Origin of the sequence: Actinomadura parmotrematis, assembly GCF_019458805.1 — a bacterium.
GTDB lineage: Bacteria > Actinomycetota > Actinomycetes > Streptosporangiales > Streptosporangiaceae > Spirillospora > Spirillospora parmotrematis.
On record NZ_JAIBOA010000010.1, the window covers coordinates 1 to 223980 of the forward strand.

Consider the following 223980-nt stretch of genomic DNA (forward strand, 5'->3'; position numbering starts at 1 on the left):
ACCCCGGAAACCGGGGCCGACTTGCCTCAAAGAAATCCCCCCACCGACCCCGAAGGAATCAGTGGAACGGGGCGACCAGGCTATGCCTGATCGATAAAGGCACTGGCTTTTAACACGCTGTTGAGTTCTCAAGAAACGGACACCCACCGCGCTCCACCCGCTTCCGCAGGTCTCGCTCCGGGGCAACCCTTCAAGCTTACCAGGTTCTTCACTCTTGTCAATCGACTCTGTGGAGTCGATCTCGTGGAGTGCAGCCCGCATCCCGTGCACCATCGCGGGCAGATAGCTCTGCTCGTGAAGGTTCGTCCGGGTCTGCGCCGGGCCGGCCGCCGCGTGGCGTCCTGCATCCCGTCTGGCTCGTCCCGTCCAGAGTACATCCGGCCGGAGCGTGCTCCGAACCGTTTTTCCTCCGGGGACTTGTTCGCCGGGCCGTCCGCCTCTCGGCGTCCCGCATCCCTTGCGACGTGGAGAACATTAGGTACTCCCGCAACGCTCGTCAAATCGCGTCGCCTCCTTCTCCCGGCACTTCGATAAATCTGCTGGTCATCTGGGGTTCACCTGTGACCTGGCGGGTTGGGAAGGGTGATGCCGCAGGGGCAGGCGGTTATCCGTGTCGACTCGGATTGGGGTGACGTGGCGCACCTTCGCCATCGAGAGTGTGATGTAGACCGCTTTGAAAGCGTTGTGCGCTTTCGGTTGCGCGGTGCCGCCTTCTCGTAGGTCGGGTCGATGGGAGGTGCTGTCAGCGTCGCGGCAGGGCGTGTCAGTGGCATATCAGTGGTCTGTCAGCACGGTGCTCCACCGTTGAATGCATGAGCGAAGTGATCCAGGCCGAGGGCCTGCGGAAGAGATTCGGGGAGACCCGGGCGCTGAACGGCGTCGACCTGTCGGTGCGCCAGGGCACCGTCCTCGGCGTGCTCGGTCCGAACGGGGCGGGCAAGACGACCGCGGTGCGGGTGCTCGCGACGCTGTTGAAGGCCGACGAGGGCCGTGCGGAGATCTGCGGTTACGACGTGCGGCGGGACGCGGCGCGGGTGCGCGCGAAGATCGGGCTGACAGGGCAGTACGCGTCGGTGGACGAGGAGCTCACCGGGCTGGAGAACCTGGTCCTGATCGGCCGGCTGCTGGACTACTCGCGCGGTGAGGCCAAGGCCCGCGCCCGCGAGCTGCTGGAGCGGTTCCGGCTGTCGGACGCCGCCGGGCGGGCCGCGAAGACCTACTCCGGCGGGATGCGGCGCCGGCTCGACCTGGCGGCGAGCCTGATCAACCGGCCGGCGGTGCTGTTCCTGGACGAGCCGACGACGGGCCTGGACCCGCGCGCCCGCAACGAGGTGTGGGACACCGTCCGCACGGTCGTCGCCGACGGCGCGACGGTGCTGCTGACCACGCAGTACCTGGACGAGGCCGACGCGCTCGCCGACGACATCGTGGTGGTCGACCACGGCCGGGTGATCGCCGGTGGGACGCCGGCGGAGATGAAGGCCCGCGCGGGCCGGCAGACGCTGGCGGTGCGGGCCGCCGAGCCGTTCCGGGTGGCGCAGCTGGCGGCGATCGTCGCCGAGCTGGCCGGGGAGCGGCCCGAGGCGCACGAGTCGTCCGGCCTGGTCACCGTCCCGGTGACGGACTCGTCGGTGCTGTCGAAGGTGGTGGCGCGGCTGGACGCCGCCGATCTGCCGGTGACCGAGCTCGCGCTGCGGATGCCGAGCCTCGACGAGGTGTTCCTGTCCCTGACCGGCCACCACGCGGCGGCGGAGGCCGCCCCGACCCCTGAGGAGAGCCTGGCATGACGGCGCTGACCTTCGATCCGCCGCGGCGGATCAGCCCGCGGCGGACGCTGCGGCACGCGCTGACGCTGGCGTGGCGCAACGTCGCGCAGCTGAAGCACTCCCCCGAGAAGCTGCTCGACACGACGCTGATGCCGATCGTGTTCCTGCTGCTGTTCCTGTACGTGTTCGGCGGGGTGGTGGCCGGTTCCACGCACTCCTACCTGCAGTCGCTGCTGCCCGGTCTGGTCGCGCAGATGGCGATGTTCGCGTCGATGGGGCTCGGCACGGCACTGAACGAGGACATCCACAAGGGCGTGTTCGACCGGTTCCGCAGCCTGCCGATCGCGCGGTCGGCGCCGCTGATCGGGTCGGTGCTCGGCGACACGGCGCGGTTCCTGACGGTCATGGTGGTGCTGACCGGGTTCGGGTCGCTGCTGGGGTTCCGGTTCCACACCGATCCGCTGTCGGTGCTGGCGGCGTTCGGGCTGGCCTACCTGTTCTACCTGGCGGTGTGCTGGATCTCGGTGCTGGTCGGGCTGGTCGCGCCGTCGCCGGAGACGGTGCAGGGGCTGGCGTTCATCTGGGTGATGCCGCTGACGTTCGGCAGCAGCATCCTGGTGCCGAACACCTCGACGATGCCGGGCTGGTTGCAGGCGTGGACGAAGGTGAACCCGGTGACGCACCTGGCGGACTCGGTGCGGGCGCTGATGGTGGGCGGTGACGTCGGCGACCATGTGTGGTGGACGCTGGCGTGGATCGTCGGGATCACCGTGGTGACGTTCCCGCTGGCGCTGTGGATGTACTCCCGGCGCGCCTAGCGGCGGCCGCTGTGAGTCAGGGACGGAGGGCGAGGGCGTCCTCGCGGGTGATCGTGCGGCCTCGGTCGTGCGCGGCCGCGAAGGCGTCCTCGCCCAGCGCGTTGCGGGCGGTGTCCTCGGCGCGGGCCAGGTCCCAGTTGAGGCGGTCGCGGTAGCCGTTCAGGCCGTCGACGGCGCCGACGAGCTCGGCGGCGCGCTCGTGGTCGCCGGAGGCGGCGGCGTAGGCGGCGAGGCCGGTGACCAGGCCGGCCAGCGCGGGGTTGTCGACCATGCCCTCGTGCCCGAAGCTCTCCAGGGCCTCGGTGTGCCAGCGGGTGGCGGCGTCGAGGTCGCCCTCCTGCTCGGCGAGCAGGCCGAGGCGGCCGAAGGTGCGGGCGGCGGCGCCGATGACGTCGGCGCGGTGGCGGCGCGGGAGCACCCGTTCGTGGGCCAGTTCCAGGAGCGGTCGGGCGGCGGCGAGGTCGCCGGCGCGGCGGTCGATGTCACTGAGCGCGACGAGGGCGTTGGCGAGGTCGCCGAACTCGCCGATGCGCTCGGCCTGCGCGACGGCCTTGCGCAGGTCCTCGCGGGCGCGGGCGGTGTCGCCCTCGTGGGCGCGGATCTCGGCGAGCTGGACGAGCAGCATGGAGCTCTGCTCGGGGCTGATGTTGTCGACGGCGTAGCGGTGCGCCTCCTCGCCGAGCCGGATGGCGGCGTCCAGGTCGCCGTGGATGACGGCGAGGCGCATCCGCGCGTTCAACCCGACGATCATTCCCCAGCGGTCGCCGATCTCGGTGAAGCCGCCGGCGCCGAGCTCGACCAGGCGGGCGGCGGAGGCGATGTCGCCCTCGTTGATGGCCAGGTAGGCGTCGAAGATGTGCGTGGCGGCCCGCACCCACGGGTCGGGGTGGCCGTCCAGGGCGGCCAGCTCGCGGCGGGCGGCGGGCAGGTCGGTGACGAACAGCTCCGCGATGGGCCGGGCGAGGACCAGGGCCGGGTGGCGGGGGTTCGCGGGGACGGTGCGCAGCACGTCGGTGATCGCGGCGCGCATGGCCTCGGGGCTCGGGCCGGGGTCGCTGGTCATCTCGCTGACGATGCGGCCGGTGAACCGGGAGAGGGCGTACTGCTCCTCCAGGCCGGCCGGCGCGGTGTCGCCGGCGATCTCGTTGACGGCGACGGCCCAGCCGCCGGCCTCGCGCTCCTGGTCGCGCATGAACCAGAACCAGGCGAGCGCGCCGACGAGGCGGAGCCCGGCGGCGGCGTCGCGGGTGTCGAGGATGTGGCGGAACGCGGCGGTGCAGTTGTCGCGCTCGGCGAACAGCCGGTCGGCCCAGCGGAGCTGGTCGCGGTCGCGCAGCTCGGGTTCGGCGCGCTCGGCGAGGTCGATGAGGAACGCGGCGTGCGCGGCGCGGACCCGCGGCGTCTCGTTGGCCTCGTCGAGGCGCTCGCCGGTGTAGGCGCGGACGGTCTCCAGCAGGCGGTAGCGGACGTCGGTGTCGCCGTCGGCCATGACGAGGGACTTGTCGACCAGGGCGGCGAGGACGTCCTCGACGTCGCCGGGGTCGACGGGCGGCAGGCCGCAGACGGCGGCCGCGGCGTCGGCGGCGGCGCCGCCGGAGAAGACCGACAGGCGGCGGAGGACGGTCCGCTCGGTGTCGTCCAGCAGGTCCCAGGACCAGTCGACGACGGCGCGGAGCGTGCGGTGCCGGGGCAGCGCGGTGCGGCTGCCCGCGGTGAGGAGCCGGAACCGGTCGCCGAGGCGGCCGGCGACCTGGGTGACGGTGAGGGAGCGCAGGCGGGCCGCGGCGAGCTCGATGGCGAGGGGGATGCCGTCGAGCTCGCGGACGATCCGCACGGCGTGCGGGGCGGTGGCGGCGTCCACCGCGAAGCCGGGGCGGACCGCGGCGGCGCGGTCGGCGAACAGCCGCACCGAGGCGTACCGCAGGGCGTCTTCTGGGGCGGCGCCCGCGGGCGGCAGCGGCAGGGACGGCACCGGGCAGAGGGACTCGCCGGTGATGCCGAGCGGCTCGCGGCTGGTGGCGAGGACGCGGACGCCGGGCGCGGCCTGGAGGAGGCGGCCGGCCAGCACCGCGGCGGCCTCGACGAGGTGCTCGCAGTTGTCGAGGACGATGACCGGGGCTTGGCCGGCCAGGGCGTCCAGGAGGCGGTCGGCGGCGGCCGTGGCGTGCCGGCCGTCGAGGCGGCGGACGGGCTCGACGAGGCCGAGGGCGGCGAGCACGGCGGCCGCGACGTCGTCGTCGCGGCCGAGGGGGGCGAGCGGGACGAACCAGACGCCGTCGGGGGTCTCCGGGACGAGCGGCGCCGCGGCCTCGGCGGCGAGGCGGGTCTTGCCGGCGCCGCCGGGGCCGGTCAGGGTGACGAGGCGGTGCTCGCGGACGAGCTTGCGGACCTGCTCGCCCTCCTCCTCGCGGCCGACGAAGCTGGTGAACTGGGCGGGCAGGTTGGTGCGCGGGCCGGCGGGCGGCGGGGGCTCCGGGGCGGGCGGTTCGGGGGCGGTGAGGGCGGGGTCGCGGCGGAGGACGGCCAGGTGCACGGCGGCGAGCTCGGGCGAGGGGTCCACGCCGAGGCGGTCGGCGAGCTCGCGGCGGGTGTCGTCGTAGAGGCGGAGGGCGTCGGCGGGGCGGCCGGCGGCGTACAGGGCGCGCATGAGCAGGCCGCGGGGGCGCTCGCGCAGCGGGTGCGCGGCGGTGAGGGCCTCCAGTTCGGGGACGAGGGCGGGGCCGCCGCCCGCGGCGAGCGCGGCGTCCATCTGGTCCTCGGCGGCGCTGAGGCGCAGCTCGCCGAGGCGGGCGGCGGGCGCGGCGGCGAACCCGGCGCCCTCGACGTCGGCGAGGGCGGGGCCGCGCCAGAGGCCGAGGGCGCGGCGGAGCGCGGCGGAGCGGGCGGCCGGGTCGGGTTCGGCGCGGGCCGCGGTGACGGCGCGCTCGAACGCGACGGCGTCGACGGCGGCGGGGTCGAGGGCGAGGCGATAGCCGGCGGGGCCGAACTCGACGAGCGCGGCGCCGGTCGCGGACCGCAGCCGCGAGACGAGGGCCTGGAGGGCGTTGCCGCCGCCGGCGGGCGGGGCGCCCTCCCACAGGTCGTCCAGGAGGCGGTCGGCGGAGACGGCGCGGCCGGGGTCCAGGGCGAGCCGGACGAGGAGGGCGCGCAGGCGGGGGCCGCTCACGGGGACGGGGCGGCCCTGGTCGTCCCGGACCTCCAGCGGCCCGAGGATGCCGATGCGCACGGTGCCATTCTCCCCGAAGCGGGTCATCCTGGAATCATAGTGGAATGCGTTATATCGCGAATGTCGAAGTGGTCGCGCTCTGCGACGCCGTCGGGCCGATGGGCGAGGCGATCCGGCGCCCGCTGGACGAGCTGTTCCCCGGGGCCGCGCCGGAGCTGTGGGACCGGGTGCGGGCGGCCGAGCCGGACGCGTTCGGCCCGGCGGGCGAGTGGGTGCTGCGCTTCCACTGCTTCCTGCTGCGGCCGCCGGGCGGCGGGACCGTGCTGGTGGACACCGGGATCGGGCCGGAGCACTCCCCCGCCGCGTCCTGGGCGCCGGTGCCGGGACGCCTCGTCGCGGCGCTCGCCGAGATCGGCGTCGCGCCCGAGGACGTCGGCACCGTCGTGCTCACCCACCTGCACAGCGACCATGCGGGCGGGGCCGTCGCGGACGGCGTCCCGGTGTTCCCGAACGCCCGCCACCTGGTGCAGGAGCGGGAGCTGTCCTGGCTGGACGCCGCGGGCGGGCCGGTGCTGGACGGCGTCGTCCGGCCGCTGCGGGAGGCGGGGGCGCTGGACGCGGTCGCGGGCGGGACGGTCCTCGCGCCGGGCGTCCGGGTGCTGCCGACGCCGGGGCACACGCCGGGCCACCAGTCGGTGCTGGTCGGCGACGACGAGCTGCTGGTGGCGGGCGACCTGGTGCTGCACCCCGTCCAGCTCGCGGATCCGGCGGTCACCTACCTGTACGACGAGGACCCGGCGGAGGCCGCGGCGACCCGGGCCGGCCTCCTCGCCCGGCTCGGCGGCGGCGTCCTGGCGGCCCCGCACCTGCCGCGTCCCTTCGTGGACGTGTAGCGCGGCATGGGTGGGTAGGGGCCGGGGTGAGAGGAGACCACGATGCCCACACCGCAGATCAAGAACGAGAAGGCGTACCGGGAGCTCCGCAAGAAGGGGCAGAGCGAGGAGAAGGCCGCGCGCATCTCCAACGCGATGGCCAAGGAGGGGACCTCCAAGGTGTCGCGCAAGGGCGGCAAGAGCGGCTCGTACGACGACTGGTCCAAGGACGACCTGGTGAAGCGGGCCCGCGAGATCGGGATCAAGGGCCGGTCCTCGATGACCAAGGCCCAGCTCGTCAAGGCGCTGCGGGACCACTGAGCGGAGGATCGGCCATGGACGGCGTCGTGGACATCGCCCGCGCGCAGAAGCGGGCGTACGCCGGCGACAGCGACCGGCCGCTCGGCGGCTACCTCGCCACCCTCGCCGTCTACGGGCTGAGCACGGCGGCGGTCGCGCTGCTCGCCCGGCGGCGCGGCGTGCGGGCGGCCCCGGTACGGCCGGGCGACCTCGCCCTGATGACGGTGACCACCCACAAGGTGAGCCGGATCATCACCAAGGACCCGGTGACGAGCCCGCTGCGGGCCCCGTTCACCCGCTACACCGGCACCGGCGGCCCGGCCGAGCTGGCGGAGGAGGTGCGCGGCCACGGCCTGCGCCACTCCGTCGGCGAGCTGCTCACCTGCCCGTTCTGCACCGCCCAGTGGGTCGCGACGGCCTACACCGCCGGCCTGGCGTTCGCCCCGGACGCGACCCGCATGATCGGCGCGACGATGACGGCGGTCGCGGGCTCGGACTGGCTCCAGCTCGCCTACGCCCGCCTCCAGAAATCCGCCGAGGGCTGATCGGCCGGGCGGGAGCGGCCGTCCGCTCCCGCCCGGCCGATCAGCCGACGCCGCCGCGGGCCCGCTGCACGATCTCCTCCTCGGTGAGGGGGCCGGCCGGGTGGTGGCTGAAGCAGAGCGGGGTCTGCACGAGCGCCTCGGACAGCCCTTCGGTGGTGACGTAGAACTGTCCCTGCTTCAGCTGGCCGATGCGCGCGGCGTCGCCGCCCCTGGCACGGGCCATGGTCTGCGCCGCCTCGATGGTGGCGGGGCTCTGGAGCCGGCCGATGAACTGCGTGGTGGCGTTCCCCGCGATCTGGTTGTGCAGCGCCTTCGGCGCCTGGGTCGCGAACACCAGGCCGAGCCCGTACTTGCGGGCCTGCGACGCCAGGGTCAGCGTGCTCTCCGTCGACTCGGCCTTGGCGACCGCCGGCGCCAGCGTCTGCGCCTCGTCCATGACGTACAGGCCGCTGAGCGCCTTCCCGGTGGCCGGGTTGCGGCGGACCCAGGAGAACAGCGCCATCTGGAGCCGGCTGACGAAGCCGGGCCGGCGGTCGTCGGCCAGCCCGACGAAGCTGATCACCGACACCCGGGCGCGCTTTCCCGGGGAGGGGGTGAGCAGGGTCTCCGGGGCGACGGGCTCGCCCGCGCCCGCGAACAGCGGGTCGTTGATGGTCGCGGCGGTGAGCGCCTGCCCGAGGTCGGCGGCGATCTGGTCGGACTTGTCGATCCGGCTCGCCTCGAAGGGCAGCTCGGCCAGCAGGGCGAGGAAGGCGGCGAAGTCACCGCCGCCGCCGCGGGCGAACAAGCCGAGCGCCTCGCGCAGCACCGCCTTGCCCAGGTTGGCCTTGCGCGTCGCGGCCCCGACGCCCGCCGGGACGGCGAGGGTGGCGACGGCGATGTCGAGCGCGGCGTTCAGCCCGTCGGCGTCGCCGCGGACGGCCGCGAAGTCGGGCAGCGGCTGGAAGGTCAGCGGGCGGCCGGCGGCCAGGCCCGGCGTCCAGACCACGACCTCGGTGCCCGCCAGGTACCGCTCGGCCCGCGCGGCGTCGCCGTCGCCCCAGCCCCGCGGCGGGGACGGCCAGGCGTCGCCGAGCCGGGACAGGTCGTTGTTGGGGTCCAGCACGATGGACGAGACGCCGCGCAGGGCGCACTCCTCCACCAGGCGCCTGATGAGGACGGTCTTGCCCGAACCCGATCCGGCGAAGATCGCCGTGTGCCGGGTCAGGACGGCCGGATCCAGCTCCACGTCCCGGTCGGTGCCGATGCGCGTCCCCACCCGGATGCCGTCCTCGTGCTCGGCCGGGGGCGGGGCGTTCTCAGGTGCGGGCGGAGGCGGGGGCGGCGGAGCGAGCTCGCCGAGCACGGCGCCGAGCAGTTCGGTGCGGCCGGCCGGCCGCCGTGCCTTCAGCCACTCGTTCATGTCGGCGTGCTGCTCGTCGAACATGACCCGCAAGGCCGCGAACACGCGCACGTCCTCACCGGTCAGCGGCAGCGACACGCCGTTCCCTTCGGCCAGCTGTTGCAGGTGCTGCCGGGTGACGTCGCCGGACGACCACGGCGCGTTGCGCAGCATCACCAGCGTCCGGTCCTCGACGTCCGCCCCGATGCCGGCGGCGGCGCGGGCGTTGGCCAGCCTGGTGAGCGCCGCTCGCGGGTGGGTGGCGCCGACCGCGCGGAAGGCCCAGTGCCGCTGCTGCTCGGTGCGCGCGTCCACGGTCTGGCGGAGCCGGGCGTGCAGCTCGGGCAGGCGGCCGGGCGGCGGATCGACGGTGAAGGCGGGCAGCCCGGTCTCGACGATCCAGGCGTTGAGTCCCGCCGCCAGGAGCGGCGGAACGGTCTCGTCCTCGGTCTTGGCGTCGAACGCGGCCGCCGATTCGGACCGCTCGCGCAGTTCCGCGAAGCGTGCGTCCAAGGCGGCCAGGCTGTCCGGCGGCGCCACGGCCGGTGTCGGCGGAGACGCTGAGGAGATCGGATCGGCGGGTTCGGGTTCTTCGTCGAATCGTTCGAGCAGCCGCACGGCGTCATTGCGCCTGCAGTCCTCGACATGCGTGTAGATCTGCTGCAGCAGGACGCGCGGGGTGTGTCCGGGCGCCGTGGCGAAGGCGCCGGGAGCGACCGGCCAGACCTGGTCCGGCAGGGGCAGGCCGCTGCCGCCCAGGGCCGCGGCGAAGCGCCGCTCGACCAGGGCGCGGGCGGTCACCGCATCCGGCACGGTGTTCAGCACGAGCGAGGTGCGGAACCGGTCCGGCACGGTCCCGACCGCCCGCTGCCGCACCCGCTGCCAGGAGGAGGGCAGGCAGGCGACGACGCAGAGCGTGCGGCGCGTCGTGTGACGCAGCGCCATCAGGCCGTTCGCGACCTCCTGCAGAGGGTCGATGCGCCCGTCCGGGCCGGGTTCCTCGGGGCCGTGGTCGAGCAGCGCGTCGACCTGGTCCACGGCGATCACGCTGGGGCCCGTGCAGGCCAGCACCATCGACAGTTCCATGACGATGTCCTGGGCGGTCTTGGCGCGGCGGCTCAGCCCCCACTCCTGCCGCTCGCCGGGCCGCATCTCCTCGGCCAGCTTCAAGTAGTCGTCGCCGATGCGCATCAGTTCGGGATCCAGCGACGCGTACAGCGCCAGCGCGCGCACGGTGTCGGCGCAGGCGGCCGCAGTGCGGCGGTCGTGGGCGAGCAGGCCGGCCACCAGCGCGTCCAGGTCGCCGCGCGTGCGCGCGGTGCCCGCGGAGACGGCGGCGGACGTCCGCTCGTCCAGGCCCGCGACGGCCGCGAGGCGGCGCATGAGGGCCGAGATCTGGGAATCCGCGGAGCCGCCGTCGCGCGGACCGGTGGACCTGCCGAGATCCTCGATCATCGACCGGCCGACCAGCGTCCAGAAGCCGCCGCCCACGCTGAAATCGGCGAGGAAGAAGTAGCCGCCCTCCCGCTCGACCCGCTGCCGCGCCCAGCCCAGCAGGTGGGTCTTGCCGACGCCGCCCTCGCCCTGCAGCACCAGGCCGAGCGGGCTCGCCCCGCTGCTGGCCTTGGTGTCGGCGATGCCGTCGAGGATCAGCTGCTCCGCGCGGTCGTGCAGGCCGTCCACGTGGAACGGCGACGAGCGCCAGGCGTGCTCGGAGGTGGCGGCCCAGTCCAGGCCGGCGCTGATGAGGCGCAGCGCGCGCCGCTCGTTCTCGTTCATCGCGCGACCGCTCACCGCCCGTCGATGGCCAGCAGGTGCTTGCTCTTGCCGCCGATGCGCAGCGCGGCCTCCCGGTCGGCCTCGGTGAGGATCTTCTGGTCGGCCTCGGGGGCGATGTGCACGTCCTCCTCGCGTTCCAGCTCGCGCAGCGCGGCGTCGACGTCCGCGCGGGGCGCGCCGCCGAGCAGGGGGCGCAGCGCGGTCAGCGGCACCCAGTCCTGCGGTGCGTCGGCCAGCTTCCAGTACGCCTCGCGGATGCGGGCGGTGAGGGCGGCCCCGCCCGTCCGGCGCAGGGCGGCGACCTGCTCGGCGAGGCTGGTGTCGGCGGCTTCGAGGGCGGTCCTCAGCACCGGCAGCAGGCGGTACAGCACGCGTCCTTGCAGGAAGGACCGGGCCGGGGCCTCGGTGGACAGCTCGGCCACGCACCAGGCCCAGCCCTTCTCGGTCAGCTCGAAGTGGTAGGACCTGCGCTTCTCGCCCTCGACCAGCCCCAGTTCCTCCAGCCTCCTGCGGTGCGCGCCGTCGATGGGGCTGCCGATCCAGTCCCGCAGCTCGGGATTGGACGCCGCTCCGCCGGCGGACATCAGCCCGAGCAGCAGGGCGCGGTCCTTCGCGCCGAGTTCGATGTCTGCCATTGCCTGCCTCCAGGTCTCCGCACCGATGGGCGGTGCCGGTCAAGGGAGCTGCCGGAAGTCACCGGGTCCGGTGACCAGTTCGAGGCGGCCGTTGACGGTCGCCAGGGTGCCGCGGGCCTCGACGCGCCGCCCGTCGCGGTGGGCGGCGAGCGCGAGGCGGTAGTCGTCGCCGGTCAGCCGCGCCCACAGGGCGTGGCGAGGACGGGACGCGTGCTCGGTGCGCATCTCGCCGCGCACCTGGACGCGGAAGCGGTCGTTGCGCCCGTTGTCGAAGAGGGCGCCGATGACGCCGGTCACCGACGCCTCGCCCGAGAAGCGCAGGCGGCGGATCCGGTTGCCCACGGTGCGCAGGGCCGCGACCTCGGCGGGGGCCAGGACGATCGTGCGCGGCGGCACCGGTGCCGGCAGCGCCCGCGCCCAGCGCACCCCCATCTCCAGGGGCCGGGCGTCGCCCGCGGCCCCCACCTTCGCCAGCGCCTCGCACAGGTTGGCCGAGACGCCCGCCGCCACCGCCGTCTCGAAACCGGTGAGGCCGCCGTCGGCGGCGACGGTGCCGGGCAGTGCCGCGACGGCGTCCTGCAAGAGCAGCAGCAGGCGGCGTCCGAGGGGCGCGGGCTCGGCCGTGCCGAGCGGGACGCGGAGCGTCAGCAGCTCGCCGGGAGGACCGATGCGCACGCTCTCGATGAGGTCGCGCACCTCGCGCGGGGGTGCGCCGTCGAAGACGGCGCGCGGTCCGGCGACGGCCGCTCTGGCCGCCGCGCCGAGGACGTCCTTGGCGCCCTCCAGCGTCGCCAGGACCGACGTCAGGCCGCGGTCCGCCGTGCGGTACCACTGGACGTCGTCCGCCGGGGCGGCGATGTCCTCGGCTATCGCCTCCGGCGGGCGGCCCTCCACGGCCGACAGGACGCGCAGGATGTCGCGGACCCGGCGCTCCCCGTCGCCCATCCCGTCGCGGGCGGGGACCAGCACCTCGTGGTCGCCGGCGTGCACCCAGATGGCCGCACCCCGCCAGCGCTCGGGCCGGCGCTCCCAGCCGGAGGCGTCGAGGTAGCTGCTGATGTCGCCGACCGGCAGCACTGCGGTCATGCGGTCGGGGCGGGCGCGCCGGTCGCGGCCCGCACCAGCGACAGCAGGGTGCGGGCCGTCAGCACGTTGCCGAGCGGCACCCGCACGGCGCGGCGGCGCCGGTTGCTCGGGTCGCCGATCCCCTGCTCCCCCTCGAAGCCCCGGTAGTAGCCGAGCTGCCGCAGCATCATGCCGTCGGTCTCGAAGCGGGCGTAGGCGTCGCGCTCGCGCGGGACGAGCACCAGGAACAGGAAGCGGGGGACGGTGAAGGGCCCGGCGGCGAGATGGTTGTACTGGACCTCGTTCAGGCCGCCGTAGCGCAGCTCCCCGTCCACGACGCGGGGGGCCGACCAGGACTTGACCTGGACCTCGATCGCGGGGAAGGACAGCCCGCCGACCCGCCCCGGATAGCGCAGCCCGAGGTCGATGCCGTCGACGTCGATGTCCTCTTTCTGGACGACCAGGCCGGCCGCCGAGGCGAGCACGCGGACGTAGTCCTCCGCGAACTTGCCCTGGTGGTTCCGGTGTTCCAGCACTCGCTACCCCCCGGTCGGCACGCCGCTGACTGGGAGGGTAGCGACGCGCCCGCGGGCCGGTAAACGTCCGGGACCGGCACCGGCCTTGTGACCGAACGCGTTGACCGGACCACCCGGTAACCGGTATCGCGAGCCATAGAGGGGCCCGAAGAAACGAAGAAGGGCCGGTGCTGATGCACCGGCCCTTCCCTGCGGGTGGAGCTATGGGGATTCGAACCCCAGACCTCCTCCATGCCATGGAGGCGCGCTACCAGCTGCGCCATAGCCCCGCGTCGTGCACCTGGAACCTCGGCCCCGTTGTGCTGACATGACGAGCTTAGTGCACTCGGGGAGCAGGTCGGTACGCATTAACGAGCGAGTTGCGGACCAGGGGCCGACAGACCCCGTCCCGCCCACGCAGCAAGAACCCCGGCCCGCACAGATGCAGGAACCCCGGCCCGCGCACGGCGCAGTGCGAGCCAGCGCGCGAGCACCCGGGGGTCCGGGGGTCGCCCCCCGGAAAAACACCGCGGGCCACCGGGGAAGGTGCGCCAGCACCGACCACGATGGCCCGACTCGTGGAGCTATGGGGATTCGAACCCCAGACCTCCTCCATGCCATGGAGGCGCGCTACCAACTGCGCCATAGCCCCGCCGCTGCGTGGACGTGCATCCCGCAGCGCTCAGCCAGTGTATCGGAGTCGGGGCGCTGGTTCGAATCGGTGCGGGGTCAGCCCTGGGAGTCGGCGACGCGGTCGTCGCTGAGGACGGGTTCGGGGAGGGTGCCGGCGTTGTGCTCGACGAGGCGCCAGCCGCCGTCGCGCATCTCGCCGAGGACCGACCAGTTGCAGTTGGCGAGGCCGCCGAGGCGTTCCCAGACGTCGCCGGGGAGGCCGAGGAGGTGGCACATGCCGAGGCGGAGGGCGGCGCCGTGGGAGGCGACGACGAGGAGGCCGGTCGGCGGGAGGTCGTCGAGGGCGCGGTCGAGGGCCTCGCCGACGCGTTTGGCGACCTGGTCGCTGGTCTCGCCGCCGGGCGGCGTCCAGGCGGCGTGCTCGGCGGGGTAGCGCTCGCGGATCTCGCGGTTGGTGAGGCCCTCCCACTGGCCGCCGTCGCGTTCGATGAGGGCGGGGTCGTGGGTGACGCGCAGGCCGGTGAGGGCGGCGAGGGCCTGGGCGGTGTCGGCGGCGCGCTGCAGCGGTGAGGCGAGCAGGGCGGTGGGCCGGAGGGAGGCGAGGAGCGCGGCGGCGCGGGCGGCCTGCCGGACGCCGGTCTCGTCGAGGGGGATGTCGGTCTTGCCCTGGAAGCGGTGCTCGACGTTCCAGGTGGTCTGGCCGTGCCGCCAGAGGACGAGGCGGCGCTTGCCGGGGACGCGGTCAGCCACGCGGGCTCCCGAGGCGCGGGCCGCCGGAGTTGTGCGCGTTGACGCTCTCCGGGAGGGCGATGACGGGGCAGTCCTTCCAGAGGCGTTCGAGGGCGTAGAAGGCGCGCTCCTCCTCGTGCTGGACGTGCACGATGACGTCGACGTAGTCGAGCAGGATCCAGCGGCCCTCGCGCTCGCCCTCGCGGCGGACGGGCTTGGCGTCCGCCTCCTCGCGCAGGCGCTTCTCGATCTCGTCGACGATGGCGCGGACCTGGCGGTCGTTGGCGGCGGAGCAGAGGACGAACGCGTCGGTGATGACGAGCTGGTCGCTCACGTCGTAGGCAAGGATTTCGTCGGCCAGCTTGTCGCCCGCCGCTTCGGCGGCGAGGCGGACCAGGCGGGTGGCCCTGTCGGATGCGGTCACGGTGCGCTCGCGGTCCTCCCTGTAGGGGGCGTGCCGCGCCGGTCGCGCGGCCCCGCTTTCAGGGTATGGCCACCGGGGCCGGGGCGGGGACGGTCAACCGCGGTACAGGGCGCGCTTGTTGATGTACTGGACGATGCCGTCGGGCACCAGGTACCAGATGGGTTCGCCGTCGCGGACGCGGTCGCGGCACTCGGTGGAGGAGATCGCGAGGGCGGGCACCTCCATGAGGCTGACGCGGCCGCCGGGCAGGCCGGGGTCGGTGAGGCGGTGGCCGGGGCGGGTGACGCCGACGAAGTGGGCCTGCTCGAACAGCTCGGCGGTGTCGTGCCAGTCGAGCATCTTCTCCAGGGCGTCGGCGCCGGTGATGAAGAACAGCTCGCAGTCGGGGCCGTGGAGCTTGCGCATGTCGCGCAGGGTGTCGACGGTGTAGGTGGGGCCGGGGCGCTCGATGTCGATGCGGCTGACGGAGAAGCGCGGGTTGGACGCGGTGGCGATGACGGCCATGAGGTAGCGGTCCTCGGCGGGGGTGATGTCCTGCCCTTCCTTGTGGGAGGACAGGCCGGTCGGGACGAAGACGACCTCGTCGAGGTCGAAGGCGTGCGCGACCTCGCTGGCGGCGACCAGGTGGCCGTGGTGGATCGGGTCGAAGGTGCCGCCCATGATCCCCAGGCGCCGCTTTTGCGTCATGGCGACGAGAATAGCCGCGGCGCCGGGCGGGGCCGCCGGGCGGGGGTCCGCCTCCGGCCGCCCCTCGGGGGAACCCCATTGCGGCGCGGATCGTCGGACATAGCATGCCGGATATGACGACCAACACACCCGATCGGTCACGCACGCGCTTCCCCGGGATCAGTTCCCGGGCCTACGAACACCCGGCGGACCGCTCGGCGCTGGTCGCGCTGCGCTCGCTGTCGGGGTTCGACGTCGTCCTCCGCAAGCTGTCGGGCCTGCTGAACGAGCGGGGCTTCCGGCTGAACTACCTGTCGGGCAGCGTCCGGGCGGGCGAGGACCAGTTCCGCCACGTCCACGACATGGTGCGGGACGCCTGCTACATCCTGGACCTGGAGCAGGTCCCCGAGGTGTACGTCACGCAGGATCCGCAGCCGAACGCGATGGCGCTCGGCTCCGACAAGCCCTTCATCGTGATCAACACGGGCCTGATCGACCTGCTGGACGAGGAGGAGCTGCGGGCCGTCGTCGGCCACGAGGTCGGGCACATCCTGTCGGGGCACGCGCTGTACCGGTCGATGATGCTGATCCTGGTGCAGCTCGGCGCGCGGGTCGCGTGGCTGCCGCTCGGCAACATCGCGATCAGCGGCATCGTCATCGGGCTGCAGGAGTGGTTCCGCAAGGCGGAGCTGTCGTGCGACCGGGCGGGGCTGCTCGTCGGGCAGGACCCGGACGCGAGCAAGCGGGTGCTGATGAAGCTGGCGGGCGGCGTGAAGCTGGCCGAGATGAGCACCGAGGCGTTCCTGGAGCAGGCCCGCGAGTACGACGCGGCGGGCGACGTGCGGGACGGGATCCTGAAGTTCCTCAGCCTGATCAACCGCTCGCACCCCGAGGCGGTGGTGCGGTTCGCCGAGATCGACCGGTGGGCGCGCGAGGGCGAGTACCAGGCGATCCTGGCGGGGAACTACCCGCGCCGCGACGACGACGCGGGCGCCAACGTCGGCGACGAGGTCCGCAACGCGGCCCGCTCGTACAAGGAGTCGTGGGAGCGGACGGCCGACCCGTTCATCGGCGCGGTGCGCGGCGCCGCCGACACGGCGGCGTCCGCGGCCGGGGGCCTGTTCGACCGTTTCGGCAACCGGCGGGGCGACGGCAACAACGGCAGCGGCGGCGGCAACTAGCGAAAAGCGGAAGGCCGCCGTGTGTACGCACGGCGGCCTTCGCTGCGCCCTCTTCTAGAAGGGGGCCGGGACGAGCAGCTCGACGTTGCGGTCCTCGACCGCGCCGCGGCGGTCCTCGCCGCGCTCCTGCCAGTCGTTGGCGGCGAGCTCGCGCGACAGGGACGCGAGGCGCACCGGGTCGGTGAGGCGGCCGCCGAACGCGGCGGGGCCGGCCGAGTCGAGGACGGTGGCGAACACCGACAGGGTGCCGTCGCCGTTGTCGGCGAGCTCGACGATGCGGCTCTGCTGCGGGAAGTCGACGTGGGCGGCCGTGTTGACCTCCCAGAACCCGCCGCCGCCCGTGCGGGCGTGCGGGATGACCTGGTTGCGGTGGGTGTGGCCGTTCACCCAGAGGACGACGTTGGGGTAGCGCAGCAGCAGCGCCTCGACCTCGTCGCCGAGGACGCGGTCGCCGCCGAGGGGGTTCTCCAGGGAGCCGATCGGGTGGTGGCTGAACAGCACGAACAGCCGGTCGGTGACGTTGTGCGAGACGGCCGCGCCGGTGGCGTCGGTGTAGCGGCGGCTGCCGGCCTTCAGCTCCTTCTCCAGCCAGGCGAGCTGGGCCCTGTCGAGGGAGCCCTCGGAGTAGCCGTTGGGGTTGACGGTGTCGAGGACGAGGCCGCGGACGACGCCGCGGTCGAAGGCGTAGTAGGCGGTGCCGTCGCGCAGGTTGGCCTGGGTGAAGCCGTGGCCGCGCAGGGCGGTGGCGGTGGTGAAGTGCTCGCGGACGACCTCGGCGCGGCTCAGCATGCGGCGCCGCAGGTCGGGGGTGACGGGCCGGAACAGGCCGCCGCTGTTCTTGGTGAGGGAGACGAGCGCGGAGCTGTCGGCGGTGCGCAGCATCGTCGCGAGCTTGGCGGCCTGCTCGTCGCTCCCCGGCGCGCCGATCTTGATGGCGCCGGTGGCGAGGGCGGCGACCAGGGGGTTCGGCGGCAGGTTGCCCTGCATGAGGCCGTCGTGGTTGCCGAACACCGCGAGCCACGGCGATTTCAGGCCGGTCGCCTGGAAGGGGCGGCGGGCGGCGTCCAGCAGGCCCGTGACGCGCGGGAAGCCGTACTTGCCGTAGGCGACGTCGGGGGCCGCGCCGGCGGGGGTGCCCTCGGGGTGCCAGAAGGCGGTGTCGTAGGCCGCCCAGTCCATGACGCCCTCGTACTTGCGGGGGTCGCCGGAGTCGGGGGTGATCCGGCGGCCGTCCAGCAGGTCGATGACCCAGCGCAGCTCGTTGTACTGGACGTTGTCGGCGGCGTCGCCGGTGTTGATGGTGAACGCCAGCGGCAGGTCCGTGGCCGGGCCGCGCCCCACCTTGTTGATCGCCTGGACCATGGCCTCGGCGACCTGGGTGGTGAGGATCTCCTGCGGCCGCCAGGCGCCCTCGACGGGCAGCACGGCGAGGCCGTCCTTGAACCGGTCGAGGAACTCCACGCGGGCGGGCGACTGGGCGTCGATGACGTGCACGTCGGTGAGGTGGCCGAACGCCAGGACGCCGCGGCGGGTCGCGGCGCGGCCGGGGGCGGCGGCGCCGCCGAGGTCGCGGCGCAGCAGGTGCGGCTCGTCCGGCGCGGCGACGATCTTCCGGTAGCCGCCGGCGCCGGGCGCGCCGGTCGCGTAGGTGCGGTCGAGGGTGGTCCCGGCGGCGGGGCCGCGCAGGACGGGGGCGGTAGCGGCGGCGGCGGGACGGGCCGGGAAGGCGACGAGCCCGGAGGTGGCGATCCCCGCGCCGAGGGCGGCGCCCTTCAGGACGCGGCGGCGGCTGATCTCAGGTGTCACGGTAGTGAATCAGAACACACCGACCAACGTGACATCAAGGGTCACAGTGTCACAATCCGGTGGCGCCGTCCGCGCCCGCCCCGTCCCCGCCGGTCAGCCCCGCCGGTCAGCCCCGGACGTGGCCCTCCCCGGTCACCACGTACTTGGTCGAGGTGAGCTCCGGCAGCCCCATCGGGCCGCGCGCGTGCAGCTTCTGGGTGGAGATGCCGATCTCGGCGCCGAACCCGAACTCCTCGCCGTCGGTGAACCGGGTGGAGGCGTTCACCATGACCGCCGCCGAGTCGACCAGCGCGACGAACCGCTTGGCGGCCGGCTGCGAGGAGGTGACGATCGCCTCGGTGTGCCCGGAGCCGTAGGTGCGGATGTGCGCGACCGCCTCGTCCAGCGAGTCGACGACGCGCGCCGCGATGTCCAGCGACAGGTACTCGGCGTGGTAGTCGTCGTCGGTGGCGGCCACCACGTCGTCACCGTACGCGCGGACGCGCTCGTCGCCGTGCACGGTGACGCCCTTGTCGCGCAGCGCCGCGAGCGCGCGCGGCAGGAACGCCTCGGCGATGTCGGCGTGCACCAGGAACGTCTCGGCGGCGTTGCAGACCGACGGGCGCTGCGTCTTGGCGTTGACGAGGATGTCCACGGCCATGTCGACGTCGGCGGCGGCGTCCACGTACACCGCGCAGTTGCCGACGCCGGTCTCGATCACCGGGACGGTGGAGTTCCGCACCACCGACTGGATGAGCGACGCGCCGCCGCGCGGGATGAGGACGTCCACCAGGCCGCGCGCGGTCATCAGGTGCTTCACCGACTCGCGCGAGGTCCCGGGGACGAGCTGGACGGCGTCCCGCGGCACCGCCGTGCCGCGCAGCGCGTCCTGCATGGCGCCGACGAGCGCGGTGTTGGAGTCGAACGCCGACGACGAGCCGCGCAGCATCGCCACGTTGCCGCTCTTCAGGCAGAGCGCGGCGGCGTCGACGGTGACGTTCGGGCGGCCCTCGTAGATGATGCCGACGACGCCGAGCGGGACGCGGACCTGCCGCAGCTCCAGGCCGTTCGGCAGGACGTTCCCGCGCACCGACTCCCCCACGGGGTCGGGCAGCGTGGCGACCTGCCGGACGGCCGCGGCGATCGCCGCGATCCGCTCCTCGCTCAGGCTCAGCCGGTCGATCATGTACTCGGAGGTGCCGCTGTCGCGGGCCCGCGCGACGTCCTTGTCGTTGGCGGCGACGATCTCGGCGGAGCGGGCGAGCAGCGCGTCCGCGACCGCGTGCAGCGCCGCGTCCTTGGCGGCGCGCGGCAGCGGCGCCAGCTCGGCCGCGGCCGCCTTGCCGCGTTCGGCGACCGCGCGGAACTCCGCGCGCTCGCGGTCCTGCTCACTCATCTCCGGCTCCTGTCTCACTCGCTGGTAAGGATCACCAGGTGGTCGCGATGGATGATCTCGCGCTCGTAGCCGGGGCCGAGCTCGCGGGCCAGCCACCGGGTGGAGCGGCCCATCAGCTCGGGGATCTCGGCGGCGTCGTAGTTGACCAGGCCGCGCGCCGCGACGGCGCCGTCCGGCCCGCACACGTCCACCGGGTCGCCGGCGGCGAAGTCGCCCTCGACGCCGGTGACGCCGGCCGGGAGCAGCGACGTGCCGCGGTGCAGGATCGCCTCGACCGCGCCGTCGTCGACCAGCACCCGGCCCTGCCCGGTGGTGGCGTGCGCGAGCCAGAGGTTCCGCGTCGACATGCGGCGGCCGTTCTGCGGGTGGAACAGCGTGCCGACCGGCTCGCCGGCGAGGGCGGCGGCGGCCTGCGCGGCGTTGGTCAGCACCACCGGGATGCCGGCGATGCGGGCCGCCTCGACCTTGGTGACCATGCCGCCGGTGCCGACCCGCCCGGACGCGCCGAGCGCCACCTCGGCGAGGTCGGCGGGGCCGCGCACCTCGTCGACGCGGCGCGCCCCCGGCAGGCGCGGGTCGCCGGTGTAGAGGGCGTCGACGTCCGACAGCAGGACCAGCGCGTCGGCGCGGATGAGGTGCGCGACGAGCGCGGCGAGGCGGTCGTTGTCGCCGAACCGGATCTCGTCGGTGGCGACGGTGTCGTTCTCGTTGACGATCGGCAGGACGCCGAGGTGCAGCAGCTCGCCGAGGGTGCGCTGGGCGTTGCGGTGGTGCGAGCGGCGCATCATGTCGTCGGCGGTCAGCAGCACCTGCCCGACCGTCACGCCGTGGCGGGCGAACGCCGAGGTGTAGCGGGCGAACAGCAGCCCCTGCCCGACGCTCGCGGCCGCCTGCTGGAGCGCCAGCTCCGGCGGCCGGCCGGGCAGCCCGAGCGGGCCGAGGCCCGCCGCGATCGCGCCCGAGGACACGAACACCACCTCGGCGCCGTCCGCGCGGCGCGCGGCGAGCACGTCCACCAGCGCGTCGATGCGGTCGGCGTCGATGGTGCCCTGCGGGGTGGTGAGCGAGGACGAGCCCGCCTTCACCACGATCCGCCGCGCCTTCTCGATCTCGGTGCGGATGCTGCTCATCGCGTTCGTTCCCCCGGGGGGTCGGCGTGGGGCGGAGCTAGGGGCCGGCGGTCAGGGGCTAGGCGTAGCCGTCCAGGCGGCGGTCGGTGCCGCGCGGGCCCGTCCCGCCCTCGCCGGCGGCGTCGATGTCGGGGTGCCAGTCGAAGACGACGGCGTCGCCGATCGTGCCGATCATGACGGTGGCGCCGTCCGCGGCGCCGGCCTTGGCGAGCGCGGCCTCGACGCCGAGCTTGTTCAGGCGGTCGGCGAGGTAGCCGACGGCCTCCTCGTTGGCGAAGTCGGTCTGGCGGAGCCAGCGCACCGGCTTGGACCCGGTGATCAGGTACTCGTTGTCGCCGGTCCGCTTGACCTCGAACTCGGCGGCGCCGCCGACCGGCTCGGGGCGGAGGACGATGCGGGTCGGCTCGGCGGGCGGCAGCGACGCGCGGAACTCCGCCACCATCGCCGCCATCGCGAACGACAGCTCGCGGAGGCCCTCGTGGCTCGCCGCCGACACCTCGAACACCCGCAGGCCGCGCTTCTCGAACTCGGGGCGGACCAGCTCGGCGAGGTCGCGGGCGTCCGGCACGTCCACCTTGTTCAGCACGACGAGGCGGGGCCGGTCCGACAGGGGGCGGTCGCCGAGGACGCGGTCGTAGGCGCGCAGCTCGTTCTCGATGACCTCGAAATCGCTGACCGGGTCGCGGCCCGGCTCCATCGTCGCGCAGTCCAGCACGTGGGCGAGGGTGGAGGAGCGCTCGATGTGGCGCAGGAACTCCAGGCCGAGGCCGCGGCCCTCGCTGGCGCCCTCGATCAGGCCGGGCACGTCGGCGACGGTGAAGGTGGTCTCCCCCGCGCTCACCACGCCGAGGTTGGGGACCAGGGTGGTGAACGGATAGTCGGCGATCTTGGGCTTGGCCGCGGACAGCGCGGCGATCAGCGACGACTTGCCGGCGCTCGGGAACCCCACCAGCGCCACGTCGGCGACGCTCTTCAGCTCCAGCACCACGTCCCGCTCGTCGCCGGGCTCGCCGAGCAGCGCGAAGCCGGGCGCCTTGCGCTTGGCGGTGGCGAGCGCGGCGTTGCCGAGGCCGCCGTGGCCGCCCTCGGCGATGACGTAGCGGGTGCCCTCGCCGACCAGGTCGGCGAGGACGGTGCCGGCGGCGTCCTTGACGACGGTGCCGTCGGGCACCGGCAGCACGACGTCCTCGCCGTTGGCGCCGGTGCGGTGGCCGCCCTGGCCGGGGCGGCCGTTGGTGGCCTTGCGGTGCGGGCGGCGGTGGTAGTCGAGCAGGCTCGCCTCGCCCGAGTCGACCTGGAGGATCACGTCGCCGCCGCGGCCGCCGTTGGCGCCGTCGGGGCCGCCGAGCGGCTTGAACTTCTCCCGGTGCACCGAGGCGCAGCCGTTGCCGCCATGACCCGCCTGGGCGTGCAGGACCACCCGGTCCACGAACTGCGCGCCGGATCCCGCTGCCACGATCTGTCTCCTCGGTCTGGATGATCGCCCTGCCCCCGGCAGAGCGAAGGGGCGGACCGGTACGGTCCGCCCCTCGTCACAACGCTGTGCCCCGGCGGATTACTCCGCCGGCGGGACGATGCTGACGGCGTTGCGGCCGCGGTGGCGGCCGAACTGCACGGCGCCGGCGACGAGCGCGAACAGCGTGTCGTCACCGCCGCGGCCCACGCCGGGGCCGGGGTGGAAGTGGGTGCCGCGCTGGCGGACGATGATCTCGCCGGCGTTCACCTGCTGACCGCCGAAGCGCTTGACGCCGAGCCGCTGGGCGTTGGAGTCGCGCCCGTTCCGGCTGGAGGATGCGCCCTTCTTGTGTGCCATGGTTCAGCTCCCTACTTCCCGGACGCGATGCCGGTGATCTTGACCTCGGTGTAGGGCTGACGGTGGCCCATCCGCCGCTTGTACCCGGTCTTGTTCCGGTAGTGCATGATGTTGATCTTCGGACCCTTGACGGCCCCGACGATCTCGGCGGTGATCTCGAACTTGGCGAGCTCGGCCGCCTTGGAGATCACGTTGTCGCCGTCGACCACCAGCAGCGGCTGCAGCTTGATGGAGTCGCCGGCCTCACCGGCGAGCTTGTCGACGGTGAGCACGTCGTCGACGGCCACCTTCTCCTGCCGGCCGCCTGCGCGGACAATCGCGTACACCGCGGAAACCTCTCGTCTGCGCGCGCTTCCGGAGCGAACCGGTCCCGCGCGTGGTCACAACCAGCCCCCGGATGAGGGCCTACCACCGGCCGGGGCCGATGGCGGCACGCCAGAGGGGGTCCCCTGACGCTCTCTGCTGACCCCGCCGGATCGGCGGGGGGACGCGCCCGATCGCCTTCGCAGGCGGTGGCGCATGTCGAGTCGGCACGCCGGGGCGCGCCGAACTCCCAGGGTACCGGACGACCCGGCGTGAGCGCGAACCCGCGCCCGCCGGGCCGTCCGGGCCCCGCGAACCTCGTCGCGGGCCGTTCCGGACGGCCCGGCCGGTCACTCCGCCGCGGTGGCCGCGGGCTCGGCGGGCACGTCGCCGGCGGGGGCGTCGCCCTCGGCCGCGGGCGCCTTGGCGGGCGCCCGGCGGGTGCGACGGCGGCGCCCGTTCGCGGGGGCCTCGCCGTCGTCGGCGGGCCCCGGTGCGGCGGCGGGCTGCTCTGCGGCGGGCTCCTCGGCGGCGGCCTGCGGCTCGGGCTGCGGCTCGGGCTGCGGCTCGGGCTTGGCCTTGGCGCGGCTGCGCGAGCGGGTGCGGGCCTTCGGCGCGGCCGGCGCCTCCTCGGCGGGCGCGGCGGGCGCGGCGGGCTCGGCCGCGGGCGCGGCGTCGGCGGCGACCGGCTCGGCGGCGTCGAGCGAGCCGGGGCCCGCGTCGGCGACCTCGACGGCGGCGTCGGCGGCCTCGACGGCGGCCTGCACCGCGGGCTCCTCGTCCGCCGGGGCCGCGTCGTCCCCGGCGTCCTTGTCCCGGGCGGACTCGTGCGCGGCGAGCTTGTCCTCGACGGCCTTCTCCACGTCGCCCTTGCGCTTGCGGCGCCGGTTCGCCGGGCCGCCGTCCTTGCCGTTGCCGTTGCCGGCGGACCGGTCGGCCTTCGGCTCGACCGGCGACAGGTGGACGTGGATGCCGCGCCCGTTGCAGGACTCGCAGGTCTCCGAGAACGCCTCCACCAGGCCCTGCCCGACCCGCTTGCGGGTCATCTGGACGAGGCCGAGCGAGGTGACCTCGGCGACCTGGTGCTTGGTACGGTCCCGCGACAGGCACTCCACCAGGCGGCGGAGCACCAGGTCGCGGTTGGACTCCAGCACCATGTCGATGAAGTCGACCACGATGATGCCGCCGATGTCGCGCAGCCGGAGCTGGCGGACGATCTCCTCGGCCGCCTCCAGGTTGTTGCGCGTGACGGTCTCCTCCAGATTCCCGCCCTGGCCGGTGAACTTGCCGGTGTTGACGTCGATCACCGTCATCGCCTCGGTGCGGTCGATGACCAGCGACCCGCCGCTCGGCAGCCACACCTTGCGGTCCAGCGCCTTGGCGATCTGCTCGTCCACCCGGAAGGCGCCGAACACGTCGCCGTCGCCCGTCCAGCGCTCGACCCGGTCCTCCAGGTGCGGCGCGACGTGGTGCACGTACTCGCCGATCGTGTCCCAGGCGGCGTCGCCCTGCACGACCAGCTTGGCGAAGTCCTCGTTGAAGATGTCGCGGACGACGCGGACGGTGAGGTCGGGCTCGCCGTGCAGCAGCGCCGGCGCCGACGCGGTCTTCACCGCCTTCTGGATGGACTCCCACTGGGCGGCGAGCCGCGCCACGTCGCGGGCCAGCTCCTCCTCGGTGGCGCCCTCGGCGGCGGTCCGCACGATCACCCCGGCGTTCTCCGGCATGATCTTCTTCAGCGCGGCCTTCAGCCGGCTGCGCTCCTTGTCGGGCAGCTTGCGGCTGATGCCGGTCATCGAGCCGTCCGGCACGTACACCAGGTAGCGGCCGGGCAGCGAGATCTGGCTGGTCAGCCGGGCGCCCTTGTGGCCGAGCGGGTCCTTGGTGACCTGCACCAGCACCGACTGGCCCGACTTCAGCGCGACCTCGATGCGGCGCGGCTGGCCCTCCAGGCCGGAGGCGTCCCAGTTGACCTCGCCCGCGTACAGCACGGCGTTGCGGCCCTTGCCGATGTCGACGAACGCCGCCTCCATCGACGGCAGCACGTTCTGCACCTTGCCGAGGTAGACGTTGCCGACGTAGGACTGGTGGGTCGCCCGGTTGACGTAGTGCTCGACCAGGACGTCGTCCTCCAGGACGGCGATCTGGGTGCGCTCGCCCTCCTGGCGGACCACCATCTGGCGCTCCACCGCCTCGCGCCGGGCCAGGAACTCGGCCTCGGTGATCACCGGCGGGCGGCGGCGGCCCTGCTCGCGGCCCTCGCGGCGGCGCTGCTTCTTGGCCTCCAGGCGGGTGGAGCCGCGGACCGACTGGACCTCGTCCTCGACGGCGCGCGCGTCGCGGACGTGGGTGACGGTGTTCGGCGGGTCGTCCTGGACCTGGGCGTCGTCGCCGCCCGAGCGGCGGCGGCGCCGGCGCCGGCGGCGGCTGCCGCCGGCCTCGTCGTCGTCGCCCTCGTCGGCGGCCTCGGCCTGGTCGTCCTTCCTGGCGTCCTTGCCGGTGTCCTTGCCCGCGTCCTTGGCGTCCTTGGCGTCCTTCGCGGCGCCCTTGCGGGAGTCGCGGGACGCGGGCTCGTCCTTGGCGTCCTTGGCGGCGTCCTTGCCGGCCGGGATCTCGGGCTCGTCGTCGTCGCCGTCCTCGCCGTCCTGGCCGGCGGCGCGGCCGCGACCGCGGCCCCCGCGGCGACGGCGGCGGCGCGAGGACGGCCGGTCGCCGGACTCCTCGTCGTCCTCGTCGTCGGCGGCCTCCTCGGCGTCCTCGGCCTGCTCGGGCTTCGGCTCGTCCTTCGCGCGGACCGGCTTGGCGGGCGGCGCGGCGGCGGGCTGCGGCGGCTGGAAGACCACCATCGGCGGCTGGAAGGTCACCGACGGGACGCCGGTGTCCTCCTCGTCCTCGTCCTCGGCGGCGGCCGGGACCGGCGGCACGGACGGCACCTGCGGCACGGCGGGCGCCGCGGCGGGCGCGGCGGGCGCGCTCTCGTCGACGTCGGGCGGCGGGCCGGCGGGCGCGACGGCCCGCTTGCGGCTGCGCGTGCGGGTGGTCTTCACCTGGGGCGCCGCGGGCTCGGCCGCGGCGGCGGGCTCCTCGACGGGCGCCTCCACCGCGGCGGCGGGCTCCTCGGCGGCGGCCACCGGCTTGCGGGCGCGGGTGGCGCGCGTCCGGGTCTTCTTCGCGGGCTCCTCGGCGGGCGCCGCGTCCCGGTCCTGGCCGGCGGGCGCCGGCGGCGCCGGCGCGGTCTCGGCGACCGTGATCACCGCGGGGGCGTCGTCCACCTCGGGCGGCGGCCCGGCCGGGCGGCTCGCCGCCCGGCGCCGCGTGCGCACGGTGGTCTTGACGGTCTCCGCGCCGTCTTCGGCGGTGGCCGGATCGGCCTCGTTCTCAAGCATGCGGGCAATCTCCCGTCAGGCTCCCGGGCGCAGGCCGCGCCGCCCGATGGGCGGTGCGGTGCGCCGCGCGGGAGCGCTCCGTCAGTCGTCGGTGCCGCCCCGCCCGGACGGGTGTCCGGACCGGACGACGAAGTCGTCGGGGGTGCGCCCGCCGTCCCCTGCGGACCGGTGCCGTGCGGCCACGGCTCCGGCCCTATGGGCGAGCGCCGACGGCATCCGCGCTCGCGGCGTCCCCGGGCTGCGGCTGCGCAGCACCGCCCGCCGCGCCGGCAACGCTGCCGTGCGTCGTCGCGGTCTCCCGGTCGGGATCCAGCGGATCCGCGAGGCCACCGGTGGCCGCGTCCAGGGGCCCCTGCGCCAGCCTGGTCACCAGTGGCGGTGACGGCGGCGCGAGGTCGGCGACCTGACGCAGTCCGGTGAGGATGTCGTCGGGTCGTACGGCAGGAGTGGTGTGCCGCACAACCATGCGAAGTATCGCACAAGGGGCATCCGCCGGCTCCGCGGCTCGCCGCTCCACCTCCATGGCGGACACGGCGGACCGGGCGTCGAAGCGGCGCCGCCCCTTCTTGGTGAGGCGTTCGACCTCGACGGCGCCGGCGTCCAGGAAGGCGGACACGGCCGCGGCGGCGGCGCCCTCGGGCACCCCGTCCAGCCGGATCCGCCACTCGGACGCCTCCAGCCGATCGGCCAGGGCGCTCGGCTTGCCCGCGCCCGCCGGCACGGCGACGACATCGACGATGTCGAGCCCGTCCGGCAGGGCGGCGTCGAGCTCCTCGCGCACCCGCGCAGGGTCGCGGTGCTCGGTGAGCCCGAGTTCGAGGTATTCGGCCTCGCTGGCCGTCCCGGTGGCCGCCGCACCCGCGTACGAGATCTTCGGGTGCGGGGAGAATCCGGCACTGAACGCGACGGGGATCCCGGCGCGCCGTACGGCGCGTTCCACGGCCCGGGAAATGTCGCGGTGGCTGGTGAACCGCAGCCTGCCGCGCTTCGCGTAGCGAACGCGCAGGCGCTGAGTCACGGGGGCCGGTGCAGGACCCTCCGGCATGGGAGCCAGGGCGCTAGTCCTTCCTACTCGTGCCGAGTCGAAAACGTCTCCCTATAGAGTACGGCCCCGCGGAGCGCCCCTGACCGGCACGCCGCGCCCCCCGTACTCGCCAGGTCAATCCCGGTGACGCCCGGGGGTGCCCGCCGGTTCGCACCGGCTCCGGGTGTCAGGGGTAACAACCATCTACCCCTCCGGTCCCTTCCGAACCCGTGAAGATCCCCCCGCGGACCCGGCCGGGCGGCTTGTTGGCAAGCGCCCGGTAAGCCAGGATCGTCCCTGTGAGCCGACCGTCGCGCGTCGCCGCCTGCGCCGTCCTCTGCGCCGGCCTCGCCGCCGCCTGCGGCACGGAGCGCGCCCCCTCGCTGCTGGACCAGGACACGCTCGTCGCGGGCATCCGCCCCGACCTGCCCGGCCTCGGGCTGCGCCGCGCCGACGGCTCGTTCGAGGGCCTCGACGTGGACGTCGCCCGCTACGTGGCCGCCGCCCTCGGCAAGCGGGTCGCCTTCATCGGCGTGAAGGCCGCCGACCGCATCCCCGCGCTGCTCGACGGCCGCGCCGACCTCATCCTCGCGACGCTGTCGGTCACCCCCGAGCGCAAGACCCGGATCGCCTTCGCGGGCCCGTACTACAACTCCTTCCAGGACGTCCTCGTGCGCACGGACGAGCGGGGCGTGGACGGCGTCCGCGACCTGAAGGGCCGCCGGTTCTGCTCGGTGACCGGCTCGGACACCGCCCAGCGGATGCTCGCCCTGCCGGGCATGACCGCCCGGATCGTGCCCGCCCCCGACTACGGCCGCTGCACCGCCCTGATCACGTCGCGGAAGGTGGACGCCATCACCACCAACGACGTGATCCTCGCCGGCCTCGTCCGGCGGACCCCCGGCCTCCGCCTGCTCGGCGCCCGCATCAGCGAGCAGAACACCGGCATCGGCCTGCGCCGCGGCGACCCCGACGGCTGCGAGGCGCTGAACCGCGCCATCACCCGCATGTACCAGGACGGCACGGCCGCCCGCCTCACCCGCAAGTGGTTCGGCGGCACCGGCCTGGACCGCGACACCGTCGAGGTCCCCCAGTTCGAGGGCTGCCTGTAGGCCCGCGCCCCGGCGAACGCGTGCGGGCCATCGCGCGCACTTCCCCGCGGCCTACCGGAAGCCATTCGCCACGGCTTACGCCGACGCTTTCCAGCCCTGGCCCGGCGACTCGCCACCCGCGAAATCCCGCAAGATCCTGGACGCCCGGACCCGCGTCCGGCTGCTCCAAGTCCCGCCCCCTGGCCACCGCTACCGCTCCCCCGCCCCGAGAGCGAACCTCCGAGCCCTCCAAGCCGGCGAACGTTTCACCCGCACCGCGAAGGGGAAATTCGGCGGCGCGATCATCTCCCTCCACGAACGAATCCGAACGGAATGAGAAATGGCGCCCCCTGCGCAGGAGGCGCCATTCTCGGAAACGACTCAGAGGACGTTGAGAGGGAGCAGCTTCTTGCCGGTCGGGCCGATCTGGATCTCGGTGCCCATGGTGGGGCAGACGCCGCAGTCGTAGCAGGGCGTCCAGCGGCAGTCCTCGACCTCGGACCCGTCGGTGGCCTCCTGCCAGTCTTGCCAGAGCCACTCGCGGTCCAGGCCGGCGTCCAGGTGGTCCCAGGGCAGGACCTCGACCTCCTCGCGCTCGCGGACGGTGTACCAGTCGAGGTCGACGGGCTCGCCCGCGAACGCCTTGTCGGCGCAGGCGGTCCAGCGGGCGTAGGAGAAGTGCTCGGTCCAGCCGTCGAAGCGGCCGCCGTCCTCCCAGACCGCGCGGATGACCTTGCCGACGCGGCGGTCGCCGCGCGACAGCAGGCCCTCGATCACCGACGGCTGGCCGTCGTGGTAGCGCAGGCCGATGGCGCGGCCGTACTCCTTGTCGCCCCGCAGCTCGTCCTTCAGCATCTTCAGGCGCCGGTCGACGGTCGCGTGGTCGCACTGCGCGGCCCACTGGAACGGGGTGTGCGGCTTCGGCACGAACCCGCCGATGGAGACCGTGCAGCGGATGTCGCGGCGGCCGGTGGCGTCGCGGCCCGCCTGGATGACGCGGCGCGCCATCCCCGCGATCGCCATGACGTCCTCGTCCTCCTCGGTCGGCAGCCCGCACATGAAGTACAGCTTCACCTGCCGCCAGCCGTTCTCGTAGGCGGTGGTGACGGTGCGGATGAGGTCGTCCTCGGACACCATCTTGTTGATGACCTTGCGCATCCGCTCCGAGCCGCCCTCGGGCGCGAAGGTGAGGCCCGAGCGGCGGCCGCCGCGGGAGAACTCGTTGGCGAGGGTGATGTTGAAGGCGTCCACGCGGGTGGACGGCAGCGACAGCGAGGTGTTGGTGCCCTCGTAGCGGTCGGCGAGGCCCTTGGCGACCTCGCCGATCTCGCTGTGGTCGGCGCTGGACAGGCTGAGCAGCCCGACCTCGGTGAACCCCGACTCCTTCAGGCCGGTGTCGACCATCGCGCCGATCGTGGTGATCGACCGCTCCCGCACCGGACGGGTGATCATGCCGGCCTGGCAGAACCGGCAGCCCCGCGTGCAGCCGCGGAAGATCTCCACGCTGAACCGCTCGTGCACCGTCTCGGCGAGCGGGACGAGCGGCTTCTTCGGGTACGGCCAGGCGTCCAGGTCCATGACGGTGTGCTTCTCGACCCGCCACGGCACGCCCGGACGGTTCGGCGCGACCCGCTGGATGCGCCCGTCCGGCAGGTAGGACACGTCGAAGAACTTCGGCACGTACACGCCGCCGGACGCGGCGAGGCGCAGCAGCAGGCCGTCGCGGCCGTCCGGCTCGCCCTCGGCCTTCCACTCCCGGATCACCTCGGTGATCGCCAGGGCGATCTCCTCGCCGTCGCCGAGGACGGCGGCGTCCAGGAAGTCGGCGATCGGCTCGGGGTTGAACGCGGCGTGCCCGCCGGCGAGGACGATCGGGTGCCCGTCGGTGCGGTCCCTCGCCTCCAGCGGGATGCCCGCGAGGTCCAGGGCCGTCAGCAGGTTGGTGTAGCCGAGCTCGGTGGAGAACGAGACGCCGAGCACGTCGAACGCGGCGACCGGGCGGTGCCCGTCGACGGTGAACTGCGGGATGCCGTGCTCGCGCATCACCGCCTCCATGTCGGGCCACACCGAGTAGGTGCGCTCGGCGAGGGTGCGGTCGCGCTCGTTGAGGATCTCGTAGAGGATCTGGACGCCCTGGTTCGGCAGCCCGACCTCGTAGGCGTCGGGGTACATCAGCGCCCACCGGACGTCGGCCCCGTCCCAGTCCTCGACCTGGGAGTTCAGCTCGCCGCCGACGTACTGAATCGGCTTCTGCACGCCGGGCAGCAGCGGCTCCAGGCGCGGGAAGATCGACTCGACCGACATGACGGAGTCCTCCGTGATCAGGTGCGGGGAAGGAGTCCCCACACTACCGCCGCCGCTCAGTCGAACGGGCGTCGTCGCACATGGACGGCCTGCAGCAGCCCGACGGCGATCATCCCGGCGAACGTCGCCGACCCGCCGTAGGACACGAACGGCAGCGGCAGCCCGGTCACCGGCATGATGCCGAGGGTCATGCCGACGTTCTCGAACGTCTGGAACGCCAGCCAGCAGACGACGCCGGTCGCCACCAGGGTGCCGAACAGGTCGGCGGCCTGGGTGGCGATGCGCAGCCCCCGCCACATGATCAGGCCGAGCAGCAGGATGATCGCGGCCGAGCCGAGGAAGCCGAGCTCCTCGCCCGAGACGGTGAAGATGAAGTCGGTCTGCTGCTCGGGGACGAAGTGCCCGGCGGTCTGCTCGCCGTGGAACAGGCCCTTGCCGAAGCCGCCGCCCGATCCGATCGCGATGCGCGCCTGCTGGGTGTTGTAGCCGGCGCCGCGCGGGTCGGCCGAGGGGTCCAGGAACGCGGTGAAGCGGGCCAGCTGGTAGGGCTTCAGCAGGCCGAGGGAGAACACCAGGACCGCCGCCAGCACGCCGCCGCCGGCGAGGCCGGCGAGCCAGCGCTTGCGCGCCCCCGACACCGCGAGCATGCCGAGGACGACCGCGACGAACACCAGCGTGGTGCCGAGGTCGGGCTGCAGCATGATCAGCGCGGCCGGGACGCCCGCCAGGGCGAGCGCGAGCAGCACGTCCCGGCGGCCCGGCCCGACCTCGCCGTCCCGCGGCTCGCCGAGGATCATCGCCAGCAGCACCACCAGGCCGACCTTGGCGAACTCCGACGGCTGCACCTGGAAGCCGCCGCCGATGACGATCCACGAGTGCGACCCGTTGACGGTGGAGCCGAGCGGCGTCAGCACCGCGATCAGCCCGACGCAGGCCGCGCCGTACAGGATCGGGACGTAGGCGCGCAGCAGCCGGTAGTCGAGGACGGTGACCAGGCCGCCGAGGCAGAACCCGATCACCAGGTTCAGCACGTTCTTCTTGACGAAGCCCTCGGGGTCGCGGCCCTGGTCGGTGAGGAGCTGGAAGGTCGCCGACCGCACCAGCAGCGTCCCGATCACCGACAGGGCGACGACGGCGAGGACCAGCGTCCAGTCCAGCCGCCGCAGCCCCGCCGCGCGGCGCCGCCACCGGGCGTGCTCCCCGTAGCCGTCGACCGCGCCGATGCCGTTCACTTGCCCGCCTTGCCGTCGTAGCTGACCCTCGGCAGGCCGGTCGGCAGCGCGCCGTTCTTCAGCAGCGCCTTCTTGCCGCCCAGCCCGTACATGGCCTCGTAGATCTGCCGGACGGCCGGGGCGGCGGACGTCGCGCCGGTGCCGCCCTGCGACACCATCACCACGACCGCGTACTTCGGCTTCTTCGCCGGGGCGAACGAGGCGAACCAGGAGGTGTCGTCCTTGCCGTAGACCTCCGCGGTGCCGGTCTTGCCGGCCACGTCGACCTTCTTGAAGTCGAAGCCGTTGAACGCCCCGGCCGCGGTGCCGGACTTGGTGACGCCGGTGAGGCCGCCGCGGATGTAGGCGAGCACCTTCGGGTCGACCGGCAGCTTCGGCCCGGCCGGCGCGGTGATGCGGCGCACCAGCGACCCGTCGGGGCGGACGACCGCCTGGCCGAGCCGCGGCACGACGAGCCGGCCGCCGTTGGCGAGGGCCGCGTAGGCGCGGGTGAGCTGGAGGGGGGTGACGAGCACGTCGCCCTGCCCGACCGACAGGTTGGCCGCGTCGCCGGCGCGCCACATGTAGCCCTCGGCGCAGTTCTCGGCGGCGACGGCCTTCAGGTACGCCGCCCGCGTCGGATCGGTCTTGGCGATCTCGGGGTAGCCGTCCTTGGCGCCCTTGCAGTCGGACTTCTTGGTGGCGTTCCAGTAGTCGCGCTTCCAGGTGCGGTCGGGGATGCGGCCGGCCGTCTCGCTCGGCAGGTCCACGCCGGTGCGCGTCCCGAAGCCCCACTTGCGGGCCATCTCGACCATCGGGTCGCGCGGGTTCTTCTTCGGCTTGGTGCCGCCGTCGCGCAGCCACTCCTCGTAGGCGAACTTGTAGAAGATCGTGTCGCAGGACACCACCAGCGCCGTGTGCAGGCTCATGTCGCCGTGGCTCTCGCCCTCGAAGTTGGTGAAGGCGCGGCTGCCGACGTTGTAGGAGCCGGGGCAGGGGTAGGTGCCCTTGAGGTCGTAGCCGTCGCCGACCGCCGCCGACACCGAGGAGACCTTGAAGGTCGAGCCGGGCGCGAACTGGCCCTGGGTGGCGCGCGAGATGAGCGGCTGGCCCTTCTTCTTGCCGAGCAGCGCCTCGTACTCGTCCTGGGAGATGCCGCCTGTCCAGATGGAGGGGTCGTAGGTGGGGTAGCTGGCGAGCGCGACGACGCGGCCGGTCTGCACGTCCATGACGACGGCGGCGCCCGCGTCGGCCTTGTGGCCCTGCTTGCGGGCGCTGCCGATGGTGTCGTGCAGCGCCTTCTCGGCGGCGCCCTGCACGCCGGCGTCCAGGCTGGTGACCAGCGACCCGCCGGGGGCGGGCGCCTGCTCCTGCGCGGTGCCGGTGACGCGGCCCTGGCTGTCGACCAGCACCTTGCGGAAGCCCGGCTCGCCGCGCAGGTCGGTGTCGTAGATCGCCTCCAGGCCGTCGCGGCCGATGAGGTCGGCGCCGCTGTAGCCGGTGACCTTCAGGCCCTTGCGCCGGTCCAGCTCCTCCTGCGTGATCGGCTGGAGGTAGCCGAGCGCCTGGCCGGCGCTCGCGCCCGCCGGCTCGGGGTACTCGCGGACCGCCTGCACCTGCGCGGTGACGCCCGGGAAGTCCTCCTGCCGCTCCATGATCTGCAGGGCGCGCTTCGGGTCGACCCGGTCGTCGACGGGGATCGGCTGGTAGGGCGAGCCGGGCCAGCAGGGCCGCTGGACGCCGGGGCCGCACAGGCGGATCTTCTTCTCCAGCGCGTCGCGGGTCGTGCCGAGCGTCGCGGCGAGCCGGGTGAGGACGGCGGCGCCGCGGTCCTTCTGCCGCGCCATGCTGGTGCGGTCGACCGAGACGACGAGGGCGGTGCGGTTGCGCACGAGCGGGCGGCCCTGGTCGTCCAGGATCAGGCCGCGCACCGCCGGGACGACGATGTCGCGGGTGCGGTTGTCGGCGGCGACCCGCCGGTAGTGGTCGCCGTCCAGCACCTGCATCGTCCAGAGCCGCCCGAGCAGCACCAGCAGCAGCGCGCCGACCAGCACGTACAGGACGACGAGCCGGAAGTGGGTGCGGGAGTTCACCGGCTCGTCCCCCGCCCCGACATGGCGCGGTAGCGGGCGGCGGGCAGCGAGAACCGGTCGCGGCGGCCGCGGTCGCCCCGGTCGTAGCGGCGGGTGACGCGCAGCACCGCCCACACCACGAACGGGCTGGCGATCACGTCGTAGAGCACCTGCAGCGGCACCATCCGCGCGACGACCGTGAACGACGCGCGCGGGTCGCCGAGCATCATGCCGGTCAGCGCGTACAGCACCGTCCCGGCGAGCGCGCCGAGCGCGACGGCGAGGAACGGCACGATCGACTGGCGGTCCATCTCGGTGGCGGCGAGCCCGCACACGTACCCGATCAGGCAGTACACCAGCGCGTACCGGCCGATGGTGTGGTCGGCGGGCGGGATGATGTCGGCGGCGAGGCCCGCGCAGAACCCGGTGACGACGCCGGTCAGCGAGCCGTTGACGAGCGCCAGCGCGACGACGGCGAGCAGCACCAGGTCGGGGGTGACGCCGCCGGGCAGCGGCAGCCGGTTGGCGACCGACACCTGCAGGACCAGCGCGACGACGATGACGAGCGCCGCCGTCAGGTTGCGGCCGGTCGCCGACGGCTCGGGAGCGTTCAGCACGTCAGTCTCCCTTGGCGGGCTTGCCCGAAGGCTTCGGCGACGCCTTGCCCGCCGGCTCGGCGGAGGCGGTGGCGGTGGCCGACGGGGACGGGGCGGGCTTGGGCGGCAGCACCCCGTCGTGCGGGTCGGACTTCGGCGGCGCCACCACGACCGCGACGACGTCGAGGCTGGTGAACGCCACGAACGGGCGGACGTAGGCGGTGCGGGTGAGGCCGCCCTCGGGCCGGTCGATCCGGACGATCTCGCCGATCGGCACGCCCGGCACGTACGGGCGCTCGCCCTGCGAGCCGAGGGTGACCAGGCGCTGCCCGGCGCGCATCGGCGCGTTGGCGTCCAGGAGCTGGTAGCGCAGCGGGGTCTGCCCGCCGTCGCCGACGCCGCGGCGGCCGCGGCCCTGCACGATGCCGATCTCCTTGGAGTCCTCCAGCCGGGCGCCGACGGTGGAGGTGAGGTCGGTGGCGAGCAGCACCGTCGCGGTGGTCGGGCCGACGCGGGTGACGCGGCCGACGAGGCCGTCCGCGCTCATCACCGTCATGTCGGGCTTCACGCCGCTCCGGCCGCCCGCGTTGATGGTGACGGTGTCCTCGAAGCCCTGCCCGGCCGAGATGACCTGGGCGGCGACGATGCGGTAGCCGCCCATGCCGGCGGTGCCGAGCAGCCGGTCGAGCTGCTGCGCCGAGCCGGCGTCCAGGCGGCTCGCCCGCAGCTGCTCGCGGAGCTGCTGGTTCTCGCGCTCCAGCCGGTCGGCGCGGCGCCGCTCGCCGGGCGCGTCGGTGATCGCGTCGAAGGTGTTGCCGACCGGCCGCACCACCGACGCCGACGCGCTCTCCACCGGGCCGAACACCGCGGCGCCGGCGCCGCGCAGCCCGCGGAGCGGCGAGTCGGCGCCGCCCCGGTAGTCGATCGTGATCATCGCGAGCGCCACAACGAGCAGCACACCGAGGACCGTGCGGGTCCGCCGGGTGTCGTCCACCCACCGACCTCCCGTTTCCTGTGAGCGTGGGTGATGGTCAGTGCCGCGACTCCGGGACGAGCACCTGGCGCAGCGAGTCGAAGTCCTCGACGCACTTGCCGGTGCCGAGCACCACCGAGTCGAGCGGGTTGTCGACCAGGTGGATCGGCATCCCGGTCTCCTCGCGGAGCCGCTCGTCCAGGTTCTTCAGCAGCGCGCCGCCGCCGGTGAGCGCGATCCCGCGGTCCATGATGTCGCCCGACAGCTCGGGCGGGCACTTGTCGAGGGTGGTCTTCACCGCGTCCACGATCGCGTTGACCGGCTCCTCGATGGCGCGGCGCACCTCCTCGGAGGAGATCACGACGGTCTTCGGCAGCCCCGACACCAGGTCGCGGCCGCGGATCTCGGCGTGCGGCTCGTCCTCGCCGCCGGGGTAGGCCGACCCGATCGCCATCTTGATCTCCTCGGCGGTGCGCTCCCCGAGCATCAGGGAGTACTCCTTCTTGGAGAACGAGATGACGGCCTGGTCGAGCTCGTCGCCGCCGACGCGGACCGACTGGCTGGTCACGATGCCGCCGAGCGAGATGATGGCGACCTCGGTGGTGCCGCCGCCGATGTCGACGACCATGTTGCCGGTCGGCTCGTACACCGGCAGGCCGGCGCCGATGGCCGCGGCCATCGGCTCCTCGATGATGTAGACGCGGCGGGCGCCGGCCTGGTAGCCGGCCTCCTTGACCGCGCGCTGCTCGACGCCGGTGATGCCGCTCGGGACGGCCACCACGATGCGCGGCTTGGCGAAGTGGCGGCGCTTGTGGACCTTCTGGATGAAGTAGCGCAGCATGCGCTCGGTCACGTCGAAGTCGGCGATGACGCCGTCCTTCAGCGGGCGGACGGCGACGATGTTCCCGGGGGTGCGGCCGATCATCCGCTTCGCCTCGATGCCGACCGCGACGATCTTGCCGGTGTTGGTGTTGATCGCCACGACCGAGGGTTCGTTGAGGACGATGCCGCGCCCGCGCACGTAGACCAGAGTGTTCGCGGTCCCCAGGTCGACCGCCATGTCACGGCCGAGAAAGGAAAGCTTGTTACCCATGAAGAAAGGGAGCCCTTCATGATTGTCGGGCGTGCAGAGCGGCGTTGCCATCGTAACGTGCCGTGACGCCACGGGGCAGACACCCCTCCGCGGGAGGGTGTCCAAAAAACCTGTACTGACCAGGGCTCTTTTCGACAAAAGACACGCGGGCCGGAAGGTTCCGGCCCGCGTGTCCCGTTCAGACCGCGCAGGTGCGGGTTGTCCGGTCGCCCGGCGCCCCGTCGGGCCGCCGGCCGCGCTCCGGTCAGGCCACCTCGGGGAAGAACAGCTTGATCTCGCGCTCGGCGGACTCGGGCGAGTCCGAGCCGTGCACGATGTTCTCGCCGATCTCCAGGGCGAAGTCGCCGCGGATGGTGCCGGGGGCGGCCTTCACCGGGTCGGTGGCGCCGGCGAGCGCGCGGAACGCCTCGATGGCGCGCGGGCCCTCGACGACGAGCGCGACGAGGGGGCCACCGGTGATGAAGTCGACCAGCTCGCCGAAGAACGGCTTGCCGGAGTGCTCGGCGTAGTGCGACTCGGCGGTCTCGCGCGGCAGGTTCTTCAGCTCCAGCGCCACGAGCTTCAGGCCCTTGCGCTCGATCCGGGAGATGACCTCGCCGACGATGGCGCGGCGGACGCCGTCGGGCTTGACCAGGACAAGAGTGCGCTCGGACACGGGATCGTTCTCCTCAAAGCAGGTGGAATGGGGTGGCACGCGCCTGCGCCGGGCACCGGCGGGCGGTGGCCGCAGCGGCGGCCGGCACACCTTCGCGGGCGCAGTTTACCCGGCTCGCGGGCCCGCGGCCGCCTTCCCGGCCGGACCGTTCCGGCGTGCGGTGACGCGCGCGCAGGCCCCGGCGAGCAGCACCGCGATGACGCCGGCGCTGATCAGCCAGAGCCGGTACCCGGCCGACAGCCCGTAGACCTGCTCGGCGACGGTGCCGGGGCGCAGCTCCTGGAGCCGCCCGACCTGCAGCGACAGCACCAGGAGCTGGCCGGTCAGCACCGCCGGGAAGCAGAGCGCGAGGCCGAACAGCGCGGCGCCGATGCCGGCGTCGCGCAGCGCGGCGGCGAGGGCCGCGCCGAGCCCGGCGCCGAGCAGCCCGAGCACCAGGGCGGCGAGCGGGGCGGCGGTGAGGTCGGCGCTCAGCGCGACGACGACGGCGGCGACGACCAGCGCGTGCCCGCCGAGCACCGCGCGGCGGGCCGCGTCGCGCGGCAGCAGCCCGGCGGTGAGGGCGCCGGCGAGCGCGGCCGCTCCCCCGGCGAGGAACGGCGCGAGCGGGACGGCGCCGCCGCCCTCGGCGCGCGCGCCCGCGGCGAGCAGCCCGGCGAGCGGCCCGGCGACCGGGTAGCCGAGCAGGCCGGCGGTGAGCATGACGATGGCGCAGCCGTTCGGGCTGCCGGCCGTCGCGTCCCGGCTGCCGGCGAGCGCGAGGCCGAGCAGCGCGACGAGCGCGACGGCGGCGACGGCGAGCTGCCCGCCGGGCGACCACTGGAAGGTGGTGAGCACGGCGAGGAAGGCGAACCCGGCGGCCGGGACGAGCGGCAGCGCGAGCTGGCCGCGCTCGGTGCGGCGGAGCGCCGGCAGCGGCGGGGTGCCCTTGGCGCGCAGCACGAGGCAGAGCAGCGTCGCGGCGGCCGCGGCGCCGGCGGCGGCCGGGACGGGCGCGAGGGCGCGGCGCCAGTCGGCGTCCGGGCCGCCCAGCGGGACGGCGCGCAGCGCCACCGGCATCGCGGCGATCAGCCCGGCCGCGAGCGTCCCCGCCCACACGGCCGTGAGCGGCCCGCTGCGCCGCTCCCAGACGATCACGAGGGTGGCGGGCAGCGCGATGCCCGCGCCCGCCCCCTGGACCGCGCGGACGGCGCCGACGACCGCGACCGAGCCCGCCAGCGAGGCGGCGAGCACGCCCGCGAGCAGCAGCAGGACGCCCGTCAGCAGGACGGCGCGGGCGGCGAAGCGGCGGGCGGCGACGGCGGCGGCCGGGACGGCGAGCAGCAGGGCGGGCAGCGACAGGCCGGTGGCGCGCAGCAGGGCGCGCTGGCCGCCGGTGTCCAGGCCGAGGCCGGCGGCGGCGGCCGCGACGACGTTGAGGGTGGTGTCGGGCAGCACCAGCACGATCGCCGGGAGCGCCGTGAGGGAGAGCAGCGCCGCCGCGGCGGCGGCGAGCCGTCCGGCCGCCGGATGGACCGGCGGCGCCGGGCGCGCGCCGGGCGGCTCCAGGAACGCCGCGGGGAGGGCGTCGAGGCCCGGCCTGGAGGCGGGCGCGGGCGGGGGCGCCTCGGGGGGCACGTCGGGGGGCACGGCCATCTCCTTCGAGCGGTCCGCCACCGACAGATCGCCCGAATCGGGCCATTAACTCGGAATGCGAATAATCGGCGGGAGAATGTAGGGCGTCCCCGCGAATTTAGCGCGCCTGCGCTTTCTCCGCCTTGCGTCCGAGCCAAATCGCGGTGGCCCACAGCAATCCGAAAACGACGCCGAGCCCGAACATGGTCGGCACCATGAAGCCGGTCGCGATGATCGCGACCTGGAGCACCGAGCCGACCGCCACGCCCCAGGGGCGGCCGAGCAGCCCGGCCGCGAGGACGCACACGACGGCGAGGCCGCCGCAGACGCCGCCCGCGAGGCCCCCGTCCACCTTCAGCACCGCCACCGCGACCGGGATGGCGAGCGCGATCACGATCGCCTCGCACACCAGCACCGTCGCCAGCATGCTGCGCGCCGGACCCGCGCCCTTCCGCGCCGGCCCCGTGCGCGCGCTCTCCGTCCCGGTGCTCATCGACCCTCCACCTTCAGCAGCGTGCGGGCGTCGCCCACGGTGACCACCGACCCGGTGATCAGCACGCCGGCGCCCTGGTACTCGCCGGTCTCCTCGGCCAGCCCGATGGCCCGGTCGATCGCGTCGTCGAGCCGCTCGGCGGGGTGCACCCGCTCCGGCCCGAAGATCCCCTCGGCGAGCTCGGCGAGCTCGTCCACCGGCATCGAGCGCGGCGAGGAGTTGCGCGTCACCACCAGCTCGGCGAGGACGGGTTCGAGCTGGTCCAGCACCCCCGCGACGTCCTTGTCGGCGGCGGCCGCGAACACCCCGACCAGGCGGGTGAACCCGAACGACTCGGTGACGGTGGCGACGCTCGCGGCCATCCCGGCGGGATTGTGCGCGGCGTCCAGCAGCACCGTCGGGCCCGTCCGCACGACCTCCAGCCGGCCCGGCGAGGCCGACCCGGCGAGCCCGCTGCGCACGAGCGCCGGGTCCAGCGACCCCTCGGCGCCCTCGGTGTAGGGCGCGCCGGGCGCGACGCGCGTCGCGGCGTCCAGGTCGACGTCGCCCTGCGTCGGCGCCCCGCTCGCGAACGCCTCGACGGCGGCGAGCGCCGTCGCGGCGTTGGACGCCTGGTGCTCGCCGAACAGCGGCAGGAACAGGTCGTCGTAGGTGCCGTGCAGGCCGCGGATCGCGATCTGCTGCCCGCCGAAGGCGACCTCGCGGGCCACCACGCCGTACTCGATGCCCTCGCGGGCGACCGCGGCGCCCACTTCGGTGACCTTGCGGAGCAGCACCTCGGCGGCGGCGACGGGCTGCTGCGCGAGCACCGCGACCGCGCCCGGCTTGATGATCCCGGCCTTCTCCCCCGCGATCTCCTCGACGGTCTCGCCGAGGTAGGCGGTGTGGTCCAGCCCGATCGGGGTGACCACCGCGACGGTGCCGTCGGCGACGTTGGTGGCGTCCCACGTCCCGCCCATCCCGACCTCGACCACGGCGACGTCCACCGGCGCGTCGGCGAAGGCGGCGAACGCCATCGCGGTGAGCACCTCGAAGAACGACAGCCGCGACCCGCCCTTGGCGTCCACGAGCTCGACATAGGGCGCCACGTCCGCGTAGGCGGCGACGAACGCCTCCTCGGAGATCGACTCCCCGTCGATCGCGATCCGCTCCCGCAGCGTCGTCAGCTCGGGGCTCGTGTACAGGCCGGTGCGCAGGCCGCGCTCGCGCAGCAGCGCCTCGATGAGGCGGGCGGTGCTGGTCTTGCCGTTGGTGCCCGCCACGTGGATCACCGGGTAGGCGCGCTGCGGCTCGCCGAGGACGTCGACCAGGTCGCGGATCCGGTCGAGGGTGGGGTCGATCTCCCACTCCACCCCCCGGGCCATGATCGCGCCGACGGCGCCGCGGTAGTCCAGCGGTTCGGTTACCTGACTCACGATGCTCCATGCCTGCGGAAACGGACGCCCCCAGCCTACTCGGCGGGGCCCGGCCGCCGGGCCGTCCCGGCGCCCGTCCTCGGCACGCGGCCCGGCCGCCGGGTCTACGTAGAGTGGGGGCGGACCCGCCGCGGGTGGCGGCGCGGCTGAACGAGCCGACCGTGCCGGCCACCGTGCTGATGATCGCGCTCGGCGCGGGCATCGAGCCGCGGGTGCGGCGCAATCCGAGGGGGCGGGTCAGGTGAGCGCGGACGAGGTGTTCTTCCGGGAGTGGACGGCGCGCGCGACCGGCTCGCGCCGCGACCTCGGCCGGGCGCGGGAGATGGCGGCCGCGCTCGGCGCCGCCGAGGCCGGACGGCCCGTCCTCACCGTCGTCGGGTCGAAGGGCAAGGGCACCGCGGCCGTCTACGCCTCCGCGACGCTCGCGGCGGCGGGCCTGCGGGTGTGCACCGTGACCAGCCCGGGGCTGCGCGGCAACCGCGACCGCATCCGGGTGGACGGGCGCGCCGTCGCCGAGGACGCGTTCGCTGCGCTGGCCGGACGGCTGGAGGCGGCGCTGCCGGCGGCGCCCGGCCGGGGCCACCTGTCGCCGTCCGGGCTGTTCACGCTGGCGGGCGTGCTGCACGCCGCCGACGCCGGCGCGGACGCGCTCGTGCTGGAGGCCGGCATGGGCGGCCAATCCGACGAGGTGAGCCTGTACCCGCCGCTGGTGGCGGCCATCACCCCGATCTTCGCCGAGCACCTGGGGGTGCTCGGCGACAGCGTCACCGAGATCGCCGCGGAGAAGGCCGGGATCGTCGGCCCCGGCACCCGCGCCGTGGTCGCCGCCCCGCAGTCCGCGGAGGTGGCGCGCGTCCTCGCGGGGCTGGACGGGGCGGGCGCGGAGCCGCCGCCCGCGCTGCCCGCCGCCCTGCTGCCGGCCGGGCTCGGCCGGGACGCGGCCCGCACCGGGTACGGCGCGGCGCTGCGGCTCCTCGCCGAGCTCGGGCGGCCCGGTCCGGCGCCCGCGCGGCTGCGCGCCGTCCTCGGCTCGGTCCGCCTGCCGGGCCGCCTGTCCTGGCATCGCGCCGGGGGCACCGAGGTGCTCGCCGACTCCGCCATCGACCGCCGGGGCGTCGCCGTGGCGCTCGCCGCCGCCCGCGCCCGCTGGGGCTCGGTGGACCGCGTCCTCGTCTGCCTGCCCGACCACAAGGACCTGGACGGCGCGGTCGCCGAGCTCGACGACCTGCCGGTGACCTTCGTCCGGCTGCCGCAGGAGCACCTGCGCTTCGAGCGGGCGCTGCCGGCGTCCTGGCAGGTGGTCGAGGCCGCCGACCTGGCGCTGGACGGCCTCGGGCGGCACGTCGTGGCGCTCGGCACCGTCTACTTCGTCGGCCGGGTTCTGGAGCTGGTGGGGGCCGATACCGAGAGGCTGTTCGACGTGTGAGGCGGTCAGCCGCGGTGCTCCAGGGCGGGGCGGAGGGTGCGGAGGACGGGGCTGAGGTCGCCGGTCGCGGTGGGGGCGACGGGGACGTCGGAGGCGAGGACGCCGAAGGTGTCGGCGGTCGCCCAGGCGCAGTACTGGTGGATCTCGGCGAGGACGGCGAAGCGGCCGCAGGCGGCCTTGCCGCCGCCCGCGCCCGGCTGGACGGCGTGCGCGGAGATGAAGGTCGCCGGGCGGAGCCGGGCCAGCAGCGCGGCCGGGTCGTCGATCTCGCCGGTGCCGCCGAGGAACAGCACCGAGCGGGCGCCGGCGCCGGTGTAGACGGCGGACCGGACCGGCAGGCCGAGGTCGGCAGCCCGACCCGCCACGAACGGGTAGGCGGCGCTCGCGGACGGGGCGGCGGCGGAGCGGCTCAGGCCGCCCGCGGACGCGGGGATCGCGATGCGCAGCGGCTCGGGCGACCGGTCCGCGACGAGGACGGCGGCGCCGGCGGCCGCCGCGACGGCGAGCGCCGCGGCGGCGCCGAGGACGAACGGGCGGCGAGAGCGCGGCGCGGCAGGCGGCGCGGGCGGCGCGTCGGCGGGGGCGGGCGGCGCGTCGGCGGGTGCCGCCTGGACAGGGACGTCGTGGACGAACGGCGGCGCGGCCGGCCGGTCGGGGGCGGCGGCCACCGGCAGCGGGCCGGTGCCCGCGCCGACGAGTTCCGCCGCGGGCTCGGCCGCCCACCAGGGCGGGGAGTCCGCGAACGGCGAGGCGGGCCGCTCCCCCGCGGGATCGGTCACCGCGTCCGGTGCGTCGCCCATTGCGCTCCAGGCATCCGAGATCATCCCAACAGCAACGGATCGTAACGCGCGGCGCGGCCGCCCGCAGGCGGACGGCCGGGCCGCGCGGATCAGCCGGCCGGCAGCGCCGCGAGCTGGGACTCCAGCCGCGCGATGTCGGCCTCGGCCTGCGCGAGGCGGCCGCGGTTCTTGGCGACGACGGCCTCGGGGGCCTTGGCCATGAACGCCTCGTTGCCGAGCTTCCCGCGGGTCTGCGCGGCGTCCTTGCGCGCGGCGGCCAGGTCCTTCTCCAGCCGCTTGCGCTCGGCCGCCACGTCGATGGCCCCGGCGGTGTCGAGCCGGACGACGGCCCCCTCCACCGGCAGCGAGGCGGTGGCGGTGAAGCCCTCGGCCGGCACGGTGAGGCGCAGCAGGGACCGGACGGCCTCCTCGTGCGCGACGAGCGGCGAGTCGCCCCACTCCAGCGCCGCGGCGACGCGCTGCCCGGCCTTCAGGCCCTGGTCGGCGCGGAACCGGCGGACCTCGGTGACCAGCCGCTGCAGCGACTCGACGGTCGCCTCGGCGGCCTTGTCGGCGCGCGCCCCGTCGACGGCGGGCCAGGCGGCGGTGACGACGGTCTCCGCGCCGGTCAGCGTCGTCCACAGCTCCTCGGTGACGAACGGGATCACCGGGTGCAGCATCCGCAGCAGCGTGTCCAGCACCTCGCCGAGGACGCGGCGCGTCGCGTCCGCCCGGTGGTCGTTCAGCTGCACCTTGGACAGCTCGACGTACCAGTCGCAGACCTCGTCCCACGCGAAGTGGTAGAGGGTCTCGCACGCCTTGGCGAACTCGTAGGACTCCAGGTAGCCGTCCACATCGGCGACGACGGTCTGCAGCCGCGACAGGATCCAGGCGTCGACGGTGGTCAGCTCGGCGGGCAGGTCCCCGCGCACGTGCGCGCCGTTCATCAGCGCGAACCGCGTCGCGTTGAACAGCTTGTTGCAGAAGTTGCGCGAGCCCTGCGCCCAGTCCTCGGCGACCGGGACGTCGCCGCCGGGGTTCGCGCCGCGCAGCAGCGTGAAGCGGGTGGCGTCGGCGCCGTAGCGGTCGATCCAGTCCAGCGGGTCGACGACGTTGCCGAACGACTTGGACATCTTCTTGCCGTTCTGGTCGCGGACCATGCCGTGCAGGGCGATGGCCTCGAACGGCACGACGCCGTCCATCGCGTACAGCCCGAACATCATCATCCGGGCGACCCAGAAGAACAGGATGTCGTAGCCGGTGACCAGCACCGACGTCGGGTAGAAGCGCGCCAGGTCGGCGCCCTCCTCGGGCCAGCCGAGGGTGGAGAACGGCCAGAGCGCCGAGGAGAACCAGGTGTCGAGGACGTCGGGGTCCCGCGTCCAGCCCGCCGGGGCCTCCTCGTCCGGCCCCGGGCAGACGACCTCGCCGTCCGGCCCGTACCAGACGGGGATGCGGTGGCCCCACCAGAGCTGCCGGCTGATGCACCAGTCGTGCATGTTGTCGACCCACTCGAAGTAGCGGGGCGCCATCTCCGGCGGGTGGATCGCGGTGCGGCCGTCGCGGACGGCGTCGCCCGCCGCCCTGGCGAGCGGCGCGACCTTGACGAACCACTGCAGCGAGACGCGCGGCTCGACGACGGTCTGGCAGCGCTGGCAGTGCCCGACCGCGTGCAGGTAGGGCCGGACCTCCTTGACGATCCGCCCGTCCTCGCGGAGCGCGGCGACGACGGCGGGCCGCGCCTCGAAGCGGTCCAGGCCCTGGAACGGGCCGGGCGCGGTGATGACGCCGCGCTCGTCCATGACCGACAGCGACGGCAGGTCGTGGCGGCGGCCGATCTCGAAGTCGTTCGGGTCGTGCGCCGGGGTGACCTTGACGGCGCCGGTGCCGAACGCCGGGTCGACGTGCTCGTCGGCGACGATCGGGATGCGGCGGCCGGTCAGCGGCAGCTCGACCTCGGTGCCGACCAGGTGCTTGTACCGGTCGTCGTCGGGGTGGACGGCGACGGCGGTGTCGCCGAGCATCGTCTCGGCGCGCGTGGTGGCGACGACGAGGTCGTCGGAGTAGCGGATGGAGACGAGCTCGCCCTCGCGCTCGGCGTGCTCGACCTCGATGTCCGACAGGGCCGTCAGGCAGCGCGGGCACCAGTTGATGATGCGCTCGGCGCGGTAGATCAGGCCGTCGTCGAACAGCCGCTTGAAGATGGTGCGGACGGCGCGGGCGCGCCGGTCGTCCATGGTGAACGCCTCGCGCGACCAGTCGACGCTGTCGCCGAGGCGGCGCATCTGGCCGAGGATGCGGCCGCCGGACTCGGCCTTCCACTTCCACACCCGGTCGACGAACGCCTCGCGGCCGAGGTCGTGGCGGGACAGGCCCTCCTTGGCCAGCTCGCGCTCGACGACGTTCTGCGTGGCGATGCCGGCGTGGTCCATGCCGGGCACCCAGAGGGTCTCGTAGCCCTGCATGCGGCGGCGGCGGACCAGGGCGTCCTGGATGGAGTGGTCCAGGGCGTGGCCCATGTGCAGCGAGCCGGTGACGTTCGGCGGCGGGATCACGATCGAGTACGACGGCGCGTCCGGCCGCCGCGCCGCGTCGGCGCCGAAGTAGCCCGCGGATACCCAGCGCTCGTAAAGCCTGCCCTCGACGTTAGCCGGTTGGTACTTCGTGGGCAGGTCGACGTCGGCGGCCTCCGGGCCGCGCTCCATGCTGGGCTGAGTCACGGGACCGGATTCTACGGGGAACGGGGCGGTGGCACGTGCCGTGCGAACCTTCCCGCCCGCTCGCGCGTCCTACTGCGTGAACGGGCCGCACCGGCCGCCCCACCCGAAATGATCATTCCGGTTCCCGCCGCGGTCGGGACACCGGTCACCTGACATCGGGTCACCGCCTGCTTCAGGCTGGCAGTCCACACGTCGAGGGGACGCCGGCCGGGAGGTGGTGCGGGATGCGAGCGCTGCTGGCGCGCGCCACGGGCCTGGCGGGCGCGTTCGCCGCGGGCGCCGCCGTCGCGCACCTGACGAGCATCCCCCACCTGCTGCGGCTCACCTCCGACCTGCAGCGCTCGCGCGAGCGCATCCTCGCCACCCGCGAGGAGGAGCGCCGCCGGCTCCGCAACGACCTGCACGACGACCTCGGCCCGACGCTCGCCAGCCTGGCGATGTCGCTGGACGCCGCGCGGCTCACCCTCGGCGGGGAGCCCGAGCGGATCGAGCCGGTGCTGACCGAGCTGCGCGACCGCCTCGCCACCGCCGTCGGGGAGATCCGCGAGCTGGCGCACGGGCTGCGGCCGCCCGCCCTGGACGACCTCGGCCTCGTCGCGGCCGTCGAGTCCCTCGCCGAGGGCGCCGCCGACCGCGTCGACGTCCGCTTCGACGGCGACCCCGAGGGGCTGCCCGCGGCCGTCGAGGTCGCCGCGTACTGGATCGTCTCCGAGGCCGTCGCCAACGTCCGCAAGCACGCCCGCGCGGCGACCGCGCTCGTCCTGGTGAGCCGCGACGCCGACCTGCACCTGATGATCGCCGACTCGGGCGTCGGGCTGCCCGAGCAGGCCCGCGGCGCGGGCCCCGGCGGGCTCGCCGCCATGCGCGAGCTCGCCGCCGAGGTCGGCGGGACCTGCACCATCACCTCGCGGACGGGCGGCGGCACCATCGTCGCGGCCCGGCTCCCGCTGGCGGTGCCCGCGTATCATCGGCCACCGAACGGGAAGGGCGGGCGGGGACATGAGCGCTGACGCGATCCGGGTCCTGATCACCGACGATCATCCGGTGTTCCGGCAGGGCCTGAAGGGCCTGCTCCAGGCGCTCGGCGGCATCGACGTCGCCGCCGAGGCCGAGAGCGGCCCCGAGGCGGTCCGCCTCGCCGCCGAGCTGCAGCCCGACGTCGTCGTCATGGACCTGCACATGCCCGGCGGCAACGGCATCGAGGCGACCCGCACCATCACCCGCACGAGCCCGCGCATCGGCGTCCTCGTCCTCACCATGTTCCGCGACGACGACTCGGTGTTCGCGGCGATGCGCGCGGGCGCCCGCGGCTACCTGCTGAAGGAGTCGGGCGCCGAGGAGATCGCCCGCGCCGTCCGCGCGGTCGCCGCCGGCGAGGCCATCTACGGGCCCGAGATCGCCCGCCGCGTCCTCACCTACTTCACCGACATGCCCGACCCGCGGCAGGCCGCGTTCCCGCAGCTCACCGAGCGCGAGCGGGAGGTCCTGGAGCTGATCGCGCAGGGCCGCAGCAACTCCGAGATCGCCGCGACGCTGTTCCTCAGCCAGAAGACGGTCCGCAACCACGTGTCGAACATCTTCATGAAGCTGCACGTCGCCGACCGCGCCCAGGCGATCGTCCTGGCCCGCGAGGCCGGCCTCGGCGAGTCCGCCAAGAACGCCCCCGCCTGACCCCGGACGCGCGAACGGCCCCGGACGCGGCGTCCGGGGCCGTTCGCGCGTGCCGTGCTAGGCGCTAGGCGCTCTTCTCGCGCGGCTCGCGCTTGCTGCGCTCGCGCGGCACCAGGGTCGGGTTCACGTGCTCCAGGACGGCCTCGCGCGTGATGACGACACGGGCCACGTCGACCCGGGACGGCACCTCGTACATGACCGACAGGAGGACCTCCTCCATGATGGCGCGCAGCCCGCGGGCGCCGGTCCCGCGCAGGATCGCCTGGTCCGCGATCGCCTCCAGGGCGTCGTCGGTGAACTCCAGGTCCACCCCGTCGAGCTCGAACAGCCGGTGGTACTGGCGCACCAGGGCGTTCTTCGGCTCGGTCAGGATGTTGATCAGCGCTTCCCGGTCCAGGTTGTGCACGCTGGTGATGACCGGCAGCCGCCCGATGAACTCCGGGATCATCCCGAACTTCAGCAGGTCCTCGGGCATCACGTCGGCGAGGTGGGCCGAGGAGGCGCTGAACTCGGTCTTGGAGCGGATCACCGCGCCGAAGCCCATGCCCTGCTTGCCGACCCGCGACTCGACGATCTTCTCCAGGCCGGCGAACGCGCCGCCGCAGATGAACAGCACGTTGGTGGTGTCGATCTGGATGAACTCCTGGTGGGGGTGCTTGCGGCCGCCCTGCGGCGGCACGCTCGCGGTGGTCCCCTCCAGGATCTTCAGCAGCGCCTGCTGGACGCCCTCCCCTGAGACGTCCCGGGTGATCGACGGGTTCTCGCTCTTGCGGGCGATCTTGTCGACCTCGTCGATGTAGATGATCCCGGTCTCGGCCTTCTTGACGTCGTAGTCGGCCGCCTGGATCAGTTTCAGGAGGATGTTCTCGACATCCTCGCCGACATATCCGGCCTCCGTCAGCGCCGTGGCGTCCGCGATCGCGAACGGGACGTTGAGGAGTTTGGCGAGCGTCTGCGCGAGCAGCGTCTTCCCGGATCCGGTGGGACCGAGCAGCAGGATGTTCGACTTGGCCAGCTCGACCGCGTCGTCCCGGCCGGTGTCACCGGACTGGATCCGCTTGTAGTGGTTGTAGACGGCGACCGAAAGCGCCTTTTTGGCCGTCTCCTGCCCGATGACGTAGCCGTCGAGGAACTCGTAGATCTCGCGCGGCTTGGGCAGGCTGTCCCACTTGAGGTCGGAGGTCTCGGAGAGCTCCTCCTCGATGATCTCGTTACAGAGATCGATGCACTCGTCGCAGATGTACACGCCCGGGCCCGCGATGAGCTTCTTGACCTGCTTCTGGCTCTTTCCGCAGAACGAGCACTTCAGCAGGTCACCACCGTCGCCGATGCGTGCCACCCAACTGTCTCCTTTTCGTGGGGCCGCCCGCCTGAGAGGTTGCGGCGCAGCTGCGTTGCGTCCCGAAGGCTCTCGACGTTGGAATCGACGTTACCGTCTCCAACGGGGTTGGTAAGCCCCCGGCCCGGAAGAAGGACGACCGGGCAGGGGATCACCCACATCCATGCGTCGTCTCAGGACGACACTACCTCTGCTTTACGCTTCCTGCTGACGAAGACATCGTCGATCAGCCCGTAGGTCTTGGCCTCGTCGGCCGTGAGGATCTTGTCGCGCTCGATGTCCTTGCGGACTTCCTCCAGGCTCTTGCCGCTGTGCTGGGACAGGATCGTCTCCAGCAGGTCGCGGATCCGCATGATCTCGCGGGCCTGGATCTCGATGTCGCTGGACTGCCCGTAGGTGCCCTCGGTCGCGGGCTGGTGGATCAGGATCCGCGAGTTCGGCAGCGCGGCGCGCTTGCCGGGCGTGCCGGCGGCGAGCAGCACGGCCGCGGCCGAGGCGGCCTGGCCGATGCAGACCGTCTGCACGTCGGGCTTGACGAACTGCATCGTGTCGTAGATCGCCGTCATGGCGGTGAAGGAGCCGCCGGGCGAGTTGATGTAGATGCTGATGTCGCGGTCGGGGTCGATCGACTCCAGCGTGATCAGCTGGGCCATCACGTCGTTGGCCGACGCGTCGTCGATCTGCACGCCGAGGAAGATGATGCGCTCCTCGAACAGCTTGTTGTACGGGTTCATCTCCTTGACGCCGTACGTGGTGCGCTCGACGAACGACGGGATGATGTAGCGGTTGTCCACCTGGGGTGCCAGGCCGCCCGCGTGGATCTGGGGACGGATCAGGTCGCTCACTTCAGTGCCTCCGTAGGTCTTCGGTCGTCAGGAGACGGGGCCCGCGGAGGGCACCTGGGTGGCGCTCAGCACCACGTGGTCGACGAGGCCGTAGTCCTTGGCCTCGTCGGCGGTGAACCAGCGGTCGCGGTCGGAGTCGGCCTCGATCTGCTCGAGGGACTGGCCGGTGTGCTCGGCGATCTTCTCGGCGAGCGTCTTCTTGACGTACAGCATCTGCTCGGCCTGGATCTTGATGTCGGAGGCCGTGCCGCCGATGCCGCCGGACGGCTGGTGCATCATGATCCGCGCGTGCGGGAGCGCGTAGCGCTTGCCCGGCGTGCCGGCGCAGAGCAGGAACTGCCCCATGGACGCCGCGAGGCCCATGCCGACCGTCACGATGTCGTTCGGCACGTACTGCATGATGTCGTAGATCGCCATGCCGGCCGTGACCGAGCCGCCGGGCGAGTTGATGTAGAGCGTGATGTCGCGCCGGCCGTCGTCGGCGGCCAGCAGCAGGAGCTCGGCGCAGATGCGGTTGGCGATGTCGTCGTCGACCTGCTGGCCGAGGAAGACGATGCGCTCGCGCAGGAGCCGCTGGAAGAGCTGGTCCCCCAGGGGCAGCAGGGGCGCCTCGGCGACCCGCGCCTGGACCTGGGACGACTCGAAAGTCGGAGGCATGTGCACCGGGTGTTCCTCCGGTCCTTTAATCGGTACGGATGATTGGACATTAACGCGCCCGCCACCCCGCTTAAGCCCGGAGGGCCGCCTTTTCGCCAGGGGCGTATCCGGGCTTGAAGATCCCGCAAAGGGGGACGCCCCGCATCCGCCGGTGCGGATGCGGGGCGTGCCCGGTGACGTGCTATGAGGCCCCTGCGGGCCCCGGGCGGACGCTCAGGCGTCCTTCTTGGCGGCGGCGTCGATCTCGGCGTCGACGGCGGCGGACGCGTCGGCGTTCGCCTCCTTCGCCGCCAGCGCGTCGGCCTCGTCGGCCTGCTGCGCGTCGGCGGCGGCGTCGGCGATCTCCTGCGCCTCCTCGGCGGCCTCCTCGCCGGCGGCCTCGACGGTCTCGCCCGCCGCGGCGTTCAGCTCGTTCTGGACCGTCTCGGGGTCGATGACGTTGCCGGACTCGTCCTTGATGGTGACGTTCTCCACCACCAGGTTGAGCGCCTTGCTGCGCAGCACCTCGGCGACGATCGCGGGGAGCTGGTTGTTCTGCGTCAGGTACTCGGCGAGCTGCTGCGGCGCGACGCCCATCTGCATGGCCTGGGTGACGACGTACTCCGACAGCTCCTCGTTCTCGACGCCGAGCTCCTCCTGGACGGCGAGCTGGTCGAGGACGAAGCCGCCCTTGACGGCGAGGGTCGCGGCGGAGCGGACGTCGGCGTCGAACTCCTCCTCGGTCTTGCCCTCGTCGGCCAGGTAGGCCTCCTTGGTCATGCCGGACATGGCGAGCTGCTGCTCCAGCTGCTGGAAGCGGCGGTTCACCTCGTCGTCGACGACCGCGTCGGGCAGCGGGATCTCGACCTTCTCCAGCAGGGCCTCCAGCGCCTTGTCGCGGGCGTCGGAGAGCTGCTGCAGCTTGACCTGGCGGCCGAGGCGGGTGCGCACGTCCGCGCGCAGCTCCTCGACGGTGTCGAACTCCGAGGCCATCTGCGCGAACTCGTCGTCGGCCGCGGGCAGGTCCTTGGTCTTCACCGACTGGACGGTGACGGTGACCTCGGCCTCCTCGCCCGCGCGCTCGCCGCCGGCGAGGGGCGCGGTGAAGGTCTTGCTGTCGCCGGCCGACAGGCCCGTGACGGCGTCGTCGAGGCCCTCGATGGCCGAGCCGCTGCCGACCTCGTAGGAGTAGCCGCTGGTGGCGGCGTCCTCGACGGTCTCGCCGTCGATGACGGCGGTGAGGTCGATCGTGGCGAAGTCGCCGGACTCGGCGGGCCGCTCGACGGTGGTGAGGGAGGCGAAGCGCTCGCGCAGGTTGCCGAGGGTCTCCTCGACCTGCTCCTCGGTGACCTCGGCGTCGTCGACGACGACCTCGATGCCGTCGTAGTCGGGCACGTCGAACTTCGGCCGGATGTCGACCTCGGCGGTGAACGCGAACTGCTCGCCGTCGTTCAGCTCGGTGACCTCGACGTCGGGCTGGCCGAGCACGAAGATCTCGGTCTCCTCGACGGCGCGCCCGTACAGCTCGGGCAGCGCGTCGTTCACGGCCTCCTGCAGGACGGCACCCCGGCCGACGTACTTGTCGATCAGCGGGGCGGGGACCTTGCCGGGCCGGAAGCCCTTGATCCGCACCTGCTGCGAGATCTCCTTGTACGCCTTGTCGAGGTTCGGCTTGAGCTCGTCGAACGGAACCTCGACGGTGAGCTTGACCCGGGTGGGGGTCAGCTCCTCGACATCGGTCTTCACTGGGGTGTGTCTCCTTGATCGGGCGCTGTCTCGGCCGCGGCGTTCGACGCGTGCTCAGCCATCGGTCCCGCCATCGGCACCTTCAGGCTCTCGGGCGGGCGCGGGCACGCCGAAGAACCGGCACCGCGCCTCCGCGCGCCAAGTCTATGGGGTCGCGGCGCTTCCTGCGGACACGGCGGGGACATCGCGGGAACGATCACACGGGTGATCGACCGGCCGCGGACCGCGCGGGGGTGCGCGGCGGGGTGCGGCCGGCGCTCGCGACGCCTATCCGCCCATTGTTGCACGCACGTTTCGCGCTCCGACCTGCACGTGTGACATAACGCACGGTGTCCTCCATACTCGTCCGGGATGAACGGGATAGTTGCGGCTTTCGCGGCCACCGCGCTGTACTACCTCGGCTTCGCCCTTTTCAAGATCGCGGCGGACCGGATGGCACCGCTGCGGGGCAACCGGATCCTGCACATGATCTGGACGATCCTGTCGAGCTGGGTCTTCCTCATCGCGCTGGCCCTGGTGCTCGGCGGGCTCAGCCTGCAGATCCTCGCGCTGGCCAAGCTGTCGCTCGGCGTCGCGGTGCCGATCTTCATGTCCGGGGTGCTGCCGCTGATCGTCATCGCGATGGTCTGGTTCGGCGACCGGCTGACCGCCCGCGAGTGGCTCAGCCTGGCGCTCATCGGCGTCGCGATCCTGCTGCTGGCCGCCTCCATCGGGCACCCGCCGCCGATCCACGCGGTGGACGTGCCGGCCTGGAAGCTCGCCGTCTCGCTCGCCCCGGCGGTGGTGGTGCCGCTCGCGGTGCTGGTGTTCGAGGACCACCGGCCCGACGGCCGGCACGCCCGCCCGGTCACCGGCATCGCCTACGGCCTGTCGTCGGGGTTCCCGGTCGGCACCGCCGAGCTGGCGATCAAGGGGTGGGCCGACCACGGGCACCTCGGCCTCGGCATCCTCGCCACCGCCTACCCCTACATCACGGTCCTGTCGGCGGCGATCGGCTTCGGCATCATGGTCGCGGCGTTCCAGCGCTGCCGGGTGACGATCGTGGCGGCCGTCATGACGGTCAGCGCCAAGACCTACCTGCTGCTGATGGGCACCTTCCTGTACGGGGAGCAGTGGCCGTCGGGCGGCCTGCACGGGCTGCTGCGCCTGGTCGCGCTCGCCGTCGCCGTCGCCGCCGTCCTGCAGTTCCCCCGGCACCGGCCGCTCGCCCAGCACGAGGCGTACGAGCCCGAGGCGGTCGCGCCCGCCCAGGATCCGTTCGGCGGCCCCGCCCACCGGCGCCCGACGTCGGGCCTGTCGCCCCTGGACGGCGGGATCCTGGCGGCGCCGTCGCAGGAGCCCTACCCGCAGCCGCCGCAGCCTCCCCAGCAGCCGCCGCAGCGCAGCCCCTACGCGCAGGACCCGCTCGGCCAGTACAGGCCACCGCCGCATTCCCGGCAGCAGCTGCCGCGCCAGCCGATCCGCGGGCCGCAGGACCCGGACGAGCGAGGCTGAGCGGACGCGGAGGCCCCGTCACCCGGAATCCGGGGGACGGGGCCTCGTCGCGTCAGCGGCCCTTGCGGTCCTGGCGGGGCAGGCCCTTGTCGAGGCCGGCGCGGCGCAGCGCGTCGGCCATCGCGCCGCTGCCGCCGCCGCCCTGCGGCTCGCGGCGGGCTCCCCCGCCGCCGCCCTGGCCCCGGCCGCCCTGGCCGCGCCCGCCGCCGCCTTGGCCGCGCCCGCCGCCCTGGTTCCGGCCGCCGCCGCCTTCCGGACGGGCGCCCTCGGGACGGCCCGGACGGCCGCCGCGGCGGGCGCCCTCGGGGGCGTCCTCCAGGCGCAGCGTCAGCGAGATCCGCTTGCGCGGCAGGTCGACGTCCAGGACCCGCACCCGGACGATGTCGCCGGGCTTGACGACGTCGCGCGGATCGGCCACGAACTTGTCCGACATGGCGGAGATGTGCACCAGGCCGTCCTGGTGGACGCCGACGTCCACGAACGCGCCGAACGCGGCGACGTTGGTGACGACGCCCTCCAGCAGCATCCCCTTCTCCAGGTCCGACAGCTTGTCGACGCCCTCCTTGAAGGTGGCCGTCTTGAACGCCGGGCGCGGGTCGCGGCCGGGCTTGTCGAGCTCGGCGAGGATGTCGGTGACGGTCGGCAGCCCGAAGGTGCCGTCGACGAAGTCGGCGGGCCGCAGCCCGCGCAGCACGGCGGTGTTGCCGACGAGGCCCTTGAGGTCGCCGCCGGCGGCGTCCAGGATGCGCCGGACGACCGGGTAGGACTCGGGGTGGACGGCCGAGGCGTCCAGCGGGTCGTCGCCGCCGGGGATGCGCAGGAATCCGGCGCACTGCTCGAACGCCTTGGCGCCGAGCCGCGGCACCTCCTTCAGCCCGCTCCGGCTGCGGAAGGGGCCGTTGGCGTCGCGGTGGGCGACGATGTTCTCGGCGAGGCCGGTGCCGATGCCCGACACGCGGGTGAGCAGCGGCGCCGACGCGGTGTTGACGTCCACGCCGACGGCGTTCACGCAGTCCTCGACGACGGCGTCCAGCGACCGCGACAGCTTCACCTCCGACAGGTCGTGCTGGTACTGGCCGACCCCGATGGACTTGGGGTCGATCTTCACCAGCTCGGCCAGCGGGTCCTGGAGGCGGCGGGCGATGGAGACCGCGCCGCGCAGCGAGACGTCCATGCCGGGCAGCTCGCGGCCGGCGTACTCCGACGCCGAGTACACCGACGCGCCCGCCTCCGACACCATGATCTTGGTGAGGTTCAGGTCGGGGTGGCGGGCGATGAGGTCGGCGGCGAGCTTGTCGGTCTCGCGCGAGGCCGTGCCGTTGCCGATGGACACCAGGTCCACCTCGTGCTCGCGGGCGAGGCGGGCGAGCGTCTCGATCGACTCGTCCCAGCGGCGGCGCGGCTCGTGCGGGAAGATCGTGTCGGTGGCGACGACCTTGCCGGTGCCGTCCACGACCGCGACCTTGACGCCGGTGCGCAGGCCCGGGTCGAGGCCCATGGTGGCGCGGGTGCCGGCGGGCGCGGCGAGCAGCAGGTCGCGCAGGTTCGCGGCGAACACCTTGACGGCCTCGTCCTCGGCCTCCTGGCGCAGCCGGGTGCGCAGGTCGATGCCGAGGTGGACCAGGATGCGGGTGCGCCAGGCCCAGCGGACGGCGTCCAGCAGCCACCTGTCGGCGGCGCGGCCCTGGTCGCGGACGCCGAACCGGCGGGCGATCTCGATCTCGTAGGACGAGCGGGCGGGCGCGTCGTCGCCGGTCTCCTCCGGCTCCAGGTCGAGGTCGAGGACCTCCTCCTTCTCGCCGCGCAGCAGCGCGAGGACGCGGTGCGAGGGCAGCTTGGCGAAGGGCTCGGCGAAGTCGAAGTAGTCGGAGAACTTGGCCCCGGCCTCCTCCTTGCCCGCGCGGACCCTGGACACCATGCGGCCGGTCGTCCACATCTTCTCGCGGAGCGCGCCGATGAGGTCGGCGTCCTCGGCGAACCGCTCGACGAGGATGGCGCGGGCGCCCTCCAGCGCGGCGGCCGCGTCGGCGACGCCCTTGCCGGCGTCGACGTAGCCGGCGGCGGTGGCCTGGGGGTCCTGCGACGGGTCGCCGAACAGCGCGTCGGCGAGCGGCTCCAGGCCGGCCTCGCGGGCGATCTGCGCCTTGGTGCGCCGCTTCGGCTTGTAGGGCAGGTAGATGTCCTCCAGGCGGGCCTTGGCGTCGGCGGCCATGATCTGGGCGCGCAGCTCGCCGGTCAGCTTGCCCTGGGACTCGATGGACTCCAGGATCGCCGCCCGCCGCTCGTCCAGCTCGCGCAGGTAGCGCAGGCGCTCCTCCAGCGCCCGCAGCTGGGCGTCGTCGAGGGCGCCGGTCGCCTCCTTGCGGTAGCGGGCGATGAACGGGACGGTGGAGCCGCCGTCGAGCAGGTCCACCGCGACGCGCACCTGGTTCTCGCGGACGCCGAGCTCGGCGGCGATCCGCTGCGTGACCGGGGGCGGGCCGCCCGCGGCGGCCTGGTCGTCGGCGGGCTGGTTGATGGTCGCTGTCACGTGTTCGATTCGCTTTCTCCCCTGGATGTCGCCTCGCATTCTCGCGGTTCGGGGGCCGCTTGTCGCCCCGCGCGCGGAACAGGACCCCTCCCGGACGCGGCGATGGTGGGCCTGGCACCACTGCCGCGGGCGCCCGGGCCGCCGCAGAATGGGGGCGTGACGGAGTTCCTGGCGAAGACGGTCCGGCGGGCCTGGACGGTGGGCGTGCGCGGTCTCGTGCAGGCCGTCCTCTCCCAGGCGGCGTGCATCCCGCTGTTCGTGGTGACGGTGGTGTCGATCGCGCTGCTCCCGGTCGGCGCCGGCCTGTTCCTGCTGCCCGCCGCCGTCCTCGCGACGCGCGCGCTGGCGGACCGGCAGCGGGCGTGGGCGGCCGAGTGGTCGGGAGTGGACGTCCCCTCCCCCTACCGGCCGCTGCCCCCGGCCGGGTCGCCGTTCCGGCGGGTCGCGGCGATGCTGCGCGACCCGGCGACCTGGCGGGACCTGCTGTGGACGCTCCTCAACGTCCCCGTCGGGCTGCTGCTCGGGCTGCTGCCCGCCGCGCTCGTGGTGTACGGCGTCGAGGGCGTCGCCGTCGCCCCCTGGATCGGGCACGTCGCCACGTTCGGCTGGGGCCCGTTCTGGATGCTGGACGACTGGGGGATCGTCGGGTCGGTCGGGTCGATCGCCCTCGGCGCCCTGCTGGTCGTGCTGGGCGCGGCGCTCGGCGAGGGGATCCTGAAGGGGCACGCGCTGTTCAACCGGTCGCTGCTCGCGCCGACGCGGGGCGCGCTCGCCGCGCGCGTCCGGGAGCTCACCGCGACCCGCGCCGACGCCGTGGACGCCTCGGCCGCCGAGCTGCGCCGCATCGAGCGCGACCTGCACGACGGCGCGCAGGCGCGGCTCGTCGCGCTCAGCATGCACATCGGGCTCGCCGAGGAGCTGATGAAGCGCGACCCCGACGCCGCCCGCGGGCTGCTGGCCGAGGCCCGCGCCGCGAGCGGCCAGGCCCTCACCGAGCTGCGCGACCTGGTGCGCGGCATCCACCCGCCGGTGCTCGCCGAGCGCGGCCTGGACGGCGGGGTGCGGGCGCTCGCGCTCACCCTGCCGATCCCGGTGGACGTGCGGATCGGCCTGCGGGGCCGCACCGACGCGCCGGTGGAGTCGGCCGCCTACTTCGCGGTGGCCGAGATGCTCGCCAACGTCGTCAAGCACAGCGGCGCGCGGCGCGCGTGGGTGCAGATCGAGCAGGATCCGGACCGGCTGGTGCTGCTGGTCGGCGACGACGGCGCGGGCGGCGCCGACCCCGCGCAGGGCGGCGGCATGCGCGGCATCGAACGGCGGCTGGCGGCGTTCGATGGGACGATGGCGGTGACCAGTCCCCCCGGCGGGCCGACCGTCGTGACCATGGAGCTGCCGTGCGCGTCGTCATCGCCGAGGACCTCGCCCTCCTCCGGGACGGGCTGATCCGCCTGCTGGAGGCGTTCGGGTTCGAGGTGGTGGAGGCCGTCGACAACGGCCCGTCGCTGCTCCGCGCGCTCACCGCGCACCGGCCCGACGTCGCGGTGGTGGACGTGCGGCTGCCGCCGACCTTCACCGACGAGGGGCTGGCGGCGGCGCTCGCCGCCCGCCGGGAGGTCCCGGGCCTGCCGGTGCTGGTGCTGTCCCAGCACGTCGAGCGGCTCTACGCCCGCGAGCTGCTCACCGACGGCTCGGGCGGCATCGGCTACCTGCTGAAGGACCGGGTGTCGGACGTCGGCCAGTTCGTCGACGCGGTCCGCCGCGTCGCCGCCGGCGGCACCGCCCTGGACCCCGACGTCGTCGCGCAGCTCCTCACCCGCCGCGCCCGCGAGGAGCCGCTGCAGATGCTGACGCCGCGCGAGCGCGAGGTGCTCGGGCTGATGGCCGAGGGCCGCTCCAACGCCGCGATCGCGAGCGCGCTGTTCGTCACCGACAAGGCGATCGGCAAGCACACCAACAACATCTTCGCCAAGCTCGGGCTGCCGGTGTCGGAGGACGACAACCGCCGCGTCCTCGCGGTGCTGGCCTACCTCGGCGTGTAGCGCCGCCTGGTCTAGGGTCGTGCGCATGCCGACCGAGGATCCGCCGGGGTTCGAGCTGCCGCTCCGCCTGTTCCTGGCCTTCCGCACGATCATCGACGAGGCGCACGCCGAGCTCGCCGCGCACGGCCACCCGCACCTGAAGCCGCTGCACGGGTTCGTCTTCCAGGCGATCGGGCCGCGCGGCAGCACCGCGGTCGAGCTCGGGCAGCGGCTCGGTGTCACCAAGCAGGCGGCGGGCAAGACGATCGACGCGCTGGAGCGCCTCGGGTACGTCGAGCGGAGCCGCGACCCGCTGGACGCGCGCCGCAAGGTCGTCCGCCTCACCCCGCACGGCTCCGACGCGCTCGCCCGCTCCGAGCGCGCCTTCGACGCCGCCCGCGCCCGCTGGGCCGCCGCCCTCGGCGACGGCCGGCTGCGCGACGTCGAGGACGCCCTCCGCACGATGACGCCCGACGACCTGTGGCGCCTGGACGTGCCCGGCTGGTTCGGCATGTCCTGAGCGCGCGCCCGTCAATGGATCTGGATCTGGCGCAGGTGCGGGCGTTCGTCGCGGTGGCCGGGACGCGGCACTTCGGGCGCGCGGCGGCGGAGCTGGCGGTGACGCAGCAGGCGCTGTCCAAGCGCGTCGCGCGCCTGGAGGAGCGGCTCGGCGCCCGGCTGCTGGAGCGCGGGCAGGGCGTGGAGCTCACCGCGACCGGACGGCGGTTCCTGGAGCCCGCGCGCCGCGCCCTGGCCGCCGCCGACGCCGCCGTGGCGGCCGTCCGCGCGGACGGCCGCCCGCTGCGGGTGGACGTGTGGGGCCACCTGTACGACCCCGCCCGCACGATCAGCGAGGCCATCGCGGCCGGCGCCGCGCCGGCCGTCGAGCTCGGCCGGGCCCGCGACCTGCCCTCCGTCGTGGAGGCGCTGCTGCGCGGCGAGACCGACGCCGGGTTCGGGCGGGTGCACGCGACCGGGCACCCGCGCGGGGACGCCCTCGCGCACCGGCCCGTCCGCCTCGAACCGGTGGACGCCCTGCTCGGCGCGGACCATCCCCTCGCGGGCCGGGACGTGCTGCGCCCCGCCGACCTCGGCGGCTCGCGGCTGCTGTTCCCCGCCGCCGCCGAGCGGCTGGACTTCCTGCGCGCCTTCGCCGACCGGTTCGGCGTCGACGACCGCGCCGAGGGCGTCAACCTCGGTGCCGGGCACCTGCTGGCGACGGTGCGCGACGTCCCCGGCGCGTTCACGCTGCTGCCCGCCGACGCGCGCCTGCCGGACGTGCCGGGCGTCCGCGCGGTCCCGCTGGCGGACCCGACGCCGCTGTACGCGTGGTCGCTGGTCTGGGACGCCGCCGCCCGGCACCCGGAGCTGCCCGCGCTGCTGCGCTCCCTCGCCGAGACCGGCCGCGCCCGCCGCTGGCTGGAGTACGACCCCGCCCGCGACTGGCTGCCGCCCGGCGACGCGGCCGCGCTCTAAGATCATCCGATATGGCACAGATCAAGGTGTACGGGCGGCGGTCGGCGTGGGCGGACCGCCGGGGCGAGCTGTCGGACCTGCTGCACGCCTCGCTGCGCGCCGCCTGGCGGCTGCCGGACGGCAAGCGCTTCCACCGCTTCCTGCTGCTGGACGACGGCGACCTCGTCGCCCCGATGCGCGGCGACCGCTACCTGATCGTGGAGATCCTCTGCTTCACCGGCCGGAGCGACGAAGCCAAGCGCGGCCTCGTCCGCGACCTGTACGCCCGGCTCGTCCCGGCCCTGGCGCTGGACCCCGCCGACCTGGAGATCACCATCGTGGACGTGCCGCCGGTGAACTGGGGCATCCGCGGCGTCCCCGCCGACGAGCTGTCCCTCGACTACCCGGTCGAGCTGTAGGCCCCCGGATGAGCGTGCGGGGCGTGCTGTTCGACCTCGACGGGACGCTGCTCGACCACGCGGCCGCGATGGACGAGGCGGTCACCGCGGGCTTCCCCGACCGCGACCCCGGGCCCCTCGCGGCGCGCTGGACCGAGCTGGCCTGGGAGGCCGACCGCCGCTACCTGGCCGGCGACCTCGACTGGACGGGGCAGCGCCGCTTCCGCGTCACCGCGCTCGCCCGCGAGCTCGGCCTCGGCGACTGGGACGAGGCCCGCGCCGACGCCTGGCTCGCCGGCTACCTCGCCCGCTACGAGGCCGCCTGGCGGGCCTTCCCCGACGTCGGCCCGGCGCTCGCCGCGCTGCGCGGGCGCCGGCTCGGCGTCGTCACCAACGGCGACGGCGTCGGCCAGCGCGCCAAGGTCGAGCGGCTCGGCCTCGGCGCCGTCCTGCCCTACGTGCTGGCCTCGGGCGCGGCCGGGGCCGCAAAGCCGGACCCGCGGATCTTCCGCGCGGCCTGCGCCGGGCTCGGCCTGGCGCCCGGCGAGGTCGCCTACGTCGGCGACCGGCTGGAGGTGGACGCCCGCGGCGCCGCGGCGGCCGGGCTGCACGGCGTCTGGCTCGACCGCGCGGGGGCGGGCGGCGCCGAGGACGTTTCCCGCATCGCGTCCCTGGCGGAGCTGCCCGCGCTGCTCGACGCCGTCGGCTAGTCCTGGAGGGCGGCCTGGATCTCCAGGATGACCTGCACCTTCTGGCCGAGGCCGACGCCGCCGCCGGGCAGCGCCCCGGCGTCGCCCACCCCGTACTCCAGGCGGTCGATCTCGCCGGTCGCGGTGAAGCCGATGCGGGCGCCGCCGCCGTCGGTGCGGGTGAGGTCGGGCCCGAAGCCGCCGAGCTCCAGGTCCAGCGCGACGGGTCGGGTGATCTCGCGGAGCGTCAGCTCGCCGTCCAGCACGAAGTCGTCGCCGTTCCGGCGCAGGCCGGTCGAGCGGTAGGTCATGGCGGGGAACTTCGCCACGTCCAGGAAGTCGGCCGACCGGACGTGCTCGTCGCGCTGGGCGTTGCCGGTGTCGATGGAGGCGAGGTCGACGGTGGCGGTGACGCCGGAGTCCAGCACCTCGGGGGCCGTCACGATGGTGCCCTCGACGGTGCCGAACCGGCCCCGCACCTTGCTGATCATCAGGTGCCGGACGGTGAAGCCGACGGTGGAGTGGACCGGGTCGATGACCCACGTGCCGGCGATGTAGCCGGGGATCTCGACAACACCGGTGGTCATGGTGTCTCCTAGGTGGTTATAGGGAGTAAGCAGGTTCCTTTCGGGAACCGTCTTCATCCTCGGTTTCCACCCGCCGGGGCACAAGAAGGCACTTGGAACTGCGCAGCGCACCCCGGGCTGCGCTGGTCACACGGAGGGAACCATGGGCGAACCGGACGGCGCGCGGACCGGCGACGCGGGCGCCTGCCACGAGCCCGCGGCCGTCCGTGGCCGCGAGATCCTGGCCCGGATCGGCGACAAGTGGTCGCTGGAGGTCATCGCCCTGCTGGGCGACCGCCCGCACCGCTTCTCCGAGCTGCGCCGCGGGATCGACGGCATCAGCCAGCGGATGCTCACCGTCACGCTGCGCGGGCTGGAGCGCGACGGCATCGTCGACCGCACCGTCACGCCCGTGACGCCGCCGCGCGTCGACTACGCCCTCACCGATCTCGGGCGCACCCTGCTCTGCAACGTCGTCTCGCTGTTCGGCTGGGTCGAGGACCACCTCGGCGAGATCGACAAGGCCCGGCTGGAGTTCGACCTGCGCGACGCCGAGGCCCGCGCGCTCCGCGAGGCGTGACGCGCGGGCGGCCGGGCGCGCCGGCCGCCCCTCCGCGCGCGGGTCAGCCGTTCGGCAGGATGACCGCGCGGCCGTTGACCTTGCCGTCGTGCAGCCGCTCGTACGCCTTCGGCGCCTCGTCGATCGAGTAGGTCTCCACGTGCACGTCGATCGCGCCGGCGCGGGCCAGGTCCAGCACCTCCACCAGCTCGGACCGGCTGCCCCAGTAGGGCGCGCGGACCGCGGCGTCGTAGGCGGTGACGCCGAAGCCGACCTTGGCGGCGCCGCCGCCGATGCCGACGATCAGCACGTCGGACTCCACCCCGGCGACCGCGGTCGCCAGGTCCACCGTCGGCTGGACGCCGACGAAGTCGAACACGCCCTGCGCGCCGCGCCCCCCGGTCAGCTCGCGGATCCTCCCGGCGGCCGCGCCGTCGGACAGCAGCGCCTCGTGCGCGCCGACCCGGCGGGCGAGCTCCAGCTTCTCCTCGTTGACGTCCAGCGCGACGACGCGGGCCGGGCTGAGCGCGCGGAGCAGCTGGATGCCGACGTGGCCGAGACCGCCGGTGCCGATGACCACCGCGGTGCTGCCCGGGACGAGCCGGGGCAGCGCCTGCTTGATCGCGTGGTACGGGGTGAGGCCGGCGTCGGTCAGCGGCACCGTCGTCACCGGGTCCAGGCCGTCCAGCGGCACGAGGTGGCGGGCGTTGTCGACGAGCAGGTACTCGGCGATCGCGCCGGGCGCGCCGAGGCCGGGCGGGAAGATCCCCTCCTGCTGCGCGACCAGGCAGTAGTTCTCCTCACCCTGCGCGCACATCACGCAGCGGCCGCAGCCCCACGGCCCGTAGACCGCGACGGACTCGCCGACCTCCACGCCCGTCACGCCGTCGCCGAGCGCCGCGACGGTGCCCGCGCCCTCGTGGCCGAGGGTGAGCGGCAGCGGCATGTACATCTCGTCCTCGCCCCAGCTCATCACCGCGATGTCGGAGTGGCAGACGCCCGCCGCCGTCACCTTCAGCAGGACCTGGCCGGGACCCGGCTCGGGCTCGGGAACGTCCACCACGACGGGCTTCCCGCCGACCTCCTGGTACTGCACTGCCTTCATGTGGTCCCTCCTCAGGGCCTGTTCGTCGCGGTCAGAGGGCGGCGTAGCCGCCGTCGACCAGGTGGTAGGAGCCCTCGATGAACGAGGCGCGGTCCGACAGCAGGAAGGCGATCAGCTCGGCGACCTCCTCGGCGCGGCCGAGGCGCCCCTGCGGGTGCAGGGCGACGAGCGCGGCGCGCGCCTCGTCGTCCATCTGCGCGAGCAGCGGGGTCTCGATGTAGCCGGGGCCGACGGCGTTGACGCGGACGCCCCGCGTCGCGTACTCCAGCGCCGCGGTCTTGGTCAGGCCGACCACGCCGTGCTTGGCGGCCACGTACGGCGCGGCGCCCGGGGCGCCGTTGGTGCCGAGGATCGAGGACACGTTGACGATCGCGCCCCCGCCGGCCTTCACCATCTCGGGCAGCTCGGCGCGCATCGAGTAGAAGACGCCCGACAGGTTCACGCCGATGACCCGCGTCCAGTCCGCGACCCCGGTCTCCCCGACCGGCGCCGCCGGCGACGCGATGCCGGCGTTGTTGACCGCCAGGTGCAGCGCCCCGTAGGCGTCCACGGCGGACCGGACGGCGGCCTCGGCCGACGCGGGGTCGGCGACGTCCATCGCGACCGCCGCGGCGGTGCCGCCCGCGGCCTCCAGCTCCTTGACGGCGAGCTCCGCGCCGTCCAGCGCCAGGTCGGCGACGACGACCTTCGCGCCGCCCGCCGCCAGCCGCTTCGCGACGGCCAGCCCGATCCCGGACGCACCGCCGGTGACCAGCGCGACCCTGCCGTCGAACTCCCCGCTCATACCGCGCCTTCCTCTCGCTCCGGTCTCTCGTCGTCTCAATACCCCACACTACCTCGCATTTGTCCCAACGGGACATTTGTCCCGCCGGGCCAAAAGGACCGCCAAGGACATACAAAGGAGGCCGCCGGGTACCCGCCGGGGATGGCGATCCCCTTCCGTCCCCTCACCCTGCGCCTCGCCCTCGCGAGCACGGCGGTCGCGCTCGCCGCCGTCCCGTTCACCTTCCTGCTGTGGGCGGCCGTCGCGCACTGGGGCCCGATGCACCGCCTGGACGACGACGCCACCCGCGCCCTCAACGGGTACGCGCTGGACCACCGGGCGCTCGTCCGCCCCCTCCAGGCCACCTCGTACGTGTTCCACGCCTGGGTCTTCCGGCTGGCCATCGTCGCGCTCGCCGGCCGGCTGCTGCACCGCGGCGCCAAGCGCCTCGCCCTGTGGGCCGTCACCACGATCACCGTCGCGGGCCTGCTCGGCCTGCTGCTGAAGGTCGTCGTCGACCGCCCGCGCCCGTCCCTGCCGCAGCCCATCGCGCACGCGCCGGGCGGCTCGTTCCCCTCCGGCCACGCGATGACCGCCGCCGTCGGCACCGCGGTGATCGTCCTCATCCTGCTGCCGGTCCTGCGCGGCGCCTGGAAGGCCGCAGCCTGGACGCTGGCGGCGCTCGTCACGGTCGCGTCCGGCCTCTGCCGCGTCGCGCTCGGCGTCCACTACCTGAGCGACGTGCTGGCGGGCTGGATCCTCGGCGCGGCCGTCGTCATCGCGACCGTCGCGGCCTTCGAGACCTGGCGCCGCGCCGAGCACCGCCCGCCGGCCCACCCCGCCGAGGACGGCGTCGAACCCGAGGCGGCCGACCGGATCGCGCCCTCGCACCGCACGACCGGCGCCCCTGGGAACGGCTAGACTGCTGCGGGCCGCGGGCTGTAGCGCAGTTTGGCTAGCGCACCGCCTTTGGGTGGCGGGGGTCGCCGGTTCGAATCCGGCCAGCCCGACGCGGACGCCGAGGGGTCCGGAGCCGGTGGCTCCGGGCCCCTCGCACACCCTCCGACCAGCGCGCACGAACACCCGCGAAACCCTGTACGCTACGGGATGGCGACCGAAAGATCGCGCGCGGGTGTAGCTCAATGGTAGAGCCCCAGTCTTCCAAACTGGCTACGCGGGTTCGATTCCCGTCACCCGCTCTCACTGAGAAGGCCCAGGCAGAGAGCACGTCCTCCGCGCTGGGCCTTTGCTTTCGTCATGAACGTTCCGGCGTCCGTGCCCGCTGCGTGCCCGTTGGCCGTCCGGCGTTCTCATCACTTTCATCACTGGCCCTCGCGGCTTTAAGCGCTTCGCCGAGTGCGGCAGCGATGACCTTGTCCCGGTCATGGCTGGCGTGCTGATAGATCAATGCCGCCCGTGTCGAGCCGTGGCCCATGCGCGTCATCAGTTCCTTGAGGCTGGCACCGGTGGCGGCCGCGATGGTGTTGCCGACATGCCGCAGATCGTGGAAGTGAAGGCCGGGCAGACCGACCTCATCACGCGCCTTGTTCCAGATGCGCCGGAAGCCCGAACGCCGGAGAGGAGCACCACGCGGCCCGACGAACACGCGCCCGTCCGGGCCGGGTTCCGCGAACCCCTCCATGTGCGCTCGCAACTCGGGAATGACCTCGGCAGGAAGCGCGACAACACGGCGGCCCGCTCGCGACTTGGGCGTCCCTTCTACCAACTGTCCCCCGTCGAGTTCAGCCAACGCCCCGACGACCCGCACGACTCCGGCGTCGAGATCCAGCGCGTTCCGCCGGAGAGCGGCCAGCTCACCCCACCGGAGGCTAGCGAAGGTGGCCAGCAGCACGAGAGCCCGATAGCGTTCGGGTAGCGCGGCCTGCAACTCCATCACCTTGCTCAGCGAGATCACCTCGCGCTCTGGAGTATCAGGGGTGCCGGCGCCTTTGATTCGGCACGGGTTTCGCCGGATGATCTGGTCGTCCACGGCCGTGTTCAGGATCGACTTGAGCAGCTGGTACGCCTTCGCCACGGTGGACTGTCCCGTCTGCGAAAGCCGTTCCTTGCGCCAGCGCCGTACGTCGCCTTCTCTGATGTCGCCCAGGTCGTAACCACCGAAGGTCGGCAGCAAGTGGTTGCGAAGGAGACTGCGATACAGCCCTTCCGTTCTGGGCTTGAGAACCCGATCGTTGATCCACTGGTCGGCGAAGACCGCGAACGGCACCTTCCCGGCGTCGGGGTCGAGCCACTCGCCTCTCTTGATCTCAGCTTCCTTGAGCACGAGCCATTGCTCAGCATCTCGCTTGGTCGCGAACGTGTGCGGCGCCGGACGGTCGATGTTGTCCGGCCCGAGGTAGCGCGCTTGGAAGCGGCCCGAGGGCAACTCACGGATACGGCCGAACCGCCGACGTGTACCCATCAGGCCGCTCCATGCCTGACGCGACCACGTACGGTTAGCGGCTCGACAACGCCGCTCGCGATGAACTCGCGCACGGCCGATTCAGGGATGCGGACCTTGCGGCCGATGCGAACGAAGGTGATCCGGCGTTCTTCAATCAGGCGCCGGGGGAACCGTTCGGTGGTGTTGAGCAGTTCGGCGACCTCGGCCACGGTGAGCAGCCGATCCCGCCGGGGATCGATGGTCATTCGTCTTCCTCCGTGCTGATGCGATCACGTGCTTTCCGATCACTAGGGACGAGCCGCGTCCGTGCTCGTCCGGTCTGCCGTGGTAGTCCGCGTATTCGCGGCGGCTGTGACGCAGATGGGGTTTCGCCGTTGCGGCGAAGCTGGTCATGCGACCTGTAGGTCTGTGGCCGTCATGGCTTCCGTGCCGAGTTCTTCGCGTCCGGCTTGGTGTCGTCGGCGAGCTTGGTCGGCGGCTGTGTTGGCCAGGAGGGCATCTGCGGTGGTGCGCCATCCGGTTCCGGCATAGGTCAACCGGCCGATGACGAGCGTGGTTTCATCGTCAGACCGTCTTTACACCGGATCGCTTCGACTTCCGGCGACGGTGTCTGTGTCCGGCGATGGATGATTCGGGCGTCTCGCAGGACTTGGAAGGTGACCGAGTAGCGGCGGGCCTTGGTGAGGAAATGACCGCCGAAACCGAGCATGTGAGCCCAGCGACGGAGCCCTTCCCAGCCGGGTACCTCGCCGAGCTGCCAGGCAGCCGCGATGAGCCGCTCAGTGTGGGTACCGGTCGGGTCGGCGTACAGGCCGATGGTGGCCGCGTCCAAGCGGCGTGAGGTGTGTCCGGTGATCTCAGTGCTCTTGGTGGCGTACTTGGCCAAGTATCCAGCCACCATGGCGTCAGTGAGGGGATCGGCACCCGTCATGGTGATGACACGAACATCGGTCTGTTCGCCCCAGTAGATCGGCCAGCCGGAGGGTCGATCCGGGTGGTGGTCGGTGAGGAAGCCGATGTTCTCTGCCGCTTGGTGGACCGCCTGATCGATGTCGGCCGCAGTGATGCCCGTTGGCGGAACGATGAGCGCGGCCGGGTCGCCGGGGTCAATGCCGTCCACGCGGAGCAGGATGTGGAAGTGGACCGCGCCGCGTGCCTGAAACTCGGCGACCTTCCCGTGAGAGACACGTACCGGGGCGAGATCACGCGAGCGGGCGGACCGGTTCAGGTGACGCTCAATGGCCTGTTTGGTACGGCGCCACAGCTCCCCAGCTTGGTTGTTCCACACCACGTGCGCGGCGTGGTCATAGCAGTCCGAACAGAGCGGTTGGCCGAGTTGTTCAGCCTCACGTTCGTGCCGGGCGAAGCAGGTCAGCGTGTTGCCATGCGGGCAGGTACCTGCACTTGCGGACCGACGAGCGCGGCACGGCTCAGGGCGGCATGAGCAGCGGCGGCGGTCGGTGCAGGTGTGGGTTCGGATGTGGCGGGTGTGGACCGGCCCGAAGGAGGGCGCGGTGAAGGTGGCGAAGACCGCAGGATGGCGGGCCACGTGGGCGGGAACGGTCTTGCCGCCGATGAGGCCAGAACGGATGAGCTGGAAGGCATCACGGCGGTAGGTCTCGGCGCACGAGGGGCAGACGGCCGAACGCCGGTTCCCGCACGCCTTGTAGATCACCCCGTCCGGCAAGGCCGTCGTGGGAGTCGAACCCAGTACTTCGCCGGTGCGGGCGTTGATGCGGGTGATCTCGCCGAACAGCCGGATGGGGTGGGTGCATCCGGCGGCGGACCACACGTGATCCAGCCAGCCGAAGTAGTCGGCCCCTGCGCGTGCCAATGCTGCGACGATCAACGGGGACGACCCACGGACAGAGGTGGCTGTAGGCATGGGCCGGGCGGCCCCGGACCGCTGTGGGGCCGGGACCGCCGGGCGCTGGATGAAGGTCACCGCGACGCGCGGGCCTTGGTGTCCGGCCGGGCGCCGAACAGGATGTGGTGAGGAATACCGAAGGCCCTGCTGTACAGCTCGGCGTACAGGTCGCGGGGCCGGTGGTCAGCGGCTTCGTAGCTACGGACGTAGCGCTGCAGCGTCTCCAGCTCGGGGAGGCGCCGGCGCAGGTGTGGAGCGGCGGCTTCACGGAGCTTGGCCGCCATCTCCTTCTGACTCCACATGCGTTGACGGCGTTCGTGCCGCAGGCGGTGCGCCATGGTGGGCGTGTCGGCGGGAGTGAAGGGCGCGTCAGGCGTGCCCTCATCGACGGATGCGGGGACGTCCCTGAAGGTGGGGAACTTGCCGCACAGGAGCGCGAACCGCATTTGGGTGTCGCGCGAGCAGGAGGCCAGCGCGGCGTCAAGGACGCGTTGGCACTGCAAGGACAGCGGGGTGTCGGGGTGGGTCTCCCACTGGGAGACCAGTTCGGGGGTGATAAGGCGGAAGCCCAGGTCGGTGGACCCGAAGGCGTGGCGGTAGATGGGCTTGTATCGCTCGGGGAAGCGTCGCCTGCCGTTCTCGAAGTAGGAGACGTAGGCGAGCAGGGTCTTGGAGTCGTAGGGCAAGACGGTGTCGTGGCCGAGTTCGGTGGCCGCGCGGCGAAGGTGGTTGACGAGCTGGCTCTGTGACCAGCCTTTGGACAGGCGGGCCTGCCTCAGCAGGGTCGCTTGGACGTCCGTGTCAGTGGAATCGGTGGCGGGCACGATGTCAATGTGGTCCGCGAAGCCCTCGATGGAGAGCCGCAGCGCGGTGCGCAGAGCAGCGGCGTTGGACCCGGTCCAGACGTCCACGATCGCGATGTGTGCTCGCAGGGTGGCGTCGGCCAGTTCCTTGATGATCTGCTCACGCATGTACGGATGCGTCAACGCGTCCGGTGAGTCGTGCCCGATGCCCGGGCGCACGCCGTGACCGGAGTCAGGCAGTGCCGTAGTCTGGACAAGCATCTCCAGTGACCTTTCGCGAGGTGGATGATGCGTCCGGCCTCAGCGGGTGCCAGCCCGCTGGGGCCTTTCTTAGGACGAGAGTACAAACTCAGTTTGTACTCAGCAATGGCTCCCTTCGTGATCTGGTTACGCTGCATGTGGCAGGCGCCACGGTTACAAGGTCGGGCCGCCGACCCCTGTCGAACAGAGTGTCGAGGGGTGATGATGGATGACGATGAGGCGTCATCCCCTCACGTCACCTCTGTCGATAGCCCCAGACTGAAGCTCAACAGCTACGGAAAGGAGTGCTCATGGACGACGACCGCCCTGTGTGGGCAAAACGGATCACCGCCGAGCGCGAGGCGCGCAAGTGGAACAAGCCGCAGTTCATCGAGGCACTCCGTGCGCACTCCGACACTCCGCTTCCCGGCAAGGCGTCTCTCCTCCGACGCGTCCACTCGTGGGAGAGCGGAGAGTCCCGCCCAGACGACTTCTACCGGCCGCTCATCGCTAAGACATTCGGGACGGTCACGGCCGCGATCTGGCCTGTTGCTGGCAGCAGGGAAAGCGATGCCGAGCTAGTAGCCGGCGCCGGGATGGACACGTTGGAAATCCTCACCCGACTCCGGTCCTCCTCGGTCGATGCAGCGGTGATCGAGGGTCTCCGCATCACGGTGAACCGTCTGTGCAGCGAGTACCCGCACATGCCCGCCGAGCAGCTCCTTCTTGAAGGACGCGCCTGGCTACGACGAATCACCACGATGCTCGATCGACACCTATCGCTCGCCCACCATCGCGAGCTGCTTTCCCTCGCCGGATGGCTGGCGGCCCTCGTGGGATGCGTCGAGTACGACGCGACCAACCGTCCAGCAGCAGAAGCCACCCGGCAGGCGGCCCTCAGCCTCGGCGAGGACTCAGGCGACACCGAGATCATCGGTTGGGCACAGGAGATGCGCGCCTGGTTCTCCATCACGCGGGGCGACTATCGGGGAGTTCTCGCCGCAGCCGAAGCCGGGCACGCAGCTGCGCCCCACTCACGCGCAGCCGTCCAGCTCTACGCCCAGATGGCCAAAGCATGGGCACGCATCGGAGACCGCCGCCAAGTCGAAGTAGCCCTTGATCAGGGTCGAGCGCTGCTGGAGCAACTCCCCTATCCCGACAACCTTGACCACCACTTCGCCGTTGACCCGGCCAAGTGGGACTTCTACTCCATGGACTGCTACCGGATCCTCGGTCACGGCCAGGACGCGGCTTCCACCGAGAACAAGCTCGCTGAGAGCTACGCCCAGAACGTCATCCAAACGGGAACGGATGCGGCCGGAGTGGAGCGCTCGCCGATGCGGAACGCCGAAGCCCGCGTCACACTCGGCGTGATCGCTGTGCGAGAGGGAGAGCTAGAGAAGGCCGTCGAGTTCGGAGAACGCGCGCTACAGGGCCAACGCCAATCCCTTCCGAGCCTCGCCATGGTGTCCCGCGAGCTGGGAACAGCCATCACCGAGCACTACGGGAGCGACTCCTCTGCAAGCGAATACCTCCACCACCTGCGCCAGTTGCAGAGCAGCGCTCGCTAGCTACTCGCCCACGTCATCCCGTTGCGGCCTACCGCCAACGCCGGGGCGTGGTCGTGCCTCATGCCATTGAACGATGGTGTCCGGCTTCCACATGTGGGTCCGGCCCACCGTCAGGTCTGGCGGAGGCATCTGCCCTCGCCCTCGATAAGCGCTAACCGTGGAGACAGCAAGACCGAGGTACGCCGCGACTTCTGACGTCGTCCACCACTCGGCGGATGCGTCAGGTCTCGGCTTCTCGGCATCGCTCACGCCGCCATCCTCTCGCACGCAGACCGCCGCAGGCACCCCTGACAGACCACCCTGCATTGCGATCGCTGTGAGAACTTTCTGTACGTCTTCAAGGCGGCCCGAGAGCCGGGCCGCACGCGCCGCCGACTCGGCGCCTGGCCCTCCGCCTCTGCTGGAGCGCCGGCTACGGGACCAGGCCGACGCCGGTCGGCTGGCGCGAAGAGCCGAACCGGAAGCCGCGGGGCCGCCGGTGACGGCAGCGCACTCACGGGGCCGGGCCGGTCACCCGGGTGCCGCTGTCCGGTTCCCGCCATGCGCGGGGACCCCGCGCGGGGCCTCACGACGGGCCAGTGCGGGCAGGCAGGTGCCGCCCGTCCGCCGCCAAGGCTACGAGGCCCCGCCCCCACGCAAGTCCGGAACCAGCCAGCTTAGCCAGTACACAAAGATATTGTTTACCAATATTCGATTTCCCTAGAGGGTAATATGGTGGGTCGATACGTATGATAAACCTCATGAACCTGACAGAGAACGAGGTGCGCCTTTTGATCGCAGCCATCCCGGCACTTGGTTCAGTATTTGTGAGCTACATTGCCATTCGATCAAATCGAACAACATCCCGAGACGCTCTTTCTCATCAAGAACGAGTAACCCAAGAAGAACGACTATGGAATAAACGTGCCGACATCTATATTGAATTGCTGGAGTTTGTCGAAAAAATAAATACTTCCGATTACATTCGTAAAGAAGGTGAATATACGACATTTAGGGCTAATGAAGATTTTAAAAAGCGCCTACAAAAAATCGAATCAAAGATAAATGCATTCGCTTCGCAAAGAATTTTGGACATATGGTTTAACGTACACGAGAATCGCAGAGTTTCCGCTTTCCTTGATTCCTCGCCCGAGTTTACCACGCCCGATGACAGGAAAGTCTTCGACAATCAACTAGCGTCGTTCAAAAAATCACTTAACGATCGGATAAGAGAGGAATTGGGAAGCACTAACAGAGACGTCGCTTAAGATTTACACCATTCTTTCTATTTATGAGGCTGTCCTTTATTGACAACCGTGCCCGCCACGTGCCCGTATGTGTGGCCAATGGGAGGGAGTAACAGATAGTCGCGGAGACCGACCCAGTACGACAGTCTGCAATGCAGGCAGTCAGCGGATTCCAACCCGTTGACTTCCAAACTGGCTACGCGGGTTCGATTCCCGTCACCCGCTCTCTCGTTTCCTAGGCCAGGCCCCGATCGGCCTTCACCGACACCTCGCGCTCCGCTGATCGATGCCGAGCGGCCTCCGAAGATCAGCGGTGATGGCGCGGTAGCTCGTTCCCGCCGTTGCCCGCCGCGAGCGCGGGCTCGCCGCCGCTCGCGAGGCGTTCGCGTCCGAGGGCGTCGCGGTCCCGCTGGACGAGATCGCGCGCCGGGCCGGCGTCTACGCGGGCGCCGGCTGGCTGGGCGGCGACCCCGCCGACCGCCGGCGCCTGCTGACGGTGGTCGGCGACGGACTGCGCCCACGACCGGAAGAGGGCCGGCACACCCGGCATGTCGCCGCCTGCCCGTCCAGGCGGACGGCCGAGGCGAGCGGAGCCGGAAGGCCGGACATGATCGTTTCGGGTACGGTCGAGGTGGGCGTTGACGTGTGCGACGCTCGGGATCCGCCACGGTCTCCTTTGCCGATCGCGCCGAACCCGGGCCGACGAGAGAGGCCGTTCCGTGCCCGAGCCGATCTGCATCGACGTTCCGGAGGCGTTCGCCGCGTCCTATGGCGCGCACGGTGCCGAGGAACGGGCCTGGATCGCCGGGTTGCCCAGGCTGGGCGGCGAGTTCTTGGCCCGCTGGGACCTGCGGCCCGACGGCCCGGCCGCCTACGGCATGGCCTCGCTGGTCCTGCCGGTGCTGCGGGCTGATGGGACCCCGGCCGCGCTGAAGCTCCAGCAGCTCCGGGAGGAGACCGCCGGCGCCGCCATCGCCCTGCGGGCGTGGAACGGCAACGGGATCGTGCGTCTGCTCGATCATGACGCGGACAGCGCCACGCAGTTGCTGGAGCGGCTGGACGCGGGCCGGCCACTGTCCTCGGTCGCCGGGGACACGGCCTTGCAGGTTCTGGCGGAGCTGATGGCGCGGCTGACCTCGGTGCCCGCGCCGGAGGGGTTGCGGCGGCTGTCCGATATCGCTTCGGCCATGCTCGACCAGGTCGAGCGGGCTGTGCCGGCCCTTCGCGATCCTGCCGAGCAGCGGCTCGTGCGCATCTGCGCGGCCGCCGTGGCCGAACTGGTCGGCGAATCCCGCGCCTGCCTGCTGCACTGGGACCTGCACTACGACAACGTCCTCGCCGGAGAACGGGAACCCTGGCTGGCGATCGATCCCGAACCGCTGTCCGGCGACCCCGGCTTCGAGCTGCTGCCCGCCCTGGACAACCGGTGGGACGAGGTGGAGGCCACCGGTGACCCGGCCCGCGCGGTGCTGCGTCGCTTCGACCTGCTGGCAGAGGTCCTCGACTTGGACCGCAAGCGGGCGACGGGCTGGACGTTCGGCCGCGTCCTGCAGAACGCCCTGTGGGACATCGAGGACGGCAGGATGGAGCTGGATCCCGTCCAGGTCGCCATCGCCACCGCCCTGCTGCGCCACCGCTGGTGACACTCTTCCGGCGGGCAACAGAGATCCAGTTCGAGGAGATCCTCCGCGCCTACCCCGACGCCTGAACGGGCCGGCCGGCCATTCGTCGAGGAGCTCCGTCGCGGTCAGGTCGAGCTGCTGGTGCCCGTGGCCCGGCGCCGGGTTCGTCCGGGTCCGGGAATCTGGGGGTTCGCTGCAAGATGGCTGAAGATCTTGTGATCCGTTCGGGCGGGAGGTGCGTCCAAGATCGCGTGAAGCTGAATGTGATGGGGGGCGCGGCCCTCGGGGTCGTGCTGGTGGCGGCGCTCACGGGGTGCCGCGCGGATGCGGGGACGTCTTCGGGCGGCGCGGGTGCGCCGGTGGAGGCGCGGGAGTCGCCGGGGAGCACCCAGCAGCGGGCGGCCGGTGCGGAGCGGTGCACGGCGGACGTGCTGCGGGCGCGGCTGGGCGGGCTCGATCAGGCGGCCGGGGCGGCCTCGTCGGCCGTGGTGGTCGTCAACGTGGGGGCGGCGAGCTGCTACGTGAGGGGCTATCCCGGGGTCGCGTTCGCCGATGCGGACGGCGGGCTGATGCTGGGCAGCAGCGAGCGCGTCGGCGGTCCCGCGACGAGGGTGACGCTGCGGCCCGGCGCGAGCGCGTGGGCCGGGATCGACTGGACGGCGCCGCGCACCCCGGCGGAGGCGGCGTACGTGCACGCGCCGCGGCTGCTGACGGTGATCCCGCCCGACGACACGGTGAAGCTCAAGGTGCCTTGGACGTTCGGCACCCCCGGCGACAGGGGCCATATCCGTATCCAGCCGTTCCGCGCCGGCACCGGCCCGTCCTGATCGGTGGGGCGGCGTCCGTTCGGGCGCCGCCCCCTTACGCGTGGGCTACTTCACGGGGCCGGGGACGCGGGTGTAGACGTCGGTCAGCCGCACCTCGCGGGTGGTGCCCTTGAGGACGGTGACGGTGGCGGGCCGGATGCGGACGCGGTCGAGGTGGACCTTGCGGTTCTCGCCCCGGTCCGGCTCGGTGACGGTGCAGGCGGTCCCGGCGGGCAGGCCGGTGATCTCGGCGACCGGGTGGGTGCCGCGCGGGCTCCCGGCGGCGAGGTGGAAGCGGCGGTTGACGCCGGCGCAGCGGAGTTCGACGGTGATGCGGCCCTGGTGGCCCGCGCCGGTGCCGCGGATCGTCTTGGTGATGCGGACGCCGCCGGTCGCGCGGTCGTAGGTGTCGGTGACCGCGACCTTGACGGTGTCGTCGGTCGGGATGGTGACCTGGGCGGGCTCGATGACGGCGGCGCGCGGCGCGACGCGGCCGTTCTCGCCGTCGGCGGGTTCGGTGACGGCGCAGGTGCTGCCGGCGACGATTCCGGTGACGCTCAGGGTGCGGTGGCCGGAACGCGCGCCGGCGCGGAGCGTGCGGGTGTAGCGAGTGACGTGGCGGTCCGGGTCGGTGCAGGCGATCTGGAGGGTGATGGCGCCCTGCAGCCCCGCGCCGCTGCCCTGGACGTTCTTGTCGATGTTCAGGGTGCCCGCGTCGTAGCGGGTGATGAGGGCGCCGGCGCGTTCGGTGAGCCTCTCCTTTTCGGCCAGGATCAGCTTCTGCGCCTTCTCCAGGCCGGGGTTGCCGCCGTCGTAGAGGTAGACGGCGCTCGCGGCGACGTCGACGGTCCGTTCGAGGACGAAGCCCTGGGTGGCGCCGGGCCCGTCGCTGCTCACCCACAGCTTGGCGCCGGGCTGGACGACGTCGCCGGGGGCGAGGCGGCGGCGGCCGGCGGCGTCCGCGTAGACGGTGACGTTCTGGGGCGTGAGGGTGGCCGGGCCGTTGCCGGTGACGGTGAAGGGGCCGACGACGCCGCCGGTCGACGGCGCCCGCATGGTGGCCGGCGTGACCGAGAGCTGGGGCGTGACCGGCTCCTTGGCGGGGCCGTTCTTCAGGGCGTCCGCCACGATCGCCGAGACGGCGGCGTAGCGGGGGTCGTCGGGCGCCAGGACGAGCTTGTCGGTGAGGAACCAGATGGCGAGCTGGACGGCCGCCGCGCGGGAGGCGTCGTCGGGGGCCGACGACGGCTCGCCGGTGCCCGGGAAGTAGTGCTGGAGGATGTAGCCGACGTAGCCGTTGTTCGGGACGTTGGCCTGGTTCCAGGTGCCGAGTTCGTAGTTCACGCCGAACGTCGTCGTGGTGTGCAGGTCGATGCAGTAGACGAGGGCGGTCCCGCCCGTCCCCTGGTCGGTGATCTGGATGGTCCCGGCGTAGACGCCGCCGTGGCCGGTGGAGCCGGCGGGCAGGGCGGCCGGGTAGCCGGCGCGGGGGTCCAGGGAGGCGGGGGCGTCGTAGGCGGTGGTGACGGTCTGCCCGGAGCCGAGCCCGGTGAGCTGGGCGTCGGTGAAGAACCCGGCGCGCCGCGCCGAGGCCGCTCCGGGTTCGACGTCCGCCCGTGCGGCGGGCTGGACGCAGGTGAGCGCCAGCATCACCGCCGACAGCACCGCGAACGGACGCAGCGCGCTTCTGCTCTTCATGCCCGGTCTCCCCCGATGGCCTCGTGTCGTGAAGGGGAAGGACGGCCGGGAAGTGGCCGCTCCGTCACCCGCGGGCTTATTTCCCGCTAGGTTCATCTGTCCAACAGGGAAGGGGTTTCCTTTAGCCTCCGGAGCGAAATTCATGATCATCGAGTGGAGGCGTGGTGGACGAGCGGGACGGCGCACCGCTGCCGGGCGGCCTGCTCCTTCCGGACGGGGCCTGGGTGCGGGGGCGGGGGCTGAACCGGCCCTGGCCGGAGGGTCCCGAGCCCGAGTTCGGGCTCTACCTGGGGGCCGGGCGGTTCGTGCGGCGGCATGAGGGCGCGCTGCGGTGGCCGCATGTGTGGCTGGAGTGGCCGGACTTCCGGGTGCCCCGGGACCGGGACGAGGCCGTCCGGCAGATCCGCGGCCTGCACGAGCGGGCTTTGGACGGCGCGGCCGTGGAGGTCGCCTGCGGGGGCGGGATCGGGCGGACGGGGACGGTGATCGCCTGCCTGGCCGTCCTCGGCGGGGTCGCTCCCAAGGACGCTGTCGGCTGGGCGCGGGAGCACTACCGGCCGCGGGCCGTGGAGACGCCGTGGCAGCGGCGGTGGGTCCGGGAGTTCCCGGCGGGGTGAGCGGGAGCGGGCCCCGCCCGGACGGGCGGGGCCCGCGGCGGTCAGGCGGCGACCAGGTCGCCGGTGTCGTCGACCTCGGCCGTGGCCTCGTCGCGGCCGAACAGGCCGACGAGGGTGAGGGCGCCCGCGGCGGCGGCGCAGATTCCGGCGACGAGGAAGGCGGTGTTGTAGGCGCTGCCGAGCGCGTCGAAGGCCAGCGCGTGGAGCTGCTGCGGCATCGGGACGGGCTGGGGGGACGGGCCCGCGCCCGGCACGACGGGCATCGAGTTGAGGGCCATGGCGCCGCCCTCGTGGGCGATGCCGCCGGCGACGTCGGAGTAGGGGTGCGCGAGGCCGGACGCGCCGAGGGCCGCGCCGAGGCCGGCGTGCACGGTGTCGTTGGCCCGGCCGATCGCCAGGGCGGCGATGAGGACGGGGCCGAGGGCGAAGCCGAAGTCGCGGAGCAGGTTCGTGGTGGCGCTCGCCATGCCGGCGAGGCGGACCGGGACGGTGTTGATCGCGACGGCGGTGATGGAGCCGACGGTCAGCGCGAAGCCGGCGCCGAGGGCGAGCATCGGCGGGATGAAGCGGGTCCAGCTCATGTCGGCGACGTCGAAGGTCGAGCACCAGAGGCCGGCGACGGCCATGAGGGCGAACCCGGCGGACAGCACCCAGCGGGGCGACACGGTGCGGATGAGGCGGGACACGACCGGCACGAGCAGGAAGGCCGGGCCCTGGATGAACAGGAACAGGACGCCGATGCGCAGCGCGCTCTGGTGCTGGACGGCGCCGAGCCAGATGCTCATCGAGTAGCAGATCGCCAGGAAGGCGAACATGCCGACGACGGTGGCGGCCGCGACGACGGCGTAGGCGCGGTTGGCGAACAGGTGCAGGTTCAGCAGGGGCACGCCGGTGCGCAGCTCGATCGCGACGAAGGCGGCGAGCAGGACGATCCCGGCGGCGAACGCGCCGATGATCTCGGGGCGGGCGAAGCCGCTCTCCGAGCCCTGGGTGGCGGCGAACAGCAGCGCGACGAGGCCGAGGGCGAGGGTGAGCTGGCCGGGGACGTCGAGCCGGCGGCCCTCGGGGGCCTTGGAGTCGGTCGCCCGGAAGGTGAGCACGAAGGAGAGCACGGCGGCGGCGATGACGACGGCGTAGGCGCCGCGCCAGCTGCCGTTCTCGGCGAAGGCGCCGCCGAGCAGCGGGGAGATCGCGGCGCCGATGGACAGGAAGCCCGCCCAGAGCGCGATGGACCGCGCCCGGCCCTCCTCGTCGGTGGCGACGGCGGCGATCAGCGCCAGCGAGATCGGGTAGAGGATCGCGGCGCCGAGGCCGGCGACGACCTGGCCGGCCCACATCACCTCGACGCTGCGAGCGAGGCAGCAGACCAGCGCGCCGGCGACGGTGAGGGCCGCGCCGGCCTGGAGCAGCCGCTTGCGGCCGAACAGGTCGCCGATCACGCCGGTGGTCAGTTCCAGCACCACCATCGGGATGGCGAACGCCGCGGTGATCCAGGTGAGCTGCGACCCGGTGGTCGAGAACTCCTGCTGGAAGGTTCCGTTCAGGGCGCCGGGCAGCGAGTACGCCACCTGGGCCAGCAGCACCGCGGAACAGCCGGCGATCACCGTTGGGGTGTAGCCCGGCGCACGCGCGCCGGACAACGGCCTCTGGGCCATGTTGGGACTCCTTGTTCTTCCGGGGCGCGGTCCCGTGCTCACAGGCGCGCGGCCGGAGCAAGGTCCTGTGAGCGGGATCACCCCCTGTTGCCGAGCACGGTGTCACATTGATTTACATGACGTCAAGAGTCCGGCTCATACGTATGCCGATCGGGTGTCGTGCCAGGTGGGAGGCCGGTTCAGCCCGCGAGGTCGCGCTCCAGCGCCTCGGCGGTCGCCCGCAGCGTGGCGACGAGCGACGGCAGCCGCTCCTTCTCGTAGCGGGCGCTCGGCATCGACACCGACAGGCCGGCCGCGACCTCCCCGTCCGGGGTGTGGACGCGGACGCCGATCGCGACGACGCCCCGCTCCGAGCGGCCCTGGTTGACCGCGAAGCCGTTGCGGCGCACCCGCGCGAGGTCCGCCCGCAGCGCGTCCAGGTCGGGGCCGTCGTCGGGACGGTCGGCGCCGGCGGCGTAGAGCGCGTCCAGCCGGTCGGGCGGCAGTTCGGCGAGCAGCAGCAGCCCGGCGGTGGTGCGGTGCGCGGGGAAGACCATCCCCTCGCGCGACCCGACGCGCAGGACCTGCCGCGACTCGACGCTGGCGATGAAGCGGACGGTCGCGCCGGTGCGGACGGTGAGGTTGGCCGACTCCCCGACCAGCTCGACCAGCCGGTGCAGGTGCGGCAGCGCGGCGGCGCGCAGCCGCGCTGCGGCGGACTGGGAGTGGGCGGCGAGCTCCAGGACGGGGCCGACGCGGTAGGCGCGGCCCTCGTCGCGGACGGCGAAGTCGCGGTAGACGAGCATCGCGAGCAGCCGGTGCGCGGTGGAGTTGGCGACGCCGAGCCGCCGCGCGACCTCGGTGACGGTGAGCGGACCCTCCAGTTGCAGCATCGTCGCGATGCGCAGGGCGTTGTCGACGCTGGCGATCGCGTACGGCGGCGGCACTTTGAACGGCTTGTCCACCGGGGTCACCGATTCTGCAGAGAAGAATTTCCTGTTCCGCACAGCGTACAAGCAGCACGATGGCGGCCATGACCAGTACACCCGTCGAGGCGCGCGCGGGGTCGCCGGTGGACTCCCCCGTGACGCTGCGCGCCACCGCCGCGCCCGGCCAGCCGGACGTCACCCCCGAGCTGGAGGAGCTCTACCGCGGCTTCGAGGCGGAGCTGCTCGTCCCGCTGTGGACCGAGATCGGCGACCTCATGCCGGCGCACCCGCGCTCGCGCGCCCTGCCCCACCGCTGGACGTGGGAGCGGCTGGTCCGCCTCGCCGAGGGCGCCGGGCGGCTCGTCCCGGTCGGCCGCGGCGGCGAGCGCCGCGCGATCGCGCTCGCCAACCCGGGCCTCGGCGGCCGCCCGTTCGCGACGCCGACGCTGTGGGCGGCGATCCAGTACCTGATGCCCGGCGAGGACGCCCCCGAGCACCGCCACACCCAGCACGCCTTCCGCTTCGTCGTGGAGGGCTCGGGCGTGTGGACGGTCGTCGGCGGCGACCCGGTGCCGATGAACCGGGGCGACTTCCTGCCGCAGGCGGGCTGGAACTGGCACGCCCACCACAACGCCACCGACCGGCCGATGGCGTGGATCGACGGGCTCGACATCCCGTTCCAGTACCTGGCCGAGGCGCAGTTCTTCGAGTTCGGCCGCGACGGGATCTCGGGCGCCGAGCGCATCACGCCCGAGCGGTCGCGGTCCGAGCGGCTCTGGGGCCACCCGGGCCTCAGCCCCGTCGGCGCCCGGCACACCGCCCCGGGCTCGCCGCTGCTCTCCTACAAGTGGGAGTACACCGACCGCGCCCTCGCCGACCAGCTCGCGCTGGAGCGGGAGGGCCACGCCGCGACGGTGGAGCCGGGCCACGCCGCCGTCCGGTTCAGCAACCCCGTGGACGGCGCCGACGTGCTGCCGACGCTGCGCGCGGAGTTCCACCGCGTCGCGCGGGGCGCCGAGACGGCCCCGGTCCGCGAGACCGGTTCGAGCGTCTTCCAGGTCTTCGACGGCTCCGGCACGGTGACGGTCGGCGACCGCACCTGGACGGTGGCGCGCGGGGACCTGTTCGTCGTCCCGTCCTGGGAGCCGTTCTCCGCCCGGTCCGAGGCCGGCGCGTCCGACTCCGACTCCGGCGCCCTCGACCTGTTCCGCTTCTCCGACGCGCCCGTCTTCGAGGCGCTGAGGCTCCACCGAACCACCAAGGACTCCCGATGAAGCTCGCCACGATCCGCACCGGCGAGGGCACGCGCGCCGTCCGCCTCGACGGCGGCCGCCTCGTCGACCTCGGCTACCCCGACCTCGGCGCCCTGCTCGCCGAGCCGGACTGGCGCGAGAAGGCCGCCGCCGAGGGCACGACGACCTACGACGCCGAGGGCGCCGACTTCGCGCCGGTCGTGCCGGACCCGTCCAAGGTGATCTGCGTCGGGCACAACTACTCCAACCACATCAAGGAGATGGGGCGGGAGCTGCCGTCCTACCCGACGCTGTTCCCCAAGTACGCCGACACCCTCGCGGGCGCGCGCGACGCCATCGTCAAGCCCGCCGAGACGGGCGCGCTGGACTGGGAGGTGGAGCTCGTCGTCGTGATCGGCAAGGAGGTCCGCCGCGCGGACGGCGCCGGGGCCGAGGCCGCGATCGCGGGCTTCACCGTCATGAACGACGTGTCGGTCCGCGACTGGCAGTTCCGCACGGTCGAGTGGACGCAGGGCAAGATCTGGGACTCCTCGACGCCGGTCGGCCCCTACCTGGTCACCCCCGACGAGGTCGGCGGCGCCCGCCCCGCCCTCAAGGTCACGACCACCGTCGACGGGCAGGTCATGCAGTCCGACGACACCGGCACGCTGCTGTTCGACCCGGTCTTCCTGGTCGAGTACATCTCCACGATCATCACGCTGCGGCCCGGCGACCTCATCGCCACCGGCACCCCGGCCGGCGTCGGCCACGCCCGCGACCCGAAGGTCTACCTGACCGGCGGCGAGACCGTCGTGACCGAGGTCGAGGGCGTCGGCGCCTGCACCAACCTGATCGTCGGGGACGCCTGATGGCCCGCACGCTCGCGGACGCCCTCGGCTGGGCCGAGGAGGGCACCCGGGGCTTCCTGGACGCGGCCGCCGGCCTCACCGAGCAGGACTACGACGCCCCGTCGCTGCTCCCCGGCTGGACCCGCCGGCACCTCGTCGGGCACGTCGCGGCGAACGCCGACGCGCTCGGCAACCTGGTGCGCTGGGCCGCGACCGGCGAGCCGACGCCGATGTACGCCTCGCCGGAGGAGCGGGCGGCCGGGATCGAGCGCGGCGCGCGCCTGAGCGCCGCCGAGCTCGCCGCCTGGCTGGAGCGCTCCGCCGCGACGCTGCGGGCCGGCATGGACGGGCTGTCCGAAGAGCGGTGGCGGGCGGAGGTGCTCACCGCGCAGGGCCGGGCGGTGCCCGCCGCCGAGATCCCCTGGATGCGGTCGCGGGAGATCTTCATCCACGCCGTCGACCTGGACCGCGGGGTGACGTTCGCCGACCTGCCGCCCGCCTTCCTGGACGCCCTGGTCGCCGACATCGCCGCCAAGCGGGGCCTGGACGCCGCCAAGCTGCCGCCCGGCCCGCGCGCCGAGGTGGCCGCCTGGCTCGCCGGGCGTCCGCACACCCTGACGGACGCGCCCGCCCTCGGCCCCTGGCTCTGAACGCGTGCGGAGAGAAGAGAGCATGAGCGACCCTGATGTGATCGTCGTCGGCGGCGGGATCGGCGGGCTCGGCGCGGCGTACGCGCTGGCCCGCCGGGGCCTCGCGGTCCGCCTGCTGGAGAAGGCGTCCGCCTTCGGCGAGGTCGGCGCCGGCATCCAGCTCGCCCCCAACTGCACCCGCATCCTCGACGACTACGGCCTGCTGGACGAGGCGCGGGCCCGCGGCGTCGTCCCCGACGCGATGATCATGCGGGACGCCGTCGACGGCGCCGAGCTGACCCGCTTGGACCTGCGCGACCTGGAGCGCCGCTACGGCTTCCCCTACCTGGTCATCCACCGCAGCGACCTGCACGCCATGCTGCTGCGGGCCTGCGAGCGCGCCGGCGTCGAGCTGCTGACCTCGCGGCGGGTCGTGGGCTACGCCGGTACCGAGGACGGCGCCCGCGTGACGCTCGCGGACGGCCGCACCGAGCAGGCGCGCGTCGTCATCGCCGCCGACGGCCTGCACTCGGTGGCGCGCGGGCTGGTGGTGGACGACGCGCCGGTCTCCTCCGCCTACGTCGCCTACCGCGGCACGACGCCGACCGCGTCCGGGCGGGCCGCGACGGTCGACCTCAGCGAGGTCGTCGTCTACGTCGGGCCCGGCTGCCACCTCGTCCACTACGGGCTGCGCGGCGGCGAGCTGCTGAACCAGGTCGCGGTGTTCGAGTCGCCGAAGGCGCTCGCCGGCGACGCCGATTGGGGCACGCCCGACGAGCTGGACGCGGCGTTCGAGGGGACCTGCGACTTCGTGCGCGGCGGCCTGCCCGACATGTGGCGCGACAAGTGGTGGCGGATGTACGACCGCGACCCGGTCATGACGTGGGTGAGCGGGAGCGTCGCGCTGCTCGGCGACGCCGCCCATCCCCCGCTGCAGTACATCGCGCAGGGCGCGATCATGGCGATCGAGGACGGCTGGGTGCTCGGCGAGCACGTCGCCCGGCGCACCGCCGCCGACGGGTCGGTGGACTGGCCCGCCGTCCTCGCCGCCTACCAGGCCGTGCGGCCCGAGCACTGCCGCCGCGTGCTCGCCACCTCGCGCGCCTGGGGCGAGCTGTGGCACCTGGACGGGCTGCCCCGGCGGCAGCGCAACGTCCTGCTGCGCGAGCGCGACACCTACGACTACGCGTTCGTGGACTGGCTCTACGGGCCGACCGCGCTGGACCCCGCCGACGAGCCGCCGATGTTCGCGCCCGTGCCGCTGGCGTCCGCGCGCACGGACGCGCTCGCCGAGTCCCGCAGCTGACTCCCGGAAGCGGGCGAGGACCCGGAGCCACGGTCGGCTCCGGGTCCTCGTCGTATATCAGGCGGCCTCGACGGGGACGGGCAGCCGCTCGCGGAGCTCGTCCAGCGTGACGCCGAAGGTCTCCCGCACGGCCGCGCCGTCCGGGCCGACGTCGATGACGGCGACGTCGGTGTAGACGCGGCTGACGCACCCGACGCCGGTCAGCGGGTAGGTACATGCGGGGACCAGCTTGGAGCGGCCCCGCTTGTCGAACAGCGTCATCATCACGAAGACCTGCTTGGCGCCGATCGCCAGGTCCATCGCGCCGCCGACGGCGGGGATCGCGTCGGGCTCGCCGGTGTGCCAGTTCGCGAGGTCGCCCGCCGCCGAGACCTGGAACGCGCCGAGCACGCAGACGTCCAGGTGGCCGCCGCGCATCATCGCGAACGAGTCGGCGTGGTGGAAGTAGGACGCGCCGGGCAGCTCGGTCACCGGGACCTTGCCGGCGTTGGTGAGGTCGGGGTCGACGGCGCCGCCGGTCGCGGCGGGGCCCATGTTGAGCATGCCGTTCTCGGTGTGCAGCACGATGCCCGACCCGTCCGGCAGGTGGTCGGCGACCTTGGTGGGGCGGCCGATGCCGAGGTTGACGTAGGAGCCGGCCGGGATGTCGCGGGCGACGACCGCCGCGAGCTCGTCGGTACTGAGGGACATGGTCAGCGCGCTCCCTGGACGGTGTAGTGCCGCTCCTCGGCGCGCACGACGCGGTCGACGTAGATGCCGGGCGTGACGACCGCCTCGGGGTCCAGGCCGCCGGCCGGGACGACCGCGCCGACCTGGACGATCGTGGTGGTCGCGGCCGCCGCCATGACGGGGCCGAAGTTGCGGGCGGTCTTGCGGTAGACGAGGTTGCCGAGCGCGTCGGCGCGGTGCGCGGCGATCAGCGCGACGTCGCCCTTGATCGGGTACTCCAGCACGTGGACGCGCCCGTCGATCGTGCGGGTCTCCTTGCCCTCGGCGAGGGGGGTGCCGACGCCGGTCGGGCAGTAGAACGCGCCGATGCCGGCGCCCGCGGCGCGCATCCGCTCGGCCAGGTTGCCCTGCGGCACGACCTCCAGGTCGATCTTCCCGGCGCGGTAGAGGCCGTCGAAGACGTGGGAGTCGCTCTGCCGGGGGAAGGAGCAGACGACCTTGCGCACCCGTCCCGCCTTGAGCAGCGCGGCGAGCCCGACGTCGCCGTTGCCGGCGTTGTTGGACACGATGGTGAGACCGGTCGCGCCCTGCCGGATCAGCCCGTCGATGAGGTCGAACGGCATCCCGGCGAAGCCGAAGCCGCCGACGAGGACGGTGCTGCCGTCCTCGATGCCGGCGACCGCCTCGTCGACCGTGTCGAGGACCCGCGCGCGGCTCATGCCGCCGCCTCGACGTTCTCCAGGACGACGGCGAGGCCCTGGCCGACGCCGATGCAGATCGCGGCGACGCCCCAGCGCTCGCCGCGCTCGCGCAGCACCTTGGCGAGCGTGCCGAGGACGCGGGCGCCGCTCGCGCCGAGCGGGTGGCCGAGCGCGATGGCGCCGCCCCGGGTGTTGACGATCTCGGGGTCGACGCCCCAGGCGTCCACGCAGGCGAGCGACTGGACGGCGAACGCCTCGTTCAGCTCGACGGCGCCGACGGCGTCCCAGCCGATCCCGGCTCGTGCGAGGGCGCGGTTCGCGGCCTCGACGGGCGCGTAGCCGAAGTCCTGCGGGTCGAGCGCGAACGCGCCGCGCCCGGCGATGCGGGCGAGCGGCTGCAGGCCGGTGCGGTCGGCGGCGGCCGCCGAGCCGATCAGCAGCGCGGACGCGCCGTCGCTGAGCGGGGAGGCGTTCCCGGCGGTGATCGTGCCGTCGGGGCGGAAGCTCGGCTTGAGGGCCGCGAGCTTGTCCAGGGACGAGTCGGCGCGGATGCCCTCGTCGCGGGCCAGGCCCTCGGTCGGGACGACCAGGTCGTCGTAGAAGCCGGCGTCCCAGGCGGCGGCGGCCAGCTTGTGGGAGCGCAGCGCGAACGCGTCCTGGCGCTCGCGGGAGATGCCGTGCTTCTCCTGGAGCCGCTCGTTGGCCTCGCCGAGCGAGACCGTCCACTCCTCCGGCATGCGCGGGTTGACCAGGCGCCAGCCGAGCGTGGTGGAGACGGCGGTGAGGTCGCCGGCGGGGAAGCCCTTGGCGGGCTTCGGCAGCACCCAGGGGGCGCGGGTCATCGACTCGACGCCGCCCGCGAGGACGACGTCGGCGTCGCCGGTCTCGACCGCGCGGGAGGCGATCATCGCGGCGTCCAGGCTGGAGCCGCAGAGCCGGTTGACGGTCGTGCCCGGCACGCTCGTCGGCAGCCCGGCGAGCAGCGCGGCCATCCGGCCGACGTTGCGGTTCTCCTCGCCCGCGCCGTTGGCGTTGCCCCAGACGACCTCGTCGACCGCGGCGCGGTCCAGGCCGGGCGCCCGCTCCAGCAGCGCGGCGATCACGCCGGCCGCCAGGTCGTCGGGCCGCACGCCCGCGAGGGCGCCGTTGAAGCGCCCGAACGGCGTCCGGACGGCGGAGTACAGGTAGGAGGTCATGGCTCCGAGGCTAGGCGACCCTGCTTGATATAGTGAAGTATCAATATCCGTGCCGATTGAGATGACACCCATATGGATCTTCGTCATCTGCGGTACTTCGTGGCCGTCGCCGAGGAGCTCCACTTCGGGCGCGCCGCCGAGCGCCTCACCATGGCGCAGCCGCCGCTCTCGCAGGCGATCCGGCAGCTGGAGGGCGACCTCGGCGTCGAGCTGCTGCACCGCACCACGCGCCGCGTCGAGCTCACCGACGCGGGCCGCGGCTACCTCGCACGGGCCCGCCGCATCCTCGGCGAGGTCGACGAGGCCGCGCACGAGGCGCGCCGCGTCGCGGCGGGCGCCGTCGGGCACCTGGCGATCGGCTGCGTGGGGTCGGCGACCTACAGCCTGCTGCCCGCCCTCTCGCGCGGCCTGTCCCGGGAGCTGCCCGGCGTCGACTTCTCCTTCCGCGGCGAGATGCTGGCGCCCGACCAGGCCGCGGCGCTGCGGACCGGCGAGATCGACCTCGCACTGCTGCGGCCGCCCGTCGCCGACCTCGCCCTCACCGTCCGGCCGCTCCGCCGCGACCGGCTCGTCGTCGCCGTCCCCGCCGACCATCGGCTCGCCGCGCGCGCGCAGGTGCGGGTCGCCGACCTCGCGGGCACCGGCCTCATCGTGCACTCCGCCGACCGCCGCTCGGTGATGTACGACGTCGTCCTCGGCCTGTTCCGGGACGCCGGGGTCGAGCCCCGCATCCGCCACGAGGTCGGCGAGACCTCCACGCTGGTCACCCTCGTCGCGGGCGGGCTCGGCGCGGCCGTCGTCCCCGAGCCGGTGACGGCCCTCGCCCTGGACGGCGTCGCCTTCCGGCCGCTGGTGCGCCCGGCGGCGGGCGTCGACCTCGCCCTGGCCCACCGCACCGACCGCACCGAGCCGCACCTCGCCCGCGCCGTCGCGGTCGTCCAGCGGATCGTGCGGGCGGGCGGGTGAGCGCGCGGCGTCAGGGCAGCAGCGCGAGGGCCTTGAGGTCGAGGGCGTGGCGGGCGTGCCGGGCGGTCATGGTGCAGAACATCGTGTCGCCGCGCTCGGTGCGGCCGACGAGCATCGCGGCGCCGATCGCCATGACGATGCCGTGGAAGGCGTGGCGCCGGTAGGCGTCCCAGCAGTCGGTCCAGGACAGCCGGACGCCGCGCGCGGCGAGCGCCGCGTGGTAGCGGCGGACGAGGGCCTCCTCGTGGTCGCGCCGGACCCGGACGGGCAGGCTGGAGCCGAGGAAGTAGGCGAGGTCGGACGGTCCCGGCCCGTAGATACAGGTCTGCCAGTCCAGGACGACCGGGCGCGGCCCGCCGAACAGCAGGTTGTCGGCGCGGAAGTCACCGTGCGCGAGCGTCGGGGGCGCGTCGCCGACCGCCAGGTAGCCGCCGATGGACGGCAGGAAGTCCTCGATCAGGCCCATGACCTCGGGTTCCAGCCGGGCGGCGTAGCGCTCCTTGAACCCCTCGTACAGGCCGGTCACCATCGCGGCGGTGAACGCGGCCGCCTCGGCGTCGTGCCGGTTCAGCCAGGGCAGCGCGGCGAGTTCGGGGGCGTCCCAGCCGGCGGCGTGCAGCACCGCCATCTCGTCGATCGCGGCGGCGGCCTGGTCCGCGGTGACGCCCGCGATCTGGTCGCCGGACGTGGCGGGCGCGAGGTCCTGGAGGAGGACGGCGTAGTCGTCGGCCTCGGGCTCGTAGGCGGAGAAGTGGCAGGCGGGGACGCTGGCGTCGAGGCCGGCGGCGAGGTGGGCGTAGAAGCCGGCCTCGATCTCATAGGTGCGGATCGCGCGGGCCGCGGCGCGGCTGGACGGGTCCGCTGCGGGCACCTTGGCGACCATCGTCGCGGGCAGCCCGGCGGGGCGGTCGTAGTCCAGCCGCAGCCGCAGGCTGTCCGAGACCTGGCCGGTGCCGACCGGCTCGGCCGTGACGGCGGTGACGGCGGCGCCGTCCAGGGCGGGCGCGAGGGCCCCGGTCAGCCATTCCGCGGTGAGGCCGGCCGCGCCGGCGACGGGCCCGGTCACCGCCCGCCGCCTGCGGTGCTCCGGGACCGGCCGTGCTGGAGGGACGTCGCCATGGGGTGGATCCTCCGGGGTGGGGGGTGGGAAGATCCTCCGGCCGTCCGGGCGCGAAAACAAGGGGTCCGGCGCTCGTCATCGCCCCTCGTCCGCGGCCGGGAAGTCGGTGGAGGCGCTCAGCCAGGCCCACTTCTCGGTCTCGGCGGCGCGCGCCTCGGCGGCCTCGCGGGCCAGGGCCAGGGCGTCGGTGCCGAGCAGGAGGCGGCGCGGCGGCTCGGCGGAGGCGACGGCGTCGATGACGGCGCGCGCGGCGCGGGCCGGGTCGCCGGGCTGCGCGCCGTCGTTGTCCCGGCGGTAGCGGTTGAGGGCGCCGACCGTCCCGGCGTAGTCGGGGCCGACCTCGTGCAGCTCCATGGACGAGCCCTGCCAGTCGGTGCGGAACGCGCCCGGCTCGACGATGACGACCTTCACCCCGAACGGCGCGACCTCGGCCGCGAGCACCTCCGAGAACCCCTCGACCGCGAACTTGGCGGTCTGGTAGGCGCCCAGGCCGGGAGTTCCGCCGACGCGGCCGCCGATGGAGGAGACCTGCACGAAGACGCCCGACCGCTGCGCGCGCAGCACCGGCAGCGCCGCCCGCGTCACGTTGACGACGCCGAACAGGTTCGTCTCGATCTGGGCGCGCAGGTCGTCCTCGGCCATCTCCTCGATCGGCGCGCTGTTGGCGTACCCGGCGTTGTTGACGACGACGTCGAGGCCGCCGAAGGCCCGGGTCGCCTCCTCGACGGCGCGGGCGGCCGCGGCGGCGTCGGTGACGTCCAGCGCGACCGGCCGGATCCGCTCGCCGTACCGGGCGGCCAGGTCGTCCAGCCCCTCGGGGCGGCGCGCGGCGGCGACGACGCGGTCCCCGTTCGCCAGGACCGCCTCGGTGAGGGCGCGCCCGAGCCCGCGCGACGCCCCGGTGATCAACCATGTGCGGGCCATGTCCGCTCCCTTGCTCCTCGGATTAACTGTCACACAAATGTAGCACTTAGGGGTGCGCGGGTATTCCCGGTACGCCTCAGCTCGGCGGCGCCCGGCCCGGCGGAGGTCGCGCCGACGACGGTGCGGCGGTCCGGGTCGACGAGGACGCGGGCGCGGCGGTCGGCGGCCGGGCAGCCGCTCGGTGATCTCCTGGAGGAACCAGCCGCTGCCGTCGGGGTCGACGACCTAAGCCATTCGACGGCGGGCGGCCATCGGCAACTGCCCCCGAAGTGTGGCGAATGGACGGCCAAGGTCGCCGGTACCGTGGCGGTATGAGAGCCGACGCGCAACGCAACCTGGAGCTCGTCCTCCGCACCGGGGCCCGCCTGCTGGCCGACGACCCGTCGGCCAGCATCGCCGCGATCGCCGCCGCCGCAGGGGTGGACCGGCGCACCGTCTACCGGCGCTTCGCCTCCCGTGACGAGCTGCTGCTCGCGGTGTACGGGGCGCGCTACGACGCGGTCGAGGAGGCGATCGAGGCGGCCCGGCTGCGCGAGGCGCCCGTCGGGGTCGCGCTGCACCGCTACGTGGAGGGGATCGTCGCGGTGAACCGCGCCTGGCCGGTGGAGGCGGGCCACCTGCTCACCGAGCCGGCGATCCAGGAGCGGCGGCGGCGCCTCGCCGGGGAGGTCGAGGCGTTCCTCGGGCGGGCCGAGGACGAGGGCCTGGTGCGGCCCGGCCTGCCGGCCGGCTGGGCGGCGTCGCTGCTGCCGCCGCTGATGCTGCACGCGGCGGAGGATCTGCCCGACCTCAGCCCGGCGCGGGCCGCCGACGTGGTGGTCGACACCCTGCTGCGCGGCGTCGGACGGCGGTGACCGCGCTCACCTGCGCAAAGAATCCGCTCTTCTGGCGTTTTCACCCTTGATGGGTGTTTACTATACCAATCCAATCGGATTGCTTCAGTAGACAGCTTGAGGGAGACGCCATGGTTCGGACCGACGGACCGGCACTGTACGGCCGGCGCAGCGTGCTGAGGACGGGCCTCGCCACCATAAGGCGACACCCTCGCTTGAATACTTGACGCAACAGACTGACCACGGAAAGCGAGGACGAGTGGATATAGTCGCATTGTGCAGTTGCGCTACAACTTCCGCGTCTACCCCACACCCGGCCAGCAGCTTGAGTTGGCGAAGGCGTTCGGATGCGCACGGGTGGTGTTCAACGACGGCTTGATACTGCGCCGACAGGCCAGTGAGCAGGGACTGCCGTACGTGTCGGACACCGAACTGTCCAAGCGGGTCATCACCCAGGCCAAGCGAACCAAGGACCGGGCGTGGCTGGGTGACGTGTCGGCCGTGGTGCTGCAACAGGCTCTGGCCGATCTGAACACCGCCTACCGTAATTTCTTCGCTTCACTTACCGGCAACCGCAAGGGATGCAAGGTCGCGCTGCCTCGCTTCCGCTCGCGCAAGGACGGCCGACAGACCGTGCGCTTCACCCGCAACGCCAAATTCAAGGTTCTCGATAATGGCCGGTTGCGGTTGCCGAAGATCGGCGATGTGCAGGTCCGCTGGTCGAGGAGACTGCCTTCGGAGCCTTCGTCGGTGACGGTCGTCAAGGACGCGGCCGGTCGGTACTTTGCCTCCTTCGTCGTGCAGACCGTCGAGAATGAGGCGCTGCCGCCGGTGGAGTCAGAGGTGGGCATCGACCTGGGGCTGACGCATTTCGCGGTGCTGTCGGACGGTACCAAGATCACCGCTCCCAAGTTCCTGCGCCGTGCCGCCCGGAAGCTCAAGCGGCTACAGCAGACGCTGTCACGCAAGTCCAAGGCCAGCAACCGCCGCAGAAAAGCCGCTCTGAAGCTCGCCCGTGCTCATGCCCGAGTGGCCGATGCCCGGCGGGACTGGCAGCACAAGCTCTCGACACAGATCATCCGCGACAACCAAGCGGTGTATGTCGAGAACCTGTGCGTCACCGGTCTCGCCCGCACCAAGCTCGCCAAGAGTGTCCATGACGCCGGGTGGGCGAGGTTCACCGCCATGCTGGAGTACAAGGCCGCCCGATACGGGCGCGCCTTTCACCGGGTGGACCGGTTCTTCCCTTCCACCCGTACGTGCTCGGCCTGTGGGCGCATCACCGACAAGATGGCTTTGAACGTCCGGTCATGGACCTGTCCCTGCGGGGCGGTCCATGACCGGGACGTCAACGCCGCCGTCAACATCCTGGCCGCCGGACGGGCGGACAGGCTAAACGACCGTGGAGCGCAGGTAAGACCGGAACGTGTTCCGGCACCGCGCGACGAAGCGGTAACCCATCCCGACGCCGCGTCCCTCAGGCGCGGCGTGGAGGGGATCTCCGTTTCTCGGACCGGAGAGGACGTCACATGTGGTACTTCAACACCACCGGCGACCCGGGCGAGCTGGCGTCCTGGCTGCTCGGCGAGGGCAACCCCGCCAAGTACAAGAACGCCAAGGTCACCTCGCTGATCACGCAGGCGGGGACGGAGACGGACCGGGCCGAGCGCGCCGCGCTGCTGATCCAGGCGCAGGCCGCGCAGGCCGCCGACGCGGCCTACGCGCCGCTCTGGTGGGGGCAGTCGGCGGTCGCGCTCGCCGAGTCGATCGGGTTCAAGGACTACACGTCCTACTCCCTGCTCGGCGCGTGGCCGTCCCACGTGTACGCCGCGAAGTGAACCGCGGCATCCTCGCGTTCGCCGCGCGGCGCCTCGGCATGACGCTGGTGCTGCTGCTCGTGCTGTCGCTGCTGGTGTACGGGCTGATGTTCCTCGCCCCCGGGGACGTCGCCCGCAACCTGCTCGGCACCAAGAACGTCACGCCCGAGGCGCTCGCGCAGATCCGCGCCCAGTACGACCTGGACGAGCCGTTCCTCGTCCAGTACTGGCACTGGGCCGGGCACGCGCTCGCCGGCGACTTCGGCACCTCGATCCGGACCGGCGGCCCCGTCGGCCGGATGCTGCTGGACCGCGTCGGGATCACCGCCGCGATCTCCGGGCTGGCGTTCGCGCTCGCGGTGCTGGCGGGCGTCCCGGCGGGCGTCGCCGCCGCCCTCCGCCGCGGGCGCTGGGCGGACCGGCTGCTCGTCGGCGGCTCGGTCGTCGGCGTGAGCGCCCCCGGCTTCGCCGTCAGCCTCATCCTGCTGTACGTGTTCGCCGTCGGCCTCGGCTGGTTCCCGATCTACGGGACGGGCGAGGGGTTCCTCGACGGGCTCTGGCACCTGGTGCTGCCCTCGGTCGCGCTCGCGCTCGGGCTCGGCGCGTTCGTGGTGAAGCTGACGCGCGCCGCCGTCGTCCGCGAGCTGGACCAGGACTACGTGACGTTCGCGCGCAGCCGCGGCCTCGGCCGCGGCACGGTCCTGCGGATCGTCCTGCGCAACGCCGCGATCCCGATCGTGACGAGCCTCGGGCTGATGGTCGGCTACCTGTTCGGCGGCACCGTCCTCATCGAGGTGACGTTCGCGCTGCCGGGCCTCGGCGCGCTGCTGGAGGACGCCGTGCTGTTCAAGGACTTCCCCGTCGTGCAGGCGCTGACCGTGCTCGTCGCGTCCGTCGTCTCGGTCACGGCGCTGCTGGTCGACCTGGCCTACCTGGCCATCGACCCGCGCGTCCGCAACCGGACGGTGCGGTCGTGACCCGCCCGTCCGCCCGGCTCCGGCGCCTCCCCGCGACGATCGCCCTGTCGGTCCTGCTGCTGGCCGCCGTGGCGGTCTGCGCGGTCGCGGGCGGCCTGATCGCCCCGCACGCCCTGGACCAGGACATCTACACCGGCACCGTCGGCGCGGGCGTGGACGGGCACCTGCTCGGCACCGACAAGCTCGGCCGCGACATCCTGCAGCTGTCCCTCGCCGGCGCCCGCTCGGCGCTCGCCGGGCCGCTGCTCGTCGCCGCCGGCTCGATGCTGGTCGGCGTGCTGCTCGGCACCGTCGCCGGCTACCGCGGCGGGCTGCTCGACCAGCTCGTCGGCCGCTACGCCGACCTCGTGCTCGCGCTGCCCGCCGTGCTGCTCGCGATCGTCGTCGCCGGGCTGCTCGGCGGCGGCTACTGGATCACCGTGGCGGTGCTGGTGGTGCTGTTCTCCCCGTCCGACGTCCGGCTGGTCCGCGCCGCGGTGATCGAGCAGGCGTCCCGCCCCTACATCGAGTCGGCGCGGGTGCTCGGCGTCCGCCCCGCCCGGATCATGTTCCGGCACCTCACCCCCAACATCGTCCCCGTCGTCGTGGCGAACCTGCTGCTGAACGTGGCGTTCGCGCTGGTCGCGCTCTCCTCGCTGTCCTACCTCGGCCTCGGCGTGCCGCCCGGCGCGCCCGACTGGGGGCGGCAGCTCGCCGACGGCCGCGAGCTGCTCGGCGACAACCCGCTCGCCGCGATCGTCCCCGGCCTGCTGATCATCGCGACCGCGACCGCCGTCAACCTGCTCGGCGACGGGGTCTCCGAGGCCCTCGACCGGAAGGTGGCGGCCCGATGAGCGCGCCGCTGCTCGCCGCCCGCGACCTGCGCGTCACCGGCCCGTCCGGCGTCCTCGTAGCCGGCCTCGACCTCACCGTCCGGCACGGCGAGACCGTCGCGATCGTCGGCGAGTCCGGGTCGGGCAAGTCCATGGCGGTGAAGGCGCTGAGCGGGCTGCTGCCCGCCGGCGTGCGTGCGTCCGGCGAGATCGAGCTGGACGGCGAGCGCGTCGACCCCGACGGGTCCGCGCCCGGCTGGCGGCGGATCCGCGGCGCCCGCGTCGCGCTGCTGCTCCAGGACCCCTTCACCTCGCTGTCGCCGGTGCACCGGTGCGGCGAGCAGATCGGCTGGGCGGTCGCGGACCGGCGCCGCCGCGCCGACCGCGTCGCCGCGCTGCTCGCCGAGGTCGGCCTGCCCGCCGACGTTGCGGGCCGCTACCCGTTCGAGCTGTCGGGCGGCATGCGGCAGCGCGTCGCGATCGCCGCCGGGCTCGCCGCGGGCCCCGACCTGCTGATCGCCGACGAGCCGACGACCGCGCTCGACGTCACCACCCAGCGCGAGGTCCTCGACCTCGTCGCCGGGCTCCAGGCCGAGCGGCGGATGGGCCTGATCCTGGTCACCCACGACCTGCGGCTGGCGCGCAGCCGCGCCGACCGCATCCTGGTCATGTACGCGGGGCGGCTCGCCGAGGCCGGCCCGGCCGCCGACGTCCTGCGCGCCCCCGCGCACCCCTACACCGCGCGGCTCGCCGCCTGCGACCCGCCGCTCGGACGGCGCCTCGCGACGCTGCCGACCATCCCCGGCTCGGTGCCGCAGCCGTTCACCGTCGGGGACGCGTGCCCGTTCGCGGCGCGCTGCGAGCTGGCCGTGGACGCCTGCCGCACCGCCGCTCCCCCGGCCGTCGAGGTCGCGCCGGGGCACCTCAGCGCGTGCATCCGCACCGCCGAGACGACCGTCCCGACCCCCGAACCCGCCGCGCCCGCCGGTGCAGCGGCGGTGGCGGGCGAGGCGGCGCTGACGGTGCGCGGGATCGCCAAGCGGTTCCGCGGCACCGCCGCCCTGGACGGCGTCGACCTGGACGTCGGCAGGGGCGAGGCCGTCGCGGTCGTCGGCGAGTCGGGGTCGGGCAAGACCACGCTGGCCCGCTGCGTCGTCGGCCTGGAGACCCCCGACGCGGGCACCGTCGACGTCGGCGGCGCGCCCGCCGGGCCGCGCCGCGTCCAGATCGTCTTCCAGGACCCCTACTCCGCGCTCAACCCCGGCATGACCGTCGGGGCGTCCCTCGCCGAGGCGCTGCGCGCCGCCGGGCGCCCCCGCTCGGAGGTCCCCGAGCTGCTGGACATGGTCGGCCTGCCCGCCGGGTACGCGCGGCGCCGCCCCCGGGCGCTGTCGGGCGGCGAGCGGCAGCGCGTCGCGATCGCCCGCGCCCTCGCGCCCCGCGCCGGGGTCCTCGTCTGCGACGAGCCGGTGTCGGCGCTGGACGTGTCGGTGCAGGCCGGCGTGCTGAACCTGCTCGCCGGGCTCCGCCGCGACCTCGGCCTCACCCTCCTGTTCATCACCCACGACCTCGCCATCGCCCGGCAGGTCGCCGACCGCGTCTACGTCATGCGGCGCGGCGCGGTCGTGGAGAGCGGGCCGGCCGCCGGCGTGCTGTCGGCGCCGTCCCACCCCTACACCCGGCGGCTGCTGGCGAGCCTCCCGGCCGCGGACTGAGAAAGGCACCACGTGTCGCGACTTGTGATCGACGTCCTGCCGGTGGCGGGCACGGCGGCGGGCGCCGCCGACCTGACCGGCGTCCCGGCGGAGCTGCTGCGGCGCTGGGACCGGCACGGCGGCGTCCAGGAGGCCGCGCTGGTCACCGCCCGCGACGGCGGCGCGCTCGTCGCCGCCGCCTTCGAGGCGCACCGCCCGCTGACCGCCTACCGCAAGATCGTCGACGTGTGGGCGGCCGACGACGCCGCCGGGGACCTGCTCGTCGAGAACGTCGAGGAGCGGGCCTGGCGGGACGGCGCGGTCGCCGTCAAGCGCGAGTTCGCCGCCCGCGACGGCGCGTGGCGGCGCGCGCTGGAGCGCGGCTACGTCGAGGTCCCGGTCCCGCGCTGGGCCGGGCCGGTCGCGGGCCCGCACCGGGCCGAGGAGCGGTTCGGGCTGGTGCGCTGGCGGGACGCGGCGCCGCGCCGCGCCGTCCCCTACATGCGGCAGACCACCGACTTCACCTGCGGCCCCGTCGCCCTGCAGATGGGGCTCGCCGCGCTCGGGCTGCGCGGCGAGCCGGACCGCGCCGACGAGATGCGGCTCTGGCGGACCGCCACCACCGTCGGCGGCTGCGAACCGCTCGGCCTCGCCCTCGCCGCCGCCGACGAGGGCGCGGCGCCGCAGGTGCTGCTGTCCACCGAGGAGCCGATCCTGCTGGAGCTGTGCAGGAACGACGAGGAGCGCGACCTGCGCGCGTTCCTGCAGTCGGGGTTCCGCGCCGAGGCCGCCGCCCGCGGCCTGGACGTGCGGACCGAGACGTTCGGCCTCGCCGCCCTGCGCGAGGCGCTCGCCGGCGGCGCGGTCGCGCTCGTCCTCATCGACGAGCTCGGCATGCACGCCGAGAGCTGCCCGCACTGGATCACCGTCCACGGCGCGGCCGGCGACGTCTTCTACGCCAACGACCCGTGGACCGACGCCGACCTTGGCGAGACCTACCTGGACGCCGCCGACCTGCCGCTGCCCGCCGCGACGCTGGACCGGCTCGCCTGGTACGGGTCGCCCGCCTACCGGGGCCTCGTGCTGCTGCGGCCCGCCGTCAGTCCGACGGCATCGACAGGAGGGTGAGCAGCCGGGCGGTCCCGCCGCCGGCGGTGTAGCTGTGCTCGGCCTCGCCGGAGAAGCGGGCGCCGTCGCCGGGCCCGAGCCGGACCGTCCACTGCCCGCTCTCCAGGACGACCTCGCCCGCCAGCACGTAGGCGAACTCCTCCGACCCGCGGCCGTGCGGGGCGCTGTCGCGGGGCTCCCCGGCCGCGAGCGTCGTCTCGTAGACCTCGAAGCGGCGCCGGTCGGGGCTGGAGAACAGCGTCCGGGCGCCCTCCCCGGCGGCGGCGCGCAGCACCTGCGGCTCGTAGAGGGGCGTGCGGATCAGGTCGGTGAAGTCCAGGTCCAGCGCGGTGGCGACCGCCGACAGCACCTCGATGGTGGGGTTGGCGACGCCGCGCTCCAGCTGCGACAGCAGCGCCTTGCTGACGCCCGCCTGCTCGGCGAGGTCGCGGAGGCTGAACCCCCGCGACCCGCGCGCGTACCGCAGGTTCTCCGCGATGGCCGCCCGCAGGCGCTCGGTTGATGCGCTCATTTCGCCCCCATCGTGGCACAGCCCGGGGCGCGGCCCGCGCCCGGTCGGCGCGACGGCGGCGCCGTCAGCCGGTCCGCTGCGCGAGCTGGATGAGGTTGCCGCAGGTGTCGTCGAGGACGGCGGTGACGACCGGACCCATCTCCAGGGGCTCCTGGGTGAAGCGCACCCCGAGGCCGGTGAGACGCGCGAATTCGGCCCGGACGTCCTCGACGGCGAAGGCGGCGGCCGGGATGCCGTCCGCGGCGAGCGCGTCCCGGAAGGGCTTGACGGCCGGGTGCTGGTCGGGCTCCAGGAGCAGCTCGGCGCCGCCGGGGTCCTCGGGCGACACCACCGTCAGCCAGCGGAACTCCCCCAGCGGCACGTCGTGCTTCGGTACGAACCCGAGCGCCTCGGTGTAGAAGCGCAGGGCCTTCTCCTGGTCGTCCACGAAGACGCTGGTCAGGTGGATCCTCATCGGCCGTCCTCCGGCGCGTTCGGCCGGAGCCACCGTTCGACGATGTGCTCCAGCGGTGCGGTGTCCAGGTCGTGGAACCGGTAGCGGCCCTCGCGCCGCACCGTCACCAGCCCCGCGGCCTCCAAGACCGCGAGGTGCTGGCTGACCGCCTGGCGGGTGAGGCCGAGGCCGTACCGGGTGGCCAGGCGGCCGCAGATCTCGAACAGCGACTGGCCGTCGCGCTCGGTCAGCTCGTCCAGGATGCGCCGCCGGTTCGGGTCGGCCAGCGCCTTGAACAGCTCGTCCGCCACCCCCGCACGATAGGCAAGTGGCGACTTCCCTGTCAACGACCGCCGGACGGCCCGCGCGGCGGCATGCGTGCGCCGGGCCTCGAGCGGGTAGCCGGAGGGGGCCGTTATGCCGATCATGAGGAGGGGACCGCCATGGCGTCCACCGCGTCCGCCGCCGCCCCGTCCCGCGCGCCGGCGCGCACCCGCTCGATCTGGGCCGGGGTGCTCGTCGGCGTCGGGTTCGCGGCGTTCGTCGACGAGACCGTCTTCCACCAGCTCCTGCACTGGCACCACTTCTACGACAAGTCGACGCCGGCGGCCGGGCTGGTGTCGGACGGGCTGTTCCACGCCTTCGGCTGGTTCGCCGTCGTCATCGGGCTCGTCATGGTCGCCGACCTGGCGCGCCGGGGCGGGCCCGCCCGCTGGGCGCTCGCCGGCGGCGTGCTGCTCGGCGCCGGCGGCTTCCAGCTCTACGACGGGACGGTCCAGCACAAGCTGCTGCGGCTCCACCAGATCCGCTACCACGTGGAGATCGCGCCCTACGACTGGACGTGGAACGTCATCGCCGTCCTGCTCCTGATCGCGGGCGTGCTCGCGCTGCGGAAGGGCTGACATGCTCCTCGCCGAGACGCTCCTCGTCGCCTCCGCCCTCGCGGTCTGCCTGCTCTACCTGACCGCCGCCGCCCGGCTGCGGCGGCGCGGTGACTCTTGGCCGTGGCTGCGGGACGCCGCTTTCGCCGCGGGCACCGCGGCCGTCGTCGCCGCCGTCGCGCTGCCCATGCCGGGCGGCGAGTTCACCGGCCACATGGCCGGCCACCTGCTGCTCGGCATGTACGCGCCGCTGCTGCTCGTCCTCGCGCGGCCGGTGACGCTGGCGCTCCGCGCGCTGCCGCCGGGACGGGCGCGCCGGACGCTGCTGGCGGCCGTCCGGTCGCGGCCCGCCGCCGCGCTGGTGTGGCCGCCGGTCGCGGCGCTGCTGGACGTCGGCGGCCTGTGGCTGCTGTACCGGACGCCGCTGTTCGAGCGGACGCACGAGTCGATGCCGCTGCACATGCTCGTGCACCTGCACGTTCTGGCGGCCGGGCTGCTGTTCACCCTGGCGATCTGCCAGGTGGAGCCGCTGCGGCACCGCTCGTCCCTGCCGCTGCGGGCCGGGACGCTCGTCGCGGCGGGCGCGGCGCACGCCGTCCTGGCCCGGTCGCTGTACGCGGCCCCGCCGCCCGGGACGGATTTCGGTCCGGCCGACCTGCACCGGGGGGCCGAGCTCATGTACTACGGCGGTGACGCCGCCGAGATCGCGCTCGCCCTCGTCCTCGCCCTCGGCTGGTACGCCGCCGAGGGCCGCGCCCTCCGCCGCGAACGCCGTCGCACCCGCAGCACGGGGGCCGACTTCGTCCTGTGAGAGGACGAAGACCCTAGACTGGGCGGCGGAACCGGACGGGGGCGGACGATGCGGATGGCGCGACCGGAGAACGCTCACCAGGCGCGGCTGCTCGGGCTGCTGCGCGACGAGGGCCCGCGCTCGCGGGCCGAGCTCGGCGACGTCGTGCGGCTGGCGCGGTCCAAGCTCGCGGTCGAGCTGGACCGGCTCGCCGTGCTCGGGCTCGTCGAGCAGGCCGGCCTCGCCGCCTCGCGCGGCGGCCGCCGCTCGGGGATCGTGCGCCTGTCGTCGCGGCTCCGCTTCGTCGGCGTGGACATCGGCGCCACCTCGGTGGACGTCGCGGTGACGAGCGGCGAGCTGGAGATCCTCGGGCACCTGTCGGAGCCGTGCGACGTCCGCTCGGGGCCGGCGGCGGTGCTCGACCGGGCGATGGCGATGCTCGGCGCGCTGCGCGAGCGGGGCCTGTTCACCGAGGTCCACGGCGCCGGCCTCGGCGTGCCGGGGCCGGTGAGCTTCCGCGACGGCGTCCCGGTCGCCCCGCCCATCATGCCCGGCTGGGACCGCTACCCCGTGCGCGACGCCGTCGCCGCCGAGCTCGGCTGCCCGGCGCTGCTGGACAACGACGTGAACATCATGGCGCTCGGCGAGCTGCACGCCGGGCCGGCCCGGACGGTGGACGACTTCCTGCTCGTCAAGATCGGGACCGGCATCGGCTGCGGCATCGTCGTCGGGTCCCGCATCTACCGGGGCGTGTCCGGCAGCGCCGGCGACATCGGCCACATCCGGGTGGACGACGCCGGCCCGCTCTGCGCCTGCGGGAACGCCGGCTGCCTGGAGGCGTTCTTCGGCGGCGCCGCGCTCGCCCGCGACGCGCTCGCGGCCGCCCGCGCGGGCCGCTCGGCCTTCCTCGCCGGGCGGCTGGCCGAGGCGGGCGAGGTCACCGCCGCCGACGTCGCGGCCGCCGCGGCGGCCGGGGATCCGGTCGCGGTGGCGATGGTCCGCGAGGGCGGGCGGCGCCTCGGGCAGATCCTCGCCGGGCTGGTCAGCTTCTTCAACCCGGGCCTGGTGGTGATCTCGGGCGGCGTCGCCGGGCTCGGGCACCCGCTGCTCGCCGAGATCCGCTCGGTGGTGTACCGGCGGTCAGCGCCGCTCGCCACCGGCAACCTGCCCATCGTGCTGTCGGAGCTGGACGGCACCGCCGGCGTCATCGGGGGCGCCCGGATGATCAGCGACCAGGTGCTGTCGGTGGCCTGACCGGCGCCGCCCGCGGCCCGGCACGGCGGTACCGCACGGCGATCCCGCACGCCCGTCTTTGTCCTCACTCAGAACAAAGATCGCTCGATTTGAAGAAAAGGTCTTCTCTCCGGCGGCGAAAGGGGTTACGTTCGCGCCAGACCCGGAAGGGGGCGGCGAGGATGACCGACGACACGGCCCGGCCCGGCGGGGCGGCGCCCCCCGGCGAGCCGCCGCTGCTGGAGATGACCGGCATCGTCAAGCAGTTCCCGGGCGCCCGCGCCCTGGACGGCGTCGACCTGTCGGTCCGCGCCGGGGAGGTGCACTGCCTGCTCGGGCAGAACGGCGCCGGCAAGTCCACCCTGATCAAGGTGCTGGCGGGCGCGCACCGCCCCGACGCCGGGAGCGTCCGGCTCGCCGGGCGCGAGATCCGCCCGGCGAGCCCGACGGCGGCGCTGCGGCTCGGCATCGCCGCCATCTACCAGGAGCTCGACCTCGTCGACGGCCTGCCGGTCGCCGACAACATCTACCTCGGCCACGAGATGGCGCGCCTCGGCTTCGGGCTGCGCGGCCGCACCCACCGCGCCGCGCGGGACCTGCTCGCCCGCCTCGGCCACCCGGAGATCTCCCCGGCCGCCGAGGTCGGGCGGCTGCCCGCCGCGGGCCGGCAGATCGTCAGCATGGCCCGCGCCCTGTCGCACGACGCCCGGCTGCTCATCATGGACGAGCCGTCGGCGGCCCTGGCCCACCACGAGGTCGCCAACCTGTTCCGCGTCATCCGCGAGCTCACCGCCGCGGGCGTCGCGGTCGTCTACATCTCGCACCGGCTGGAGGAGATCCGCGAGATCGGCGACCGGGTGACCGTCCTCAAGGACGGCCGCAGCGTCGCCGCCGGGCTGCCCGCCGCGACCACCCCGACCGCCCGCGTCGTCGCGCTCATGACCGGCCGCTCCGCCGCCCACGGCTTCCCGGAGCGGCGGCCGGCGCCGGGCGGCGCGCCCGAGGTGCTGCGGGTCGAGGGGCTCACCCTGCCGGGCCGCTTCGCGGACGTGTCCTTCAGTGTGCGCGCCGGGGAGGTCGTCGGGCTGGCCGGGCTGGTCGGCTCGGGCCGCTCGGAGATCCTGGAGACGATCTACGGGGCGCGCCGCCCCGCCGCCGGCCGGGTGCTGCTGGACGGGCGCCCGCTGCCGCCGCGCACCACCGCGGCGGTGCGGCGCGGGATCGGCATGGCGCCCGAGGAGCGCAAGGCGCAGGCGCTCCTGCTGGACGAGTCGGTCGCCCGCAACGTCAGCCTCGCCGCGCTGCCGCGCTACGCGCGGTTCGGGTGGCTGGACCGCCGCCGCGAGCGCGCCGACGTCGCCGCGCGGCTCGCCGACCTCGACGTCCGCCCCGCCGACCCCGACCGCCCGGTGCGCACGCTGTCGGGCGGCAACCAGCAGAAGGCCGTCCTCGCGCGCTGGCTCATCGACCGCCGCCGGGTGCTGCTGCTGGACGAGCCGACCCGCGGCGTCGACGTCGGCGCCCGCGCCGAGCTGTACCGGCTGGTCCGCGACCTGGCGGGCGCCGGGCTCGCGGTCGTGCTGGTGTCCAGCGAGATCCCCGAGGTCCTCGGCCTCGCCGACCGGGTGCTCGTGCTCCGCGAGGGCCGGGTCGTGCACGAGGCCCCGGCGGACGGGCTGGACGAACACGCCGTACTCAACATGATCATGGAGGGGAGCGCCATGGGCGCGGTGACCGGCGATGGATGAGACGGCCCGGTTCGGGCGGGCGACCGCCCTCGCCTGGAGCACCGGCGGCCGGCACGCCGGGCTCGCCGTCGCGCTGCTGCTGCTCGCGATCGTCGGGACGGTGACCCGCCCCGGCACCTTCGCCACCACCGACAACCTGGTGAGCGTCCTCGGGCTCGCCGCCACCATCGGCGTGATCACCGTCGGCATGACGTTCGTGATCGTCGGCGGCGGCATCGACCTGTCGGTCGGCGCGGTCATGGCGCTCGCCTCGGTGTGGGCGACGACGCTCGCCACCCAGGCGTACGGCCCGGCGGTGATGGTGCTCTGCGCGCTGCTCGTCGGGACCGGCGCCGGGCTGCTCAACGGCCTGCTCGTCGCCTACGGCCGGATGGTGCCGTTCATCGCGACGCTCGCGATGCTCGTCGCCGCGCGCGGCCTCGCGCAGCGCCTCTCCGACCGGCGCACCCAGCTCCTGCGCCCCGAGAACGGCGCGATCGAGTCGCTCGCCACCACCCGGGTGCTCGGCCTGCCGCTGCTCGTCTACCTGTTCGCCGCGGTCGCCGTCGCGGGCTGGCTGCTGCTGAACCGCACCACCTTCGGCCGCCGCACCTTCGCCGTCGGCGGCAACCCCGAGGCGGCCCGGCTCGCCGGCATCGACGTGCGGCGGCACACGCTGCTCCTCTACGCGCTGTCCGGCCTGTGCTGCGGCATCGCCGCGATCATCATCATGGCGCGCACCACCACCGGCTCCAGCACCCACGGCGACCTGTACGAGCTGGACGCCATCGCCGCCGTCATCATCGGCGGCACGCTGCTCACCGGCGGGCGCGGCACGCTCGTCGGGTCGCTGCTCGGCCTGCTGGTGTTCACCGTCATCACCGACCTGTTCATCCTCAACGGCCTGGACACCAGCGACCAGCTCATCGCCAAGGGCGCCATCATCATCGCCGCCGTCCTGCTCCAGCGGCGCGGCCTCGCCGCGCGGACCTAGCACCGCCCCCCGCCACCCCGCAGTCCCGCCCCACGACCCCCCACCCCCACGGGAGCGAACCATGTCCGACCCCAGCCGCCTCGCCCGCAGGTCCCTCCTCACCGGCGGCGCCGTCCTCGGCGCGGGCGCCCTCGCCGCCGCCTGCACGAGCAACGCGCCGAAGGAGGACGCGGCCGCCACGCAGAACGTCGCGTCCGGCGGCGACAACGACAAGCCCGGCGCCAAGGTCACGATCGGCTTCTCCGCGCCCGCCGCCGACCACGGCTGGATCGCCGCCATCGCCAAGAACGCCGCCGCGCAGGCCCGCCGCTACTCCGACGTGACGTTCCAGGCCGTCCAGCCCACCAACGACATCAACCAGCAGATCTCCGCCGTCGAGTCGCTCATCGCCAAGAAGGTGAACGCGCTCGTGATCCTGCCGAACGAGGGCAAGCAGCTCAACCAGGTCGCCCGCAAGGCCGCCGACGCCGGCATCCCGGTCGTCAACCTCGACCGGGTCTTCCCCGACAAGCTGTCGTACCGGACGTGGATCGGCGGCGACAACTACGGCATGGGCGTCGCCGCCGGGCACTACATCGGCCGCAAGCTGAAGGCCGGGAACGCCTCGAACCCCGTCATCCTGGAGATCCAGGGCATCGCGACGCTGCCGCTCACCCAGGAGCGCAGCAAGGGCTTCGCCGACGCGCTCGCCACCTACGGCTACAAGGTGACCGCCAGGCAGGACGCCAAGTTCACCGTCGAGTCCGGCAACCAGGTCGCCGGCAACCTCCTCCAGGCGCACAAGAAGATCGACGCCATCTGGAACCACGACGACGACCAGGGCGTCGGCGTGCTCGCCGCCATCAAGCAGGCCGGCCGCAAGGACCTGTTCATGGTCGGCGGCGCGGGCTCGGCCAACGCCATGCGCGAGATCAAGGCGGGCGGCGTCCTGGAGGCCACCGTCACCTACAGCCCGACGATGGCGTCCTCGGCCGTCCGCATCGCCCGCCTCATCGCGCAGAACAAGGGCATGGCCGACCTCGTCGAGCAGGAGGTCCCGCAGTCGATCACGCTGGCGTCCGAGACGGTCACCCGGGACAACGTCGACCGGTACCTGCCGCTCGGCTTCGAGTCCTGACCCGGGACCGCCCGCCGCCGGGCGCCCGCCGCACACGTGAGGAGATCCCATCCCCATGACCAACGACCGCAGCCCGGCCGGCGCCCTCGGCATCGGCATGGTGGGGCACGCCTTCATGGGCCGCACCCACTCGCAGGCGTGGCGCAGCGTCTCCGCGTTCTTCGCCCCGCCCCTCACGCCGGTCATGGCGGTGCTGGCCGGCCGCGACCGGGCGCGGACGGCCGCGGCGGCCGCGTCCCTCGGCTGGGCGGCGGCGGTGACCGACTGGAAGGAGCTGCTGCGCCGCGACGACGTCGGCCTCGTCGACATCTGCACGCCCGGCGACACGCACGCCGAGATCGCCGTCGCGGCGCTGGAGGCCGGCAAGCACGTGCTCTGCGAGAAGCCCCTCGCCAACACCGTCGCCGAGGCCGAGGCCATGGCCGCCGCGGCGCGGGCGGCACGCGGGCGCGGCGTGCGGGCCATGGTCGGGTTCAACTACCGACGGGTCCCCGCGCTCGCCCTCGCCCGGCGCCTCGTCGCGGCCGGCCGGATCGGCACCGTCCGGCACGTCCGCGCCCAGTACCTCCAGGACTGGCTCGTCGATCCGGAGTTCCCGCTCGTCTGGCGCCTGGACGCCGAGCGCGCCGGGTCGGGCGCGCTCGGCGACATCGGCGCGCACATCGTGGACGCCGCCCAGTACGTCACCGGCGACCGGCTGGCCGGCGTCACCGCGCTCACCGAGACCTTCGTCCGGGAGCGCCCCCTCGCCACCGCCGCCGCGGGCCTCGCCGCCACCGGGGACGGCGGCGGCGCCCGCGGCCCGGTCACCGTGGACGACGCGGCGCTGTTCATCGGCCGCACCGAGGGCGGCGCGCTCGCCTCGTTCGAGGCGACCCGGTTCGCCACCGGCCGCAAGAACGCGCTGCGGCTGGAGGTGAACGGGTCGGCGGGCAGCCTCGCGTTCGACTTCGAGGCGATGAACGAGCTGTGGTTCCACGACGGCGCCGAGGACGCGGACACCGCCGGGTTCCGCCGCGTCCTCGTCACCGAGCCCGGCCACCCCTACGCGGGGGCGTGGTGGCCGCCCGGCCACCTGCTCGGCTACGAGCACACCTTCACCCACCAGGCCGCCGACCTGCTCGCGGCCGTCGCCGCCGGCACCGACCCGGCGCCGTCGTTCGACGACGGCCTCCAGGTGCAGCGCGTCCTCGCCGCCGTCGCCGGCAGCGCCGCGGCGGGCGGCGGCTGGACCCCGGTGGACCCGCCCGCCGCGGCCCCCTGACCGAGGAGACGACGATGCCGCGACCGATCACCCTGTTCACCGGCCAGTGGGCCGACCTGCCGTTCGAGGAGGTCTGCCGGCTCGCCGCCGGCTGGGGCTACGACGGCCTGGAGATCGCCTGCTGGGGCGACCACTTCGAGGTCGACCGCGCCCTCGGCGAGGACGGCTACGTCGACGGGCGCCGCCGCGTCCTGGAGGAGCACGGCCTGCGCGTCTGGACGATCTCCAACCACCTGGTCGGGCAGGCCGTCTGCGACGACCCGGTCGACGAGCGGCACCGGGCGATCCTGCCCGCCCGGATCTGGGGCGACGGCTCCCCCGAGGGCGTCCGGCGGCGCGCCGCCGCGGAGATGGCCGACACCGCCCGCGCCGCCGCGCTCCTCGGCGTCGACACCGTCGTCGGGTTCACCGGCTCCTCGGTCTGGCACACCGTCGCGATGTTCCCGCCCGTCCCGGCGGCCATGGTGGAGCGCGGCTACGCCGACTTCGCCGACCGGTGGAACCCGATCCTCGACGTGTTCGACGAGGCCGGCGTCCGCTTCGCGCACGAGGTGCACCCGAGCGAGATCGCCTACGACCACGCGACGACCGCCCGCGCCCTGGAGGCCGTCGGGCACCGCCCGGCGTTCGGCCTCAACTGGGACCCCTCCCACATGATGTGGCAGGGCGTCGACCCGGCCGGCTTCCTGCTGGACTTCGCCGACCGGATCTACCACGTGGACTGCAAGGACACCAAGGTCCGCCGCCCCGACGGCCGCCGCGGCCTGCTCGGCTCGCACCTGCCGTGGGGCGACCCGCGGCGCGGCTGGGACTTCATCTCGACCGGCCGCGGCGACGTCCCGTGGGAGGACTGCTTCCGCGCCCTCAACACCATCGGCTACCGGGGGCCGGTCTCGGTCGAGTGGGAGGACGCCGGCATGGACCGCCTCACGGGTGCTCCCGAGGCGCTGGCGTTCGTCCGCGCCCTCGCCGGGATCGAGCCGCCGGAGACGTCGTTCGACGCGGCGTTCGGCTCCGCGGACTGACGCGCGAGGGCCGGCCCGGCCGCGCCGCCGGGCCGGCCCCGCGGGTCAGTGGCGGCGCCCGCTGCGCCAGGGGCCGGTGATGGCGAAGACGTGGCCGGGCGTCTGGATGTTGGCGAACAGGATGCGGCCGTCGTGGCTGAACGTCGGGCCGGTGAACTCGCTGGTGTTGAGGTCGTTGCGGGCCAGCGGGTAGGCGGTGCCGCGGTCGGTGACGCCGACCAGGTGGCTGACGCCCTCGCCGTCCTCGGCGAGGATGACGCCGCCGTAGGGCGAGACGGTGATGTTGTCGGGGCCGTCGAAGGCGCCGTCCACGTCGGGGTTCGGGTTCACCCCGAAGATCGCCTTGAGGGTGATCGTCTCGTGCCTCGGGTCGTAGAACCAGACCTGGCCGTCGTGCTCCCTGGCGCTGCCGTCGCTGGTGCGGGCGTAGCTGGCGACGAAGTAGGCGCCGCCGTCGCCCCACCAGGCGCCCTCCAGCTTGCGGCTGCGGGTGATCTGGTCGTCGGTGAACTGCTTGCGGACCGACGTCGTCTTCGCGTCGCGGTCGGGGACGTCCACCCACGCCACCTTGTAGCGGGTGCCGGGCGTGGTCGCCAGCGACAGGTCGGGGACGTGCGCGCCGCCGCTGGACGCGCGCAGCGCCTGCAGCTTCCCGGCGGTGTCGCCGCCCTCGGACAGGGCGAGCTCGCGGAGGGCGCCCTTGCGGCCGTGGAAGTGGCGCGGCGGCGTCCAGCGGTAGTAGAGGCCGTTCGGGCCGGACGCGTCCTCGGTCAGGTAGATCGCCGAGGTGTGCGGGTCGACGGCGACGGCCTCGTGCGAGTAGCGGCCGAGGAACTTCAGCGGGACCGGGTCCTGGTTGGCCCTGCGGTCGAAGGCGTCGACCTCGAACACGTAGCCGTGGTCCCTGGTGAACTTGCCGGTGGCGCGCTGCTCGGTCTCCTCGCAGGTCAGCCAGGTGTTCCAGGGGGTGCGGCCGCCCGCGCAGTTGTTGTGGGTGCCGGCGAGGCTGACGTACTCGCGGATCCGGTCGCCGTCGCGGTCGAGCACGATGTTGGTGGTGCCGCCGCCCGCGCCCGGGTCGTAGGTGAGGCCGGGCAGGGCGGGGACGGCGTAGGGCTCGTCGCCGCCGATCTCGTGGTTGTTGACCAGCACGATCTGGTCGCCCCTGTGGAAGCTCGCGGTGCCGTCGGCGTCGCTCGGCGTCGGCTCGCCCGACTCCAGCCTCGTCACGCCCGCCTGCGCGACGACCTTGTACGTGAAGCCCTTGGGCAGCGCCAGCAGCTTGTTCGGGTCCGCGATGACGGGCCCGTAGCCCGCCGAGTGCCGGGCGACCTCGGCGGCGGCGGTGGAGCCCGCCACGGCCTCCACGCTGCCGGCGAACGCGATGCCGATGCCGCCCGCCGCGCTGGTGCGCAGCAGGTCGCGGCGGGAAAGGGAAGAACCCACGGGGCCACCTCGTGTTGACTCATGCCGATGCGTGCCGCCCAGACAAGCGGAGCGCGCCGCTCGCCACGAGACGGCCACCGGTCCCGAAGGTTAACGCCCGGCTAACCTTCCGGGGCGGCGCCGTCGCGGCCGTCGCCGTCGCGGCCCGCGCCGTCGAGGCCGTGGACGGTGAGCAGGGTGGTGAGGCCCGAGACCGTGAGCACGGGCTCCAGCAGCGGCGTCGCGACCAGCTCCACGTGGGCGGCGTGCGCGAACAGCGCGGCGAGGCCCGCGCTGTCGAGGTAGCCGACGCCGGTCAGGTCCACCACGAGGGGGGCGCCGTCGGACGTGCCCGCGAGCTCGGCGGCGAACCGCGCCACGTTGCTCATGTCGATCTCGCCGACCGCGGTCAGCACGCGCCGGCCGTCGCCGCGCCGCGACAGCGCGAGGGTGAGCGGAGTGGTCATGAGCCGATCCTCGTGTGCATGTCGACGGTGGTCCCGGTCGCCTCGTGCAGGACGGTGACCCGGTTCATCATGGCCCGCATCAGCGGCAGCCCGCGCCCGCGGTGGGCGTTCTCCTCCGGCCGCGGCGGCCGCCAGGTCCCGCTGTCCTCGACCGCCAGGTACAGGTCGTCGGCGGTCGCCGACACCCGCATCCGCACGGTGCTGCCGGGACTGTCGCGGTACCCGTGCTCGATGGCGTTCGCGCACGCCTCCCCGGCCGCCACGAGGACGCTCTGGATCTGCCGGGGCGCGAGCCCGCACGCCCCCAGCCAGTCGCGCAGCGCCGACCGGACGGGCGCGAGCTGCCCCGACTCGGCCGGGAACGCCACGTCCAGCGGCGCCGGATGCCGGTAGATGAGCAGCGCCACGTCGTCGTCGTAGCCCTCCTCGGGCGCCAGCCGCGCCATGATCTGCCCGGCCAGCTCGTCCAGCGGCGCGGTGCGGCCGGCCTGCACCGCCGCGCCCGCCTGGTCGATGCCGGCGCTCAGCGGGCGGCGGCGCCGCTCGACGAGGCCGTCGGTGTAGAGCAGCAGCGTGCCGCGCGGCGGCATCGAGCAGGTCGCCTCGGGGCGCGGCCGGCCGGGGCGGGCGGCGAGCGGCAGCGCCCGCGCCTGGTCCAGCATCAGCACCGTGCCGTCGGGGTGGGTGAGGATGCCCGGCGGGTGCCCGGCGCTGGAGTAGGTGAGCTCCCCGGTGGCCGGGTCGAGCACGCCGCAGAAGACGGTGGAGCAGAACGCGCCGGGGATCGACGCGGCGAAGTGGTCGAGCGCGACGAGCGCCGCCGACGGCCGGGCGTCCTGGATCAGCAGCGCCCGGCAGGCGCTGCGGAGCTGGCCCATGACGGTGGCGGCGGCGAGGCCGCGGCCGACGCAGTCGCCGACGACGATGCCGATGCGGCCGTCGGGCAGCCGGACCGTGTCGTACCAGTCGCCGCCGACCTCCAGCGGCGGCGTCGCCGGCTCGTAGCGGACGGCGAACCCGTCCGGCAGGTCGGCCGGGCCGAGGATGGCGCGCTGCAGGGTGAGCGCGGTCTCGCGCTGCTGGTCGATCTGGTGGACGCGGTGCAGTCCCTGCGCGAGGCGGCCCGACAGCAGCGCGAGCAGCGTCCGGTCCTCCTCGGTGAAGGGCCGGCCGCGGTGCGGCTCGATGTGGACGGCGAGCAGCCCGCCGGGGTGCTCCAGGGTGACGCCCGTCCCGGCCGGGCTGAGCGGCGGCCGGTCGCGGAGGGCGGTGAGCTCGGCGCGCAGCGCGGGATCCAGGCCGTCCCAGCCGACGGCGTCCGGGCCGGTCGCCGTCACGGCGGGCTCGGCGCCGTCCGGGGTGAACAGGGCCGCGACGACGCGGCGGGCGTTCCACAGCCCGCGCAGCTCGCCGAGGGCGCCGGTGAGCGCGTCGGCGAGGCTGCCGGCCTCCGACAGGCGCAGGCTGAGCGCGGCGGTCGCGGTCTCGCGCTGCACCGCGTAGTGGTCGGCGGTGACGTCGCGGAAGGTGCCGACGACGAGCGTCGCGCCGGTGTCGGGGTCGGTGACGGGGTTGAAGCTGGCCGCCAGCCACACCTGGTGGCCGTCGCGGTGCCGCGCCGGGTAGGTGAAGCTGCCCTTGCCGGTCTCCAGGAGCCGCTCGTACACCTGCGTGAACAGCGCGAACCCCTCGGGGTCGGCGTCGGGGTCGGGCCACCAGGGGTGCCGGAAGGCGTAGGGCAGGCCCTCGGGCCCGTAGCCGAGGATGTCGGCGAACGCCGCGTTGATCTCGATGACCGAGCCGTCCGCGTCGACGACGAAGAACGCCTCCTGGAGCGAGTCGACGAGCGCCGTCCGCCAGCGCGCGTGGTGGTTGCGCAGCCGGGCGAGCTGGACGTTGGCGCGGACCCGGGCGAGCAGCTCGGCCGCCGAGAACGGCTTCACCAGGTAGTCGTCGGCGCCCGCCTCCAGGCCCTCGATGGACGCCTCCTGCCCGGCCCGCGCCGACAGCAGCAGGACGGGCGTCCCCGCGGTGCGCCGGTCGCCGCGCAGCGCCGCGACGAGCTGCAGGCCCGACATGCGCGGCATCATCACGTCGCTGACGACGAGGTCGGGCGGGTCGGCGCGGACGGCGTCCAGCGCGGCCCGCCCGTCGGTCACGGCCGTCACCTCGTAGCCGGCGGCCTCCAGCAGCCGGGCGAGGTACTGGCGCATGTCGGCGTTGTCGTCGGCGATGAGGACGCGCGCGGCGAGCGCCGGCCCGGCCGCCTGCACCTCGCCGCCGTAGGCGGGCTCGGGCTGCGCGCCGTCGGGCAGCCAGCGCAGCGCCTCCTGCACGTAGGGGTCGGCGCCGGCCGGGAGCGCCTCGCCGCTGCCGGCCGGGACGATCGACGCGGCCGGCAGGTGCGCCGCGCCGAACGGCAGCGCGATGGTGAAGGCGGTGCCCTCCCCCGGCCGGCTCGCCGCGGTGATCGTGCCGCCGTGCAGGCCGACGAGCTCCTGCACGAGCGCGAGGCCGATGCCGCTGCCCTCGTTGGAGCGCGAGCGGGCGTTCTCGATGCGGTGGAACCGCTCGAACAGCCGCGGGATCTCGTGCTCGGGGACGCCGACGCCGGTGTCGGCGACGGTGACGACGGCGTGCCCGTCGCGCGCGCGCACCCGCACCCGGATCGCGCCGTCGAAGGTGAACTTCAGCGCGTTGCTGAGCAGGTTGAGGACGACCTTCTCCCACATGCCGCGGTCGATGTACACCGGTTCGGGCAGCGGCGGGCAGTCGACCTCGAAGGCCAGCCCGGCGCGGTCGACGGCCGAGCGGAACACGCTGGCGAGGTCGGCGGTGACGGCGGCGAGGTCGACCGGCTCGTAGGCGGCCTGCATGCGGCCCGCCTCGATGCGCGAGAAGTCCAGCAGGGTGTTGACGAGCTTGCCGAGGCGGAGCCCGTTGCGGTGCACGACGTCCAGCTCGGTGCGGGTGCGCTCGTCGGCGTCGCCCAGCGAGGCGCGCAGCTCCTGCAGCGGCCCCATGATCAGGGTGAGCGGGGTGCGGAACTCGTGGCTGATGTTGGAGAAGAACGCGGTCTTGGCACGGTCGAGCTCGGCGAGCTCCTCGGCGCGGCGCTGCTGGTCCTGGTAGGCGATCGCGGCGTTGACGAGCGCGGCGATCTGCCGGGCGACCAGCGCGAGGAACGAGGCGTAGGCGTCGTCCAGGGTGCGGCCGGCGGTGGCGGCGAGCACGACCGCGCCGATCGGCTCGGCGCCGGTCTCGCCGGCGAGCGGCAGCACCACGGCCTCGGCCGGCGGGGACTCCCAGCCGCCGGCGGGCAGCGGCGGGAACCGGTCCCGCACGTCGGCCACGGTGACCGGCTCGCCGGTACGGACGGCCTCCTCGACCGGCCAGCCGGCCGCGCCCTGGACGAAGGCGGCGGCGCCGGCGTCCGGGTCGCCGGTGGCGGCGAGCTCGAAGCCGTCGCCGTCCGGCCGGCGCAGGTAGACCGCGCCGAACGGCACGTCGCGGCCGGCGCGGGCCAGCACCTCGGCGACGAGGCCGCACGCCTCGGCGACGCTGCGCGCGTTGCCGGCCTGCGCGCCGAGGTCCTGGAGGACGGCGAGGCGCCGCTCGCCGATGACGCGCTCGGTGGTGTCGCTGACGGCGGTGAACACGCCGCGGACGGCGCCGTCGTCGTCGTGCAGCGGGCTGTAGGAGTAGGTCCAGTAGGTCTCTTCGAGGTAGCCGTGCCGGATGAGCGGCAGCAGCAGGTCCTCCGACCAGGTGGCCTCGCCGGTCGCCATCACCGACTCCAGCATCGGGCCGATGATGTGCCAGATCTCGGTCCACACCCGCTCGCCGGGCTTGCCGAGCGCGGGATGGTTGGTGCCGAGCAGCGGCAGGTAGGCGTCGTTGTAGAGGAAGCGCAGCTCCGGACCCCACCAGACGATCATGGGGAAGCGGGAGGTGAGGCAGATCCGCACGGCGGTCCGCAGGCTCGCGGGCCAGGCGTCCGGCGCGCCCATCGGGGTGTCCCCCCACGGGTGCTCGCGCATCCGCGCGCTCATCTCACCGCTGCCGGGGAAGAGCAGCCCCGCCGGCTCGGCACCGCCCATGCCCGCCTCCGTCCGGTGCCGCGCCCACCGACCGCCGGATGGGCGGCCGGCATTTCCGTAGGATAGGACAGGCGCGCAGATGGCGGAGCCGTTCGGCACCGTCGGAAAGGCCGTTATGACCCTCCGTGAGCTCAGCACCGACCTCCGCCGCTACACCGGCGGGTTCAGCCTCGTCACGGTCACCGGGGAACTGGACTACGGCAACGCCGTCGTGCTCAGCAGCGCGCTGGACGAGGTCTCGCTCCGCACGGGCGGCGGCCTCGTGCTCGACCTGGCCGAGCTCACCTACTGCGACTCCACCGGCATCACCGTGTTCATCAGCGCCTACAAGCGGGCGGTCGCGTCGGGCGCCCGGTTCGCGCTCGCCGCCCCGAACCCCGACCTCGCGCGGGTGCTCGGCATCATCGGGCTGGACGACTTCTTCGCCCTGCACGCCGACGCCGACGAGGCGATGCGGGCGATGCTGTCCTAGCGGCGAGAGCGGCTAGCCGCCGGTGAGCGTCCCGGCCAGGCCGGTGATCTCCAGCATCTCGGCGACCAGCGGCGACATCGCGCCGACGACGAGGACGCCGCCCGCGGCCCGCTGCGCCTTCCACGCGGTGACCAGGGTGTTGAGGCCGATCGAGTCGCAGAACCCGACGGCCGCGAGGTCGAGCGTGACGTGCGCCGGCGCGGGCCGCGGGCCCGCGCTCTCGGCGGCGAGGCGCGCGGTGAGCGCGCCCGCCGTCCCGTAGTCGAGCTCGCCCGCCAGGACGAGGACGAGCCGGTCCGGCTCGGGCCGGGCCGCCGTGATGCGCAGCGCGCCCGCTTCGGGCGCCGCCCCGGCTTCGTCGGTCACGCGGATACCTCCATGCGGGTCATTGTGCCGAGCGCCGCGAGCGGACCGCACACCGTCCCCCCGCAACGGCAGTATGTCCACTCGGTTGGGATCAATCCCGCCGGAAGGGGTATCGCGGCGCGCATGAGACTGAGCCGCACCGCCGACCTGTGGTGGAAGAACGCCGTCGTCTACTGCCTGGACCCCGAGACCTACCAGGACGGGAACGGGGACGGCTGCGGCGACTTCCGCGGCCTCACCCAGCGCCTGGACCACCTGGAGCGGCTCGGCGTGACGTGCGTCTGGCTGATGCCGTTCTACCCGACCCGCGAGGTCGACGACGGCTACGACATCACCGACTTCTACGGGGTGGACCCGCGCCTCGGCACGCTCGGCGACGTGGTGGAGTTCGTCCGCACCGCCCGCGACCGCGGCATCCGCGTGATCATCGACCTGGTCGTCAACCACACCTCCGACCACCACCCCTGGTTCCTGGACGCCCGCTCCAGCCGCGACTCGCGGTACCGCGACTGGTACGTGTGGGCCGACGAGCCGCCGAAGGACGGCCCGCAGGGCGTCACCTTCCCCGACAAGGAGAAGAGCCTCTGGACCTACGACCGCAAGACCCGCCAGTACTACTTCCACCGCTTCTACCACCAGCAGCCCGACCTCAACATCACCAACCCCGAGGTGCGCGACGAGATCGCCCGCATCATGGGCTTCTGGATGGAGCTCGGCATCGCGGGGTTCCGCGTCGACGCCGTCCCGTTCATGCTGGAGACCACCGGGCAGGCCGAGGCCGCCCGGCTGCCCGACCCGCACGACTACCTGGCCGACCTGCGGTCCTTCCTGGCCCGCCGCAACGGCGAGGCCGTCCTTCTCGGCGAGGTCAACCTGCCGTACAAGGACACGATGGCGTTCTTCGGCGAGCGCGGCGACCAGCTCACCATGTGCTTCGACTTCATCGGCATGCAGCGGACCTACCTGTCGCTCGCGCGCGGCGACGCCCGCCCGCTGGCGCGGGCGCTCCGCGACCGGCCCGTGCCGCCGAAGGACGCGCACTGGGCGACGTTCGTCCGCAACCACGACGAGCTGACGCTCGACAAGCTGACCGACAAGCAGCGCCAGGAGGTCTTCGCGGCGTTCGGCCCCGACGAGGACATGCAGGTCTACGGGCGCGGCCTGCGCCGGCGGCTGCCGACGATGCTGAACGGCGACATGGCCAAGATCAAGATGGTGTACAGCCTGATGTTCGGGCTGCCGGGTACGCCGGTGCTGTTCTACGGCGAGGAGCTCGGGATGGGCGAGAACCTCGACCAGGAGGGCCGGCTCGCCGTCCGCACCCCCATGCAGTGGGCGCCCGGCGAGCGCGGCGGTTTCTCCCCCGCCGACCCGCGCGCGTTCCCGGCGGCGTTCCCGGCCGGCGACTACGGTCCCGACCGCGTCAACGCCGCCGCGCAGCGCCGCGACCACGACTCGCTGCTCAACTGGATCACCACGCTGACCGAGCGGTACCGCGAGGCCCCCGAGATCGCCTGGGGCGAGTTCACGCTGCTGGAGGCGGGCGACGACGCCGTCCTCGCCTGCCGCTACGACGCCGACGGCCACACCGTCGTCACCGTCCACAACCTCGGCGCCACCGAGGCCGAGGCCACCCTGAAACTGGACGGCCTGGGCGCCGAGTGCACCCTCACCGACCTGCTGGTGGACGGCAGCACCGACCTCGCCGAGGACGGCGCCCTCACCCTGCGCCTGGAGCCCTACGCCTGCCGCTGGCTCCGCGCCGTCCACCCCACCGAGGCGCCCGCCTGACTTTTGTCATGCCGGAGCGGTGATCGCGGACACTGCACGGCGCTCCCGGCAGGCCGTAGATTTCCGGTCATGACGAACAGCGAGCAGGTCCCCGGCACCCCGGCCCCCGTCCCCTCCACCAAGCTCCACCTGGCCCTCCTCGGCGGGTTCCGCCGCGAGGGCGCCTGGCGGCCGGCGCGCCGCACCATCGCGGTGACGCCGGTCGGCGGCGTGGACTTCGACCTCACCGGCGCCGAGCTCCCGGCCGGCGAGTTCACCCTCGTCAAGGTGTCGGTCGCGGGCGGCGTCGACCTCACCGTCCCGGCGGGCCTGAACGTCACCGTGCAGGGCTTCAACCTGTTCGGGCGGCGCGCCGAGGGCGTCGCGTCCGGCGTCGAGGGCGCCCCGACGCTGCACGTGCACGCCTACGGCATCGCCGGCGGCGTCAAGATCCGCCGGGCGTGACGGCCGGGGCGGCGGGTCGGCGGAAGGCGGGTCAGAGGAAGGCGGGTCAGAGGAAGGCGGCGACCTCCGCGGCGAACTCGTCGGGGGTGGCGATCCGCACGCCGAGCTCGGTCGCCTTGTCCTTCTTGGAGCCGGCCTTCTCGCCGGCGACGAGCAGCGCCGTCTTCGCCGACACCGACGAGGACGCGCGGCCGCCGGCCCGCTCGATCAGCTCGTTGACCTGGTTGCGGGACAGCTCGGCCAGCGGGCCGGTCATGGAGCCGGTGACGACGATGGACATGCCGGTGAGCGGCAGCTCGATGCCGCCCTCGGCGGCGTCGGCGCCCTCGGGGACGTCCGCGCGGGCGGCGGGGCCGGTGGCGCCGGGCTCGTCCATCCGGAGGCCGGCGGCGGCGAGGCGGTCGATGAGCGGGGCCAGCTCGGCGATCTCGGCGACGAGCAGCGCGGCGCGCTCGGGCCCGACGCCCTCGACCTCCTGGAACGCCTCGGCGTCCGCGGCGCGGATCGCGTCCATGGTGGCGAAGTGGCGGGCGATGCGCCGCGACATCGAGCGGCCGGTGCCGCGGACGCCGAGCGCGCAGAACACCTTGTTCAGCGGCTTGGCCTTCGCGGCCTCGATGGCGTTCAGCAGGTTGTCGGTGCTGGTCTCGCCCATGCGGTCGAGCTCCAGGAGCTGCTCGCGGGTGAGGGCGAACAGGTCGCCGAAGTCGGTGACGCGGCCGGCCTCGACGAGCTGGCTCACGATCTTCTCGCCGAGGCCCTCGATGTCGAGCTGGTCGCGGCCGACGGCGTAGCGGACCGAGGCCAGGGCGTGGCAGGCGCGGCCCCGCGCGCACCGCCACCGCTTCTGCGCGTCGTCGATCTCGCCGCCGCAGCGCGGGCACGCCGCGGGGATCGCGATGGGCGTCTCGGCGCCGGTGCGCAGGTGCACGACGGGCGCCTCGACGCGCGGGATCACGTCGCCCGCCCGGTAGACGGTGACGTGGTCGCCGATCATCAGGTCGCGGCGGGCGATGTCGCCGGCGTTGTGCAGGGTCGCGTAGCGGATCTCGGCGCCGTCCACCACGACCGGCTCCAGCTCGGCGCGCGGCGCGATGATGCCGGTGCGGCCGACGTTCCACTCCACCGCGACCAGCCGGGTGATCTTCTCGACGGCGGGCAGCTTGTAGGCGACGGCCCAGCGCGGCGCGCGCGAGGACAGGCCCGCGGCGGCCTGGTCGGCGGCGAGGTCGGCCTTGACCACGATGCCGTCGATGCCGAACTCCAGCCCGGCGCGCAGCGCGGCGATCTCGCCGACCCGGTCCTGGACCTCCTCGACGGTGGCGGCGACGGTGCCCGCGACCGGCGTCGCCGCCGTGGTGTTGGCGCCGAGCCGCGCGACCAGCTCCATGAGCGCGCTGTGCGGGTCCTCGCGGAGGGCGGCGGCGAGGTCGTCGCCGGACTCCAGCGGCAGCGCGCCGTAGGCGAAGAACGTCATCTCGACGCTGTAGGCGCGGTCCTTGGCGCGCAGCGACCCGGCGGCGGCGCTGCGCGGGTTGGCGAAGGCGGTGCCGCCGCTCGCGACGCGGGCCTCGGTGGCCGCCTCGAACTGGGCGCGGGTCATCAGCACCTCGCCGCGCAGCTCCAGCGAGACCGGCTCGGCGAGCTCGGCGGGCAGCCCGGCCACGCTGCCGGCGGCGTGCGTGACGTCCTCGCCCGCCGCGCCGTCGCCGCGCGTGACGAGCCGCACGAGCCGCCCGTCCCGGTACCGCGCCGAGATCGCCAGGCCGTCGAGCTTCGGCTCGACGCTCCACCGCTCGACCGGGCGGCCGATGCGGCGCTCCACCCCGGCCGCCCAGGACGCCAGCTCCTCGGGTCCGAAGACGTTGTCCAGGCTCAGCATCGGGACGGTGTGCGGGACGTCCCCGACGACCGCTCCCCCGGCGACCTTGCCGACCGGCGACTCGGGCAGCGCCTCGCCGGGGTGCGCGGCCTCGTAGGCGGCGATGCCGCGGACCAGGCGGTCGAAGGCGTCGTCGTCGAGGACGGAGTCGCCCTCGCCGTAGTAGGCGGCCGAGGCGGTGACGGCGGTCTGGACGGCGGCGGCGTAGGCGGCCCGATCTGCGATCTCGGTGTGCCCGGGGGTCTCGGTCATGGGCTCATTCTCCCGCGCGGCAGTGACATTCCCGGGAGCCGCGGATGCCCGTTTCGTCTACCGCAGGCGCGCCTTGAGGTAGGGCGCGGTGACGCTGCCGCCCGCGGCGGCGACCTCGGCCGGGGTGCCCTGCGCGACGATGCGGCCGCCGCGGTCACCGCCGCCGGGACCGAGGTCGATGACGTGGTCGGCGCCCGCGACGACGTCCATGTCGTGCTCGACGACGACGACCGTCGCGCCGCCGTCCACCAGGGCGTTCAGGCGGCCCATCAGCAGGTCGGCGTCGGCGGGGTGCAGGCCGGTGGTGGGCTCGTCCAGCAGGTAAAGGGTGTCGTCCTGGCGAGCGCGCTGTAGCTCGGACGCCAGCTTGATGCGCTGCGCCTCGCCGCCCGACAGCTCGGTGGCGGGCTGCCCGAGGCGCAGGTAGCCGAGGCCGACGTCCTGCAAGGTGCGCAGGGCGCGGGCGGCCGGCGGCACCTCGGCGAGGAACGTGGCGGCGTCGTCCACCGTCATGGCGAGCACCTGCGCGATATCGGCGCCGTTCCAGCGCACCTGGAGCGTCTCGGGGTTGTAGCGGGCGCCGTGGCAGACGGGGCAGGGCGCGTAGGTGGACGGCAGGAACAGCAGCTCGACCGAGACATAGCCCTCGCCCTGACACTCGGAGCAGCGTCCGCCCTCGACGTTGAAGGAGAACCGGCCCGCGTCGTAACCGCGCTCGCGCGCCTGCGGGGTCGCGGCGAACAGCTTGCGGACGGTGTCGAACAGGCCGGTGTAGGTGGCGAGGTTGGAGCGCGGCGTGCGGCCGATCGGTTTCTGGTCGACGCGGACGATCCGGTCGATGCCGGCCTCCCCCAGCACGTCCAGGAGCGTCGACTTGCCCGACCCGGACACGCCGGTGACGGCGGTGAGGACGCCGAGCGGCACGTCGGCGTCCACCCCGTGCAGGTTGTTGCGGTCGATGCCGTGCACCGCGAGCCATCCGGACGGCTCGCGCGGCGCGCGCGCCGGGTAGGCGTGCTCGCCGAACAGGTAAGGGCGGGTGGCCGATTCGGCGACGCCCCGCAGGTCCTCGACGGGGCCGCTGTGCAGGACGCGCCCGCCGTTCACGCCCGCGGCGGGGCCGACGTCCACCAGCCAGTCGGCGTGCCGCACCACGTCGAGGTCGTGCTCGACCAGGAACACGCTGTTCCCGGTCTGCTTGAGTCGCGCCAGCACCGAGATCAGCGCCTCGGTGTCGGCGGGGTGCAGGCCGGCGGACGGCTCGTCCAGCACGTACACGACGCCGAACAGGCCCGATTTCAGCTGCGTGCCGAGGCGCAGCCGCTGGAGCTCGCCCGACGACAGCGTGGGGCTGGACCGGTCGATGCTGAGGTAACCGAGGCCGAGCTCGACGAGGACCTCGATGCGCGCCGTCAGATCTTGCGTGAGGACGCCCGCCGGCCCCTCCTCGCGAACATGGGGCGCGAGGGCGGCGGCGAGCTCGGCCAGTGGCAGCGCGGCGAGCTGTGAGATGTCGCGCCCGGCGAAGGTCACCTTGAGCGCGTCGGGGTTGATGCGGCCGCCATGGCAGAGCGGGCACGTGCTGCTGGCGAGGAACTCCGCCGCCTTCCTGCGGCGCGCCTCGCTCTTGGACTCGGCGAACGCCTTCAGCAGCAGCTTCGCGGCGCTCGTGTAGGTGCCCTGGTAGTCGCGCTGGATGCGGTGCGCTTCCCGTACGGGATGGACGGTGACGACGGGCCGCTCGTCGGTGAACAGGATCCAGTCGCGCTGCTCCTGCGGCAGGTCCCGCCAGGGCCGGTCGACGTCGTAGCCGAGCTCGGCGAGGATGTCGCGCAGGTTCTTGCCCTGCCACGCGCCCGGCCAGGACGCGATCGCGCCCTCGCGGATCGTCAGCGACGGGTCCGGCACCATCGACGCCTCGCTCGCCTCATGCACCTCGCCCTGCCCATGGCAGCGCGGGCAGGCCCCGACGACGGTGTTCGGCGAGAAGTGGTCGGAGTCCATGAACGGGACGCCCGCCGGATAGTCACCGGCCCGCGACATCAGCAGGCGCAGCGAGTTGGACAGCGTCGTCACCGTCCCGACCGACGACCGCGCGGACGGCACCGAGCGCCGCTGCTCCAGCGCGACCGCGGGCGGCAGCCCGGTGACCTCGTCCACCTTCGGGGTGCCGGCCTGATGCAGCAGGCGGCGCGCGTAGGGCGCCACCGACTCCAGGTAGCGGCGCTGCGCCTCGGCGTACAGCGTCCCGAACGCCAGCGACGACTTCCCGGATCCGGACACGCCGGTGAACGCCACCAGCGCGTCCCGCGGCACCGCCAGCGACACGTCCCGCAGGTTGTTCTCCCGCGCCCCCCGCACCCGCACGAACGGGTCGCCCGCCCCAGTCTCCATGATCCCCAGGCTAACCCTGCGTCACCGCCACCCCCGTGGCCGGTGCGCCCGCTCCGCCGCCGAGGGCGGCCCCGCATCAGTCCGAAGGGTTCAGCAGGGCGTTGATCTCCCGGCCGCTCGGCACCCGGCTGTCACGGTCGTCCTCCTCGGACTGCCCGACACCGCCCGCGAGCTTGATCCCGCCACCGATGAGGGGATCCCTGGGGCCGTACTCGAAGGGCAGGGTGCGACCGTTGCGGCCCCCTAGAGCACGCCGCGCCGCCAGCCCGTCCTCCACCAGCTCCCTTCCCATGCCGCCGGGGCCGAGCGCCCGGTTCCCGCCCTTCCCGGTGAGCTTCCAGAACGACTTGTCACGCAGGTCTCCCAGCGACTTGGAGACTTTGGCGAGCACCTCCTGCATCTTGCGAAGGATCTTCATGACCTTCTGCACGATGCGGGCGCCGCGCGAGATCGCCACCGCGGCCTCTCCGGTGGTCGCGGCGGCGGCCGCGGCCTCCGACGCGCCGAGGGTGGGGACGGCGGCGGCCTGCGCGGCCAGCCAGGTCACGATGAGCCACTCCACGAACTGGGAGATGAGGTCCTTGATCGTGGACATCGCGATGTCCATCAGCGACGCGGTGAGCGAGAGGAGCGCGCGGATGTGGTCCACCTCGCCCGCCGTCGCCCGCGTCCCCTCGATGAACTCACCGATCTTCCGCTTGGCCGTCGCGCTCGCCGGCCCCTCCCAGCCGAGCAGGTCGCTCTCCAGCGTCTTGCCCATGTCGGCGGCGAGCCGCTGGATGCTCTTGCCGACCTCGCCCCAGGCGTCCCGCTGGTCGTCGATGGCGTCCTTGTCACCGGTGACCCAGGTCAGCATGTCGTTGAGCGGCTTGATCCAATCGATGAGGAATCCGACGCCGGCCCCGACCAGGGCGCCCAGCGGGTCGAGCCAGGCGAGTACCCCGGTGGCACCCACGTCCGCGATGTCGGCGGCGAGAGAGGAGAGATCATCGTTTTTGACGTGCTTCTTGATGTTCTCCCAGTGGCTCCAGCCGGGCACATTGCCCGTGGCCGCGTCCTTCGCGCTGTCGAAAAGATCGTAAGTCATGCCGGCACGCGGCCTCTCCAGGTGGCATGGTCATTTCTTCTTGGGCGGCGACATGACCGGCGGGTCGGTCTCCAGCTGTTTGATCCTCGCGAGGATCTTCTCGTCCGCACCCGCGTAGTGCCGGGCCGTCTGCGTCATCGAGCGCTCGGCATCGACCAGGAACGTCGAGATCATTCCGAGGTGCTCGTTGAGCTCCTTCACGAGTTGGCCGTAGTTCACCGAGAACGCCGCACCGACCAGCCCCCACTCGTGGCCGCTCACCGCCGGACGCGCCTTCGAAGCGGCTTCCGTCGTTTTGGCACGGTCGCTGAAGCCGTCCAAGTGCTCCGCAGCGGTCATGAGTTTCCGCACGTTGTAGCGGGTTTCTCCGCCCGGGCTCATCGCCGCTCCCCGGCGGCGGGGTCGTCCAGCGCGGGCAGCCGCGCCTCGACCATCGCGACCACGTCCATGTTCGGTGTGAGTTCCTGGACGCGTTCGGCGAGCCGGCGGGAAACGTCGGCGCTCGCTCGGGCGATCGTCTCCATCAGTAGCCGCGCCAGCCCATTCGGTCCGTGCCGCAGTGCTCGGTCGGTGAGCTGGATGCCGGTGACGGCGCCGCCTGGGGCGACGGTGACGGAGACGGTGCGGTCCTCGGACTGCGCCGCACCCGACATCGTGCCGAGATCAGTGCGCAACTCCTGATATTGGCGGATCTTCTGCTGCGCATCGGCGGACAGCCGGGCGAGGGCGTCTTCGGGGGATTCCACCCGCAATGATCTGCTCCCCTGCACTGACCCAGTCAATCCTTCTGCAAGGATTCGCGCTCAATAGTGTCAGATTTGCCCAAAAGGACGTGACGGACTACCTTCCTGCTCCATGTCGCGGAAGACACGCTCCATCCCTCGCTCCGCCAAACGTCGTCGCCGCATCGCCTTCCGCTTGGAGCACCCTCCGAAGTCACTGCGGTGCGTGCTCTACTCCATGGCCGTACTGGCAGGGACATGGACCAGCTTCGCCGCCTTTGTCCTACTTTCCACCGGGCACGAGACATTAGCCGCTGGGCGTGGGACCATCGAGTCGTGCCACCGCTGGCCGGTGAGCATGTGGACCACCTATGAATGCACACTGTCACCAGAAGGCTTCACGGGCGCCTATGACGCCGGACGGGTGCAGACGATCCGTCCTCTGCACGGGGCCGTCGACCTTCAGGTCCGCAAACTTCAGGTCCGCGAACCCAAGGTCCGCAAAACCATGCGACCCCGCCGGAGCCAACCGCTGGCGATTCTGGTGGAGGCCCGGACACCGCGCCGTTCGGACTGGTGGGAGGCCCTCGGCGCGGTCATCCTCCTGGCGACCGTCGGCTGGGTGCTCTACAACGAGCTCCGCCTGCTGCGCCTGATCGCCTGGTTCGTGCGCCCGGCCGCGGACCGGCGAAGCCGTACCCCGCGATCACGCCGAAAGCCTTGACGTTTCCGAAGAGCGCCGCACGGGTTTCAGGACGACCTTTTTGACGACGGACGGCCGGCGCGTCCAGCGATCCCCGGCCACCCGGACGCGTGCACGACGAACGCGCAAGGCCGGACTTGTCCGCGCCGTACGAGCCGGGCCGGCCTCCCGCCCCACGTCGCGGAAGACGGAAGCGGTGCCCCTCTCGACCGAGCTCTGCCGCCGCATCGCCTTTCGCCCGGAACGACCGCCGGCGCTGCTGGGACTCGTGCTCTACATCGTGGCCCTACTGGCAGGGGTGTGGACCTTCTATGCCGCCATGAGCCTCGTCGACTAGGGCACAGGACCATCGACGCAGGGCGCGGCGCCGTCGAGACATGCCACCGCGCGCCGCTGACCTTGTGGATCATCTACGAGTGCACGCTGTCGCCTGAAGGTTTCACGGCCGACCGCAAGGCCGCCAAAGTCACGGCGATCCACCGCCTGCACGGACCCGTCGACCTTCAAGTCCGTGAGCCCATGCGAAGGCGCGGGGGTGGGGGCGGGGACGCCGACGTCCTGGTGGAGGCTGGGGCACCGCGGCGTTCGCGCCGGTGAGAGCTTCTCGCCTTCGCCGTCCGAGCAACGGCTACCGCCTGGGTGCTCTGGCGCGGGTTCAATCCGCCGCGCCTGCCGACCTGGTTCGTGTGTCCGACGGCGGACCGGCCGGCCCCGGTCCCGCCGGAAGCGGCGACGCCGCTGAGGAGCGGATCCCGGCCGCCCCCGGGCTCCCACCCACCCCATGAATGCGGCAATCTACGTTAAATTGGTCGACACTTCGCCAATAGTTCCGCGCGGGACGTTCCGCCCGTTCTACGCTGCCGCGCATGCGCAGATCCGCAGCAGCGACCTTCGCGGCCGTCCTGTCCGCCGGCCTCCTCACGGCCGCCGGCACCACGGCCGCCCGGGCGGACGACCCCGCCCCGTGCGAGACGCCCGCCACCCACCAGATCGCCGAGGTGCAGGGCGCCGGCGACGCCTCGCCGCTCGCCGGGCAGACCGTCCGCGTCGAGGGCGTGGTGACCGGCGACTTCCACGGCGCCGACCAGCTCAAGGGGTTCTTCGTCCAGGACCCGACGCCCGACGCCGACCCGGCGACCTCCGACGGCGTGTTCGTCTACTCGACCAAGGCCGTCAAGGCCGGCGACCGGGTGCTCGTCACCGGCAAGGTCACCGAGTACAACGGGCTGACCGAGCTGTCGCCGGCGACGGCGGTCGACGTCTGCGGCACCGGGACCGTCGAGCCCGCGCGGGTGACGCTCCCGCTGCCGAAGGGCGTGACCGCCGAGCGGTACGAGGGCGTCCTCGTCCGGTACCCGCAGCGCCTCACCGTCTCGGAGACCTACGACCTCGGCCGCTACGGCGAGCTGACGCTGTCGGCGGGCGGGCGGCTGTTCCAGCCGACCGACCGGCGCCACAAGGGCACCGAGGCCGACGCCGAGGCCGCCAACGCCGCCCGCACCCTGCTGATCGACGACGGCTCGAACGTGCAGAACCCCGCGACCGTCCCCTACAGCAGCCCGCAGGTGGTGCGGTCGGGCGACAGCACCCGCGGCCTGACCGGCGTGCTCACCTACGGCTTCGGCACCTACCTGCTGGAGCCGACGCCGCTCCCGGCGTTCGACCGCACGAACCCGCGCCCGGCGAAGCCCCGCAACGTCGGCGGCGACGTCAAGGTCGGCAGCTTCAACACCCTCAACTGGTTCACCACGCTGAACCAGCGCGGCGCCAACACCGCCGCCGAGCAGGAGCGCCAACTCGCCAAGCTCGTCGCCGCCGTCAAGGGCCTGAACCCCGACGTGGCGGGCCTGATGGAGGTCGAGAACAACGGCGACACCGCCATCAAGGCGCTGGTCGACAAGCTGAACGAGGCCGTCGGCGCCGGCACCTACACCTGGGTGACCGGGCCGAACCCCGGCACCGACGCGATCCACGTGGCGCTCATCTACAAGCCCGCCAAGGTCCGCCCGGTCGGCGCCGCGGGCTCGTCCGACGTCGCGGTGTTCGAGCGGCCGCCGCTCGTGCAGACCTTCCAGCCGGTGCGCGGCGGCAAGCGCTTCACGGTGATCGTGAACCACTTCAAGTCCAAGGGCTGCACCGGCGCGACCGGCGCCGACACCGACCAGAAGGACGGGCAGAGCTGCTTCAACGCCCGCCGCGTCGCGCAGGCCAACGCGATCGTCGACCTGGCGAGGACGGTCGAGAACCCCCTCGTCCTCGGCGACCTCAACGCCTACGGCGAGGAGGACCCGATCAAGACGCTGGAGGCCGGCGGCCTGGTCGAGCAGGCGAAGCGCTTCATCCCCGCCCGCGACCGCTACAGCTACGTCTTCGACGGCCTCGCCGGCGAGCTCGACCACGTCCTGGCCGGCAAGGCCCTGTCCAAGCGCGTCACCGGCACCACCATCTGGCACATCAACGCCGACGAGGCGACGTTCCTGGACTACAACACCGAGTACAACCAGCCGCAGTACTACGCCCCCGACCCCTACCGGTCGTCGGACCACGACCCGGCCCTCATCGGCCTCGACCTGCGCTGACGCCCCTCGCTCTCCCGCAGAAGCCCGCCACCTCCCGGTGGCGGGCTTCTCCGCGTTCGCGCCGCGCTACACCGCGCGCTCGGCCCTGAGCACGCACCACACGACCTTGCCGCCGCCACGCAGCGGATGCCATGCGAGCTCGCGAGTGGTGAGCCTGACCAGGAACAACCCGCGCCCTCCCTCGCCGACCAGATCCTCGCCGAGGACGAGCGGCGGCCGGTCGCTCGCGTCGAGCACTTCCAGCACCGCCCGCCCTCCACGATCGAGAAAGGCGCGGACCTCGATCGCCCCGCCCGCCGTCTCGCCGTGCCTCAGCGCATTCGTGACCAGTTCCGAAGCGATCATCTCCGCCGCGGAACTCGCGCCGGCGGCGAACCCGTGATCGTAAACCCAGTCCCCCACCCACACCCGCCCGACCCGCACCTGCTCCGGCACCGCATCGATCTTGAGAATGGCTCGCCCATTGCGCGCCGGCGGCGGCCTCTCCACCTTGATCGGTTCGCGGCATTCCCGCATGCCATCCCCGCCCTTCACGTTGTGTATGCGATCGGTGACACAGTCCCGCTCGGCGGCGTAGTGTGACCAGCGACCGAAGTGATACATGCCAGGGCTGGACGGTTCACGAAAGATCGCAAGTCAGATCAGGCCAGAGCGGAGAGAGAATGCCAGTGCAACCAACGACCGCGTCGCGCCGCTTCGGAGAGATCGTCAACGGATACCGCGAGGCAGCGAAGATCACTCGTGCGACCCTGGCCAATAAAATCTTCGTGAGTCCCAGTTTTATGGGCAGGATCATCAACGGCACATCGCGGTGCAAGCTCGAGAACGCCGAGAAGCTGGACAAGGAGTTGAACGCCGGCGGAGCCATCATCAAGGCATGGAAAAGATACATCGAAGGCAGCGAGCGCCCCCGCGCACTCACCGATTATTCAGAGCTGGAGGCGACGGCCACGACTTTGAGGTCCGTGCAGACCATGTACGTTGACGGCCTACTACAGACGGAGGACTACGCCCGCGCACTGCTACGGACAGACAAGAACTTGAAAGAACGCGCCGAACGGCAGAGAATGCTGGAGCGCGAGGATCCACCGACCGTGTACGTCATCCATGACGAGAGCGTGCTCTACCGAGAAGTCGGATCACCTAAGATCATGAGCGAACAGCTCAACCACCTCCTCAACCTGTCCGAGCGCCGGAATGTGCACATTCAGATCGCCCGGTACTCCAGTTACCGCGATCTGAGCGTGAGCGGCTCGTACGCGTTGGCCATCCAGCAAGATCTCACCATGCTGGGCTTCATGGAGGCCAACATCGGAGGGGAGACCGTACATGCGCACAAAATACTGTCCGTGCTAATGAATACTTTCACGATCCTGCAAGGCCAAGCCTTGAACTTTGAAGATTCGCGAGCTTTCATGAGAAAGGCGATAGAAAAATGGAATTGAATAAAGCGACTTGGAGAAAATCTTCTTACTCCGGCGGCAACGACGGCAACCACTGCATTGAACTGGCCGCCGCCACCGACGTGATCGGAGTGAGAGACAGCAAAGCTCGCAGCCTGGGCCACCTGTCCATGAGCCGCAAGGAATTCGCGCAGCTCAGCGAAGCGATCAAGGCCCTGTAAGCCCCGGTTTTACGCTCAGCGGCCAGCAGCGGCGGCCCAGCGCGCCTCCACGTCACGCGCCCACCCTCTCTCACGCCCCCCGGAGCCAGCGCCCACCCCTTCAGTTCACCCCTCCAATCATGACCACCCAGCGACACCAAGCGAGTGACTGGGCGGTCATCGAACGTTGACTTGCGGCGTGTTGCGCACTTGAAACGTTTCAAATGCGCAACACGCCGCAAGTCAACAAAGAGCGACCGGGTGGTCACGGCCTCGGCAGGGGTAGGCGAGCCCAAAGGACGGGCGGATCCAGGACGGAAGGTTGGCCGATCAAGGCTGCTCGACGATGGCGGTTCCGCCATTCAGCGGCCCCCTCCTCCGACCGCCCAGTTCCCCGCCTAGCAATGACCACCCGGTCGCCGCGCGTTGAGATGCGGCGTGTTGGCCATTTTGAAGATCGAAAATGGCCAACACGCCGCATCTCAACTTTTGACGACCGGGCGGTCATGGGCGGCGAGGGTCACCGACTGGGCGGGCTGGAGAAGCGCGGGGCGCGGCAGGGCCGCCATCGCCGAGCAAAGGCGGCCGGCGACGGAAACCCGGGGGCATTCCCGCATCACGCGCCGCTTTTCCCGGACCCGGACCCGCCGAGGCCGGCGCCCCGCCTGCCGCCTGCCGCCTGCCGCCTGCCGCCTGCCGCCTGCCGCCTGCCGCCTGCCGCCTGCCGCCTGCCGCCTGCCGCCTGCGACCATGATCGCCTGACGGCGACAGGCGAATGACCAGCTGGTCATCGAATGTCGAGTTGCGGCGTGTTGGCCTATTGAATCGATTCAATAGGCCAACACGCCGCAACTCAACGCAGCGCGACCGGGTGGTCATGATCGGGTGGACGCGGGTCGTCGGGCGGGCGGTCGGCGGGCGGGAGTCAGCGGGTCGGTCGCGGGGGCCGTTGTCGTCCTCGTCGGTGATCTTGTCGGCCCAGACGGTCTCGGGGGCATCCGGGACGCCGGGCGCTCCTGCGGGGCCGGGTGACGTCAGGGCCGGGCGACGTCAGGGCCGGGCGACGTCAGGGCCGGGCGACGTCAGGGCCGGGTGACGTCAGGGCCGGGTGACGTCAGGTGCGAGTGACGTCAGGGTCGGGTGGCGTCAGGTGCGGGTGTTGGTCATGTGGCGGCCGATGAAGCCGACCACGATCTTTCCCGTCAGCCCCGCGGTGTCGTCGTGGAAGTAGATGCGCGGCGAGATGGATCCCTTGGAGGCGAGCCTGATGTGGGCGGTCATCAGGATGCGTTTGGACGGGTCGATCTCGGGCGGGACGGGGAGCATGCGCTCGTCCGCCCACTGGTTGTGGACGGTCTTGGACTCGCCCATCACGACCTGGTTGGCGGACACGGGGTGCCCGTCGGCGGGGGTGTCGCGGCAGAACGCCCGGAAGTCGCCGGGGAACCCGCCGTCGCGGGTGGACAGGTCGGCGTAGCTGTCGAGGGCCTGCAACGCGTTCCACGCCTTGCGCGCCCATGTGGGCGCGCGGTTGGCGTCGGTGTCGTCCAGTTCCAGCGTCGCGCGGCGGTCGCCGCTGAACAGCAGGTGCGGCAGCTCGTCCAGGCGGTCCAGCAGGTCCTCGAAGCCGTCCGGCGGCTGGGCGGCGGGGAGCGGCGGGAAGGCGTCGCCGGCGCGCCCCTGGCCGAGCAGCGCCCGGCGCACCAGCCGCAGCTCGGCCTGCGCCCGGTCCAGCTCCGCCTGGGTCTCCATGTGCTCGACGGCGCTCAGCACCAGGTCGTCCTGGACGCGGCGGTGCAGCTCCGCGGCCTCCTCCAGGCGGCGGGCCTGCTCGCGGGCCTCGGCCTCCTGCCGGAGCAGCAGCCGGTCGCTCTCCTCCAGCAGCTCGGTGAGGATGCCGATCTCGCGGCGCAGGTCGTCGGGGCCGGTGCCGGTGTCGGCGGCGGCGTCCAGCGCCCGCTGGCGGCGCACCTCGCCGTCGTCCGGCGGGCCGGGGAACGCGATCAGCCGCAGGTCCGGGGGGATCGGCTCGGCCAGCGCGATGCGCTGGACGTTGGCGGCGATGAGCTGCCAGGCGTGGTCAGCGGGGTCGTGGAGGCGCCCGAACGACAGGACGCGGTGCCGCAGCGCGTCGGCCTCCCAGGCCGGATCCACCTCGGGCATGAAGGTGCGGACGGCGCCCGCGGCGACCCGGTGGTGGTGGTAGACGGCCTGCCGGAACGGTTCGACCGCCGTCTCGTCCAGCTCGACCAGCGTCGCCATCCCGGCGGACCGCTGGACGATACGGCGCCAGCGCCGCTGCCACTCCTCGTCGGGGCGCGGCGGCCGGGCGGCGACGATCACCGGCATCCGCCGGGCCGGCTCCGTCAGCACCTCCAGCAGGTCGGGCACGCCGCCGGCGCCGACGGCCACCGGTTCGGCCGCGAGCCGCACCGGCCCGTCGTGGACGGGCAGCACCTGGAGCAGCTCGCGGATGAGGCGGGGCGGCTGCGGGTCGGCGGCCCCCGCCAGGTCCCCGCACTCCAGCTCGACGCAGACGAGCGCGCCGGTCCCGGCGGACGCGCCGCAGGCGGTGACCGTGGTCCGCCAGAGGCCGTTGGGCAGGGCCTCGGTGAGCTGGACGCGCGTCGCGGTCTCGGCGCCGTCGCGGTCGAAGGCGGTGTCCAGCGCCAGCGACCGGTTCTCGTCGATCTCCTGCACGCCGGACGCGAGCGGGTCGGTGATGTTGAACTTGTCGTTCAGCCACTGGTGCACGACCTTGCGGACCGGCTCGAACACCGCCACCGGGAATGCCTCGTCCGGCCCGTGCGGAGCGGGCGGGCCGCCCACCCGCAGCACCGCCCGGCAGCGCGGCCGCATGCCGGAGCCCTGCCCCTGTCCTGCCATCGCGTCCCTCCCGAGAAGGCGATGTGCCGCCACCGCTTTCCCACAAGATGCACTTTTCATCAGTTTTGTCAACGGTGGCCCCCTGGCGCGCATCCCTTTAACCTAGCGGTTGCTCGGTCTAGCATCCGGGTCCCACCTCCCAAGGATCGGATCGCCGATGACAGCGACGACCCTCCCCCCGCAGGCCCCGCGCACGGGGTTCGGCATCGGGCCCGACGGCAGCTACACGAGGGGCGGCCAGGCCGTCGCCTACGTCTGCGCGATCTGGGCGACGCTCCTGTTCTTCCCCCTCGTCGTGGTCGGCGCGATGCTGTACACGTCCGCCGACCTGCACTTCGCGGAGAACCCCGAGCGGTCGCGCCGGTTCGTCTTCTGGTCGTGGCTCTGCGTCTCGCTGTTCCCGCCGCTCGCCGCCGCCCTCGTCGGCGGCGTCGTCGCCGGGGCCGTGCAGGCGTCGAAGTAGCCCCGGGGACGGGAACAGAACGCCGTTCAGGCAGGTTGGGACGGGAATGAGCATCCCGTTCTCCGTCCTCGACCTGGCCCCGGTCGCCAGCGGCTCGACGTCCGCCGACGCGCTGCGCAACACCCTGGAGCTCGCCCGCCGCACCGAGAAGCTCGGCTTCCACCGGTACTGGCTGGCCGAGCATCACACGATGCCGGGCATCGCCAGTTCCGCGACGGCCGTGCTCATCGGCCAGGTCGCGGCGGCGACCGAGCGGATCCGGGTCGGGTCGGGCGGGGTGATGCTGCCGAACCACGCGCCGATGGTGGTCGCCGAGCAGTTCGGGACGCTCCAGGCGCTGCACCCCGGCCGCATCGACCTCGGGCTCGGGCGGGCGCCCGGCACCGACCAGGCGACGGCGCGGGCGCTCCGCCGCTCCCCCGACGCGCTGTCGGTGGACGACTTCCCCGAGCAGGTCATGGAGCTGCGCGGCTACTTCGAGGAGCAGAGCACCGTGACGCCGGCCGCCGGGAACGGCGTGCCGATCTGGCTGCTCGGATCCAGCGGTTACAGCGCCCGCCTCGCCGGGCTGCTCGGGCTGCCGTTCGCGTTCGCGCACCACTTCAGCTCGCAGCACACGCTGCCCGCGCTGCGCCTCTACCGCGAGTCGTTCCGGCCGACCGAGGCGATGCCCGAGCCGTACTCGATGATCGGCGTCGCGGTGACCGCCGCCGACACCGACGAGCGGGCGCGCGAGCTGGCGCGCCCGCAGGCGCTGGCGTTCCTGCGGCTCCGGCAGGGCCGCCCCGGCAAGACACCGACGCCGGAGGAGGCCGCCGCCTACCCCTACAGCGCGATCGAGCAGCAGATCATCGCCGACCGGCTCGGCGACCAGGTGATCGGGTCGCCGGAGACGGTGCGGGCCGGGCTGGACGCGCTGGTCGAGCGGACCGGCGTCCAGGAGGTCATGGTCGTCACCTCGACGTTCGACCCCGCCGACCGGCTGCGCTCCTACGACATCCTGGCGGGCCTCTACGATCTGGGGGCGTGACCCCTCTCACCCTGGCCGACCTGCCGTCCCGCGTCGGGTCCGAGCTGTTCCGCTCGGACTGGCTGCCCCTGGACGCCGCCGACGAGGCCGCGTTCGGCGCGGCGACGTTCCTGCGCGCGGACTTCCTCGGCCGCCCGCCGTCCACCGGCGGCACGATGATCTCCGGTTTCCTGCTGCTGTCGCTGGTCGCGGCCTTCCACAAGCGCGACCTGGCCCTGGAGCGCGACGGCGTGTACGGGCTGAACTACGGCCTGGACCGGGTGCGGTTCCTGCGCCCCGTCCGGGCCGGGCAGCGCGTCCGGATGAGCGCGGTGCTGCTGGACGTCGCCGAGAAGGAGCCCGGCCGCACCCGCGTCCTCACCCGCAACACCCTGGAGGCCGAGGGCGCCGAAGGCCCGGCCATGGTCGCCGACTGGATCGCCTACTACGTCGCGCCGGACGGGGGCTGACGCCTGTCGGTGGCGGCTTCTAGGCTCCGCCGCATGGAGCTTCCGCAAGGGCGTTTCCTCCCGGGTCCCGGCCCCCGCCCGTGGGTGTCCGACCTGCCGGTCGAGGACCCCGCCGCCGTCTGGGCGTGGCACCACGCGCGCCGCGGCGAGACCGGCCTCTGGCCGCTGCTCCACGGCTGGGAGGTGTTCGGCGGCGCCCCGCCCGGCCCCGCCCGCACCGGCCTGGACGACGATCTCGCGCAGGCGTGGGCGCGGCACCGCGCCTGGTTCGCCGAGATCAAGGACGACGACGCCGCCCTGGCGGGCACCGATCTGGAGCCTCCCTTCGACGACTGGCCCGGCCTGGCCCCGCCGTCCCGCCGCTCCGCCGACCCCGACGAGGCCGCCTGCGCCGCCGTCCGGGACCTGCCGTCCGGCGCCGGCCCCGTCCATCTCGTCCTGGCGCCCGCCGAGCGGAGCGCCGACGTCCTCGGCACCGCCGGCTGGACCGCGCCCACCGACACCGGCCGCCTCGACGCGCTGCTGCGCAGCTGGGAGGAGCGCTTCGGGACGCGCGTCCTCGCCGCCGTCGGCGCCCGCCTCTGGCTGTCGGTGGCCTGGCCGCCCGCCGCCATCGGGCCCGCCCGCCGCATCGCCCTGGAGCACTTCCTCACCGGCACCGACCTGATGCGCCGGTCCACGCCGTTCGAGGAGTACGCCGCGAGCCTCGTCGGCGGCCGCCTGTGGGAGTTCCGGTGGGACTGACGCCTCAGCGCCCCAGGTCGCGGTAGCGGTCCTGCCTGGCGCGGACGCGCGCGGCGGCCGGCGAGCCGACGACGCCGCGCACGGCCCGCTCGACGGCGGCCGCGGCGCGGCGGCAGAACTCCGCCGGCTCGTCGGCGGCGTCGGGGCGCTCGTCCACCAGCTCGTCGACGATGCCGCCGCGCAGCAGGGACGCCGCGCCGACGCCCTGCGCCTCGGCCATCTCGGCGGCGTGCCCGGCGTCGCGGTGCACGATGACCGAGGCGCCCTCGGGCGGGAGCGGCGACAGCCAGCCGTGCCGGGCGCAGAGGACCCGGTCGGCGGGCAGCAGCGCGAGCGCGGCGCCGCCGGTGCCCTCGCCGAGCAGCAGCGAGACCGCCGGGGCCGGCAGCGCCAGCAGGTCGGCGAGGCAGCGGGCGATCTCGCCCGCGAGGCCGCCCTCCTCGGCGGCGGCCGACAGGTCGGCGCCCGGGGTGTCCACGACGGTGACGAGCGGCAGCCCGAGCTCGGCGGCGAGGCCCATGCCGCGCCGGGCGACGCGCAGCCCGGCCGGGCCGAGCGGGTGCCCGTTGCGCTGGCCGCGCCGGTCCTGGCCGACGACGACGCACGACGCCGCCCCGAACCGGGCGAGCGCGAGCAGCAGGCCGGGTTCGGCCTCGCCCTGCCCGGTGCCCGACAGCGGCGTGACGTGCGTGGCGCCGTACCGCAGCAGTTCGCGGACGCCCGGACGGTCCGCGCGCCGCGACCGTCCGATCGCGTCCCACGCCGATTCCGGCGGCGCGACCGGCGCCGCCGGGGCGGGGACCGCGGGGGCGGGCGGGTCGGTGACGACGGCGAGGACGCCCGCCGCGACCTCCGCCAGGTCGTCGATGCCGACGACGGCGTCCAGCAGTCCCCGGGCCGCCAGGTTCTCGGCGGTCTGCACGCCCGCCGGGAACGGCTCGCCGTGCAGGCCCTCGTACACGCGCGGGCCGAGGAAGCCGATCAGCGCGCCCGGCTCGGCGGCCGTCACGTGCCCGAGCGACCCCCAGGAGGCGAACACCCCGCCGGTCGTCGGGTGCCGCAGGTAGACCAGGTAGGGCAGGCCCGCCGCGCGGTGCCGGGCGACGGCCGCGGTGATCCGCGCCATCTGCGCGAACGCGGCCGTGCCCTCCTGCATGCGGGTGCCGCCCGACGACGGCGCCGCGAGCAGCGGCAGCCCGGCGGCGGTGGCGCGCTCGACGGCCGCGACGATCCGGTCGGCGGTGGCGCGGCCGATCGACCCGGCGAGGAAGGCGAACTCCGACACCACGCAGGCGACGCGGTGGCCGCCGAGGAGCCCCTCGCCGGTGACGACGGCCTCGTCGCAGCCGCTCCGCTCGCGCGCCGCCGCGAGCTCGGCCGCGTACCGCGAGCCCGGCGCGGCGGCCGGTTCCGGCGGCGCGTCCCAGGAGCGCCATCCGGTGACGACCCGGTCCAGCAGTTCCCGTGCCCCGACCCGCTCGCCCACGCCGCACCTCCGGGGGTCATTCCAGCACGGTCATTCCAGCACGGTCATTCCAGCACGGGCGCCGCGAGGGGCAGCCGGAGGACCAGGCAGGCGCCCGGCCCGCAGTCCTCGATCTCCAGGGAGCCGCCGTGCGCGGCGGCGAGGTCGCGGGAGATCGGCAGGCCGAGGCCGCTGCCGCCGCGGTCGCGCTCGCGGCTCTCGGCGAGGCGCTGGAACCGCAGGAACACCCGGTCGCGGTCCTGGGGGGCGATGCCGGCGCCGTCGTCGGCGACCCGCAGCACCGCGCCGCCCTCCTCGGCGGCGACGGTGACCGTCACGCGGCTGCGGGCGTGCCGCTCGGCGTTGTCGAGCAGGTTGGTGAGGATCTGCACCAGGTGGCCGGGCGACGCCTCCACCACGATGCCCGGTGCGAGGTCGGCCTCGACCGGGACGCGCCGCTCGCGGTGCCCGATCTCGGCGGCGGCGAGCGCGCCGAGGTCGACGGGCTCGCTCTCGATCGGGACGCCGGCGTCCAGGCGGGCCATGGTGAGCAGGTCCTTGACCAGGCGCTGGAGCCGGTCGGCGTCGGCGAGGGCGGCGCGGGCGACGGCCGGCCAGTCCTCGTGCTCGGGGTCCTGGAGGGCCGCCTCCAGCTGGATGAACAGCGCGGCGAGGGGGCTGCGCAGCTCGTGCGAGACGTCGGCGACGAAGCCGCGCTGGCGCTCCATGACGCCCTCCAGGCGGCGCAGCGTCAGGTTGATCGAGCCGGCGAGGCGCGCCACGTCGTCGTCGCCATCGGGGACGGTGACGCGGCGCCCGGCGTCGCCGCCGCGGCCGGTGATGCGGGCGAGCTCGGCGCTCATCCCCCGGACGGGCCGCAGGGCGTGGCGCACGCCGAGCCCGACCGCGGTGCCGATGAGGATGAGGACGGACGGCAGGAACAGCAGCAGGGTCGCGACGAACAGCGCCTGCACCTGCCCGAAGGACGGCAGCGGCGCGCCCGCGTAGACGGTCTGCCAGCCGCTGGGCGTCTTCGCCCACACCGCGACGACGTACACCTTGTCGCCGGTGGCGGGCCGGTCCATGACGGTGCGGATCATCTGGTCGTGGCGGGCCGGGCGCCGGTCGAGGAGCGGCGGCCGCCCGGTGATCGCCGGGCTCGCCGCGACGACGCGGCCGTTCTCGTCCACCACCTGGAGCAGGGAGAAGCCGCGCTCGCCGGGGGTCAGGGTGCGGGGCAGGCCGGGCCGGGCGGCGGCGGCCGCGACGTTGCGGGCGGCCTCGCCGCCGACCCGGCCGATCTGCTCGTAGAGGGCGCGGTCGAGCAGGAAGTAGTAGGCGAGCGCGCCGACCGCCAGCAGGACGCCGACGATCGCGGTGACGGTGACGGTGATCCGCCGGCCGAGGGACCAGTGCGACGGGCGCCAGCGCGTCCCGCGTCCCCCCATGCGCGCCCCCCGTTCCGCGTGCGGCTGGTGCCGCGGGCCGTCGCCGGGGGGCGAGCGATCGGTAGGACTGGTTGTTACCGGGCCCTCGCGGGCCGAAACCTCAGGCGGCGAACCGGCCGAACCGGCCGCGGTGGTACAGGAGCGGGTGCTCCACCGCGCCGATCTCCACGCCGATCACCCGGCCGACGACGAGCAGGTGGTCGCCGAGGCCCTGCACGGTGTGCCAGTCGCAGCGCAGCCGGACGGCGGCGCCGTCCAGCAGCGGCTCGCCGCCGGCGCCGGCCGTCCAGCGGGTGCCCCCGCCGAACCGGTCGACGCCGCGCGCGGCGAACCGGGCGGCGACCTCGGCCTGGTCGTGGCCGAGCACGTTGACCGCGAACGTCGCGGCGCGGCGCAGCTCAGGGAAGGTGGTGGAGGTGCGGGCGACGTAGAAGGCCACCAGCGGCGGGTCCAGGCTCACCGAGGTGAACGAGGTCGCGGTGAGGCCGGCCGGCGGGCCCGCCTCGTGCCGGGAGGTGACCACGACGACGCCGGCCGCGTGGCGGGCCAGCGCGTCGCGAAAGGAGTCGCCGGTGACCGGGACGGGCCGTGCCGTCGCCGTCCCGGTCACCGGGCGGCCCCCGCCGTAAGAGCGCCCCGAACGGCGGGGGGGATCTGGGCGGCCCACTCCTTGGCGAGGGAGTCGAGCCGGTCGAGGTCGGCCTCCAGCAGCGCCAGACCCGGGGTCGGGACGGTGGCGCCGAGCTCGACGAGCAGCGGCCGCAGATGGACCTCCACGGCCAGCGCGTGCTGGGGGGCACCGAGGACGAGCAGCGGCAGCGCGGCCTTCCCGGTGAGGGAGCCAGCGCCGAAGCGGTCCAGGAAGACCTTGAGCAGGCCGGTGTAGGTGCCCTTGTAGGTGGGACTGGCGACGAGGATGACGTCGGCGGCGGCGACCTTGGCGGTCGCCTCGGCCACCGCGGCGGGCGGGTCGGCCGCCAGCAGGTGCGGGGCGAGGTCGGCCAGGTCGATGATCTCTGGGGTGCCGGGGACGTCCGCGGCCGCCGCGACCGCCGCCGCGACGGCGGACGCCGCCCTGGCGGTGCGGGACCCCGGACGGGGGTTGCCGATGATGACCACGAAGCTCACGACCGCCATATAACCCTAGAATTCCTACCAAGTCAATAGGGTATTGGCGGGCTCCGGGGACGGCGGGTCCCGGAACCGGCCGATGCCCGCACGAACGGCGCCTCCCACCCCTGGGGTGCCGTTCGCGCGGGCATCGCCTTCGGTGCCGCCAACCGCCGGGCTCGCGCGCCGAGGAGGATCCGTCGATCCCGAGCGGTTGCCGAACTGGTGATTACTCTGCCGGAGCCGTGTGCACGCGGGGCTACATCGAGATGACGTTCACGTTTCCGATGATCCGTTCCGGCGCTCCCTCATACTTCGCGAACTTTCGGGAAAGGTGGAGCGGACGTCGTGAGAGGGGGCACGAGACCATGCACGCGAACACCGACCACGACCTGCGCCCGCTGGAGGACTCCGACCCCGAGTCCGTCGGCGGCTACCCGCTCCTCGGCCGGATCGGCGCCGGCGGCATGGGGACCGTCTTCCTCGGCCGGGATCCGCGCTCCGACGACCGGGTCGCGGTCAAGACCATCCACCCGCACCTGGCCGGGGACGCCGCCTTCCGGGAGCGCTTCCGCGACGAGGCGCGGCTCGCCGCCCGCGTCGCCTCGTTCTGCACCGCCCAGGTGGTGCGGCACGGCGAGGAGGACGGCCGCCCCTACATCGTCAGCGAGTACGTCGGCGGCATGTCGCTGCAGCACCGCATCGACCGGGGCGGGCCGCTGCCGGCCGCCGAGCTGCACGGCGTCGCGGTGAGCGTCGTCTCGGCGCTCGCGGCGATCCACACCGCGGGCCTGGTCCACCACGACCTGAAGCCCGCCAACGTCATGCTCACCCTGTCGGGCTGCCGCGTCATCGACTTCGGCATCGCCCGCACGCAGGGCTCCCCCGGCACGATGGCCGCGACCGGCTCGGTGCTCGGCACGCCCGGCTGGATGCCGCCGGAGGTGATCGCGGGCGGTCCCGCCTCGCCCGCCGCCGACGTGTTCGGCTGGGGCTGCCTCGTCGCCTACGCCGGGACGGGGCGGCTGCCGTTCGGCGACGGCGCCGCCTCGGCCGTCGCGCTCCGCGTGATGACCGACGAGCCCGACCTGTCGGGGCTGCCCGGGTCGCTGCTGCCGTCGGTGCGGTCCGCGCTCGCCAAGGACCCGGACGCGCGGCCGTCGGCGTCGCAGCTCCTGCTCGCCCTCGTCAACCAGACCGATCCGGGCCTGGTCGCCGACCCCGCCGATCCCGCCGATCCCGCCGACGCGCGGCCCGCGGCGCCGGCCGAGGCACCCGCGACGCGGTTCCACGGCCCGCCGCAGCGGGCCGGCGCCGCGGCGAGCCTGCGCACCAAGGTCCTCGCGGGAGCGTGCGCGGCGGCGGTGACCGTCCTCGTCGGCGGCGGCGTGCTCGGGCTGTCCCAGGACGGCGGGAAGGCGGCGGGCGCAGCGACGCAGATGCAGCGGTCGCCCGTCCGGCAGAGCCCCGCCCGGCAGAGCCCGGCGGCGTCCGCGCGGCCGTCCGCGCAGAAGCCCCCCTCCGCGCAGAAGCCCCCGCCCGCGAAGAAGGCGCCCCACAAGGACGCCGCGAAGAAAAAGAAGAAGGGCAAGGGCGGCGGGCACCGCTAGCGGCGGCTCAGGACCGCCAGATCACCACGAGGGCGCAGTCGTCGTCGCGGGCGGCCGCCATCGTCTCGACCAGCTCCCGCGCGCCGTGCCGGAACCCCTGCGGGACGAGGCGCTCGGCCTCGCCGAGCAGGCCGTCGATGCCGGCGTCCAGGTCGCGGCCCGGCGACTCCACCAGGCCGTCGGTGTAGAGGAGCAGCGCGTCGCCGGGCAGCAGCACGCCGCGCTCGGGCACGCACTCCATCTCCTGCAGCACGCCGAGGACGACGCCCTTGGCCGGGCTGACCTGCCACTTGCCGGTCCCGGCGTCGAACTGCACCGCGGGCGGGTGCCCCGCCGACTCGACCGTGTACTCCCCGCTGGCCAGGTCGATCACCACGTGCACCGCGGTGACGAACCCCTCGTCCCAGCGCTGCCGGTGCAGGTAGCGGTTGCAGGCCGGCAGGAACCGCTCGGGCTGGAGCGATCCAAGCAGGCTGCCGAACGCGCCCGACAGCATGAGGGCCCGCGTCCCGGCGTCCACGCCCTTGCCGGACACGTCGACGAGCGCGACCTCCAGGGTGGTGCCGTCGCAGACCGAGACGAAGAAGTCGCCGCCGAACGAGGAGCCGCCCGCCTGGAGCATCACCACCTGCGAGTCCCAGCCCGGCGGCAGCTCGGGCATCTCGCCCTGGCGGCGCAGCCGGTCGCGCAGCTCCAGCAGCATCGAGTCGCCGCGCAGCCCGACCACGCCGAGCTGCTGGCGGGTCCGGGCCAGCGTGAACGCCAGCACCGACGTGACGAGCAGCGTGGCGATCATGCCGGGGCCGATCGCGTCCCGGTCGTGCCAGGCGTTGTAGCCGACCATGACCGCGACGAGCGCCAGCAGGATGCTGAGCGCCCGCACGCGGAGCAGCAGCCCGCCGCCGAGGATGGTGAGGACGAGCGCGCCCGACGGCGCCCACGCCCGCGACTCGGGGGCGGCGACGCCGATGACGATCGCCAGCAGCGCGAGCCCGACGAAGACGTAGCGCTCGCGGGTCAGCCTGCCGCGCCGCAGCCACTGGTAGAGCGCCACGAGGACCGGGATCCGGCGCAGGAAGGCGCGGACCCTGAGGGGCAGCATGTGGACCAGTCGTTGCAGCATGACTCACGCACTGTACCGAGCCGCGGGCCGCTCCGGCCGAGATCCGCGCCACGGATGACCGCCCGCGACCGCGTCGCCACGTTCGGACGGCATTCCGGACGGCGCCCGCATGGTGTCCAATGGGGGTTATGAGCCAGCCCGGTATGCGGATCACCGTTGACGCGGCGATGCGGGCGCGCGACGTGTCGCGCCCCCGCGCGGACGGCGAGGCGGCCCCGCCGCCTCCCCCGCCGGCCGGCGAGCCGGCGCGCCGCGCCCCGTCCGGGCGCGGCAAGGCCGCCAAGAACGAGCGCCGCCGCGCCGGCAAGCGCGGCGCGCGGCCCCCGCAGGACGGCTAGCCCTCGCGGGGCAGCGGGGGCAGCTCGCCGGTGTGCTCGAAGTCGCTCAGCATCCGGATGCGGCGGGTGTGCCGCTTCTCCTTGGAGTAGGCGGTGTTCAGGAACAGCTCGACGAACCGGGTGGCGGTCTCGGCGTCGTACTGGCGGGCGCCGAGGCTGATGATGTTGGCGTCGTTGTGCTCGCGGGCGAGCACGGCGGTGTCCTCGCTGAACACCAGCGCGGCGCGGGCGCCCTTCACCTTGTTCGCGGCGATCGCCTCGCCGTTGCCCGAGCCGCCGATGACGATGCCGAGGGTGCCGGGCTCGGCGACGGTGCGCTCGGCGGCCCGCAGCACGAACGGCGGGTAGTCGTCGACCTCGTCGTAGACGAAGGCGCCGCAGTCCACCGGCTCGTGCCCGTTCGCCCGCAGCCAGGCGACCAGGTGCTCCTTCAGCTCGTAACCGGCATGGTCGGTTCCAAGAAACACGCGCATGCGCCGATTGTCGCAGGTCGCCCGGCGGCGTGCGGCCCCGGGTCACTTCGGCGGCGCGAGCCCGCCGTCGTCCTCGCGCTCGTCCTTCGGCCCGTCCTCGCGCTCGTCCTTCGGCTCGGCGTGCTCGTCCTCGCGCGCCTCCTCGGCCGCCTCCTCGCGCTTGTCCCCGGCGTCCGCGGGTGCGTCCGCCGGGGGCGCCGGAGCGGCGGGCGGCTGCTGGACGGGCGGCTGAGCGGGCGGGACGGACGGCGCGCCGCTCCAGCCGGGCGGCGGCTGCTGCGGCTGGGGCGGCTGCTGCGGGCCCGGCGCGTACTGCGCGCCGGGCGGCGGCGCGTACGGGACGGCCGACGGGTGCTGCGGCACGATCGGCATCGGCCCGGTGCCGGGCCGGGGCGGCACGACCGGGATCGGCCCCGTCCCGGGCGCGCCCGCGGGCGTGGCCACACGTGGCCGCGCCAGAAGGAAGCCGACGAGCGCGCCGATCCCGGCGAGCCAGCCGAACCAGAACCCGAAGCCGAGCCCCTGCGCGAACCCCTGCCACACCGACATGCTGCGCATGGACCCCGGGTACTCCAGCACCCACGCGAGCAGCAGCCCGCGGACCAGCCCGGCCACGCCGGCCGCGACGATCGTCGCCCACCAGGCGGCGACGACCGCCCCGAACAGGCCGCGCCGCTCGTCGAGGGCGCGGGCGGCGAGGACGGCGAGACCCACCGCGAGCACCAGGAGCAGCAGCACCGTGAAGTCCAGCGACACCACGTACAGGAAGGCGCGGTGCCGCGTGCTCCCGGCGGTGAGCCGCCAGACCGGGAACTCCAGCCAGCGGAGGAACTGGCCGCCCGTCCCGCTGTAGCCGACGTCGTTCCGTAGCAGGGCGTCGTAGAGCCACTGGTTGCCGAAGAGCAGGATCAGCACGACCAGAGGAACAGCCGTGCCGCCGCCGACACCGATCACCCGCCGCAGAGTCATGCCGCGGAAGCGTAATAAAGATGCCTCCGCGGCGATAGGGCCGTTGCCGCCCTGTTAGGTCCCGTTCCGGCGGCGGTTCAGCCCGCCTGGAGCACCGGGAAGCGGAACGCGGGGTCGACCTGGCGCTCCAGGTCCTCGCCGGTGGCGCGGTTGGCCCAGCTCCGGGCGTTCCGGACGTGGAACTCCACGGCCTGGCGGTGGAACTTGTCCCAGTCCTTGGCGCGGGCGTCCACGGCGGCCAGCATCGTGTCGAGGGCGGCGGTGTTGGCGTCCTCCAGGACGGCGCCGGGCCGCCCCTGCTCGACGGCGCGCACGGCCGCGGACTGGCCGACCCAGGTGAGCAGGTCGCCGCCGACGTGCTCGCGCAGGTAGGCGACGTCGTCCTCGCTCTGCACCTTGTTGCCGACGACCGTGATGGCGACGTCGTAGTCGCGGGCGTGGTCGGTGTACTGGCGGTAGACGCCGACGCCCTTACGGGTCGGCTCGGCCACCAGGAACATCAGGTCGAAGCGGGTGAACAGGCCGGAGGCGAAGGTGTCGGCGCCCGCGGTCATGTCCACGACGACGTACTCGCCGGGGCCGTCCAGCAGGTGGTTGAGGTAGAGCTCCACCGCTCCGGTCTTGGAGTGGTAGCAGGCGACGCCAAGGTCCTCGTCGTTGAAGGGGCCGGTGGCGAGCAGGGCGATGCCGTCCACCTCGCGGCCGAGGGCGTGCACCGGGTCGTCGCCGCGGAACCGCAGCAGCCGCGAGCCGGCGCCGGGCGGGGTGGTCTTCACCATCGCGGCGGCCGAGGAGATGAGGGGGTTGTCACCGCGCAGCCAGTCCTTGATGGCGGGCAGGTGGTCGCCCATCGCCGGGACGCGGGCGGCGCGGTCCTCGTCGAGGCCGAGCGCGACGCCCATGTGCTGGTTGATGTCGGCGTCGATGGCGACGACGGGCAGCCCGCGCGCGGCGAGGTGCCGGGTGAACAGCGACGACAGGGTGGTCTTGCCGCTGCCGCCCTTGCCGACGAATGCGATCTTCATGCGTGCCCCCGATTCGGATATGAAAACCATTGCCATTGTCGAGCGAGCAGTCTTCCCCAGGCGGCCGGGCGAAGCAAGCAGAATCCCCGAGAAAGGCGCTGGTCAGCGCGGGCGCGCGGCGGCCGCGGCCGGGTCGAACCCGAACGGCAGCTCCAGCCGGTGCTCGCGGAGCAGCTCCTCGTCGGCGAGCAGGTCCAGGGTGGGCCCGTCGGCGGCGATGACGCCGCCCGACAGGATCAGCGACCGGGGGCAGAGCTCGGCGGCGTAGGGGATGTCGTGGGTGACCATCAGCACGGTCACGTCCAGCGAGCGCAGGACGTCGGCGAGCTCGCGGCGGCTCGCCGGGTCCAGGTTGGACGACGGCTCGTCCAGCACCAGGATCTCCGGCTCCATCGCCAGGACCGTCGCGACGGCGACGCGGCGGCGCTGCCCGAAGCTGAGGTGCTGCGGCGGCCGGTCCGCGACGTGGCCCATGCCGACCCGCTCCAGGGCGGCGGCGACGCGGCGGTCCAGCTCCTCGCCGCGCAGCCCGAGGTTGGCGGGGCCGAAGGCCACGTCCTCGCGGACGGTCGGCATGAAGAGCTGGTCGTCGGGGTCCTGGAAGACGACGCCGACGCGGCGGCGGATCTCCCGGAGCGCCTTCTTGTCCCTGGCGTCCACCGCCAGGCCGCCGACGCGGACGGTGCCGAGGCCGCCGCCGAGGATGCCGTTCAGGTGCAGCACCAGGGTCGTCTTGCCGGCGCCGTTCGGGCCGAGCAGCGCGACGCGCTCGCCCCGGCCGACGACGGCGTTCACGCCGAACAGCGCCTGCGTCCCGTCGGGGTAGGCGTAGGCGAGGCCGCTGACCTCCAGGGACGGGACGGCGTCCGGTGCGCTCATGGCACCATCCAAGCAGCCGCCGCGACCAGCGCCGCGGCGGCGGGCAGCGCGGCGGCCGCCGCCCACTGGACGCCGGTCGCGCCGACGTCGGCGAGGGCGGGCATCCGGCCGTCGTAGCCGCGGCTCACCATGGCGAGGTGGACGCGCTCGCCGCGCTCGTAGGAGCGCAGGAACAGCGCCCCGACCGACCGGGCGAGGACGCCGGTGGCGCGCAGGTCGCGGGCCTCGAAGCCGCGCGCGGCGCGGGCGGTGCGCATGCGGCCGAGCTCGGCGGTGACGACGTCGCCGTAGCGCAGCATGAAGGTGGCGATCTGGGTGATGAGCTGCGGCATCCGGAGCCGCTCGACGCCGAGCAGCAGGACGCGCGGCTCGGTCGTGGCGGCCAGCAGGATCGAGGCGATGACGCCGAGGGTGCCCTTGGCGAGGATGTTCCAGGCGCTCCAGAGGCCGCTCTGGCTGAGCGCGACGCCGAGCACCTCGGTGCGCGGCCCGTTGGCGACGAACGGCATGAGCAGCGCGAACGCGACGAACGGCACCTCGATCACCACCCGGCGCGCGACGGTGGCGAGGGGCACGCGCGCGGCGACCGCGACGGCCGCGAGCAGCGCCGCGTAGAGCGCGAAGGCCCAGACGCGGTGCGCCGGCGTCGCGACGACCAGCAGCACGAACGCCAGCAGCGCGACGAGCTTGCACTGCGGCGGCAGCCGGTGCACCGGCGAGGTGCCGGGCAGGTAGAGCCGGTGCGCGTGCCCCGCGCCCACCTAGGCGTCCTGCCCGGGACGGGCCTGCTGGGGCGTGGCGTGCGTGCCGCGCCGCCGCACCACCCAGAACAGGCCGCCGCCGAGGGCGAGCACGACGCCGACGCCGATGACGCCGGACAGGCCGCCCGACAGCCGCGCGTCGGTGACCCCCTTGACGCCGTAGTCGGCGAGCGGGGAGTCCTTCATGGAGTGGTCCCTGGAGTGGGCGTCGACGCCCTTGTCCGCCGACACCTTCTCCAGGCCGTCGGGGCTGGAGCTCGCGTAGTGGCTGACGAACCCCGCGAGGACCAGCGAGACCAGCAGGAAGCCGATCAGGAAACGCCCGCTCTTCATGTGCCTCACGCCCTCGCCGGCTCGACGTGCAGTTCCAGGGACTTCGCGACGCCGCGGGCGCCGTGCACCAGGTCCGGCCGGACGGCCAGCACGCTGGACACCGTGATCGCGGTGATCACGGCCTCGCCGATGCCGATCAGCACGTGCACGCCGACCATCGCGGCGGCGACCTTGCCGACCGACACGTCCGCGGTGCCGCCGATCGCGTAGATCAGCGTGAAGGCGACGGCGGCGGCCGGCACCGAGACGAGCGCGGCCGCGAACGAGGCGGCCGTCACCGACGCGCGGCTGCGCGGCAGCACCCGCAGCAGCAGCCGGAACACGCCGTAGCCGACCAGGACCGTGACGAGCGCCATGTTGATGATGTTGACGCCGAGGGCGGTGAGGCCGCCGTCGGCGAACAGCAGCCCCTGCACGAGCAGCACCACCGAGACGCAGAGCACGCCGGTGTAGGGCCCGACCAGGATGGCCGCCAGGGTGCCGCCGAGCAGGTGCCCGCTCGTGCCCGAGGCGACCGGGAAGTTCAGCATCTGGGCGGCGAAGATGAACGCCGCGGTGAGGCCGGCGAGCGGCGCCGTCCGGTCGTCCAGCTCGCGGCGGGCGCCGCGGAGCGCCACCGCCACCCCGGCCACGGCCACCGCGCCGGCCGCGATCGAGACCGGGGCGTCGATGAATCCGTCCGGTACGTGCACTCAGCTCACCGTCCTACCTGTTCCTGCAGATAGGACCAGTCTGGAGGCAGTCCTGTCGCAAATGCAACCGGCTCGCAATAGGCCGGCCGGTGACCGCCCCCCGAGGCGGTCACCGGGTCCGGGGGATCCGCGCGGGATCAGTCGAAGATCGGGTCGCGGGTGCGGGTGCGCTTCAGCTCGAAGAAGCCGTCCACCGAGGCGGCCGCCACCACGCCGTCGAACAGCTTCAGCGCCTGGTCGCCGCGCGGGACCGGGGTGATCACCGGGCCGAAGAACGCCGACCCCTCGACCTCGATCACCGGGGTGCCGACCTCCTCGCCGACCCGGTCGATGCCGTCCTTGTGCGAGGCGCGCAGGGCCTCGTCGTAGTCGGTGGAGTCGGCGGCCTCGGCCAGCTCGGGGTCCAGGCCGGCGGCGGTGAGCGCGGCCCGGAACAGGTCCTTGTCCAGCTCGGCCTTGTCGTGGTGGCGGCGGGTGCCGAGCTCGGTGTAGAGCCGGCCGAGCACCTCCGGGCCGTACTTCTGCTCGGCGGCGATGCACACCCGCACCGGGCCCCACGCCTTCGTCAGCATCTCCCGGTAGGCGTCGGGGATGTCCTTGTCCTCGTTCAGGACCGCGAGGCTCATCACGTGCCAGTGCACGTCGATCGGCCGCTGGTCGTTCACCTCGTGGATCCAGCGCGAGGTGATCCAGGCCCACGGGCAGAGCGGGTCGAACCAGAAGTCGACGCGCTGCGGGGCGTCCTGCGTGGTCATGGCGGTCTCCTAGTCACGGGTCGAGCGTCAACCATCGGCAACCGCGCCGCCCCGGCGGCCATTCCCGGCCGCGCCGCACCGGCCGGAACGGGGGCACCGCCGCCGCGCCGCGCCCCCGGGCGGCCCCCGCGGTTGGTAGACATGGGGGAACCACGAACCGAAAGAGCAAGGAGTCCCTGTGGCAGGCAACCTCACGCGCGACGAGGCGCGGGAACGGGCCAGGCTGCTGACCGTCGCGTCGTACACGGTCGAGCTGGACCTGACGAAGGGGGCCGAGCGGTTCGGCTCCACCACCGTGATCAGGTTCGGCTGCGCCGAGCCGGGCGCCGCCAGCTTCGTCGACCTGCACGGCGGCGCGGTGCACGAGGTCACCCTGAACGGCACCGCGCTCGACCCGGCGTCCTACGACGCCGCCAAGGGCCGGATCCCGCTGCCGGACCTCGCCGCCGACAACGAGCTCCGGGTCGTCGCCGACGCGACCTACTCGCGGTCGGGCGAGGGCCTGCACCGCTTCGTGGACCCCGTCGACCAGAGCGTCTACCTGTACTCGCAGTTCGAGACGGCCGACGCGCACCGCATGTACACCTGCTTCGACCAGCCCGACCTCAAGGCGACCTTCGAGCTGACGGTCACCGCCCCCGAGGGCTGGGAGGTCGTCACCAACGAAGCCGCCGATGCGGCCGAGGGCGGCCGCTGGCACTTCCCCCCGACCCCCGAGATCTCCACCTACATCACCGCGCTCGTCGCCGGCCCGTACCACGTCGTCCGCGACGAGTACCGCCGCGAGGACGGCACGACGATCCCGCTCGGCGTGTACTGCCGCGCCTCGCTCGCCGAGTTCCTGGACGCCGACGCCATCGTGGACGTCACCCGCCAGGGCTTCGCGTTCTTCGAGAAGGTCTTCGACCGGGCCTACCCGTTCACCAAGTACGACCAGCTCTTCGTGCCCGAGTTCAACGCCGGCGCGATGGAGAACGCGGGCTGCGTGACGTTCCTGGAGGACTACGTCTTCCGGTCGCGCGTCACCGACGCCGCCTACGAGCGCCGCGCCGAGACGATCCTGCACGAGATGGCGCACATGTGGTTCGGCGACCTCGTCACCATGCGCTGGTGGGACGACCTGTGGCTGAACGAGTCGTTCGCCACCTACATGAGCGTGCTCTGCCAGGCCGAGGCCACCAAGTGGACCTCGTCGTGGACGACGTTCGCCAACGTGGAGAAGGCGTGGGCGTACCGGCAGGACCAGCTGCCGTCCACGCACCCGATCTCGGCGGACATCCCCGACATCCGCGCCGTGGAGATCAACTTCGACGGCATCACGTACGCCAAGGGCGCGAGCGTGCTGAAGCAGCTCGTCGCCTACGTCGGCCGCGACAACTTCCTGGAGGGCGTGCGCCGCTACTTCCAGCAGCACGCCTGGGGCAACACCACCCTCGCCGACCTGCTCGGGCCGCTGGAGAAGACCTCCGGCCGCGACCTGGCGTCCTGGTCCAAGGAGTGGCTGGAGACCGCCGGCGTCAACACCCTGCGCCCCTCCTACGAGGTCGACGGCGACGGGAACTTCACGTCGTTCACGGTGCTGCAGGAGGCCAAGGCCGACTACCCGACGCTGCGGTCGCACCGCGTCGCGATCGGCCTGTACGACCGCACCGCCGAGGGCATCGTGCGCCGCGACCGGATCGAGCTGGACGTGTCCGGTCCCCGCACCGACGTCGCCGAGCTCGTCGGCGTGAAGCGCCCCGACCTGGTGCTGGTCAACGACGACGACCTCACCTACGCCAAGGTCCGCCTGGACGAGCACTCGCTCGCCACCCTCGTGGACGGCATCGGCGACATCCGCGACGGCCTGCCGCGCGCCCTCTGCTGGTCGGCGGCGTGGGACATGACCCGCGACGCCGAGATGTCGACCCGCGACTACGTGCGGCTCGTCGTCAAGGGCGCGGGCGCCGTCACCGACATCACCGTCGCGCAGACGCTGCTCCGCCAGGCCCGCACGGCCGTCCAGCAGTACGCCGACCCGGCGTGGCGGCCCGAGGGCCTGAAGCTGATGGCGGACGCCCTGTACGAGATGGCGAAGGGCGCCGAGCCCGGCTCGGACTTCCAGCTCGCCTACCTCCAGGCGTTCGCGGCGGCGGCGACCTCCGACGAGCACCTGGCGTTCGTCGCCGGGCTGCTGGACGGCTCGGCGTCGCTGGACGGCCTCACCGTGGACACCGACCTGCGGTGGGCGCTGCTCCGCCGCCTCGTCGTCACCGGCAAGGCCGGCAAGGACCGGGTGGACGCCGAGCTGCGCCGCGACCCGACCGCCGCCGGCGAGCGGCAGGCCGCGGGCGCGGTCGCCTCCATCCCGGACCCGGAGGCCAAGGCCGCCGCCTGGGCGAAGATCATCTCCGGGGAGCTGCCGAACGCGGTCTACCGCGCGACGCTCGGCGGGTTCGTCGACCCCGACCACGTGGAGCTGCTCGTCCCCTACGTGGACGCCTACTTCGCCGAGATCGGCCGGATCTGGACGGAGTGGAGCAGCGACATGTCCCAGACGTTCGCCGAGGTCGCCTACCCCTTCCTGGTCATCGAGCAGTCGACGGTGGACCGCACCGACGCCTACATCGCCGACCAGGCGCCGCCGGCCGCCCTCGTCCGGCTGCTGTCGGAGGGCCGCGACGGCGTGGTGCGCGCGCTGCGCGCCCGCGCCAAGGACGCCGCGTCCTGACCCCGCAAGGCCCCGCGGACCGCACCGGTCCGCGGGGCCTTCCGGGCTCCCTCTTGACGACCGAGCGAACGCGCCCTGGAAGGCTGGTCTTCGTGGAGACTGCGCAGGACGTCCTGACCGAGCTCGCCCGCCGGTACGCCTTCGGCGACCTGGAGGCGCTCGTCACCGAGCGCGACCCGCGGTCGCCCGCCGCCGGGCTCTGCGCCTTCGGGCAGCGCGTCCTGGACCTGGACGCCGAGGACTTCGGCATGCCCGAGGCCGTCGGGGACGTCCCGAAGGACCTGCTGGACCGGGCGCGCGCCAGCCGGATGCCGCAGGCGCCGCGCGAGCGGCCGCGCGGCGCGCTCGCCAGCCTGCGCCCGGCGTACGCGCTGCTGCTGGAGGTGATCCGGATCCGCTGGCTGCGCCGCGAGATGGCGCCGCTGGTGGCGGCCGTCCACATCGCCAGCGAGTACCTGCCGCTGCTCGCCTGGGAGCCGGTGCTCGGGCACGCCGGCGACCCGGCCCGCATCGGCCGCGCGGTGACCGGCGAGGGCAGCCGGTTCGGCGTCCCGCTGGAGCCGGGCGCGGACCGCGACTGCGACCACACCCGGCCCGAGCGGTCGGCGTGCGAGCGGACGCTGAAGGTCGCGCACGAGCCGCCGCCCGGCTGGCGCGCCTACCTCGACCGCCAGCACAGCCAGGTCTCGCACGCCCTCGGCGACTGCGCGGCCCGCTGCCGGACGCCGTGCAGCGTCATGACCCGGCTGGACGGCCGGGTCCGCGCCGACCTCACCGAGCGGTGCAAGCTCGCCGCCGACTTCACCGACAGCGCCGTCGTCAAGCTGCGGCACGCCGCGCCGGTCGGGCACGGCTTCGGGGTGCCCTCGCCCGAGGAGGTGGAGACGGCCTGGGCGCGCGCCCGCGCGTCCCTGTCGCACCACCCCCTCGGCAAGCGGGCGCTGGAGCGCGGCGCCGGCTCGGACTACCCGCTGCCGGGCCTGCCCGAGCTGTTCTCCGCGATCGCCTGCGTCGACATCGCCCCCGACGACCTGCTGCACGAGGTCACGATGCGGACCGCGGCCGCGCTACAGCGCTGACGACGTCCGCCACGCGCTGGTCGCCAGGAAGATCGTCGAGCAGCAGCGGCGTCCCGCCCGGCCCGGCGAGCGGCACCCGCCAGTTGGGGTACTCGTCGACGGTGCCCGGCTGGTTCTGGGTGCGGCGCTCCCCCACCGCGTCGGCGAGGGCGACGCCGAGCAGCCGCGCGGGCGTGGCGGCGAGCAGGCCGTGCAGGGCCGCGACGACCTCGGCGTCGTGGCGGTCCGAGCCCTCCCGCACCGCCGCGAGGACGTCCTCGGGCGGCGTGGCGAGCAGGCCCCGCTCGTGCAGCAGGCCGAGCCAGGCGGCGAGCTGGCGGCGCGCCTCGTCCAGCTCGACCGCGAGCGGGCGGGTGAGCAGGCCGAGGCGGTCGCGGAGCGCGATGTGGTCGGCGTGCAGGACGCCGGTGATCGGCGGCATGTCGTGGGTGCCGACGGTGGCGAGCGACGGCTCCCGCCAGTCCTCGGGCGGGCGGGGCGCGCCGTCGCCGTCCCGCTCGAACCAGAGCAGGGACGTGCCGAGGACGCCGCTGGCCGACAGGCCGTCGCGGAAGTGCGGCTCGACGGTGCCGAGGTCCTCGCCGACGATCACCGCGCCGGCCGCGTGCGCCTCGGCGGTGAGGACGGCCAGCAGCACGTCGCTGTCGTAGCCGACGTAGGTGCCGTCGGCGGGCGACCCGCCCTCGGGCACCCACCAGAGCCGGGAGAGCTGCATGGCGTGGTCCAGGCGGAGGCCGCCGCCGTGCCGGAGCGCCCCGGCGATCATGTCGCGGTAGGGGCCGTACCCGGCGTCGGCGAGGCGCTGCGGGTGCCAGGGCGGCTGGCCCCAGTCCTGGCCGCGCTGGTTGAACTCGTCGGGCGGGGCGCCGACGCTGATGCCGCGGGCGAACAGGTCGCGGTGCGTCCACTCGTCGGCGCTGCCGGTGCGGACGCCGACGGCGAGGTCGTGCACGATCCCGATCGGCATGCCGGCCTCGCGGGCGGCGGCCTGCGCGGCGCCGAGCTGCTCGTCCAGCAGGAACTGCAGCCAGATGTGGAACTCCACCCGGTCGGCCAGGGGCGCGACGGCGGCGGCGACGGCGGGCCCGTGCGCGTCGTGCAGTTCGGCGGGCCAGGACCGCCAGTCGGCGCCGTGCGCCTCGGCGAGCGCCGACCAGGTGGCGAACAGCGCCAGCGGCTCGCCCCGCGCGGCCTTGAAGTCCTCGTAGGCGGCCCGGCGATGGTCGGCGCGGGGCAGCGCGTGCAGGGCCTCCAGCGCGGCCTTCTTGGCGTGCCAGGCGGCGTCGCGGTCCAGCGGGTCGGGTGTGCGCGAGGCGTCCCGGACGAGCCGGCCGATCTCGGCGACGCGGCCGCGCTCGGCGGGGTCGGCGGCGGCGAACTCCGGCACGTCCTCGACGCGCAGGTACTGCGGGCTCGGGAACCGCTTGCTGAGCGGCGAGTAGGGCGAGGGGGTGATCGGCGGGGACGGCTCGGCGGCGTGCAGCGGGTTGATCAGCACGAACCCGGCGCCGTGCTCGCGGCCGCTCCAGGACGCCAGGTCGGCGAGGTCGCGCAGGTCGCCGAGGCCCCAGGAGCCGCGCGAGCGCAGCGAGTAGAGCTGGACGGTGAAGCCCCAGGCGCGCGGGGCGGGCGGCAGCGCGCGGGGCGCGACGAGCAGCGCGGCCTCCTCGTCGCCGGCCCGCAGCCGGTGCCAGCCGAGCGGCAGCCGCGCCGCCTCCCCCGACGGGGCGGTGCCGCCCCCGGCGAGCTCGATCGTGCCCTCGCGGAGGCCGCCGTCCTCGCCCTCGCGGAGCGCGATGACGGGCGGCAGCAGCCGCGCCTCGCGGAGCGCCAGCAGCCGGCGCTCCTCCCGGACCGCCGCGGCGGACGCCACGTCCAGCCCGAGGCCGGTCAGCACCGCTCTCAGCGTGTCCGGGGAGACGTCGGTCTCCTCGCCCTGCCAGTCGATGTAGTTCGTCGCGACGCGGTGCGCGCGGGCCAGCTCGATCAGGTCGTCGTCCGTCACTCCTGCACCATGCCCGCGAAAGTGCCCGGCAAAATCCCGGCCCTCCCCCCGCGCGGGCGCGAGGAGGGCCGGGGAACCGTCAGGCGTCCCAGATGTCGGGCTTGCGGTCGATCCAGGGGCGGGCCTGTTCGAGCTGCGCGGACAGCTCGATGAGCGTCGCCTCGCCGCCGAGCCGCCCGGCGAGCATGACGCCGATGGGCAGCCCCGCCCCGGTCCAGTGCAGCGGGACGTTCACCGCGGGCTGGCCGGAGATGTTGTACTGCGCGGCGAACGGGGTGAACAGCGTCTGCCGGTGGAAGTTCTCGGCCGGCTCCTGGTCGTGGAACCAGCCGACGGGCGCGGGCGGCAGCGCCAGCGTCGGGTGCAGGATCGCGTCGTAGCGGTCCGTGACCGGGAACGCGTCGCGCAGCGCGCCCTGCAGCGCCGCGTGCGCCAGGAAGAGCTGGGTGGCGCTCGTCGCGTGGCCGCGCTCGCGCAGCCAGCGGGTGAGCGGCTGGAGCCGGTCCTCCTGGGAGGGGTCCACGGGCGTGAGGGTCGCCATGACGCCCCACAGCGTCTCGAAGTGCGGCACCAGCTCGGGCCCGAACACCGGCGGCAGCTCCTCGACCTCGTGGCCGAGCTCCACGAGCAGCTCCGTCGCGGCCTCGTAGGCGGCCAGGCAGTCGGGGTGGACCTCGGCGCCGGGGACGGCCGGGACGGCGCTGCGGGCGATCCGCAGGCGCCCCGGCGCGCGTCCGGCGTGCGCCCGGAAGCCCCCCTCGGGCGCGGGCGGCGCCCAGTACAGGTCGCCCGGCCGGCGGACGGCCATCACGTCCAGCAGCAGGGCGGCGTCCTCGACGGTGCGCGCGATGGGGCCCGAGGTGGACAGGCCGAACAGGTCGGGGACGACCGGGCCCTGCGAGATCCGGCCGCGCGTCGGCTTGATCCCGAACAGGCCGCAGGCGCTGCTGGGGATGCGGATCGAGCCGCCGCCGTCGCTGCCCTGCGCGACCGGCGCGAGGCCCGCCGCGACCGCAGCGGCGGCGCCGCCGCTGGACCCGCCCGCCGACCGGGAGAGGTCCCAGGGCGTGCGGGCGGCCGGCGCCACGCCGTTCTCGGTATAACAGGGCAGGCCGAATTCGGGGGTGTTGGTCTTCCCCAACAGGACAGTTCCGGCTTCCCTCAGCAGCACCACGACGTTGTCGTCGACGAAACCGCGGAAACCGTCGTAGACCCGGGAGCCGAAGCTCATCGGGACGTCCTGCACGAGGTTCAGGTCCTTGATCGGCACCGGGACGCCGAGCAGCGGCGGCAGCTCCGCCGGATCGGCCGCCTCCAGCACCCGCTTCTCCGCCTCCCGCGCCTGCGCGCGGGCGATCTCGGGCGTCACCGCGATGTAGGCGCCGACCTGGTCGTTCAGCCGGTCGATCCGCGCCAGGTAGTGATCGGCGACCTCGACCGGGGAGAGCTCCCGGGAGCGGATCGCGGCCGCCAGCCGCATAGCCGTCATGTCATGGGTATGTGTCACAGAGCGGAACGCTAGACGGCGGATGCGGGAGCATCAAAGATGGACCAGCGGCACGTCGCGGACGAGATGCGGGAATTCTGCCTACCCGCTCTCCAGCCCGGCGAATCGCCCGACCCAGGCGACAAAAGTATTAACCCGACATGGCTAGTCGCCGTCCGCCGGACTGATTACTCTGCGCTCGGAGGATCATGCTTCCGGCGCGAAAGGACTACGGAGCGTCACTATGGCCATCATGGAGCAGGACGACGCCGAGCAGGACGCCCGCGGCCAGCCCCAGCGGGAGCCCGACGAGCAGCCGCCCGAGGGCCGCACCTACGGCGAGATGCTGGGCGACCCCCAGATCCGCCGCTGGATCGTGCGGGTGGCCGTCGCGGTCGTGGCCGGCCTCATCGCCGCGGTCGTCTTCGGCGGCCGGATCGGGATCACCCTGGCGATCCTGATCGTCATCGCCGACGTCGTGCGCAAGGCCCGCACCAGTTCCAGCGTCTCGGCGTGGCAGAAGTCGTCGGCGATCGAGCGGCGCACCGAGAAGCAGCTGAAGGGCCTGGAGCGCAACGGCTACCGGGTGCTGCACGCGCGGGCGGTGCCGATGGACGACGAGGGCGTCAGCGACGGCCGGATCGACCACCTGGTCATCGGCCCGAGCGGCGTCTACGCGATCGACTCGGAGAAGTGGGACAAGCGCCTGCCGGTGCGCACCCTGTCGCACCGCAAGCTCTTCCACGGCCCCTTCAACAAGAAGGAGCGGCTGGACGAGGCGCGGTGGGAGGCGGACCAGGCCAGCAAGATCATCGGCGGCCAGGTCGGCTTCGAGGTGCCGGTGCAGCCGTCGGTGGCGATCTACGGCCCGTCCATCCCGTGGAAGGTCATGCGGGTGCGCGACGTGGACGTCTTCTCCGGCAACCGCGCGCGCGGCTACCTGCGCCGCCGCCCGCGCATCCTCACCGACACCGACGTCGACCAGATCTACACCGCGGCGGTGGAGTCGCTGCCGCCGAAGTACCCGAGCGACACCTCGGTCTAGGGGTGCGACGACGCCCGGCGGGCGGTCCCTGGGGGCCGCCCGGCGGCCGGCCCGGCGCCCCGCCGCGCGGCGCCCGCCGAGGCCAGAGCCGGGCACGGGCCCGCGTTGATACCATGGGCGGAACCTGCGGCCGGCCCTCACACGACCTCTGCTGAGCCGGCGGCAGCGCCGAGACCCGCCGCTGCCCCAGGTCCCCGCACCGGGCCGCACCGGCACGCCGCCACGGCCCGGTCGCACGGTCTTCGCCAGAACGCCCAAGGTTGGAGAGGTCACATGCCCCCGCTCAGGTCACGCACCGTCACCCATGGCCGGAACATGGCCGGCGCCCGCGCGCTCATGCGCGCCAGCGGCGTGGCCCGCGAGGACTTCGGCAAGCCGATCGTGGCGGTGGCCAACAGCTTCACCCAGTTCGTCCCCGGCCACGTCCACCTGCGCGAGGTCGGCGACGTCGTCGCGGGCGCGGTCAAGGAGGCCGGCGGCGTCCCCCGCGAGTTCAACACGATCGCGGTCGACGACGGCATCGCGATGGGCCACGACGGCATGCTCTACTCGCTGCCCTCGCGCGAGGTCATCGCCGACGCCATCGAGTACATGGTGCGGGCGCACTGCGCCGACGCGCTGGTCTGCGTCTCCAACTGCGACAAGATCACTCCGGGGATGCTGCTGGCCGCGCTGCGCCTGAACATCCCGACGGTGTTCGTCTCCGGCGGCCCGATGGAGGCCGGCAAGCCGGTCGAGGGCGTCATGAGCGGCAACAAGCTCGACCTCATCGACCCGATGATCGCCTCGGCGGACGACTCGGTCAGCGACGCGACGCTGCTGGAGATGGAGGAGAGCGCCTGCCCGACCTGCGGGTCCTGCTCGGGCATGTTCACCGCCAACTCGATGAACTGCCTCACCGAGGCCATCGGCCTGTCCCTGCCGGGCAACGGCACCACCCTCGCCACGCACACCGCGCGCCGCCGCCTCTACGAGGACGCCGGCCGCACCGTCGTCGACATCGCCCGCCGCTACTACGAGCAGGACGACGCCTCGGTCCTGCCGCTGAGCATCGCCACCAAGGACGCGTTCGAGAACGCCATGGTCCTGGACATCGCGATGGGCGGCTCCACCAACACGATCCTGCACCTGCTCGCCGCCGCCTACGAGGGCGGCGTCGACTTCGGGCTGAAGGAGATCGACGAGCTGTCGCGGCGGGTGCCGTGCATCTGCAAGCTCGCCCCGGCGACCGCCAAGTACCACGTCGAGGACTGCCACCGCGCGGGCGGCATCCCCGCGCTGCTCGCCGAGCTCGACCGCGGCGGGCTGCTGCACCGCGGCGTCCACTCGGTCCACTCGGCCTCGCTCGCCGAGCACCTCGACAAGTGGGACGTGCGCTCCCCCAACGCGCTGCCCGAGGCCGTCGAGCTGTTCCACGCCGCGCCCGGCGGCGTCCGCACCACCGCCTCGGCGAGCCAGAGCGCCCGCTGGGAGGAGCTCGACCTCGACCGCGAGCAGGGCTGCATCCGCGACGTCGCGCACGCCTACACCGCCGACGGCGGCCTCGCGGTGCTGCGCGGCAACATCGCGGTCGACGGCGCGATCGTCAAGACCGCGGGCGTCGAGGAGGAGCTGTGGACCTTCACCGGTCCCGCGGTCGTCTTCGAGAGCCAGGACGACGCCGTCGAGGGCATCCTCGGCGGGAAGGTCAAGGCCGGCGACGTCGTCGTCATCCGCTACGAGGGCCCGCGCGGCGGCCCCGGCATGCAGGAGATGCTCTACCCGACGTCGTTCCTGAAGGGCCGCGGCCTCGGCAAGGCGTGCGCGCTCGTCACCGACGGCCGGTTCTCCGGCGGCACCTCGGGGCTGTCCATCGGGCACGCCTCCCCCGAGGCCGCCGGCGGCGGCGTCATCGCGCTGGTGGAGGACGGCGACCGCATCGTCATCGACATCCCCAGGCGCGTGCTGGAGCTGGACGTCCCGCAGGCCGAGCTGGACGCGCGCCGCGAGCGGCTGCTCGCCGACCTCGGCGGCTACCGCCCGCGCGACCGGCAGCGCAAGGTCAGCCCGGCCCTCCAGGTGTACGCCGCGCTCGCCACGTCCGCGTCGACCGGCGCCGCCCGCGACGTCAGCCTCCTCTCCCCCGAAGCCCGCCGCCCCTGACCCCCGCCCGCACCCCGCCCTCCTCCGGTGACCCCCTGGTCACCTCTCGTTGACTTGCGGCGTGTTGGCCTCTGGGAGCGCTCCCATAGGCCAACACGCCGCAACTCGACGAGGGGTGACCGGGTGGTCGCGGGTGGAAGGGGGTGGCGGGAGGGGGGTTGTGGGGGGTGGGCGGCGCGCTTATGGTTGCCTCGGGCAACCTTTGGAGGGCCAATGGCGGCGACGACGGACGCCGGGGCGGCCGCCCCCATGTCCCACGGGCGGATCCTGCGGGCCCTGTCCGGCCTCTACCTCGGCATGTTCGTGGCCATCGTGTCGTCCACGATCGTCACCAACGCGCTGCCGCGCATCATCACCGACCTGCGCACCGGGCAGAGCACCTACACCTGGGTGATCGTCTCGACGCTGCTGGCGACCACCGTGTCCAGCCCGCTGTGGGGCAAGCTCGCCGACCTCGTCAGCAAGAAGGCGCTCGTCCAGCTCGGCCTGCTGATCTTCGCGGCGGGCTCGCTGCTGTCGGGCCTCGCCACCGACCCGGCGACGCTGATCGCGGCGCGGACGGTGCAGGGCGCCGGCGCCGGCGGGCTGCTCTCGCTCACCCAGGTGATCATGGCGACGATGATCTCCCCGCGCGAGCGCGGCCGCTACTCCGGCTACATGGGCGCCGTCCTCGCCGTCGGCACCGCGGGCGGGCCGCTCGTCGGCGGCGTCATCGTCGACACCCGCGGCCTCGGCTGGCGCTGGTGCTTCTTCGTCGTCGTGCCGCTCGCGCTGATCGCCATGGCCGTCCTGCAGCGCAACCTCGACCTGCCGGTGCGCAGGCGCAAGGTCACCGTGGACTGGGCCGGCGCCGCCCTCATCACCTCCGCCGCGTCGCTGCTGCTCGTCTGGGTGACGTTCGCCGGCGACGACTACGCCTGGCTGTCGTGGTGGAGCGCGGCGATGGTCGGCGGCGGGACGCTGCTCGCCGTGCTGTTCGTCCTCGTCGAGACCCGCGCCGCCGAGCCGATCGTGCCGCTCCGCCTGTTCCGCAACCGGACGGTGGCGCTCGCGGTGGTCGCGAGCCTGCTCGCCGGCGTCGCCATGTACGCGAGCACGACCTTCCTCAGCCAGTACTTCCAGCTCTCGCGCGGGCAGAGCCCGACGGCCGCCGGCATCCTCACCCTGCCGCTCATTCTGTCCCTCGCCGTCGCCTCCGCCGCCGGCGGCCGGATCATCACCAGGACCGGGCGGTGGAAGCCGTTCCTCGTCGGCGGCGCGGTGCTGCTCGCCGTCGGCTGCGCCCTGCTCGGGCTGCTCCGCCACGGGACGCCCTACGGGGTGACGGCGGCCGGCATGGCCTGCCTCGGCGTCGGGCTCGGCCTCACCCTCCAGAACCTCGTGCTGGCCGTGCAGAACCAGGTGCGGCCGCAGGAGCTCGGCGCCGCCAGCACGGCCGTCGCGTTCTTCCGGACGCTCGGCGGCACGGTCGGCGTCTCGGCGCTCGGCGCCGTCCTCGCGAACCGCGTCACCCGTTACGCCGAGCCCGGCCTCGCCCGCCTCGGCGTGCGGCACGCGCCGAGCAGCGACGCCCTGCCCGACCTCGGCGCCCTGCCCGCCCCGGTCCGCGCCGTCGTCGAGGACGCCTTCGGGCACGCCACCGGTAGCCTGTTCCTGTACACCGTGCCGTTCGCCCTGCTCAGCGTGGTCGCCATCCTCTGCATCAAGGAGGTGCCGCTCCGCACCTCCAGCGCGCTGCAGGCCGCCGGCGCGGCGGGGACCGGCGGGCCGGAGGGCGACGGGAGGGACCATGGCGCGGACCTCGGGCGGCCGCACGGCGCATGAGGCGCTGGAGCGCGAGCTCGGCGTCTTCCTCCGCCGCGCCCGCGCCGCCTCCGACCGGCTGAGCCGCGCCGTCCACCCCGAGCTGGACTCCGCCGCCTACGGCCTGCTCGCCTACCTGCGCGAGCACGGCCCCGCGCGGCCGAGCGACCTCGCCGGGTACGTCGGCGTCGGCAAGGCCACCATCACCCGCCAGATGAACGTGCTGGAGGGCCTCGGGCTCGTCGAGCGGCACGCCGACCCCGCCGACGGCCGCGCCCGCCGCCTCGCCCTCACCGAGGAGGGGCGGAGCCGGCTGAACGCCGTCAGCACCGCGCGCCGCGAGCACTTCCACGCCCGCCTGGAGAGCTGGCCCGAGGAGGACGTGCGGACGCTCGCGACGCTGCTCGCCCGCCTCAACGGGCTCGGCTCGGACTGAACCGGCTCAGGAGCAGCAGCCGCCGCCGCAGCAGCCGCCCCCGCCGCCCGCGGGCGGGGCCGGGGCGCCGCCGCGCGCCGTCCCGGTCACCGCGACGGTCGACAGCAGCTTGACGGTGTCGTCGTGGCCCTGCGGGCAGGGCGCCGGCGCGCTCGACTCGCTCATCGGGCGCGACAGTTCGAAGGTGGACCCGCAGGCGCGGCAGCGGTAGTCGTATCGAGGCACCCGCCCAGGATAACCGCGCCCGGCCCGGCGCGGCCGCGCTCAGGCGGCCGGTTCGCGGACGTAGGGCGCCCACTGCGGGTCGCCGTCGTTGACGATGCCGATCAGCCGCCAGTGCGCGCCGCGCGGCACGCCCGGCGGGACCGGCAGCGTCCAGCCGAGCTCCTCCAGCAGGCGGTCGGCCTTGCTGTGGTTGCAGGAGGTGCAGGACGCCACGCAGTTCTCCCAGACGTGCTTGCCGCCCTTGCTGCGCGGGTGCACGTGGTCGATCGTCTCGGCGCGGCGCCCGCAGTACACGCACCGGAAGTTGTCGCGCCGCATCAGCGCCGCGCGGGTGAGGGGGACGCGCGTGCGGTAGGGGATCCGCACGTAGCGGCGCAGCCGGATCACCGACGGCACCTCGATGGTCATCGCCGCCGAGTGCAGCCGGGCACCGGCGGCGTCGGGATGGACGACCTCGGCCTTCTCCCGGAGCACGAGGCAGACCGCCCGCCGCAGGGAAAGCGTGGTGAGGGGTTCGTACGTCGCGTTCAGGAGGAGGACCTGCCGTCCCATCAGACGCCCTCCAGCGGGCGCGCGCCCGCGCTCACGGCCCCGGCGGACGCGTCGCGCGTCTCCAGCCGAGGCCCGAGTATCGTCTCCGGCACCTGCGCACCCGCCATGAGGACCTCCCCAGGGGCGAACCGACCCGAAATCAGTGTGGCGGGTGAGGGAGCCCGCCCGCTACCCCCATTCCTCCCCGCAACACGCCCGGATCGAACCCGCGCGCCCCCGGTCCCGCACGGTTCCGGCGGTCCCGGGGGCCGGTCCCGGCCGGGCCCGCGCCGCGCCGGGGCGTCAGGCCCCGGCGGCGCCCACCGGCTCGGCGCTCGCCGCGGAGACGCCCGGCGTCGCGGCGCCCGTCGCGGCGCCCGGCGCGCCGCCCTGCCGCCAGGTGACCCGCCCGCTGATCTGGACGGAGCCGCTGGTGCCCACCGGGATGTCGGCGACGAGCACGCCCCTCTTGCGCTGCCCGGCCTTCAGCGCCCCGTACTCGCAGCGGACCGCCGCCTCCAGCACCGTGCACTCCTTGCTCACCGACGCCACCTTCAGGTGCGGCGTCAGCCGGTGCGTCAGCACGACCTTCTCCACCGGCCCGTCGCCCGCGCCGACCGTCCAGGTCCACACGACGTTGTCGCCCTCCTCCGACACCTCCGGCGCCGAGTAGGCGAAGTCCACCTTGCCGGCCGCGTGCGCCGCCGGCGCGACCGCCAGCGCGGCGCCGAACGCGCCGGCGAGCACGGCGGCGCGCGCCGTGATGATGCTCCTCATGTCCAACCCCCGTCTGGTACGACCCTGCTGGTCACCGCCACTTCTACCGAAGATCATCGCCGGGTTCACCTCGCCGCGCGTGCCGCCCGCGGGCCCGCGCCGATTGTCCGCATGTGCGAGCGGCCGGGCCGTGCGCGGCGCCGGGCCGCCTGCGTAGGGTGCCTGCATGAGCCGACCGCACGACCCGCCGCTCCGCCGGCCCGCCTACCCGCCCGCGCCGCGCGAGGACCTCGTCGACGAGCTGCACGGGCGCCGCGTCCCCGACCCCTACCGCTGGCTGGAGGACCGCCGGTCGGCCGAGACCGAGCGGTGGCTCGCCGCCGAGGACGAGCTGTTCCGCAAGACCGTGGACGTCCTGCCCGGCCGCGACCGGCTGCGCGCCCGCCTCACCGAGCTGCTGTCGGCGGGCAGCGTCGGCGCCCCCGTCTGGCGCGGCGACCGGCACTTCTTCACCCGCCGCACCGCCGACCAGGAGCACGCCGTGCTCTACACCGTCGACCCCGGCGGCGCCGAGCGCGCCCTCGTCGACCCGATCGCGCTCGACCCGGCCGGCACCACCGTCCTCGACGGCTGGCAGCCCGACAGGGAGGGCCGGCGGCTCGCCTACCAGGTCTCGCACGGCGGCGACGAGGAGTCGCTGCTGTACGTCCTGGACGTGGCCACCGGCGAGCGCGTCGAGGGCCCGATCGACCGCGCCCGCTACTCCTCCATCGCCTGGCTGCCCGGCGGCGAGGCGTACTACTACACGCGGCGGCTCGCGCCCGCCGACGTCCCCGCCGGCGAGGAGCAGTACCACCGGCGCGTCTACCTGCACCGCGTCGGCACCGACCCCGAGACCGACGACGCGCTGGTGTTCGGCGACGGCCTGGACAAGACCAACTACTACGGCGTCGCGCTCAGCCGCGACGGCCGCTGGCTCACCGTGTCGGCGTCGCAGGGCACCGCGCCCCGCAACGACCTCTGGCTCGCCGACCTCGCCGCGTCCGCGCCCGAGGAGCCCGCCCTGCGCGCCGTGCAGACCGGCGTGGACGCCGAGACGTGGCTGTCGGTCGGCCGCGACGGCCGCGCCTACGTCTTCACCGACCGCGACGCGCCGCGCTCGCGGCTCTGCGTCGCCGACCCCGAGCGGCCGGAGGAGTGGACCGACCTGATCCCGCAGGACCCCGAGGCGGTGCTCACCGACTTCGCGGTCCTCGACGGCCTGGACCGGCCCGTCCTGCTGGCCGGCTGGACCCGGCACGCCATCAGCGAGATCACCGTGCACGACCTCGCCACCGGCGAGCGGATCGGCACGGTCCCCGCGCCCGGCCTCGGCTCCATCGGCGGCATCGTCGAGCGCCCGGAGGGCGGCCACGAGGCGTGGTTCGGCTACACCGACAACACCACGCCGTCGTCGGTGCTGCACTACGACGCGCGCACCGGCGAGACGACGACGTGGGCCGCCGCGCCCGGCGCCGTCCGCCTCCCCGAGATCGAGTCCCGGCAGATCGTGTACCCCTCCGCCGACGGCACCGAGGTGCGGATGCTCGTCATGTCGCGCCCGGACCGGACGGGCCCGCGCCCGGCGATCCTGTACGGCTACGGCGGCTTCAACGTGCCGCTCACCCCGTCCTACTCGGCGAGCGTCCTCGCCTGGGTGGAGGCGGGCGGGGTGTACGCGGTCGCGAACCTGCGCGGCGGCTCCGAGGAGGGCGAGGAGTGGCACCGCGCGGGGATGCGCGAGCGCAAGCAGAACGTGTTCGACGACCTGCACGCCGCCGCCGAGACGCTCGTCGCGCAGGGCTGGACGACGGCCGACCGGCTCGCGATCTCCGGCGGGTCCAACGGCGGTCTGCTGGTCGGCGCCGCCCTCACCCAGCGGCCCGACCTGTACCGGGCCGTCGTCTGCTCGGCGCCGCTGCTGGACATGGCCCGCTACGAGCTGTTCGGGCTCGGGCAGACCTGGAACGACGAGTACGGCAGCGCCGCCGACCCCGAGGAGCTCGGCTGGCTGCTGTCCTACTCCCCCTACCACCACGTCCGCGAGGGCGTCGCCTACCCGGCCGTGCTGTTCACGGTCTTCGACAGCGACACCCGGGTGGACCCGCTGCACGCCCGCAAGATGTGCGCGGCGCTCCAGCACGCGTCCGCCTCGGACCTGCCGGTGCTGCTCCGCAACGAGGCGCACGTGGGCCACGCGGGCCGCTCGGTCAGCCGCTCGGTCGACCTCATGACCGACACCCTGTCCTTCACCGCCGCCCAGACCGGACTGGACCTGGACGGCCGATGAGTTCCGCCCCCTCCGCCGGTCACTCCTTCCGACGACCGGCGGAGGAGACGGCATGAGCGAACTGCGGGACATTCTGGACATCGACGGTGCGGTGGCCCTCGTGGCCGCCGGCGACGGCGTCGAGGTCGCGACACGGGGGGCCGACCGCGACACGGTGTTCCGCATCGCGTCGGTGACCAAGCCGATCGTCAGCGCGGCGGCGCTGACGCTGGTCGGCGACGGCACGCTCGGCCTGGACGAGCCCGTCACCGGGTGGCTGCCCGAGCTGGACGGCCTGCGGGTGGTGCGCACGCCGGACGCGCCGCTGGACGACACCGTCCCGGCGGCGCGCCCGATGACCGTCCGGGACGTGCTGGCGTCCCGGTGCGGCTACGGGCTGCCGGGCGACTTCGGGCTGCCCGCCGCGCAGGCCCTGTTCGACGGGCTGCAGCGGCACGTCCACGACCCGCAGGACGCGCCGCCGCCGGACGCGTGGCTGCGCCGGCTCGCGCAGCTGCCGATGGCGGCGCAGCCCGGCGAGGCGTGGCTGTACAACACCGCCTACGACGTCCTCGGCGTGCTCCTCGCGCGCGCCGCCGGGCGCCCGCTGCCGGAGGTGCTGGCCGAGCGGATCTTCGAGCCGCTCGGCATGGCCGGCACCGGCTTCGTCCTCCCGCCCGGCCGCGCGCTGCCGCTGCTCCGGCACGACGGCGCGGGCGGGCTCGCCGTCGCCGACCCGCCGGACGGGTCGTGGGCGGAGCCGGCCGCGTTCCCGGCGGGCAGCGCCGGGCTCGTCTCCACCGCCGACGACCTGCTGGCGTTCGGGCGCATGCTGCTCGGCGCCGGCCCGCGCGTCCTGCCGCCGGAGGCGGTCGCGCTGATGACCGCCGACCACACCACCGCCGCCGACCGCGCGGCGGGCCGGATCTTCCTCCAGGGGCAGGGCTGGGGGTTCGGCGGCTCGGTGGACGTCGCCGCCGTCGACCCGTGGAACGTCCCGGGTCGCTACGGCTGGGTCGGCGGCACCGGCACCGCGTTCCACGTGGTCCCGGCCACCGGCCTGGTGTCGGTGCTGCTCACCCAGGTGCAGCTGGCGGGCCCGTCCCCCACCCCGCTCATGCGCGCGTTCTGGACGCGCGCCGCGGGGGCCGCCCCCGGCCCCCGCATTGACATGTGATCGAATAAGGGGGTGCATCCGGCCCTGCTCGCGCGGATCTCGGCGCTGCTCGCCGACCCGCCCGCCGCCCCCGACCCGTCCGCGCCGTTCCTGGACCTGCTCGGCCCGGACACCGCGCCGCCGCCGACGCTCGCGCAGGTCGCGATGCAGTCCACGCTGCTGCCGCAGGTCTACGAGCGGCTGTGGCGGCCGCTCGCGTTCAACCTCGCCAAGGGCTGGCCGGCGGGCCCGAACACCGCCGCCGAGCACGCGCTCGCCCGCGCCTGGCTCGGCCTCGGCCGGCCCGGCGACGTCCGCAAGCCGGCCGCGACGGTGCTCGACGTGGCCTGCGGGCCCGGCAACGTCACCCGCGCCCTCGCCGCGGGCGTCGCCGAGAACGGCCTGGTCGTCGGGCTGGACGCGGCCGCCGGGATGCTGGAGCGCGCCGCCGCCGACACCCCCGGCGACGGCGTCGGCTACGTCCGCGGCGACGCCGCCGGCCTGCCGTTCGCCGACGCGTCCTTCGACGCGGTGAGCTGCTGCGGCGCGCTCTACCTGTTCGACGACCCGTGGCCGGCGGTCGACTCCATGGTGCGGGTGCTGCGCCCCGGCGGCCGGCTGCTGATCCTCACCTCGCGCCGCCCGTCGCTGCCGCTCTCGCGCGCCGGCGGCCGGCTGGTCGGCGCCCTCACCGGCGTCCGCCTCTTCGGCGACGACGAGATGCACGACGCCCTGGCCGACCGCGGCCTCACCGGCATCAAGCACCGCCGGTACCCGTTCCTCCAGGTCCTCGCCGCGCGCCGCCCGGACTGACCGGCCCGACCCGACCGGTCCGCGCGCGAGCCCCCCACGGCTCGCGCGCGGACCGGAACCCCGCTCAGTACAGGCGTTTCTCCAGGTAGACGTTGACGATGCCGCCGATGGTCTCCCGGCGGGTCCGCGTCCAGCCGAACCGGCGGTACAGGGCGAGCGCCGCCCGCTGCCGCTCGGTCGTGTCGGCCCGCAGCAGCCGGTAGCCGATCTCGGCGGCGCGCCGTTCCAGCGCCTCGACGAGGACGGCCCCGTAGCCGCGGCCCTGGAGGTCGGGGCGGACCCGCAGCCGGACCATCTCGGCGACGTCGGGACCGGAGTCGTCGAGGACCGAGCCGGGCAGGCCCGTCACCGCCCGGCCGCCGGCCGCGCGGGCCGAGCCGGCGGGCACGAGGTCGGCGCGGCGCAGCCCGCCCATCGCGACGATCTCGTCGCGGACCTCGCCGACGAGGAACTCGCCGCCGTTGCCGAGGTAGATCTCCTCCATCCGGAAGAAGTCGTGCTCGTAGTAGACGCCGTCGCCGGGCCGCAGCCCCACCTGGGCGAGGCCGGCGCGGTGCAGGTCGAGGACGGTCGGGTGGTCGGCGGCGCGGTAGCGGCGCAGCCGCAGGTCGCCGAAGGCCCAGGTGGGCGGTTCGGCGCGGAGCCGCACGAGCGCGGGCCGCTCCGGGTGCGCGGGGGGCAGCGGCAGCCCGCGCCGGGGCGTGTCCTCCGCGGACAGGTCGTGGTCGTGGGTGGTCATCGCCGGGTCAGACCTCGTCGCTCCGGCCGACCTGGCGCGGCGGCGCGGGCGCCGTCGGGCTCTTCACCCAGGGCCCCGCCATCGCCTCGTAAAAGGTGCGGAGCGCCGGGCTGTCGCCGTGCTTGGCGCGCACCGCCGCGCCGATCTGCAGGGCGCGGTGCACCAGGATGTCGGAGCGGTGCTCGGACGGCAGGTCGAGGATCGCCTCCTTCGCCCCGGCGAGCGCGGCGTCCGGTTCGCCCCCGTGCAACCGGCAGGACGCCCGGTCGAGCTTGACCAGGGTGAGGTCGACGCGGTCGGTCGGGTCGTAGAGGGTGAGCGCCCGGCTGAGGGTCTCGTCGCCCGCGCGGTGGTCGCCCAGGTTGGTGAAGGTGTCGCCCTCGTAGAAGGTCATCTGCCGGTCGGTGAAGCCGAAGACCAGGTCGCCGGTCTCGTCGCGGGACAGCTGGTCGAACACCGAGCGCCCGCGCACGAGGGCGCGGCGGGCGCCGGGGGCGGCGTCGCCGCGGCCGCGCAGGGCGAGCATGCCGAGGGCGCGCGCCTCGACGGCGGGCGCCATCGCGGCGGCCACGCTCGGGTCGCGGCCGGCGAGGTCCTGCGCCTTGCGGGCCAGGTGCAGCGCCTCGCGGGGGTCGCCGTAGTACATGGGGACGAGCGCCTCGCGGACGGTCACCCAGGCGCGCAGCTTGCGGTCGCCGGTCTCGTCGGCGGCCGACCGCGCGGTGCGGAAGAACGAGCGGGCCAGCCGGTGGTCGCCCAGGTTGATCATGATGAGGCCGGACAGCCCGGACAGCTGGGCGGCGATGCGGCAGAGCCGCTCCTGGAGGTCGACCGGCTGGCGCTTGTCCATCATCCGGCGGACCTCGCTGAAGTCCAGCAGCACGTCGCACAGCATGCGCAGCGACGGGGTGGCCTGGTACAGCTGGCCGTAACCGAGCGTGGTCTCCTCCCACTGGTCGAGCATGGTGGGCGACACGGTCGCGTTGACCAGCGTGTCGTCCATCTTGCGCCGCAGGTTGTCCACGGCACCCAGGAACTGGCCGTCGAGCGTCACGCCCGCCCCCGCCAGCAACTGCAGAAGGGTTCTACGAAGCACGATGTCCTCCTCTCCTACGTCGATCGTCACGGGGTCCGGGGCGCGGTCGAACCCCCGTTTCTCGGTGATGGCGGCCCAGGCCGCCTCGTCCGGGCGCGGCAGCAGGACCGACCCCACCAGGGGGGCCTCGTTCGCCGGCGCGACCCGGTCGGGCGCGCGGCCCGGGACCTCGGCGGGGGCCGCACCGGGCGGGGACGCGTGCGCGCGTCCGCAGATGCAGGGGTTCTGGTACCCGAGCCTGTCGGGCTCCACCCGGTAGACGACGCAGAGGTAGTGCAGGTACTCCGGCCCCGGCCGCTTGTAGCCGCTCTCGTACGCCGACAGCAGCGTCTCCCCGATCTTGGGCCGGGGCTTGCCGTCGACCTCGAACAGGGCCTGGACCTGGGCGACGATGTCGGAGAGCGCGACGCCGTGGGACAGGCGGTGCGCCTTGACCGCGCTGGTGCCGAACAGCGGCCCGCACTGATCGTGGATCTCCTGGGCGATCTCGGCGGGACCGCGCCCCCGCGCCAGGCCGTGCGCGCGTATGCGGCGGGCGATGTCCGTCTCTTTACGGGGGGGATCCGACATGCGCTTCCGGCCTCCTCGCCGCCGGCCCGGCCGGACGGCCTCGGGGAAGAGGGCCGTCGACCCGCCACGGCGGCCGGCTCTGATAGACGGCCACGACAGATGACTTCTCGCTGACAGAGCGTAACTCCCGCCCCGGGGCAGGCCAAGCGATTCCCGGGAAAGCCGGGCGGACCGGAAGGAGCACCCCATCCACAGGTAGAGGATTTTCCACCGCGGTAAAACGGGCCTCATCCCGCGGTGGGGGAATCCCCTCTTCCGCCGCCCGGGAGCGCCTTGACCCCCCAGTGTGGAACTTGCGATTCTCGCCCCGTGTAACAGCGCGGCATCAGAGAGTGGATCACACGGGAACGTCCGGAAAGGTCCTCGCGGCGGCGGTGACGCCGCCGGCATACGGAGGGGGTGCGCAGGTGGTCAGCGACCGACGCGTCTGCTACCTGGAGGAGCTGGAGCAGGCGCTCGACACGCGCGGGCTGGTCGCCCGCGTCGTCCGGACCCGCACGGGCCCGGCCTTCCTGCGGGTGGTGAACCCGGAGGCGGCGAGCCTCGCCGAGGACGTGACGTGCGCGCCCGCTCCCGAGTCGCACGATCACTACTACTGGTGGTCCTGGGGGGAGCGCATGCACCGGGTGGACGATCCCGGCGGCGCCGCCGTCAAACTGGCGCACGTGCTGCAGCCGCTGGAGCGGCAGCCGCGTGAGGCGTGCGCGCGGCGGGTGCAGGGCCCGCCGCGCCGGAGCCCGGATCTGGAGCTGGAACGGCCGTCGCGCCGTCCCTGAGCCGGACGTGTCCCGCGGGCCGTGGCCTGGAACGGCGCGGCAGCCGCGGATCCCGCGGGACACGTTCGTTCGTCCGCTGCGTGCACGGGCCCGGTGCGCGCGCCGTCCGCGCAGGACGGCGCGCGTGCCCGGGCCGGTGACCGGCGACCCGCCGCATCCCGGCCCCTCCCCGGTCGGGTCGTGCCACGCCGCCCGGCGATGTATGAACCTTTCGTCACCGTCCCCTACGATCGGTCCGTACCGCCGCAGACCCACGGCGATGTGACGCGACACCCACAACCGGCCGGGGAGGCTCTGCCCGCATGGTCCTCTCGTACGTCTCCTCGTACGTGTACTCGCTCGCCGCGTCGGCCGCCGCCGCGCCCGCGCCGACGCCCTCGCCGAGCCCGAGCACGCCCGAGCAGGCGTGCGCCCCGCACGATCCGAGCGTGGCCTGCCGGCTCGTCTGGAACGTGTCGAACAACTCCGGGGCGACGCGCTTCTACCGGACCTGGCTCGACCAGCCCCTCTACACCGTCTTCTGGATCGTCGTCACGTTCGTGGTGGCGCTCGTGCTGCGCCGCCTCGCGCACCGCATGATCACCAGGGTGACGGTGCGGATGGCCGAGGGCACCATGTCGGAGAAGACGCGGGAGAAGACCCGCACCCACTTCGACGGCAGCCCGGCGCTGCTGAACCAGCGGCGGGCGCTGCGCGCCAAGACGCTCGGCTCGGTCCTGAACAGCATCGCCTCCATCATCATCATGGGCACCGCCGCGTTCAGCATCCTCGGCTCGCTCGGGCTGAACCTGGCGCCGATCCTGGCGAGCGCGAGCGTCGTCGGCGTCGCGGTCGGCTTCGGCGCGCAGAGCATCGTCAAGGACTTCCTCGCCGGCCTGTTCATGCTGCTGGAGGACCAGTACGGCGTCGGCGACGTGATCAACGTCGGCGGCGCCAAGGGCACCGTCGAGGCGGTCACCCTGCGGGTCACCCGGATGCGCGACGTCAACGGCGTCGTCTGGTACGTGCCGAACGGCGAGATCAAGATGCTCGGCAACGAGTCGCAGAACTGGGGCCGCGCCGTCCTCGACATCCCGGTGGGCGTCGGCGAGGACGTCGAGAAGGTCAAGGAGACCCTGCAGGCCACCGCCGACAAGATGGCCGAGTCCGAGACCTGGGCGCACCTCATCCTGGAGGAGCCGTCGGTGTGGGGCGTGCAGGCGCTGGCCGCCGACGCGCTGATCATCCGCGTGGTGATCAAGACGGCGGCGGGCAAGCAGGGCGAGGTCGCGCGCGAGCTGCGCGAGCGGGTCAAGCTGGCCTTCGACGGCGCGGGCATCGCGGTCGTGACCCCGGCGGCGGGCTGACGCCGGCCGGAGGCCGCGATCTCCGGGGCCGATCGGCCCGCCCGTCCGGGCCGTCCTCACATAGGGTGGGAGCGCTATGGCTGAAGCTGAACAGGTGACCTTCTACGAAGCGGTCGGCGGCGAGGAGACCTTCCGCCGCCTGGTGCGCCGCTTCTACCAGGGCGTCGCGGACGACCCCCTCCTCCGTCCCCTCTACCCCGAGGAGGACCTCGGCCCCGCCGAGGACCGCCTCCGGCTGTTCCTGATCCAGTACTGGGGCGGCCCGAACACCTACAGCCGGGAGCGGGGCCACCCGCGCCTGCGGATGCGGCACGTCCCGTTCGTGATCGGGGAGGCCGAGCGCGACGCGTGGCTGCGGCACATGCGCGACGCCGTCGACGAGCTCGGCCTTCCCGACCAGCTCAGCGGCATGCTGTGGGACTACTTCACGATGGCCGCCCGCAGCATGGTGAACGCCCCGTCCGAATAGGGTAGAGCGCCTGGTATGACGCGAACCCCCTGGTGGCGCAATGCCGTCGTGTACGAGGTGTACGTCCGTAGTTTCGCCGACGCCGACGGGGACGGCGACGGCGACCTGCGCGGCATCACCGGCCGCCTCCCCCACCTGTGCGACCTCGGGGTCGACGCCCTCTGGCTCACCCCGTTCTACCGCTCCCCGCTCGCCGACGGCGGCTACGACGTCGCCGACTACCGCGACGTCGACCCGCGCTTCGGAACGCTCGCCGACCTCGACGCGCTGGTCGCCGGGGCGCACGAGCACGGCCTGAAGGTGATCGTCGACATCGTCCCGAACCACACCTCCGACCAGCACGCCTGGTTCCGGGAGGCCCTCGCCTCCCCGCCCGGCTCCCCCGCGCGCGAGCGCTACATCTTCCACGACGGCGTCCCCGGCTCCGACGACCCGCCGAACGACTGGCCGTCGGCGTTCGGCGGCCCCGCCTGGACGCGGCTGCCCGACGGGCAGTGGTACCTGCACCTGTACGCCGCCGAGCAGCCCGACCTCAACTGGCGCAACCCCGAGGTGCGGCGCGAGTTCGAGAGCATCCTGCGGTTCTGGCTGGACCGCGGCGTCGACGGGTTCCGCATCGACGTCGCCGCCGGACTGTTCAAGGACCTGTCGTTCCCCGACCTCGGCGACCGCAGCCGGCACGTCGTGAACGGCCCCATCTACAGCCGCCCCGAGGTGCACGAGGTGTACCGGGACTGGCGGCGCATCCTGGACTCCTACGACGACCGGATGGCGATCGGCGAGGTGTGGACCGACGGCCCCGAGGACCTCGCCCGCTACCTGCGGCCCGACGAGCTGCACCAGGTGTTCCAGTTCGACCTGCAGCTCGCGCCCTGGTCGGCGCCCGACTTCAGGCGCGTCGTCACCGACGCGATCGCCGCCGTGGACGCGACCGGCGCCGCCCCCACGTGGGTGCTGTCGAGCCACGACGCGGTCCGGCACGTCACCCGCTACGAGCAGCCGGCCGGCCCGCCCGGCGTCGGCCTCGCGCGCGCCCGCGCGGCGCTGCTGTTCGTGCTGGCGCTGCCGGGGTCGGCGTACCTGTACCAGGGCGAGGAGCTCGGGCTGCCCGAGGTGACCGACATCCCGGCGGACGCCCGCCAGGACCCCATCTGGAAGCGCACCGGCGGCAAGGAGGCCGGCCGCGACGGCTGCCGGGTGCCGCTGCCCTGGTCGGGCCAGAAGGAGCCCTACGGGTTCGGGCCGGAGGGCAGCCGCCCGTGGCTGCCGATGCCCGAGGCGTGGCGGACGCTGACGGCCGAGGCGCAGGAGGGCGACCCGGCGTCCACGCTGGCGTTCTACAAGGAGGCGCTGAAGCAGCGCCGCGCCCTCGTCCCCGACCTGCCGGCGCCGCTGTCCTGGGAGGAGACCGGCGACGAGCTGCTGGTGTTCCGGCGCGGCCCGCTCACCTGCGCGCTCAACTTCGGCGACCACCCCGTACGCCTGCCCGAGGGCCGCGTGCTCCTCGCCAGCGGCCCCCTGTACGGCGACCTGCTCCCCGGCAACGCGGCCGCCTGGCTCCTGGCGGACTGACCCCCCGACCCCCCGGTCACCGAAAGTCGAGATGCGGCGTGTTGCGCACTTCGACGATCGAAAGTGCGCAACACGCCGCATCTCAACGCGGGGTGACCGGGGGGTCAGACGTTCTGGGGGACGAGGAAGCGCCGCAGGAGCTCGCGCTCGTGGGGGTCGAAGCGGCGCAGCCGGCCGGCCGTGACGTCGAAGGCGACGAGGGTGGACGTCGCGGTCGCGTAGACGGTCTCGTCGTCGCGGACCTCGTAGGCGAGGCGGCAGGACGCGGCGCGCGCCTCGGTCACCCAGGTCTCCACCCGGACCGGGTACACCGTCGGCCCGAGCGGCACCTTGTAGTCGATCTCGTGCCGGGAGATCACCAGGCCGCGGACCGGCTCCTCGCCCTTGCGGACCGGGTCGCCGTGGAACATCTCCAGGCGCGCGTCCTCCAGGTAGCCGAGGAACTTGACGTTGTTGACGTGCCCCTGGGAGTCGATGTCGCCGAACCGGAGCTTGAACTCGTAGACGTGCCGGAAGTCGGCGGGCGGCGGGTCGGTGCGCGGCATGTCCTCACCAAGGGTCGGGGGCGCGGGGGTCGGCTCGATGCTACCCGGACGGATCACCGCGCAGCGGACAGGCCGAGGGACGCCGCCCCCTGACGGGGCACGGCGTCCCTGGTACGGCCGGACGTCCCGCGGGTCAGTCGCGGGTGAGCTTGCGGTGGGTGACGCGGTGCGGGCGGGCCGCCTCCGCGCCGAGCCGCTCGATCTTGTTCTTCTCGTAGTCGGCGAAGTTGCCCTCGAACCAGAACCAGTTCGAGCCCTCCTCCCACGCCAGGATGTGGGTGGCGATCCGGTCCAGGAACCACCGGTCGTGGGAGGTGATCACGGCGCAGCCGGGGAACTCCAGCAGGGCGTTCTCCAGGCTGGACAGCGTCTCGGTGTCCAGGTCGTTGGTCGGCTCGTCCAGCAGCAGCACGTTGCCGCCCTGCTTGAGGGTGAGCGCCAGGTTGAGGCGGTTGCGCTCGCCGCCCGACAGGACGCCCGAGGGCTTCTGCTGGTCGGGGCCCTTGAACCCGAACGCCGCGATGTAGGCGCGGGACGGCATCTCGACCTGGCCGACCTTGATGTGGTCGAGCCCGTCGGAGACGACCTCCCAGACGTTCTTCTTCGGGTCCAGGTTGCCGCGGCCCTGGTCGACGTAGGACAGCTGCACGGTCTCGCCGAGGCGGAGCGCGCCGGAGTCCGGCTGCTCCTCCCCGACGATCATGCGGAACAGGGTGGTCTTGCCGACGCCGTTCGGGCCGATGACGCCGACGATGCCGTTCGGCGGCAGGTTGAACGACAGGTGGTCCATCAGGACCCGGTCGCCGAAGCCCTTGGTGAGGTCCTCGGCGACGATGACGGTGTTGCCGAGGCGCGGGCCCGGCGGGATCTGGATCTCCTCGAAGTCCAGCTTGCGGGTCTTGGCGGCCTCGGACGCCATCTCCTCGTACCGCTGGAGGCGGGCCTTGCTCTTGGTCTGGCGGGCCTTGGGGTTGGACCGCACCCACTCCAGCTCGTCCTGGAGGCGCTTCTTGCGCTTGGCGTCCTTGTTGCCCTCGACCTTCAGCCGCTCGGCCTTCTTCTCCAGGTAGGTGGAGTAGTTGCCCTCGTAGGGGTGGCAGCGGCCGCGGTCGAGCTCCAGGATCCAGGTCGCCACGTTGTCCAGGAAGTACCGGTCGTGGGTGACGGCGAGCACGGTGCCCTCGTACTTGGCGAGGAACTGCTCCAGCCAGTTCACCGACTCGGCGTCCAGGTGGTTGGTGGGCTCGTCCAGCAGCAGCAGGTCGGGCGCCTCCAGCAGCAGCTTGCAGAGCGCGACGCGGCGGCGCTCGCCGCCGGACAGCGTGGTGACGTCGGCGTCGGGCGGCGGGCAGCGCAGCGCGTCCATGGCCTGCTCGAGCTGGCTGTCGAGGTCCCAGGCGTTGCGATGGTCGAGCTGCTCCTGCAGCTTGCCCATCTCCTCCATCAGCGCGTCGGAGTAGTCCGTCGCCATCTTCTCGGCGATCTCGTTGAACCGGTCGAGCATCGCCTTGGTCTCGGCGACGCCCTCCTCCACGTTCCCGAGGACGGTCTTGTCCTCGTTCAGCGGCGGCTCCTGCTGCAGGATGCCGACGGTGAAGCCGGGCATCAGCCGGGCCTCGCCGTTGGACGGCTGCTCCAGACCGGCCATCATCCGCAGCAGCGTGGACTTGCCGGTCCCGTTCGGTCCCAGGACACCGATCTTGGCGCCGGGCAGGAAGTGCAGGGTGACGTCGTCGAGGACGACCTTGTCGCCATGTGCCTTGCGCACACGCTGCATCGTGTAGATGTACTCGGCCATGGCGTCAAGACTAGAGCCTTCCCGGCGCCGTTCGGCACGGCCTGACAGGGCGGCCGGACGGGGCGGCCGGGCGCCCGGTCAGGCGTCCGGGGCGCCCTCGCCGCGCGGGGCGCGCGAGTCGTCGAGGGCGGGCAGGCAGACGCGGTCGCGGCCGGACTGCTTGGCCCGGTAGAGGGCGAGGTCGGCGGCGGCGAGCAGCTCGATGAGGTCGCCGCCGTGCATCCGGAACAGCGCGACGCCGACCGAGATCGTCACCCCGACGGTGCCGTCCTCGGCGGGCACCGCGAGGCGGCGGACCCGGCCGCGCAGCCGCTCGGCGACCCGGCACGCCTCGACGGTGTCGGCGCCGGGCAGCAGCACGACGAACTCCTCGCCGCCGAAGCGGCCGACCATGTCGTAGTCGCGGAGCTGGCCGAGCAGGGTGCTCGCGACGCCGACGAGGACCTGGTCGCCGACGAGGTGGCCGTAGGTGTCGTTGACCCGCTTGAAGTGGTCGATGTCGATGAGCAGCAGGGCGAGCGGGTCGTGGGTGCGCTGCGCGCGCGACAGCTCGGTGTCGGCCTCGCGCTGCCAGGCCGCCGCGTTGAGCAGGCCCGTCTTGGCGTCGGTGCGGGCCGCGGCCTGGAGCTGCTGGTGCATGAGGCTGCGCTGGAGCAGCACGACCGGGGGCAGCGCGAGCGCGAGCATCCCGAGGGCGAGGGCGGAGGTGACGGTGACGAGGACGCCGACGCAGAGCTCGACGACGTCCAGGGTGAGGCTCTCGCGGTTCCACAGCACGTCGCGCCAGGTGGCCTCGGGGCCGGCGGCGTGCGCGGCGACCGCCACGATCAGGGTGTTCAGCACCGCGAACAGCGCCGCGCAGGCCACCGCGAGGGGGATGCCGGGCCAGCCCTCGACGACCCAGCCGGGGGCGCCGGCCCGCGACTCGGGCACCACCGAGTGGAACACCACCGACGCGGCGGCGCCCGACAGGCCGAGCGCGGCCGTCACCAGGACCCGCCGGTACAGCAGCGTCCGGCGCACCCGGAACTGGAGCAGCACCTGCAGCGGGATCGGGATGAGCAGCGCGTAGAGCGGCGGCAGCAGCAGCGCGACCGGCACCCACCAGGCCGACAGCAGGTCGCGGGCGACGCCGGCCGGCATGCCGAGCCGCCGGGACGCTTCGATGCAGACCGCGCCACACGCCAGGAGCGCACCAAAAGTCAGTAGATCATCGAGGTGCGGCGCGGTCCGCGGCAGCGCCACGACGATCAGCGCGAGGTGCACCGCGACGACGGTGGGCACGTACCCGCCGAGCAGCGACGGCCGGCCCCGAACCCCTTGCCGCGGGGGCCTGCGGGCCAGCTCGCCGCCCCGGTCCCCGGCGGACGACTGCACTGCCGTCATCCTTGCCCCCTCGATATCACGGTGGGTAACACGATAGTTGCAGCATGTGCGGACCGGTTCGGAAACCGGTACCTTCGATAACGCACACGTGGGTGGCCACTGTGGTCTCTCACCGCAGGACCTGCGATTGCGCAGGTCCTCCGCGAAACCGGAGGGGGAGAACAGCATGCGCGGCGTTTCCTGGATCTAACGCGGCCGCAACCCCGACGGCGCGGGGGCGCCGGCCGGCAGCGGCGCTGCCGCGACGCCCCCGCCACCGAGGGCCGGTCCCGGATGGGGGCCGCGATCGCCGCCCCGCCCCGCGCGGAGGACACGGCCCGCGGCCAGGGCTCTCCGTCCGGCCCTCACCCTCGCCTCGCGCCTCCCCGTTCCGCACCGCCCCCCTCCCCTCCGCAGCGCCGTCGGCCCCGTCCCGGGGACTTCCCGAACGCGGCTCATGATTACTCAGCGTACATCTTCCTTTACGAAAATGGGAACATCCTCGTCATGTCCATGCGGTGAGGACCGGCTGCCCCCGCGCCCACCGGGGCGGGAACGCCGGCGGCCCCGCGGGCGCGGACGCCTGCGGGGCCGGACGGGAGAGCGGGGAGGGGCGGGTTCAGCCGCGCAGCGCGGCGGCGTCCTTGCGGAACTGCGCGTAGACGGCGAGCTCGTCGGCGATCGGCTTCAGCACCTTGGCCTCGGCGACCCGCTCGATGCTGTCGAGCATGTGCCGCTCCATCCGCTCGCCGTGGTTGGCGGACTGCAGCGCGACCATGTTCCGGCACGCCAGGTTCGTCAGGTAGCCCATGCCGAGCGTGCACACGGCGAGGACCGCGACGTAGGGGATGAGGCCCGCGTCGCCGATCAGCCCGTTCGCGCCGTCGCCGCCGGCGCCGAACACCCCGTAGGCGACGAGCAGCCCGATCCACAGGACGCAGAGCGCGGTGGCGAGGACGAGGAAGTACTGCCAGGTCTTGATCAGCCACCACCAGCGCGGCACCTGGTTGAACGTCGGCAGCGCGTCCTTCAGCGCCTCGCCGAGGTCCTCGGGCAGCTCGCCGGCGTGCCGGCGGGCGGCAGCGCGCACCGCCCGCGCCCACGGGGGCGGCAGCGTGCCGGTGACGGTCTCGGCGACGGCGGCGAGGGCGTTGTCGACGTCGCCCTGCTGCGCGCCGACCGGGCCGGTGAAGGCGTTGCGCAGCTCCTCGCGGAGCTCGCCGAGCCGCATCCGGCGCAGCGGGTCGCTGCGCAGCCGGTCGGCCAGGGACGCGACCGGCCAGCCGACGAAGTCGGCGGCGCGCAGCTCGTAGGCGCTCTCCATCGCCTCGGCGACGGCGGGCGCCCCGGCGGCGTCGGTCAGCTCCTCGACGAGGGCGGCGCGGGCGGGCGCGGGCACCCCGGCGGGCGGCTCGTCCGCGCCGCTCTGCCCGGCGAACCGCTCGGCCAGCCGGTCGAGGTCGGTGGTGATGCGCTGGGCGCGGGCGCGGCGCGCGGCGACGGTGTCGACGAGCACCTCGCGGAAGCCGAGGACGCCGTCCGGGCTCGCCGCCGACGCCGTCACGATGCGCGGGTCGGCGAGGCCCTCGGCCTGGAGGAGGCGGCGCAGGTCGGCGACGCAGTCGTCGACCTCCTCGGGCTGGAGCCGGTCCACCTGGTTCAGCACGATGAGGGTGACGCCGGCGTAGCGGGCGAACGGCACGATGTAGTCGCGGTGCAGCGCGGCGTCGGCGTACTTCTGCGGGTCGACGACCCAGACGAGCAGGTCGGCGATGGTGACGAAGCGGTCGGCCTCGGCGCGGTGCTCGGCGCGGATCGAGTCGTGGTCGGGCAGGTCGAGCAGGACCAGGCCCTGCAGCGAGGTGTCGGAGCGGGCCGTGTCGAGCGCGCTCGCCCGCGCGTAGCGGTGCCGCTTGTCGACGTCGAGCCAGTCCAGCAGCGGCCCGGCGCCGTCCAGGCCCCACACGCAGGCGTGCGCCTTGGAGGTCATCGGGCGGCGCAGCCCGGTCGGCGACAGCTCCAGCCCGCAGATGGCGTTGAACAGCGTGGACTTGCCGCTGCCGGTGCCGCCGGCGAGGGTGACGACGGTGTGCTCGCCCGACAGCCGGAGCCGCTCCCCGGCCCGGTCGAGCAGCGCGCCCGCCTCGTCCAGCAGCCGCGGGTCGAGGCGGCCGCCGCCGAGGCGCAGCATGTCGTCGAGCGCGTCGAGGCGGCCGGTGACGTCGGCGGCCTCGGCCGCTCCTGGATCTGCCGGGGTGGCGGGCATCGCCGCAGTGGTCATCGGGCGACCTCGAGGTGGTGGGCGGCCTGGCGGAGCCGGACCGGGACGGTCTCGTCGGGGATGCCGGCCGAGTCGAGCGCCTGCCCGAACCGGATGGCCTCCTCGTCGAACAGCATGCCGATGCGGCTGCGCAGGTCGGCGCGGGCCTTGGCGCCCATGCCGCGCAGCGACTCGGCGCCGAACAGCGCCCGCAGGAGGCGCTGCGGGACGGCGCTGTTGCCGCTCTCCACGCTCACCTCCGAGGTGCCGTAGCCGAGCAGGCCGATCATGAGGACCAGCGCGAGCGCCTCGGGGTCGAAGGAGACGAGCTTGGCGACCGACCGCTTGGTGACGCCCTCGGTGCGGACGAGCTCCTGGACGTGGTCCTGCCAGGAGCTGACGGCGCGGGTGACGCGCCGCGACAGCTCCGGCGAGGCGGTGCCGAGCGCGGCGGCGGGCACCTTGGCCATCACCTGGTCGCCGACCGGGTGGGCGCGCCAGGAGGCGAGGACCTGCTCGGCGGCGTGCTCGGCCGACGACAGGATCAGCGACTCCAGGCCGGCCCGCAGCGCCGCCTTCAGCGCGCGGACCCGGCTCGGCGCGGTGCGGCGCCGGCTGGACTTGCGGGCGAACGGGGAGCGGCTGCGCCGCACGTGCAGGGCGCGCATGAGGTCGCCGGTGCCGGCGAAGTCCTGCCAGCGGGCGAGGACCTCGCCGCGCAGCAGCGAGCCGTTGCGGGTCGCCTCGTCCAGCTCGGCGAGCGCGGTGCCGTAGGACGACTCGACCAGGCGGCCGAGCTCGGCGCGCTGCTCCACCTGCGCCTCCACCTGCGCGGCGATCTCGGGGACGCGGGTGCGGAAGCTGTCCAGCACCGCCGCGAGGGTGTCCTCCACGACGATCTCGCGGTCCTCGACGTCGCCCGCGACCCCGAGGAGCCAGGCGCGGATGTCCTCGATGCTCTCCTCGGGGAGGCGGCTGTCCTCGATGCGGGTCTCGGGGATGGTGAAGCGGCGGGTGTCGCCGACCTCGTGCTCGCCGAGCATGGCGTTGAAGTGCTCGACGACCTCGGCGCCCGCGCCCTGCGGGACGCGCGACAGCACGACGCCGATGGTGGCGCCGTTGTCGCGGGCCCTCTCCAGCATCTGCCAGACCTGCGCGTCGGCGTAGCGGGCGGCGGTGGTGACGCAGAGCCAGAGGTCGGCGGCCGCCATCAGCTTGGTCGCGAACTCGTAGTGGTCCTCGAAGACCGAGTCGAAGTCGGGGCTGTCGAGCAGCGCGAGGCCGGGCGGCAGGGTGTCGCTGGCGATGACGACGAGCTGGTCGCCGGCGATGGCGTCCGGCGCCGGGCCCCGCACGCGGCCCATGCCCGGCAGCATCGGGCCCTCCATGAACCAGTCGGTGTGGTCGGGGTGGCAGACCAGGATGGGGCTGGAGGTGGTCGGGCGGAGCACGCCGGTGGCGCTGACGCGCGACCCCACCAGGGTGTTGACCAGGGTGGACTTGCCGGCGCCGGTGGAGCCGCCGAGGACGACCAGCAGGGGGGTGCCGGCGGCCTGGACGCGGGGCAGCACGTAGTCGTCGAGCTGGTTGTGGAGTTCGAGGCGGGCCTCGCGGGCCGCCTCGACGCCGGGGATGTCGAGGACGAGGTCGACGGCGTCGAGGCTGTCGCGCAGCAGGTCGAGGGCGCGCGTCAGCTCGCCGCGCCGCACCGGGGCGGCGGGCTCCGCTTCGGGCTCGGCGTCGGGCTCCGGCTCGGCGTCGGGCTCGGGTTCCGGGTCGACGTCCGCAGGGGTGTCCTCGGGGGCGTCCGCGGGCTCGTCGGGAGCCTCGGCCGGGCCCTCGGCCGGGCCCTTGCCGGAGTCCTTGCCCTTGGCACGCCGGGAGCGCCGCGTGGACGCGCCGCGGTGCTTGGCGCCCGCCACGCGGCGGTCGCCCTCGGCGGGCACGTCGGGGGCGGCGGGGCCGTCCTGCCCCGTCTCCTCGTCGTGAACCGCGCTCTGCTCTGCCGGGGGTGTCACGGATCCCGTCCCAAGTCCGCTCGAAGAGTGTCGATCTCGCGTGCCACCGCGACCACGTCGCCGACGACCACGATGGCCGGCGGCCGCACGCCGGCTTCGGCCATCGCGGCGGCGACGGTGCCGAGCGTGGCGGTCAGCGTGCGCTGGCCGGGCAGCGTACCGTTCTGGATCACGGCCACGGGGGTGCCGGCGGCCCGCCCGTGCCCGACGAGCGCGTCGGCGATCAGGGCCATCCGCTCGACCGACATCAGCAGCACCAGGGTGCCCTGCGAGGCCGCGAGGGCGGCCCAGTCGACGGTCGACTCGGGGTGGCCGGGCGGCACGTGCGCCGACACGACATGGAACTCCTGGGAGACGCCGCGGTGCGTCACCGGGACGCCCGCGGCGCCCGGCACCGCGACGGCGCTGGTGATGCCCGGGACGACCGTCACCGGGATCCCATGCCGGGCGCAGTGCAGCGCCTCCTCGCCGCCGCGGCCGAAGACGAACGGGTCGCCGCCCTTCAGCCGCACGACGAACCTGCCCTGCCGGGCGTGCTCGACCAGGTGGTCGTTGATGCGGTCCTGGGCGACCGTGCGCCCGTAGGGGATCTTGGCGGCGTCGATGACCTCGACGTCGGCGGCCAGCTCGTCCAGCAGCTCGCGGGGGGCGAGGCGGTCGGCGACGACCACGTCGGCCTGGGCGAGGAGCTGGCGGCCGCGCACGGTGATCAGCCCGGGGTCGCCGGGGCCGCCGCCGACGAGCGCGACGCCGACCGGCTTGCGGCGCGAGTGCCGCGACTCCAGGGCGCCGTCGCGCAGGCCGTCCACGACGGCGTCGCGGAGGCCGGCGGCGCGGCGCGGGTCGCCGTTGGCGAGGACGCCGACGGTGGTCTCCCCCACCTGGCCGCTCGCCGGCGTCCAGCCGGGCGAGGCGTCGGCGTCGTCGGCGCGCACCGACCAGACGTGCAGCTCCTCGGCCTCGGCGACGACGGCGGCGTTGACCTTGCCGTCGTCGGTGACCGCCTGGACGAGCCACGCGCCCGCGCAGTCGCCCGCCGCGAAGGGGCGGCGGTGCCACTCGACCCGGCCGTCCGCGATGAGGTCCTCCAGCGAGGGCGTCACCTCGGGCGAGACGAGCACGACCCGGGCGCCCGCCGCGAGGAGGGCGGGGACGCGGCGCTGGGCGACCCGGCCGCCGCCCACGACGAGGACGCGGCGGCCGCCGAGTCGCAGGCCAAGGAGGTACGGGGGCACGTGGTTCGCTCTCTCGATCGGGCTCTCGGGGTCGTTCGCGGACGCCGGTGACGGACCGCGTCTTTGCGGATTAAAGGTACTCGGCTCGACAAGTCCTTGGTGAGACCCCCCGGCCAGTCGATAGCCGACGGTGACTCATACCGTGATCATGTCGTTACACCTGGGACGGTTTATCGCTCACCCCCGCGGCGTCGAAGGTGGCGACCTCGTGCAGCACCCGGACGGCGCCCTGGACGAGCGGCAGCGCGAGCAGCGCACCGGTCCCCTCGCCGAGGCGCAGTTCCAGGTCCACCAGAGGGCGCAGCCCCAGGTGGGCGACTGTAGCGGAATGTCCGGGTTCGACCGAACGGTGGCCCGCCACGCAGGCGCCGAGGGCGTCCGGGGCGAGGGCGGCGGCGGCCAGCGCGGCCGATCCGGCGATCACGCCGTCCAGCACGACCGGGACGCGCAGCGCGGCGGCGCCGAGCACGAACCCGGCGAGCGCGGCGTGCTCCAGGCCGCCGACGGCGGCGAGCACGGCGAGCGGGTCGGCGCCCTCGGGGGCGCCGCCGGTCAGGCCGTGCCGGGCGAGCGCCGCCTCGATCACGCCGATCTTGCGCGCGTGGGTGGCGTCGTCGATGCCGGTGCCGCGGCCGGTGACCTCGGCGGGCGGCAGGCCGGTGAAGGCGGCGACGAGCGCGGCGGACGCGGTGGTGTTGGCGATGCCCATGTCGCCGGTGAGCAGGGCGCGGGCGCCGCCGTCCACCAGGTCGCGGGCGACGGCGATGCCGGTCTCGACGGCGGCGCGGGCCTGCTCGGGCGTCATCGCCGGGCCCGCCGTCATGTCGGCGGTGCCGGGGGCGATCTTGCGGTCCAGCAGGCCGGGCGCATCGGCGAGGCCCTCGGGCAGGGCGGTGGCGACGCCGACGTCGACGACGGTGACGGTGGCGCCGACCTGGCGGGCGAAGGCGTTGACGACGGCGCCGCCGGCCAGGAAGTTGGCGACCATCTGCGCCGTCACCTCCTGCGGCCAGGGCGTGACGCCCCGCGCGTGCACGCCGTGGTCGGCGGCGAAGACCGCGACGGCGGCGGGCTCGGGCAGCGGCGGCGGGCACGTCCCGGCGAGCCCGGCGAGGCGCACCGACAGCTCCTCCAGCACGCCGAGGCTGCCGGGCGGCTTGGTGAGGCGGGCCTGGAGGTCGCGGGCGTCGCGCATGGCGGCCTCGTCCAGGGGCCGGATGGCGGCGAGGGTGTCCTCGATGGTGTGCACGTCGTCCTTTCGGGGGCGGGGGGCGGGGGTCAGATGCCGAGGTCGGCGAGGGCGGCGAGCAGCGCGCCGTTCGCGGCGCGGTCGCGGACGGCGACGCGCAGCCAGTCGGGGCCGAGGCCGGGGAAGGTGTCGCCGCGCCGCACGGCGATGCCGCGCTGGCGGAGCAGGGCGCGGATGCCGAGCGCGTCGGGCACCCGCAGGCAGAGGAACGAGGCGCGGGCCTCGGGCACGACGTACAGGCCGCGGGCGGTGAGCTCGGCGGCGAGCCGGTCCCGCTCGGCGCCCATCCCGGCGGCCCAGGCGTCGGCCTCGGCGACGGCGGCGGGGGCGCTGCACGCCTCGATCGCGACGAGCGCGGGCGTGGACACCGCCCAGAGCGGCTGCGCCTCGGCGAGCCGGGCGACCAGCGCGGCGGGGCCGAGGACGTAGCCGGCGCGGAGCCCGGCGAGGCCCCAGGTCTTGGTGAGGCTGCGCAGCACCACGACGCCGGCGGGCAGCCGCCCGGCGAGGCTCTCGGGCTCGCCGGGCACGCAGTCCATGAACGCCTCGTCGACCACGACGGTGCGGCCGGGGCGGGCGAGGGCGGCGACCGCCGAGGCCGGGTGCAGCACCGACGTCGGGTTCGTCGGGTTGCCGATCATGACGAGGTCGGCGGCGTCCGGCACGTCCGCCGGGTCGAGGACGAAGTCCTTGCCGAGCACGACCCGCTCCACCCGGTGCCCGGCGGCGCGCAGCGCGGCCTCGGGCTCGGTGAACTGCGGGTGGACGACGACGGCGTGCTGCGGCTCCAGGACGCGGGCGAGCAGCACGAACGCCTCGGCGGCGCCCGCCGTCAGCAGCACCTCGCCGTCCGCGCGGCCGTGGCGGCGCGCCACCGCGAGGCGGGCGGCCGCCGGGTCGGGGTAGGCGGCGACGTCGGCGACGGCGTCGCGGAGCAGCGCGGCGAGCCAGGGCGGCGGGGTGCCGGCGCGGACGTTGACGGCGAAGTCGGCGAGGCCGGCGCCGACCTCGGTGTCGCCGTGGTGGCGCAGGTCGGGTTCGGGGACGGTCGCCCCGTGGGGCTCGGGCGGGGTCACCGGGGGCCGTCCTCGTGGTAGAGCAGCGCGTTCACGGCGGCCGCGGCGACCGCCGAGCCGCCCTTCTCCGAGACGTTGGACAGCTGCGGCAGGCCGCTGTCGCGCAGCGCCCGCTTGGCGGCGGCGGCGCCGACGAAGCCGACCGGCAGCCCGACGACGAGGGCGGGCCGCACCTTCCGGTCGATGATCTCGTGCAGGGCGGCGGGCGCGGATCCGACGACCCAGACGGCGCCCGGCCCGACCTCGGCGTAGGCGAGCCGGATCGCGGCGGCCTCCCGGCTGATGCCGGCGGCCCGCGCGAGCCGCCCGGCGGCCGGGTCGCCGAGGTGGCAGATCGCCGGCCGGGCGGTGATCCCGGCGACGACCATGCCCTCGTCGGCGACGACGGGCGCGCCCGCGCGCAGCGCCGCCAGGGCGGTCTCCAGGTCCTCCTCGCGGGTGACCAGGTCGATGGCGTACTCCAGGTCGGCGCTCACGTGGATGATCCGTTCGGTGACCGCCCGCCAGAGCGGCGGCATCGGCGCCAGGTCCACCCGGGCGCGCAGGATCTCGTAGGACCTGACCTCGATGGGATGGGGCCGGCGGACCGTCACCGGGCCTCCTCGGCTGATCGTCGGGGCGGGGGGCACCAGGGTGGCACGGGCGCGCGCAGCCGCGCGACGGCGACGGTGACGCCCCCGCCAGGCCGCTTCGGCACGACGAGGTCCCCGCCGCCCCCGAGGACGCCGGCGGCGTGCAGCGCGGCGGCCTCGGCGACGCTCGGCGTCCCGGCGTGCCCGCGGACCGTCTCCGAGGGGTTCGGGACGGGCACGGACGCCAGCGTCCCGGCCGGGTAGGCGAGGACGTCCCAGCCGCGCGCGCGGGCGGCGGCGGCGATCTCCGGGCGGTCCTCGCGGGTGGCGACCGCGCGGACGGCGGCGGGCGCGAGCGCGGCCGCACGGAGCACGGCGTCGATCAGCGCGCCGATCTCGGCGGCGCCCGCCGCGCGCCGCGCGCCGACCCCGACGACGAGGCCGCCCCGCACGGATCCCGCCGGCCCTGACCACCCGGTCGCCGTCCGTTGAGATGCGGCGTGTCGGCCGTCTTCGATCTCCGTGGAGGCCAACACGCCGCATCTCAACGTGGTCCGGGCACGGTCGCCGATCCTCATCCCGCCTCTCCCCCGCCGATGCCGTCGAGCCCGATGGTCTCGATCGGGCGGGACGGCGCGGCGGCCGGTCGCGGCGCCGCGGGAGCGTCCCGCTCGCCCCACACAACGAACGGGCCGCCGGCGGCGTCCCCGCCCGCGGCCAGCACGGACGTGACGAATCCCTCGTCCCGCAGCGCCTCGGCGGCGGGATCGGGGTCGTCCGCAACGGTCACGACGGTCCGCAGCGCGCGCGCTGCGCAGGCCCGCACGACGCCGGGGCCGCCCGCGCCCGCGAACACCGCGTCGGGGTCGGGCAGGTGGTCCAGGACGGCGGGCGCGGTGCCCATGGACACCGCCACCTTCACCTCGTGCGCGCGCACGTTCGCGCGGATCGCCGCGCAGGCCGCCGCGTCGCGGTCCACGGCGACGGCGGCCGCGCCGAACCGGGCGCACTCGATCGCGATCTCGCCGCGACCCGCGCCGACGTCCCAGACCAGGTCGCCGATCCGGGGGCCGAGCCGGGCCAGCACGAACGCGCGCAGCAGCGGCGGCACGCGGGCGGGGCCGGGCGGCGCGAAGGCGTCGTCGGGCAGCGCCCAGCCGGGCGGTCCCGGGCGACCGCCGGCCAGCCACGACGGGCCGCCGAGCGCCCGGCGCGGGTCCAGGACGAGGACGATCTCCGGGTCGTTCCAGGGGCGCGTGGTGGCCTCGGCGGGCCGCACGTGCACGACCCGCTCGGCGGGGCCGTCCAGGTCCTCGCAGACCACGAACGCGCGGGGCGTCTGCGGGAACAGGGCGCGGGCCAGCTCGGCGGGACCGGCGCCGGGCGCGGTCAGCACGGCGACCTTGGGGAAGGCGCGGCAGGCGTTCACCGCGCGGCGCAGCGCGCCGTCCCCGGCCGCCGAGACGATCACGGCGTCGTCCCAGGGCAGCGCGGCGCGGGCGAAGGCACGGGCGGCCGAGGACGCGGCGGGCAGCACGCGGGGCCGGTGGCCGGCCGCGCGCAGCGCCCGCAGCGTCCCGGACAGGCCGGGGTCGCCGGGGACGACGAGGACGACCTCGCCGTCCTCGGCCGCCGCGCCGATCTCGGCCAGCAGGTCCCCGGCGGGCGGGCCGTGCAGAGGGCGGGCGGCGGCCGGGAGGTCCGCGAGATGGCGGGGGTCGGCGAGGACGAGGACGGCGGTGGCCAGGAGGGCGCGGGCGGTGTCGGGGAGCGGCGCGGCGTCCCGGCCGATGACGGTGATCACCGCACGGTCACCCCGTCCGGGCCATCCGGCCGAACATGCCCACCATGCGGCCGTCCGCGCCGTCGACCAAGACGACCTGGGCGGCGACGGGGCCGTCCAGGACGCCCGCGACGCGGCGGCAGAGCTCGCGGGCGCACGGGCCGGCGAGGCCCGCCTCCGCCCAGAGCGCGGCGGCGTCCTCGGGGGTGGCGGCGGCGGTGACCGCCTCGGTCTGCGCGGCGCTGCCGCCCATGTCGGCGGTGATCTCGCCGAGCAGCCGGACGGGGCCGCCCGGCTCGGCGAGCGTGGCGAGGACGCCGGCGGGGGCGACGAGGACGAGCTGGGCGAGGCCGTGGGCGGCGGCGTCGGCGGCGACCGGCGCGAGGTCGGCGGGCACCTCGGCGAAGCAGGCGTCCGGGAGCTTCGGCAGCATCGCGCGGGCGGCGGCGGGGTCGCCGGCGTGCAGGACGAGGGTCTTCTCGCCCGCCTCGGCCGCGCGCGCCGCAGGGGAGGTCGTGTCGGAGGTCATGGGGTCCGAGCCTGGCGAAGCCGCGGCGGTGAGGCCCCCCGCCGCGCCGGTGACGGCCGGATCGGTGGACAGCATCGCGAAGACGTCCTGGTCGTGGCTCACCCCGTCCACCCGCTCGGCGCCGCGCGCCCGCCCCTCCAGCCGGAACCCGGCGCGGTTCGCGACCGCGATGGACGCGGTGTTGGTGGCGATGGCGCGCAGCTCCATCCGGTGCAGGCCGCAGGGGCCGAGCGCCCAGGACGCGACGGTGCGGAGCGCCTCGGTGGCGTGACCGCGCCCCCGGTGGCCGGGGCGCAGCCCGTAGCCGACCTCGCAGGTGAGCTGCGCCCAGTCCACCCGGTAGAGGCCGATCGTCCCGGCCAGGGCGCCGCTCTCGTCCAGGATCGCCAGGTGGATCCCGAGGCCGAGCTTCTGGATCTGGTTGACGCCGTGGGTGAGCCACCAGGCGAGGCGCTCGGCGTCCAGGTCGCGCGGGAAGTTCGGCGGCATCCAGTCCTCGCCCGCCCGCACCGCCTCGATGTAGGCGGCGGCGTCGTCCATGCCGAACGGGCGCAGCGTCACGCGCGGCCCGCGCAGCAGGACCGTCCCGGTGAACGCCTCGCTCATCGGCACGCCGCCACCAGCCGTTCGGCGATCCAGGGCGCCCCGGCCCAGTGCAGGTGCAGGTAGGAGGCGAAGACGCCGCCCCGGACGAACCCCTCGGGGCCGTCCTTGGACCACTGCCAGGCCGGTGTCGCGCCATGGCCGGGCGTGGTGACGGTCCGGTGGAATTCGTGCCCGTGCACGCGTTCGCCCGCGCGCGCGATGGTCGAGTCCGCTACAGCCACCGCCGCACGGTAACCGAGCGTCAGCCGTGGCGCCATCGCCGCCGTGACTCCCGGCAGCACCCCGCACATCGGTGTCCCGTCGAGGGACTCGGCCAGGTACAGCAGTCCTGCGCACTCGGCGTAGACGGGGCCGGTGAAGGCGGCCAGCTCCTTGCGCAGCGGGGCGTTCGCCGACAGCTCGGCCGCGTGGACCTCGGGGAACCCGCCGCCGATCACCACGCCGCGGGTGCCGTCGGGCAGCCGCTCGTCGCGCAGCGGGTCGAAGCGGACGACGTCGGCTCCGGCGGCGGCGAGCAGCTCCTCGTTCTCGGCGTAGCCGAAGGTGAAGGCCGCTCCGCCCGCCACCGCGATGCGCGGTCGCTCCGGCCCGACCGCCGCCACGGGCGGCTCCCACGGCTCGGCGTCCAGCGGGGGCGCGGTGCGGGCGAGGGCGAGCAGGGCGTCCAGGTCGCAGGACGCGGCGGCGAGCGCGCCGAGCGCCGCGACCGTCTCCACCGCCTCGGGCCGCCGCTCGGCCGCCGGGACGAGCCCGAGGTGCCGCGACGGCTTGGCGACCGCGTCGTGGCGGCGCAGCGCGCCGAGGACGGGCAGGCCGAGCCCGGCGATCGCGTCCCGGCACATCGCCTCGTGCCCGTCCGACCCGAGCCGGTTGAGGACCACCCCGGCCAGCCGGACGTCGCCGTAGGTGCGGAAGCCGTGCACGAGCGCGGCGACCGACCGCCCGGCGGCCGCCGAGGCGTCCACGACCAGCACCACCGGGGCGTCCAGCAGCCGCGCGACGTGCGCGGTGGAGGCGAAGTCGCCGCCGCCCGCCCCGTCGTAGAGGCCCATGACGCCCTCGACGATCGCCAGGTCGGCGCCGGCGGCGCCGTGCGCGAGCAGCGGGCCGAGCAGCGCCTCCGACGTCAGCCACGGATCGAGGTTGCGGCCGGGGCGGCCGGTGGCGAGGGCGTGGTAGCCGGGGTCGATGTAGTCGGGGCCGACCTTGTGCGGCGACACCGCGAGGCCGCGCGCGGCGAACGCCGCCATCAGCCCCGTCGCCACGGTCGTCTTGCCGCTGCCCGAGGCCGGGGCGGCGACGACGAGCCGCGGCAGGGTCACCATTCGATGCCCTTCTGGCCCTTCTGCCCGGCGTCCATGGGGTGCTTGACCTTGCCCATCTCGGTGACGAGGTCGGCGGCCTCCAGCAGGCGCGGGTCGGCGTCCCGGCCGGTGATCACCACGTGCTGGGCGCCGGGCCGGTCGCGCAGCGCCGCGACGACGTCCGCGGCGTCCACCCAGCCCCACTTGATCGGGTAGGTGAACTCGTCCAGCACGTACAGCCGGTACCGCTCGGCGGCCAGGTCGCGCTTGATCTGCTCCCACCCCTCGCGGGCGTCGGCGGCGTGGTCGGCCTCGCTGCCGGGCCGCTGGATCCACGACCAGCCCTCGCCCATCTTGTGCCAGTCGACGCTGCCGCCCTCGCCGCTGTCACCGAGGACGCGGAGGGCCCGCTCCTCGCCGACGCGCCACTTGGCCGACTTCACGAACTGGAACACCCCGATCGGCCAGCCCTGGTTCCAGGCCCGCAGCGCCAGCCCGAACGCCGCGGTCGACTTCCCCTTGCCCGGACCGGTGTGCACCACGACGAGCGGCCGGTTGCGGCGCGCGCGCGTGGTGAGCCCGTCCTCCGGCACGTACTCCGGCTTTCCCTGCGGCATCGCGTCTCACGCCACCTTCCTGGACCCGTGCTTCCTGGACCCGCGCACAATCCCGGCGAGCGAGGCGGCGCCGAGCTCGTCCAGCCGCACGACCTCGGCTCCCATGCGGGCGCCGAGCGCGCCGGCGAGGCCGAGCCGCACCGGCCCGGACTCGCAGTCCACGACGACGGTCGCGACGCCCGCCAGCAGCCCGGCGGCGGCCGCCGGGTCGGGGCCGTGGGTGGCGCGGCCGTCGGTCACCAGCACCAGCAGCGGCCGCCGCGACGGGTCGCGCAGCCGCTCGACGCGCAGCACCTCGGCGGCGCGGAGCAGCCCGGCCGACAGGGGGGTGCGGCCGCCGGTCGGCAGCCGCTCCAGCCGCCGCGCCCCGGCCTCGACCGAGGACGTCGGCGGCAGCGCGAGGTCGGCGGCGGCGCCCCGGAAGGTGATCAGGCCGACCTTGTCGCGGCGCTGGTAGGCGTCCAGCAGCAGGCTGAGCACGGCGCCCTTGACGGCGCGCATCCGCTGCCGGGCGGCCATCGAGCCGCTCGCGTCCACCGCGAACAGCACGAGGTTGCCCTCGCGGCCGTCGCGGACGCTCTCGCGCAGGTCCGCCGAGGTGACGAGCAGGCCGGGGCCGCTGCGGCCGCGCGCCCGCTGGTGCGGGGCGGCGGCCCGCAGCGTCGCGGCCAGGTGGACGCCGCGCGCGCCGGGGCGCGCGCCGGACACGCGGCCGTGCGGGCTGCGGGCCTTGGAGCGGCGGCCCGGCGCGCCGGCGCCGAGGCCGGGGACGGTGAACAGGCGCGGCGTGGCGGGGGCGTCGGCGGGCACGGGCTCGCCGTCGCCGCTCTGGCCCCGCCCGTCCGCCGGGCCGTCGCCGCCGGACGGCGGCGGGGTTCCGGCGTCGCCGGACGGCGGCGGGGTTCCGGCGTCGCCGCCGGGGCCGCCGCCGGGCGGCCCGGGATCGGGGTCGGGGTCGTCGTCGGGGCCGGGACCGCCGTGCTCGTCGAGGATCTCGTCGAGGCGCTCCCGGTCGAGGCCGGGCGCGTCGAAGGGGTCGCGGCGGCGCCGGTGCGGGAGCGCGAGGCGCGCCGCCGTCCGGACGTCGTCGTCGTTCACCTCCGCGCGGCCGTTCCAGGCGGCCAGCGCGATCGCGGCGCGGGCGGTGACGAGGTCGGCGCGCAGGCCGTCCACCTCGAACGCGGCGCAGACCGCGGTGATCTGCCGCAGCGCGGCGTCCGTCAGCTCGACCGACGGCAGCAGCGCGCGGGCGGCGGCGATGCGCGCCGCCAGATCGGCCTCGGCGCCCGCCCAGGCGGGTGCGAACGCCGCCGGGTCGGCCTCGAAGCGCAGCCGCCGCCGGACGACCTCGGCGCGCTCGGCCGGGTCGCGCGTCGCGGCGACCTCCACCGTCAGGCCGAACCGGTCGAGGAGCTGCGGCCGCAGCTCGCCCTCCTCGGGGTTCATCGTGCCGACCAGCAGGAACCGGGCGGCGTGCCGGACCGAGACGCCCTCGCGCTCGACGTACGACTCGCCCATCGCGGCGGCGTCCAGCAGCAGGTCCACCAGGTGGTCGTGCAGCAGGTTGACCTCGTCGACGTACAGGACGCCGCGGTGCGCGGCGGCGAGCAGGCCCGGCTCGAACGCGCGGACGCCCTCGGTGAGGGCCCGCTCGATGTCGAGGGAGCCGGTCAGCCGGTCCTCCGACGCGCCGACCGGCAGCTCCACCAGCGACGCGGGCCGCTCGGCGGCGGGCGCGCCCGCCGGGTGCGGGCCGTCGGGGCAGCCGGGGTCGGGCGCGGCGGGGTCGCAGGCGAAGCGGCAGCCGGCCACCGCGCGCAGCGGCGGCAGCAGCGCCGCGAGCGCCCGCACGATCGTCGACTTCGCGGTGCCCTTCTCGCCCCGCACGAGCACGCCGCCGACGTCCGGCGACACGGCGTTGACGAGCAGCGCCAGCTTGAGGTCGGCCATCCCGACGACGGCGGAGAAGGGGTAGCGCGCGCCCGCTGAGGGGCCGGATGGGGGCATGCCTGCGGAGTCCTTCCCTCGGGTGTCCACGCCCGTGGCGGTTCGGTGCGACGGCCGGAGTTCCTGGCTCCCGGAGGCGGGCCTCCGGTCACAGTTGCGGGACAGCCCCGGCCTTGGCGCCGCCGATCCTCTCGGCCCGCCGCACCGGGTTCCTCCGCGTCCGTCGCCTGCCAGGATGGCACACCGCCCGCCGCGCCTGCATAGGCTGGCGGTGTGGCCGACACCTCACCCGCCCGGCGGCGCCTCGCCCCCGACGAGCGCCGCGCGCAGATCCTCCGGGAGGCCCGCGCGGCGTTCAGCGAGCTGCCCTACGCCGAGGTCTCCACCGCCGCCATCGCCGAGCGGGTCGGGGTGCGGCGCGGGCTCATCCACCACTACTTCGGCACCAAGCGCGAGCTGTTCCTGCACGTCGTCCGGGACCTCACCGCCACGATGGCGGTGAGCGCGCCCGAGCCGGACGCCTCGCTGCCGCTGGAACGCACCGTCGCGCTCTGCGTCGACCTGTACCTGGACGTCGCCGAGAAGAGCGGCTCGACCTGGTTCGCGGCGATCGACGCCGAGGGGTTCGGGCAGGACCCCGAGCTGCTGCGCATCGTCAACGGGATGCGCGACGCGACCGTCGAGCACCTGCTCGCCGTGCTGTGCGTGCCCGCGCCGAGCGACGCGCTGCGCGCCGTCCTGCGGGCCTACTCGGGGTTCGTCGAGGCGGCGTCGCGGCAGTGGCTCCAGGAGGGGGCGCTCGACCGGGCGCAGGCCCACACGCTGCTGGCGCGCACCCTGCTCGCCCTCGTCACCGACATCGCGCCGGTGCTGGAGCGCCCGTCCTGACCGCGTGACCGCCGGGTCAGGCGGGCAGGTCGCGCGCGGCGGCCGCGGCGACGTCGGGCGGCACGTCGATCGCGAACCAGACGGCCTTGCCCGGGACGGGCGGGCCGACGCGCGACACCGTCCGCAGCGAGCCCCAGCGGCCGCCCGACAGCTCCCCGACGATGCTGAGGCCGCGGCCGCAGTCGCCCGACGTCCAGGAGTAGCCGGGCAGCCGGGCGCCCGCGTGCGTGTCGAAGACCGCGCAGCAGAGCGCGGGGTCGGGGCCGCGGCCTAGGTAGAGCCAGAGCTCGTGCGGCCCCCGGCCCGCGGCGTGCTGGTGGGCGTTGGTGGCGAGCTCGCTCACCATGAGGCGGGCGTCGGCGACGGTGTCGCGCGACGCGCCCAGCCCGGCGAGGGCCTCGCCGAGCACCCGCCGGGCGTAGCCCGCGCAGCCGGGGCCGCCGGGCAGCGGCCAGGCGCGTCCCGGCCGGCCGGTGGCGGGCTCGTCCGGCCCGCCGGGGTCGTCGATACGGCCGCCGGTGCCGTCGGTCGAGATCTTCACGGGCCCTCCCGTGGGCGACGTCAAGTGGCGCGGTTCCTACGATCTCGTCACTTTCCGCTCCCGAGTCATTACCGAGTAGCGTCTCGTGAGATTCTCAGTCCCGCAACCGCCTCCGCGAGATTGCTCTCGGAATGCCGGAAGCCGCGACCGACTTCGGCGTTCGGCGTGCGCGCGGGCCGCCGGATGTGAAGACTCCAGTCCCATGACCTACCGGCCTACCGTCCGTGGGCGCCGGCTGGCACGGGAACTGCGCAGGATGCGGGAAGAGCAGGGGCTCACCCTGCAGGAGGTGGCCGACCGGCTCGACTGGTCGCGCGCCACCGTCTCCCGGCTGGAGACGGCGCAGACCCGCCCCAAGCCCGACGACACCGCCGAACTCCTCGCCCTCTACGGCGTCCCGAGCCCCGACCGCGACGCCTACCTCAACCTCGCCCAGGAGGCGAACAAACGCGGCTGGTGGACCGCCTACTCCGACGTGTTCGTCGGCAGCTACGCCGCCCTGGAGGACGGCGCCTCGTGCGTGCGCACCTGGGATCCGCAGCTCATCCACGGCCTGCTGCAGACCGAGCCCTACGCGCGGGCGGTGATCACCGCCGGGCGGCTGCTGTCCAGCAGGGACCAGGTCGAGCGGCGCATCGACGCCCGCAAGATCCGCCAGCAGGCGCTGGACCTGCCCCAGGGCCCCGAGGTCCACATGGTCGTCGACGAGGGCGTGCTGCTCCGCCACATCGGCGGCGTCGCGGTGATGCGGGGCCAGTTCGAGCACCTGCTGGAGATCGGCGAGCGGCCCGGCATCACGATCCAGGTGCTGCCGTTCGACCGGCAGGAGCACGCCGGGCTGGACGGCCGGTTCACGATCCTGTCGTATCCCGACCCCGCCGACCCCGATGTCGCCTACGTGGAGGGCACCATGGGTGACGTTTATCTGGAAAGCAGCGAGGAAACGAGCAAGCACACGGACCGCTTCGACCGGATCGTCGGGGCGGCCCTGTCCCACGAGGAATCCGCGCGCCTCATCCGCTCGGCAGCAAGGAGCAGCGAGTGACCGACGTCCAGCGCGAACTGACCGGCGCCGCCTGGCGCACGTCGTCCTACAGCGGCAGCGGCGACCAGTGCGTCGAGGTGGCCCCCCTCACCGGGGCCCGGCACGCGGTCCGCGACTCCAAGGACCCGCACGGCCCCGCGATGATCCTCTCCCCGGCCGGCTGGCGCGGCCTGCTGGACTCCGCCCTGGAGTCCTGACCCGCACCCGACCACCCGAACCCTAGGGGCCGCGGCGCGCGCCGCGGCCCCTTCGCGCGCCGCCCCTTCCGCCCGAAAGTAGAACGTGTTCTAATATCGGCCGGACGCCGGAACTCTGGAGGGTGGACAGGTGAGCGCTGATCTGAAGCTCGGCATCAACGTCGGGTACTGGCAGCAGCGGCCCGCGGACCGGACGGAGACCGTCCTCGCCGCCGAGCGCTCCGGCTACGACTCCGTCTTCACCGCCGAGGCCTACGGCTCGGACGCCTTCACCACGCTGACCTGGTACGCCGCCCGCACCTCGCGGATCAGGCTCGGCACCGCCGTCGCGCAGCTGTCGGCCCGCACCCCGGCCGCCACCGCCATGCACGCCCTCACCCTGGACGCCCTGTCGGGCGGCCGGGTGATCCTCGGCGTCGGCGCGTCCGGGCCGCAGGTGGTGGAGGGCTGGTACGGGCAGCCGTTCCCGAAGCCGCTCGCCCGCACCCGCGAGTACCTCGACATCATGCGGCAGGTGTGGCGCCGCGAGGCGCCGGTGACGAGCGCCGGCCCGCACTACCCGCTCCCCTACCCCGGCGGCGCCGGGCTCGGCAAGCCGCTGAAGTCGATCGTGCACCCGGTCCGCCCGGAGATCCCGGTCTACCTCGGCGCCGAGGGCCCCAGGAACATCGCGCTCGCCGCCGAGCTCGCGCAGGGCTGGCTGCCGCTGTTCGTCGACCCCGAGCAGATCGACGCGCTGTTCGGGGCGTCCCTCGCCGGCCGCCCGGACGGCTTCGAGATCGCCGCGACGGTCACCACGATCGTCACCCCGGACGTGGCGTCCGCCCTCGCGTTCGCCAAGATCCCGCTGGCCTTCTACATCGGCGGGATGGGCGCCAGGAACCGCAACTTCCACCTGGACCTCATCGGCCGGCTCGGCTACGCCGAGGAGGCCGCCCGCGTCCAGGAGCTGTTCCTGGCCGGCCGCCGCGACGAGGCGATCGCGGCGGTGCCGGACGCGCTCGCCGACGCCATCTCGCTGCTCGGCCCGCTGGAGCGGATCAAGGAGCGGCTGGCGCTCTGGCGCGGCAGCCCCGTCACCACCCTCCTCATCGCCGGCGTCGACGACGAGCCGACCCTCCGCGCCCTCGCCGACCTCGTCCACGGCTGACCGGCCCCGGCGGACCCCGGCCGTGGCCGGGGCCACAGGGCGGGGTGGAATGGGGGACGGGGCGCGGGCGCTGTCCGTGGTGCCCGCCCGCCGCACTGGGGAAGAGGGGACAGCCCATGTCCGCCGCCGAGACCGCCGAGACCGGCACCGCCGCCCGCCTGGTCCCCGTCGACCGCTCCCACAGCCCGCGCCTCACCGACGCCCTGTGACCGGCCCGCTCGCCGGCCGCGTCGCGGTGGTCACCGGCGTGAGCCGCCGCGCCGGGATCGGCTTCGCGATCGCCCGCGACCTGCTGGCCGCGGGCGCCCGCGTCCTCGCCTGCTCCTGGACGCCGCACGACGCCGGGCAGCCGTGGGGCGCCGACCCCGCCGGGATCGGCGGCGTCCTCGCGGCGCTCGGCGGCACCGGCGACCGGCTCGCCCACCTGGCCGCCGACCTCGCCGAGCCGGACGCGCCCGCCCGCGTCATCGCGCACGCGGTCCGCGCGTTCGGCGCGGTGGACGTGCTGGTCGCCAACCACGCGCGCAGCTCCGCGCAGGACCTGGCGTCCGTCACCGCCGCCGAGCTGGACCTGTCGTGGGCGGTGAACGCGCGGGCGACCGTCCTGCTGGTGCAGGCGTTCGCCGCCGCGCACGACGACGCCCGCCCCGGCGGCCGCGTCGTGCTGTTCACCTCCGGCCAGCACCTCGGGCCGATGCCGGGCGAGCTGCCCTACGCGATCAGCAAGGGCGCCGTCCACCAGATGACGGCGAGCCTCGCCGACGCGCTCGCCGACCGCGGCATCACTGTCAACGCCGTCAACCCCGGCCCGGTCGACACCGGCTGGGCCGGGCCCGAGCTCGCCGGCGTCGTCGCCCGGACGATGCCCGCCGGGCGCTGGGGGACGCCGGACGACGCGGCGCGCGTGGTGCGCTGGCTGGCGGGCGACGACAGTGCCTGGGTGACCGGCCAGGTCATCAACGCCGAGGGCGGTTTCAGGCGCGGGCGTTGAGGACGGCGGCCTCCCGCTCGGGGTCCAGGCCGACGACCGGGCGGTCGGGGCGCTGGGGGGCGGTGCCGCCGATGTCCTGGAGCCAGGCCCAGGTGTCGGCGACGGTGTCCTCGACCGGACGCGGGCGCAGGCCGGTGCCGAGGGCCTTGGAGACGTCGCTGCGCTGCATGGCGTCGTGGTCCTCGCCCGGCGGCAGCCAGACGGGCAGCTCCACCCACGGCTGCACGCCCGCGGCGAGGATGGTCCCGGGGTCGGTCCAGCGCAGCTCGGCGTCCGACCCGGTGGCCTGGACGCACGCCTCCAGCAGCCCGCCCATCGTGGCGTGCCCCGACGGGCCGACGAGGTCGTAGGGGCCGGCCAGCTCCCGCTGCACGGCGTCCAGCGTCCAGGCGGCCAGGTCGCGGACGTCGATGTACTGGATCGGCTGGTCGCGGGGGCCGGGCGCGAGGACGGGGCCGCCGCGCGCGATCCGGCCGAGCCACCAGGGCAGCCGGCCGATGTTCTCGTAGGGGCCGAGGATCAGCCCGGCGCGCACCAGCAGGGCGCGGTCGCCGAAGGCGTCCAGCGCGGCCAGCTCGCCGCCGCGCTTGTCGGCGGCGTAGTCGGTGCCGGCCGCGTCCGGGGAGCCGTCCACGACGGGCCCGTCCTCGTTGCTCCCGACCGCGATCGGGGCGGCGTAGACCGACCGGCTGGAGACGTAGGCGTAGCGGCCCGCGCGGGGCGCGAGCAGGCGGGCCGCGTCGCGGACGGCCGTCGGCGCCGCCGACCAGGTGTCCACGACCGCGTCCCACTCGCCCTCGTCCAGCGCGGCGAGGCCGCCGGGGGCGAGCCGGTCGCCGAGCAGCGCGGACGCGCCCGCCGGGGCGGGGTGGCGGCCACGGTGGAAGACGGTGACGTCCCAGCCGCGCGCCACGGCGTCCTCGGCGACCGCCCGCCCCACGAACTCGGTCCCGCCGAGCAGCAGAAGTCTCATGCGCCCACTCTGCCCGATCTTGAGCGCGGGCCGCCGCCCCGTTCGCTAACCGTTCAGCTCGGGCAGGTTCTCCACCAGCGGCACGAACTCGGCGGCCGACAGCAGCCCGTCGCCGTCGGTGTCGTACTCGCTGAACAGCACGCCGACGACGCCGGACAGGTCCCCCAGCTCCTCCCCGGGGAACAGCCCGGCGATGGCGGCGGTCACCTCCTCGACGTTCAGCTGCCCGTCCCCGTTGATGTCGTACCTGGCGAACACGGCCTCGTACTTCTCAGCCATGGCTCCCCCTCCGTCGTCGGCGTTCCGGCGCCCACGATCGTAGCCACCGGCACCGGCGGCGTCGTCAGGGACGGCAGATGATCTCGCCGTGCGGGACGCCGAACCAGGCGTCGTCGGCCGCCGCCCACTCCTTCCAGCCCGCGTAGATCGCGTCCAGCTCGGCGCGGGTGGCGTGGCCGCCCTCGACGGCCCGGTCGGCGACCGCCGAGCGGACCATCCGGCCGCCCCACGACTCGCTCCACCACTCGCGCTCCTCGGGCGTGAAGTAGGACCAGACGCTCGCGGTGACCGTCACGTCGGCGAACCCGGCCGCCATCGCCCACGACCGCAGCCGCCGCCCGGCGTGCGGCTCGCCGCCGTTGCCGCGCGCCACCGCCGTGTAGACGTCGCGCCACGGCGCCATCGCGGCGGGCTCGGGGTACCAGACCATGCCGCCGAAATCGACCTCGCGGACGGCCACGACGCCGCCCGGCCGGCACACCCGGCGCATCTCGCGCAGCGCGCCCACGGGGTCGGCGACGTGCTGGAGCACCTGGTGGGCGTGCACGACGTCGAAGGAGGCGCCGGGGAAGTGCAGCGCGTGCACGTCGGCGACCTCGAAGGACACGTTGTCCAGGCCCTGCGCGGCGACGGCCTCGGCGGCGTCCGCCAGCACGCCCTCGGCGTTGTCGGCGGCGGTGACGCGGCCGGGCGCGACGCGGGCGGCCAGCCCGGCGGTGATGGTGCCGGGGCCGCAGCCGATGTCGAGGACGTCCTGTCCGGGCCGCAGGTGCGGGACCAGGTAGGCGGCCGAGTTCTCGACCGTCCGCCACTGGTGCGCGCTCAGCACGGTCCGGTGGTGGCCATGGGTGTAGGCGTTCATCGTTCGTCACCTCTCCGCCTCCGCGCGGCCCGCCGTGGGGGCCGCTCCGACGTCTCCGACCCTAGCCCCGCTTCTCATACTTTGAGAAATGCGTATCGAATGATGAGATACCCGGCGGGTTGTGCGAGCATGGGCGCCATGACGGCAGACGGCGGCCGCCCGGTCTCGGCGCGGGTCTGGAACTACTGGCTCGGCGGCAAGGACCACTACGAGGTGGACCGCCGCGCCGGCGACGAGGTCGCCCGGCACGTCCCCGGCATCGTGGCCGCCGCGCGCGCCGACCGGCAGTTCCTCGCCCGCTGCGTCGCCCGCCTCGTCGACCGGGGCGTCCGGCAGTTCCTCGACGTCGGCACCGGCCTGCCCACCGCCGACAACACCCACGAGATCGCGCAGCGCCTCGCCCCCGACGCGCGGATCGTCTACGTCGACAACGACCCGCTCGTCCTGACGCACGCCCGCGCGCTGCTGACCAGCACCCCCGAGGGCGCGACCAGCTACCTCGACGCCGACGTCCGCGACCCGGAGCGCATCCTGCGTGAGGCCGCCGCCACCCTCGACACCGGCGAGCCGATCGCGCTGATGCTGCTGGCAATCGTCCACCTGATCACCGACGCCGACGAGGCGCGCGCGATCGTGGCGCGGCTGGTCGACGCGCTGCCGTCCGGCAGCTACCTGGTCCTCTCGCACGCCTGCCTGGACGTCGAGTCCACCCGCACCGCGGTGCGCGTCTGGAACGACAGCGGCACCCCGCACCCCCTGCGCCCCCGCACCGCCGCCGAGATCGCCGGCTTCTTCACCGGCCTCGACCTGGTGGAGCCGGGCGTCGTGTCCTGCTCGCGCTGGCACCCGGCGCCGAACGCCTGGGGCGAGCCCGCCGAGGTGATGACCTTCTGCGGTGTCGCGCGCAAGCCGTGACGGGTGTTACATGAGCTCGTCGCTCTTCCTTCGCCCTCCGGAGGCCCGCACGTGCCCCACATCGAGCTCGGCAACCCGCTCCCCGGCCTGCCCGCCCTGCTGCGCTACCGCCCCGAGACGGCGGGCCCGCTGAGCGCCCTCGCCGAGACCCTGCTGCGCGGCCCCGGCCCGCTGCCGCGCGGCGAGCGCGAGCTGATCGCCGCCCACGTGTCGTCGCTCAACGAGTGCCGCTTCTGCGACGCCTCGCACAGCGCCTGCGCCGCCGTCCAGCTCCCCGGCGGGGACGACCTCGTCGCCGCCGTCCACGCCGACCCGGGCGCCGCCCCCGTCGACGACCGGCTGAGGGCGCTGCTCCGCATCGCCGCCGCCGTCCAGCGCAGCGGCCGCGACGTCACCCCCGAGCTGGTGGACGCCGCCCGCGCCGCCGGCGCCGACGACGTCCAGATCCACGACACCGTCCTCATCGCCGCCGCGTTCTGCATGTACAACCGCTACGTCGACGGCCTCGCCACCACCGCCCCGGACGACCCCCGCGCCTACCGCGCGATGGCCGAGCGCCTCACCACCGAGGGCTACGCGAGCCTCTGAACGCGCACCCATGCGGATCTCGGCGGCGCTCCTCGACCGCCGCACCGGCCGCGCCCTCGCCTTCGGCGACGGCGGCCCGTTCGCGGCGGCGAGCATCGTCAAGGTGAACATCGTGGCCGCCCTGCTCCGGCGCGGCCACCCCCTCACCGCCGAAGAGCGGACCCTCTGCGCCGCCGCGATCCGCACCAGCGACAACGACGCGACCACCGCCCTGTGGACCCGCCTCGGCGGCGCCCCCGGCCTGGCCGCCGCCAACCGCGCCCTCGGCCTGCGCTCGACCGTCCCGCACCCCGCCTGGGGCCGAACCCTGACGACCGCCGCCGACCAGATCCGCCTTCTGGACCCCCTGACGCGTCCCGGCAACGCCTTCCTGCTCGACCTCATGGCCGACGTCCACCCCGATCAAGCGTGGGGCGTGAGCGCCGTCGCCCGCCCCGGCGAATCCGTCGCCCTCAAGAACGGCTGGACCCCCCGTGACGCGGACGCCGGAGCCTGGACGGTCCACAGCATCGGCCGCCTCACCGGCCCGGACCGCGACCTCCTGATCGCCGTCCTCTCCGGCGGCCACCCGTCCCTCCCGGACGGCATCACCGCAGTGGAACGGGCCGCCGCCCGCGCCGCGGCCCGAAGCGCGGTCAGCGTTCGACGGCCAGGCGGACGCCCAGCCCGATGAACACGCCGCCGGTCGCGGTGTCCATCCGGCGCCGCACCGCCGGCCGCGCGCGCAGCCAGCCGCCGATCCGGCCGGCCAGGACGCCGACGAGGCCGTCGGCGAGGAACTCCAGGACGATCAGGACGGCGCCGAGGACGGCGAACTGCGTCCAGACCGGTCCCGCGGCCGGAACGATGAACTGGGGCAGGAAGGCGACCATGAACGTGAAGGTCTGGGGGTTGGCCGCCGAGCACACCACGCCGTTGAGGAACGCGCGCCGTCCCGACATCCCGACCGCCGCCGGATCGTCGACCCGGCCGTTCTTGCGCTGCCGGATCGTCTGGACGCCGAGGTAGATCAGGTAGGCGGCGCCGCCGAACCGCAGCACCGTGAACACGACCGGGAACGCGGTCAGCAGGACGGCCAGGCCGGCGGCGGCCGCGACGATGTAGAGCGCGTCGCCGGTGATCACGCCGGCGGTGGCCAGCAGCCCCGCGCGGGCGCCGCCGCGCATGCCGCAGCCGAGCACGAACAGCATGTCCGGCCCCGGCGTGACCAGGGCGACGAGGGTGGTGACGGTGAACACGGCGAGCAGATGCAAGTCGATGGGCATGCGGTGATCTTCGAGTCCGGCGCGCCGCGCGGGCAATCGATTAACCGAGCGCGGCGCGGCGGCTCCGCACCGCCGTCCCGACCCCCCGATCCCGCCGGCCGGCCAATTAGTTGACACGACATACATGTCGTGTAATCTAATGCCCATGACGAACGAGACGACGCTGGTCCTCATCCCCTGCTTCTCCGGCGCCCCGTGGGAACCGGAGCGGCTGACCCCGCTGGCCGGCCGCCCGCTGCGCACCCTGCGGCTCCCCGAGAACCTCGACGACATCGAGGAGTACGCCGACGCCGTCGCGGCCCAGATCGCGGACCTGGACGACTTCGTGCTGGTCGGCGACTCCTTCGGGGCGGTCATCGCGCTCGCGCTGGCCGTCCGCCGGCCCGCCGGCCTGCGCGCCCTGGTCATGTCCGGCGGGTTCGCCGCCAACCCGATCTCCTCGCCCGTGTGGAAGACCGCCATGCGGGTCATGGGAAGGCTGCGCGGCCCCCTCTACCGGCAGCTGGTGCTCCGCGCGCACGCCCACCGGCTGGCCTCGCCCCACGACGGGGAGGGGCAGGTGCGCTGGAGCCGGGCCGACAGCCGCCGCCTCTTCCTGGACAACACCCCCGCCCGGTCCTTCGGCGCCCGCGCCACCGCCGCCCTGTCCGCCGACTACACCGGCCGCCTGGACGACATGCGGGTGCCGGCGCTGATCCTGACGCCGTCCCACGACGTGCTGATCGGCGAGGACGCCGCGACGGCCCTCCGCCAGGGCATCCCCGACGCCCGCGAGGTCGTCCTGGACCGCACCGGGCACATGTTCCGCTTCACCCACCCCGAGACCTACGCCCGCGCCGTCGAGGACTTCCTGACCGGAACGGTCGAGCGCCGCGAGGTGGCCGGTGCGGCCCGCTGAGGAACTCCGCTACCTCATCCTCGCCGCGCAGCGGGAGGGCAACCGGCTGCTGGGGCGGGCCCTGCGCCCCCTCGGCGTCACCTCCTCCCAGGCCGAGGTGATCCGCGTCCTGCAGGAACGCGCCCCGCTCACCCTGAACGGCCTGGGAGACCTGCTGGTCTGCGAGAGCGGCAACAGCCCGAGCCGCCTGGTCGACCGGCTGGTCACCCTCGGCCTGGTCAACCGCGACGTCGCGGGACACGACCGCCGCCACGTCGAACTGTCCCTGACCGAAGAGGGGGACCGGCTCGGCCGGCGGATCGCGCGGATCGAGGAGGAGCTCTACCGGTCCATCGACGCCGCCGCGGGCGGGCGCGACGTCGACGAGGTCCTCGCCTTCCTGCGCGCCTTCGTCAGCGACCTGCCGGCCGGCCGGGCCCTGGCACGCCGCGCGGGCCGCTGACCGGCGGCGGCACGACGGGTCGTGCCGCCGCTTCGGGGGCGTCACCTGCTCCGGGCGCGGTACGGCGGCGCAGGGTCAAGGCCACCAGCGCGCCCGCCGCGATGCCGGCGGCCGCCAGGTACACGGCCGCGCGGACCCCGCCGGCCTCGGCGTGGCGCAGGGCCTGGCCGGTCAGGCCGCCGACGCGGGCGTTGGCGACCGCGACCAGCACCGCCAGGCCGACGGCGCCGCCCACCTGCTGGGCGGTGGAGGCCATGCCCGAGGCGATGCCCTGCTGGTCGGTCCGCACGCCGGAGGCGGCGGCGATCCACATGCCGGTCCAGGTCATGCCCTGGCCGAGGCCCGAGACGACGATGCCCGGCAGCAGGGCGGCGTAGGAGGCGTCGGCGGCGACGCCCCGGGCCAGCAGGGCGGTGCCCAGCGCGCCGGTGATCAGGCCGGTCAGCAGGGTGGCGCGCGTTCCGGCGCGGCCGGCCAGGCGTTCGCCCAGCTGGGTGCCGGCCGCGATCACCACGGAGGGCGCCAGGAACGCCAGGCCGGTGCGCAGCGCGCTGTAGGAGTGGACGCCCTGCAGGTAGACGGTCAGGAAGTAGGGCAGCGCGCTGAAGGTGCCCATGAACACGAACGTGATCGCCATCCCGGCGCGCAGGTCGGGGTTGGCCAGCAGCCGCAGCGGCATCAGCGGCGCGGCCGTGCGCGCCTCGATCACCACGAACGCCGCCAGCAGCACCGCCGCGGCCGCGACCGCCGCCAGGATCCGCGGCGAACCCCAGCCCGACTCGGGCCCCTGCACCAGCGCGAACACCAGCAGCGTCACCCCGGCGGTGGCGGTCAGCGCTCCGGGCAGGTCGAAGCCGCGCAGCACGGGGCGTCCGGAGTCGCGCCGCAGCAGCACCGGCGCCAGCAGCGCCGCGCCCCCGGCCAGCGGCACGTTGACGTAGAACACCGACGCCCAGCCGAAGGCGTCGGTGAGCACCCCGCCCAGCAGCGAGCCCAGCGTCAGGCCGCTGGCGCCCGCGCCGCCCCACACCGCCAGGGCCCGGTTGCGCTGGGCGCCCTCGGCGAAGGTCGTGTTGATCAGCGACAGGGTCGCGGGGAACAGCAGCGCCCCGCCCAGCCCCTGGACCGCCCGGGCCGCCACCAGCAGCCCGGGCCCGCCGGCCAGCGCCCCCACCAGCGAGGACGCCGCGTACAGGCCCAGGGCCAGGGTGAACATCCGGCGCCGGCCCAGCCGGTCGGCGGCCCGGCCGCCGAGCAGCAGGAACCCGCCGAAGGCCACCGCGTAGGCGCTGACCACCCACTGCAGGGACTGGTCGGAGAAGCGCAGCTCGCGGCCGATCTCGGGCAGCGCCACGTACACGATGTTGAAGTCCAGCGAGATGACCAGCTGGGCGAACGCCAGCAGCGCCAGCGCCCAGGCGGGCCGGACCCGTGGTGCGGACATGGGGGGCTCCATTCGTACGACTGTTCGGAACATTCGAACAATGTGTTCGTACGGAACCCTCGTACAATGGGTCGGTGCTGTCAACTCACTGTACGAAGGTCCCGTACAGTGGGGGCATGGCTGTGCTGCACCATCCCGACCGCGATCAGATTCAGCTCGTGGAGGTCCTGCACGCCCTCGGCCACCCGATCCGGCTGGCGATCGTGCGGGCCCTGGCCTCGGGCGAGGAGACGTTCTGCGGCGCCATCGACGTCGGCGCCCCCAAATCCACCCTCACCGGCCACTGGCGGGTACTGCGCGAAAGCGGCGTCATCCGCCAGCGTCCCGAGGGCCGCAAGCTCTACCTCACGCTGCGCCGCGAAGACCTGGAGACGCGCTTCCCCGGCCTGCTCACCCTCGTCCAGGCCGACCACCCCCAGAACGCCCGCCCCGCCGAAACGCACTAGCAGGACAAGCCGCCACCCGCACGACCGCTCTTCCTCCACGCACAGGACTGAGGCGTCTACAACGCGCCGTCGTCGTCCAGGGAAGTGGCCTTGAGGCGCTGCCCGGGGCCATAGCGTCCAGGCTGATGTCCGAGCGGCTGATCCCCCTGGCCGGGTCGGCCGGCGGCTGCGCGGGGTCGGCCATCGCCACGTCGCCGCCCGCCACGCGGTCGAAGCCATCGAGCGGACCCGTAGTCGATCACGCCCAAGGGTCGTCCGATGCCGGCTCGGCGTCGTCGGGGTGGAGCAGTCCGCGCAGGCAGCGGCGAAGTCCCGTCTCACCCCCGTGGTCCACGGCGCGCATCCACGGCAGCGACGCCATCAGACGGGCCGTCTCGTCGGTCGCGCAGGCGTCGAGTGCGGCGAGCAGGCCCGCCGTGGCAGGTGCCTCGGTCAGGCACAGCCACCCGAACGCGGCACCGACCCGCACCGCGGGCGGCGCCCCGGGATCCGACCACAAGGCCCCGATCCAGGTCAGACACCCGGCGTCAGGGTGTTCGCACGCCAGCTGCGCGAGCGCGAGAACCAGGCCGGCGCGCACCACCGGATCGGCCTCGATGCGCAGACGTACGTGCAGGGCATTGCGGACATCGCTGATGCGTCCGGACGCCACCGCCCCTGCGTAGGCCGCTGCGACGCGCACTTCGGATGCGGGATCGTCCAGCAGCGCCGTGACGAGGTCGAGATCGGCGGCGATCGCGTCACGAGCGGCCTCGATCCCCCAGTGCCCCGGGTAACCGCTCGGCTCGAACCGCCGCTCGCCATCGGACGAGCGCAGCAGCTCCTCGCGGGTGCATCGGCCAGGACCCGGCGTCCACTGCGCGATGCCCGCCGCCAGCTCCAGTGCACGAGCCCGGCACTGGCCGCGCGGGTCGGCCGCGATGCGAAGGAGGAACGGCACGGCCAGCGCCACCACCGACCAGGCGCCGTTGGCCAGCTCCCCGTTCAGGCAGCGCAGTGCCTCGCGCACCGCATCGGCGTCATTGGAACGCAGGCACGCCACGGCGTCACGGGTCTCGGGTCCGCGAGGAAAGCGCTCCCACGGGACACGGCCGTAGGCGAACACGTCCTTGGCCCTTGGAGAGATCGACGCCCTTACGGCACGAACATCGAGCGGACCGCCCACGTGCGCCTCCACGTCCCCGCCCATGAACGCCCGTCCGACCGCCCGGTAGACCGGATCGCTCTCCCGCTGCATCGTCCGCATTCCCCCCGAAACCAGATCGGCCCTTCCGCTGCCGACACTGTCAAAGCCCCGCCGGTCGGCTCATGACGACGCATCATCCGTCCAGTGCGACACCGACCCGCACCATCGGCGCAATGGTCGGCGAGATCCTCGGCGTGGTGGAGACCGCGGGCAGGGTCGTGATCGCGGGTGGGAGTGGGGACGAGGACGGGCGAGAGGGCGCCGGCACAGGCGCGCGCGACTGCATGGGCGATGCCGAGGGCGGACTTGAGGGCATGGGCGGTCTCAAGAGGGCTGATGAAGTCGCCGGGGGCCGAGGCGGTCATGTGGTGCCTCCGGCGGAGCGGGCCGCAGCACGGGCAGGCCGGTGACCTGGGTGCGGGCTTGCGCGAGGGCGATGCGGGCGCGCTCGGCACCATCGGGGGTGAGCTTGTAGTAGCGGCGGCGGGGCCGGCCCTGCTCGGCCGGATCCGCGTCCTCCCACCGCGACTCCAACCAGCCCAGCTTCTCCAGGCGGGCAAGGATGGGGTGCACCGTCCCCGACGGCAGCCCGGCGGCCTGCCCGATCTGCAGCCCGTAGAACTCGTGCGTCCACTCTTCCAGCAGAGCCCGCAGCACGAGTTGCGTCGGCAGCGTCATGCGCGGCGCCGCCGGACCCTTCTCACGTCCGACCATGCTCCAGCTCTACCTAGGGGCTAGGTAGAGAACAAGTGTCCCCGTGCGCCGGTCCAGGCGGCCCGTGCGCCATGACGCCCTGGCGCCCATGAACGCTCGTCCTGAATCATCCCTGGTAGACGCGCCGTTGGGCCTGCCTCGGCCACCCGGCCGCAGAGGCGCAACCGAACCTGGTCACGGGGCCTTGAAGTCGGTCACGGCCAGCGCCTTGCCCACCCGAACGGCGGCCAGGTCGTCGTGGCGGATCACGAAACCCGTGCAGTATTCCTCGTAGCCAGGACGTTCTCTGACCAGAGAAATCCATTCGCTCGCCAGCCGGTGCCTTTCCTGCTCCAGGTGGGAATCCCATTTCGCGATAGGGATGGCGGGGATCTCCCCTGCCTTCTCGCGACCCGCGAGGGTCTGCTCGGCGATACTTTTGATCACCTCGTCGTCGGCGTATCCGCCGATGACGATGCCGGCGCCGGACGGCCAGAGGTCATGAGCCAGGGTCCGGAGTTCCTCCAGGTGCGGCAGGTCGTCCTCCATGTACCGGGCCAGCCGCTGCTGGAAGGGCGACATGTCCTCCCAGTCGAGGTCCTCCCAGTACTCGTGCCAGTCCTCGTCGCCCTCCTGGAGCCAGCGGGGCAGTTCGGCCCCGATCTCGGCGTAGAGGTCGAGTCGCTCACGGACGGGCACGGAACCGGGGACCTCCGCGACCGCAGTCTCAGCGCCCTCCGGTACGTACACGACCTGCGCGTACCTTCCGGAGTCGTCCTCGTGGTCCATCTCCTGGTCCACGAAGAAGAGCAGCGTCCCGCCCGTCGGCAGGTCGAAGCCGTCGACCCTCGGGAGCGCCCCGCAATCGACGGAGAGGAGCAGCGGTAGCGGACCGGTCCCGGCGGAAGGCCACTTCATGCCCACCGGCAGCCGGGGCACCCCGCCGAACTGCCCGACCGGAGAACCGTCGCCGCCCCCGAACAGCCCGATCGACAAGCGAAGATGCTCGCTGAATCTGCCGATCTCATCGTCCGGGACGCCCAACTCGAGCGCTGCCCGACGAAACTCCCCCCGATGATCCATGATCATGAAGATAGGCCCCTTCCGACCCGGCCGCGCCATCGGCGGGTTGGAGGGCACGGGCTGCACATGGTGGAGCGAGTGGCCGGTCCCCTTGGACCACCCCAGCGGATGCGCCACCGGCAAGCCGCGCATCGCCGATCAGGCCGCAGGCTCCTTGTAGTTCTCGCACAGGAGGGCCCATACGGTCTTGCCGCCGGAGACGCGGAAGTCGTAGCCCCACATACAGGCGATGCGGTCGATCATCGCGAGGCCGCGCCCGGACGTGCTCTCCAGGTCGATGCCGCCGTGCCGCATCTTCGGCTCGTCGTCGCCGCCGTCCCACACCTCGATCATGGGGCCGGCGTCCGAGCGGTACAGGCGGACGGTGATGTCGTCGTTTTCCCCGGTCCCGTGCAGATGAGCGTTCGTGACGAGCTCCGACGCGACGATCACGGCGATGCCGGCTGCGGTCTCGTCGAAGCCTTGCGCGTCGAACCAGAGCCCGACGAAATCGCGAGCGTTCTTCACGCTTTCCGGTCGCGACTTAATGATCAGGTGAGTGACGCCGTTCGCCGCCCCAGGCGGCTTGCCGTGCGGATTCTGGATCATGATTGATCGCCTTCGATGGACGGTTGTTCCCCCTGACCCATTCAGGCACCGGTTCTGTACTGTGAGTAACCAAGCGCAGCTCGCAGGTGTGCAAGTGGATGGACCGCCACCGCCCTTTGTTTGGTGGCGATTGGGTCGTACTTTGGCAGGGAGAGGTCGAGATCATGTCCCCGAAGCCCAACAAGGCCACCGTCTCCCCCAGCCTGCGAGCCTTCGGCAAGCGCTTCCGCAGCTACCGGGAAGCGAAGGGCTGGACGCAGGAGGCCGTTGCGGCACGCGCGAACAACGGCGCCGGAGTCAAGTACCAGTACATAGGCGCCATCGAGAACGGCCGCACTCGCTGCTCCCGCGAGTTCACCGAGATCATGGACCGTGAACTGAACGCGGGCGGCGAACTGATCGCCCTGTGGCAAGACCTTGTGAAGGACGCGGCGTTCCCCACCTGGTTCGACTGGCACATCGTTGAGAACGAAGCCCTGGAGCTGACCTCCTACAGCCTCAACCTGGTGCATGGGCTGCTCCAGACGCCCGAGTACGCCGAAGTCCTCTTGTACGGAGACAAGAAAGCAGTCGACGGCCGTATGAAGCGGCAAGAGGTGTTGGTGCGCAACGAGCCTCCGCCCCCCAACTGCTTGTTCCTCATCGACGAGGGGGTTTTGATCAGGGAAGTCGGGCGACCTGAGATCATGGCGGAACAGTGCGACGCCCTGATCGATGCCATATCACGTAAGGTAACGGTTCAAGTCGTTCCAATGCGCGGCGACCACCAAGGAAACATCAGTGCGTTCACGCTTGCGCTTCTACCGGACAGAAGAGAACTCGCCTATACGGAATGCGCGGCACGAGGTTTCACCATGGAAGACGCGGACGACATCAACACTCAGCGGCAAGTCCTTCGAGAGATACAGTCGCTGGCACTGCCCGTGAAGCAGTCGATTGAACTTATACACCAGATTAAGGCAGGCAGATGGACCTGAATGCAATGACTTGGCGAAAGTCGTCCCGCAGCGGCGGCAATGGCGGCGAGTGCGTCGAGTTGGCCGCGATGCGCGGTAGCGTCGCCGTCCGCGATAGCAAGGACCCGGAGGGCGACAGGATTCTGCTCGACCGGGCCAACTTCCGCCGCCTCGCTAACGCCGTCAAGGAGCTCTAGCCCATGCACCTGAGCAACGCCATATGGCGTAAGGCATCTCGCAGCGGCGAGAATGGCGGCGATTGCATCGAGGTGGCTGCGGTGCCCGGTAGCGTGGCCGTCCGCGACAGCAAAGAGCCCGAAGGCGGCGCGCTTCTGCTCGGCCGCACCAGCTTCCGTCGCTTCGCTAACGCGATCAAGGAGCTCTAGCGCATGGACCTGCGCAGGACTGCATGGCGCAAAGCGTCACAATCGACGGAGAACGGCGGGCACTGTGTTGAGCTTGCCGACTTCAGGACGGCCGTAGGCGTCCGCGATAGCAAGGCCCCAGGAGGCGGCGCGCTTCTGCTCGACCGCGCCGTCTTCCACCGCCTCGCTAACGCCATCAAGGAGCTCTAGCGCATGGACCTGGGCAATGTCGGGTGGCGGAAGTCCTCGCACAGTGCGGGCAACGGCGGCGAGTGTGTCGAGCTGGCCGCCGTGCCCGATAGCGTCGCCGTCCGCGACAGCAAGGACCCGGAGGGCGGGAGCCTTGTGCTCGGCCGCACTGACTTCCGTCGCTTCGTCGGTGCGATCAAGGAGCTCTGAGCATGACCGCCCGGTCGCTCGAAGTTGAGATGCGGCGTGTTGGGCTCTGTGGAGATCGAAAGAGGCCAACACGCCGCATCTCAACCTGAGATGGCCGGGTGGTCATGGGGGTGCGGGCGGGCAGGTGCCAGCGGGGGCGGGACGTCGAACGCCCCTCGGCCTGCGCGTGGAGCGCGCGGGCGAGGGGCGTTCGGGCCGCTGGAGGTTACGCCGCGAGTTCGTGGCGCGGGCGGTAGCGGATCTGGCGGGCCGTGGTGAGGGCCTCGGCCAGGGACAGGGCCCCCGGCGCCGGGACCGGCGGGACGGCGGCGGCAGCAGGGGCGGTGGGCTCGGCGTAGGCGTTCAGGGTCTGGTGGGCCAGTGCGGAGAGGCGCGGCTCGACGAGGGTCCGCTCGGCGGGCCCGTGGAGCTGCGCGTGGGTGAGATGGAACGTCGTTTCGTTCACGGCTACCCCTCTTCCTTCATCCGGCGGTTCGGTCCCCCCGCCCCGCCGGCCGGTGCGTCACCGGTCGATACGTGCCGAACGATCTCCCCGGTTCGGCACGGTGCGTGACTTCTCCCTCGTCACGGTGCGAAGGTACGGCCCGCCTCTGACATTTCCGGGGCGTCAGAGCAGCCGGTACATGACGTGCAGTCCGACATACCCATGGACGGGATGCCGGAATCCCTCGGGCAGTGTGGCGGCCACCTCCATGCCGAGCGACCGCCACAGGCGGACGGCGCGCTCGTTGGTCGACACCACCGCGTTGAACTGCATGGCGCGGTAGCCCGCAGCCCTCGCCCAGGCGAGCACGGCCTCGCCGAGGGCGCGGCCGGCGCCGCGGCCCTGGTGGGCCGGGTCGACCATGAAGCTCGCGCTCGCGATGTGCGAGGCGGGCCCCATGTGGTTGGCGCCGGCGTTGGCGCTGCCGAGGATCGTGCCGTCCGCGTCGACGGCCACGAGGGTGACCTCGTTGCCCGTCCAGAAGGTCCGGGCCTGCTCCTCGGTGACGTCGAGCGGCCACGAGAACGTCTCGCCGGCCCGCGCGATGTCCCGAACGAACGGCCAGATGCGCGGCCAGTCCGCCGAGGTCGCCTCCCTGATCTCCATGCCGCCCAGGATGGCGTGCTGACCTCGGCGGACGCCAACGGTTTTCCGGTCAGTCGGGGTTCGGCGACGGGTCGGACGCCATCGACCGCAGCAGCGGGCGGCTGAGCGCGCCCGCGCCGAGGATCCCGGCTACGCCGAGCGTCACGCACGCCAGCAGCGTGAGGACGTTGCCGGGACTCGGGGACGCGCCGAACGGCGACGCGAACACCGCGCCCGTGAGCAGCGACCCGCCGCCCATGACGGCGAGGGGGATCAGCGTCTCCTGCCGCCGCGCCCGGTCCAGGACGGCGAGGGGCGTGCCCGCGAGCGCCAGCGACGCGTAGGCGCGGCGGCGGTCCAGCACGGCGGACGCGCCGCTGATCCCGGCGCTGGTGACGGCGATGACGAACGACACGGCGAGCACCGTCAGCGACCCTGTGCGCAGGTCGGCCAGCAGGTAGGACGCCGCTGTGGTGTCGGTGCCGCGTATGGCGGCGGCGCCCGGCACCGAGCGCGCCAACACGGTGCGGGCCCGGTCGATCGCGGCCTCCCCACCCGGCACGGTGATCCGGGCCGTGTCGCCGTCGACGGCGACGGTGGCGCGAAGCCCAGCCAGCGGCCCGCGCACCCGGTCCGCGAGGGCGGCGGCGGACGGACCGGGGACGGTCACGTCGAGCCGGTCCGCCGGGCCGTCCCCCAATGCGGACACCGGCGGGTTCAGCAGCCCGAGGAAGCCCGCGACGAACCCCGTGAGCGCGACGCCCGCGACGGTCCGCCAGGCGGCGCGCGGGTCGTCCACCAGGCGGCGCCCGGCGAGCAGCCGGGCCGGGCGGCGCGCGGTGGCGACGGCGATCCGCCCGATGAGCGCCACCACCCACGGCCCGACCAGGTTGAGGCGAGGAACGCCGACCCGAGCAGCACCAGCAGGACCACCGCGCCCGCCCGCCCGAGCCCCGTCCAGGTCCCGGCGAAGACCGCGAAGGCCAGCAGGACGGCGGCGAGCGCGGCGACCCGCACGGCCCGCAGGCCCGGCGGCGTGACGCGGCGCGCGACGCCGAGCGGGCTCACCACGACGCGGCGGAGCCCTGCGGCGGCGCTCAGCCCGACCAGCAGCGGCACCGCGAGCAGCACGCCGAGCAGCCACGGCAGCGGCGGCCACAGGTCGGCGGCGTACCAGCCGCCGCCCCCGAACTCCAGGTGGACGAGCGCGGGCACCGCGAACGCGTACAGCAGCGCCCCGGCGACGGCGCCGCCGCAGGCGGTCAGCACCGCCTCGGCGACCGTCATCGCCACGACCTGGCCAGGCGTCGCGCCGACGAGGCGCAGCGCGGCGAGCCGCGCGTCCCGGCGCGCCACGGTGAGGCGGGCCGCCGCGCCCCCGAACACCAGCAGCGGGACGATCATCAGGACGGACGCGATCGCCGCGAGCACCCGGTACATCTCCGGGACGGTCGACACCGCGCCGCGCGCGAAGCGGTCGATGCGGACGGCCGGCGACGACCCCTCGTTGCGCAGCCGCTCCGCCGTCATCGCCGGGTCGCCCGGCGCGCGCCCGACGACCGCGACGAGCTCGCCGGGATGCACCAGCGCCGCGTCCCCGAGGTTCCCGGCACGGGCCGGGAAGCGGTCGGCGAGCTGGTCGGCGGGCAGGCGGCGCATCTGGGCGGCGAGCGCCGGGGACGTCCAGGTCTCGCCGGGGCGCGGGAAGCGCGGCAGGCCCGGCGGGACCGGCGCGGACGGCTCCAGCGCCGCCAGGTCCACGACCGTGACCGGCCGCCCCCGCACGTGGTCGGTGGACAGCGCCTCGACGGCCGTCGCCGTCCCCGAGGCGGCCGGGTGCCGCCAGGCGTCGGCGTCCGCGCGCTGCGCGAAGGCGTGGTCGGCCGCCGCCGCGAACAGCAGCAGCCCGGACGCGACGGTGACCGCCGCGAACGTCAGCAGCGGCCCGAGCAGCCCGCCGCCGCGCATCAACCGCCAGGTCAGCCCGAGGTTCACGAGCCCTGGCACGGATCTCACCGGACGCGCTGTCCCGGTCCCCACCCCGCGCCCACCATCGGCTCCCGCCCCGCCCCCGCCTCCGGTCTCCGCACCGCGCCCACCACCGGCCCCCGCCTCCGGCCGCCTCACGGCGCGCCCGCCAAGTGCGCGAGCCGCCCGTCGCGGACCTCCACGACGCGCCCGCACCAGCGCGCCACGCCCGGGTCGTGGGTGACGACGACGAGCGCCGCGCCGTTGCCGCGCGCGGCGTCCACCAGCAGCCGCATCGTGTCGTGCCCGGTGCGCTGGTCCAGGGCGCCGGTCGGTTCGTCGGCGAACACCACCGCCGGACGGGTGACGAGCGCGCGCGCTATCGCGACGCGCTGCGCCTGCCCGCCCGACAGTTCGCCCGGACGCCGCCGCTCCAGCCCGGCGAGGCCGAGCGGCCCGAACCAGGCGCGCGCGGCGGCGACGGCCGCGCCGCGCGCCGTCCCGTCCAACATCAGCGGCAGCGCGACGTTCTCGTCGGCGGGCAGTTCGGGCAGGAGCTGCCCGTGCTGGAAGACGAACCCGAAACGGGTGCGGCGGAGCGCGCTGCGGCGCCGCTCGCCGAGGTTGTCGATGCGCTGCCCGAACAGCCGCACCTCACCCTCGTCGGGGCGGACGATGCCCGCCAGCACGTGCAGGAGCGTCGACTTGCCCGAGCCGGAAGGGCCCATGACGGCGACGGTCTCACCCGGCGCGACGGCCAGGGAGACGCCGTCCAGCGCCACGGCCGCGCCGAACCGCCGGCGCAGCGCCGTCCCGGCGAGGACGGGGTCCAGAGCGTTCATGCACCCAGCGTGCGGAACCGGACGGGACCGGCGCATCGGACTCCGGGCCGGTCCTGCGGCGGCAGGATCGGCCGAACGGCCGATCCGGCGTCCGGCCGCAGGTCGTAGCCTCGGAACCATGAACGGATCGGTGACCGGGCTGGACCGGTTCCAGTCGGTCGGCGGCTGCCTGGCGCGCGTCGCGCTGTGGGGCTGCGCCGGCCTGTTCCTGCTGCTGATCATGGTGGCGCGCACCGTGAACCGGGGCTTCACCTGGTACGACGCCGCGCTCTACGCCGTCGCCGCGCTCGCCTCGTTCGCCGCGCTCGCCCGGTGGCGGCCGCTGCCGTGGGCGGTCGCGTCGGCGGCGGCGTCGCTGGTCCTGACCGCGGTCCTGGCGGTGGCCGACCCGCCGTGGGTGAACCCCTCCGTCGCGCTGGAGATCTGCGCGCTGCTGGTGCTGGTCGGGCGGATGATGTGGCAGGCGCCGCGCCCGAGGTTGATGCCCCTGGCGGTGCTGATCGGCGGTGCGGTCGTCGCCGTGTCGATCCGCGGGTCGCCGCTGGCGGCGCTGGTGTTCTCGGCGCCGCTCGCGGTGCTCGTCTTCATCGCCGTCGGCATCGGCCTGTACCTGCGGGCACTGGACGCGCGCCGCGCCCGCGCCCTGGACGACGCGCGCCGCGACGAGCGCCTCGACCTGGCCCGCGACCTGCACGACTTCGTCGCCCACCACGTCACCGGCATCGTCGTGCAGGCGCAGGCCGCCCGGTACGCGGCGCGGGCGGGCAGCGCGCAGGGCCCCGAGGAGCTGGACGCGATGTTCGCCGGGATCGAGCGGGCCGGCGCCGAGGCGCTCACCTCGATGCGCCGGATGGTCGGGCTGCTCCGCGCCGCGCAGGACGGCCCCGGCGAGGTCGGCCCCGGCGAGAACGGTCCCGGCGCGACCCGCCCGGTCGGCGACCTCGCCCGCATCACCGACCTCGTCGCGGGGTTCCGGCACCCGCCCGCGACGCTGACGGTCGCGCCGGGCCTCGGCGTGCTGCCGCCCGAGGTCGCGACGACCGCGCACCGCATCGTGCAGGAGGCGCTCACCAACGCCCGCAAGCACGCCGCCGATGCCACCCGCGTGCGGGTCGTCATCGACCGGGCGCCCGAGGGCGGGGTGCGGGTCGCGGTCCGCGACGACGGGCAGGGCCGCGGGCGGCTGCTGCCGTCCGGCGGGTTCGGGCTCGCCGGGCTCGGCGAGCGGGTGGACGCCGTCGGCGGGCGGCTGCGCGCCGGGCCGCGTCCCGAAGGCGGCTGGGAGGTGGTGGCCGTCCTCGACGGTCCCGCGGAACTGGGAGGATGGGGCCCGTGACCCTCCGCGTGCTGATCGCCGACGACCAGGAGATGGTCCGCACCGGCTTCCGGATGATCATCGAGGCGCAGGCCGACATGACCGTCGTCGGCGAGGCCCGCGACGGCGCCGAGGCGGTCGCCCGCGCCCGCGAGCTGCGCCCCGACGTGTGCCTGTTCGACATCCGGATGCCCGGCGTGGACGGCCTGGAGGCGACCCGGCAGGTGGCCGGGCCGGGCGTCCCCGACCCGCTGCGCGTCGTCATCGTCACCACCTTCGACCTGGACGAGTACGTGTACGCCGCGCTGCGCGGCGGCGCCGCCGGGTTCCTGCTGAAGGACGCCGGCCCGGCGCTGCTCGTCGAGGCGGTGCGGGCCGCCGCGAACGGCGGGTCGCTGGTGTCGCCGTCGATCACCGTGCGGCTGCTGTCGCGGCTCGCGGTGCCGCCCGCCGCGCCCGCGGCCGCACCGCCCGCCGAGCGGCTCACCGAGCGGGAGCTGGACGTGGTGCGGCTCGTCGCGCGCGGCCGCACCAACGACGAGATCGCCGGGGAGCTGTTCGTGTCGCTGTCCACCGTCAAGACCCACCTCGGCAGCGTGCACCGCAAGCTCGGCACGCGGAACCGGGTCGAGGTCGCCGCGTGGGCCTGGGAGTCGGGGCTGGTCCGCTGACCGGGGTGCCGGCCGCCGTCCTCGCGGTGTGGCTCGCGGTCGCCCTCGGCTGGGGCGCGGTGCTGGCCGGAATGCGCCGCGGGCTGCACGGCCGGGCACGCGGGCCCGCGCTGCTGCTGCACGGCATCACCCCGTGGCTGCTGCTGCTCGGGTTCGCCACGCTCGGCTACGGCTCGCTGTACGCGATGATCGCGCTGGCCGCCGAGTGGTGGGCGCTGCTGCTGGTCACACGGCTCCGCCCGGAACGGCTGCTGGACGGCGGCGCGCGGCTCGCCGCCCTGTGGCTCGCGATCGCCGCCGCCGCAACACTCCTCGCGACCCGCTTGGCCGTATAACCGCCCCACCCAGCGCACCCCGCCCAACACACCACGCCCAACACACCCCGGCTGGCGCGTCCCGTCCAGCGCACCCCGTCCAGCGCACCCCGTCCAGCGCACCCCGTCCAGCGCGTCCCACCCGGCGCGACCCGTCCAGCGCACCCCGTCCAGCGCACCCCGTCCAGCGCGTCCCACCCGGCGCGACCCGTCCAGCGCGACCCGTCCAGCGCGACCCGTCCAGCGCGACCCGTCCAGCGCGACCCGTCCAGCGCGACCCGTCCAGCGCTCCCCGTCCGGCGCTCCCCGTCCGGCGCGGCCCTCCCGGCGCGACCCGGCCAACACACCCCGGTCGGTCGCGTGCGGCGGGCCGCGCGCGTGGCAGGTCAAAGGTACGTAGTATCCGAAGCAGGCCCCGGCAAAGCGCGAGGGAGGTCCGGACCATGCCGTGCGCGCTCTGCGGCGACATCATCCCCGATGAGGTCGCGCGCTGCCCGGCCTGCGGGGCGTGGGCGCGCCGCCGCGACTTCCGCGCCGTCGGGGTCGCGGTGTTCATGCTGCTCGGCTTCAACGCCTTCATCGCGCTCGGCTCGGGCATCAGCCTGCTCCGCCTGTCGGTGCCGCTGCACGCCGCGACCCACGACACCTTCGACCCCGCCGCGACGTCGCGGTCGCTGCTGCCCTACACCGAGGTGTTCGTCATCTGCGGCCTGCTCGCCGGGCTGACGGGCCTGCTGTACCTGGCGTGGCTCTGGCGCGCCTACCGGCAGTCGCCGGGCCCGCACCGCTACCACCGGTCCTGGGTCGTGCTCGGCTGGCTCTGCCCGGTCGTGAACCTGTGGCTGCCGCCGCGCCTCGTCTACGACGTGTGGGTGAACAGCGGCCGCTACCGGACGGCCGAGCGGCAGGCCGCGGGCGCCGTCGTCGCGGCCTGGTGGGGGTGCCTGCTGACGGGCCTCGCCGCCGCCCGGCTGTTCGCCGGCGCGCACGCCGACTCCCTCGCCGAGGCCCGCTACGACGTGCACCTCGGCGTCGCCGCGGCGGCCTTCCTCGCGCTCGCCGCCGCGTTCTGCATGGTGACGGTCTTCCAGGTCACCCGCCTCCAGGTCCTTCGCGACGCCTAGACAGTGGGTCCGGAGCTGCCGCCGCTGGCATGCCAGAGCCGCGCGGGCGAGCGGCGGACGTCCGGGCCGGCGTGGCCGATGTCGGCGTAGGGCGACAGCGCGAACCCGTTGGCGTAGACGACGCGGCCTGACGGCACCGGCCCGGCGGACGCGGACGCGGGCGCGGGCCGGGCCTGCGCCATCGCGCGGCGCACCGCGCCGAGGCCGCCGTCCAGCCAGTGCCCGTACAGCACCGCCAGGTCCCAGCACGCCTGCCCGGTGAGGGTGACGGCGCGGGCGCCCGCGCGGCGGACGCGGCCGCGCGCGAGCAGCGTCCAGGACCCGAACAGCGTCGCGGCGCAGCGGTCCTGCACCGACTCGAAGAACGCCAGGTCGACGGGGCCGGTCGCGTCGTCCAGCGTCGCGAAGATGACGCGCTGCCCGGACCGGACGGCGGGCGTCTGCGTCGCCACCTTCACGCCCGCCACCAGCACCCGGTCGCCGTCGCGGGCGCCGGGCAGGTCGCGGGCGCGCACCACGCCGAGGGCGTCCAGCAGGTCGTCGTAGAAGGTGAGGACGTGCCGGCTGACGTCCAGGCCGAGGATCTCCAGCTCGGCCTCCACGATCTCGCCGGGCGTCATCGGCGGCAGGTCCCCGGCCGGGACCTCCTCGCCCAGGTCGCCGAGCGGGAGCTGTCCCCGGACGGCGGCGCGGCCCGGCCGGGCCAGCGCGCCGACCCGGCGGTACAGGTCGCGGCGGCCCGCGCCGTGCAGGCCGTCGAAGGCGCCGGCGAGGGCGAGGTGCTCGGCGACGGGGCGGCTCACGCGGGCGCGCTCCCAGAAGTCGGGCAGCGACCGGTAGGGGCGCTCGGCGACGATCCGGCCGACCTCGGCGTCGCTGATGCCCTTCACCTCGTTCAGCGCGACCCGGATGCCCGCCGCGCCGCCCTCCGCGACGGGCTCGACGTGCCACTGCGGCGCCGACCGGTTGACGTCCAGCGGCAGGATCGGCACGCCGAAGTGGCGGGCGTCGTCCAGCACCACGCGCTTCGGGTACATGCCGGGGTCGTGGGTGAGGACGCCCGCGTAGAACGCCGCCGGATGGTGCCGCTTCAGCCACGCCGACTGGTAGGTCGGCAGCGCGAACGCGGCGGCGTGCGCCTTGCAGAACCCGAACGCGCCGAACGCCGCGAGCGTCCGCCACACCTCGGCGATCGTCGCGTCGTCGTAGCCGCGGGCGGCGGCCGCGCCCGCGAACCAGGCGCGGACCCGCTCGCGCCCGTCCTCGGCGGCCAGGTCGCGGCGGGCGGCCTCGGCGTCCGACAGGCCGCAGCCGGTCATGGCGTCGATGACGCGGAGCACCTGCTCGTGGAAGACGACGACGCCGTTGCTCTCGCGGAGCGCGGGCTCCAGGTCGGGGTGCGGGTAGGCGGGTTCGGCGCGGCCGTGCCGGGCGTCCAGGAACGGCGTGACCATGTCGGAGTTGACCGGCCCCGGCCGGAACAGCGAGATGTCGATGACCAGGTCGTCCAGGGTGCGCGGCTGGAGCTTGCCGACGAGCTCGCGCTGGCCGGGCGACTCGATCTGGAAGCAGCCGAGGGTGCGCCCGGAGCGGATCATCTCGTAGGTGGGGGCGTCGCCGGCGGGCAGGTCCTCCAGGACGACGTCGCCGCCGCCGGTGCGGGCGATCTCGGCGACGGCGTGCGCCATCGCCGACTGCATCCGCACCCCGAGGACGTCGAGCTTCAGCAGGCCCATCGCCTCCACGTCGTGCTTGTCGTACTGGCTCATCGGGAACCCGGCGGTGCTCTGCTCGACGGGGCTGCGGTCGCGCAGCGAGGCGTTGGACAGCAGCACCCCGCACGGGTGCATCGCCACGTGCCGGGGCAGCCCGTCCAGCCGCTCGGCCACCCGGAAGACCACCTGGAGGCGGCCCTGGTCGAGGCCGCTGGCGCGCAGCTCGGGCAGGTCGTGCAGGGCGGCGCGGATCTGCCGGGCCCGCACGTGCGGGAACGCCTTGGCGATCGCGTCGATCTCGTGCGGCGGCAGCCCGACGGCGGCGCCGACGTCGCGGATCGCCGACCGCGCCCGGTAGGTCTCCATCATCGACACCGTCGCGGTGCCGTCGGCGCCGTAGCGGTCGAACAGCGCCCGGTACGCCTCCAGGCGCCGCGCCGACTCCACGTCCAGGTCGATGTCGGGCAGGCCGGGGCGGCTGTCGGCGAGGAACCGCTCCATCAGCAGGCCGTGGCGGAGCGGGTCCAGGTCGCCGATGCCGAGCAGGTAGTTGACGAGGCTGCCGGCGCCCGACCCGCGGATCGCGCAGCGGATGCCGCGCGCCCGGATCAGCGCGGCGGCGTCGGCGACGGTGAGGAAGTAGGGGGCGAGGCCCTTGCGGGCGATGACGGCGAGCTCGGCGGCGAGGCGCTCGGCGGCCCGCGCCGACCGCTCCAGGCCGCGCCGGACGAGCCCGGCGGCGCAGCGCTCGGCGAGGTCGCCGGCCGTCTCGGGCAGGTGGACGCGGTCCATGCCGAGGTCGCGGCCGCCGTCGAGGGCGCAGCGCTCGCCGAGGCGCCGCGTCGCGGCGAGCAGCGCGGCCGCCTCGTCCTCGCCGCAGGACCGCTCGGCGGTGCGGCGCATCTCGTCCGGGGAGGTGAGGTAGGCGCGGCCGGTCACGTCCTCCAGGTGGCGGCGGTCCAGCGGGACGAGCTTGCGGGCGGCGTCCAGCACCTGCGCCACCGGGTGGTCGCCGGGCTCGGCGTAGCGGACCGCGTTGCCGAGGACGGCCGGGACGCCCGCCGCGCGGGCGAGCGCCAGCATCCGCGCGGCGCGGTGCGCCTCGCCGCGCCCGTGGTGGTCGACGATCTCCACGGCGGTCTCGGCGACGGCCCGCCAGGCGGCGAGCCGCGCGGCGGCGACGTCGGGGCGACGCTCGGCGACCGCCCGGCCGACGTCCGAGGCGGGTCCGAGCAGCACCACCAGCCCGGCGGCGTGCGCGGCGACCAGGTCGCGGCTCGCCACCGGGCGGCCGCGCCCGCCGGCGTGGTGGGCGGCGGTGACGAGGCGGCAGAGCGACGCCCAGCCGGCGCGCCCGCGCGCGAGGACCACGATCCGCTCGCCGCCGCCGAGGTCCAGGTCGGCGCCGACGATCGGCGCGATGCCCTCGCGCGCGCACGCCTGGACGTGCTTGACCGCGCCGTACAGGCCGTCGCGGTCGGTGAGCGCCAGCGCCTCCATGCCGAGCGCGGACGCGCGCGCCGCGAGCGCGTCCGGCCGCGCGACGCCGTGGCGCAGCGAGTAGGCGGAGGCGACGTGCAGGTGCACGGCCATCTCAGTCCCACACCCGCGACAGCATCCAGGAGTCGTCGGCGGGGTCGTGGCGCAGCTCGTACACGCCGATCTCGCGGTCGGGGGACGCCTCCACCCGCCAGAACTCGCGCTCCCCCGCGGCCTGCTCGTCGGGGCGGCTCTCCCGCCACCAGTCCCGCGTGGTGACCCAGTGCTCCAGCACGCGCCGGACGCTGTACAGCCGGCCCTGCCAGACGAACCGGACCGGCCGCCCCCCGCTCGTCCAGACGTCCACCGGATCGCCGAACACGCGCGTCATCTGCCTCCCCCGCCCTGTGAGTGGTGCGTCCACCGCACGGGGGAAGGCATGCGGCCCGTTCGAACATACGTTCGTCACCGAGTCTAGGGAAGGGCCCGCCCGGGAGGCAACCGGGGTTGATCTTTCGGACGGCCGCGGCCGCGCAACGACCCCGGCCCCGCACGCGAGTGCGCTACCTGACCGCGCGGGGCGACGCCGCAGGCGAGCCCCGCGCGGTCAGATCGCGAAGCGATGTCGCACTCGCCCAAGGCGCGGTCGAAGTGCGAGCCGCCAGGCGAGTACTTCGGGCCGTGACTTCAATCGGTACAGCCGAGCAGCCGGGCGAGGAGGTCGGCGGCGTCGGCGGCGCGGGCCGCGTCGGCCATGCCGCCGCCGCTCCACAGGTAGGACCAGCCGCCGCCGGTCGGCGTCGCCACCACCATGAGCTGGCGGCGGGTGCGCGGGCCGACGACGGCGAGCACCGACCCCTCGGGTCCGGCGAGGCGCCAGCGCAGCCCGCGCGCCTCGACCTCGTAGGCCAGGGCGGCCAGGTGGTGCCGGCGCGTCCCGGCCAGCTCGGGTGAACCGATTACGGACATCTCGATCAGCCGCCTCATCAGGGGTGCGAGGGAGCACCGTCGGTCCGGCGGCGCGGTGTCCGTATCGACGGCGGAAGACAACCTGCTTCCAGGATGGCCCGCGGGAAATGCCCGGCGCAGGCGATCCGGCATGCTTACGTCCACCTATTTTCGGACCGCCGCCATACCTACCTAGCCCGCCTCCCGCCGGGCGCGCGGAAACCGGCCGGCGAGGCGGTTTCCGTGGTAAACCCCTAGGAACACGCCCGCTCGGACGTCCCCCGCAGGAGCCCGCGATGACCGCCGTCCCCGATCCGCTCGCCCGCAGCGCGCCGGCCGGAGGGGACGCGCCGCCCGCGTCCGGGCGGGCGCTCGCCGGGCTGCGCGAGCGCAAGAAGCAGCGGACCCGGACGGCGCTCGTCGACGCCGCGCTCGACCTGTTCCTCGACCGCGGCTACGACGCCACCACCATCGACGAGATCGTCGCCGCGGTGGAGGTCTCGCAGCGCACCTTCTTCCGCTACTTCGCCACCAAGGAGGACGTGGTCGCCGGCTTCCTCGGCGAGTTCGACGCGGTGATGGCCGAGGCGCTCGCCGCGCGCCCGCCGGGCGAGCGGCCCTTCACCGCGCTGCTGGAGTCGCTGCGCGCGGTGCTCTGGACGATCGCCGAGAGCGGCGAGCACGAGGCCGAGCGGTTCCGCCGCGTCCGCCAGGTGATCGAGCGGACGCCCGCGCTCGCCGCCGCCGAGATGGCCCGCTTCCGCGCGTCCGAGGAGCGGCTCGCCGGGATCGTCGCGCGCCGCGAGGGCGTCGACTCCGACACCGACCTGCGGCCCCGCGTCATCGTGGCGTTCTACGCGGCGGCGAGCCGGATCGCGTTCGAGGACTGCGCGCGGCGCGAGATCGACGACCCGGCGGTGATCGCCGCGCGGGTGGAGGGCGCGGTGGCCCTCGCCGGCCGGACCCTGCGGGACTGGATTTGACGCGGCATTAAGTACGAGATCGCTATGGTTTGTCGGGTCGGCCCCCCGAGGACACCAGGATCGTGATGACCACGCACACCGGCGACGACCACCCCCCGCTGCTCCCCGGCGACCCGCCGCGGCTCGGCCCCTACCGGCTGACCGGCCGGCTCGGCCAGGGCGGCATGGGCACGGTCTACCTCGGCGCCGACGCGGCCGGCCGCACCGTCGCCGTCAAGGTCATCAACCAGGGGCTGGCGGGCGAGGCGGCGTTCCGCGAGCGGTTCCGCCGCGAGGTGACCGCGGCCGGGCAGGTCCGCCGGTTCTGCACCGCGCCCGTCATCGGCGCCGAGCTGGACCGCGACCCGCTGTACGTCGTCACCGAGTACATCGAGGGCCCCAGCCTGGAGCGCGCCGTCGCCGAGCGCGGCCCGCTGCCCGGCTCGGACCTGGAGGGCCTCGCCGTCGGCATCGCCACCGCGCTCCGCGCCATCCACGCCGCCGGCATCGTGCACCGCGACCTGAAGCCCGCCAACGTGCTGCTGTCGGCGACCGGCCCGCGCGTCATCGACTTCGGCATCGCGCGGGCGCTCGACGCGGCCGAGGGTCCGACCCGCACCGGCCAGTTCGTCGGCACCCCGAACTACCTGCCGCCCGAGCTGCTGCGCGGCGAGCCCGTCACCCCCGCCTCGGACGTGTTCTCCTGGGGCTGCGTCGTCGCCTACGCGGGCCTCGGGACCGCGCCGTTCGCCGGCAGCACCGTCCCGGAGATCTTCTACCGGGTGGCGCACGAGCCGCCCCGGCTGGACGGCCTGGACCCCGGCCTGCGCCGGCTGGTGGAGGCGGCGCTCGACAAGGACCCGCGCAAGCGCCCCTCGGTGGAGGAGCTCCTCGCCCGGCTCGTCGGGCAGGAGGCGCCGAGCTCCGAGCAGCTCGCGCACACCGTCCAAGCGTCCTGGCACGCCCCCGACGCGACGCTGCTGCGGCCCGCCGAGACCACCCGCAACGACAACGGCCCGGCGCCCGGACCCGGCCTGCCCGCCCCCCGGGGAGCGGGCCTGCCGCGCAAGCCGCTCGCCATCGGCGCGGGCGTGCTCGCCGCGGTCCTGGTCGCCGGCCTCGGCGCGTGGGCGCTGCTCGGATCGGACGGGCCGCCGTCCAAGCTCGCGACGGTGTTCGGCGACACCTTCTCCGACACCGGGTCGGGCTGGGACGGCGGGGCCTACGTCAGCTCCGCCGGGTACAAGGACGGCCGGTACCGGATGGAGACCGACAGCATCACCGAGACGCGGTGGAAGGGCGCGCCCAAGAAGGCCGACGACCTGCCCCTCCGGACGCTGACGACCGTCACCGCCTACCCCGTGGCCGGCTCCCCTGACAGCGCCTACGGCGTCTACTGCGCGGGCGCCGACAGCGCCGGCTACGAGTTCTGGATGCGGCGCGACGGCAAGGGCCTCGTCCTGCAGAAGAGCTCCAAGGACCGCGGCTCCAAGGCCCTGGCCACCGCCGACTCGGTGGGCGGCTTCCACGGCAAGGGCGCCAACAAGCTCCAGCTCGCCTGCGAGTGGCCGGCCGGCGGCGGCACGATCCGCGTGCGGGCCTGGGTGAACGGGCACCGGGTCGCCGACGTCACCGACACCGACCGGCCGCTCCCGAACGGCAGCATCGGCATCGGTGTGCGGCGCGGCGGCAACGCCTCCCAGCAGGCGACCGTCGACTTCGACGACGTCGACATCTCCAAGATCCTCGACTGACGCGCGGCGCCGCTAGTCCCCCAGGTAGCCGCGGATCCAGCGCGCCAGCTCGCCGAACACCTCCGCGCGCACCGGCTCCGCCGACAGCACCAGGTCGTGCAGGCCGCCGTCGATGCGCACCAGGGTCACGTGCCGGCCGAGCCGCGGCGTCCAGCGGGCGATGTGGCCGACGTCCAGAACGGCGTCGAGCGCAGTGAGGTCGGCCCGCGCCTGCGCGCGCGCGGACGGCCGGACGCTGCGCGCCGACGCCATCACCAGCACCGGCACGTCGATATCGAGCCCGGCGTGCACCCGGCGCTGCCCGCGCCGGACCGCCGCCAGCCACGCGGCCCGCACCGGGAAGCCCTCCAGCGGCTTCCAGGCCAGGTCGAAGTCCCACTCGCCGCCGTACTCGCGGTGGATGGTGCGCACGTAGGCGTCCGAGACGCCGGCGGGCAGCTTCGCCGAGGGGAACCGGCCGCGCAGCGCGCGCGCAAGACCGGCGCCCGCCTTGCGCATGACGAGCGATTCGTTGATGTCCAGGAACGGGCTGTTCAGGAACAGCCCGTCCACCAGGCCGCGGCCCTTCACCCGGTCGGCCCACAGGGCGGCGATCAGGCCGCCGGTGGAGTGGCCGTTGAGGAGCAGCAGGTCGTGGCCGTCCTCCTCGCGGACGACGCGGACCGCCTCGTCGATCTCGGGGAAGTACTCGCTGAGGCTCGCGATGTGGTTCGGCGTCTGGTGCGGGCGGAGCGACCGGCCGTACTTGCGCAGGTCCAGCGCGTAGAAGTCGAAGCCGTGCGCGACGTAGAAGTCGGCGAGGTGGGTCTGGAAGAAGTAGTCGACGAAGCCGTGCACGTACAGCACCGCGCGGCGCGCCGGCTCCGGCGCGCGGCGGCGGACGAGGGTCGCCACGACGGGCCCCTCGGAGTCGGTGCCGAGCGGCAGTTCGATCGCCTCGTAGCCGGGTCCGAGCACGTCGGGCTTCGCGTCCATCCGCACACCCTACGATCACCCCCGCTCCCGGCGCATCGTCCCGGCCTCCGCCCTGCACCCGCTGCGGCGCCCGCCCCCCGGCCACCGGGGCGGCCGTCCTGGCGCGGCGCCGGGTGCCCTAGCATCGGCCCGAGCGGCCGAGGAGACGGAGTCGACGCCATGGCAGAACCGCCCCCGCGCGAGGGCAGCCGGACCAGCAACGCGCTGGAGTGCGCCCTCAGCTTCCTCGACATCTGGTACGGCCGGCCGCGCGCCGCCGCGACCATCGCCTACGACCCGCAGGACCCGCTCAGCCTGCTGCGCGGCGAGGTCGGCGGCCGGGACCGGGCCGAGCGGACGCTCGGCGCGCCGTTCCGCTACCTCGGCCCCGACGGGTCGGCGCTCCGCGTCCTCGGCGACCGGCTGCACGACCTCGGGCACGGCCACGCCGCGCTGATCGTCAACGGCTGGCACCCCGACGAGGGCACCGGCACGCACGCCTGGAACGCCTGCAACCAGGAGGGGCGGGTGCTCTGGGTGGACGCCGCCACCGGCGAGCGCGGCCCGGACGTGCTGCACCCGAACGTGCACGGCGTCTGGGTCATCGTCACCGGGCCGGACGGCCGGGGGATGAAGTGATCACCAGGGAGCAGGTGGTGGAACGGTCCCGGGCCCTGTTCGACGGCGCGCCGTCCGCTGAGGGGCGCCGCCACGAGGTCGGGGTGTACGAGTTCGACCTCGGGTTCGTGGTGTGGCCGGTCGAGCCGCCGCCCGCCGACTGGTCCCGCCCGCCCGCGATGATCGGCGGCAGCGTCCTGGTGATCGACCGGAGCACCGGGGCGACGAGCGTCTGGCCGCGCCTCGCCGCCACCCAGGTCGCCGCGATGTACCGCCGGAGCCGGGACGCCGGCTGACGGGCGCCCCGGCCTCGCGGGGCGCCCGCCGTCCGGGCGTCAGTGCTGGACGGGCGGCTGCGCGGGGGCCTGCGCGGCCGGCTGCGCGGGCGCTTCGGGCCGGAAGGGCTGCATCGGCGCGCCCGGCGGCACCTCGCCCGGCGCCGCGCCGTACTGGACGCCCTGCTTCTCGGCGTCCCCGCCGCCGCGCCGCGACGCGAGGCTGCGGACGAAGTTGACGAGCAGCAGCACCGGCACGATGAACGCCTTGAAGAACATCACGTAGGTGCCGCCGTCGAAGACGAAGGCGAGGTAGAACGCGTAGCCGAGGAAGCCGGCGCCGAAGACCCCGTTGAAGGCCCGCACGCCCGCGCCCTGGCCGCCGCCGGCCACGGCCATGACGACCATCACGAGGCCGGCGAAGGCGAGGAACACCACGTACCACGAGAAGGTGGGTTCCGCGCTGAAATCGATGTTCACGTCAGTCGTCCTGGGGGGGTAGGTCGAAAAGGACGGCTCACCGTAGCCATTACTACACATGTCTTTCCGGGTATTTCTCCACAGAACACCCGACAAGCACCTACCTGCTCAGACCAGCGGCTTCAGGACCTTCTCGCACCACGTCCGGAACGCGGTCGGAGTCGCGGTGCGCTCGGTGCGCGGCACCGCGCCGTCGAGGCCCGCCTCCTTGGCGAGCATCATGTCGAGCATCCCCTGCGCCACCGCCTCGGACGCCCCGCGAGCGAGGAACCCGGCCTTGAACTCCTCCGCCGGGACGTGCTCGTAGCGCACGGGCCGGCCGAGGACGTCGCCGAGGATCGCCGCCGTCTCGCGCGGCGTCAGGTCCTCGGGGCCGAGCAGGGGCACCTCCCCGCCCTCCGTCCAGGACGCGTCGCGCAGCAGGGCGGCGGCGACATCGGCGATGTCGCCGGTCGAGCAGGCCGGCAGGGCGCGGTCGCCGGAGATCGGCGCGGCGTAGACGCCCGCGTCCCTGATCTCGGCGAGCCGGTGGAGCGTGTTGTCCATGAAGGACGGCAGCGCGAGCGCCCGGTAGGCGGCGCCCGACCCGGCGAGCAGGTCGTCCATCGCGAGCGAGGCGGTGACGTGGCCCGCCCGCGCGGCCTGCGGCGTCCCGCGCCCGAGCGCCGAGACGCCGACGACGCGCGGCACCCCGCACGCCGCGATCGCCGCGACGGCC

General features: G+C 74.0%; 214 protein-coding genes and 4 tRNA genes (1 of these 218 only partly in view). 97 read left to right on the top strand and 121 right to left on the bottom strand.

Features of this window, described 5'->3' with window-relative positions; all coding sequences use genetic code 11:
• The first annotated feature begins 812 nt into the window (after positions 1-812).
• Entirely contained in the window at positions 813-1787 is a 975-nt protein-coding gene (locus tag K1Y72_RS16790; protein WP_220167290.1) for an ATP-binding cassette domain-containing protein, read from the top strand.
• Positions 1784-2584, top strand: a complete 801-nt coding sequence (locus K1Y72_RS16795; protein ID WP_220167291.1) for an ABC transporter permease — start codon at positions 1784-1786, stop codon at positions 2582-2584. The genes K1Y72_RS16790 and K1Y72_RS16795 overlap by 4 nt, the downstream gene beginning before the upstream one ends.
• A gap of 16 nt (positions 2585-2600) precedes the next feature.
• Here K1Y72_RS16795 and K1Y72_RS16800 read toward each other — a convergent pair whose 3' ends face one another.
• Positions 2601-5837: an AfsR/SARP family transcriptional regulator gene (locus tag K1Y72_RS16800; RefSeq protein ID WP_258572565.1), complete on the bottom strand. Its 3237-nt coding sequence runs from the start codon at positions 5835-5837 to the stop codon at positions 2601-2603.
• A 17-nt stretch (positions 5838-5854) separates the two neighbouring features.
• On the opposite strand from K1Y72_RS16800, the gene K1Y72_RS16805 reads away from it, so the two are divergent.
• From K1Y72_RS16805 to K1Y72_RS16815, 3 genes are read left to right on the top strand one after another with little or no spacing between them, the layout of a single operon-like run.
• Positions 5855-6643 carry an MBL fold metallo-hydrolase gene (locus K1Y72_RS16805; RefSeq protein ID WP_258572566.1) on the top strand — a complete coding sequence of 263 codons (789 nt, stop codon included), beginning with the start codon at positions 5855-5857 and terminating at the stop codon, positions 6641-6643.
• Between the two features lie 42 nt (positions 6644-6685).
• On the top strand, positions 6686-6943 hold the full coding sequence (locus K1Y72_RS16810) for a DUF7218 family protein (protein WP_220167292.1): 258 nt from the start codon (positions 6686-6688) through the stop codon (positions 6941-6943).
• Positions 6944-6957: 14 nt separating this feature from the next.
• Entirely contained in the window at positions 6958-7467 is a 510-nt protein-coding gene (locus K1Y72_RS16815; RefSeq protein WP_220167293.1) for a DUF1360 domain-containing protein, read from the top strand.
• A 40-nt stretch (positions 7468-7507) separates the two neighbouring features.
• Here K1Y72_RS16815 and K1Y72_RS16820 read toward each other — a convergent pair whose 3' ends face one another.
• The 9 genes from K1Y72_RS16820 to nadD all read right to left on the bottom strand — a co-directional run bounded on the left by K1Y72_RS16820 (position 7508) and on the right by nadD (position 15315).
• Positions 7508-10627: an ATP-binding protein gene (locus tag K1Y72_RS16820; protein ID WP_220167294.1), complete on the bottom strand. Its 3120-nt coding sequence runs from the start codon at positions 10625-10627 to the stop codon at positions 7508-7510.
• 11 nt (positions 10628-10638) lie between these two features.
• On the bottom strand, positions 10639-11262 hold the full coding sequence (locus K1Y72_RS16825) for a hypothetical protein (RefSeq protein ID WP_220167295.1): 624 nt from the start codon (positions 11260-11262) through the stop codon (positions 10639-10641).
• A 39-nt stretch (positions 11263-11301) separates the two neighbouring features.
• Complete coding sequence (locus K1Y72_RS16830; protein WP_220167296.1) at positions 11302-12348, bottom strand: hypothetical protein; 1047 nt, start codon at positions 12346-12348, stop codon at positions 11302-11304.
• Positions 12345-12863: a DUF4365 domain-containing protein gene (locus tag K1Y72_RS16835; RefSeq protein WP_220167297.1), complete on the bottom strand. Its 519-nt coding sequence runs from the start codon at positions 12861-12863 to the stop codon at positions 12345-12347. The genes K1Y72_RS16830 and K1Y72_RS16835 overlap by 4 nt, the downstream gene beginning before the upstream one ends.
• Before the next feature lie 196 nt (positions 12864-13059).
• A tRNA-Ala gene (locus K1Y72_RS16840) sits at positions 13060-13132 on the bottom strand.
• 289 nt (positions 13133-13421) lie between these two features.
• Positions 13422-13494 (bottom strand) — tRNA-Ala (locus tag K1Y72_RS16845).
• A gap of 77 nt (positions 13495-13571) precedes the next feature.
• Positions 13572-14225 carry a histidine phosphatase family protein gene (locus K1Y72_RS16850; protein WP_220167298.1) on the bottom strand — a complete coding sequence of 218 codons (654 nt, stop codon included), beginning with the start codon at positions 14223-14225 and terminating at the stop codon, positions 13572-13574.
• A complete protein-coding gene (gene rsfS / locus K1Y72_RS16855; protein WP_220167299.1) occupies positions 14218-14628 on the bottom strand; it encodes a ribosome silencing factor in 411 nt (136 codons plus the stop codon). Before rsfS ends, K1Y72_RS16850 begins: the two co-directional genes overlap by 8 nt.
• A gap of 93 nt (positions 14629-14721) precedes the next feature.
• On the bottom strand, positions 14722-15315 hold the full coding sequence (gene nadD / locus K1Y72_RS16860; protein WP_220167300.1) for a nicotinate-nucleotide adenylyltransferase: 594 nt from the start codon (positions 15313-15315) through the stop codon (positions 14722-14724).
• A 113-nt stretch (positions 15316-15428) separates the two neighbouring features.
• Between nadD and K1Y72_RS16865 the strand changes: the two genes are divergently transcribed.
• Positions 15429-16475 (top strand): M48 family metallopeptidase, encoded by a 1047-nt coding sequence (locus K1Y72_RS16865; protein WP_220167301.1) that lies wholly within the window; start codon positions 15429-15431, stop codon positions 16473-16475.
• Positions 16476-16529: 54 nt separating this feature from the next.
• On the opposite strand, the gene K1Y72_RS16870 is transcribed toward K1Y72_RS16865, so the two are convergent.
• From K1Y72_RS16870 to K1Y72_RS16905, 8 genes are all read right to left on the bottom strand, one after another.
• A complete protein-coding gene (locus tag K1Y72_RS16870) occupies positions 16530-18281 on the bottom strand; it encodes a TIGR03767 family metallophosphoesterase (RefSeq protein WP_220167302.1) in 1752 nt (583 codons plus the stop codon).
• A 106-nt stretch (positions 18282-18387) separates the two neighbouring features.
• Positions 18388-19656: a glutamate-5-semialdehyde dehydrogenase gene (locus tag K1Y72_RS16875; protein WP_220167303.1), complete on the bottom strand. Its 1269-nt coding sequence runs from the start codon at positions 19654-19656 to the stop codon at positions 18388-18390.
• A gap of 14 nt (positions 19657-19670) precedes the next feature.
• Positions 19671-20786: a glutamate 5-kinase gene (gene proB, locus K1Y72_RS16880; RefSeq protein ID WP_220167304.1), complete on the bottom strand. Its 1116-nt coding sequence runs from the start codon at positions 20784-20786 to the stop codon at positions 19671-19673.
• A 58-nt stretch (positions 20787-20844) separates the two neighbouring features.
• Positions 20845-22242, bottom strand: coding sequence for a GTPase ObgE (obgE, locus tag K1Y72_RS16885; RefSeq protein WP_220167305.1), 1398 nt, complete (start codon positions 22240-22242; stop codon positions 20845-20847).
• A gap of 99 nt (positions 22243-22341) precedes the next feature.
• Positions 22342-22599, bottom strand: coding sequence for a 50S ribosomal protein L27 (gene rpmA / locus K1Y72_RS16890; RefSeq protein WP_220167306.1), 258 nt, complete (start codon positions 22597-22599; stop codon positions 22342-22344).
• Positions 22600-22610: 11 nt separating this feature from the next.
• Positions 22611-22925 carry a 50S ribosomal protein L21 gene (rplU, locus tag K1Y72_RS16895; RefSeq protein ID WP_220167307.1) on the bottom strand — a complete coding sequence of 105 codons (315 nt, stop codon included), beginning with the start codon at positions 22923-22925 and terminating at the stop codon, positions 22611-22613.
• Between the two features lie 327 nt (positions 22926-23252).
• The gene (locus K1Y72_RS16900; protein WP_220167308.1) at positions 23253-26288 is read right to left on the bottom strand and encodes an Rne/Rng family ribonuclease; all 3036 of its coding nucleotides are present in this window, start codon (positions 26286-26288) and stop codon (positions 23253-23255) included.
• Between the two features lie 193 nt (positions 26289-26481).
• Positions 26482-27333 (bottom strand): TIGR03936 family radical SAM-associated protein, encoded by an 852-nt coding sequence (locus tag K1Y72_RS16905; protein ID WP_220167309.1) that lies wholly within the window; start codon positions 27331-27333, stop codon positions 26482-26484.
• 278 nt (positions 27334-27611) lie between these two features.
• Between K1Y72_RS16905 and K1Y72_RS16910 the strand changes: the two genes are divergently transcribed.
• Positions 27612-28424: a transporter substrate-binding domain-containing protein gene (locus K1Y72_RS16910; RefSeq protein WP_220167310.1), complete on the top strand. Its 813-nt coding sequence runs from the start codon at positions 27612-27614 to the stop codon at positions 28422-28424.
• Between the two features lie 360 nt (positions 28425-28784).
• Here the strand turns inward: K1Y72_RS16910 and K1Y72_RS16915 are convergent, their stop codons facing one another.
• The 10 genes from K1Y72_RS16915 to K1Y72_RS16960 all read right to left on the bottom strand — a co-directional run bounded on the left by K1Y72_RS16915 (position 28785) and on the right by K1Y72_RS16960 (position 40778).
• Complete coding sequence (locus tag K1Y72_RS16915) at positions 28785-30707, bottom strand: TIGR03960 family B12-binding radical SAM protein (RefSeq protein WP_220167311.1); 1923 nt, start codon at positions 30705-30707, stop codon at positions 28785-28787.
• A gap of 56 nt (positions 30708-30763) precedes the next feature.
• Positions 30764-31939: a rod shape-determining protein RodA gene (gene rodA / locus K1Y72_RS16920; protein ID WP_220167312.1), complete on the bottom strand. Its 1176-nt coding sequence runs from the start codon at positions 31937-31939 to the stop codon at positions 30764-30766.
• Positions 31936-34011 carry a penicillin-binding protein 2 gene (gene mrdA, locus K1Y72_RS16925; RefSeq protein ID WP_220167313.1) on the bottom strand — a complete coding sequence of 692 codons (2076 nt, stop codon included), beginning with the start codon at positions 34009-34011 and terminating at the stop codon, positions 31936-31938. The genes rodA and mrdA overlap by 4 nt, the downstream gene beginning before the upstream one ends.
• Entirely contained in the window at positions 34008-34607 is a 600-nt protein-coding gene (mreD, locus tag K1Y72_RS16930) for a rod shape-determining protein MreD (RefSeq protein WP_220167314.1), read from the bottom strand. Before mreD ends, mrdA begins: the two co-directional genes overlap by 4 nt.
• 1 nt (position 34608) lies before the next feature.
• Positions 34609-35580 carry a rod shape-determining protein MreC gene (mreC, locus tag K1Y72_RS16935; RefSeq protein ID WP_220167315.1) on the bottom strand — a complete coding sequence of 324 codons (972 nt, stop codon included), beginning with the start codon at positions 35578-35580 and terminating at the stop codon, positions 34609-34611.
• Positions 35581-35617: 37 nt separating this feature from the next.
• A complete protein-coding gene (locus tag K1Y72_RS16940; protein WP_220167316.1) occupies positions 35618-36652 on the bottom strand; it encodes a rod shape-determining protein in 1035 nt (344 codons plus the stop codon).
• A gap of 244 nt (positions 36653-36896) precedes the next feature.
• Complete coding sequence (ndk, locus tag K1Y72_RS16945; RefSeq protein WP_220167317.1) at positions 36897-37307, bottom strand: nucleoside-diphosphate kinase; 411 nt, start codon at positions 37305-37307, stop codon at positions 36897-36899.
• 105 nt (positions 37308-37412) lie between these two features.
• Positions 37413-38936: a hypothetical protein gene (locus K1Y72_RS16950; RefSeq protein WP_220167318.1), complete on the bottom strand. Its 1524-nt coding sequence runs from the start codon at positions 38934-38936 to the stop codon at positions 37413-37415.
• Between the two features lie 103 nt (positions 38937-39039).
• A complete protein-coding gene (locus tag K1Y72_RS16955; protein WP_220167319.1) occupies positions 39040-39414 on the bottom strand; it encodes a DUF4233 domain-containing protein in 375 nt (124 codons plus the stop codon).
• Complete coding sequence (locus K1Y72_RS16960; RefSeq protein WP_220167529.1) at positions 39411-40778, bottom strand: bifunctional folylpolyglutamate synthase/dihydrofolate synthase; 1368 nt, start codon at positions 40776-40778, stop codon at positions 39411-39413. Before K1Y72_RS16960 ends, K1Y72_RS16955 begins: the two co-directional genes overlap by 4 nt.
• A 292-nt stretch (positions 40779-41070) precedes the next feature.
• On the opposite strand from K1Y72_RS16960, the gene K1Y72_RS16965 reads away from it, so the two are divergent.
• A complete protein-coding gene (locus K1Y72_RS16965) occupies positions 41071-42255 on the top strand; it encodes a folylpolyglutamate synthase/dihydrofolate synthase family protein (RefSeq protein ID WP_308287110.1) in 1185 nt (394 codons plus the stop codon).
• Positions 42256-42260: 5 nt separating this feature from the next.
• On the opposite strand, the gene K1Y72_RS16970 is transcribed toward K1Y72_RS16965, so the two are convergent.
• Entirely contained in the window at positions 42261-43055 is a 795-nt protein-coding gene (locus K1Y72_RS16970) for a hypothetical protein (RefSeq protein ID WP_220167320.1), read from the bottom strand.
• A gap of 89 nt (positions 43056-43144) precedes the next feature.
• Positions 43145-45739: a valine--tRNA ligase gene (locus tag K1Y72_RS16975; protein WP_220167531.1), complete on the bottom strand. Its 2595-nt coding sequence runs from the start codon at positions 45737-45739 to the stop codon at positions 43145-43147.
• A gap of 239 nt (positions 45740-45978) precedes the next feature.
• Between K1Y72_RS16975 and K1Y72_RS16980 the strand changes: the two genes are divergently transcribed.
• Together K1Y72_RS16980 and K1Y72_RS16985 are read left to right on the top strand one after the other, a co-directional pair.
• Positions 45979-46764 carry a sensor histidine kinase gene (locus K1Y72_RS16980; RefSeq protein WP_220167321.1) on the top strand — a complete coding sequence of 262 codons (786 nt, stop codon included), beginning with the start codon at positions 45979-45981 and terminating at the stop codon, positions 46762-46764.
• Positions 46754-47425, top strand: a complete 672-nt coding sequence (locus K1Y72_RS16985) for a response regulator transcription factor (protein ID WP_220167322.1) — start codon at positions 46754-46756, stop codon at positions 47423-47425. The genes K1Y72_RS16980 and K1Y72_RS16985 overlap by 11 nt, the downstream gene beginning before the upstream one ends.
• A 64-nt stretch (positions 47426-47489) precedes the next feature.
• On the opposite strand, the gene clpX is transcribed toward K1Y72_RS16985, so the two are convergent.
• The 4 genes from clpX to tig all read right to left on the bottom strand — a co-directional run bounded on the left by clpX (position 47490) and on the right by tig (position 51991).
• On the bottom strand, positions 47490-48764 hold the full coding sequence (gene clpX / locus K1Y72_RS16990) for an ATP-dependent Clp protease ATP-binding subunit ClpX (protein WP_220167323.1): 1275 nt from the start codon (positions 48762-48764) through the stop codon (positions 47490-47492).
• A gap of 173 nt (positions 48765-48937) precedes the next feature.
• Positions 48938-49609, bottom strand: a complete 672-nt coding sequence (locus K1Y72_RS16995) for an ATP-dependent Clp protease proteolytic subunit (RefSeq protein WP_308287111.1) — start codon at positions 49607-49609, stop codon at positions 48938-48940.
• A 27-nt stretch (positions 49610-49636) separates the two neighbouring features.
• A complete protein-coding gene (locus K1Y72_RS17000) occupies positions 49637-50266 on the bottom strand; it encodes a ClpP family protease (RefSeq protein ID WP_258572568.1) in 630 nt (209 codons plus the stop codon).
• A 213-nt stretch (positions 50267-50479) separates the two neighbouring features.
• Positions 50480-51991 (bottom strand): trigger factor, encoded by a 1512-nt coding sequence (gene tig / locus K1Y72_RS17005; RefSeq protein WP_220167324.1) that lies wholly within the window; start codon positions 51989-51991, stop codon positions 50480-50482.
• A gap of 351 nt (positions 51992-52342) precedes the next feature.
• Here tig and K1Y72_RS17010 point away from each other — a divergent pair, with 351 nt between their 5' ends.
• Positions 52343-53485 (top strand): DMT family transporter, encoded by a 1143-nt coding sequence (locus K1Y72_RS17010; RefSeq protein ID WP_220167325.1) that lies wholly within the window; start codon positions 52343-52345, stop codon positions 53483-53485.
• 52 nt (positions 53486-53537) lie between these two features.
• On the opposite strand, the gene K1Y72_RS17015 is transcribed toward K1Y72_RS17010, so the two are convergent.
• Positions 53538-56015: a Tex family protein gene (locus K1Y72_RS17015; protein WP_308287112.1), complete on the bottom strand. Its 2478-nt coding sequence runs from the start codon at positions 56013-56015 to the stop codon at positions 53538-53540.
• Between the two features lie 156 nt (positions 56016-56171).
• On the opposite strand from K1Y72_RS17015, the gene K1Y72_RS17020 reads away from it, so the two are divergent.
• Genes K1Y72_RS17020 through K1Y72_RS17045 form a run of 6 tightly spaced genes read left to right on the top strand, consistent with a single transcriptional unit; the run spans position 56172 to position 60596 of the window.
• Positions 56172-57458 carry a sensor histidine kinase gene (locus tag K1Y72_RS17020; protein ID WP_308287113.1) on the top strand — a complete coding sequence of 429 codons (1287 nt, stop codon included), beginning with the start codon at positions 56172-56174 and terminating at the stop codon, positions 57456-57458.
• Positions 57410-58054, top strand: a complete 645-nt coding sequence (locus K1Y72_RS17025; protein WP_220167328.1) for a response regulator — start codon at positions 57410-57412, stop codon at positions 58052-58054. Before K1Y72_RS17020 ends, K1Y72_RS17025 begins: the two co-directional genes overlap by 49 nt.
• A 25-nt stretch (positions 58055-58079) precedes the next feature.
• On the top strand, positions 58080-58553 hold the full coding sequence (locus K1Y72_RS17030; RefSeq protein WP_220167329.1) for a MarR family winged helix-turn-helix transcriptional regulator: 474 nt from the start codon (positions 58080-58082) through the stop codon (positions 58551-58553).
• Between the two features lie 14 nt (positions 58554-58567).
• Positions 58568-59509 (top strand): LysR family transcriptional regulator, encoded by a 942-nt coding sequence (locus K1Y72_RS17035; protein ID WP_220167330.1) that lies wholly within the window; start codon positions 58568-58570, stop codon positions 59507-59509.
• A gap of 11 nt (positions 59510-59520) precedes the next feature.
• Positions 59521-59907, top strand: coding sequence for a tautomerase family protein (locus tag K1Y72_RS17040; RefSeq protein ID WP_220167331.1), 387 nt, complete (start codon positions 59521-59523; stop codon positions 59905-59907).
• Between the two features lie 8 nt (positions 59908-59915).
• Positions 59916-60596 carry an HAD family hydrolase gene (locus K1Y72_RS17045; RefSeq protein ID WP_220167332.1) on the top strand — a complete coding sequence of 227 codons (681 nt, stop codon included), beginning with the start codon at positions 59916-59918 and terminating at the stop codon, positions 60594-60596.
• Here the strand turns inward: K1Y72_RS17045 and K1Y72_RS17050 are convergent.
• Positions 60593-61162 carry a YceI family protein gene (locus K1Y72_RS17050; RefSeq protein WP_220167333.1) on the bottom strand — a complete coding sequence of 190 codons (570 nt, stop codon included), beginning with the start codon at positions 61160-61162 and terminating at the stop codon, positions 60593-60595. The genes K1Y72_RS17045 and K1Y72_RS17050 overlap by 4 nt on opposite strands.
• Positions 61163-61304: 142 nt before the next feature.
• On the opposite strand from K1Y72_RS17050, the gene K1Y72_RS17055 reads away from it, so the two are divergent.
• On the top strand, positions 61305-61721 hold the full coding sequence (locus K1Y72_RS17055; protein ID WP_220167334.1) for a winged helix-turn-helix transcriptional regulator: 417 nt from the start codon (positions 61305-61307) through the stop codon (positions 61719-61721).
• Between the two features lie 43 nt (positions 61722-61764).
• Here the strand turns inward: K1Y72_RS17055 and K1Y72_RS17060 are convergent, their stop codons facing one another.
• Together K1Y72_RS17060 and K1Y72_RS17065 are read right to left on the bottom strand one after the other, a co-directional pair.
• Positions 61765-62805 carry an NAD(P)-dependent alcohol dehydrogenase gene (locus K1Y72_RS17060; protein WP_220167335.1) on the bottom strand — a complete coding sequence of 347 codons (1041 nt, stop codon included), beginning with the start codon at positions 62803-62805 and terminating at the stop codon, positions 61765-61767.
• A gap of 31 nt (positions 62806-62836) precedes the next feature.
• Positions 62837-63589, bottom strand: a complete 753-nt coding sequence (locus K1Y72_RS17065; RefSeq protein WP_220167336.1) for an SDR family NAD(P)-dependent oxidoreductase — start codon at positions 63587-63589, stop codon at positions 62837-62839.
• A gap of 141 nt (positions 63590-63730) precedes the next feature.
• Here K1Y72_RS17065 and K1Y72_RS17070 point away from each other — a divergent pair, with 141 nt between their 5' ends.
• From K1Y72_RS17070 to K1Y72_RS17080, 3 genes are all read left to right on the top strand, one after another.
• Complete coding sequence (locus tag K1Y72_RS17070) at positions 63731-64489, top strand: phosphatase PAP2 family protein (RefSeq protein WP_220167337.1); 759 nt, start codon at positions 63731-63733, stop codon at positions 64487-64489.
• Positions 64490-64503: 14 nt separating this feature from the next.
• A tRNA-Pro gene (locus tag K1Y72_RS17075) sits at positions 64504-64578 on the top strand.
• Positions 64579-64696: 118 nt separating this feature from the next.
• Positions 64697-64767: transfer RNA gene (locus K1Y72_RS17080), tRNA-Gly, on the top strand.
• Positions 64768-64823: 56 nt separating this feature from the next.
• On the opposite strand, the gene K1Y72_RS17085 is transcribed toward K1Y72_RS17080, so the two are convergent.
• The 4 genes from K1Y72_RS17085 to K1Y72_RS17100 all read right to left on the bottom strand — a co-directional run bounded on the left by K1Y72_RS17085 (position 64824) and on the right by K1Y72_RS17100 (position 68810).
• Entirely contained in the window at positions 64824-65990 is a 1167-nt protein-coding gene (locus K1Y72_RS17085) for a tyrosine-type recombinase/integrase (protein WP_258572573.1), read from the bottom strand.
• Complete coding sequence (locus K1Y72_RS17090; RefSeq protein ID WP_220167338.1) at positions 65990-66217, bottom strand: excisionase family DNA-binding protein; 228 nt, start codon at positions 66215-66217, stop codon at positions 65990-65992. The genes K1Y72_RS17085 and K1Y72_RS17090 overlap by 1 nt, the downstream gene beginning before the upstream one ends.
• Positions 66218-66504: 287 nt before the next feature.
• Positions 66505-67821, bottom strand: coding sequence for a replication initiator (locus tag K1Y72_RS17095; protein WP_220167339.1), 1317 nt, complete (start codon positions 67819-67821; stop codon positions 66505-66507).
• Between the two features lie 92 nt (positions 67822-67913).
• Positions 67914-68810, bottom strand: a complete 897-nt coding sequence (locus tag K1Y72_RS17100) for a helix-turn-helix domain-containing protein (protein WP_220167340.1) — start codon at positions 68808-68810, stop codon at positions 67914-67916.
• Between the two features lie 383 nt (positions 68811-69193).
• Between K1Y72_RS17100 and K1Y72_RS17105 the strand changes: the two genes are divergently transcribed.
• Both K1Y72_RS17105 and K1Y72_RS17110 read left to right on the top strand, forming a co-directional pair.
• Positions 69194-70453 carry an NsdA family TPR-like regulatory protein gene (locus K1Y72_RS17105; RefSeq protein WP_220167341.1) on the top strand — a complete coding sequence of 420 codons (1260 nt, stop codon included), beginning with the start codon at positions 69194-69196 and terminating at the stop codon, positions 70451-70453.
• 740 nt (positions 70454-71193) lie between these two features.
• On the top strand, positions 71194-71700 hold the full coding sequence (locus K1Y72_RS17110; protein ID WP_220167342.1) for a hypothetical protein: 507 nt from the start codon (positions 71194-71196) through the stop codon (positions 71698-71700).
• A gap of 286 nt (positions 71701-71986) precedes the next feature.
• Here K1Y72_RS17110 and K1Y72_RS17115 read toward each other — a convergent pair whose 3' ends face one another.
• On the bottom strand, positions 71987-72229 hold the full coding sequence (locus K1Y72_RS17115) for a hypothetical protein (RefSeq protein ID WP_220167343.1): 243 nt from the start codon (positions 72227-72229) through the stop codon (positions 71987-71989).
• A gap of 169 nt (positions 72230-72398) precedes the next feature.
• Between K1Y72_RS17115 and K1Y72_RS17120 the strand changes: the two genes are divergently transcribed.
• Both K1Y72_RS17120 and K1Y72_RS17125 read left to right on the top strand, forming a co-directional pair.
• Complete coding sequence (locus K1Y72_RS17120) at positions 72399-73322, top strand: aminoglycoside phosphotransferase family protein (RefSeq protein WP_220167344.1); 924 nt, start codon at positions 72399-72401, stop codon at positions 73320-73322.
• Positions 73323-73552: 230 nt separating this feature from the next.
• Positions 73553-74128 (top strand): DUF4232 domain-containing protein, encoded by a 576-nt coding sequence (locus tag K1Y72_RS17125; RefSeq protein ID WP_220167345.1) that lies wholly within the window; start codon positions 73553-73555, stop codon positions 74126-74128.
• A gap of 45 nt (positions 74129-74173) precedes the next feature.
• Here the strand turns inward: K1Y72_RS17125 and K1Y72_RS17130 are convergent, their stop codons facing one another.
• Entirely contained in the window at positions 74174-75805 is a 1632-nt protein-coding gene (locus tag K1Y72_RS17130; protein ID WP_220167346.1) for a thioester domain-containing protein, read from the bottom strand.
• 164 nt (positions 75806-75969) lie between these two features.
• Here K1Y72_RS17130 and K1Y72_RS17135 point away from each other — a divergent pair, with 164 nt between their 5' ends.
• Positions 75970-76422 carry a protein-tyrosine phosphatase family protein gene (locus K1Y72_RS17135; protein ID WP_220167347.1) on the top strand — a complete coding sequence of 151 codons (453 nt, stop codon included), beginning with the start codon at positions 75970-75972 and terminating at the stop codon, positions 76420-76422.
• A 41-nt stretch (positions 76423-76463) separates the two neighbouring features.
• On the opposite strand, the gene K1Y72_RS17140 is transcribed toward K1Y72_RS17135, so the two are convergent.
• Positions 76464-78077, bottom strand: a complete 1614-nt coding sequence (locus tag K1Y72_RS17140) for an MFS transporter (protein WP_220167348.1) — start codon at positions 78075-78077, stop codon at positions 76464-76466.
• Between the two features lie 179 nt (positions 78078-78256).
• Entirely contained in the window at positions 78257-79021 is a 765-nt protein-coding gene (locus K1Y72_RS17145; RefSeq protein WP_308287114.1) for an IclR family transcriptional regulator, read from the bottom strand.
• Between the two features lie 68 nt (positions 79022-79089).
• Between K1Y72_RS17145 and K1Y72_RS17150 the strand changes: the two genes are divergently transcribed.
• From K1Y72_RS17150 to K1Y72_RS17165, 4 genes are read left to right on the top strand one after another with little or no spacing between them, the layout of a single operon-like run.
• Positions 79090-80259 (top strand): cupin domain-containing protein, encoded by a 1170-nt coding sequence (locus tag K1Y72_RS17150; protein WP_220167349.1) that lies wholly within the window; start codon positions 79090-79092, stop codon positions 80257-80259.
• Positions 80256-81086, top strand: a complete 831-nt coding sequence (locus K1Y72_RS17155) for a fumarylacetoacetate hydrolase family protein (RefSeq protein ID WP_220167350.1) — start codon at positions 80256-80258, stop codon at positions 81084-81086. Before K1Y72_RS17150 ends, K1Y72_RS17155 begins: the two co-directional genes overlap by 4 nt.
• The gene (locus K1Y72_RS17160; protein WP_220167351.1) at positions 81086-81715 is read left to right on the top strand and encodes a maleylpyruvate isomerase family mycothiol-dependent enzyme; all 630 of its coding nucleotides are present in this window, start codon (positions 81086-81088) and stop codon (positions 81713-81715) included. The genes K1Y72_RS17155 and K1Y72_RS17160 overlap by 1 nt, the downstream gene beginning before the upstream one ends.
• Before the next feature lie 22 nt (positions 81716-81737).
• Positions 81738-83000 carry an FAD-dependent oxidoreductase gene (locus K1Y72_RS17165; protein ID WP_258572580.1) on the top strand — a complete coding sequence of 421 codons (1263 nt, stop codon included), beginning with the start codon at positions 81738-81740 and terminating at the stop codon, positions 82998-83000.
• Positions 83001-83057: 57 nt separating this feature from the next.
• On the opposite strand, the gene K1Y72_RS17170 is transcribed toward K1Y72_RS17165, so the two are convergent.
• Genes K1Y72_RS17170 through K1Y72_RS17180 form a run of 3 tightly spaced genes read right to left on the bottom strand, consistent with a single transcriptional unit; the run spans position 83058 to position 85566 of the window.
• Positions 83058-83690, bottom strand: a complete 633-nt coding sequence (locus K1Y72_RS17170) for a 3-oxoacid CoA-transferase subunit B (protein ID WP_220167352.1) — start codon at positions 83688-83690, stop codon at positions 83058-83060.
• A 2-nt stretch (positions 83691-83692) separates the two neighbouring features.
• Complete coding sequence (locus K1Y72_RS17175; RefSeq protein WP_220167353.1) at positions 83693-84388, bottom strand: 3-oxoacid CoA-transferase subunit A; 696 nt, start codon at positions 84386-84388, stop codon at positions 83693-83695.
• Positions 84385-85566 (bottom strand): thiolase family protein, encoded by a 1182-nt coding sequence (locus K1Y72_RS17180; protein ID WP_220167354.1) that lies wholly within the window; start codon positions 85564-85566, stop codon positions 84385-84387. The genes K1Y72_RS17175 and K1Y72_RS17180 overlap by 4 nt, the downstream gene beginning before the upstream one ends.
• A 72-nt stretch (positions 85567-85638) precedes the next feature.
• On the opposite strand from K1Y72_RS17180, the gene K1Y72_RS17185 reads away from it, so the two are divergent.
• Positions 85639-86532 (top strand): LysR substrate-binding domain-containing protein, encoded by an 894-nt coding sequence (locus tag K1Y72_RS17185; protein ID WP_220167355.1) that lies wholly within the window; start codon positions 85639-85641, stop codon positions 86530-86532.
• A 10-nt stretch (positions 86533-86542) separates the two neighbouring features.
• Here K1Y72_RS17185 and K1Y72_RS17190 read toward each other — a convergent pair whose 3' ends face one another.
• A complete protein-coding gene (locus K1Y72_RS17190) occupies positions 86543-87598 on the bottom strand; it encodes a phosphotransferase (protein ID WP_220167356.1) in 1056 nt (351 codons plus the stop codon).
• Positions 87599-87727: 129 nt separating this feature from the next.
• Positions 87728-88576: an oxidoreductase gene (locus K1Y72_RS17195; protein WP_220167357.1), complete on the bottom strand. Its 849-nt coding sequence runs from the start codon at positions 88574-88576 to the stop codon at positions 87728-87730.
• Between the two features lie 311 nt (positions 88577-88887).
• On the opposite strand from K1Y72_RS17195, the gene K1Y72_RS17200 reads away from it, so the two are divergent.
• The 7 genes from K1Y72_RS17200 (at position 88888) to K1Y72_RS37180 (ending at position 95837) form a co-directional block, all read left to right on the top strand.
• Positions 88888-89430: a TetR/AcrR family transcriptional regulator gene (locus tag K1Y72_RS17200; RefSeq protein ID WP_220167358.1), complete on the top strand. Its 543-nt coding sequence runs from the start codon at positions 88888-88890 to the stop codon at positions 89428-89430.
• 255 nt (positions 89431-89685) lie between these two features.
• The gene (locus K1Y72_RS17205; protein ID WP_504739484.1) at positions 89686-91041 is read left to right on the top strand and encodes an RNA-guided endonuclease InsQ/TnpB family protein; all 1356 of its coding nucleotides are present in this window, start codon (positions 89686-89688) and stop codon (positions 91039-91041) included.
• Positions 90939-91247: a hypothetical protein gene (locus K1Y72_RS17210; RefSeq protein WP_220167359.1), complete on the top strand. Its 309-nt coding sequence runs from the start codon at positions 90939-90941 to the stop codon at positions 91245-91247. Before K1Y72_RS17205 ends, K1Y72_RS17210 begins: the two co-directional genes overlap by 103 nt.
• Positions 91244-92203: an ABC transporter permease gene (locus K1Y72_RS17215; RefSeq protein ID WP_308287115.1), complete on the top strand. Its 960-nt coding sequence runs from the start codon at positions 91244-91246 to the stop codon at positions 92201-92203. The genes K1Y72_RS17210 and K1Y72_RS17215 overlap by 4 nt, the downstream gene beginning before the upstream one ends.
• The gene (locus K1Y72_RS17220; RefSeq protein WP_220167360.1) at positions 92200-93036 is read left to right on the top strand and encodes an ABC transporter permease; all 837 of its coding nucleotides are present in this window, start codon (positions 92200-92202) and stop codon (positions 93034-93036) included. The genes K1Y72_RS17215 and K1Y72_RS17220 overlap by 4 nt, the downstream gene beginning before the upstream one ends.
• Positions 93033-94730 carry an ABC transporter ATP-binding protein gene (locus K1Y72_RS17225; protein ID WP_220167361.1) on the top strand — a complete coding sequence of 566 codons (1698 nt, stop codon included), beginning with the start codon at positions 93033-93035 and terminating at the stop codon, positions 94728-94730. The genes K1Y72_RS17220 and K1Y72_RS17225 overlap by 4 nt, the downstream gene beginning before the upstream one ends.
• 12 nt (positions 94731-94742) lie before the next feature.
• Entirely contained in the window at positions 94743-95837 is a 1095-nt protein-coding gene (locus tag K1Y72_RS37180) for a peptidase C39 family protein (protein ID WP_220167362.1), read from the top strand.
• Here K1Y72_RS37180 and K1Y72_RS17235 read toward each other — a convergent pair.
• From K1Y72_RS17235 to K1Y72_RS17245, 3 genes are all read right to left on the bottom strand, one after another.
• Positions 95809-96348: a helix-turn-helix domain-containing protein gene (locus tag K1Y72_RS17235; RefSeq protein WP_220167363.1), complete on the bottom strand. Its 540-nt coding sequence runs from the start codon at positions 96346-96348 to the stop codon at positions 95809-95811. The two genes, K1Y72_RS37180 and K1Y72_RS17235, sit on opposite strands and share 29 nt — an antisense overlap.
• A gap of 64 nt (positions 96349-96412) precedes the next feature.
• Positions 96413-96802, bottom strand: a complete 390-nt coding sequence (locus K1Y72_RS17240; RefSeq protein ID WP_220167364.1) for a VOC family protein — start codon at positions 96800-96802, stop codon at positions 96413-96415.
• A complete protein-coding gene (locus K1Y72_RS17245) occupies positions 96799-97092 on the bottom strand; it encodes an ArsR/SmtB family transcription factor (RefSeq protein ID WP_220167365.1) in 294 nt (97 codons plus the stop codon). The genes K1Y72_RS17240 and K1Y72_RS17245 overlap by 4 nt, the downstream gene beginning before the upstream one ends.
• A 132-nt stretch (positions 97093-97224) precedes the next feature.
• On the opposite strand from K1Y72_RS17245, the gene K1Y72_RS17250 reads away from it, so the two are divergent.
• The 8 genes from K1Y72_RS17250 (at position 97225) to K1Y72_RS17285 (ending at position 105812) form a co-directional block, all read left to right on the top strand.
• Complete coding sequence (locus K1Y72_RS17250; RefSeq protein ID WP_220167366.1) at positions 97225-97683, top strand: DUF2243 domain-containing protein; 459 nt, start codon at positions 97225-97227, stop codon at positions 97681-97683.
• 1 nt (position 97684) lies between these two features.
• Positions 97685-98473 (top strand): cytochrome c oxidase assembly protein, encoded by a 789-nt coding sequence (locus K1Y72_RS17255; protein ID WP_220167367.1) that lies wholly within the window; start codon positions 97685-97687, stop codon positions 98471-98473.
• Positions 98474-98527: 54 nt separating this feature from the next.
• The gene (locus K1Y72_RS17260) at positions 98528-99706 is read left to right on the top strand and encodes an ROK family protein (RefSeq protein ID WP_258572588.1); all 1179 of its coding nucleotides are present in this window, start codon (positions 98528-98530) and stop codon (positions 99704-99706) included.
• Between the two features lie 161 nt (positions 99707-99867).
• Positions 99868-101433 carry a sugar ABC transporter ATP-binding protein gene (locus K1Y72_RS17265; RefSeq protein WP_220167369.1) on the top strand — a complete coding sequence of 522 codons (1566 nt, stop codon included), beginning with the start codon at positions 99868-99870 and terminating at the stop codon, positions 101431-101433.
• Positions 101426-102406, top strand: a complete 981-nt coding sequence (locus K1Y72_RS17270) for an ABC transporter permease (protein ID WP_220167370.1) — start codon at positions 101426-101428, stop codon at positions 102404-102406. Before K1Y72_RS17265 ends, K1Y72_RS17270 begins: the two co-directional genes overlap by 8 nt.
• A gap of 61 nt (positions 102407-102467) precedes the next feature.
• Positions 102468-103523 (top strand): substrate-binding domain-containing protein, encoded by a 1056-nt coding sequence (locus K1Y72_RS17275; protein ID WP_220167371.1) that lies wholly within the window; start codon positions 102468-102470, stop codon positions 103521-103523.
• Positions 103524-103578: 55 nt separating this feature from the next.
• Positions 103579-104787, top strand: a complete 1209-nt coding sequence (locus K1Y72_RS17280) for a Gfo/Idh/MocA family protein (protein WP_220167372.1) — start codon at positions 103579-103581, stop codon at positions 104785-104787.
• 14 nt (positions 104788-104801) lie between these two features.
• A complete protein-coding gene (locus K1Y72_RS17285) occupies positions 104802-105812 on the top strand; it encodes a sugar phosphate isomerase/epimerase family protein (protein WP_220167373.1) in 1011 nt (336 codons plus the stop codon).
• 45 nt (positions 105813-105857) lie between these two features.
• Here the strand turns inward: K1Y72_RS17285 and K1Y72_RS17290 are convergent, their stop codons facing one another.
• From K1Y72_RS17290 to K1Y72_RS17300, 3 genes are all read right to left on the bottom strand, one after another.
• Positions 105858-107258, bottom strand: coding sequence for an alkaline phosphatase PhoX (locus K1Y72_RS17290; RefSeq protein WP_308287116.1), 1401 nt, complete (start codon positions 107256-107258; stop codon positions 105858-105860).
• A gap of 101 nt (positions 107259-107359) precedes the next feature.
• Positions 107360-107704: an STAS domain-containing protein gene (locus tag K1Y72_RS17295; RefSeq protein WP_220167374.1), complete on the bottom strand. Its 345-nt coding sequence runs from the start codon at positions 107702-107704 to the stop codon at positions 107360-107362.
• Positions 107701-111804, bottom strand: coding sequence for a SpoIIE family protein phosphatase (locus tag K1Y72_RS17300; RefSeq protein ID WP_220167375.1), 4104 nt, complete (start codon positions 111802-111804; stop codon positions 107701-107703). The genes K1Y72_RS17295 and K1Y72_RS17300 overlap by 4 nt, the downstream gene beginning before the upstream one ends.
• Before the next feature lie 115 nt (positions 111805-111919).
• On the opposite strand from K1Y72_RS17300, the gene K1Y72_RS17305 reads away from it, so the two are divergent.
• Positions 111920-112276 carry an STAS domain-containing protein gene (locus tag K1Y72_RS17305; RefSeq protein WP_220167376.1) on the top strand — a complete coding sequence of 119 codons (357 nt, stop codon included), beginning with the start codon at positions 111920-111922 and terminating at the stop codon, positions 112274-112276.
• Positions 112277-112288: 12 nt separating this feature from the next.
• Here the strand turns inward: K1Y72_RS17305 and K1Y72_RS17310 are convergent, their stop codons facing one another.
• On the bottom strand, positions 112289-112642 hold the full coding sequence (locus tag K1Y72_RS17310) for an STAS domain-containing protein (protein WP_308287117.1): 354 nt from the start codon (positions 112640-112642) through the stop codon (positions 112289-112291).
• Positions 112643-112765: 123 nt separating this feature from the next.
• Here K1Y72_RS17310 and K1Y72_RS17315 point away from each other — a divergent pair, with 123 nt between their 5' ends.
• Positions 112766-114433: an alpha-amylase family protein gene (locus K1Y72_RS17315; protein ID WP_220167377.1), complete on the top strand. Its 1668-nt coding sequence runs from the start codon at positions 112766-112768 to the stop codon at positions 114431-114433.
• Positions 114434-114502: 69 nt separating this feature from the next.
• Positions 114503-114877: a cell wall-active antibiotics response protein gene (locus K1Y72_RS17320; RefSeq protein ID WP_220167378.1), complete on the top strand. Its 375-nt coding sequence runs from the start codon at positions 114503-114505 to the stop codon at positions 114875-114877.
• 46 nt (positions 114878-114923) lie between these two features.
• Here the strand turns inward: K1Y72_RS17320 and ligA are convergent, their stop codons facing one another.
• The 5 genes from ligA to K1Y72_RS17345 all read right to left on the bottom strand — a co-directional run bounded on the left by ligA (position 114924) and on the right by K1Y72_RS17345 (position 121238).
• Positions 114924-117011, bottom strand: a complete 2088-nt coding sequence (ligA, locus tag K1Y72_RS17325) for an NAD-dependent DNA ligase LigA (protein WP_220167379.1) — start codon at positions 117009-117011, stop codon at positions 114924-114926.
• A gap of 57 nt (positions 117012-117068) precedes the next feature.
• A complete protein-coding gene (locus tag K1Y72_RS17330; protein ID WP_220167380.1) occupies positions 117069-119405 on the bottom strand; it encodes an ATP-binding cassette domain-containing protein in 2337 nt (778 codons plus the stop codon).
• 76 nt (positions 119406-119481) lie between these two features.
• A complete protein-coding gene (locus tag K1Y72_RS17335) occupies positions 119482-120492 on the bottom strand; it encodes a hypothetical protein (RefSeq protein ID WP_220167381.1) in 1011 nt (336 codons plus the stop codon).
• Between the two features lie 30 nt (positions 120493-120522).
• Positions 120523-120873, bottom strand: a complete 351-nt coding sequence (locus K1Y72_RS17340) for a hypothetical protein (RefSeq protein ID WP_220167382.1) — start codon at positions 120871-120873, stop codon at positions 120523-120525.
• Entirely contained in the window at positions 120870-121238 is a 369-nt protein-coding gene (locus tag K1Y72_RS17345; protein WP_220167383.1) for a YbaB/EbfC family nucleoid-associated protein, read from the bottom strand. Before K1Y72_RS17345 ends, K1Y72_RS17340 begins: the two co-directional genes overlap by 4 nt.
• Before the next feature lie 328 nt (positions 121239-121566).
• Here K1Y72_RS17345 and K1Y72_RS17350 point away from each other — a divergent pair, with 328 nt between their 5' ends.
• The 3 genes from K1Y72_RS17350 (at position 121567) to K1Y72_RS17360 (ending at position 124496) form a co-directional block, all read left to right on the top strand.
• The gene (locus K1Y72_RS17350) at positions 121567-121938 is read left to right on the top strand and encodes a hypothetical protein (protein ID WP_220167384.1); all 372 of its coding nucleotides are present in this window, start codon (positions 121567-121569) and stop codon (positions 121936-121938) included.
• A gap of 175 nt (positions 121939-122113) precedes the next feature.
• The gene (locus K1Y72_RS17355; RefSeq protein WP_220167385.1) at positions 122114-122254 is read left to right on the top strand and encodes a hypothetical protein; all 141 of its coding nucleotides are present in this window, start codon (positions 122114-122116) and stop codon (positions 122252-122254) included.
• 529 nt (positions 122255-122783) lie between these two features.
• Positions 122784-124496 carry an ExeM/NucH family extracellular endonuclease gene (locus K1Y72_RS17360; protein ID WP_220167386.1) on the top strand — a complete coding sequence of 571 codons (1713 nt, stop codon included), beginning with the start codon at positions 122784-122786 and terminating at the stop codon, positions 124494-124496.
• Between the two features lie 66 nt (positions 124497-124562).
• Here the strand turns inward: K1Y72_RS17360 and K1Y72_RS17365 are convergent, their stop codons facing one another.
• Positions 124563-125099: an ATP-binding protein gene (locus K1Y72_RS17365; protein ID WP_220167387.1), complete on the bottom strand. Its 537-nt coding sequence runs from the start codon at positions 125097-125099 to the stop codon at positions 124563-124565.
• A gap of 65 nt (positions 125100-125164) precedes the next feature.
• Between K1Y72_RS17365 and K1Y72_RS17370 the strand changes: the two genes are divergently transcribed.
• On the top strand, positions 125165-125941 hold the full coding sequence (locus K1Y72_RS17370) for a helix-turn-helix domain-containing protein (protein WP_220167388.1): 777 nt from the start codon (positions 125165-125167) through the stop codon (positions 125939-125941).
• Positions 125932-126120, top strand: a complete 189-nt coding sequence (locus K1Y72_RS17375; RefSeq protein WP_220167389.1) for a DUF397 domain-containing protein — start codon at positions 125932-125934, stop codon at positions 126118-126120. The genes K1Y72_RS17370 and K1Y72_RS17375 overlap by 10 nt, the downstream gene beginning before the upstream one ends.
• A gap of 1125 nt (positions 126121-127245) precedes the next feature.
• Here K1Y72_RS17375 and K1Y72_RS17380 read toward each other — a convergent pair.
• On the bottom strand, positions 127246-128985 hold the full coding sequence (locus K1Y72_RS17380) for an amino acid adenylation domain-containing protein (RefSeq protein ID WP_220167390.1): 1740 nt from the start codon (positions 128983-128985) through the stop codon (positions 127246-127248).
• Positions 128986-129142: 157 nt separating this feature from the next.
• Between K1Y72_RS17380 and K1Y72_RS17385 the strand changes: the two genes are divergently transcribed.
• The 4 genes from K1Y72_RS17385 to K1Y72_RS17400 are packed head-to-tail and all read left to right on the top strand — an operon-like array spanning position 129143 to position 131671.
• Positions 129143-129448, top strand: coding sequence for a hypothetical protein (locus K1Y72_RS17385; protein ID WP_220167391.1), 306 nt, complete (start codon positions 129143-129145; stop codon positions 129446-129448).
• 46 nt (positions 129449-129494) lie between these two features.
• Positions 129495-130478, top strand: coding sequence for an LLM class flavin-dependent oxidoreductase (locus K1Y72_RS17390; protein WP_220167392.1), 984 nt, complete (start codon positions 129495-129497; stop codon positions 130476-130478).
• Complete coding sequence (locus tag K1Y72_RS37185) at positions 130475-130927, top strand: MaoC/PaaZ C-terminal domain-containing protein (RefSeq protein WP_220167393.1); 453 nt, start codon at positions 130475-130477, stop codon at positions 130925-130927. The genes K1Y72_RS17390 and K1Y72_RS37185 overlap by 4 nt, the downstream gene beginning before the upstream one ends.
• 33 nt (positions 130928-130960) lie before the next feature.
• Positions 130961-131671: a DUF4253 domain-containing protein gene (locus K1Y72_RS17400; protein WP_220167394.1), complete on the top strand. Its 711-nt coding sequence runs from the start codon at positions 130961-130963 to the stop codon at positions 131669-131671.
• A gap of 4 nt (positions 131672-131675) precedes the next feature.
• Here the strand turns inward: K1Y72_RS17400 and K1Y72_RS17405 are convergent, their stop codons facing one another.
• The 4 genes from K1Y72_RS17405 to K1Y72_RS17420 form a co-directional block, all read right to left on the bottom strand.
• Positions 131676-133157, bottom strand: coding sequence for a carboxyl transferase domain-containing protein (locus K1Y72_RS17405; RefSeq protein WP_220167395.1), 1482 nt, complete (start codon positions 133155-133157; stop codon positions 131676-131678).
• A gap of 44 nt (positions 133158-133201) precedes the next feature.
• Positions 133202-134584, bottom strand: a complete 1383-nt coding sequence (locus tag K1Y72_RS17410) for a sensor histidine kinase (RefSeq protein ID WP_220167396.1) — start codon at positions 134582-134584, stop codon at positions 133202-133204.
• A gap of 100 nt (positions 134585-134684) precedes the next feature.
• Positions 134685-135194, bottom strand: a complete 510-nt coding sequence (locus K1Y72_RS17415; RefSeq protein WP_220167397.1) for a flavin reductase family protein — start codon at positions 135192-135194, stop codon at positions 134685-134687.
• Positions 135191-135721: an NAD(P)H-dependent oxidoreductase gene (locus K1Y72_RS17420; RefSeq protein ID WP_220167398.1), complete on the bottom strand. Its 531-nt coding sequence runs from the start codon at positions 135719-135721 to the stop codon at positions 135191-135193. The genes K1Y72_RS17415 and K1Y72_RS17420 overlap by 4 nt, the downstream gene beginning before the upstream one ends.
• 341 nt (positions 135722-136062) lie before the next feature.
• On the opposite strand from K1Y72_RS17420, the gene K1Y72_RS17425 reads away from it, so the two are divergent.
• Complete coding sequence (locus K1Y72_RS17425; protein WP_220167399.1) at positions 136063-137304, top strand: serine/threonine-protein kinase; 1242 nt, start codon at positions 136063-136065, stop codon at positions 137302-137304.
• 7 nt (positions 137305-137311) lie between these two features.
• Here K1Y72_RS17425 and K1Y72_RS17430 read toward each other — a convergent pair whose 3' ends face one another.
• The gene (locus tag K1Y72_RS17430; protein WP_220167400.1) at positions 137312-138427 is read right to left on the bottom strand and encodes a PP2C family protein-serine/threonine phosphatase; all 1116 of its coding nucleotides are present in this window, start codon (positions 138425-138427) and stop codon (positions 137312-137314) included.
• A 128-nt stretch (positions 138428-138555) separates the two neighbouring features.
• Between K1Y72_RS17430 and K1Y72_RS17435 the strand changes: the two genes are divergently transcribed.
• Positions 138556-138765, top strand: a complete 210-nt coding sequence (locus K1Y72_RS17435; protein ID WP_220167401.1) for a hypothetical protein — start codon at positions 138556-138558, stop codon at positions 138763-138765.
• Here the strand turns inward: K1Y72_RS17435 and K1Y72_RS17440 are convergent.
• From K1Y72_RS17440 to K1Y72_RS17475, 8 genes are all read right to left on the bottom strand, one after another.
• Positions 138762-139238: a ribose-5-phosphate isomerase gene (locus tag K1Y72_RS17440; RefSeq protein WP_220167402.1), complete on the bottom strand. Its 477-nt coding sequence runs from the start codon at positions 139236-139238 to the stop codon at positions 138762-138764. The genes K1Y72_RS17435 and K1Y72_RS17440 overlap by 4 nt on opposite strands.
• Positions 139239-139280: 42 nt before the next feature.
• Positions 139281-140207: a hypothetical protein gene (locus tag K1Y72_RS37190; protein ID WP_220167403.1), complete on the bottom strand. Its 927-nt coding sequence runs from the start codon at positions 140205-140207 to the stop codon at positions 139281-139283.
• Positions 140208-140284: 77 nt separating this feature from the next.
• Positions 140285-141232, bottom strand: a complete 948-nt coding sequence (locus K1Y72_RS17450) for an ATP-binding protein (protein WP_220167404.1) — start codon at positions 141230-141232, stop codon at positions 140285-140287.
• A gap of 102 nt (positions 141233-141334) precedes the next feature.
• Positions 141335-142111: an energy-coupling factor ABC transporter ATP-binding protein gene (locus K1Y72_RS17455; protein WP_220167405.1), complete on the bottom strand. Its 777-nt coding sequence runs from the start codon at positions 142109-142111 to the stop codon at positions 141335-141337.
• A complete protein-coding gene (gene cbiQ, locus K1Y72_RS17460) occupies positions 142108-142872 on the bottom strand; it encodes a cobalt ECF transporter T component CbiQ (RefSeq protein ID WP_220167406.1) in 765 nt (254 codons plus the stop codon). Before cbiQ ends, K1Y72_RS17455 begins: the two co-directional genes overlap by 4 nt.
• Positions 142873-143205: a PDGLE domain-containing protein gene (locus tag K1Y72_RS17465; RefSeq protein ID WP_220167407.1), complete on the bottom strand. Its 333-nt coding sequence runs from the start codon at positions 143203-143205 to the stop codon at positions 142873-142875.
• Between the two features lie 5 nt (positions 143206-143210).
• Positions 143211-143897, bottom strand: a complete 687-nt coding sequence (locus tag K1Y72_RS17470; protein WP_220167408.1) for an energy-coupling factor ABC transporter permease — start codon at positions 143895-143897, stop codon at positions 143211-143213.
• Between the two features lie 137 nt (positions 143898-144034).
• Positions 144035-144652, bottom strand: a complete 618-nt coding sequence (locus K1Y72_RS17475; protein ID WP_220167409.1) for a mycothiol-dependent nitroreductase Rv2466c family protein — start codon at positions 144650-144652, stop codon at positions 144035-144037.
• Positions 144653-144830: 178 nt separating this feature from the next.
• On the opposite strand from K1Y72_RS17475, the gene pepN reads away from it, so the two are divergent.
• Positions 144831-147362 carry an aminopeptidase N gene (gene pepN / locus K1Y72_RS17480; RefSeq protein WP_220167410.1) on the top strand — a complete coding sequence of 844 codons (2532 nt, stop codon included), beginning with the start codon at positions 144831-144833 and terminating at the stop codon, positions 147360-147362.
• A gap of 92 nt (positions 147363-147454) precedes the next feature.
• Entirely contained in the window at positions 147455-148441 is a 987-nt protein-coding gene (locus K1Y72_RS17485) for a hypothetical protein (RefSeq protein ID WP_220167411.1), read from the top strand.
• On the opposite strand, the gene malQ is transcribed toward K1Y72_RS17485, so the two are convergent.
• On the bottom strand, positions 148407-150446 hold the full coding sequence (malQ, locus tag K1Y72_RS17490) for a 4-alpha-glucanotransferase (RefSeq protein WP_220167412.1): 2040 nt from the start codon (positions 150444-150446) through the stop codon (positions 148407-148409). The two genes, K1Y72_RS17485 and malQ, sit on opposite strands and share 35 nt — an antisense overlap.
• Before the next feature lie 79 nt (positions 150447-150525).
• Positions 150526-151953 (bottom strand): amidase, encoded by a 1428-nt coding sequence (locus K1Y72_RS17495; protein WP_220167413.1) that lies wholly within the window; start codon positions 151951-151953, stop codon positions 150526-150528.
• Between the two features lie 232 nt (positions 151954-152185).
• Between K1Y72_RS17495 and K1Y72_RS17500 the strand changes: the two genes are divergently transcribed.
• The 4 genes from K1Y72_RS17500 to K1Y72_RS17515 all read left to right on the top strand — a co-directional run bounded on the left by K1Y72_RS17500 (position 152186) and on the right by K1Y72_RS17515 (position 157358).
• Positions 152186-152977, top strand: a complete 792-nt coding sequence (locus K1Y72_RS17500) for a nuclease-related domain-containing protein (protein ID WP_258572600.1) — start codon at positions 152186-152188, stop codon at positions 152975-152977.
• Between the two features lie 273 nt (positions 152978-153250).
• Positions 153251-155119, top strand: a complete 1869-nt coding sequence (gene ilvD, locus K1Y72_RS17505) for a dihydroxy-acid dehydratase (RefSeq protein ID WP_220167415.1) — start codon at positions 153251-153253, stop codon at positions 155117-155119.
• Between the two features lie 213 nt (positions 155120-155332).
• On the top strand, positions 155333-156943 hold the full coding sequence (locus K1Y72_RS17510) for an MDR family MFS transporter (protein ID WP_258572602.1): 1611 nt from the start codon (positions 155333-155335) through the stop codon (positions 156941-156943).
• Positions 156909-157358: a MarR family winged helix-turn-helix transcriptional regulator gene (locus K1Y72_RS17515; protein ID WP_220167416.1), complete on the top strand. Its 450-nt coding sequence runs from the start codon at positions 156909-156911 to the stop codon at positions 157356-157358. Before K1Y72_RS17510 ends, K1Y72_RS17515 begins: the two co-directional genes overlap by 35 nt.
• 6 nt (positions 157359-157364) lie before the next feature.
• On the opposite strand, the gene K1Y72_RS17520 is transcribed toward K1Y72_RS17515, so the two are convergent.
• The 3 genes from K1Y72_RS17520 to K1Y72_RS17530 form a co-directional block, all read right to left on the bottom strand.
• Entirely contained in the window at positions 157365-157583 is a 219-nt protein-coding gene (locus K1Y72_RS17520) for an FmdB family zinc ribbon protein (protein WP_220167417.1), read from the bottom strand.
• Between the two features lie 39 nt (positions 157584-157622).
• Positions 157623-158135, bottom strand: a complete 513-nt coding sequence (locus K1Y72_RS17525; protein ID WP_220167418.1) for an HNH endonuclease — start codon at positions 158133-158135, stop codon at positions 157623-157625.
• Positions 158136-158417: 282 nt separating this feature from the next.
• Positions 158418-158891 carry a hypothetical protein gene (locus tag K1Y72_RS17530; RefSeq protein ID WP_220167419.1) on the bottom strand — a complete coding sequence of 158 codons (474 nt, stop codon included), beginning with the start codon at positions 158889-158891 and terminating at the stop codon, positions 158418-158420.
• 166 nt (positions 158892-159057) lie between these two features.
• Here K1Y72_RS17530 and K1Y72_RS17535 point away from each other — a divergent pair, with 166 nt between their 5' ends.
• The 3 genes from K1Y72_RS17535 to K1Y72_RS17545 are packed head-to-tail and all read left to right on the top strand — an operon-like array spanning position 159058 to position 163108.
• Positions 159058-161160, top strand: coding sequence for a prolyl oligopeptidase family serine peptidase (locus K1Y72_RS17535; protein WP_220167420.1), 2103 nt, complete (start codon positions 159058-159060; stop codon positions 161158-161160).
• 52 nt (positions 161161-161212) lie between these two features.
• Positions 161213-162316, top strand: a complete 1104-nt coding sequence (locus tag K1Y72_RS17540) for a serine hydrolase domain-containing protein (RefSeq protein WP_220167421.1) — start codon at positions 161213-161215, stop codon at positions 162314-162316.
• Between the two features lie 12 nt (positions 162317-162328).
• The gene (locus tag K1Y72_RS17545) at positions 162329-163108 is read left to right on the top strand and encodes a class I SAM-dependent methyltransferase (RefSeq protein ID WP_220167422.1); all 780 of its coding nucleotides are present in this window, start codon (positions 162329-162331) and stop codon (positions 163106-163108) included.
• Positions 163109-163172: 64 nt separating this feature from the next.
• On the opposite strand, the gene K1Y72_RS17550 is transcribed toward K1Y72_RS17545, so the two are convergent.
• Both K1Y72_RS17550 and K1Y72_RS17555 read right to left on the bottom strand, forming a co-directional pair.
• Complete coding sequence (locus K1Y72_RS17550) at positions 163173-163847, bottom strand: GNAT family N-acetyltransferase (RefSeq protein WP_220167423.1); 675 nt, start codon at positions 163845-163847, stop codon at positions 163173-163175.
• Positions 163848-163854: 7 nt separating this feature from the next.
• Complete coding sequence (locus tag K1Y72_RS17555; RefSeq protein ID WP_258572605.1) at positions 163855-165513, bottom strand: NsdA family TPR-like regulatory protein; 1659 nt, start codon at positions 165511-165513, stop codon at positions 163855-163857.
• A 407-nt stretch (positions 165514-165920) separates the two neighbouring features.
• Between K1Y72_RS17555 and K1Y72_RS17560 the strand changes: the two genes are divergently transcribed.
• The 4 genes from K1Y72_RS17560 to K1Y72_RS17575 all read left to right on the top strand — a co-directional run bounded on the left by K1Y72_RS17560 (position 165921) and on the right by K1Y72_RS17575 (position 169676).
• Positions 165921-166289: a hypothetical protein gene (locus tag K1Y72_RS17560; protein ID WP_308287118.1), complete on the top strand. Its 369-nt coding sequence runs from the start codon at positions 165921-165923 to the stop codon at positions 166287-166289.
• A gap of 302 nt (positions 166290-166591) precedes the next feature.
• Positions 166592-167635, top strand: a complete 1044-nt coding sequence (locus K1Y72_RS17565; RefSeq protein WP_220167424.1) for a mechanosensitive ion channel family protein — start codon at positions 166592-166594, stop codon at positions 167633-167635.
• A gap of 76 nt (positions 167636-167711) precedes the next feature.
• Complete coding sequence (locus K1Y72_RS17570) at positions 167712-168104, top strand: globin (protein ID WP_220167425.1); 393 nt, start codon at positions 167712-167714, stop codon at positions 168102-168104.
• 15 nt (positions 168105-168119) lie between these two features.
• A complete protein-coding gene (locus K1Y72_RS17575; RefSeq protein ID WP_220167426.1) occupies positions 168120-169676 on the top strand; it encodes a glycoside hydrolase family 13 protein in 1557 nt (518 codons plus the stop codon).
• A gap of 104 nt (positions 169677-169780) precedes the next feature.
• Here K1Y72_RS17575 and K1Y72_RS17580 read toward each other — a convergent pair whose 3' ends face one another.
• From K1Y72_RS17580 to K1Y72_RS17650, 15 genes are all read right to left on the bottom strand, one after another.
• Positions 169781-170221, bottom strand: coding sequence for an acyl-CoA thioesterase (locus K1Y72_RS17580; RefSeq protein WP_220167427.1), 441 nt, complete (start codon positions 170219-170221; stop codon positions 169781-169783).
• A 133-nt stretch (positions 170222-170354) separates the two neighbouring features.
• Positions 170355-172019, bottom strand: coding sequence for an energy-dependent translational throttle protein EttA (ettA, locus tag K1Y72_RS17585; RefSeq protein ID WP_220167428.1), 1665 nt, complete (start codon positions 172017-172019; stop codon positions 170355-170357).
• Positions 172020-172097: 78 nt separating this feature from the next.
• Positions 172098-173405: a sensor domain-containing diguanylate cyclase gene (locus K1Y72_RS17590; RefSeq protein WP_220167429.1), complete on the bottom strand. Its 1308-nt coding sequence runs from the start codon at positions 173403-173405 to the stop codon at positions 172098-172100.
• A 598-nt stretch (positions 173406-174003) separates the two neighbouring features.
• Positions 174004-175665: an ABC transporter gene (locus K1Y72_RS17595; protein ID WP_220167430.1), complete on the bottom strand. Its 1662-nt coding sequence runs from the start codon at positions 175663-175665 to the stop codon at positions 174004-174006.
• Positions 175662-177662 (bottom strand): GTPase family protein, encoded by a 2001-nt coding sequence (locus K1Y72_RS17600; protein ID WP_308287119.1) that lies wholly within the window; start codon positions 177660-177662, stop codon positions 175662-175664. Before K1Y72_RS17600 ends, K1Y72_RS17595 begins: the two co-directional genes overlap by 4 nt.
• A complete protein-coding gene (gene cobA, locus K1Y72_RS17605) occupies positions 177659-178897 on the bottom strand; it encodes a uroporphyrinogen-III C-methyltransferase (RefSeq protein ID WP_220167431.1) in 1239 nt (412 codons plus the stop codon). Before cobA ends, K1Y72_RS17600 begins: the two co-directional genes overlap by 4 nt.
• A gap of 154 nt (positions 178898-179051) precedes the next feature.
• Positions 179052-180146: a nicotinate-nucleotide--dimethylbenzimidazole phosphoribosyltransferase gene (gene cobT / locus K1Y72_RS17610; protein ID WP_220167432.1), complete on the bottom strand. Its 1095-nt coding sequence runs from the start codon at positions 180144-180146 to the stop codon at positions 179052-179054.
• Positions 180147-180175: 29 nt separating this feature from the next.
• Positions 180176-181222, bottom strand: a complete 1047-nt coding sequence (cobC, locus tag K1Y72_RS17615) for an Rv2231c family histidinol phosphate aminotransferase CobC (RefSeq protein ID WP_220167433.1) — start codon at positions 181220-181222, stop codon at positions 180176-180178.
• The gene (locus tag K1Y72_RS17620) at positions 181219-181815 is read right to left on the bottom strand and encodes a precorrin-8X methylmutase (protein WP_220167434.1); all 597 of its coding nucleotides are present in this window, start codon (positions 181813-181815) and stop codon (positions 181219-181221) included. The genes cobC and K1Y72_RS17620 overlap by 4 nt, the downstream gene beginning before the upstream one ends.
• The gene (locus K1Y72_RS17625; RefSeq protein ID WP_308287120.1) at positions 181812-182246 is read right to left on the bottom strand and encodes a cobalamin biosynthesis protein; all 435 of its coding nucleotides are present in this window, start codon (positions 182244-182246) and stop codon (positions 181812-181814) included. Before K1Y72_RS17625 ends, K1Y72_RS17620 begins: the two co-directional genes overlap by 4 nt.
• 122 nt (positions 182247-182368) lie before the next feature.
• Positions 182369-183598, bottom strand: a complete 1230-nt coding sequence (gene cbiE / locus K1Y72_RS37195) for a precorrin-6y C5,15-methyltransferase (decarboxylating) subunit CbiE (protein ID WP_220167436.1) — start codon at positions 183596-183598, stop codon at positions 182369-182371.
• A 7-nt stretch (positions 183599-183605) separates the two neighbouring features.
• Complete coding sequence (locus tag K1Y72_RS17635; protein ID WP_220167437.1) at positions 183606-184712, bottom strand: GNAT family N-acetyltransferase; 1107 nt, start codon at positions 184710-184712, stop codon at positions 183606-183608.
• Positions 184709-186037 (bottom strand): cobyrinic acid a,c-diamide synthase CobB, encoded by a 1329-nt coding sequence (locus K1Y72_RS17640; RefSeq protein ID WP_220167438.1) that lies wholly within the window; start codon positions 186035-186037, stop codon positions 184709-184711. Before K1Y72_RS17640 ends, K1Y72_RS17635 begins: the two co-directional genes overlap by 4 nt.
• Positions 186031-186633, bottom strand: coding sequence for a cob(I)yrinic acid a,c-diamide adenosyltransferase (gene cobO / locus K1Y72_RS17645; protein ID WP_220167439.1), 603 nt, complete (start codon positions 186631-186633; stop codon positions 186031-186033). The genes K1Y72_RS17640 and cobO overlap by 7 nt, the downstream gene beginning before the upstream one ends.
• 6 nt (positions 186634-186639) lie before the next feature.
• Positions 186640-188640 (bottom strand): putative cobaltochelatase, encoded by a 2001-nt coding sequence (locus K1Y72_RS17650; RefSeq protein ID WP_220167440.1) that lies wholly within the window; start codon positions 188638-188640, stop codon positions 186640-186642.
• Between the two features lie 213 nt (positions 188641-188853).
• Between K1Y72_RS17650 and K1Y72_RS17655 the strand changes: the two genes are divergently transcribed.
• Complete coding sequence (locus K1Y72_RS17655) at positions 188854-189468, top strand: TetR/AcrR family transcriptional regulator (protein WP_220167441.1); 615 nt, start codon at positions 188854-188856, stop codon at positions 189466-189468.
• 16 nt (positions 189469-189484) lie between these two features.
• Here the strand turns inward: K1Y72_RS17655 and K1Y72_RS17660 are convergent, their stop codons facing one another.
• Positions 189485-190009 carry an ATP-binding protein gene (locus K1Y72_RS17660; RefSeq protein ID WP_220167442.1) on the bottom strand — a complete coding sequence of 175 codons (525 nt, stop codon included), beginning with the start codon at positions 190007-190009 and terminating at the stop codon, positions 189485-189487.
• A gap of 202 nt (positions 190010-190211) precedes the next feature.
• Between K1Y72_RS17660 and K1Y72_RS17665 the strand changes: the two genes are divergently transcribed.
• The 4 genes from K1Y72_RS17665 to K1Y72_RS17680 all read left to right on the top strand — a co-directional run bounded on the left by K1Y72_RS17665 (position 190212) and on the right by K1Y72_RS17680 (position 193392).
• Complete coding sequence (locus K1Y72_RS17665) at positions 190212-191054, top strand: helix-turn-helix domain-containing protein (RefSeq protein ID WP_220167443.1); 843 nt, start codon at positions 190212-190214, stop codon at positions 191052-191054.
• Positions 191051-191251: a DUF397 domain-containing protein gene (locus K1Y72_RS17670; RefSeq protein ID WP_220167444.1), complete on the top strand. Its 201-nt coding sequence runs from the start codon at positions 191051-191053 to the stop codon at positions 191249-191251. The genes K1Y72_RS17665 and K1Y72_RS17670 overlap by 4 nt, the downstream gene beginning before the upstream one ends.
• A gap of 130 nt (positions 191252-191381) precedes the next feature.
• Complete coding sequence (locus K1Y72_RS17675) at positions 191382-192401, top strand: LLM class F420-dependent oxidoreductase (RefSeq protein WP_220167445.1); 1020 nt, start codon at positions 191382-191384, stop codon at positions 192399-192401.
• Positions 192402-192606: 205 nt separating this feature from the next.
• A complete protein-coding gene (locus K1Y72_RS17680) occupies positions 192607-193392 on the top strand; it encodes an SDR family oxidoreductase (RefSeq protein ID WP_308287121.1) in 786 nt (261 codons plus the stop codon).
• Here the strand turns inward: K1Y72_RS17680 and K1Y72_RS17685 are convergent.
• From K1Y72_RS17685 to K1Y72_RS17695, 3 genes are all read right to left on the bottom strand, one after another.
• Positions 193376-194365, bottom strand: coding sequence for an NAD-dependent epimerase/dehydratase family protein (locus tag K1Y72_RS17685; protein ID WP_220167447.1), 990 nt, complete (start codon positions 194363-194365; stop codon positions 193376-193378). The two genes, K1Y72_RS17680 and K1Y72_RS17685, sit on opposite strands and share 17 nt — an antisense overlap.
• A gap of 45 nt (positions 194366-194410) precedes the next feature.
• The gene (locus K1Y72_RS17690) at positions 194411-194644 is read right to left on the bottom strand and encodes an EF-hand domain-containing protein (RefSeq protein WP_220167448.1); all 234 of its coding nucleotides are present in this window, start codon (positions 194642-194644) and stop codon (positions 194411-194413) included.
• 64 nt (positions 194645-194708) lie between these two features.
• The gene (locus tag K1Y72_RS17695; protein ID WP_220167449.1) at positions 194709-195506 is read right to left on the bottom strand and encodes a methyltransferase domain-containing protein; all 798 of its coding nucleotides are present in this window, start codon (positions 195504-195506) and stop codon (positions 194709-194711) included.
• A 138-nt stretch (positions 195507-195644) separates the two neighbouring features.
• Here K1Y72_RS17695 and K1Y72_RS17700 point away from each other — a divergent pair, with 138 nt between their 5' ends.
• From K1Y72_RS17700 to K1Y72_RS17710, 3 genes are read left to right on the top strand one after another with little or no spacing between them, the layout of a single operon-like run.
• On the top strand, positions 195645-196421 hold the full coding sequence (locus K1Y72_RS17700; protein ID WP_258572614.1) for an SAM-dependent methyltransferase: 777 nt from the start codon (positions 195645-195647) through the stop codon (positions 196419-196421).
• A 51-nt stretch (positions 196422-196472) separates the two neighbouring features.
• A complete protein-coding gene (locus K1Y72_RS17705) occupies positions 196473-197009 on the top strand; it encodes a carboxymuconolactone decarboxylase family protein (protein ID WP_220167451.1) in 537 nt (178 codons plus the stop codon).
• Positions 197010-197019: 10 nt separating this feature from the next.
• Positions 197020-197682, top strand: a complete 663-nt coding sequence (locus K1Y72_RS17710; protein ID WP_220167452.1) for a serine hydrolase — start codon at positions 197020-197022, stop codon at positions 197680-197682.
• On the opposite strand, the gene K1Y72_RS17715 is transcribed toward K1Y72_RS17710, so the two are convergent.
• Entirely contained in the window at positions 197645-198274 is a 630-nt protein-coding gene (locus K1Y72_RS17715; RefSeq protein ID WP_220167453.1) for a LysE family translocator, read from the bottom strand. The two genes, K1Y72_RS17710 and K1Y72_RS17715, sit on opposite strands and share 38 nt — an antisense overlap.
• Before the next feature lie 145 nt (positions 198275-198419).
• Here K1Y72_RS17715 and K1Y72_RS17720 point away from each other — a divergent pair, with 145 nt between their 5' ends.
• Positions 198420-199172 carry an alpha/beta fold hydrolase gene (locus K1Y72_RS17720; RefSeq protein WP_220167454.1) on the top strand — a complete coding sequence of 251 codons (753 nt, stop codon included), beginning with the start codon at positions 198420-198422 and terminating at the stop codon, positions 199170-199172.
• Positions 199159-199614, top strand: coding sequence for a MarR family winged helix-turn-helix transcriptional regulator (locus K1Y72_RS17725; protein WP_220167455.1), 456 nt, complete (start codon positions 199159-199161; stop codon positions 199612-199614). The genes K1Y72_RS17720 and K1Y72_RS17725 overlap by 14 nt, the downstream gene beginning before the upstream one ends.
• Here K1Y72_RS17725 and K1Y72_RS17730 read toward each other — a convergent pair.
• Entirely contained in the window at positions 199565-201058 is a 1494-nt protein-coding gene (locus K1Y72_RS17730; RefSeq protein ID WP_258572617.1) for an MFS transporter, read from the bottom strand. The genes K1Y72_RS17725 and K1Y72_RS17730 overlap by 50 nt on opposite strands.
• Positions 201059-201174: 116 nt before the next feature.
• Here K1Y72_RS17730 and K1Y72_RS17735 point away from each other — a divergent pair, with 116 nt between their 5' ends.
• Positions 201175-201504, top strand: coding sequence for an ArsR/SmtB family transcription factor (locus K1Y72_RS17735; protein ID WP_220167457.1), 330 nt, complete (start codon positions 201175-201177; stop codon positions 201502-201504).
• 238 nt (positions 201505-201742) lie between these two features.
• On the opposite strand, the gene K1Y72_RS17740 is transcribed toward K1Y72_RS17735, so the two are convergent.
• The 4 genes from K1Y72_RS17740 to K1Y72_RS17755 all read right to left on the bottom strand — a co-directional run bounded on the left by K1Y72_RS17740 (position 201743) and on the right by K1Y72_RS17755 (position 205054).
• The gene (locus K1Y72_RS17740) at positions 201743-202741 is read right to left on the bottom strand and encodes a hypothetical protein (RefSeq protein WP_220167458.1); all 999 of its coding nucleotides are present in this window, start codon (positions 202739-202741) and stop codon (positions 201743-201745) included.
• 273 nt (positions 202742-203014) lie between these two features.
• Positions 203015-203404, bottom strand: coding sequence for a PadR family transcriptional regulator (locus K1Y72_RS17745; RefSeq protein WP_258572619.1), 390 nt, complete (start codon positions 203402-203404; stop codon positions 203015-203017).
• A gap of 174 nt (positions 203405-203578) precedes the next feature.
• Positions 203579-204466, bottom strand: coding sequence for a DUF1963 domain-containing protein (locus K1Y72_RS17750; protein ID WP_220167459.1), 888 nt, complete (start codon positions 204464-204466; stop codon positions 203579-203581).
• Between the two features lie 138 nt (positions 204467-204604).
• Entirely contained in the window at positions 204605-205054 is a 450-nt protein-coding gene (locus tag K1Y72_RS17755) for an ATP-binding protein (RefSeq protein WP_220167460.1), read from the bottom strand.
• Between the two features lie 98 nt (positions 205055-205152).
• Here K1Y72_RS17755 and K1Y72_RS17760 point away from each other — a divergent pair, with 98 nt between their 5' ends.
• Genes K1Y72_RS17760 through K1Y72_RS17780 form a run of 5 tightly spaced genes read left to right on the top strand, consistent with a single transcriptional unit; the run spans position 205153 to position 206774 of the window.
• Complete coding sequence (locus tag K1Y72_RS17760; protein ID WP_258572622.1) at positions 205153-206031, top strand: helix-turn-helix domain-containing protein; 879 nt, start codon at positions 205153-205155, stop codon at positions 206029-206031.
• Complete coding sequence (locus K1Y72_RS17765) at positions 206022-206207, top strand: DUF397 domain-containing protein (RefSeq protein WP_220167461.1); 186 nt, start codon at positions 206022-206024, stop codon at positions 206205-206207. Before K1Y72_RS17760 ends, K1Y72_RS17765 begins: the two co-directional genes overlap by 10 nt.
• 3 nt (positions 206208-206210) lie before the next feature.
• Entirely contained in the window at positions 206211-206396 is a 186-nt protein-coding gene (locus K1Y72_RS17770; protein WP_220167462.1) for a DUF397 domain-containing protein, read from the top strand.
• Positions 206397-206399: 3 nt separating this feature from the next.
• On the top strand, positions 206400-206585 hold the full coding sequence (locus K1Y72_RS17775) for a DUF397 domain-containing protein (protein WP_220167463.1): 186 nt from the start codon (positions 206400-206402) through the stop codon (positions 206583-206585).
• 3 nt (positions 206586-206588) lie between these two features.
• Positions 206589-206774, top strand: a complete 186-nt coding sequence (locus K1Y72_RS17780; protein ID WP_220167464.1) for a DUF397 domain-containing protein — start codon at positions 206589-206591, stop codon at positions 206772-206774.
• A 205-nt stretch (positions 206775-206979) separates the two neighbouring features.
• Here K1Y72_RS17780 and K1Y72_RS17785 read toward each other — a convergent pair whose 3' ends face one another.
• The 5 genes from K1Y72_RS17785 to K1Y72_RS17800 form a co-directional block, all read right to left on the bottom strand.
• A complete protein-coding gene (locus K1Y72_RS17785; protein WP_220167465.1) occupies positions 206980-207219 on the bottom strand; it encodes a hypothetical protein in 240 nt (79 codons plus the stop codon).
• Between the two features lie 162 nt (positions 207220-207381).
• Entirely contained in the window at positions 207382-207864 is a 483-nt protein-coding gene (locus K1Y72_RS17790; protein ID WP_220167466.1) for a GNAT family N-acetyltransferase, read from the bottom strand.
• Between the two features lie 49 nt (positions 207865-207913).
• On the bottom strand, positions 207914-208642 hold the full coding sequence (locus tag K1Y72_RS36350) for a hypothetical protein (RefSeq protein WP_258572625.1): 729 nt from the start codon (positions 208640-208642) through the stop codon (positions 207914-207916).
• Complete coding sequence (locus K1Y72_RS36355; protein WP_258572627.1) at positions 208561-209850, bottom strand: FtsX-like permease family protein; 1290 nt, start codon at positions 209848-209850, stop codon at positions 208561-208563. Before K1Y72_RS36355 ends, K1Y72_RS36350 begins: the two co-directional genes overlap by 82 nt.
• Before the next feature lie 116 nt (positions 209851-209966).
• On the bottom strand, positions 209967-210653 hold the full coding sequence (locus K1Y72_RS17800) for an ABC transporter ATP-binding protein (RefSeq protein ID WP_220167467.1): 687 nt from the start codon (positions 210651-210653) through the stop codon (positions 209967-209969).
• 118 nt (positions 210654-210771) lie between these two features.
• On the opposite strand from K1Y72_RS17800, the gene K1Y72_RS17805 reads away from it, so the two are divergent.
• The 4 genes from K1Y72_RS17805 to K1Y72_RS17820 all read left to right on the top strand — a co-directional run bounded on the left by K1Y72_RS17805 (position 210772) and on the right by K1Y72_RS17820 (position 214077).
• On the top strand, positions 210772-211989 hold the full coding sequence (locus K1Y72_RS17805) for a sensor histidine kinase (protein ID WP_220167468.1): 1218 nt from the start codon (positions 210772-210774) through the stop codon (positions 211987-211989).
• A complete protein-coding gene (locus tag K1Y72_RS17810; RefSeq protein ID WP_220167469.1) occupies positions 211986-212639 on the top strand; it encodes a response regulator in 654 nt (217 codons plus the stop codon). Before K1Y72_RS17805 ends, K1Y72_RS17810 begins: the two co-directional genes overlap by 4 nt.
• Before the next feature lie 5 nt (positions 212640-212644).
• Complete coding sequence (locus K1Y72_RS17815; protein WP_308287122.1) at positions 212645-212974, top strand: hypothetical protein; 330 nt, start codon at positions 212645-212647, stop codon at positions 212972-212974.
• A 422-nt stretch (positions 212975-213396) separates the two neighbouring features.
• Complete coding sequence (locus tag K1Y72_RS17820) at positions 213397-214077, top strand: DUF4328 domain-containing protein (protein WP_220167470.1); 681 nt, start codon at positions 213397-213399, stop codon at positions 214075-214077.
• Here K1Y72_RS17820 and K1Y72_RS17825 read toward each other — a convergent pair.
• From K1Y72_RS17825 to K1Y72_RS17835, 3 genes are all read right to left on the bottom strand, one after another.
• Complete coding sequence (locus K1Y72_RS17825; protein WP_220167471.1) at positions 214074-217385, bottom strand: DNA polymerase III subunit alpha; 3312 nt, start codon at positions 217383-217385, stop codon at positions 214074-214076. The two genes, K1Y72_RS17820 and K1Y72_RS17825, sit on opposite strands and share 4 nt — an antisense overlap.
• A 1-nt stretch (position 217386) precedes the next feature.
• On the bottom strand, positions 217387-217662 hold the full coding sequence (locus tag K1Y72_RS17830) for a DUF6504 family protein (protein WP_220167472.1): 276 nt from the start codon (positions 217660-217662) through the stop codon (positions 217387-217389).
• 296 nt (positions 217663-217958) lie between these two features.
• Positions 217959-218240 (bottom strand): aldo-keto reductase family protein, encoded by a 282-nt coding sequence (locus K1Y72_RS17835; RefSeq protein WP_220167473.1) that lies wholly within the window; start codon positions 218238-218240, stop codon positions 217959-217961.
• A 275-nt stretch (positions 218241-218515) separates the two neighbouring features.
• On the opposite strand from K1Y72_RS17835, the gene K1Y72_RS17840 reads away from it, so the two are divergent.
• Together K1Y72_RS17840 and K1Y72_RS17845 are read left to right on the top strand one after the other, a co-directional pair.
• On the top strand, positions 218516-219202 hold the full coding sequence (locus tag K1Y72_RS17840) for a TetR family transcriptional regulator (protein WP_220167474.1): 687 nt from the start codon (positions 218516-218518) through the stop codon (positions 219200-219202).
• A gap of 65 nt (positions 219203-219267) precedes the next feature.
• Positions 219268-220935, top strand: a complete 1668-nt coding sequence (locus K1Y72_RS17845; RefSeq protein WP_220167475.1) for a serine/threonine-protein kinase — start codon at positions 219268-219270, stop codon at positions 220933-220935.
• Positions 220936-220947: 12 nt separating this feature from the next.
• Here K1Y72_RS17845 and K1Y72_RS17850 read toward each other — a convergent pair whose 3' ends face one another.
• Positions 220948-221910, bottom strand: a complete 963-nt coding sequence (locus K1Y72_RS17850) for an alpha/beta hydrolase (protein WP_220167476.1) — start codon at positions 221908-221910, stop codon at positions 220948-220950.
• Positions 221911-222069: 159 nt separating this feature from the next.
• On the opposite strand from K1Y72_RS17850, the gene K1Y72_RS17855 reads away from it, so the two are divergent.
• Positions 222070-222528, top strand: a complete 459-nt coding sequence (locus K1Y72_RS17855) for a toxin glutamine deamidase domain-containing protein (RefSeq protein WP_220167477.1) — start codon at positions 222070-222072, stop codon at positions 222526-222528.
• Positions 222529-222545: 17 nt separating this feature from the next.
• A complete protein-coding gene (locus K1Y72_RS17860) occupies positions 222546-222803 on the top strand; it encodes an SUKH-4 family immunity protein (protein WP_220167478.1) in 258 nt (85 codons plus the stop codon).
• A gap of 39 nt (positions 222804-222842) precedes the next feature.
• On the opposite strand, the gene K1Y72_RS17865 is transcribed toward K1Y72_RS17860, so the two are convergent.
• A complete protein-coding gene (locus K1Y72_RS17865) occupies positions 222843-223262 on the bottom strand; it encodes a hypothetical protein (protein ID WP_220167479.1) in 420 nt (139 codons plus the stop codon).
• Between the two features lie 108 nt (positions 223263-223370).
• Positions 223371-223980, bottom strand: the 3' portion of a protein-coding gene (locus K1Y72_RS17870) for an NAD(P)H-binding protein (RefSeq protein ID WP_220167480.1). Its footprint extends 269 nt past the window's final position; the window shows 610 of its 879 coding nt (coding positions 270-879); the start codon falls outside the window, past its right edge; the stop codon is at positions 223371-223373.

Excerpts from the sequence above, each read along its gene's own strand:
- K1Y72_RS16790 (WP_220167290.1), top strand. The coding sequence starts at position 813 with ATGAGCGAAGTGATCCAGGCCGAGGGCCTGCGGAAGAGATTCGGGGAG.
- K1Y72_RS16795 (WP_220167291.1), top strand. The coding sequence starts at position 1,784 with ATGACGGCGCTGACCTTCGATCCGCCGCGGCGGATCAGCCCGCGGCGG.
- K1Y72_RS16800 (WP_258572565.1), bottom strand. The coding sequence starts at position 5,837 with ATGACCCGCTTCGGGGAGAATGGCACCGTGCGCATCGGCATCCTCGGG.
- K1Y72_RS16805 (WP_258572566.1), top strand. The coding sequence starts at position 5,855 with ATGCGTTATATCGCGAATGTCGAAGTGGTCGCGCTCTGCGACGCCGTC.
- K1Y72_RS16810 (WP_220167292.1), top strand. The coding sequence starts at position 6,686 with ATGCCCACACCGCAGATCAAGAACGAGAAGGCGTACCGGGAGCTCCGC.
- K1Y72_RS16815 (WP_220167293.1), top strand. The coding sequence starts at position 6,958 with ATGGACGGCGTCGTGGACATCGCCCGCGCGCAGAAGCGGGCGTACGCC.
- K1Y72_RS16820 (WP_220167294.1), bottom strand. The coding sequence starts at position 10,627 with ATGAACGAGAACGAGCGGCGCGCGCTGCGCCTCATCAGCGCCGGCCTG.
- K1Y72_RS16825 (WP_220167295.1), bottom strand. The coding sequence starts at position 11,262 with ATGGCAGACATCGAACTCGGCGCGAAGGACCGCGCCCTGCTGCTCGGG.
- K1Y72_RS16830 (WP_220167296.1), bottom strand. The coding sequence starts at position 12,348 with ATGACCGCAGTGCTGCCGGTCGGCGACATCAGCAGCTACCTCGACGCC.
- nadD (WP_220167300.1), bottom strand. The coding sequence starts at position 15,315 with ATGACGCAAAAGCGGCGCCTGGGGATCATGGGCGGCACCTTCGACCCG.
- K1Y72_RS16865 (WP_220167301.1), top strand. The coding sequence starts at position 15,429 with ATGACGACCAACACACCCGATCGGTCACGCACGCGCTTCCCCGGGATC.
- K1Y72_RS16875 (WP_220167303.1), bottom strand. The coding sequence starts at position 19,656 with ATGAGTGAGCAGGACCGCGAGCGCGCGGAGTTCCGCGCGGTCGCCGAA.
- proB (WP_220167304.1), bottom strand. The coding sequence starts at position 20,786 with ATGAGCAGCATCCGCACCGAGATCGAGAAGGCGCGGCGGATCGTGGTG.
- rpmA (WP_220167306.1), bottom strand. The coding sequence starts at position 22,599 with ATGGCACACAAGAAGGGCGCATCCTCCAGCCGGAACGGGCGCGACTCC.
- K1Y72_RS16900 (WP_220167308.1), bottom strand. The coding sequence starts at position 26,288 with ATGCTTGAGAACGAGGCCGATCCGGCCACCGCCGAAGACGGCGCGGAG.
- K1Y72_RS16905 (WP_220167309.1), bottom strand. The coding sequence starts at position 27,333 with ATGCCGGAGGGTCCTGCACCGGCCCCCGTGACTCAGCGCCTGCGCGTT.
- K1Y72_RS16915 (WP_220167311.1), bottom strand. The coding sequence starts at position 30,707 with ATGTCGGTCGAGTCGATCTTCCCGCGCCTGGAGCCGCTGCTGCCCGGC.
- K1Y72_RS16940 (WP_220167316.1), bottom strand. The coding sequence starts at position 36,652 with ATGGGTAACAAGCTTTCCTTTCTCGGCCGTGACATGGCGGTCGACCTG.
- K1Y72_RS16955 (WP_220167319.1), bottom strand. The coding sequence starts at position 39,414 with ATGAGCACCGGGACGGAGAGCGCGCGCACGGGGCCGGCGCGGAAGGGC.
- K1Y72_RS16960 (WP_220167529.1), bottom strand. The coding sequence starts at position 40,778 with ATGGCCCGGGGGGTGGAGTGGGAGATCGACCCCACCCTCGACCGGATC.
- K1Y72_RS16970 (WP_220167320.1), bottom strand. The coding sequence starts at position 43,055 with ATGGGCGACGCACCGGACGCGGTGACCGATCCCGCGGGGGAGCGGCCC.
- K1Y72_RS16975 (WP_220167531.1), bottom strand. The coding sequence starts at position 45,739 with ATGGAGCGCGGCCCGGAGGCCGCCGACGTCGACCTGCCCACGAAGTAC.
- K1Y72_RS16980 (WP_220167321.1), top strand. The coding sequence starts at position 45,979 with ATGCGAGCGCTGCTGGCGCGCGCCACGGGCCTGGCGGGCGCGTTCGCC.
- K1Y72_RS16985 (WP_220167322.1), top strand. The coding sequence starts at position 46,754 with ATGAGCGCTGACGCGATCCGGGTCCTGATCACCGACGATCATCCGGTG.
- K1Y72_RS17000 (WP_258572568.1), bottom strand. The coding sequence starts at position 50,266 with ATGCCTCCGACTTTCGAGTCGTCCCAGGTCCAGGCGCGGGTCGCCGAG.
- K1Y72_RS17010 (WP_220167325.1), top strand. The coding sequence starts at position 52,343 with ATGAACGGGATAGTTGCGGCTTTCGCGGCCACCGCGCTGTACTACCTC.
- K1Y72_RS17030 (WP_220167329.1), top strand. The coding sequence starts at position 58,080 with ATGCCGACCGAGGATCCGCCGGGGTTCGAGCTGCCGCTCCGCCTGTTC.
- K1Y72_RS17035 (WP_220167330.1), top strand. The coding sequence starts at position 58,568 with ATGGATCTGGATCTGGCGCAGGTGCGGGCGTTCGTCGCGGTGGCCGGG.
- K1Y72_RS17040 (WP_220167331.1), top strand. The coding sequence starts at position 59,521 with ATGGCACAGATCAAGGTGTACGGGCGGCGGTCGGCGTGGGCGGACCGC.
- K1Y72_RS17045 (WP_220167332.1), top strand. The coding sequence starts at position 59,916 with ATGAGCGTGCGGGGCGTGCTGTTCGACCTCGACGGGACGCTGCTCGAC.
- K1Y72_RS17050 (WP_220167333.1), bottom strand. The coding sequence starts at position 61,162 with ATGACCACCGGTGTTGTCGAGATCCCCGGCTACATCGCCGGCACGTGG.
- K1Y72_RS17055 (WP_220167334.1), top strand. The coding sequence starts at position 61,305 with ATGGGCGAACCGGACGGCGCGCGGACCGGCGACGCGGGCGCCTGCCAC.
- K1Y72_RS17060 (WP_220167335.1), bottom strand. The coding sequence starts at position 62,805 with ATGAAGGCAGTGCAGTACCAGGAGGTCGGCGGGAAGCCCGTCGTGGTG.
- K1Y72_RS17065 (WP_220167336.1), bottom strand. The coding sequence starts at position 63,589 with ATGAGCGGGGAGTTCGACGGCAGGGTCGCGCTGGTCACCGGCGGTGCG.
- K1Y72_RS17070 (WP_220167337.1), top strand. The coding sequence starts at position 63,731 with ATGGCGATCCCCTTCCGTCCCCTCACCCTGCGCCTCGCCCTCGCGAGC.
- K1Y72_RS17085 (WP_258572573.1), bottom strand. The coding sequence starts at position 65,990 with ATGGGTACACGTCGGCGGTTCGGCCGTATCCGTGAGTTGCCCTCGGGC.
- K1Y72_RS17090 (WP_220167338.1), bottom strand. The coding sequence starts at position 66,217 with ATGACCATCGATCCCCGGCGGGATCGGCTGCTCACCGTGGCCGAGGTC.
- K1Y72_RS17100 (WP_220167340.1), bottom strand. The coding sequence starts at position 68,810 with ATGCGTGAGCAGATCATCAAGGAACTGGCCGACGCCACCCTGCGAGCA.
- K1Y72_RS17105 (WP_220167341.1), top strand. The coding sequence starts at position 69,194 with ATGGACGACGACCGCCCTGTGTGGGCAAAACGGATCACCGCCGAGCGC.
- K1Y72_RS17110 (WP_220167342.1), top strand. The coding sequence starts at position 71,194 with ATGAACCTGACAGAGAACGAGGTGCGCCTTTTGATCGCAGCCATCCCG.
- K1Y72_RS17115 (WP_220167343.1), bottom strand. The coding sequence starts at position 72,229 with ATGCCGGGTGTGCCGGCCCTCTTCCGGTCGTGGGCGCAGTCCGTCGCC.
- K1Y72_RS17130 (WP_220167346.1), bottom strand. The coding sequence starts at position 75,805 with ATGAAGAGCAGAAGCGCGCTGCGTCCGTTCGCGGTGCTGTCGGCGGTG.
- K1Y72_RS17140 (WP_220167348.1), bottom strand. The coding sequence starts at position 78,077 with ATGGCCCAGAGGCCGTTGTCCGGCGCGCGTGCGCCGGGCTACACCCCA.
- K1Y72_RS17150 (WP_220167349.1), top strand. The coding sequence starts at position 79,090 with ATGACCAGTACACCCGTCGAGGCGCGCGCGGGGTCGCCGGTGGACTCC.
- K1Y72_RS17155 (WP_220167350.1), top strand. The coding sequence starts at position 80,256 with ATGAAGCTCGCCACGATCCGCACCGGCGAGGGCACGCGCGCCGTCCGC.
- K1Y72_RS17160 (WP_220167351.1), top strand. The coding sequence starts at position 81,086 with ATGGCCCGCACGCTCGCGGACGCCCTCGGCTGGGCCGAGGAGGGCACC.
- K1Y72_RS17165 (WP_258572580.1), top strand. The coding sequence starts at position 81,738 with ATGAGCGACCCTGATGTGATCGTCGTCGGCGGCGGGATCGGCGGGCTC.
- K1Y72_RS17170 (WP_220167352.1), bottom strand. The coding sequence starts at position 83,690 with ATGTCCCTCAGTACCGACGAGCTCGCGGCGGTCGTCGCCCGCGACATC.
- K1Y72_RS17175 (WP_220167353.1), bottom strand. The coding sequence starts at position 84,388 with ATGAGCCGCGCGCGGGTCCTCGACACGGTCGACGAGGCGGTCGCCGGC.
- K1Y72_RS17180 (WP_220167354.1), bottom strand. The coding sequence starts at position 85,566 with ATGACCTCCTACCTGTACTCCGCCGTCCGGACGCCGTTCGGGCGCTTC.
- K1Y72_RS17185 (WP_220167355.1), top strand. The coding sequence starts at position 85,639 with ATGGATCTTCGTCATCTGCGGTACTTCGTGGCCGTCGCCGAGGAGCTC.
- K1Y72_RS17195 (WP_220167357.1), bottom strand. The coding sequence starts at position 88,576 with ATGGCCCGCACATGGTTGATCACCGGGGCGTCGCGCGGGCTCGGGCGC.
- K1Y72_RS17200 (WP_220167358.1), top strand. The coding sequence starts at position 88,888 with ATGAGAGCCGACGCGCAACGCAACCTGGAGCTCGTCCTCCGCACCGGG.
- K1Y72_RS17210 (WP_220167359.1), top strand. The coding sequence starts at position 90,939 with ATGTGGTACTTCAACACCACCGGCGACCCGGGCGAGCTGGCGTCCTGG.
- K1Y72_RS17225 (WP_220167361.1), top strand. The coding sequence starts at position 93,033 with ATGAGCGCGCCGCTGCTCGCCGCCCGCGACCTGCGCGTCACCGGCCCG.
- K1Y72_RS17235 (WP_220167363.1), bottom strand. The coding sequence starts at position 96,348 with ATGAGCGCATCAACCGAGCGCCTGCGGGCGGCCATCGCGGAGAACCTG.
- K1Y72_RS17240 (WP_220167364.1), bottom strand. The coding sequence starts at position 96,802 with ATGAGGATCCACCTGACCAGCGTCTTCGTGGACGACCAGGAGAAGGCC.
- K1Y72_RS17250 (WP_220167366.1), top strand. The coding sequence starts at position 97,225 with ATGGCGTCCACCGCGTCCGCCGCCGCCCCGTCCCGCGCGCCGGCGCGC.
- K1Y72_RS17255 (WP_220167367.1), top strand. The coding sequence starts at position 97,685 with ATGCTCCTCGCCGAGACGCTCCTCGTCGCCTCCGCCCTCGCGGTCTGC.
- K1Y72_RS17260 (WP_258572588.1), top strand. The coding sequence starts at position 98,528 with ATGGCGCGACCGGAGAACGCTCACCAGGCGCGGCTGCTCGGGCTGCTG.
- K1Y72_RS17265 (WP_220167369.1), top strand. The coding sequence starts at position 99,868 with ATGACCGACGACACGGCCCGGCCCGGCGGGGCGGCGCCCCCCGGCGAG.
- K1Y72_RS17270 (WP_220167370.1), top strand. The coding sequence starts at position 101,426 with ATGGATGAGACGGCCCGGTTCGGGCGGGCGACCGCCCTCGCCTGGAGC.
- K1Y72_RS17275 (WP_220167371.1), top strand. The coding sequence starts at position 102,468 with ATGTCCGACCCCAGCCGCCTCGCCCGCAGGTCCCTCCTCACCGGCGGC.
- K1Y72_RS17280 (WP_220167372.1), top strand. The coding sequence starts at position 103,579 with ATGACCAACGACCGCAGCCCGGCCGGCGCCCTCGGCATCGGCATGGTG.
- K1Y72_RS17285 (WP_220167373.1), top strand. The coding sequence starts at position 104,802 with ATGCCGCGACCGATCACCCTGTTCACCGGCCAGTGGGCCGACCTGCCG.
- K1Y72_RS17295 (WP_220167374.1), bottom strand. The coding sequence starts at position 107,704 with ATGACCACTCCGCTCACCCTCGCGCTGTCGCGGCGCGGCGACGGCCGG.
- K1Y72_RS17300 (WP_220167375.1), bottom strand. The coding sequence starts at position 111,804 with ATGGGCGGTGCCGAGCCGGCGGGGCTGCTCTTCCCCGGCAGCGGTGAG.
- K1Y72_RS17305 (WP_220167376.1), top strand. The coding sequence starts at position 111,920 with ATGACCCTCCGTGAGCTCAGCACCGACCTCCGCCGCTACACCGGCGGG.
- K1Y72_RS17315 (WP_220167377.1), top strand. The coding sequence starts at position 112,766 with ATGAGACTGAGCCGCACCGCCGACCTGTGGTGGAAGAACGCCGTCGTC.
- K1Y72_RS17320 (WP_220167378.1), top strand. The coding sequence starts at position 114,503 with ATGACGAACAGCGAGCAGGTCCCCGGCACCCCGGCCCCCGTCCCCTCC.
- ligA (WP_220167379.1), bottom strand. The coding sequence starts at position 117,011 with ATGACCGAGACCCCCGGGCACACCGAGATCGCAGATCGGGCCGCCTAC.
- K1Y72_RS17330 (WP_220167380.1), bottom strand. The coding sequence starts at position 119,405 with ATGGAGACTGGGGCGGGCGACCCGTTCGTGCGGGTGCGGGGGGCGCGG.
- K1Y72_RS17335 (WP_220167381.1), bottom strand. The coding sequence starts at position 120,492 with ATGACTTACGATCTTTTCGACAGCGCGAAGGACGCGGCCACGGGCAAT.
- K1Y72_RS17340 (WP_220167382.1), bottom strand. The coding sequence starts at position 120,873 with ATGAGCCCGGGCGGAGAAACCCGCTACAACGTGCGGAAACTCATGACC.
- K1Y72_RS17360 (WP_220167386.1), top strand. The coding sequence starts at position 122,784 with ATGCGCAGATCCGCAGCAGCGACCTTCGCGGCCGTCCTGTCCGCCGGC.
- K1Y72_RS17365 (WP_220167387.1), bottom strand. The coding sequence starts at position 125,099 with ATGTATCACTTCGGTCGCTGGTCACACTACGCCGCCGAGCGGGACTGT.
- K1Y72_RS17375 (WP_220167389.1), top strand. The coding sequence starts at position 125,932 with ATGGAATTGAATAAAGCGACTTGGAGAAAATCTTCTTACTCCGGCGGC.
- K1Y72_RS17380 (WP_220167390.1), bottom strand. The coding sequence starts at position 128,985 with ATGGCAGGACAGGGGCAGGGCTCCGGCATGCGGCCGCGCTGCCGGGCG.
- K1Y72_RS17385 (WP_220167391.1), top strand. The coding sequence starts at position 129,143 with ATGACAGCGACGACCCTCCCCCCGCAGGCCCCGCGCACGGGGTTCGGC.
- K1Y72_RS17390 (WP_220167392.1), top strand. The coding sequence starts at position 129,495 with ATGAGCATCCCGTTCTCCGTCCTCGACCTGGCCCCGGTCGCCAGCGGC.
- K1Y72_RS17400 (WP_220167394.1), top strand. The coding sequence starts at position 130,961 with ATGGAGCTTCCGCAAGGGCGTTTCCTCCCGGGTCCCGGCCCCCGCCCG.
- K1Y72_RS17410 (WP_220167396.1), bottom strand. The coding sequence starts at position 134,584 with ATGGGGGGACGCGGGACGCGCTGGCGCCCGTCGCACTGGTCCCTCGGC.
- K1Y72_RS17420 (WP_220167398.1), bottom strand. The coding sequence starts at position 135,721 with ATGGCGGTCGTGAGCTTCGTGGTCATCATCGGCAACCCCCGTCCGGGG.
- K1Y72_RS17425 (WP_220167399.1), top strand. The coding sequence starts at position 136,063 with ATGCACGCGAACACCGACCACGACCTGCGCCCGCTGGAGGACTCCGAC.
- K1Y72_RS17430 (WP_220167400.1), bottom strand. The coding sequence starts at position 138,427 with ATGCTGCAACGACTGGTCCACATGCTGCCCCTCAGGGTCCGCGCCTTC.
- K1Y72_RS17435 (WP_220167401.1), top strand. The coding sequence starts at position 138,556 with ATGAGCCAGCCCGGTATGCGGATCACCGTTGACGCGGCGATGCGGGCG.
- K1Y72_RS17440 (WP_220167402.1), bottom strand. The coding sequence starts at position 139,238 with ATGCGCGTGTTTCTTGGAACCGACCATGCCGGTTACGAGCTGAAGGAG.
- K1Y72_RS37190 (WP_220167403.1), bottom strand. The coding sequence starts at position 140,207 with ATGACTCTGCGGCGGGTGATCGGTGTCGGCGGCGGCACGGCTGTTCCT.
- K1Y72_RS17450 (WP_220167404.1), bottom strand. The coding sequence starts at position 141,232 with ATGAAGATCGCATTCGTCGGCAAGGGCGGCAGCGGCAAGACCACCCTG.
- K1Y72_RS17455 (WP_220167405.1), bottom strand. The coding sequence starts at position 142,111 with ATGAGCGCACCGGACGCCGTCCCGTCCCTGGAGGTCAGCGGCCTCGCC.
- K1Y72_RS17465 (WP_220167407.1), bottom strand. The coding sequence starts at position 143,205 with ATGAAGAGCGGGCGTTTCCTGATCGGCTTCCTGCTGGTCTCGCTGGTC.
- K1Y72_RS17475 (WP_220167409.1), bottom strand. The coding sequence starts at position 144,652 with ATGACCACGCAGGACGCCCCGCAGCGCGTCGACTTCTGGTTCGACCCG.
- K1Y72_RS17500 (WP_258572600.1), top strand. The coding sequence starts at position 152,186 with ATGGAGCAGGACGACGCCGAGCAGGACGCCCGCGGCCAGCCCCAGCGG.
- ilvD (WP_220167415.1), top strand. The coding sequence starts at position 153,251 with ATGCCCCCGCTCAGGTCACGCACCGTCACCCATGGCCGGAACATGGCC.
- K1Y72_RS17510 (WP_258572602.1), top strand. The coding sequence starts at position 155,333 with ATGGCGGCGACGACGGACGCCGGGGCGGCCGCCCCCATGTCCCACGGG.
- K1Y72_RS17515 (WP_220167416.1), top strand. The coding sequence starts at position 156,909 with ATGGCGCGGACCTCGGGCGGCCGCACGGCGCATGAGGCGCTGGAGCGC.
- K1Y72_RS17525 (WP_220167418.1), bottom strand. The coding sequence starts at position 158,135 with ATGGGACGGCAGGTCCTCCTCCTGAACGCGACGTACGAACCCCTCACC.
- K1Y72_RS17530 (WP_220167419.1), bottom strand. The coding sequence starts at position 158,891 with ATGAGGAGCATCATCACGGCGCGCGCCGCCGTGCTCGCCGGCGCGTTC.
- K1Y72_RS17535 (WP_220167420.1), top strand. The coding sequence starts at position 159,058 with ATGAGCCGACCGCACGACCCGCCGCTCCGCCGGCCCGCCTACCCGCCC.
- K1Y72_RS17540 (WP_220167421.1), top strand. The coding sequence starts at position 161,213 with ATGAGCGAACTGCGGGACATTCTGGACATCGACGGTGCGGTGGCCCTC.
- K1Y72_RS17550 (WP_220167423.1), bottom strand. The coding sequence starts at position 163,847 with ATGACCACCCACGACCACGACCTGTCCGCGGAGGACACGCCCCGGCGC.
- K1Y72_RS17555 (WP_258572605.1), bottom strand. The coding sequence starts at position 165,513 with ATGTCGGATCCCCCCCGTAAAGAGACGGACATCGCCCGCCGCATACGC.
- K1Y72_RS17565 (WP_220167424.1), top strand. The coding sequence starts at position 166,592 with ATGGTCCTCTCGTACGTCTCCTCGTACGTGTACTCGCTCGCCGCGTCG.
- K1Y72_RS17570 (WP_220167425.1), top strand. The coding sequence starts at position 167,712 with ATGGCTGAAGCTGAACAGGTGACCTTCTACGAAGCGGTCGGCGGCGAG.
- K1Y72_RS17575 (WP_220167426.1), top strand. The coding sequence starts at position 168,120 with ATGACGCGAACCCCCTGGTGGCGCAATGCCGTCGTGTACGAGGTGTAC.
- K1Y72_RS17580 (WP_220167427.1), bottom strand. The coding sequence starts at position 170,221 with ATGCCGCGCACCGACCCGCCGCCCGCCGACTTCCGGCACGTCTACGAG.
- ettA (WP_220167428.1), bottom strand. The coding sequence starts at position 172,019 with ATGGCCGAGTACATCTACACGATGCAGCGTGTGCGCAAGGCACATGGC.
- K1Y72_RS17590 (WP_220167429.1), bottom strand. The coding sequence starts at position 173,405 with ATGACGGCAGTGCAGTCGTCCGCCGGGGACCGGGGCGGCGAGCTGGCC.
- K1Y72_RS17595 (WP_220167430.1), bottom strand. The coding sequence starts at position 175,665 with ATGACCACTGCGGCGATGCCCGCCACCCCGGCAGATCCAGGAGCGGCC.
- K1Y72_RS17635 (WP_220167437.1), bottom strand. The coding sequence starts at position 184,712 with ATGAGCGAGGCGTTCACCGGGACGGTCCTGCTGCGCGGGCCGCGCGTG.
- K1Y72_RS17640 (WP_220167438.1), bottom strand. The coding sequence starts at position 186,037 with ATGGTGACCCTGCCGCGGCTCGTCGTCGCCGCCCCGGCCTCGGGCAGC.
- cobO (WP_220167439.1), bottom strand. The coding sequence starts at position 186,633 with ATGCCGCAGGGAAAGCCGGAGTACGTGCCGGAGGACGGGCTCACCACG.
- K1Y72_RS17650 (WP_220167440.1), bottom strand. The coding sequence starts at position 188,640 with ATGCCCCCATCCGGCCCCTCAGCGGGCGCGCGCTACCCCTTCTCCGCC.
- K1Y72_RS17665 (WP_220167443.1), top strand. The coding sequence starts at position 190,212 with ATGACCTACCGGCCTACCGTCCGTGGGCGCCGGCTGGCACGGGAACTG.
- K1Y72_RS17685 (WP_220167447.1), bottom strand. The coding sequence starts at position 194,365 with ATGAGACTTCTGCTGCTCGGCGGGACCGAGTTCGTGGGGCGGGCGGTC.
- K1Y72_RS17690 (WP_220167448.1), bottom strand. The coding sequence starts at position 194,644 with ATGGCTGAGAAGTACGAGGCCGTGTTCGCCAGGTACGACATCAACGGG.
- K1Y72_RS17695 (WP_220167449.1), bottom strand. The coding sequence starts at position 195,506 with ATGAACGCCTACACCCATGGCCACCACCGGACCGTGCTGAGCGCGCAC.
- K1Y72_RS17700 (WP_258572614.1), top strand. The coding sequence starts at position 195,645 with ATGACGGCAGACGGCGGCCGCCCGGTCTCGGCGCGGGTCTGGAACTAC.
- K1Y72_RS17710 (WP_220167452.1), top strand. The coding sequence starts at position 197,020 with ATGCGGATCTCGGCGGCGCTCCTCGACCGCCGCACCGGCCGCGCCCTC.
- K1Y72_RS17715 (WP_220167453.1), bottom strand. The coding sequence starts at position 198,274 with ATGCCCATCGACTTGCATCTGCTCGCCGTGTTCACCGTCACCACCCTC.
- K1Y72_RS17720 (WP_220167454.1), top strand. The coding sequence starts at position 198,420 with ATGACGAACGAGACGACGCTGGTCCTCATCCCCTGCTTCTCCGGCGCC.
- K1Y72_RS17730 (WP_258572617.1), bottom strand. The coding sequence starts at position 201,058 with ATGTCCGCACCACGGGTCCGGCCCGCCTGGGCGCTGGCGCTGCTGGCG.
- K1Y72_RS17735 (WP_220167457.1), top strand. The coding sequence starts at position 201,175 with ATGGCTGTGCTGCACCATCCCGACCGCGATCAGATTCAGCTCGTGGAG.
- K1Y72_RS17740 (WP_220167458.1), bottom strand. The coding sequence starts at position 202,741 with ATGCAGCGGGAGAGCGATCCGGTCTACCGGGCGGTCGGACGGGCGTTC.
- K1Y72_RS17745 (WP_258572619.1), bottom strand. The coding sequence starts at position 203,404 with ATGGTCGGACGTGAGAAGGGTCCGGCGGCGCCGCGCATGACGCTGCCG.
- K1Y72_RS17750 (WP_220167459.1), bottom strand. The coding sequence starts at position 204,466 with ATGGATCATCGGGGGGAGTTTCGTCGGGCAGCGCTCGAGTTGGGCGTC.
- K1Y72_RS17755 (WP_220167460.1), bottom strand. The coding sequence starts at position 205,054 with ATGATCCAGAATCCGCACGGCAAGCCGCCTGGGGCGGCGAACGGCGTC.
- K1Y72_RS17760 (WP_258572622.1), top strand. The coding sequence starts at position 205,153 with ATGGACCGCCACCGCCCTTTGTTTGGTGGCGATTGGGTCGTACTTTGG.
- K1Y72_RS17765 (WP_220167461.1), top strand. The coding sequence starts at position 206,022 with ATGGACCTGAATGCAATGACTTGGCGAAAGTCGTCCCGCAGCGGCGGC.
- K1Y72_RS17770 (WP_220167462.1), top strand. The coding sequence starts at position 206,211 with ATGCACCTGAGCAACGCCATATGGCGTAAGGCATCTCGCAGCGGCGAG.
- K1Y72_RS17775 (WP_220167463.1), top strand. The coding sequence starts at position 206,400 with ATGGACCTGCGCAGGACTGCATGGCGCAAAGCGTCACAATCGACGGAG.
- K1Y72_RS17780 (WP_220167464.1), top strand. The coding sequence starts at position 206,589 with ATGGACCTGGGCAATGTCGGGTGGCGGAAGTCCTCGCACAGTGCGGGC.
- K1Y72_RS17790 (WP_220167466.1), bottom strand. The coding sequence starts at position 207,864 with ATGGAGATCAGGGAGGCGACCTCGGCGGACTGGCCGCGCATCTGGCCG.
- K1Y72_RS17800 (WP_220167467.1), bottom strand. The coding sequence starts at position 210,653 with ATGAACGCTCTGGACCCCGTCCTCGCCGGGACGGCGCTGCGCCGGCGG.
- K1Y72_RS17805 (WP_220167468.1), top strand. The coding sequence starts at position 210,772 with ATGAACGGATCGGTGACCGGGCTGGACCGGTTCCAGTCGGTCGGCGGC.
- K1Y72_RS17820 (WP_220167470.1), top strand. The coding sequence starts at position 213,397 with ATGCCGTGCGCGCTCTGCGGCGACATCATCCCCGATGAGGTCGCGCGC.
- K1Y72_RS17825 (WP_220167471.1), bottom strand. The coding sequence starts at position 217,385 with ATGGCCGTGCACCTGCACGTCGCCTCCGCCTACTCGCTGCGCCACGGC.
- K1Y72_RS17830 (WP_220167472.1), bottom strand. The coding sequence starts at position 217,662 with ATGACGCGCGTGTTCGGCGATCCGGTGGACGTCTGGACGAGCGGGGGG.
- K1Y72_RS17835 (WP_220167473.1), bottom strand. The coding sequence starts at position 218,240 with ATGTCCGTAATCGGTTCACCCGAGCTGGCCGGGACGCGCCGGCACCAC.
- K1Y72_RS17840 (WP_220167474.1), top strand. The coding sequence starts at position 218,516 with ATGACCGCCGTCCCCGATCCGCTCGCCCGCAGCGCGCCGGCCGGAGGG.
- K1Y72_RS17845 (WP_220167475.1), top strand. The coding sequence starts at position 219,268 with ATGACCACGCACACCGGCGACGACCACCCCCCGCTGCTCCCCGGCGAC.
- K1Y72_RS17850 (WP_220167476.1), bottom strand. The coding sequence starts at position 221,910 with ATGGACGCGAAGCCCGACGTGCTCGGACCCGGCTACGAGGCGATCGAA.
- K1Y72_RS17855 (WP_220167477.1), top strand. The coding sequence starts at position 222,070 with ATGGCAGAACCGCCCCCGCGCGAGGGCAGCCGGACCAGCAACGCGCTG.